Genomic DNA, 230,686 nt, shown 5'->3' with positions numbered 1-230,686 from the left:
TGACGTCGTAGCGCTTGATGTACGCCCCGAGGAACGCCTGCAACGTGGCGGTCGCCGGGATGGCGATCAAGGCTCCCACCGCGCCCAGCAGCGCGGTCCCCGCGATCACCGAGCCGAAGGCGACGGCCGGATGGATGTCCACGGTCCTGGCGGTGATCCTGGGCTGGAGCAGATAGTTCTCGAACTGCTGGTAGACCACCACGAAGCCGAACACCCACACCGCGTACCAGGGGTCGACGGTGAACGCGATCAGCATCGGCAGCGCGCCCGCCATGTAGGTGCCGATCGTCGGGATGAACTGCGAGATCAGCCCCACCCAGACGGCCAGCGCCGGGGCGTAGGGCACGCCCAGGCTCTCCAGCAGGATGTAGTGCGCCACGCCCGAGATCAGCGCCATGAGGCCGCGTGAGTAGAGATAGCCGCCGGTCTTGGCGACCGCGATCTCCCAGGCGCGCAGCACCTCGGCCTGCCGGTGCGGCGGCAGCATGGAGCACAGGTTGCGGCGCAGCCGGGGGCCGTCGGCGGCGAAGTAGAACGCGAAGAGCATCACCGTCAGGGCCTGGAAGAGCCCGCCGAGGACGGCCGCGGACACGTCCAGGACGTTGTCGGCGCTGTCCTTGACGTACTTCCGCAGCCACTCGGAGTGCAGCAGGCTGTCCTGGATCTCCACGCGCGACAGCTCCGTGTGGAACGTCGCGTTGATCCAGCGGATCACCTGGTCCAGGTACTTGGGGAAGTCGTCGACCATGGTGACGATCTGGCCCGCGAGCATCGACCCGAGCAGCGTGAAGAACCCCGCGACGGCGATGAGGATGCCGAGGAAGACGAGAGCGGTGGCCACTCCCCGTCGCACGCCCCGCGCGGCCATCCGGTCCACCGCGGGCTCGACCGCGAGCGCCAGGAAGAACGCGATCAGGATGTTGAGCAGCAGCCCGGTGAGCTGGTCGAACGCCCAGGTGGCGAAGCGGAAGCAGGCCACCAGGGCGAGTGCCAGCACCATGGCACGCGGCAGCCAGGCGGGCATCCGCGCCGCCTGCGCCCCCGGCCCGGCCGGCTCCGCCGCACCCTCCGGCACCGGCTGTCCCGGGATGCCGTGTCCGGGCGCCGTCTGCGCGGGTGCCGTCTCGTCGGGGGGCGTCGCTTCGCTCGTGGCCACCCGCCCAGTGTGGCGTACGCGCCGCTCAGCGCTTGTCGTGGGGGACGTCCACGGCCTTGCACACGCCGCGCCACACGTCCTTGGCCTCCCAGCCCGCGGCGAGCGCTTCGCGTACGGTCCGGCCGCCGAGCTCGGACATCACGTGATCGCGCGCGAACGAGTCGGCGTAGGCCTCGCCGAAGTGGTCCGCCATCCGCTGCCAGAAGTCCGTCAACCGCATGAATCCCACTCCGTACCCACTCTGACCTGCATGTTTCCTACCTGCTTGCACCCTCGCGACGCCAGGGGTGCCCGGGGAGTCCGCCTCCCCGCAGGACCAAGCATCCACCACCGCGCGACCTGGCGTGCCCACGTCGCCCTCGCGCTAATGTGCGCGCGTGAGCCTTTATGTCGTGATGGGATTCGGGCCCGCCGGGGCGGCCACCGCTCGGCTGCTGGCCGAGAAGGGTCATTCGGTACGGGTCGTGACCAGGTCGGGCCGAAGTCCGGAGCCCGGTATCGAGCACGTCGCGTTGGACGCGACGGACAGCAGGCGGCTGATCGAGGCCGCGCAGGGCGCGGCGGCGATCTTCAACTGCGCGGCACCGCCCTACCACCGCTGGGCGAGCCACTGGCCCCCGCTGGCCTCCTCGGTCTGCGCGGCGGCCGAGGCGACCGGGGCCGTCCTGGTGATGCTGGGCAACCTCTACGGCTACGGTCCGGTGGGCCGTCCCATGACCGAGGAGCTGCCGCTCGCGGCGACCGGCCCCAAGGGACGGGTGCGCGCCGCTGTCTGGGAGCAGGCGCGGACACTGCACGAGCAGGGTCGCGTCAAGGCGGTCGAGGTGCGGGCCTCGGACTTCTTCGGGCCCGGAGTGACCGACGGCGGGCACCTGGCCGCGCGGGTCGTGCCACGAGTGCTGCGCGGCAAGCCGGTCTCCGCGCTCGGGGACCCGGACGCCCCGCACAGCTGGAGTTACCTCCCCGATGTGGCCAGGGCCCTGGTCGAGGTCGCGGGCGAGGAGCGGGCCTGGGGACGGGCCTGGCACGTCCCCACGGGGCCCGCGCTGTCCACCCGGGCGATGGTCGGCCGCCTTGCCGCTCAGTCGGGGACGGGGCCGGTCGCGGTGCGCAGGCTGCCGCCGGCCGTACTGGGTGTCGTGTCGGTCTTCTCCCCGCTGATCCGTGAACTCAAGGAGATCCGCTACCAGTTCGACCGCCCCTTCGTCGTTGATTCGAGCGCTTACGAAGCCGCGTTCGCGGTACGGGCCACCCCTGTCGATGAGCAGGTCAAGGCGACGGTCGACTGGTGGCGGGAGCGGCTGGCCACCACCGGGTGACACGACGCCGGCCGGGACGGTCTAGTCGGCGTTCTCGCCCTGGTCGGCGTTCTCGCCCTGGTCGGCGTTCTCGCCCTGGTCGGCGTTCTCGCCCAAGGGCACCACGAGTCCGATACCCTCGGCCGCCACGGCGATGGCGTAGTCGAAGAACGCGGACTCGTCCCGGACGCTGTCGTGGGTGCGGCTGAAGACCTGGAACACCAGGAGGCCGACCAGACTGCTCCACAGCACGATGCCGCGCTCGATGATGTCCGAGAACGGAGCCTCGGGCACGCCGCCGAAGAGCTGCACGGCCTCCGGCAGGAGCAGCGGCGGCCCGGGCACCACCCGCCGGGGCGGGGTGAGTTCACCGGCCTCCAGCGCCGACCGCACAATGCCGGCCAGCACCGCGGGGGTGCGCGAGGCGGGCGGGACCGTGTCCTGCGGGGCGTGGTAGTCCGGAACGGGCGAGCCGTAGATGAGCGTGAACTCGGCGGGGTTGTCGAAGGACCACTGCCGCAGTGCGCGGGTCACCGCGAGGAACCGCGCGCCCGCCGACGCGCCGGCGTCCCTGGCGGCCTGATCGGCCTGCTCCATCGCGGCGCCGGACTCGTTGTAGGCGTCGATGACCAGCGCGGTCAACAGGTCGTCCCGGTGCGGGAAGACGGCTTCCACGTCGGCGACGGCAAGGCCGCTGTCACGGGCGACGGCGTCCAGGGACAGCCCTGCGGCGCCCAGTTTCACCAGCAGTTGGCGCGCGGTGGCCTTGATGACCACCGGCGGCCGGGTGTTCTCATCAGCGGCGCTTGCTCCGGAAACATCCATGACCGAACCGTAACTTGCCGGTTGCGAGGGCCATCGGCGCGGTCGCCCGAGCGCCTCGACCATGCGCTGTGATCCGGCCACACCCCATCGGTTCCGGGACGTGGGACGCGCCGGACGACGGCCGCCGTCAACCGCGTGCGACCAGCACCCCGCCCCTGAGAGTGCTGCTGAGCGTGAGCCGCTCCCCTGCGGCGCGTTCCGGCCTACGGTCGGAGCATGGACCGTACCGAAGCAGCGTCCCTGGCTCCTTGTGCCCGCGCCGAGCAGTTCGTATGGCTGACCGCCCGCGTCCTGGAGCAGCACCGATTCGCGTTCCACTTCCTGAACGGCGGCGCCGATCCGGTCGAGGCCGCACTCGCCGCGTACGAGCGGGCGGACGGCGGTTTCGGCCACGCGCTGGAGCCGGATCTGCGGGGACCGGTGAGCCAGCCGCTGCACACCGCGCAGGGGCTGCGCGTGCTGGACTCGATCGGCCGGTGCGGCGGTCAGCGTGTGGAGCGGATCTGCCGCTATCTGACGCGGGTCTCCACGCCGGACGGCGCGCTGCCGGCGGTGCACCCGTCGTTGCGCGGCTATCCGGCGGCCCCCTGGATCCCGGTACGCGACCATCCGCCGAGCGCGCTGCTGGCCACCGGTCCGGTGGTGGGCCTGCTGCACGGCAACGAGGTGTGGCACGCGTGGCTCTTCCGCGCCACGGACTTCTGCTGGGCGGCGGTCGGGGCGCTGGCGGACGGCGCACGGACCCATCCGTACGAGGTGCAGGCGGCGGTCGCGTTCCTGGACGGGGCGCCGGACCGCCCGCGCGCGGAGGTGCTGGCCGAGCGGCTCGGCCGAAGCGTGCGCGAGCAGCGCCTGGTGGTGCTGGATCCGGACCGCGCGGCCGACCATCCGCTGCCGGAGGGCTACGCGCCGGGCGAGTACCACTACGCGTACGACTTCGCGCGCACCCCGGACTCGCTCGGCCGCCGGTGGTTCACCGACGCCGAGATGGAACGCTCCCTGGACCTCCTGGCGGCGGCGCAGGAGACGGACGGCGGCTGGCCGATCCGCTGGCGCGCGTGGGCCCCGGGTACGGCGCTGGAGTCGCGGCCGATCGTGACCATCGAGGCTCTGCTGACGCTGCGCGCGCACGGGCGGGAGATCGCCTGAATCGCGGTCACGCGCGCGGGGCCCGCGGTCGCGACGACCACTATGCCCGCCTCGCGGTCCCGCGCGCGTGGGGCCCGCCGTCGGCGAGCTGGCGCTTCACGGGCACGTCGGGCGCGGTCCCGCGCGCGTGGGGGCCCGCCTCTCGGGTGAGGCGGGCCCTGCCGGCGCTAGCCGGTCAGCGCTCGGACGGCCGCGGCCACCGCCACGGCCGCTCCCACCACCACCAGGAAGGGCGCGCGCAGCAGCAGGGCGAGCGCGGCGGCGCCGACCCCGGCGGCGCGGGCGTCGATCACCAAGGTGTGCGCGTCGCTGAAGGTCTGCTGCGCGGTGAGGGCGGCCAGCAGCGCGACCGGCACCAGTGCGGCCAGCCGTTTGACGGCCGGGCGCTCCAGCACCCCGGCGGGCACCGACAGCCCCAGCAGCTTGACCAGGTAGCAGCCGAGCGCGGTCGCCGCGATGGCGATCCAGGTGTTCAACGGGTTCCCTCCCCGATCTCCGCTGTCTCCGCATCCGCTTTCTCCGCGCCGATCTCCCGGGCCTGCGTCTCCGCGCTCGGGCCGCCGGTACGTCCGTGCACGGCGAGGACCAGGGGTGCGGCGAGGGCGGCCACGAGGACCGGCACTCCGGCGGGCAGCACGGGCACACACGCCAGGACGAGCAGCACACCGAGCGCGGCGACCGCCCGCTCCGTACCGTGCTGGAGTTTCGGCGCGAGCAGGGCGAGGAAGACCGCGGGCCCGGCGGCGTCCAGCCCCCAGGCGTCGGTGTCGCCGAGCGCGGAGGCGCCGAGGGCGCCGACGAGGGTGGTGAGATTCCACAATACGAAAAGCGTCGCCCCTGTGACGGTGAAACCGAGCCGCGCCGAGCGCCGGTCACGCTGGGCGAAGGCGACGGCGGCCGTCTCGTCGATGACCCAGTGGGCGGCGAGCGGCCGCACGGCGCGGGGAAGCCGCAGGATCCCGGACAGCCGCATCCCGTAGAAGGCGTTGCGGACCCCCAGGAAGAACGCCCCGGCGGCGGCGGTCAGCGGGGTCCCGCCCGCGGCCACCGCGCTGACCAGGGCGAACTGGGAGGCGCCGGTGAAGACGAACAGGCTGAGCGCGCAGGTCTGGAGCACGTCGAGCCCGGCGTCGGCGGAGGTCACACCGAAGGCGAAGCCGGAGAGTCCGACGGCGACGCCGACGCCCAGTGCGTCACGGATGACGGCCCGGTCCGCCGCTGGACGGCCGGCGGGAGAGCCAAGGGAATCGAGGGAGCCGAGGGAATCGAGGGAGTTGGGAGAGTCGAGGGATATGTCTGTCGCTCTTGGTTTTGCTGGTTCTGCCACGCCCCGCACGCTAAGAGGCGCGGTCAGCCCCGGTCTTGTACGTTCTTGCGCTCGCGCCGGTAGGCGCCCGGCGGCACCCCGACGATGCGGGAGAAGTGCCGGTTCAGGTGCGGCTGGTCGGTGAAGCCGACGGCGACGGCGGCCTGTGCGGGCGGTGTGCCCGCGTCCAACAGGCGGCGGGCGCGCCGCACCCGGGCATCGGTGAGCCACGTGTGCGGCGGCATCCCATAGGTGTCCCGGAACGCGCGCAGCAGCGAGAAGGGGCTGGTGCCCAGTTCGGCGGCGAGCGTGCTCAGCGACGGCGGGTCGGCCATGCGCTCCTCCAGCAGGGCCCGGGCGCGTACGGCGTTGCGCGCGCCGGCGCCGGGCACCGTGCGCGGCGCGAGCGGCGCGCCGTACAGCCGCAACACCCGGGCGACGGCGATCCGCAGCAGGCTGTCGGCGGCCAGCGCGTTGCCCTCCTCCGCCGCCCGGTGCACCTCGGTGACCAGGCGGTGGCTGCGCCGATCGGCCTCGATCACGACCTCACGGAATCCGGCAGTGCCGCGGATCGCCGAGGTCTCCGCCGCGATGTCCGCCACCAGCTCGGGCGCCGGGTAGAGCACCTGGTACCGCCACCCCTCCGGCACACCGGCGTGCCCGGTGTGCGGCACGTCCGGGTTGAGCAGCGCCACCCCGCCGGATCCGACGCGCTCCATGTCGCCCGCGTGCCGGAACTCCTCGATGCCGTGCGTGATCGCCGCGATGACGAAGGTGTCGTGGGTGTGCGGCACGAATGCCTTGCGGATGTACCGGGCCCGCAGCAGGTCGACCCCCGGCAGCTCGGGGTGCTGCCAGTGCCGTGCGCTCTCCCCGCTGCTGCCCATGACCCCCATTCTGCGCCCCGTCCGCACGGCGCTGACCTGCGGGTGGGGGCGGTTGTCAGTGGTGCGGTGCACGATTGGGGGCATGGTCACGTCGGCGCTCAGCGACTTCTCCCCCGCCACCCGCGGGTGGTTCACCGGAGCCTTCCGTGCGCCCACGGCCGCGCAGGAAGGGGCGTGGCGGGCGATCGGCCAGGGCTCGGACGTGCTGGTGGTGGCGCCGACCGGCTCGGGCAAGACCCTGGCCGCGTTCCTGGCGGCCCTGGACCGGCTGGCGAGCGCTCCGCCGCCCGCCGAGGCCCGCAAGCGGTGCCGTGTGCTGTACGTGTCTCCGCTCAAGGCCCTGGCGGTGGACGTGGAGCGCAATCTGCGCAGCCCGCTCACCGGCATCCGGCACGAAGCGGTGCGGCTCGGCCTGCCCGAGCCGGAGGTCAGGGTCGCCATCCGCTCGGGCGACACCCCGGCGGCCGAGCGGCGTGCCATCGCCACGCGCCCGCCGGACATCCTGATCACCACGCCCGAGTCGCTGTTCCTGATGCTCACCTCCGCGGCGCGGGAGGCGCTCAGCGGGGTGGAGACGGTGATCCTCGACGAGGTGCACGCCGTCGCCGGGACCAAGCGCGGCGCGCATCTCGCGCTGACCCTGGAGCGGCTGGACGAGATGCTGGCGGCCCCGGCCCGGCGGATCGGCCTGTCGGCGACCGTGCGGCCGGTGGACGAGGTGGCGCGCTTCCTGTCGCCGCGCCGCAAGGTGGAGATCGTCCAGCCGCCGTCCGGCAAGGAGTTCGACCTCTCCGTGGTCGTGCCGGTGGAGGACCTCGGCGAGTTGGGCGGGTCCCCCGTCCAGGACGGCGACACGGGCGAGAAGCCGTCGATCTGGCCGCATGTGGAGGAGCGCATCGCGGACCTGGTGCAGGCGCACCGCTCCACCATCGTCTTCGCCAACTCGCGCCGCCTGGCGGAGCGGCTGTGCAACCGGCTCAACGAGATCGCGTACGAGCGCACCACCGGCGAACCCCTGCCGGAGGACCACTCCCCCGCCGAGCTGATGGCCGAGTCGGGAGCCGCCAGGGGCGCCCCGGCGCTGCTCGCCCGCGCCCACCACGGGTCGGTCTCCAAGGAGCAGCGGGCGCAGGTCGAGGAGGACCTCAAGGCGGGCCGGCTGCCGGCGGTCGTCGCCACCTCCAGCCTGGAGCTGGGCATCGACATGGGGGCGGTCGACCTCGTCGTCCAGGTCGAGTCGCCGCCGTCGGTGGCCTCCGGCCTCCAGCGGGTGGGCCGCGCCGGGCACCAGGTGGGCGCGGTGTCCACCGGGGTCGTCTTCCCCAAGTACCGCGGCGACCTGGTGCAGTCCGCGGTGGTCACCGAGCGGATGCGCGCCGGCGCCATCGAGTCGCTGCGGGTCCCCGCGAACCCGCTGGACGTGCTCGCCCAGCAGCTGGTCGCCATGACGGCGATGGACACCTGGGACGTGGACGAGCTGCTGGCCCTGGTGCGGCGCGCGGCGCCCTTCGCCGCCCTTCCCGAATCGGCCTTCACCGCGGTGCTCGACATGCTCGCGGGCCGCTATCCGTCGGACGCGTTCGCGGAGCTGCGGCCGCGCCTGGTGTGGGACCGGGTCGCGGGGACGGTCACCGGGCGGCCGGGCGCGCAGCGGCTCGCCGTCACCTCCGGCGGCACCATCCCCGACCGCGGCCTGTTCGGCGTCTTCCTCGCCGGTGCCGACCCCAAGCGGGGCGGCGGGAGGGTCGGTGAGCTGGACGAGGAGATGGTCTACGAGTCGCGTGTCGGGGACGTCTTCACCCTCGGCACGACCTCCTGGCGCATCGAGAACATCACGCGCGACCGGGTGCTGGTCACCCCCGCGCCCGGGGTTCCCGGGCGACTGCCGTTCTGGAAGGGCGACCAGCTCGGCCGCCCGCTCGAACTGGGCCGTGCGCTGGGCGCGTTCCTCCGCGAGATCGGCGGGATGGCCCCGGAGGCCGCCCGGGAGCGGCTGGCCTCGGCCGGCCTGGACGCCTGGGCGGCCGACAATGTGCTCGGGTACCTCGCGGAGCAGAAGCAGGCGTGCGGTCATGTCCCGGACGACCGGACGATCGTGGTCGAGCGGTTCCGGGACGAGCTGGGCGACTGGCGCGTGGTCGTCCACTCGCCGTTCGGCGCCCAGGTGCACGCGCCGTGGGCGCTGGCCCTCGGCGCCCGCCTCACCGAGCGGTACGGCATGGACGCCCAGGTGATGCACGCGGACGACGGCATCGTGCTGCGGCTGCCGGACGCAGACGTGATGGGACTGGACTTCCTGGACGACGATCCCGCCGCCCGCGGCCGGGAGTACGACACCGAACAGTCCCCCGTCGGGGCGGCCGACGTCGCGTTCGACAAAGGCGAGGTCGACCAGATCGTCACCGACCAGGTGGGCGGCTCGGCGCTGTTCGCCGCCCGGTTCCGGGAGTGCGCCGCCCGCGCCCTGCTGCTCCCCCGGCGCGATCCCGGCAAGCGCACCCCGCTGTGGCAGCAGCGCCAGCGCGCGGCGCAGCTGCTGCAGGTGGCGAGCGAGTTCGGGTCGTTCCCGATCGTGCTCGAAGCCGTCCGGGAATGCCTCCAGGACGTGTTCGACGTGCCGGGCCTCGTCGAGCTGATGGGGGACATCGAGGCCCGCCGGGTGCGGCTGGTCGAGGTGACGACCCCCGAGCCGTCGCCGTTCGCCCGCTCGCTGCTCTTCGGCTATGTGGCGCAGTTCCTGTACGAAGGCGACTCGCCGCTGGCCGAGCGGCGCGCCGCGGCGCTCTCCCTGGACTCGCGGCTGCTGGCCGAGCTGCTGGGCCAGGCGGAGCTGCGCGAGCTGCTCGACGCCGACGTGCTGGCCGAGCTGGAGCGGGAGCTGCAGTGGCTCACCGAGGACCGGCGGGCCAAGGACCGCGAGAGCGTCGCCGACCTGCTGCGGCTGCTCGGCCCGCTCACCGCCGACGAGCTGGCCGAGCGCGGCGCCGACCCGTCGTGGGTCGAGGACCTGGCGGCCGCCCGCCGGGCGATCCGGGTCCGGATCGCCGGCCGGGACCACTGGGCCGCTGTCGAGGACGCGGGCCGCCTCCGGGACGCGCTGGGCACCGCGCTGCCCGTGGGAGTTCCGGAGGCGTTCACCGAACCCGTCAAGGACCCCCTCGGCGACCTGCTCGCCCGGTTCGCGCGGACGCACGGCCCCTTCACCTCCGCCCGGGCGGCCGCCCGGTTCGGTCTCGGCGAGGCCGTCGCCGACGGCGTGCTGCACCGCCTCGCCGCCGACGGCAGGGTGCTCCTGGGCGAGTTCCATCCGGCGGGCATCGGGCAGGAGTGGTGCGACGCGGCGGTGCTGCGCCGACTGCGCCGCCGCTCGCTGGCCGCGCTGCGCCAGGAGCTGGAGCCGGTGCCGCCCGCCGCGCTCGCCGCCTTCCTCCCGCAGTGGCAGCACCTGGGCACGAGCAGTCTGCGCGGCATCGACGGCTTGGTGCGCGCCATCGAGCAGCTCCAGGGCGCCCCGGTCCCCGCCTCGGCCCTGGAGAAGCTGGTCCTGCCGTCCCGCGTCGTCGACTACAGCCCGACGATGCTGGACGAGCTCACCGCCGCGGGCGAGGTGGTCTGGGCCGGGGCCGGGGCGCTGCCCGGCAAGGACGGCTGGGTCTCCCTCCACCTGGCCGAGGCCGCCCCCCTGCTGCTGCACCCCCCGCACGCGCTGGAGGCGAGCCCGCTGCACCAGGCCGTGCTGGACGCCCTCTCCGGGGGGTACGGACTGTTCTTCCGCCAGATCGCCGACCAGGTCCGCGCCGCGCTCCCGGACTGCACCGATCCCCAGCTGGCCGACGCCGTGTGGGACCTGGCCTGGTCCGGACGGCTGACCAACGACACCCTGGCGCCACTGCGCGCGCTCCTCGGCTCGGGCCGTACGGCGGGAGCCACCGCCCACCGCGCCCGGCGCACCGTCCCGCGCGGCCGGTACGGCACGTTCACCGGCCGCGCCGCGGTCCCCGGCCGGCCCCCCGCCTCCCGCGGCGGACCGCCGACGGTCGCCGGGCGCTGGTCCCTGCTGCCGGAGCGGGAGCCGGACGCCACGCACCGCGCCCACGCCCTGGCCCGTACGCTGCTGGACCGCCATGGCGTCGTCACCCGCGGTGCCGTGGCGGCCGAAGGCGTCGAGGGCGGCTTCTCCGCCGCGTACCGGGTGCTGTCGGCGTTCGAGGAGACCGGCCAGGCCCGCCGGGGCTACGTGGTCGAGGGGCTGGGCGCGGCCCAGTTCGCCATGGACGGCGCGGTGGACCGGTTGCGCGCGGTCAGCGCCGCCCGCGAGCGGACCGCGGGCCTGGCGGCGGCTGGGGGCACCTCCCATGCCGAAGCCCCCCAGCTACCTCCCCCAGCCAACGCTGGGGGTGCCCCCAGGGGAGGGTCCCCGTTCGGGGCGGCCCCGGTGCCGCGGGGCCCCGAGCGGGCCGTGCTCCTGGCCGCCGCCGACCCGGCCAACGCCTACGGAGCCGCGCTGCCCTGGCCGGAGCCCCCGCCGGAGCCGGGCACAAGCCGGGCCGGAAGGCGGGCTCGCTGGTCGCCCTGGTCGACGGCGACCTCACGCTGTACATGGAGCGCGGCGGCAAGACCCTGCTGGCCTGGCCCGCGGGCCCGGCCGAGGAGGAGTCCCCATCCGACGACATACGCCTGCGTACGGCGGTGGAGGTACTGGCCGCTGCCGCCCGCGCGGGCACCCTCGGCACGGTCACCGTGGAGCGGATCAACGGCTCTCCGGCCCTGTCCTCCCCCGTGGGCCGGGTGCTGGAGGAGGCGGGCTTCCACGCGACGCCGCGCGGGCTGCGGCTGCGCGGCACATGAGCCGTCCCGTCCCGCGTCCCCTGGCGGCATCATGGTGTCCATGCCCGAAGGAGACACCGTGTGGCAGACGGCGCGCCGCCTCCACCAGGCGCTCGCGGGCGACCGCCTCGTCCGCTGCGACCTGCGCGTCCCCCGCCTGGCGACCGCCGACCTCACCGGTCGGCTGGTCACCGAGGTCGCCTCGCGCGGCAAGCATCTCCTGACGCGTGTCGAGGGCGGGCTCACCCTCCACTCCCACCTGCGGATGGACGGCGCGTGGCACGTCTACGGCGCCGGTGAGCGATGGCGCGGCGGGCCGGGGCATCAGATCCGCGCCATCCTGGGCACCGCCGAGCGCACCGCCGTCGGCTACCGGCTGCCGGTGCTGGACCTCCTGCGCACCGCGGACGAGGACCGTGTGGTGGGGCATCTCGGCCCCGATCTCCTCGGCCCCGACTGGGACCCGGACGAGGCCGTGCGCCGGCTGCTGGCCGACCCCTCCCGTCCGCTCGGCGAGGCCCTGCTGGACCAGCGCAATCTGGCCGGGATCGGCAACGTGTACAAGTGCGAGCTGTGCTTCCTGCTGCGGGTCCCGCCCTGGCTGCCGGTGGGCGAGCTGCCGCGGCCCGAGCGGGCGGCTGCCTGGGCCAGGAAGCTGCTGGAGGCCAACAAGGACCGCGCCGCCCGCGTCACCACCGGCGACTCCCGAGCGGACCGCAGGTTGTGGGTGTACGGGCGCGCGGGCCGTCCCTGCCGGCGCTGCGGCACCCCGATCCGGGCCACGGAGGAGAGCCCCGGGGGCGGCACCGCCGCGGGCGGGGAACGCGTGACCTTCTGGTGCCCCGGCTGCCAGCCCGGCCCACGACCGCTCGACGCCCCGTCAGCCCCGGCCCGTACCGCCCCCTGAGGGCCCACGCCTGGAACCGGACCCTGACCTGGGGACGCAGTGCACCGGCAGCAGGCTCAGGCCCCATCCGCCGGCGGCGATCAGCCCTTCGACCGGTCCGGTACGCCCCGGCTGGACGGCCAGTCGCACCGCCGCCCACCACCAGACGGCACCGGCCGCGAGCGCGCATATCCACCGGGCCGCCCGGCCGCGCCGGGCGCCACCCCCTCCGACGGCTGCCATGGCTCCCTCCTCCGGCCGAGGGCGCGCCGGACGGTCGCGGCCCTGGTGCTTCCCAGAGTCTGCCCACCCCGGCGTACGCCGCATTCACCGTTCGGTGCGGACGCAGAGCGCATCGCCCGGAACCGGCCGACCGGCCATCAGCGCCACGGCACCCAGGTGTACTTGTCGCCGCCCACCCATCGGACGGTGTCCGGGTCGTCGAGGTCCACGTGCTTCAGACCCAGCCGGTGGGCGATCTCGATGACGTCCACCACGGAATGCGCCCTGCCGACGAACTCGCCCGCGGCCTCCACCAGGCGGTACGGCGGGTCGCCGCGCTGGACCCCCAGCACGACGATCGCCGGTGGCGTGCTCCGTGGACTCTCGGTCTCGGTCATCTGACAGGCCCTAGCCCTGAGGGCCACTCACATTCTCCGCCTGGAACATCCAGTGATGCTTCTCCAGGTCGCGAGTGAGGCCGATGATGATGTCCTGGGTGACCGGGTCGGGTTCGGCGGTCACGTCGATGCGCTCACGCATGCGCCGGATGATGGCCTGCAAGGCGGCGATCAGCGTCCGTACCGCCTCGGTGTCGTCGCACCAGCCCTCCCTGACGGAGTCGATGCCGCTGGTCTTGGAGACGGTTCCGGCACGCCCGTCGGGGGCGACGCCGATCGCCGAGGCGCGCTCCGCCACGATGTCCATGTGCTGCCGGGCGGTGCCCACCACCTCGTCGAGCTGGAGGTGCACGGAGCGGAAGCGCGGGCCGACCACCGTCCAGTGCACCTGCTTGGCCACAAGCGAGAGGTCCACCAGATCGACGAGTGCGCCCTGCAACGCTTCGCCCACGGTCCTGCGGTTCTCATCCGACAGAGGGCTCTTCAGGGTGGACATCAACATCCTCCTGTTCGACCAGATAGACCTCTTTTTTCACTTTCGTCCTTCATCCACCATGGCACAGACCCGCTGAACCGGCCTACGTACGGATCGAGCCCCGGCCGGTGCGTCAGGGCACCGGCCGGGGCTCGGAGAAGCTTGTGAGGTTTCGGCGGAAGGTCAGGCCGCGACGACGTCCACGGCCTCCGCGGGCGCCTTGATGGTCACCCGCTCTTCCGGAACGCCCGTCACGGACGTCACGGTCACCGAATTGAGCATGGGTCGCATGGGCGCCGGTACCGACTCGCTGGCCGCGGCCGACTCCGCCAGCTCGGCGAGCGACAGTTCGTCGCTCACTTCCCGCATGACCTGGGACATCCGTACATCCAGGGCGTCGCAGATCGCGGCGAGCAGCTCGGACGAGGCCTCCTTCTGGCCCCGTTCGACCTCGGACAGATAGCCGAGGGACACCCGGGCGGAGGAGGAGACCTCGCGCAGAGTACGGCCCTGGCGCTGGCGCTGCCGGCGCAGCACGTCACCCAGCAGGCGACGGAGCAGAATCATCGCTGGCTCCCTCCTCGGACCTCGGATCCGGATCCTTCATGCCCCACCGTACCGCCTTCGGCTCCGCCCGTGCGGGGAGCGATGACGTGTTCACTCAGGGCTGCAAACATCAAATCCCCCCGTGTTGTTCCGTATCCTGTGCCCTTGCATTTTCGATCAGTTCGCCGAACAGGAGTTCCAGGGCCGCCTGGACGGTCTGTGCGCGGATGGCCGCGCGGTCCCCGTCCAGCCGCAGCGCGGCCACCGAGCCCGCGCCGTCCGGCCCCTCGACCGCCGCGTAGACCGTGCCGACGGGCCGGCCGTCCTGCGGCGTGGGCCCGGCGACGCCGGTCGTGGCGACGCCCCAGTCCGCGCCCAGCACCCGCCGCACTCCCTGCGCCATCTGCCGGGCGACCTCGCCGTCGACCGCGCCCCGCGCGTCCAGCAGGGCCCCGTCCACGCCCAGCACGGCGCGCTTGAGCTCGGTCGCGTACGCCGTCACCGAGCCGCGGAAGGACCGGGAGGCGCCGGGGACCGCGGTCAGCTCGGCGGCCACCAGGCCGCCGGTGAGCGATTCCGCGACCGCCACGGTCTCTCCGCGCCGGTCCAGCAGCGCCAGGGCCCGGGCGGCCGGGCCAGGGGCCGCGCCGGGGTCGCCGGGTGACGGAGCCGCGGTCACCGCACCGCTTCCCGGCCCGCGCGCTCGCGCTCCGCGGCGAGCCCGGCACGCCGCAGCGTGACGGCCTGGCGTACGTAGTCCAGCCCGGTGGCGACCGTCAACGCCACGGCGACCGCCATCACCCAGAAGCGCAGGGTGGCGAGCGGCCCCGTGAGCGCCAGGATGTACATCCCGACGGCCGTGCCCTGGGCCAGCGTCTTCATCTTCCCGCCCCGGCTGGCGGGGATGACCCCGTGTTTGATCACCCAGAAGCGCATCAGCGTGATGCCGATCTCCCGGAAGAGGATCACGCCCGTCACCCACCAGGGCAGGTCGCCGAGGGCGGAGAGGCAGACCAGCGCGGCGCCCATGATCGCCTTGTCCGCGATCGGGTCGGCGATCTTGCCGAAGTCGGTGACCAGGTTGTACCGGCGCGCCAGATGCCCGTCGAAGAGGTCGGTGATCATGGCGACGGCGAAGGCCGCCCAGGCCAGGGCACGCCAGGCCGGGTTGTAGCCGCCGTCCGCCAACATCAACAACACGAATCCGGGCACCAGGAGCAGCCGCACCATGGTGAGGATGTTGGCGATGTTCCACAACCGCACCGCGCGCACGGACACGGCCGCCGGGCGGGCGCCTCCCGCGGCGGAGGCCGGCACCTGGGTCATCTCCCCGCCTCCTCGGTACATGTGCTGCCATCGAGCGGCAGCGGCTCGGCGATGAGGTCCACGCCCTCGGTCGCGACCACCTTCGCCACGACCATACGTCCGGACTCCAGGCCCGCGCCGCCGGTCAGCACGGTCTGGCCGTCGGTCTCGGGCGCCTGGTGGGCGCCCCGGCCGACCGGCCCGTCCTCCTCGTCGATCCGGTCGACGAGCACCTCGACGGTCTCCCCGAGGCGCTCCTCGGCGCGCTGCGCGGTCAGCTCCTCGGCGAGCCGGGAGATGTGGGCCAGCCGCTCCGCGACCACGTCGGGGTCCAGCTTGCCGTCGTAGCCTGCGGCCTCGGTGCCGTCCTCGTCGGAGTAGCCGAAGACGCCGATGGCGTCGAGTCTGGCGTTGCTGATGAAGCGCTCCAGCTCGGCCAGGTCCGCCTCGGTCTCCCCGGGGAAGCCGACGATGAAGTTGGAGCGGGCGCCCGCCTGCGGGGCCTTGGCCCTGATCGTGTCGAGCAGTTCCAGGAAGCGGTCGGTGTCGCCGAAGCGGCGCATGGCGCGCAGCACCGCGGGCGCCGAGTGCTGGAAGGACAGGTCGAAGTACGGCGCGACCTTCTCGGTGGAGGTGAGCACGTCGATGAGGCCGGGGCGCATCTCGGCGGGCTGGAGGTAGCTGACCCGGATGCGCTCGATGCCGTCCACGGCCGCCAGCTCCGGCAGCAGCGTCTCCAGCAGGCGGATGTCGCCCAGGTCCTTGCCGTAGGAGGTGTTGTTCTCGGAGACCAGCATGATCTCCTTCACGCCCTCCTCGGCGAGCCAGCGCGTCTCGCCGAGTACGTCGGAGGGACGGCGCGAGATGAAGGAGCCGCGGAAGGACGGGATGGCGCAGAAGGAGCACCGCCGGTCGCAGCCGGAGGCCAGCTTGACCGAGGCGACCGGGCCGGCGTCCAGCCGGCGGCGCAGCGGGGCTCGCGGGCCGGACGCCGGGGCCAGGCCCTCGGGCAGGTCTTCGGGGGCTGAGGCCAGCGCGTCGGCGTCACCGTGGCCCGGCAGCGCCACGCCGGAGGCGCCTTGCCGCTCCGCCGGGCTGATCGGCAGCAGCTTGCGCCGGTCGCGCGGGGTGTGGGCGGCGTGGATGCCGCCCGAGAGGATGGTCTGCAGCCGGTCGGAGATGTCGGCGTAGTCGTCGAACCCGAGCACGCCGTCGGCCTCGGGCAGCGCTTCGGCCAGCTCCTTGCCGTACCGCTCGGCCATGCAGCCGACCGCTACGACGGCCTGGGTCCTGCCATGGTCCTTGAGGTCGTTGGCCTCCAGCAGGGCATCGACCGAGTCCTTCTTGGCGGCTTCGACGAAGCCGCAGGTGTTGACGACGGCGACATCCGCGTCGGCGGCTTCCTCGACGAGCTCCCAGCCGTCCGCTGCCAAGCGGCCTGCCAGCTCCTCCGAGTCCACCTCATTACGGGCGCAGCCAAGCGTGACAAGGGCGACGGTACGGCGTTCGGGCATACGCTCAGACTACTTTGTCCCGGACGTGCCTCCGGCTCCCAGGGCTGACCGTTCGATAAGGAACTCAGCCGACCTCCGGGTCTCCCTTGGTGTAGCTCAGCCGCTGGACCTGCCCGTCGGCCCCGACCTCCTTGACTTCCTTGCCGTTCACGAAGAGCTGGACGGCCCCGGCGTTGCCCAGGACCAGGTCGATCCGCTTACTGTCGGTGAAGGTCTTGGAGTCGCCCTGGCGGAGGACGCCCTCGTGGATCAGGCGCCCGTTGTGGTCCTGCGCGGAGATCCAGCTCTGGCCGTTCTCGGCGGTCAGCTGAACCGTGACCTTGTTGGCCGGGACGCCCGCGATGGCGCTGGTCGACGGCTCGGGCTTGGGGTCGGCGGGCTTGCGGGTGGCCGGGTCGGCGGCCGGCTTCGACGGCGGGGTCTCCTCGGCGACCGTCGAGCCGCCGTCCTCGTTGCCACCGGTGAAGAGGGTGAAGCCGACGAAGCCGACGACGGCGACGATGGCCGCGACCATCGCGGCGGTCCAGTTCGGGCGGCGGGGCTCGGGCCGGATGCGTTCGGCCTCGAACAGCGGCGCCGGCGGGGTGGGCTCCGGCCGTCCGCCGTGCTCGGCGTCGTACTGGGCGATCAGCGCGGCCGGGTCGAGGCCGACGGCCCGCGCCAGTGACCGGACGTGCCCGCGCGCGTAGACGTCGCCGCCGCAACGCGAGAAGTCGTCCTGCTCGATCCCGTGCACGATGGGTACGCGCACCCGGGTGATGCCGCTGACCTCATCGACGGTCAGTCCGGCCTGGATGCGGGCCTGCTGGAGGGCGCGACCGACGGAAGGGCGGTCGTCTTCGGAGGAGTTGCCGATGGACACGGGGGCGCCTTTCGAGCGTGAGCCACCTGCTGGAGGTTCAGTCTAGGGGTGGGACGAAAGGGTCGGGCAAGCGGGAGGCCGGTCTTTGTCCGCCATCAGGAGTGCCGTACGACACCGATGGTGGGACACCGGTCCGTCACCTCCCTCAACTTGACGTATCAGCAGAGGAAACGGTTGCCCGCGGTTCCCTTACGGGTGAGTCTCCCCTGCGCTACGGGTGAGCCTCCCCGCGGATCACAGCGATCACGCCATCCAATTCATCCGGTTTTACCAAAACGTCCCGGGCCTTGGAGCCCTCGCTGGGACCGACGATCCCGCGGGACTCCATCAGGTCCATCAGCCGCCCGGCCTTGGCGAAGCCCACCCGCAGCTTGCGCTGGAGCATCGAGGTCGAGCCGAACTGGGTGGAGACCACCAGCTCGGCGGCCTGGCAGAGGAGGTCCAGGTCGTCGCCGATCTCCTCGTCGATCTCCTTCTTCTTCGCCGTCCCGACCGTCACGTCGTCCCGGAAGACCGGCGTCATCTGGTTCTTGCAGTGCTCGACGACCGCGGCGACCTCCGCCTCGGTGACGAACGCGCCCTGCATGCGGACCGGCTTGTTCGCGCCCATCGGCAGGAAGAGGCTGTCGCCCTTCCCGATCAGCTTCTCGGCGCCCGCCTGGTCGAGGATCACCCGGCTGTCGGCGAGGGAGGAGGTGGCGAAGGCGAGCCGGGACGGCACGTTCGCCTTGATCAGACCGGTCACCACGTCCACCGACGGCCGCTGGGTGGCGAGCACCAGGTGGATGCCCGCCGCGCGGGCCAGCTGGGTGATACGGACGATCGAGTCCTCCACGTCGCGCGGGGCCACCATCATCAGGTCCGCCAGCTCGTCCACGATGACCAGCAGGTACGGGTACGGCCGCAGCTCGCGCTCGCTGCCTTCGGGCAGCTTGACCTTGCCCCCGCGGACGGCGGCGTTGAAGTCGTCGATGTGCCGGAACCCGAACGCCGCCAGGTCGTCGTAGCGCAGGTCCATCTCCCGTACGACCCACTGGAGGGCCTCGGCGGCGCGCTTGGGATTGGTGATGATCGGCGTGATCAGGTGCGGGATGCCCTCGTACGCGGTCAGCTCGACGCGCTTGGGGTCGACCAGCACCATCCGTACGTCGTCCGGTGTCGCGCGGGCCATGACGGAGGTGATCAGGCAGTTGATGCAGGACGACTTTCCGGAGCCGGTGGCGCCGGCCACCAGCACGTGCGGCATCTTCGCCAGGTTCGCCGAGACATAGCCGCCCTCGACGTCCTTGCCCAGACCCACGAGCAGCGGATGGTCGTCGCCGACGGATTCCGCGGACCGCAGCACGTCCCCCAGGTTGACCATCTCGCGGTCGCTGTTGGGGATCTCGATGCCGACCGCGGACTTGCCCGGGATGGGGCTGATGATCCGCACATCGGGGCTGGCGACGGCGTAGGCGATGTTCTTGGTCAGCGCCGTGATCCGCTCGACCTTCACGGCCGGGCCCAGCTCGACCTCGTAGCGGGTGACCGTCGGCCCGCGGGTGAAGCCGGTGACGGCGGCGTCCACCTTGAACTCCGCGAAGACGTTCGTCAGCGAGGCGACGACCGCGTCGTTCGCGGCGCTGCGGGACTTGCCCGGGCCGCCGCGCTCCAGCAGGTCCAGCGAGGGCAGGGCGTAGGTGATGTCGCCGGCGAGCTGGAGCTGCTCGGCCCGCGGCGGCAGGGGCTGGGCGGGCTCGGGCGCGGGCTTGGTGAGGTCCGGGACGACCGCTCCGCGCTCCGGGGCCCCTTCCCCGTGCTCCGGGACGGCCGTCACCGTCCGCTCCCCGTCGGAGGGCCCCTGAGGTCCGCCCGCGGGCCGCGCGCCCGGCACCCCGGCCGCCCGGTCGCCGGAGATGCCGCTGCTGAGGCCGGCGACGAGCGGTGAGGGCTGGACACCGTGCAGGACGGCGCCGTCCAGTGCGGCGGCGGCCGCGGCCGCCACGTCCACGGCGTCCATGGGGCGGTCTGCGGGAGGCTCCACGCGACCGGTGCGGCGCTGCCCGCGCCGCTTGTCGAGCGCCTCATCCTCGGCCCGCTCGGGGCCGCTCGCGGCGGTACGGGACGCCCGGCGCTGACGCCGCGCGGGCTGCTCGCGCCACTCGTCGGCGTACTCCCCGGCCTCCTCCTCGTCCACCGGGTCGAGGTACTCACCGTGGTCCCGCAGCAGGCCCAGCCGGATGCCCAGCGAGCGCAGCCGCTGCGGGATGGCGGCGACGGGGGTGGCGGTGACCACGAGCAGTCCGAAGAGGGTCAGCAGGATCAGCAGCGGTACGGCCAGCACCGCGCCCATCGCGTACAGCAGCGGGCTCGCCGCCGCCCAGCCGATGAGACCGCCGGCGTCCTGGATGGCCTCGGTGTCGCTACGCAGCGGCGCCCCGCAGCCGACGTGCACCTGCCCGAGGACCCCGATGACCAGCGCGGACAGCCCGATGACGATCCGTCCGTTGGCCTCCGGCTGCTCGGGGTGGAGGATCAGCCGGGTGGCGATCGCGCCGAGCAGTATCGGCACGAGCAGATCGAGGCGGCCGAACGCGCCGGTGACCAGCACCTCCACCAGGTCGCCGACCGGCCCGCGCAGATGGGACCAGGTGCCGACCGCGACGATCAGCGCGAGCGCGAGCAGCAGCAGCGCCACGCCGTCCTTGCGATGCGCGGGGTCCAGCCCCTTCGCGCCGCGCCCTATGCCCCGGAACATCGCGCCGACGGCGCGCGCCAGGCCCCTCCATACGGCACGCGCCGCGCGAAAGACGCCGTTGGTGGGGGACGGCGCGGGCTTGGGCGGCGCCTTCTTCGCGGGCGCCTTCTTCTTCGCGGGCGGCGCGGCCTTCTTGGCAGCCGCCTTCTTCGCCGGGGCCTTCTTGGCGGCACCCGCGGCCCCTCCGGCGCGCTGCTTCGAGGTGCCCGCAGTGCCCTGGGAACCCTTGCCGGACGTACGTGAGGCCATGGGGGCGAGGTTACCCGCGTCCGCCGTACGGGGCACGCATGCCTGCCGTTTCCCTGCCTCACGGCCGCCCGCCGGACCAACGGCCTTCATGGGGCCGACGGCCATGCCGTACGCCGACGGGCGCGTGACGGGCCGTCAGCGGTCAGTTCTGCGAGGGCACCTGTCCGGCGCTGCTGCCGGTGCCCGGCTCCAGCGCGTCCAGCGCACGGCGCAGCCCGGTGAGTTTGCGCTCCAGATGGGCCGCGGTGGCCACCGCGGCCGCGTCGGCGGTCTCGTTGAGCTGCTTGGACAGCGCCTCAGCCTGCTCCTCCACGGCGGCGAGCCGTGCGGACAGCTCGGCCAGCAGACCCGCGGGCTCCTTGCCGTCACCCGCGACCGGCTGACCGCTCTCCAACTGCAGCCGCAGCAGCGCCGCCTGCTCGCGCAGCTTGCAGTTCTTCATGTACAGCTCGACGAACACGGAGACCTTGGCCCGCAGCACCCACGGGTCGAAAGGCTTGGAGATGTAGTCCACCGCGCCTGCCGCGTAACCGCGGAAGGTGTGGTGGGGGCCGTGGTTGATCGCCGTGAGAAAGATGATCGGGATGTCGCGGGTGCGCTCCCGGCGCTTGATGTGCGCGGCCGTCTCGAAGCCGTCCATACCCGGCATCTGGACATCCAGCAGGATCACCGCGAAGTCATCCGTGAGCAGCGCCTTGAGCGCTTCCTCCCCTGACGATGCCCGCACCAGGGTCTGATCGAGCGCGGAGAGAATGGCCTCCAGCGCCAGCAGATTCTCCGGCCGGTCATCGACCAGGAGGATCTTGGCCTTCTGCACCATGGCCGACCGTCCTCCTCGCCCCGGCATGGGCCCTCCCCTGCTCGAAGAGCTCGGGGAGGCGCCAAGCACCGCCCCAGGGGACGACTCCCTTGCGCCGCCCGTCCTTGTGCCGGTCATCGTAGCCGCACCCCGCCTGTCGCCACACCCTGTCACCGCGATGTCACTGTGCACGTACCGGAAACGCGGTGGAAGTCCAGAAGGTTCCCGGAAATCCGTACTCCCACACCTGTTCGGCAACACTCCGTCAGCAAGCCGGGCCCGCTCTGCCTCGGCCGTGTCACTCCCTGCTCATCCACTGCTCCATCACCGTGAGGAGATGATCGGTGTCGACCGGCTTGGTCACATAGTCGGACGCGCCGGACTCGATGCTCTTCTCCCGGTCGCCCTTCATCGCCTTCGCAGTGAGCGCGATGATCGGCAGGCCGGCGAACTGCGGCATCCGCCGGATCGCGGCCGTCGTCGCGTAGCCGTCCATCTCCGGCATCATGATGTCCATCAGGACCAGCACCACGTCGTCGTGCTGCTCCAGGACCTCGATCCCCTCGCGGCCGTTCTCGGCGTAGAGCACCTGCAGGCCGTGCTGCTCCAGGACGGACGTGAGCGCGAAGACGTTGCGGATGTCGTCGTCGACGATGAGCACCTTCTCGCCGTGGAAGCCGCCGCCGGGCTCGGTGGCCACCAGGTCCTGGCCGCCGACCAGCCAGGGCTCGGGGGCCTGGCCGTGGGCGCGACCCACCGCGCCCCGCTGCCCCGACTCCTGCGCCGCGCGCTGCCGCCGCCGGAAGAGCCCGGCGGCGCCCCGCGACCGGGGCAGGCCGGTGACCGCGTCGGCCTCCGGCACCCTGGCCGCGGCCTCCGGCTCCATGGCCGGCTCACGCCCCGTCTCCAGCGCCGGGGCGGTGGCGTCGCCGCCCGGGCCGCCGAGCTGCGGATAGCCCTGCGGCGGCAGCTCGGTGGGGTGCAGCGGCAGATAGAGCGTGAAGGTGGAGCCGCGGCCCGGTTCGCTGGCCACGCTGATCTCACCGCCCAGCAGCCGTGCGATCTCCCGGCTGATGGACAGGCCCAGGCCGGTGCCGCCGTACTTCCGGCTGGTGGTCCCGTCGGCCTGCTTGAACGCCTCGAAGATGACCCGCATCTTGCTGGCCGCGATGCCGATGCCGGTGTCGGTGACCGAGAAGGCGATCATCTCGTCATCGGGGGCGCGCAGCGCGCCGTGCTCCAGCAGCTGCTCGCGGATCTCGTCCGGAACGTCGTCGCCTGCCGGCCGGATGACCAGCTCCACCGCGCCGGTGTCGGTGAACTTCACCGCGTTGGACAGCAGGTTGCGCAGCACCTGGAGCAGCCGCTGCTCGTCGGTGTGCAAGGTGGCGGGCAGCTCCGGGGAGACCCGTACGGAGAAGTCCAGGCCCTTCTCGGCGGTGAGCGGCTGGAAGGTCGCGTCCACGTAGTCGACGAGCTGGACCAGCGCGATCCGGGTCGGGCTGACGTCCATCTTGCCCGCCTCGACCTTGGACAGGTCGAGGATGTCGTTGATCAGCTGGAGCAGGTCCGAGCCGGCGCCGTGGATCGTCTCGGCGAACTCCACCTGCTTCGGCGAGAGGTTGCCGTCGGCGTTGTCGGCGAGCAGCTTGGCCAGGATCAGCAGCGAGTTGAGCGGCGTGCGCAGCTCGTGCGACATGTTGGCCAGGAACTCGGACTTGTAGCGCATCGAGACCGCGAGCTGCTCGGCGCGCTCCTCCAGGACCTGCCGCGCCTCCTCGATCTCGGTGTTCTTCACCTCGATGTCGCGGTTCTGGCGGGCCAGCCGGTCGGACTTCTCCTCCAGCTCGGCGTTGGACGCCTGGAGGGCCTTCTGCCGGTTCTCCAGCTCGGCGGAGCGCTCGCGCAGCTGCTCGGTCAGCTCCTGCGACTGCTTCAGCAGCACCTCGGTCTTGGTGTTGACGCTGATGGTGTTGACGCTCGTGCCGATCATCTCGGCGATCTGGTTGAGGAAGTCCTTCTGGATCTGCGCGAAGGGCTGGAAGGAGGCGAGCTCGATGACGCCGAGGACCTGGCCCTCGAAGAGCACGGGCAGCACGATCACATGGGCCGGGGCCGCCTCCCCGAGCCCGGAGGCGATCTTGAGATAGCCCGGCGGCACGTTCTCCACCAGGATCGTGCGCTTCTCCTTCGCCGCCGTGCCGATCAGCGTCTCGCCGGGCTTGAACGAGGTCGGCATGGAGCCCATCGAGTAGCCGTAACTGCCGATGAGGCGCAGCTCGTACGCGCTGTCGTCCCCGCCGTCGTTGCCCTCGACGGTGGGCGTGGCCAGGAAGAACGCGCCGTGCTGGGCGGAGACCACCGGGGTCAGCTCGCTCATGATCAGCCCGGCGACGTCCTCCAGCTCGCGCCGCCCCTGCATCAGGCCGGAGATCCGGGCGAGGTTGCCCTTGAGCCAGTCCTGCTCCTTGTTGGCCAGCGTGGTCTCGCGCAGGTTGGCGATCATCGTGTTGATGTTGTCCTGCAGCTTGAGGATCTCGCCCGCCGCGTCCGCCTCGATCTTGAGGTTGAGGTCGCCGCGGGTCACCGCGGTGGCGACCTCGGCGATCGCGCGCACCTGGCGGGTGAGGTTGCCCGCCATCTCGTTCACCGATTCGGTGAGGTCCTGCCAGGTTCCGGCCACGTCCCGGACCCGGGCCTGACCGCCCAACTGGCCTTCCGTGCCCACCTCCCGGGCCACCCGGGTGACCTCCTCGGCGAACGAGGACAGCTGGTCCACCATCGTGTTGATGGTGGTCTTGAGCTCCAGGATCTCGCCGCGCGCGTCGATGTCGATCTTCTTGGTCAGGTCACCGTTGGCGATCGCCGTGGTGACCATCGCGATGTTGCGCACCTGCCCGGTCAGGTTGTTGGCCATCGAGTTCACGGACTCGGTGAGGTCCTTCCAGGTGCCCGCGACACCCGGCACCCGCGCCTGGCCGCCGAGGATGCCCTCGGTGCCCACCTCGCGCGCCACCCTCGTGACCTCGTCCGCGAAGGACGACAGGGTCGTCACCATCGTGTTGACGGTGTCGGCGAGCTGGGCGACCTCGCCACGCGCCTCGACGGTGACCTTCTTCGTCAGGTCGCCGTTGGCCACCGCCGTCGCGACCTGGGAGATGTTGCGCACCTGGATGGTCAGGTTGTTCGCCATCAGGTTGACGTTGTTGCTCAGGTCCTTCCAGATGCCGGTGACGCCCTGCACCCGCGCCTGGCCGCCCAGCTGACCCTCCGTGCCCACCTCGCGGGCCACCCGGGTGACCTGCTCGGCGAAGTCGGAGAGCTGGTCCACCATCGTGTTGACGGTGGTGACCAGTTCGAGGATCTCGCCCTTGGCGTCGACGGTGATCTTCTTCGACAGATCGCCCTTGGCGACCGCGGTCGTCACCTCGGCGATGTTCCGGACCTGGGACGTCAGGTTGTTCGCCATGCCGTTGACGGACTGGGTCAGGTCCTTCCAGGTACCGGAGACGCCCTGCACCTCGGCCTGGCCGCCCAGGATGCCCTCGGTGCCCACCTGGCGGGCCACCCGCGTCACCTGCTCCGCGAACGACGACAGCTGGTCGACCATGGTGTTGATGGTGTTCTTCAACTCCAGGATCTCGCCGCGCGCGTCCACGTCGATCTTCTGCGACAGGTCACCGCGCGCCACCGCCGTCGCGACCTGCGCGATGTTGCGCACCTGGGCGGTGAGGTTGCCCGCCATGCCGTTCACCGAGTCGGTGAGATCGCGCCAGACGCCCGCGACGCCGGGCACCTGCGCCTGGCCGCCCAGCCGCCCGTCCGTACCCACCTCGCGGGCCACCCGCGTCACCTGCTCGGCGAAGTCCGAGAGCTGGTCGACCATGGTGTTGATGGTGTTCTTCAACTCCAGGATCTCGCCGCGGGCATCCACGTCGATCTTCTGCGACAGGTCGCCGCGCGCCACCGCCGTCGTCACCTGCGCGATGTTGCGCACCTGCGACGTGAGGTTGCCCGCCATGAAGTTGACGGAGTCGGTCAGGTCCTTCCACGTACCCGAGACGCCGTCCACCCGGGCCTGGCCGCCGAGCCGGCCCTCGGTGCCCACGTCCCGGGCCATCCGCGTGACCTGCTCGGCGAAGTCCGACAGCTGGTCCACCATGCGGTTCACGGTGTTCTTCAACTGAAGCATCTCGCCGGAGACGTCCACGGTGACCTTCTGCGTCAGATCACCGTCGGCCACCGCCGTCGTCACCTGCGCGATGTTGCGCACCTGGCCGGTCAGGTTGCGGAAGGCGGTGTTCACCGAATCGGTGAGGTCCTTCCACGTGCCCGCCACACCGGGCACCTGCGCCTGGCCGCCCAACTCACCCTCGACGCCGATCTCCCGGGCCACCCGGGTCACTTCGACACCGAACGTCTGGAGCTGGTCCACCATCGTGTTGACGGTGTTCTTCAACTCCAGCATCTCGCCGGCCACATCGACGGTGACCTTCTGCGACAGGTCACCGTTGGCCACCGCCGTCGTCACCTGCGCGATGTCCCGCACCTGCGCGGTGACGTTGCGGAAGGCGTTGTTGACCGAGTCGGTCAGGTCCTTCCACGTGCCCGCGGCGCCCGGCACCTGGGCCTGACCGCCCAGCAGACCCTCCGCGCCCACCTCGCTGGCCACCCGCGTCACCTCGTCGGCGAAGGTGCGCAGCGTCTCCGTCATCGTGTTGATCGTGTCCGCGAGCTGCGCGACCTCACCGCGCGCGCTGACGGTCACCTTCTGCGACAGGTCGCCGCTGGCCACCGCGGTGGTCACCTGCGAGATCCCGCGCACCTGCGCCGTCAGGTTCCCGGCCATCAGGTTGACGGAGTCGGTCAGGTCCTTCCAGACGCCCGCGACGCCCGGCACCTGCGCCTGCCCGCCGAGCTCGCCCTCCGTACCAACCTCGCGCGCGACCCGGGTCACCTCGGAGGCGAACGACGACAGCTGGTCCACCATCGTGTTCACGGTGTTCTTCAGCTCGAGCATCTCCCCGGACACGTGGACCGTGACCTTCCGGGAGAGATCGCCCTTGGCCACGGCCGTCGTCACGAGAGCGATGTCACGTACCTGAGCGGTGAGCCGGGACGCCATCGTGTTGACGGAATCCGTGAGGTCCTTCCACGATCCGGACATTCCGCGCACCCGCGCCTGCCCGCCGAGCTTGCCCTCGGTGCCGACCTCCCGGGCGACCCGGGTCACCTCGTCCGTGAACGCCGAGAGCTGGTCCACCAGCCCGTTGACCGTACGGCCGACCCGCAGGAACTCGCCGCGCAACGGGTGCCCCGAGCCCTCCGGACCGTGCGAGCGCAGATCCATGCGCTGCTCCAGGTCGCCCTCGGCCACGGCCGTCAGCACCCGGCCCACCTCGGACACCGGCCGGACCAGGTCGTCCACCAGCGCGTTCGACGCCTCGATGGCGGTCGCCCACGCCCCCTCGCACGGCCCGGTCTCCAACCGCTCGGTCAGCTTGCCCTCGCGGCCGACCACCCGCCGGACCCGCGCGAGCTCCCCCGTGAGCTGGAGGTTGCGCTCCGCGATCTCGTTGAACACATCCGCGATCTCCGCCATCACGCCGTCGCCCGAGACGACCAGACGCTTACGGAAATTCCCGTCCCGCATGGCAGTCATGGCGACGAGCAGGCGGTTCAGGGCCGCCGTCTCCACCTGGGTCGTCCCACCACCGCTCCGGGACTGTCCGCCCTTCGCGCGCGTGCTGCTCTTGCCCCGCGCCGCTGCGCCAGACTCCACCGTGTCCCTCCCGCAGGGTCGACCGTCGTCCTCGTCGGGTTCTCTACTTCGAGCTTTCCCAGTCTTTCACTCCGGGGCACCGTAGTGGTCGCTGATCGGAGCGTAACCACATCCTCGAAAATTCGTTGAGACGTGGAGGGCAGCACATGTCCTTCGCCCACGGCCTCGGCCCGGCGGCCATGCGTGACCCCACGGGGGTATGCGCCCGGCCGCCGGGCCGCATTTTTGCTCCCGAATCACACCACTCCGTTCCACACGGCCGGGGTCGACGGTTTAGCCTGGCGGACGAATCGAGGGCTTGGGAAACGGGCACAGGACTCGGGGAGCAATGAGAGGCCGATGAGGAGACCTGTGATCACCGCGCGGGCAGCCGCCAAATTCGAACCAGTGGGACGCTCGGTCGCCTCCGCCCGTACCTTCGTCAGAGACACCCTCCAGGGCTGGGGCCTTACCGACGTCGTCGACGACGCCGTCGTCCTCACGAGCGAGCTCGTCACCAACGCCGTCGTCCACGCGGGCACCGCCGCCGACGTCAGCTGCATCCGGGCCGAGACCGGGGTGCGCGTCGAGGTCGCCGACCGCTATCCGGAGCGCGAGCTACCGCTGGAGAACGCGGGGCGCAACTACGGCAGCCCGGACCGCGAAGGCGGCCGCGGGCTGCTGCTGTGCGCCGCCCTCGCCTCCCGCTGGGGCGTGGAGTACAGCGCCACGCACAAGCAGGTGTGGTTCCAGCTCGACTTCCCCGACCGCCTGGCCGGCACCCGCTCCGCGGGCCCGGCCCTGCCCTCCGAGGCGCTGCCCGTCACCGACGCCCGGGTCCGCGTCGCCGTCGTCCAGATCGACCGCAACGGCGCCGTCAGCGCCTGGAACGACGACGCACAGGACCTGTTCGGCTACGCGCCGGAGCAGATCCTCGGCAAGCCGCTCACCGACCTCGCCGCCTGGCCGCACACGCCGGGAACCGGCACGGGCGTCGCCGAGGCGCTCCGGCTCTCCCGCTGGGAGGGCTCCTACGGCGTCCGCGGCGCCGACGGCCGGGTCATCCCGGTCTACGCCTCGCATCTACGCGTACGGGACACCGAAGGCGACCCGTCCACGGTCTGCTTGCTGGTCCGCGAGCACGAGCGCGCGGTCCTGCAGAGCCCGCAGCGCGGCTCCTCCTCCGATGCCTCCAGCGCGCCCGAGCGCGGCGCGCCCACCGACGCCTTCGAGGTCTTCATCGGCTCCCCCGCCCCTGACGACCTGGACGGGCTCCTCCAGCGCACCGTCGAACGCGCCCGCGACATGCTCGACGGGGACTCGGCCTATCTGCTCCTTGCCACCGACGACGAGACGGAGCTGGAGGTGCGCGCCTCGACCGGGCTGCCCTCCGCCCGCCAGCGCTTCGCCCGCGTCCCCGTCGAGGCCGGCACCGGACGCTACGGCTCGGCGCGGATGCCCGCCGTCCATGAGGACCTCGCCGTCGTCCCCGGAGCCGTACCGCTGCTCGCCAACACCGGCATGCGGTCGGTCGTCACGGTCCCGCTGAAGGTGGAGGGGCGGCTGACGGGTTCGCTCGGCGTGGCCGCCGAAGCCCCCGGCCGTTACAGCAACGAGGAGGCCCTGCGGCTCCAGTTCGCCGCCGACCGCATCGCGCTGGCCGTGGAGTCCGCCCGCCTCACCGAGTTGGAGCGGCTCCGCCGCGGCTCCCTGTCCTTCCTCGTCGAGGCGTCCGACCTGCTCGCCGGCACGCTCGACCGCGACCAGACGCTGGCTCTGATGGCGCAGATGACCGTGCCGACCCTCGCCACCTGGTGCGCCGTCTACACCATCGCCGACCCGTCGTCCGAGCCCGAGCTGAGTTACGTCCTGCACGAGGACGAGGACCGCATCGACGGGCTCAAGGCGCTGCTCGCGAAGGTCGATCCGCCGGAGCCGGTGCCCGCTCCCGGCGCCCGGGTCTGGTCGGCCCCCGGCGACGCCGCGCACGCCGCGGCGCTGCGCACCACCCTGCGCAGCCTCAACCTCGGGGACGCCGCCCGCCCTTCGTCCGGCCCGGGTGCCACCCTGGCCACGGCCTCCGCGGTCGGCGGGGAGACCGTCGTCCTCCCGCTGGTGGCCCGCAACCGCGTCATTGGCATGCTCACCCTCGGCAAGCCGGCCGACGAGCACTTCCGCCAGGAGATCCTGGAGCTGGCCGAGGACCTCTCCCGCCGGGCCGCGCTCGCGCTGGACAACGCGCGGCTGTACTCGGAGCGTACGGCCATCAGCCAGTCCCTCCAGCGCAGCCTGCTGCCGCCCGAGCTGCCCGAGGTCCCCGGCGTCGAGGTCGAGGTCATCTACCGCGCGGCCGGCGAGGGCAACGAGGTCGGCGGTGACTTCTACGACCTGTTCCCCATCCGCGACGACGCGTACGGCTTCGCCATCGGCGACGTCTGCGGTACGGGCCCCGAGGCGGCCGCCGTCACCGGCCTGGCCCGGCACGCGCTGCGGCTGCTCGCCCGCGAGGGCTTCGGCGGCCCGGCCGTCCTGGAGCGGCTCAACGCGGCGATCCTCGACGAGGGCGCGCGCAGCCGCTTCCTGACCTTGCTGTACGGGGAGCTGTGGCCGCAGGCCGACGGCAGCGCGCTGCTCAAGGTGGTGTGCGCCGGCCATCCGCTGCCGCTGCGGCTGCGCCCGGACGGCCGTGTCGAGGCGGCCGCGGAACCGCAGCCGCTGCTGGGTGTGATGGACGATCTGGAGCTGTACGAGCAGACGGTGACGCTCGATCCGGGCGATGTGCTGCTGTGTGTCACGGACGGGGTGACGGAGCGCCGCGAGGGCGCCAGGATGCTCGGCGACGACGGCCTGGCGGACGTGCTGACCACCTGCACAGGGCTGACGGCGGGCGCGGTGGCCGCGCGCGTCCTGCGCGCCGTCGAGCGCTTCGCTCCCGATCCGCCGTCCGACGACATGGCGATCCTGGCGATGCGCGTCCCCCAGCCGCAGCCGCACGAGGCATGAACACCGAGGCATGAACACCAAGAAGGCCCCCGCCAGTTGGCGGGGCCTTCTTGTCTGTCAGAGCCCCAATACGGAATCGAACCGTAGACCTTCTCCTTACCATGGAGACGCTCTGCCGACTGAGCTATTGGGGCGCGGCAACGGAATGAATCATACCCGAAACTCCGTGCTGCTCCGAACCGCGCCCCTGGTCCCGCTCAGGCCGCCATCTGCAGCAGGCCCCCGAGCGCGTTGCAGGCCGATACCACACGCTGCAGTTCACGGCGCGGCATCGACGCGTCGACGGGAAGCGCCAGACATTCGTCGGCCGCCCGCTCGGTCTCGGCCAGCCACAGCTCGCGACGGAAACGCTGAGTCCGGTGTACGGGCGTCTGTACGGGCACATGGCACGCGACGCCACGGGAACGCAGCGCACGGGCGAACGCGTCACGGTCCGGCCGGCCGTTGCCGGGCACCCTGACGACGTAGCTCTGATAGCTGTGGTCCACGCCGGGCGATACCGCAGGGGTGCGGACGCCACGCAGTTTCCCGTCGAGATACGCGGCGTTCGCCTGCCGCCGCGCGATTTCCGCGGTGGGCTCCTCCAGCGCCCCGTACCCGATGACGTGGAGGCCGTGGCGGTCCCCGATCTCGTTGATCCGGGCCATGTCGGCGGGGTGCCCGAAGGTGTGTACGGCCACGACGGCGGCGGTCCGCGGGGTCACCGCGTCGGCGACAGCGACCGGGTCTATGCAGAAGGAGTCGGCGTCTATGTCGACGAACACCGGCCGCGCCCCGACCAGGAGTACGGCCTCCGCCGGGTCAGGAGTGCCGTAGGACGGCACGATCACCTCGTCGCCGGGACGGACGCCCGACTCTGTCAACTCGCGTCGCAGCTCATCCGCAGGAGTGCCCATGACACGCATGCTGCCCAGACAAGGTGAACACAGAGTGACCCAGGGCACAACAAAAGAAGCCCTGTTGGGGACCGGAGTCCCCAACAGGGCTTTCTCTAAAAATTGTTCGGCGGCGTCCTACTCTCCCACAGGGTCCCCCCTGCAGTACCATCGGCGCTGAAAGGCTTAGCTTCCGGGTTCGGAATGTAACCGGGCGTTTCCCTAACGCAATAACCACCGAAACACTATGAAGATGACACAACCGGAACCCACACAAGAGGGGCTCAAAACGGTTCGCAACTTCAGAACCAACACAGTGGACGCGAGCAACTGAGGACAAGCCCTCGGCCTATTAGTACCAGTCAACTCCACCGGTTACCCGGCTTCCATATCTGGCCTATCAACCCAGTCGTCTACTGGGAGCCTTACCCTCTCAAGGAGGTGGGAATACTCATCTCGAAGCAGGCTTCCCGCTTAGATGCTTTCAGCGGTTATCCCTCCCGAACGTAGCCAACCAGCCATGCCCTTGGCAGAACAACTGGCACACCAGAGGTTCGTCCGTCCCGGTCCTCTCGTACTAGGGACAGCCCTTCTCAATATTCCTACGCGCACAGCGGATAGGGACCGAACTGTCTCACGACGTTCTAAACCCAGCTCGCGTACCGCTTTAATGGGCGAACAGCCCAACCCTTGGGACCGACTCCAGCCCCAGGATGCGACGAGCCGACATCGAGGTGCCAAACCATCCCGTCGATATGGACTCTTGGGGAAGATCAGCCTGTTATCCCCGGGGTACCTTTTATCCGTTGAGCGACGGCGCTTCCACAAGCCACCGCCGGATCACTAGTCCCGACTTTCGTCCCTGCTCGACCCGTCGGTCTCACAGTCAAGCTCCCTTGTGCACTTACACTCAACACCTGATTGCCAACCAGGCTGAGGGAACCTTTGGGCGCCTCCGTTACCCTTTAGGAGGCAACCGCCCCAGTTAAACTACCCACCAGACACTGTCCCTGATCCGGATCACGGACCCAGGTTAGACATCCAGCACGACCAGAGTGGTATTTCAACGACGACTCCACACACACTGGCGTGCATGCTTCACAGTCTCCCACCTATCCTACACAAGCCGAACCGAACACCAATATCAAGCTATAGTAAAGGTCCCGGGGTCTTTCCGTCCTGCTGCGCGAAACGAGCATCTTTACTCGTAATGCAATTTCACCGGGCCTATGGTTGAGACAGTCGAGAAGTCGTTACGCCATTCGTGCAGGTCGGAACTTACCCGACAAGGAATTTCGCTACCTTAGGATGGTTATAGTTACCACCGCCGTTTACTGGCGCTTAAGTTCTCAGCTTCGCCCCACCGAAATGGAGCTAACCGGTCCCCTTAACGTTCCAGCACCGGGCAGGCGTCAGTCCGTATACATCGCCTTACGGCTTCGCACGGACCTGTGTTTTTAGTAAACAGTCGCTTCTCGCTGGTCTCTGCGGCCACCCCCAGCTCAGAGTGCAAGACTCATCACCGGAAATGGCCCCCCTTCTCCCGAAGTTACGGGGGCATTTTGCCGAGTTCCTTAACCATAGTTCACCCGAACGCCTCGGTATTCTCTACCTGACCACCTGAGTCGGTTTAGGGTACGGGCCGCCATGAAACTCGCTAGAGGCTTTTCTCGACAGCATAGGATCATCCACTTCACCACAATCGGCTCGGCATCAGGTCTCACCCTGTGTGAGAGACGGATTTGCCTATCTCTCGGGCTACACCCTTACCCCGGGACAACCACCGCCCGGGCTGGACTACCTTCCTGCGTCACCCCATCACTCACCTACTACAAGTCTGGTCCGTCGGCTCCACCACTCCCCATCACTCCGAAGAGATCAAAGGCGGCTTCACGGACTTAGCATCGCCTGATTCGATGTTTGGCGCTTCAAAGCGGGTACCGGAATATCAACCGGTTGTCCATCGACTACGCCTGTCGGCCTCGCCTTAGGTCCCGACTTACCCTGGGCAGATCAGCTTGACCCAGGAACCCTTAGTCAATCGGCGCAAACGTTTCTCACGTTTGTATCGCTACTCATGCCTGCATTCTCACTCGTGAACCGTCCACAACTACCTTCCGGCGCTGCTTCACCCGGCACACGACGCTCCCCTACCCATCACAGTCCCCGTTGGGGGTATGTACTGCAATGACACGACTTCGGCGGTACGCTTGAGCCCCGCTACATTGTCGGCGCGGAATCACTTGACCAGTGAGCTATTACGCACTCTTTCAAGGGTGGCTGCTTCTAAGCCAACCTCCTGGTTGTCTCTGCGACTCCACATCCTTTCCCACTTAGCGTACGCTTAGGGGCCTTAGTCGATGCTCTGGGCTGTTTCCCTCTCGACCATGGAGCTTATCCCCCACAGTCTCACTGCCGCGCTCTCACTTACCGGCATTCGGAGTTTGGCTAAGGTCAGTAACCCGGTAGGGCCCATCGCCTATCCAGTGCTCTACCTCCGGCAAGAAACACACGACGCTGCACCTAAATGCATTTCGGGGAGAACCAGCTATCACGGAGTTTGATTGGCCTTTCACCCCTAACCACAGGTCATCCCCCAGGTTTTCAACCCTGGTGGGTTCGGTCCTCCACGAAGTCTTACCTCCGCTTCAACCTGCCCATGGCTAGATCACTCCGCTTCGGGTCTTGAGCGCGCTACTAAACCGCCCTATTCGGACTCGCTTTCGCTACGGCTTCCCCACACGGGTTAACCTCGCAACACACCGCAAACTCGCAGGCTCATTCTTCAAAAGGCACGCAGTCACGACATACGAGCAAGCTCGCATGCGACGCTCCCACGGCTTGTAGGCACACGGTTTCAGGTACTATTTCACTCCGCTCCCGCGGTACTTTTCACCATTCCCTCACGGTACTATCCGCTATCGGTCACCAGGGAATATTTAGGCTTAGCGGGTGGTCCCGCCAGATTCACACGGGATTTCTCGGGCCCCGTGCTACTTGGGTGATTCTCAAACGAGCCGTACAGATTTCAGCTACGGGGTCTTACCCTCTACGCCGGGCCTTTCGCATGCCCTTCGCCTATCCATACGGTTTCTGACTCGCCGACCGGCCGGCAGACCGATCAAGAGAACTCCCACGACCCCGCATGCGCAACCCCTGCCGGGTATCACACACATACGGTTTAGCCTCATCCAGTTTCGCTCGCCACTACTCCCGGAATCACGGTTGTTTTCTCTTCCTGCGGGTACTGAGATGTTTCACTTCCCCGCGTTCCCTCCACACTGCCTATGTGTTCAGCAGCGGGTGACAGCCCATGACGACTGCCGGGTTTCCCCATTCGGACACCCCCGGATCAAAGCTCGGTTGACAGCTCCCCGGGGCCTATCGCGGCCTCCCACGTCCTTCATCGGTTCCTGGTGCCAAGGCATCCACCGTGCGCCCTTAAAAACTTGGCCACAGATGCTCGCGTCCACTGTGCAGTTCTCAAGCAACGACCCGTCCCCCGTCACCCCCACACAACGTGCAGAGTTCACCGAGGCCGGCATCGCAAAGGGACGAGCAACGCTCGCACCCTCAGACACCCAACAGCGTGCCCGACACCCCCAGCGTTCCGTCCTGTGTTCCACGCCGAAGCAGTACTAACAGTCACAACAACCGAGTGTGCCGAGTAGTCAACGTTCCACCCATGAGCTAACCGTGCGAGACATTCGCTCGCAGTCGGCCATGTGCTCCTTAGAAAGGAGGTGATCCAGCCGCACCTTCCGGTACGGCTACCTTGTTACGACTTCGTCCCAATCGCCAGTCCCACCTTCGACGACTCCCTCCCACAAGGGGTTGGGCCACCGGCTTCGGGTGTTACCGACTTTCGTGACGTGACGGGCGGTGTGTACAAGGCCCGGGAACGTATTCACCGCAGCAATGCTGATCTGCGATTACTAGCGACTCCGACTTCATGGGGTCGAGTTGCAGACCCCAATCCGAACTGAGACCGGCTTTTTGAGATTCGCTCCACCTCACGGTATCGCAGCTCATTGTACCGGCCATTGTAGCACGTGTGCAGCCCAAGACATAAGGGGCATGATGACTTGACGTCGTCCCCACCTTCCTCCGAGTTGACCCCGGCAGTCTCCTGTGAGTCCCCATCACCCCGAAAGGCATGCTGGCAACACAGAACAAGGGTTGCGCTCGTTGCGGGACTTAACCCAACATCTCACGACACGAGCTGACGACAGCCATGCACCACCTGTACACCGACCACAAGGGGGCGACCATCTCTGGCCGTTTCCGGTGTATGTCAAGCCTTGGTAAGGTTCTTCGCGTTGCGTCGAATTAAGCCACATGCTCCGCCGCTTGTGCGGGCCCCCGTCAATTCCTTTGAGTTTTAGCCTTGCGGCCGTACTCCCCAGGCGGGGAACTTAATGCGTTAGCTGCGGCACGGACAACGTGGAATGTCGCCCACACCTAGTTCCCAACGTTTACGGCGTGGACTACCAGGGTATCTAATCCTGTTCGCTCCCCACGCTTTCGCTCCTCAGCGTCAGTATCGGCCCAGAGATCCGCCTTCGCCACCGGTGTTCCTCCTGATATCTGCGCATTTCACCGCTACACCAGGAATTCCGATCTCCCCTACCGAACTCTAGCCTGCCCGTATCGAATGCAGACCCGGGGTTAAGCCCCGGGCTTTCACATCCGACGCAACAAGCCGCCTACGAGCTCTTTACGCCCAATAATTCCGGACAACGCTCGCGCCCTACGTATTACCGCGGCTGCTGGCACGTAGTTAGCCGGCGCTTCTTCTGCAGGTACCGTCACTCTCGCTTCTTCCCTGCTGAAAGAGGTTTACAACCCGAAGGCCGTCATCCCTCACGCGGCGTCGCTGCATCAGGCTTTCGCCCATTGTGCAATATTCCCCACTGCTGCCTCCCGTAGGAGTCTGGGCCGTGTCTCAGTCCCAGTGTGGCCGGTCGCCCTCTCAGGCCGGCTACCCGTCGTCGCCTTGGTAGGCCATCACCCCACCAACAAGCTGATAGGCCGCGGGCTCATCCTGCACCGCCGGAGCTTTCCACCACCATGAGATGCCTCAAGTGGTCGTATCCGGTATTAGACCCCGTTTCCAGGGCTTGTCCCAGAGTGCAGGGCAGATTGCCCACGTGTTACTCACCCGTTCGCCACTAATCCCCCACCGAAGCGGGTTCATCGTTCGACTTGCATGTGTTAAGCACGCCGCCAGCGTTCGTCCTGAGCCAGGATCAAACTCTCCGTGAATGTTTTCCCGTAATCGGGATGCACACTCGCGTTGAGCGGAACCATCGGGAGGAATAATCCCGACGGTTCACAGCGTCCTCGCTGTGTTTTGTTTCTTCAAAGGAACCTCGTCCCAGACCATCAGGCCCGGAGACGGGGTATCAACATATCTGGCGTTGACTTTTGGCACGCTGTTGAGTTCTCAAGGAACGGACGCTTCCTTCGGCTTCCCTCTCGGGCTTCCTCCGGGCGCTTCCCTTCGGTCTTGCGTTTCCAACCTTACCAGATCCGTTTTCCGTTCCGTTTCCGGTCGGAATTTCATTTCCGGTGGCCGTTGGAGGGCCTTTGCCTTTCGGCTGATCCGACTTTATCAGAATTCTCTGAGCCGGTTTGCCACCGACCTGAGGGCCCCTCAGAGGCTCTGGAGCGCTCCGCGGTTCCCCGTGCGGTGGAGCCGTAAACGTAACGGAGCGGGGCGCCCGATGCAAATCGAGGCGCCCCGCTCCTGAACGGACGTCAGACCTCGACGACCACGGGGAGGATCATCGGGCGTCGGCGGTAGTTGTCCGAGACCCACTTGCCGATCGAGCGGCGCACCAGCTGCTGCAGCTGGTGGGGTTCCGCGACGCCGTCCGCGGCGCACTTGGCCAGGGCTTCCTCGATCTTCGGCAGCACCTCGGAGAACGCCGAGTCCTCGATGCCGGAGCCGCGCGCCTGGATGTGCGGGCCACCCGTGATCTTGCCGGTGGTGCTGTCCACGACGACGAAGACCGAGATGATGCCCTCCTCGCCGAGGATGCGGCGGTCCTTGAGCGACGCCTCCGTGACGTCACCGACGGACAGGCCGTCGACGTAGACGTAGCCCGCCTGCACCTTGCCGACGATCTTGGCGACGCCGTCGACCAGGTCCACCACGACGCCGTCCTCGGCGATGACGCAGCGGTTCTTGGGCACGCCCGTAAGGGCGCCCAGTTCCGCGTTGGCGCGCAGATGGCGCCACTCGCCGTGCACCGGCATCAGGTTCCGGGGCTTGCAGATGTTGTAGAAGTACAGCAGCTCGCCGGCCGAGGCGTGGCCGGAGACGTGCACCTTGGCGTTGCCCTTGTGGACGACGTTGGCGCCCCAGCGGGTGAGGCCGTTGATGACGCGGTACACGGCGTTCTCGTTGCCCGGGATGAGCGAGGACGCGAGGATCACCGTGTCGCCCTGGACGATCCGGATCTGGTGGTCGCGGTTGGCCATCCGGGAGAGGGCCGCCATCGGCTCGCCCTGGGATCCGGTGCAGACGAGCACGATCTCCTCGTCCGGCAGGTCGTCCAGGGTCTTCACGTCCACCACGAGGCCGGCCGGGACCCGCAGATAGCCCAGGTCCCGCGCGATGCCCATGTTGCGGACCATCGACCGGCCGACGAAGGCGACCCGGCGCCCGTACTCGTGGGCGGCGTCGAGGATCTGCTGGATGCGGTGGACGTGGCTGGCGAAGCTGGCGACGATGATGCGCTTCTGCGCGCCGGCGAAGACCTGGCGCAGCACGTTCGAGATGTCGCGCTCGGGCGGTACGAAGCCAGGGACCTCGGCGTTGGTGGAGTCCGACAGCAGCAGGTCGATGCCCTCCTCACCGAGCTTGGCGAAGGTGGGGAGGTCGGTGAGGCGGCGGTCCAGCGGCAGCTGGTCCATCTTGAAGTCGCCCGTGTGCACCGCCATGCCGGCCGGGGTGCGGATGGCGACGGCGAGGGCGTCCGGGATGGAGTGGTTGACCGCGATGAACTCGCAGTCGAAGGGGCCGATGCGCTCGCGATTGCCCTCCTGCACCTCAAGGGTGTACGGGCGGATGCGGTGTTCCTGGAGCTTCGCCTCGATCAGGGCCAGGGTCAGCTTGGAGCCGATCAGCGGGATGTCGGGCTTCTCGCGGAGCAGGAAGGGGACGCCCCCGATGTGGTCCTCGTGGCCGTGGGTGAGCACTATGCCGTCGATGTCGTCGAGGCGGTCCCGGATGGAGCTGAAGTCCGGCAGGATCAGGTCGATTCCGGGCTGCTCCTCCTCGGGGAAAAGCACTCCGCAGTCGACGATCAGCAGCCGGCCGCCGTACTCGAAGACGGTCATGTTGCGGCCGATCTCGCCCAGGCCGCCGAGCGGGGTGACGCGCAGGCCGCCCTCGGGGAGCTTCGGCGGCGGGCCGAGCTCAGGATGCGGATGACTCAAAAGACTCTCCTCACCACACACGCCACATGCCCCCAGGGCACATGGCGCGCGTGACTTTCGTGCACTTGCTGATGTGTCTGTATTCAGTTGTGAAGTCTTTGGTTACAGCTGTACCCCGCCGGCGGCCAGGTCGCGCTTGAGCTGCTCGGTCTCCTCGGGGGTGAGCTCCACGAGCGGCAGCCGGAGGGGGCCGGCGGGCAGGCCCTGGAGGGCGAGCGCGGCCTTGGTGGTGATCACGCCCTGGGTGCGGAACATGCCGGTGAACACCGGGAGCAGCTTCTGGTGGATCTCGGTCGCCTTGGCGACGTCGCCCGCGAGGTGGGCTTCGAGGAGCGCGCGCAGCTCGGGGCTGACCAGGTGGCCGACCACGGAGACGAAGCCGACGGCGCCGACGGACAGCAGCGGCAGGTTCAGCATGTCGTCGCCGGAGTACCAGGCCAGGCGCGAGCGGGCGATGGCCCAGCTGGCGCGGCCGAGGTCGCCCTTGGCGTCCTTGTTGGCGACGATGCGCGGGTGCTCCGCGAGCCGGACGATGGTCTCGGTGCTGATCGGGACGCCGCTGCGGCCGGGGATGTCATAGAGCATGACCGGCAGGTCGGTGGCGTCGGCGATCGCCGTGAAGTGGCGGAACAGCCCCTCCTGCGGGGGCTTGCTGTAGTACGGGGTGACGGCGAGCAGGCCGTGCGCGCCCGCCTGCTGCGCGGCGCGGGCGAGTTCCAGGCTGTGCCGGGTGTCGTTGGTGCTGGCTCCCGCCACCACGTGGGCGCGGTCTCCGACGGCCTCGACGACGGCCCGCACGAGCTGGGCTTTCTCCGCATCGGTGGTGGTCGGGGACTCGCCGGTGGTGCCGTTGACGATCAAGCCGTCGTTGCCGGCGTCCACCAGGTGGGCGGCGAGTCGCTGGGCACCGTCGAGGTCGAGTGCGCCGTCGGCGGTGAAAGGCGTGACCATGGCGGTCAGCACCCGCCCGAAGGGCGTCTGCGGAGTGGATGTCGGAGCCATGGGTCCAACGCTACTCGTAGCGTGCCCCGGGGTGCTCCCTCGGGGCGGTGACATGGAGCCCGGCACTGCCTGCTCGGGGGTTCAAGCAGTGCCGGACCCTTGTGGTCAGCCTAGATGAACATCACGAAATGCCGCAATACGGACACTTCTTGCTACTGGTCCGTACATCCGGGCCCGCGTTCCACGCACACGTTCCGGGCCCGGATCCGGGCTCATGGCGCGACGCGGCCGTTGGCGTTGAACGCGGCGTACGTGAGCGGCATGAGCCTGGCCCACTCGGCCTCCATCTTCTCCGCGACCATCTCGATCTCCCGCTGCGGGAAGGACGGCACCTTCGCCTGCTCGTGCTGGGTGCGCAGGCCCAGGAAGTGCATCAGCGAGCGGGCGTTGCACGTGGCGTACATCGAGGAGAACAGGCCGACCGGGAGCACCGCGCGGGCCACTTCGCGGGCGACGCCGGCGGCCAGCATCTCCTGGTACGCCTCGTAGGCGCGGGTGTACGCGGCCTGCATCTGCTCGTCCACGACCCGGTGGTGCTCGGGGCCGCCCTCGACGAACTCGTACTTGCCGGGGCGGCCCTGCTGGATGAGCTTGCGGTCCTGGCCCGGCACGTAGAAGACCGGCTGCAGCTCGCGGTAGCGGCCGGACTCCTCGTTGTACGACCAGCCCACCCGGTGCCGCATGAACTCGCGGAAGACGAAGATCGGAGCGCTGACGAAGAAGGTCATCGAGTTGTGCTCGAACGGGCTGCCGTGCCGGTCCCGCATCAGGAAGTTGATCAGTCCCTTGGAGCGCTCCGGGTCCTTCTGGAGCTCCTCCAAGGACTGCTCACCCGCGGTGGAGACGCGGGCGGCCCACAGCACGTCCGAGTCGGCCGCGGTGTGCTTCACGAGCTCGACGGTCACATCGCTGCGGAAACTGGCCGCGCTCTCGGGGGTGGACTCGGTCACTGGCGGGTTCCTTCCGGTCGCTTCGCTCGGCAGCGGTCCAGCTTACGGCGCCGCCGTCGATGCGCTGTCCAGCCTCCCCCACCGCCACGGCGCGACCGAATTCGCAAGAAGCGGCACCTCGGGGGCATTTCTCCCTCTTCCTGTACGACAGCCCCCGCCACGCCCCCAAGGAGCGGCCCCATGTTCAGCCGGCGAGAGCCCGTACCGTTCGCCTTCCTCGCCGAGACCGACCGGTTCCGCAGCAACGTCGCCCCGCCGCCCCGGCCCCGCGCCAGCCGGTCGGAGATCGCCGGGCGCGCGCTGATCGGGCTGACGATCGTCGCGGGGTTCGTCGGCGGGCTGCTGTTCGGGATGCCCGCGATGGAATCCGGCCCCCGCACCACCCATCAGGTGCAGCACTCGGAGGCGTCCGACGGCCGCTGAGAGCGGCTGGGATAGCCTCACCCACCACCAGCCAAGTCGAGCCGTGTGTGGGAGTGAGGACCAGTCGTGCCCCTGCCGTTCCTGACCGCCGATCGCGACGTCGACGATCTCGCGGACGACGCCGCCCCGCTGCCCTACGAGGACCAGGACCGCTGGCGCCGCCCGTACCGTCCGGGCCCGTGGCGCGTCGGCGGAGCGGCGCTCCTGCTGCTCCTCGCCTCGTACATCCTGTTCTCGTCGCTGATCATCGCGATGGCGGGCGCGCTGCCCGGCGCCGGGGTGTGCGTCGCCATCGCCACGCTCGTCATCGTCCTGGCGGTGCGGCTGGTCCGGGTCGGCGTCTGGGTGAGCGCGTACGGGCTGCGCCAGATCGCGTTGTTCACCACCACGACCGTGCGGTGGAGCGGGGTCGGCGCGGTGCACACCGCCCAGCAGCCGGTGAAGTGGCTCGGGCTGCCGCGGACCGTGCAGGGGCAGGCCCTGCTCGTCGGGCCGGCGGGCGGCGCACCGCTCCGCCCGCTGGTCACCGACCACAACGCCGACTTCCTCGGCCGCCCCGAGGCGTTCGACATGGCGTGCGACGCCGTCGAGGACTGGGCGCACGCGCACCGGCGGGACCGTCTCGGCGACGGTCCCTCAGACGCCTGACGCGCTCGTCTCCCCGGCCTTGCCGCCGTGCAGCGCGATGGCGCGCTGCATCGCCTTGCGGGCGCGCGGGGTGTCCCGCGCGTCGTGGTACGCCACGGCCAGCCGGAACCAGGTGCGCCAGTCGCCGGGCGACTCCTCCGTCTCGGCCCGCCGCTTGGCGAAGACCGCGTCCGCCGAGTCCCGGTCGATCCGGCCGCCGGGCGTGCGGACCAGCTCGTCGACCGGCAGCCCGCCCTCCGCCTCCAGCTCGCGGGCCAGCCGGTTGGCGGCCCGGGCGAACTTCGTGGTCTGCCAGAGGAACCAGCCGCCGATGAACGGCAGCACCAGCACCGCAAGACCGAAGGCCACGGTCACCACGGTGCCCTGCTTGATGAGCAGGACACCGCGGCTGCCGACGAGGACGAAGTAGACGACCAGGACGGCCGCGAGTCCGAAATACGTGATCTTTGCGCGCACGGCGGTCAGTCCAGATCCAGGAAGTGTTCCAGCCCGAAGGTCAGGCCGGGAGTGGACACCACGCGCCGCACGCCGAGCAGGATGCCCGGCATGAAGCAGCTGTGGTGCGTCGAGTCGTGCCGGATGGTGAGCGTCTCGCCCGGGTCGCCGAGCAGCACCTCCTGGTGCGCCAGGAGGCCCCGCAGCCGCACCGAGTGCACCGGCACCCCGTCCACGTCCGCGCCCCGCGCGCCGTCGAGCGCGGTGACCGTCGCGTCCGGCTGGGGGGCGCAGCCCGCCTCCGCCCGCGCCGCCGCGATCAGCTGCGCGGTGCGGGTGGCGGTGCCCGAGGGGGCGTCCGCCTTGTTCGGGTGGTGCAGCTCGATGACCTCGACGGACTCGAAGAAGCGCGCGGCCTGCTGCGCGAACCGCATGGTCAGCACGGCCCCGATGGAGAAGTTCGGCGCGATCAGCACGCCGACCTCGGGGGCCCCCGCCAGCCAGGTGCGCAGCTGCGCGAGGCGGTCGTCGGTCCAGCCGGTGGTGCCGATGACGCCGTGGATGCCGTGGCGTACAAGGAAGTCGAGGTTGCCCATGACCGCGCCGGGGTCGGTCAGCTCGACCGCGACCTGGGCACCGGCCTCGACCAGGGTCTCCAGCTTGTCGCCCCGGCCCAGGGTGGCGACCAGCTCCATGTCCTCCGCGGCTTCCACCGCTCGTACAGCCTCGGAGCCGATACGGCCCTTGGCACCGATGACGGCCACACGCAGCTTGCTCATTGCTCGTTCCTTCGGGTTCGGCGAGTCGGCGGGGTCGGCGGTCGGTCCGGTCCGGGCGGGTCGGCCCGGACCGGAAAGGCCCGGGTCAGGCGACCGCTTCGTGCAGGCGGGCCGCCTGCTTGTCCTTCAGCGGGCCGATGACGGACAGCGAGGGACGCTGTCCCAGTAGATCGCGGGCCACCTCGCGCACCTCGTCGGGGGTGACCGCGGCCATCCTGGCGAGCATGTCGTCGACCGACATCTGCTCGCCCCAGCACAGCTCGCTCTTACCGATACGGTTCATCAGCGCGCCGGTGTCCTCCAGGCCCAGCACCGTGGAGCCGGACAGCTGGCCGATGGCGCGCCGCAGTTCCTCGTCCGACAGGCCGTGCTCCGCGACCTTGTCGAGCTCGTCACGGCAGATCCTGAGCACGTCGTGGACCTGGCTGGGGCGGCAGCCGGCGTAGACGCCGAAGAGCCCGCAGTCGGCGAACGACGACGTGTAGGAGTAGACGCTGTAGGCGAGCCCGCGCTTCTCCCGCACCTCCTGGAAGAGCCGGGAGCTCATGCCGCCGCCGAGCGCCGTGTTGAGCACGCCCAGCGCCCAGCGCCGGTCGTCGGTGCGCGCGATGCCGGGCATGCCGAGCACCACATGGGCCTGCTCGGTCTTGCGGCCCAGCAGCTCGACGCGGCCGGCGGTGCGGATCGTACGGGAGCCGTCGCGCGGGGCCATCGGGACGGCATCGGTCCGGTCCAGCGCGCCCGCCCGCTCGAACGCCTTGCGCACCAGCCGGACCACCTTGGCGTGGTCGACGTTGCCCGCGGCGGCGACGACCAGGTGCGTCGGGTCGTAGTGCTTGCGGTAGAAGCGCCGGACGCGCTCGGCGGTCAGGGCGTTGACCGTGTCGACGGTGCCGAGGACCGGGCGGCCCAGCGGGGTGTCACCGAGCATGGTGTGCGCGAACAGGTCGTGCACGCAGTCGCCCGGGTCGTCCTCCGTCATGGCGATCTCTTCGAGGATCACGCCGCGCTCGGCGTCCACGTCCTCCGCCGTGATCAGCGAGCCGGTCAGCATGTCGCAGACGACGTCGATGGCCAGCGGCAGGTCGGTGTCGAGCACGCGCGCGTAGTAGCACGTGTACTCCTTCGCCGTGAACGCGTTCATCTCGCCGCCGACCGCGTCGATGGCGGAGGAGATGTCGAGCGCGCTGCGCCGTGCCGTGCCCTTGAAGAGCAGGTGCTCCAGATAGTGGGTGGCGCCGCCCAGCGACGGGGTCTCGTCACGCGAGCCGACGTGCGCCCAGATGCCGAAGGTGGCGGAGCGTACGGACGGCAGGGTCTCGGTGACCACGCGCAGGCCGCCGGGGAGCGTGGTCTTGCGGACCGTACCGATGCCGTTCTCGCCCTTGAGAAGCGTTTGGGTACGGGCGACGGCCCGCCCCTCCGAGGAGGTGCGGGCCGTCGCCTGGTGCGTACGGGACGTCACTTGGCAGCTTCGTCCTTCTTCTCGTCCTCAGCGCCTTCTTCGCCCTCGATCACCGGGATCAGGGACAGCTTGCCGCGCTGGTCGATCTCGGCGATCTCGACCTGGACCTTGGCGCCGACGCCGAGCACGTCCTCGACGTTCTCCACGCGCTTGCCGCCGGCCAGCTTGCGGATCTGCGAGATGTGCAGCAGACCGTCCTTGCCGGGCAGCAGCGAGACGAAGGCACCGAAGGTGGTGGTCTTCACGACCGTGCCCAGGTAGCGCTCGCCGACCTCGGGCATCGTCGGGTTGGCGATGCCGTTGATGGTGGCGCGGGCGGCCTCGGCGGCCGGGCCGTCGGCGGCACCGATGTAGATGGTGCCGTCGTCCTCGATGGTGATGTCGGCGCCGGTGTCCTCCTGGATCTGGTTGATCATCTTGCCCTTGGGGCCGATGACCTCACCGATCTTGTCCACCGGGATCTTGACGGTGATGATCCGCGGGGCGTTCGGGGACATCTCGTCCGGGACGTCGATGGCCTCGTTCATCACGTCGAGGATGTGCAGACGGGCGTCGCGGGCCTGCTTGAGGGCCGCAGCCAGCACGGAGGCCGGGATGCCGTCCAGCTTGGTGTCCAGCTGGAGGGCGGTCACGAACGTCTTCGTACCGGCGACCTTGAAGTCCATGTCGCCGAAGGCGTCCTCCGCACCGAGGATGTCGGTCAGCGCGACGTAGTGCGTCTCACCGTTGATCTCCTGGGAGATCAGGCCCATGGCGATGCCGGCGACCGGGGCCTTGAGGGGCACACCGGCGTTCATCAGCGACATGGTCGAGGCGCAGACCGAGCCCATGGAGGTGGAGCCGTTGGAGCCGAGCGCCTCGGAGACCTGGCGGATGGCGTACGGGAACTCCTCGCGGGTCGGCAGCACGGGCAGGATCGCCCGCTCGGCCAGCGCGCCGTGGCCGATCTCGCGGCGCTTGGGCGAGCCGACCCGACCGGTCTCACCGACGGAGTACGGCGGGAAGTTGTAGTTGTGCATGTAGCGCTTGCGCGTCTCGGGCGCCAGCGTGTCCAGCTGCTGCTCCATACGGAGCATGTTCAGCGTGGTGACGCCCAGGATCTGGGTCTCGCCGCGCTCGAACAGCGCCGAGCCGTGCACCCGCGGGATCGCCTCGACCTCGGCGGCCAGCGTACGGATGTCCGTGACGCCGCGGCCGTCGATGCGGACCTTGTCCTTGATGACGCGCTCGCGGACCAGGGCCTTGGTCAGCGAACGGTAGGCGGCGGAGATCTCCTTCTCGCGGCCCTCGAACTGCGGCAGCAGCTTCTCGGCGGCGACGCCCTTGATCCGGTCCAGCTCGCCCTCGCGCTCCTGCTTGCCCGCGATGGTCAGCGCCTGGGCCAGCTCGTCGCGGACGGCGGCGGTCAGCGCCTCCAGGACGTCGTCCTGGTAGTCGAGGAAGATCGGAAACTCGCCGGTCGGCTTGGCGGCCTTGGCCGCCAGGTCGGACTGCGCCTTGCACAGGACCTTGATGAAGGGCTTCGCAGCCTCCAGGCCCGCGGCGACGATCTCCTCGGTCGGCGCCTCGGCACCGTCCTTGACCAGCTGGATCGTCTTCTCGGTGGCCTCGGCCTCGACCATCATGATCGCGACGTCGCCGTCGGCGAGCACGCGGCCGGCCACGACCATGTCGAAGACGGCGTCCTCGAGCTCGGTGTGGGTCGGGAAGGCCACCCACTGGCCCTTGATCAGCGCGACGCGGACGCCGCCGATCGGGCCGGAGAAGGGCAGGCCCGCCAGCTGGGTGGAGGCGGAGGCGGCGTTGATCGCGACCACGTCGTAGAGGTGGTCGGGGTTGAGCGCCATGATCGTCGCGACGACCTGGATCTCGTTGCGCAGGCCCTTCTTGAAGGACGGGCGCAGCGGGCGGTCGATCAGACGGCAGGTGAGGATGGCGTCCTCGGAGGGACGGCCCTCACGGCGGAAGAACGAGCCGGGGATCCGCCCGGCCGCGTACATCCGCTCCTCGACGTCCACCGTGAGCGGGAAGAAGTCGAGCTGGTCCTTGGGGTTCTTCGAAGCGGTGGTGGCCGACAGCACCATGGTGTCGTCGTCCAGGTAGGCCACGGCGGAGCCGGCGGCCTGACGGGCCAGGCGGCCCGTCTCGAAACGGATGGTGCGGGTGCCGAAGGCGCCGTTGTCGATCACGGCCTCGGCGTAGTGGGTCTCGTTCTCCACCAGGGAATTCTCCTCGTCTGCGTCCCCTCGTCCGTGTGACGGGAGGACGGTGGTGGAGCAGCGCCCCTGGCCGGGTGGCCGGCGACCGGGCCGGTCTTCGATCGAAGCCACCGGAATTGCCAGTTCCGGGAGCCACTACCGAGGACCGGCGCCTGCGGCGCCGATGCGGCGGGAATGAGGCGCTCCTCCTCGTTCGTTATGGCGTTGTTGTTGGGACCAGACTACAAAGGTTCGGCCGACCTCACGACGGCTGAAGCGTCTGGTCCATGCGTACGGGGCACCTTGGGCACCGCCCGTACGCGGTGCCGTACGGACGGGATACGGACTCTTCATCTCGTGTAGACCCGTACGTATGGCAAAGGGAGCGGCCCCCTGGCGCGGGAACCGCTCCCTTCACGGCGTCTTACTTGGCGCCCGCCGCACCGCGGCGGATGCCCAGGCGCTCCACCAGCGTACGGAAGCGCGTGATGTCCTTCTTGGCCAGGTACTGCAGCAGACGGCGGCGCTGGCCGACGAGCAGCAGCAGACCACGGCGGGAGTGGTGGTCGTGCTTGTGGGTCTTGAGGTGCTCGGTCAGGTCCGAGATGCGGCGGGAGAGCAGCGCGACCTGGACCTCGGGGGAACCGGTGTCGCCCTCCTTGGTGGCGAACTCGGCCATGATCTGCTTCTTCGTGGCGGCGTCGAGCGACACGCGATACTCCTTGGGTGCTTCGTTTCAGCCACCGAGTGCCCCTGGTCTTGGTCTCAGGGGAGCTTCCGTTACTCGGGAGGCGGGGCTCGCTGGGCGCTGTCTCCAGAGCCTTCGAAAGGGCTCCGGGGGCGCGTACACAAACGGCCGTCACACAGCGTACCAGGTCGGGGGCGGGGGGCTCGCCCGGCGGTCGGGGGCGGGGGCTCCCGGTGGTACGGGGCGCGGGCCCCGGGGCCCCGGGCGCGGGCTCAGAAGACGGGCATGGCGGTGAGGGTGCCCCGGTGCTGGAGGAAGACGCGGTTGCCGGCGGCGGCGAGCCGCCAGGGCACTTCGTCGCCCAAGGTGGTCGTCCACGCGCTGGTCCCGCCCCTGGTGTCAGCGGTCATCACGCCGCTGAGCCCGGCCCGCGTGGTGACCACCCAGACGCTGTTCCCCTCGACGACCGGGGCCTGGCTCGGAGGCGTCCGCGTATCCGAATCCACGGGCAGCGTCCAGGCATCCGCGCCGTCGCGGCGGTCGCGGGCGTACAGGTTGCTTCCGTCGACGGCGTAGAGCAGCTTTCCCTGCACCACGGGCGGCCCCCAGCCCATCGCGGGAGCGGTGCTGGGGTGCGCCCAGCGCTGCTCGCCGTTGGCCAGCTCCAGTGCGACGAGGCTCTTCCCGCCGAGGTAGACGGTGCCGTCGGCGATGGCCGGGGGCAGGGCCCGGCGGCCGACGACGCGCGGGCCCCAGCGCACCTCTCCCCTTTCGGTTCCCAGCGCCGCCGCCCGGCCGTCCGCGCCGTACACCACCAGGTGTCCGTCGGCGACCGCGGCGGCGGGTGCCGGGCCTGAGGTCTCCACGGGCGAGGGGACGGTCCACAGGGGCCGGCGCGAGGCGAGCCCGATCGCGCGCAGCGCTCCGCCACGGGTGACCAGGTAGACGGCGTCGGCGTCGGCCGCCAGCAGGGCCGCGGCGTCCGCGTCCCGTACGGACCAGCGGCGGCCGCCGTCCTCGGCGCGCAGGGCGAGGAGTGCCCCCGAGCCGTCGGCGGTCAGGATCGTCTCGTCGCCGGCAGAGAGGGCTCCGACGGCAACGGCTGCCGCCGGGGCGGTCCACCGTCGCTGCCCGTCACGGACGTCGTAGGCGCGCAGGGCGCCGCCGCGCACGGCGACGACCACCAGGTCGCGTACGGTCAGCGGGGTGGGCGGGTCGCCTTCCGCCGCCTGCACCGGGCCCCACAGGGGCTGCGGCGCGGTGCCTTGGTCGTAGCTCCGCAGCGGTTTCGCGCCCCAGCTCGGCGGGGCCGCGGCGGCGTCCTTGTCGCGCAGCAGCCACCATGCCGCCGTACCGCCCACCGTGAGGACCGCGCCGCCCGCCGCCAGCGCCCTCACCAACCGCCGCCGGGAGGGCGGGGGCGGCTGGTCGCCGGGGAATCCGGCGGCCCAGCGGGCGGCGTCGGCCTCGCGGTGGGCGATGTCCTGGGCGAGGGGGCCGGTGGCCCACGGCGGTCGCATGCGCCGCCGCGCCCCGGCCGCTCGCGCGGGTTCCCGAGCGAGCGCCCGACCGAGCAGGTCGAGGGAGGGGCGCGCGGCCGCGTCCTTGGCCAGGCACGCGGCCACCACGGCGCGGAGGCCGTCGGGCACCGTGCTGAGTTCCGGCTCCTCGTGGACGACGCTGTACTGGACGGCGGCGATGTGCCCGCCGTCGAAGACGCGCCGCCCTGTCACGGCGAAGGCGAGGACGGCGCCGAGGGAGAAGACGTCGCCCGCGGGGCCGGTCCGCCGCCCCAGCACCTGCTCGGGTGGGGCGTAGCCGGGCGTGGCGACCGTCTCGCCGGTAGCGGTCAGGGTGAGTCCGTGCTCGGGCCGGGCGATACCGAAGTCGATGATCTTCGGGCCGTCCGAGGTCAGCACGATGTTCGACGGCTTGAGGTCGCGGTGGACCAGTCCCGCCCCGTGGATCTCAGCCAGCGTACGGACCAGTGCGGCGCCCAGGGCACCCGCTGCCGCCTCGTCGAAGGGGCCGTGGCGCTCGACGGCGTCGTCCAGCGTGGGCCCCGCGAGGAAGTCGGTCGCGATCCACGGACGTCCGCCCTCGACGCGGGCGTCCAGAACCTTCGCCACTCCGGTGCCGGGGACGGCGCTCGCCGTCCGTGCCTCGCGGACGAAGCGGCGCGCCAGGTCGAGGTCGTGAGCGAGTTCGGGGCGCAGCACTTTCACGGCCACCGGGCGTCCCCCCGCCTCGCGTGCGAGGTACACCTGGCCCATCCCTCCCGAACCCAGCACGCCGAGCACGCGGTAGGGGCCCAGCCGCAGCGGATCGCCGGTGCCGAGGGGTTTCATGGAAGGTCTCCTGCGCGGTCGAGGAAGGGAGGCGGTGCCAGAGGGGCTCTTCGGTGGCGTGGGGGCGCTATTCGAGCGGGATGGCGCACACGGTGCCGCCGCTGGCGACGAGGACGCGTCCGGCGGAACGGTGTGCGGTGACCACAGTCGAGAGTCCGGGGGTCACGCCGGCGGCTCCCGAGAACGTCCACGCCACGCGGTGGGTGCGCAGATCGATGGCGGTCACCCACTGGTCGACGTCGGGCTTTACGTAGATATAGCGCTTGCCGATGTCGGGGCCGGCTGCCCAGAAGACCGGGGGGCCCAGTGCCTTCCGCTGCTCCCACAGCAGATCTCCGCCCTTCGCGTCCAGGGCGACCAGCCCGTGGCCGCGTTCGGCGGCGTACACGACGTCGTCCCGGACCACAGGCGGCCCGTATCGATGGGCCTCCGGTGGGAACTTCGTCGCGAACTTCCGGCCTTGGCCGAACCGCCAGGCCTCCTCTCCGTCGGAGAGCCGCAGGGCGAGGAGGTCACTGGAGCCGAGGAAGAGGTGTTCGCCGGAGACGGCGAGCCGAGCGACCCCGAGGGGGTCGATGCCTTGTCCCTTCGTGAGGACGGTGGTCCAGCGCGCTGTGCCGTTTCCGGTGTCGATGGCCGTGAAGCGCTCCCCCGAAGCGATGACGAGTGTGTCTCCCGCGAGCCTCGCGACGAGTGCGTCACCGCTGGGGGTGGCGATCGGACGCCGCCACCGAACCTCTCCGGTCCGGGTGTCGACCGCGGTCCTCAGCCATCCTTTCTTCGTGTGCCCCTGGAGGTAGAGCGACTCCTCATCGGCGGCGAGCAAGCGCAGGGAATCGGTTGTCGGCAGCTCCGCCAACGGCGTCCCGAAGTTCCCGGTCCGCAGGTGGATCGGCGAAATACGGAGGGAACCGATGCCAGGCTCGGCGGCCAGCAGCCGCCGACCGTCGGAGACCACCAGTTCCTTCTGGGTCACCTGCGTGTTGGGACGGCTCGCGTCGCCGGTCCTGGCGTCGACGCACAGCAGCCCGGCCGGGGAGACGATCCCCGCGTGGTCGCCAGCGACCAGCACGGTGACCGCGTCCCAGAAGTCACCCGGGGTCACCTTCCAGGACAGACGCGGAGGTGTTCCCGGGCGTCGTGCGGGTGTTTCGGGGGACCCGCCCGATGCCGGGGAGCTAACGCGCGGCCGCAGCCACGCCCAGCCCCCGAGGGCGGCACCGGCGGCGAGCACGGTGCCGCCGCCCGCGATGACGAGTTTGCGCCGCGGTATTCCGCGCGCCGCGGGTGCGTCGGGAGCTGTGGCCGTGGGGTCCGCGGCGGGGGCTGGCAGTCTGGCCGGCGGGGCCTGCCACACGTCGGCGACGCGGCGTGCGATGTCGGCGAGGACGGCGTCGGGCAGGCGGTCCGCGAAGTGTCCCGCGCCGTCGTGGAGCTCCGCCGCCAGCTCCGTCGTGCCGGGGCGCCGCGCCGGGTCCTTGGCCAGGCAACGGGCGAGGGTCGCGCGCAGCCGCTCGGGCACCGCGGACAGCTCCGGCTCCGCATACCGCACGCGATAGAGCAGGTCGGCGGGTTGGCCGCCGCCGAAGGGGCCACGGCCGGTCGCCGCGAAGACGAGCACCCCGGCGAGCGCGAAGACGTCGCCCGCGGCGGTGTGCTCGACTCCGCCGGCCTGCTCGGGGGACATGAAGGCGGGCGTCCCGGCGGCGGCGCCGGTGCGGGTCAGCCTGTCGTCGCCGACCGCCCGGGCGATGCCGAAGTCGATGACCTTGGGGCCGTGCGCGGAGAGCAGGATGTTCGAGGGCTTCAGGTCGCGGTGGACAACCTCGGAGGAGTGCAGTTGGGCGAGCGCTTCGCACAAAGCCGCGCCCAGCGCCCGTACGGCGTGCTCGGGGAGGGCGCCGTACCCTTCGACGGCTTCGTCCAGCGCCGGTCCGAGCACGTACTCGGTGGCCAGCCACGGGGTGGGGGCCAGTGGGTCGGCGTCGAAGACACGCGCTCCGTGCCGGCCGCCGATGACACGGGCGGCGTCGACCTCCAGCCGGAACCGGCTGCGGAACTCCGGCTGCTCGGCGAAGCGCGCGTGCACGGTCTTCAGCGCGGCCGTCCGGCCGCCGGACGAGCACGCCAGGTAGACGGTGCCCATACCGCCGCTGCCCAACCGGGCGACGAGGGTGTACGGGCCGATGCACCGCGGGTCGTCATGGGTGAGGGGAAGGGGCATCGGTCAGTCCACCGGGAATGCGTAGAGATCGTTGCTGCCGATGACGAAGACCATCCCGGGCGCGGTTCCGCCGACCCAGCCGGGTCCCGCGGTTCCTCCCTCCCTGCCGACGACGGCCAGTCGCCAGCGCAGCGAGCCGTCCGCCGCGTTCAATGCCTCGATCTCCGATGCGTTCATCTGGATCACGGTGGCTCCCGAATGGCTCACCCATGTCTCGCTGGTGGTGATGGACGACTCCAGCGGCACGGCGCTCGCGCGCCGCCATCTCCGCTTCCCGTCGCGGACGTCCAGGGCGTGGGTGACCGTGCGGAAGTCCGTGGCGAAGACCATCGTTTCGTGGACGGCGGCGGCCGTGATCTGCCCGAGTCCGTCGTAACGCCATCGCTCCTCACCGCTGGCGATGTCGTACGCCCGAAGGTTCTTCAACGAGGACGCGAGCAGGAGGTCGCCGGGCACGGCCATCCTCAGCGAGTCGAGGTCGACGTCCAGACCTTGGTAGCGCGTCCTTCGCAGCTCCCGTCCCGTGCGCCGGTCCAGCGCCAGGTACGTGAAGGGGGTGTCGGAGAGGGAGTAATCGTCCCCAGTGTTGGGCACCAGCAGCTCACCGCGGGTCAGGAGGCCCTCCATGGCGCGATCGCTGCCGAAGCTCTTGGGGAGCGGGGTGCGCCACAGTTCCCGGCGGTTCCCGAGGTCGTAGCCGACAGCGGCGTAGGGGGTCTTGCCGCACGGCGTATCGGCTTCCTCGCAGTCGCGGCGCTCCGCCAGGAACCACAGCGTCTGTCCCTCCGCCGCCAGGACGTGCTTCATCGAAAGGGCGCTTAGGGAGCCGTACTTCTCCTCGGTCCAGATGACCTTCCCGTTGCGGGCCGACAACATGGAGAACCGCGCACCCCCGGATATCAGCACCAGTCCCCCGTCGAGCACCCTGAGGTCCTCGATCAGCTGAAGGTCGGCGCGGGTCCAGACCTTCCTGCCCGTGCCCACGTCCACGCCGATCAGGCCCTCGCTGATTTTGAGGAGAGCGATCCGGTCATCCGAGAGCCCGGCCATGTTCTCCAGCTGCCAGGGGAAGGTGCGGTGCCACAGCGGGGACGGCGGGATGCCCGCCGTCGGGCGCAGCCTCCGCGGCTCGTCCTCCAGCGCACGCCAGCCGGCGATCGCGCCTGCCCCCAGCGCGAGCCCCGCCAGTCCCGAGCCCGCGCCCACGAGCACAGTACGCCGCGACGGGCGTGGCCGTGCCGCACTGGACGGGGCGGCACCGACCCCGGCTTCGGCCGCGGGCTCGGGCGGACGGGCGGCCACCGGATGCTGTGCCGTCAGCGCCGCCGTGACCGCATCGGGCAGAGGCGGGCCGGCGCCCTGCCCACCCAGGGCGCGGAGCAACGCTTCCGGCCGCGGCCGCCGGTCAGGGTCCCGGCTCAGACATGACGCGATCAGCTCGCGCAGGGAGTGCGGCAGTCGGGCGGGATCCGGGTCCGTACGTCCGGTGGCCGCGTACGCCAGGACAGCGCCGAGAGCGTAGACGTCCCCAGGCGGTTCGGGACGGGCGCCCGGGTGCTGCTCCGGCGGCCGATTGTGGGGGTCCCCGCCTGGCCGTCCGGGGCGTGCCGCGCCCCCGGGCGCCGAGGTGCGCCCCAGCCCGTAGCCGGTCAGCCGCGGACCGTCCTCGGTCAGCAGCAGCGCCGCGGGCGAGATTCCGGCGTGGACGAGGCCGTTGGCGTGCGCGTCCACAAGGGTCGCGGCGAGAGCGGCGCCCAGCGCGCGCACGACGGCTTCCGGCAGCGGCCCTCCGTGTGCGGCGACGGCGGCCGGGAGCGGCAGCACGGGGAAGCAGTCGTAGGCGACCCAGGGGGTCGCCGCGCCTGCGTCGCTGATGTCGGCGACCGGCGCGACCCATGGCCCGGTCAGCCGACGGGAGTTCTCCGCCTCGGCGCGGAAGAGCACCCGGTAGCCGGGATCGTGGGCCAGCTCCGGGTGGGGCAGCATCAAGGTGACCAGGCGGCCGTCGACCGTGTGCCGCGCCGCCACCCGACAGGCGTCGTAGGCCTGACCAGCAGAGTCCAGCTCGTCGACGACGAGATAGGGGCCGTACCGGCGAGCGGCCGACTCCCCGTGGTCCGGGCACGGCGACCCCACGGCCTCCCCTTCCCCATCATGGTCGTTCACGTACACCAGCGCGTCACTCCAGCGGCAGGGCGTAGACGTTGGTGCCGCTGGTGACGACGGCGACGTCGTCGGTGAGCGCGACGTGGCGACGTCCCACCGTCCCGTCGTCCAGCCCGGGGCCGATGTCGGTAAAGCGCCACAGCGGCGCCCCGTCCTCCACGTCGAACGCCTCCACCTCCACGTCGTTGGCCGAGATCAGTGTCCGTCCGCCCGGACTGATCAGCGTGTCAGGGGTGCCCGGCGCCACCGTCACCCGCATCGGGAGCCCATAGGTGCGCTGCCAGCGGATGTAACCGGTCGCGGACTCGACCGCGTGGACGCCGTAGCCCCCGTCGGTGACGTACGCGACACCACCGCGGACCACCGGGCGGCCGAAGCCGGCGAGGTGGCCCAGGCGCGTTTTGCCCTTCGCCCGCACGGTCCACGATTCGTCGTCCCGCAGCGTGTTGAATCCCCGTAGCGTCGGTCCGAGGGCGGCGATCAGAGTGTGGTGGGCGTCGGTGGTCACCATGCGGCCCGCGGTCACCTCCGGATAGGTGCGCCGCCAGGCCTCCCGCCCGTCGCCCCGCGCGAGCGCCAGGAACTGCTTGGCGGCGGTCTTGCCCTCGCGGGGCTTGCCGGAGCCACCGGGTGCCACGACCAGGACGTCCTCAAGGAGGTGTCCTTCGGTGAAGCCCTGGAGAAGGGGGCTGCGCCACAACTCCCTGCGCCGGTCCATGTCGAAGGCGACGACCAGGTGCCCTCCGCCTGTGCCGCCGCGTCGAGCGGCGAACCACACCGTATGGTCCTGGACGGCGAGCAGAGCGGTGAAGGACATGCCGCCGACGGCCCCGAGCTCCTTGCCCTCCCACCGGATACGGCCGTCGAGCGGGTCCAGGGCCACCGGTTCCCGACCGGGGACCAGGACGAGGTCCGTTCCGACATCGCGGACCGGACCGGACGGCCGCACCGTGTCCTGGGTCCACATCTCCTCGCCTGTGCGCAGATCGATGCCGGTCACGGCGCGGGCCCCGACGACGACGGCGACCTTCTCCCGCCAGATCAGCGGAGCGTGCAACGGCGTCGCCGCGCCCTTGAGTTCGCGGCTCCAACGAGGTATGGGCGGCGCCCCGCCGACGCGCCGAGTAGCAGGATGGTCGGCCGCGAGCCGCTCGGCCTCCGTGACAGGCGGTGCGTCCCCGTCCCGGGTCGCCAACCAGGCGCCCCCGCCCCCCAGGGCGGCGCCGGCCGTACCGGACGCGATCCCGACCAGGAGGGAGCGCCGGGAGGCGCTCACCCGGCTTTCCGGCGTCCGAGCCACGGCTGGGGCCGTCTCCTCGTCCGGCCCCGGGCGGGTTCCCGGAGGTGGTGGCACGGCGTCGCGGTCCGTCGGGGCGCCTCGACGGGCGCGGCCGACCGTCGTCCGGTCGGCCGCGCCACGCCCCTGCGCGGCGACTGCGTTCGGGGCCGGCAGAGGGTCGAGTTCGGCCGCCAGCACGGTGGAGGACTGCTCGGCGAGCTCCGCGATCACCCGCGCCGGCAGCCAACCGGGGACGAGCAGGGCCGCCGCGCGGCCGCTGCCGACGTCCACCACCGTCGCCATGCGGCCCGCGCCTGGCGCATGCACCGCGGATCCGCCACGGTCCACGATCGTGGGGACGGGCGTCGACGCGCCCGCGACGCCGAGCGGGCCGGCCGGCGCACCGGCAGCCGGGTCCGCTCCCGGCGCCAGCGCGTCCAGCAGTGCCCTGGCCCTCGGCCGCTGGGCGGGATCGGGTGCGAGACACGCCGTCACCAACCGCGCCAGGTCATCGGGGAGTCGCCCCAGCGCGCCCCGGCTCAGCCCCTCGCCCGGCCCGTGCCCGGTCGACGCGAACATCAGTACCGCGCCCAGGGCGTAGACGTCGCCCAGCGGCCGCGGCCGTCCCCCCGCCGCCTGCTCCGGCGGCAGGGAGTCCGGATCCAGCCCTGGTCGAGCGGACCGGGCCTCCCCGTCCGCGGCCGCCGCCCGCACGGCGCCGAATCCCGTGAGGCGTGGGCCGTCGGGGGTGATGAGCACCGTCTGCGGGCCGATCCCGGCGTGGGCGAAGCCCGCCTCGTGCAGCTCCGCCAGCGTTTCGGCGAGGGCCGCGCCCAGGACCCGAACGGTCGGCTGCGGCAGCGGGCCGCCCAGCACCGCCGGGAGTGCGGACAGCGGCAGGGCAGGAACGTAGGGCGTCGCGTACCACGGCACCCCCGACTTCGCGTCCGAGACCTCCCGGACGGGGGTGAGCCACCGCGAACGGGAGTTCTCCCGAAGGAGGCGCGCGTTCTCCGCCTCCGCCAGGAACCGTGCGCGATACGCGGGATCGTCCTCGAGCTCCCTCGGCGGCACGGTCAGCAGAGCCGTTGCCGTGCCGTCGGTGCTCCGGGCGATGTACCGACGGGCGGTCACGGGGACCCCGCTCGCCATGGCGTCGAGGGACGTCACAACCCGGTACGGGCCGAACAGGGGCGGCTCTGCCCCGGTCGGCGACGGTTCCACGTCCCCCACATTGCCCCCGTCGACGGACATCAGCTGGTCATGTCCCGCGCCGAGTTGTACACGTCCAGCACAGCCAGACACAGCGGCACAAGTGACAGCAGGAAAGCGCCTTCGGCCAGATCCGTGACGCGGCCCCAGAACGGCGTGAGGCCCTTCTTCGGGACGATCAGGGCGATCGCCGTGATCAGCGCGGCCCCCGCGGCGACGGCGGCGGCAAGCCAAACGGTCCGGATATGCATCTCCGTGCCGTTCCCGCGCAGCAGCTCGAGGACCGCGGTCGCCGGCGGGTTGAGGGACAGACCGAGGATGAGGAGGGCGAGTGCGGCCATCCCGGCGACCAGGACGCAGGAGACCTGCGCGGTGTAGCGGAACAGGCGAGCGCGCAGCAGCATCGCCAGGCCGCCGGCGAGGGCGAGCAACTGCCCCCAGAAGGACGAGGAGAAGCCGAGCACGGCCGCCGACCCCACGACGACCGCGGAGCATCCGGCGAGCAGGCCGAGCAGGAGTTCGTGGCCGCGGCGCGCCTGGGCGGCGATGCGCTCGGCGTCGACGGGCTGGGCGGCGACGGGTCCCTCCGGATCGGCGTCGAGATCGACCCGGCCGACCGGCCCACGTGGCGCGACATAGCCGATGGGCAGACGCGCTACGCGGACGGACATACCGGGCAGGAAGGCGATGGCGCCGATCGCGACGACACAGCTGACCGCCGCGGTCTGCGTGGCGCTGGCTTCGGTGAGGATCTGGCAGAACGTGGCGAGCGTGCCGAAGGCGGAGAGGAGGACGGCGGCGACGAACGGCGCGTCACCTACCGGCATGGCGGCGACCAGGGCCACGGAGACCACCAGGACGCCTGCGCATCCGAGCAGGAACTGCAGTCGGCCGACGCCCTCGCCGGGATCGAGCGCGAGGATGCCTGAGCTCGCGATCATCACATGCGGGAGCGCGGCCAGACCAAGGGCCACGGCAGAGGCCCGGTCCTCGTACACCCGCGCCCGTACGCCGGCGAACGCCGCGAGCAGCAGGCCGAACGCCGCCGCGATGATGCCGGGCAGACCGTGCATATCGTGCTTGACGGGGTCGGCGAACCACAGCACGAAGCCCATGAGAACCAGCAGCAGCGCGCCGCCGACGAGCCCGGACGCGCGCAGGAACCGGTCCTTCCACAGGGTACGGTCGCGGGCGACAGCGGCGGCGATGGCGTCGGAGACGTCGTCGTGCACGGCGGGCGGCAGAGACTGCGCGAAGGGACGCAGGCAGAGCAGGTCTCCGTCGAGGACACGCTGGGCGGCGAGCGAGCGGTGTCCGTCGAGGACACTGCCGTCCCGGCGCACCAGGTGGTAGCCGACCGGCGTACCCGCGGGCTGCGTCTGACCGGACAACCGAAGAATCTCCGGGTACAGGTCCGCGACGGCGATGTCGTCCGGGAGGGCGACATCGATCCGGCTGTCCGGCGCGACGACCGTGACTCGACAGAAACCGGTCGTAGTGGTCGAACTCACCTGTTGGACTCCCTCATTCGCTGTCGCACGCATGATGCGGCACGCAACCCTATCCGGCGCCGCCGAATGCATGTCCACGTAGGATCACCGTCGTCGAGCGACAGGGCGCCACCAACGGGGGCGCCGGCCCACGTCCGCAAGCCCACGCCAAGGATTGATACTCCGGTGAGTCAGATCATCGTGAAACGGCCACCTCGGGTGACCCCGCCCGAGATGCCCGGGGAGGAACTGCGGCTCGAAGCGCCCCCTGAGCTCCCGCGAGGGCAACAGGAGGGCATAGCGATGCAGCTCCTGCCGATGCTCGGCATGGGCTCGTCGGTGGTGTTCTTCTTCATGCCGAACACGGCTCCGTTCATGCGGATCATGGGCGCGATGATGCTGGTGTCGACGATCGCCATGGTCATCGCCCAGGTGATCCGGTACCGCAAGGGCTCGCAGGGAGAGGCGGTGCAAGGCCGCCGCGACTACCTGAAATACCTGGCGAAGACGCGCCGCAAGGTGCACCGCACGGCGCGGGCCCAGCGGGATGCCCAGTTCTTCCTGCACCCCAGCCCCGATCAACTGTGGTCGCTGGTGGCCGAGGGCAGCCGGCTGTGGGAGCGCCGGATCAGCGACGACGACTTCGGGCAGGTACGGATCGGCCTGGGCCCACAGGAGTTGTGGACGCCGCTGGTGGCCCCGGGGACGGCACCGCTGGACGAACTGGAGCCGCTCTCCGCCGGGGCCCTACAGCAGTTCGTGGCGACGCACAGCTCGCTCGACGGGCTCCCGATGGCCGTCTCGCTGCGGTCCTTCTATCACCTCACCATCTCCGGCGAGACGGAAGCGGCCCTGGGGAACGCCCGCTCGCTGGTCGCCAGCCTGACCGCGCTGCACTCGCCGGACGACCTGCACGTCGCCATAGTGGCCGGACCCGAGGCCGCGGAACGCTGGGACTGGATCAAGTGGCTGCCGCACTCCCAGGTCCCCGGCTCACTCGACGGCACCGGCACCAAGCGTCTGTTCAGCGACAACCTCCCGGAGGTGGAGGAACTGCTCGCGAGCCGGCTGGAGGGCAGGCCGCGGTTCAACCCGGAGGGACAGCCCCTGCTGGACCAGCCGCACGTCGTGGTGGTGCTCGACGGTGGGCTGGTGCCGTCGGGCTCCCTCCTGGCCGCGCCCGAAGGCCTTCAGGGAGTCACCTTGGTGGAACTCGTGGCGGGGGAGGCGGAGGAGCCACGGGGCGGACTCTCGCTGGACGTACGGCCGGGGCAGCTGCTGGTCGACTCCGCGGGAGCCGTCTACCGGGGCCTCCCCGACATCCTGTCACTCGAGGCGGCCGAGGCGCTCGGACGCCAGCTGGCACCCCTGCGGATGAGCGCCAGTGGCGATGACGACGAGCCGCTCCTGGCCAACCTGGAGTTCGCCGACCTCCTGGGACTCGGCGACGCTGCGTCCGTGGACCCCAACACCGCGTGGCGGCCCCGATCCACCGCCGAACGGCTCCGCGTTCCCATCGGAGTGGGCGAAGACGGCTCGCCCGTCATGCTCGACCTGAAGGAGGCGGCGCAGGAGGGCATGGGCCCGCACGGGCTGTGCGTGGGCGCGACCGGCTCCGGTAAGTCGGAGCTGCTGCGGACACTCGTCCTGGGCCTGGCGGTCACGCACTCCTCCGAGACCCTGAACTTCGTGCTCGCCGACTTCAAGGGCGGCGCGACCTTCGCGGGCATGGCGGGACTGCCGCACGTCGCCGCGGTGATCACCAACCTTGCCGACGATCTGACCCTCGTCGACCGTATGCGGGACTCCATCACCGGTGAGCTGCAGCGCCGTCAGGAACTGCTCCGGTCGTCGGGCAACTACGCGAATCTCAACGACTACGAGAAGGCGCGCGCCGCGGGAGCGCCGCTGGAACCGCTGGCCTCCCTGGTCCTGGTCATCGACGAGTTCAGCGAACTGCTCACAGCCAAGCCCGACTTCATCGAGATGTTCATCCAGATCGGCCGCATCGGCCGGTCGCTGGGCGTGCACCTGCTGCTGGCTTCTCAGCGGCTGGAAGAGGGGCGGCTGCGCGGTTTGGACACGTACCTCTCCTACCGCATCGGGCTGCGGACGTTCTCCGCGGCCGAGTCCCGGACGGCGCTCGGCGTCCCGGACGCGTACCACCTGCCGTCCGTGCCCGGTTCCGGCTACCTGAAGTTCGGCACCGACGAGATGGTCAGGTTCAAGGCCGCCTACGTCTCGGGGACCTACCGGGGCTCGGCCGCGGCGGACATCGACCGCGGTCCGCTGCCCGCCGACCGCCGTCCTGTGCTGTTCACCGCGGCTCCCGTGCCGGTCCGTTACGTGGCACCCGCCCCGGACTACTCGTTCACGCCCGCCACCACCGATGACGCACTCGCCGACACCGTGCTGGACGTCATCGTGCGGTGTTTGGAGGGCCAGGGCCCGGCGGCGCACCAGGTCTGGCTGCCTCCTCTGGACGAAGCGCCCCCGCTGGACCAGATCCTGTCGCCACTGGCCGCCTCGCCCGAGCGTGGCCTGCATGTGGCGGGCTACGCACGCAGCGGCGGCCTGGTCGTCCCGCTCGGCATCGTGGACAAGCCGTTCGAGCAGCGCCGCGACATTCTCTATCGCGACTTCTCGGGCGCGGCCGGCCATGTGTTGATCGTCGGCGGCCCGCGTTCCGGCAAGTCCACGCTGCTCCGCACCCTCATCGGTTCTTTCGCGCTCACGCACACGCCGGCTGAGGTCCAGTTCTACGCTCTCGACTTCGGCGGCGGTGGGATGATCGCCATCGAGGGACTCCCCCATGTCGGCGGCGTCGCGTCCCGTCTCGACCCGGAGAAGATCCGGCGCACGGTCGCCGAGGTCACGGGCATCCTCAACCAGCGTGAGGAGTTCTTCCGGGACAACAACATCGATTCCATCAGCACCTACCGCCAGCTCCGCTCCTCCGGACAACTGCCGGGCGAGCCATGGGGCGACGTCTTCCTGGTCATCGACGGCTGGCAGTCCTTCAAGACGGACTACGAGATGCTGGAACCGATCGTGGCGGACATCGCGGCCCGCGGCCTCGGCCTCGGAGTGCACCTGATCGCCACGGTCACCCGCTACATGGAGATGCGGGCGGCGCTGAAGGACCAGCTGCTCAGCCGTCTCGAGTTCCGCCTCGGCGACCCGATGGACTCCGAATTCGACCGCAAGATCGCGGTGAACGTGCCCGTCGGTTCGCCGGGCCGCGGCCTCACCGCCGAGAAGCTGCACTTCCTGGGCGGACTGCCCCGCATCGACTCCTCGTCACAGACCGAGGACCTGTCCGAAGCCACCGCGGCCTTCGTCAAGGCGTCTTCCGACAACTGGCCCGGACCGCACGCCCCCCAGGTCCGGATGCTGCCGCGGATGCTCGCCGCCCGGGAGCTGCCCGGCGGCCGTGACCAACCGGACCGCGGCGTGGCCATCGGCATCGACGAGATGAACCTCAAGCCCGTCTTCGTCGACTTCGACACCGACCCGCTCTTCGCGGTCTACGGCGAGACGGAGTCCGGAAAGACCGCGTTGCTGCGCCTGCTCATCAAGCAGCTCACCGAGCGGTACACACCGGAGGAGGCGCTGTTCGTCGTCGGTGACTACCGCCGCAGCCTTCTGGAGTGCGTGCCCGAGCCCCATCTCGTCGGATACGCCACGACCCAGAACGCCTTCGAGAAGTACGTCTCGGACATGAACACGCTGATCAGCAGTCGTATCCCCGGGACCGATGTCACACCGCACCAACTGCGCACCCGCAGTTGGTGGAAGGGGCCGCGCGCGTTCATCGTCGTCGACGACTACGACCTCGTCGCCACGTCCTCGGGCAACCCGATGGCGCAGCTGGTGGACAATCTGCCGTACGCGCGGGACTCGGGCGTCAACATCATCGTGGCGCGCAGCACCGCGGGAGCCGGCAGGTCGTCGTACGAACCGTTCATCCAGCGGTTCAAGGAGCTGGGGGCCCAGGGCGTCCTGCTGTCGGGACCGCCCGCCGAAGGCGAGCTTCTGGGCGGTGTGAAGGCTCGCCCGCTGCCGCCCGGCCGTGGTGTCTTCGTCTCCCGCCGGGGTGGGGCGTCGCTCGTCCAGACGGGTTGGCTCGAGGAAGACTGACGTCCACCATGAAGGAGAGGGGGCGTACCAGCCGAGCCGGTACGCCCCCCCTGCTGTGTCTCCGCTGTGCCTGCCGGCAGTCGGCCGCCGGGGCCGGTTGCCGGGTCAGTGCCGCTCGGCGGGCGAGCGCGAGGCCGCGTAGCGGTCGACCTCCGCCGTGGCGTCGGCCAGTCGCGCCATGACGTCAGGGTCCACCGCGGCCGCCGTGGGGGCTGTCGCGCGCACGGCGATCCCGCCGACGCCCGCGCCGCCCGCGGCCGCGGACCAGCCCGTGGCGTGCCGCGGCGTGCGGCCAGTGGCGCCGGGGAGCAGTTCGAGGGAGACCTCAGAGGTCGCGAGGGGCATGGGACCGAGTGCCTGGAGGATGGCCCCCGCGAGCTGTTCGGCGTTGGCCTCCAGGCTCCCCGCCCGCAGGGGAAACCTCTGGTCCAAGTGGACCTGCCCGTACCCGCGGAAGCCGGTGACACGCCCTTGCAGGGCGCGTGTGGCCATGAGTCCGTGCCGGTGCAGAATATGTGCGAGGGCCAGGGCGCTCTTCACCAGGTCGGGCACGATCTCCTCACCGGCGGTACGCGCCAGCTCCCACCGCCAGTGGCGCGTCTGCGCCCGCTGCGGCGCCCGGCCCTCGGCCAGAGCGACGAGACCCGCGGCGGCGGAATCGCCCAGAAGCCACCAGCCGCTGTGATCGGCGGCGAACAGCCGGCCGCTCTCGTCCACAGCCAGCAGCGCGCCGGCGTCGGTGCGGCCGAAGGGGAACAGGTACTCCCCGAGCTCTTCGCCGAAGGCTGCCAGGGTGTGCAGGTCGTGCCGGGCGAGGGTCGGATCCACCGCACACCCCGACGGGGCGACGCCGACGCCGGGCCCGGCGGGGGCGACGGTGAGCCCGTGGCACTCGCGGAGGGCGCGCTCGGCGGCGGGGAAAGGCTGCCAGTCGGGGTCCCCGTACACCGCCAGGGAACTCGCCGTCTCCAGCATGGCCAGCAGGGCACGGTCCGCGACGTCCCGTCCGGGATGCCAGCCCGCGGCCGTGAGCGCCGCGTGTCCGGGGCTTCGGTCCGGCGCGCTCACGGCCGCGTGATCTCCACTCCGAGCCGCTCCAGCAGCGCGGTGCAGGAACGGCAGGGCAGAGTGGTGCGTCCGTGCTCCGGGTCACCCTTCTCACGGATCAACTTGGACAGGATCACCGCACCGGCGAAGTACGGAACCGCCTCGTCGAGGGTGGTCCACCCGCCGTCGGTCCGCGTCTCGTCCAGCGCCCACATCTGGTCGGAGATCAGCGCGGACTCGGCGCAGTATCCGATGAAGGACTCGCGGAGGCCGACGGGCAGGGCGTCGAAGAACTCCCGCACGGCCGGGTGGAGGTCGGGGGTGCCCTCGCCGGTGAGGTTGGTCTGGCTGTAGATGCTGCCCTGGACGAGCAGACTGGAGGCGACCCCGAAAGCGATATCAGACATAAAACTCCCTCGCGGGTGCGGTCTTCACCTTCAGGCGGTTGGTGAACATCTCGAGCGCACCCTGCCTCAGATAGTAGTTCCCGGTGTCATGGAGGTAGAAGAACCGATCGAGGCCATGAGGCCGATGCGGCATCACACATAGAATTCGTCCGCATCGGACTGGTCGCCGGTCAAGAGACTGTTGAGCACTTCGTACCGCTCCGACCCGAGGTAGTAGAACCCCGACCAGTGAGTATAGAAGCATCGGCCGAGAGGGTCCATGACGGCCATACCGCGCTCAAGCCTTTCGAAAGCCACCGGAAACAGCGGCTGCTGGAGATCACCGGACAGTTCGGAAATCTCACGTGTTCTGACGGCGTCGACGAACCTGACCTCGAAGATGCAGTGCTCGTTAGGCGGCTCACCAGGGGACTCCAGGTCCAGGAAGGCGAATTCCCGGAGGAAGGAGATCACGGTCGAGAAGGGGCTCACCGCATAGCCGTGCGAACCGAGTTCGGCGGCCGCTGACGCCGTGAGGGCGGCTACCGCGCCCTCTCCCACATCCCGCCCCGGCTGCCAGCCGGCGGTGCGCAGTCGCGCTTCGATCTCTTGGTGGGTGAGCTGGCGAGGCACTGGAGTGTGCTCCTTGTCTTTCGTCGTCGTTCAACTAGCGCCCCTTTATACCCAAGGCGGGTAGCGCGTGCTTACATGAGTCACAGGCCGGGAGAAATTCTCCGTGCCGAGTCACCTCGCCCGTCTTCGGGTCTGTCATGTCGCCGATGGCGCGTGTGTCGATCACAGCCCCGTCCAGTGCTCGCCTGGCATCCTCAACGGTTCGTATGTTCTGCCCGGTTGGATCAAGCTGGTGCAGACGGTCCGATATCAGAGCGACCTCAGCGCACTGCCCATGGCCCCTACCGATCTTTTCCTCTCTGGCCTTGATGTCGTCATAAAGGTCTCGCACCGCCGGGTGGGGGTGTGGCCCCTGTGCCGCCTTCGCTCTTTCCCTCTCTTCTCCTTTGATGTTCTTGGGCACCTTGTGCTGCATGCTGGTATGCGAGGTGATCACACCATTGTGGAGCAGGCTGCCCGCACAGCCGGAGTCGAGGCGTCCCTTACCGGGCGGCGTCTGCCCGCGGGCGTTACTCGCCTCATCGGCAAGATCCCTGGTCTCCTGCTCCAGGAGGCGGCGCTGTTCCTCCGGGCTCAGACCGTTCACGTCGAGTGCATCCCGCCTGTGGTGATTCGTACCACCGGCGGTCTGACCGTGCCAGCGCGGCTGCGGGTGCAGCGGCTTGGGCCCTCCATTGGAGCCGCCCCCGCTGCCGGGCGGCTTGTTGCCGCCTCCTCCGCCGCCGGCCGGCGGTCCGTCCACGTCCGGTTTCTTGACGCCTTTGAAGTCGTCGCGGACCTTCTCGTTGCGGGCCTTGTGCCCCCCGCCCGCTTTGACGAGCCCGTCGCCGACGTCGTTCAGATGCGTCTTCAGCTTGCCGTGGGCCCCGCCGAGGGACGTCATCGCCTTCTCGACGGCGTTCTCGATGGTCTGCGCCAGGTCGCCCTTGCCCTTGGTGCGGCCGAAGTGGCCACGGCTGCGGGTGAGGTGGGGGCCACCCTTCTCGTCCAGGTGCTTGGAATGGTCATAGGTCCGCGAGGCGAAGGTGTTGTGCTCGTGCTCGTCGAAGACCAGATCCCCGGTGCCGCCGCCTGGGCCCACGCTCGCCAGCACCAGGCCCCCGCCCCCGCCGTCGACGCTGGCGAGCTGCAGCCCGTCCTTGCCCGCCTGCGCGGTCTGACCGAGGTCGACCCCGTCCCGGATCCCCACCCCGTCCTCGACGACCTGGACGATCAGATCCGTCGCCATGTTCTCCAGCGCCGCGAACGCCGGCGCGGTCACAACAGCCAGGATCTCCTCGGCGGCAAGCTTGGCGCCCTCCTTCAGCGCCTTCTTGACGATGGTGCGGGTGACCGCCACCCCGCCCAGGGCCGCCAGTTCGGACAGCCCGAGGGTGAAGATCGCCGTCGCCTGGGCGGCGGCCACCTCGGCGGCGAGAGTCCACAGCGCCGCGACTGCAGCACCTTTGGCACCCGCGACGAGGGTCGCGGCCCCGTCCAGCCCACCCGCCAGCAGCCGCGAAGCCTCCGCCAGATTGTGCAGATGCTTCCCGTTAAGCTTGTTGATATGGGCGTTGATGGCAGCGGTTGTCTCGCCCTTATTGGTCGAGATGAGCCGGTTCAGTGCCGTCTGCGTATCACCACGACCGGTATCGATCTCGGTCGCGAAATCCCGGAGCGCGTCGGCCATGTCGCGGTAGTCATCCTCATCGACATTCGGCCAACTCACGCCGATGAGATCGAGCACTGTGCTCAATTCATCGGGCAGAACAACGCCCATCCCCCACTCCCCCGTAAATGAGTTGACAATTAGGTTCGCGGATACTGCACCGGTACTCAAGTCACGGTATGCGCTTGCATGTTCAACTTGAGCTCCTGCACGTTAGCACGCCGTCAGGATATCGAACTCGCTCTCGAAGCGAGTTCCAGAGTTGACCCAGTTCTGTGACACAGCTGCGTCAATCCGGCAGAGATGTTGCACGCATGCGGTCAATCGGTCACGACACGCCGAACCCGTCGCACAGTCGGCCCCACCACCCCTTTAGGGACGGCGGAGCCGGCATGTGCGGAGATCAGGGCGTGTTGGCAGGTGGCGGTCCGCTGTGGGAGCTGTGCGGTCCAGGTCCATGGGGGTTCGGCGGGGACGGGCTTGGGAGAGGCGGAACCGTCGGGGGCATGAGGTGATGCCCAGCCCCTGCCGGCGGGAGATTGCCGAACGGCGGCGCGGTGGGAGCAGGGACCGCGCCGACCAACGCGCGCGCCTTCCGGCGGCGCAGGATCACGAACAGCGCGAGAGCGGGGAGGGCTACAGCGGCGACGATGCCGACGATCTTGCCGGCGTTCTCTGCGGAGTCGCTTCCGGAGCCGCTGGCGGCCTCGTCTTGGGGGGCGTCAGCGGGTGCGGAGGTGTCCGGCACCGGCTTCTTCGAGGCCGAGGGCGAGGGCGACGCCGAGTCGTCCTTGTTGGCTTCCACCAGGGGGTTGACGTCAGCGGGGCCTGGGTCGCCCTTGCCTTCGAGGAGGTTGATGCGCGGGCGGACGAAACCGTAGCCGACGTATCGGCTGGGGACCTTGCCCTTGGGCTTGCCGGCTGTCTCCAGCATGACGCGAAGGACCTGGTTTCCGGTCCACTTCGGGTGCTTGGCCCAGATGAGGGCGGCGGAGGCGGAGGCGATGGCTGTGGCCTGGCTGGTGCCCTCGCTTCGGCAGTAGCCGGGCTTGTCCTCCGGGCAGGGGACGGGGATGTCCTTTCCGGGCGCGGCAAGAGCTAGGCGCGGCCCGTAGTTCGAAAACTTGACCCACGTGAGCGTGTCATCGACCGCGCCGACTGCCGCTACACCATTACTGCTTGCCGGATAGACGATGTCATGCTCCCCATCGTTTCCGGACGCAGCGAAGAGCAGCTTCCCCTTCCCAATAGCGTAATCAACGGCCTCCTGAAGCTGAGCCAACTCGTTGTCTTCGAAGGCGTAGTCCTCAAACCCCACAGACATGTTGATGATCTGCGCGTCAGAGTCGGCAGCGTATCGGATGGCAGCAATCAGCTTGGGAATGCTGGTCAGCTCGACCTCCTTAACCGAGCCCTCGATTTTCACTGGGAGGATACGTGCGCCAGGGGCAAGGCCCTTGATTCCCTGTCCGTTGGCACCATTACCCGCGATGAGCGTTGCCATGGCCGTTCCATGGCCTGCTGCGTCAATACGAGCGTCTTTCTTCGGCTCGACGAGGTTCTGCCCTTTCAGTACCTTGCCGCGCAGTTCCGTTTCGGAAGCCTGGACACCGGAGTCAAGAACGGCAACGGTGATGCCCTCGCCCGTACTGACCTCCCACATACGTTCGGCTTGCATCTTGTCCAAGTGCCAATGGCGCTCACGCATGGTCTCCGCCGCGGCGGAAGGCGCGAGGACGCCGCCGATGGCGAGCAGCGACGTGAGGAGGGAGATGACCGCCTTGGATCGGCGATGCGCATGCATGACTGTTGCCTTCATCCCACCTACTTGAGTTTGCTGCTCACCATCAGCGGCTGGTTGTCTCTGGGCTGCTCTATTCGATCACGGGAGGAACGACGTCGTCCCGCCCTGTCGCCCACACGTCGTCATCCTCGACCCGGCGTCGAGCGGCCGCGTCCTCTCGGCTGGCAGGACGGCGCCGACCGTTTTGCGGCCCCCCTGCCACGTGCCCGATGACGCCGTTCGTGTTCGGTCCTCCGCGAACGGGCCCGCGTCCTTCGGGCGTGACGTCCCGTCGTCCAGCCGGCGATCCCGTATTGGGGCGCCCGCCGATCACTCCCTGGCCACCGGTCATCGCATGGCCCGGGCCGCCCACCATTCCCCCGCGGCCCACGGCCATCTGCTCACCGCCGATGACGGGGCCGCGGGGCGCGCCTCGCGTCGCGCCCGGCTGACTCTGCATGGGCGGTCCGCCCGTGATCGGCGGTCCGCCCATGATCGGCCTTCCGACGGGCGGTGTCCCCACAGGTGGTGTGCCGAGCGACGGAGTGACAGGCATCCTGCCGCCCCCTGGCCCAGGGTTCCTTCCGGCCGGAATACCCGGGACAGGTGAAATGGGGGTGACGCGACCACGCCCGGGCGGGATCCGTGTGGGTCCTGTCGGCAGAGGCAGTCCCGGAACCGGCACGGTCGGGCTGGGGTCTCGGGTGGTGGGAAGTGGCGGCGTGCCGCGATCCGACGGCAACGGCATGGTCGGTGCTTCCGGCAATGTCACACTGTCGATGTTCGTGCCCGTGGCCTCGGGCAGCGAGACGCCGCCCGGGAAGCCGCCAGGGGAACCCCCTGGAGCCGGCGCTGCCGGCACCTCCGCGGGGTGGTGTGGAGTCGCATACGACGGGGTGGCTGAGGCCTGGTAGCCACCGGACGGAGCTCCACCCGTGTACGGACTCGCCGTCGACTGGTAGCCGCCGGGGGAACCCTCCGTGCCGTAACTCTCGTACCGGCTTCCCTCACGCGGCGGAAGCACCTGCTGCGGCAGCGGCTCAAAGACCGGCTCCGCGGGCTTCTTGATGTCGGCGGTCGCAAGCGAATAGTAGGAAGCGAGCTTGGCCATCTGCGGCCGCAGCACCTTCTCCGCCTCAGCCGCCATCTTCTCGTACTCAAGCGGCTTGTACGGCTCCCCGTTCGCTTTGGTTCGCCCCCCGCCCGGGTTATCACGGGTGCACTCTCCGACTCGCTCTACGGGGACATCCACCGTGTCGACAACGGTCTTGACCTCACTCAGAGCCCCACCCGCGACCTGCATGGAGTAGCCGACGGCAAGCACGTAGTCGGCAAGCGTGTTCGCCTGCTTCCAGAACCGGTCCCCCATTCCCGGAATGCTTTGCCGCCCTTTCCTTCCCACTCGACGCGGTCGATGAGCCTCTTGAGCTCGTCACCGATGCTGTCAATCTTGGCGCCGGCCAGCGAGAGGGTGCGACCCTTGCTCGTGATCGACTCTGCGTTCGTGCCCGCCAGCATGCCCGCCATTTGTTCGGCGGTCATGTTCTCGAAGCTGTCTAGGTGGGTGATAACGATCGGCGGCAGCGCCGACTTCGACTCTTCGCCCATGCCCCTGTTCCCCCGTCACGTCACCCGGAGCCGGACTTTTCCTTGCCGGTATCGTCATGCTTTCCGGCCTCGGAGCCCGGTTCCTTCTTCTCGTGTTCCTTCTTGTACTTCTCGTAATACAGCTCGGTGCGCTTCTGGATGGCCTGAAGGCGCTGGGCCTGCTCCTGGTCGATACCCTTGTAATCGCGATCGGCCGCGGCAGCGGTGATTCCCAGTGCCTCCATCAACTCCCGAGCGTCTGGGAGAACTGAAGCACCCGCGCGTGGGCGGAGGCATAGGCACCGGCCAGCCCCGCCGCCTGCGGGATGGTGCCGAATGCGCCGTTCGCCACCTGATGCTTCGTGATTTTGTCGTGGTGAGCCTCCGACTCGCCCAACTGGATCAACAGCTGGTCCAAGGCCTTTTTGAAGTCCGGCAATGATTCCGGCGGAAGATCCACGTCCTTCTTCGACTTGGAGGCGCCACCAGAATTCTCCGCCGGATGTTCCTGCCCCATGAAGCACCCCCCTGAAGTGCTCGTTCACATCCGCAGACGTGGGTGTGAGATTCTCGAGCCGGATCTCACACCCACGCATACCTTACATTTGCCCTTGCGGCCGACTCGGCCGCTGCCGCGCCGTCAGCCCGCGAACCTGCGAGCCCCCGCCGCGTCGGTGCTCTGATAGCCCTCGGTGGCCTCGTGGAGCTTCCGCGAGATCGTCGTCAGCGTCTGGTGAAGATGGTTCACCTTCGTGTTCCAGTCGTGCTGCCGCTCATAGAACGCCTGCTGGGTCTTACCGTCCCAGGTATCCACCACCGCCTTGACCGAGGACATGAGGGTGTCCAGCTCGGACTTGATGGTGTCGGCCGTGCTCTTGACCTGATTCGAGGCCTCAACGACCCCAGCGTAGGTAATCTCCATTGGTGCTGCGTCTCCTGATTCGAAGCTGGCTGGTTGGCGTGAGGACTAGGACACCTGGAAACGGTCGAGAACGGTGTTGTTGTCGTTGCCCAGGTCGACGCCCTTCCAGGCGTTGAGCCGTTCGACCTCCTGGGCGTCGAAGCCGTCCTTGCTCGACTGGACCGCGTCCTTGGTGAAGGCCAGGAGCTCCTTCACCCGCCGGACGTCGTCGTTGACCTGACGCTGGAGTTCGTTGTACGCACCTGCCGCGACGCCCTTCCAGTGGCCCTCGACGGCGTCGATCACACCGTTGAGCGTGCTGATCCGGCTCTCAAGGTTGTCGTGCATGTTCCCGAGATCCCGGATCAGCTTGTCGATCTGTTCCGGCGAAAGCCGAAGGTCCTTTGCCACGCTGCACCTTCCCCCATGAAGTGGTTGTCGGATCGACCATTTCCGCACGGACGATCCGGTCATCAGATCGGAGTCTTCAACTGCCACTCTAGCCCCCGCTCGTTTGAGCGAACCAACGAGTAAGGGCAGCTGTGACAGCGCTGTGACAGCCAAGGTCATCTTCGAGGCTGTCGGCCGAACCTCACGTCCCCGCCGAACTGTTGCGGCGGCGCCGGTCGCGCAGGACGACGGCTCCGCCCGCGGTGGCCGCGACGAGGATCGCCGCCGTACCCAGGGCGTAGGTGGCGAAGCGCTCCCGTCGCTCCTGCGGGGTCTCGCCCTGGGTAAGTCGGGCCACGGTGGGCGGTTCGACGTTCTTGGCCGGCTTCTCGTCCACCGTCGGATGGTCGATGGGGTGGTCGTCCTCATTGAGTGCCCGAACGGGGTCGACGACTCCCCAGCCGATGTAGGGATCGCGGCCGTTGACACCACGCTCGGCGGTCTGCTCGATCTGCGCGACGACCTGCTCCTGGGTCCAGTCCGGGTGCTTCGCGCGGATGAGTGCGGCGACACCGGCCACGTACGGGGCGGAGAAGCTGGTGCCGTTGTCGACGCATTGACCGCCCTTGGGAACCGTTGACACGATCTCCACGCCTGGTGCCGCGACATCGACGAAATGGCCGCTCTGGGAGAACAGCGCCCGCTCGTTGTTGCGGTCGGACGCGGCAACCGCGAGGACACCCGGGTAGGCCGCCGGGTAGGTGTTGTGCAACTCGCGGTCCGCGCCGTCATTGCCCGCGGAGGCGACGACGACCACGTCGTGCTTGATCGCGAAGGCGATGGCCCTCTCCAGGCCGCTATGGCGGAGCCTGCCCTTGGTGTCCTGGGAGATGTTGATGACCCGGGCGCCTTCGTCCACGGCCTTCTCGATAGCCCTGGCCAGGGTGTCGGGGGTACCCGTGCCTTTCGCATCGTTCTGCCTGATGGGAATGATCTCGGCTTCGGGGGCCAAGCCCACGAAGCCGGTGCCCTCGATCGGACGAGCGGCGATGATGCCCGCAGCCTTGGTGCCGTGGCCGACTTCGTCGTCGGTGCCGTCGCTGCGCTTGGGCTTGTCCTTCGACCCGCCCTCGTTCTTGTCCTTCGGGAGGAAGTCGGCGCCCTTGCTGGCGTTGACTGCCTTGGTGAGCTGCGGGTTGGTGTTGTCGACACCGGTGTCGATCACGGCGACCCGGACCGGGTCCCCGTTCTTCTCGCGTCCCTTGGTGTCCTTCCACAACTGGTCCAGCACCAACCGCTGCAGTGGCCAGGGGGTGCCCTTGATCTGCTTCTTCATCGGGAACGTGCACTCGCCGCTGCCGCCCGGTTCGCGCTGGGGCATCCTCCCCGCCGCGGCTGCCGCAGTCCCGCCCGTCGCGCAGACTCCCAGCGGCACGACCAACCCCACGAGAGCGGCCGCCGCCGCCAGCCTGGCGCCCCGTCCGATGCCTCGCACCGCGCTCACTCCTGCCCCCGCAGCTCACTCATCTTCTGGATCCCTCGCGGCTACGCGCCTTGCGGCTGCCTGGCGCTGTTGGCGTCCAGTCGCGGTCCAATGGGAAGGAACTCCGACCAGCTTCGGGGGATCGGGAGCGGGTCCAGACCTTGGTAGCCCAGGCGGATCTGTGCCTCATTGGTCTTCGAGTTCGTGAGGGCGCCCGAGGACTTCTGTTCATCCTGGTCGGCATCACCGATCTTCGACTTGCCCGTGCTGCCGTCGTTGTTGGCCTGCACCTGGTAGCGGAGTCCGGTGTCCGTGACCAGGAAGACGGGCCCTTCCTTGGTCGCCTTGCCTTGGATCTGCCGGTAGAGGAGACCGGTTCCGGGCGTGACGTACGCGCTGGTGGCGCCGTCCACGATCGTCGCGGGGTAGTCCCGGCCCGCCCAGGTGCCCAGCTCGGGCGTACCGTCGCCGCTGACCCCTTCGAGGATGTTGCAGACGGTGTCGTTGCCACCGCCGTCGGGGTCGGCCGCGTTGGCCTGGCGCGGCGCCTCGGTGGGCCACTTCCCGCCGGAGAACTCGCCCTCCGAGACGAAGGTCGCGGCGTGCACCCGCTCCGGAATGGCCTTCTGGCCCAGGCGCTCCAACTGCCTGCTGTTCAGCAGGAGATCGGCCACGAAGTCCGAGACGCGGGCGACCTTGCCCTGGAGAACGATGTAGTGCTGAGGACCGGTACCGGTGGCCGTGGTCAGCACCACACCGACCCGGTTGGCCTTCTGACCGAGGCTCGGAATGCCGGCATCGGCGCCGATCCGTCCTGGAACCTCGGGAAAGCGAATCGGCTCACCGTCCTTGAGGGTGCCCAGCCAGTCCTGGGTCACCTGCTGCGGCTGTGCACCGTCCTGGAAGAGCGTACGCAGCATCAGTTTGTCGTTTTCATCGGGCTTCTTCGCGGATCGCTCGTCGCCGATCAGATATTTCATGCCGTCCGGATCGACGAGATACCGGGCGCCGCTCTTCACTTCCTGGACGTAGAGCACCTGATCGTCACGGAGCCGCTGCCGACCCTCTACCCTTTCCGCCTCTCGGTCCGCGAGGAGGAACACCGCTCGCTGCGTGGTCTTCCCATTGCCGCCGGGCTGTTCGCAGACCACCCACCGCTTCCGCTTGCCCGCCTCGTCGGCCGAGGGAATGCGGTCCGGCGCGTACGGAATGCCGAGCGTCGGGCCCCGCGGGATGTCTCCGCTGTCGAGCACCGACTCCTTCACCTCGATGATGCTGGACTGGTCGGGCTTGAGGAGGAGCTTGGCGGAGGCGAGGTTGAGCACGGGATGGAGTTGCTTCTTCTTGTCCTTGCCCGTCTCGAGGACGACATAGCGGGTCGTGGACTCACTGCCGACGATGACATGGGCGCCGGGTTCGTCCCAGCCTCGCGGCACCGCCGGTTTGAACATTCCCCAGGCACCGAATACCGCGACGACGAGCGCCCCCACCACGAGGCTCGGCAGGATCGCGCGCAGAGGACGCGGGGCCCCTTCCTCGGTGACGCCGAGCGAAGGTTGCACAAACGCCGCAACCGCCCGCTTCTTCGCAAAGGTATAGGCGTTGAGCTCATCCCGCCGTGATGCCATGTGTCGCTGCTTCTCCCCGTCTTCAACCTCGACAGCCAGGCGCCTGTCCGGGACCGGTACCAGCCCACCGCACGCCGAATGCTCCTGTGCTCGGCCGCTGGAAGACACCCTACGACCTTCCGATACCGTGACAGCCCGATCAGCCGACCCGCCGCGACGGGTGCTCCGGACGAAAAGGACAAGGTGGTCTCTCTGATGAGCTCTGCCCCACGCGCGCGCACTCCCGAGCGTGCCGTACCGAGGCAGCCCTCACGCACCACAGGTTTCGGGCCCGTGCGACTGCAGCAGCTCGTGCTTCTTGAGGTCGCCGCCGCGCTGGTCCTCGTCGCCTGGGTCATCAGGCCGCTGCTCCTCGCTCCGGCGGCGGCGATCGCCCTTGTCCTCCTCGTGGCCGCCGTATGGCAGCGCAGGCAGCAGCCGGTCCCCGAGTGGGTGGCGGGCGCGATGGCCCTGCGGCGCCGTCAGAAGCTCGCGAAGGAGCCCATCCCGGCTGACACCGATCCTTCGTTGGCGCCCGCGGTCGAGTGCGACCCGGCTCTGACCACCTGCCTGTACACCGCCCGCGGCCGGCGCGAGATCGGCATGGTCGGCGACGGTACATTCCTGACCGCCGTCCTCCAGGTGCAGGGCACGGACAGCCCGTTGCGGCCGTTGACCGGCGAACGGCCGTTGCCGCTCGGGCTTCTACAGGATGCACTGGTGGTGGACGACATCCGTCTGGAGTCGGCGCAGGTCGTCCAGCACACCCAGCCCGCGCCCGCGCCGCACCTGCCCGAGCATTCCGTCGCCGCCCGCAGTTACGCACCGCTCCAGGAGCAGAGCGGCGCGCCCGCGATCCGCCTGACCTGGATCGCGCTCAAGCTCCATCCGGAGCTGTGCCCCGAGGCCGTCCAGGCGCGCGGGGGCGGCCTGGAGGGCGCGCAGCGCTGTCTGGTGCGGGCCGTCGACCAGTTGTCGAGCCGGCTCGCGGGAGCCGGGTTCACGGCGAAGGTGCTGAGGGAGGGTGAGGTGACCGCGGCCATCGCGACGTCGGCCTGTGCCAACCCGCTTGCCACCGCGCAGGCGGGGCGGGCGAGTGCGCCTGTGCGCCGTACGGTCGAGACCTCGCGCGCCTGGCGCTGCGACGACCGCTGGCACACCACCTATTGGGTGGGCCGCTGGCCGCAGCTGGGGCCGGACAGCGCGCCCCTGCCCCGGGTCGTCTCACTCCTCACCTCCGTACCGGCCCTCGCCAGCACGTTCAGTCTGACGCTGGCGCACGGGCGCGGCTCGGGGAGCGCGCCGAGCGTCAGCGGGCACGTACGGATCACCGGGCGCAGTGACACCGAACTGGTCGAGGCACGCAAGACGTTGGAGCGGGCCGCGCGGAGCGTGAAGGTCGGACTGGTTCGCCTGGACCGTGAGCAGTTGCCAGGAGTGCTCGCGACTCTTCCCTTGGGAGGCACCCGCTGATGGCCGTGACAAGCGCTTCCAGCAGTGCTGCCCCTCCCGGCGCGGACGATGCCGCCCATGCCGCGGCTCCGCCGCGCAGACGGCGCCCCGGCTTCGGGCTCATCGGGCCCCGGCGTGAACGGCATGCGCTGTCACTGGAGCAGTTGGGCGCGATGGCGCTTCCCGTCGGTGACGACGGTGTGGCCATCGGTGTCGACCCGCAGGGGCAGCCTGCCGTCCTGGGGTTCAGCCGTCCCGAGCCGTTCGACGCGGTGTTGATCGGCGGGCTGTGGACGGCGCAGGCACTGGCGCTGCGTACCGCCGGTACCGGAGCCCGGATCGCCGTCGAGACCGGACGTCCCCAGATGTGGGCGAATCTGGTGCAGGCCGCCGGCGGCGGGCAGCAGTGCATGACCGTCTTCGATGTGGGGCGGGTTCCGCCGCAGGGGCCGTCGGTGGGCAGCCCCGTGCTGGTGGTACGGGACTGCGGGATTCGGCCTCCCCGGGGCCGGGTCTCCTCCCTGCCGTGGCAGTCGGTGCTGACCCTCCTGCCGTATCTGAGCCCGGTCGCGCCGCGGCTCCTGGAGAACGCGGGACTGGTCGGCATCCAACGGGTCTCTCCGGACGAGGCCACGCAAATCGGGCGCATCCTGGGGTTGCCGGAGGCGGATGTCGCCGCCCTGTCAACGCTCGGTGACGGTGTGACACTGTGGTGCACGCGCTCGTCCCGGCGGTACGTCATGACGCAGCCGACTGACGCGGAATCGGGTTTGCTGGGCGCACCGCGCCGCGTGGACTGACGCGGCAGCGGGCATGAGGCAGAGGTGAGCCGTGCTCTTGAGGCATGGCTGAGCCGGGTCTGAGGCATGCGCGAGGCCTGCGCGAGGCGTGGGTGATGCATGCGTGAGGTATCGGACAGCTTCGAGGACAGGGCGGGCCTGCCGTCGTGGTGTGCAGGGTGATTAGTCTTGTCGTGCGCGGTGGAGAACCTGTTCACGGGTACCCGGCGTCACAGAAGAGGAAAGCCGAGCGGTCGGACACACGACGGTAACGGTCGGCCTCGCCAAGAAATTCAAGGTGCTCGACCACACCAGGAGGCATTGTGAGCAGCGATCGGGACGAGATCCGCACGGGCGGAACCACACCCGGCGATGATCGGTCCGACGCGGAGCCCGAGCACACCGGCGAGTTCACCATCGACTACAGCACGCCTTCCTGGTACGCGCAGGACGCCGCGTCGTCCGCTGCCTCGTCGAGTGGCTCCGCCGGTTTCCCGGGGGGTACGGGGAACGCGGGGGCCGGTGCGGACGCGGCGGGTGCGGGCGCCGGTTCGGGCTCCGGCCCGGGTGCGGGTGCGGGTTCGCCCGTGTACGGCGGTGTGACGCTGCCTCCGCCGCCCACGGGCAGTCCGGTCGCCATGCCCACCGGGCTCACGGATCCGAGCAGTTCCCAGCCGACGTGGTCGCCGCCCGCCGTGCCGGCTTCTGACGGCAGCGGCTCCCCGGACACGGACGACGCCTCGGGTACCGCGGGGGACGAAACGGACGCCGATCTGTCTTCGGGCGCATCCGAGGTGTCCGGAGAGGCCGAGGCCGAAGAGGCCGATGGCGGTTCCTCGTCCGGGGGTGACTCGTCCGGCGCGGATGACGCGGACTTCTGGCTCGCTGCCGCATCCCCTGAGCGCGGTGCGGACGATGAGGAGACCGGCGAGGAGCGCTCCTCGAACGCCGCCGACCTGGACAGTGGTGACGATGACGGCAGCACGTCCGAGAGCGAGCGCGACGGTGAGCGCCTCGTGGACGACGCGGACGGCAAGGACAGCAGCGGCAAGGACGACGACGTACGGGACGCGGGGGCCGAGGACGGCGACGCGGCGGTCAGCGCCTCCGGCGACAGCGACAGCGACAGCGACGATGACAGTGCGGCGGCGGGCGACCGTGTGCCTGTCTCGGCCGATGCCGCCGACGACGACACCTCCGAGCCCGAGCCGTTGAGCGCGGACTCCTTCTCCTTCGGCACCGCCGAAGGAGAAGGCGACAGCGAGAACGGCGACCTCGTCAGCAGGTCCACTATGCGCTTCTCGTCGTCGGCCCTGCGCCGCGAGATCCAGGAGCGCGCGGCGGCCGCCGCCGAGTCGGAGGCCGAGCCCGCGGCCGCGGACACGCCCGCGTCCACGTCCACGCCCACGTCCGCCGACGGCACGTTGCGCAGCGAGGGCACGATGCAGTTCTCCAGCGCCGCGCTGCGCAGGAAGGTCGCCGACGCCGGGGCGTCGGAGCCCTCGACTCCGCCCGGCGCCACCGCCGTACCCGCCGTACCCGCCGAACCGCAGGACACTCCGCCGCCGCTCTACGCGTCCGCCGACAAGCCCGCCCAGCCGTGGACGCCGCCGCCGGTGCCCCAGGACGGACTGCCGCCACTGCCGCCGGACTTCGAGCCCGCCACACCCACCGCCCCGCCCGCCGCCTCGGCCTCCGCTTCGGACGCGTCGGGAACATCGGTGACGTCGGGTATGTCGGATGCCTCCGCCGCGCCCGGTACGCCGCCCGTGTCGTCCACCCCCTGGTCGACCGGCGCGGCTCCGTCCGGCGCGAGCGGTCCGTTCCCGCAGCAGACCGCCGCCTGGCCGCCGCCGGTGCCCGGTACGCAGGGGCAGCCCGCCCCGGCAGCGGCACCTGCTCCGGCGCCTGGCCCCGCGGCCGCCACCGGGCCCGCCGCGGGTCCGGCCGCCGGCCAGTCCGGCGGCGGCTACGGCTTCCCGCAGCCCGAGCCCCGGGACGCCGTTCCGCCGCACGCCCAGAGCGGTTACGGCTACCCGCGCCCCGAACCCGCGGACGCCGTTCCGGCCCCGGCCGCGCAGAACCCGTCGGCCGCGCCCGGCGATGCCGTCCCGGCGGCCCCCAACTCCGCCGTCCCGCAGGGCGGTTACGGCTTCCCGCAGCCCGGCGTCGCCGGCCAGGCGGCCGCTCCCGCCCCCGCCCCTTCCCCTGTCGTGCCCGGCCCCCAGCAGGGTGCCGCGCCCCAGGCCGGATACGGCTATCCCCAGCCGGGCGCGGGCGCCGCCATCCCCGCTCAGCAGCCCCCGCACGCCCAGCCCGCCCAGCAGGCCGTGCCGGGTCAGCAGGTCACGCCGGGGCAGCAGATCGCGCCAGGTCAGCCGGCACCGCAAACTCCGCAGGCCCCGCAGGCCCCGCACGCCGCCCAGGCTCCGCACGCCCCGCAGGCCCCGCACGCTCCGCACGCCGCCCAGGCTCCGCACGCGCAGCCCGCCGACGCGCAGCCCGGTGTCCCCGTCGGGCAGGCTCCGGGCCAGCCCGGTCCGGCGGCGGCCGGCGCCCCGGCCGGGCCGGACGCGTCGGCCGGTCAGGACGGTTACGGCTACCCGCGGCCGTCCGACGCGGCCCGGCCCGACGACGCGTACAGCGCCGCCGCGGCCGGCCCCGCGGACCCGCGCACCGCCGACCCGCGCACCGGCGGCTGGCCCACCGTCTCGCCCGAGCAGCGGCAGCAGCGCGGGCACGGCGCGGGCGCCCCGCTCGGGTACACCGCGGCCGTGGAGCTGTCCTCCGACCGCCTGCTCCGCAACAAGCCGAAGCCCAAGAAGAACAACGCCCCGGGCGGTTCCCGCTTCAAGATCGGCGGCAAGAAGGAGGAGGCCGAGCGGCAGCGCAAGCTGGAGCTGATCCGTACGCCGGTGCTGTCCTGCTACCGCATCGCCGTGATCAGCCTCAAGGGCGGCGTCGGTAAGACGACCACGACCACCGCGCTGGGCGCGACCCTCGCCACCGAGCGCCAGGACAAGGTCATCGCGATCGACGCCAACCCGGACGCGGGCACGCTCGGCCGCCGGGTGCGGCGCGAGACCGGGGCGACCATCCGCGACCTGGTGACGGCGATCCCGTACCTCAACAGCTACATGGACATCCGGCGGTTCACCTCGCAGGCGCCGTCCGGTCTGGAGATCCTCGCCAACGACGTGGACCCCGCGGTCTCCACGACCTTCAACGACGAGGACTACCGCCGCGTCATCGACGTACTCGGCAAGCAGTACCCGATCATCCTCACCGACTCGGGTACGGGCCTGCTCTACAGCGCCATGCGCGGCGTCCTCGACCTCGCCGACCAGCTCATCATCATCTCCACGCCCTCGGTGGACGGTGCGAGCAGCGCGAGCACCACGCTCGACTGGCTCTCCGCGCACGGCTACGCCGACCTCGTCTCGCGCAGCATCACGGTGATCTCCGGAGTCCGCGAGACCGGGAAGATGATCAAGGTCGAGGACATCGTGTCCCACTTCGAGACCCGCTGCCGCGGGGTCGTCGTCGTGCCGTTCGACGAGCACCTGTCGGCGGGCGCGGAAGTGGACCTGGACATGATGCGGCCGAAGACGCGCGAGGCGTACTTCAACCTCTCCGCCATGGTCGCCGAGGACTTCACCCGCGCCCAGCAGGCGCAGGGGCTGTGGACCGGGGACGGCAGCTCCCAACCGCCGCCGCACCTGGCCCCGCCGATGCCGGGTCAGCAGCAGCCGGGCGCGTACGTGCCGCAGCAGGGGCAGCCGGGACAGCCGGTTCCGCCGGCACAGCCCGGGGCGTACGCCCACCCCGGGCAGCCCGGCCAGGCGCTGCAGCCCGGTCAGCCCATACAGCCCGGCCAGTATCCGCAGCAGGGGCAGCCCGGTGGCGCGTACGCCCCGCCGGGAGCCCAGCAGTTCGCAGCCGGGCAGCCGGGCCAGCCCGCCCCGGCCGGTCACCCCGGTCAGCAGCCTCCGCAGCAGGGGTACGTCCCGCAGGGCCAGCCGCAACCCGGCGCCCCGCACGCGGCCTGGCCGCAGCAGGCCCAGCCGGGCGGCGTGGCGGCCCCCGCCCCGGGGCAGCCGTACGCGCCCCAGCCGGGGCAGGCGTGGCAGCAGCAGCCCCAGCCGGGACAGCCGGGCCACCAGGTCGCGCCGGGCCAGCCCGGACAGCCCTTCCCGCCTGGTCAGCAGCCGCAGCCCGGCCAGCCGGGGGCCCCGGGTGCCGACGGCGGCCAGTAGCCGCCCGCACCGCCGCAGCAGCAGCGGTAGCCGCGAAGCGCGGGAATCACATAAGGGGAGAGGCCCCGGGCATGGTGCCCGGGGCCTCTCCCCTTTGCCTTGCGTTCCGCAGGTCGCTGACGTTCCTCGGGTCCTCAGGTCCGCAGCGCGTCGCTGTCCCGCTCGTTCTCTGCCGTGTACTCCTCGACCAGGTCGGCGGCCCGCTTCACATCGATCGCCATGCGCTCCAGCAGCGCCTCGATCGAGTCGAACTTCTCCTGCCCGCGCAGATAGGCGAGGAAGTCGACCGCGACATGCAGCCCGTACAGATCCAGCCCCACGCGGTCGATGGCGTACGCCTCGACGGTCCGCTCCGTGCCGTTGAACTGGGGGTTCGTGCCGACCGAGATCGCCGCGGGCATCTTCTCGCCAGCTGCGGTCAGCCACCCGGCGTACACGCCGTCGGCCGGGATCGCGGTGTGCGGCAGCGTCTCGACGTTGGCGGTCGGATAGCCCAGCTCCCGTCCGCGCTGCGCGCCGCGCACGACGACGCCCTCGACGCGGTGCGGCCGCCCCAGGACCTCCATCGCGCCCGCGACATCGCCCTCCGCGACCAGCCGGCGGGTGAGCGTGGAGGAGAACGGCTCGCCGCCGCCCGCCGTACCACGCTCGTACAGATCGATGACCTCGACCTCGTAGTCGTAGGTGCGGCCCAGTTCTTCGAGGAAGGCGACGTTGCCGGCGGCCCGGTGCCCGAAGCGGAAGTTCGGGCCTTCGACGACCAGGCGCGCGTGCAGCTTGTCGACGAGCACCTTCACCACGAAGTCAGCCGGTGTGAGCTGGGAGAACTCGGTGGTGAACGGCAGGATGAGGACCGCGTCCACGCCCAGTTCCGCCATCAGTTCCGCGCGGCGGTGGTGCGGGGCGAGCAGCGGCGGGTGGCTGCCGGGCCGTACCACTTCGCTCGGGTGCGGATCAAAGGTGACCACCACCGCCGGTACGCCGAGCTCGCGCGCCCGCGCCACCGTACGGCCGATGATCAGCTGGTGCCCGCGGTGCACCCCGTCGTAGGAGCCGATGGTGACGACGCTGCGTCCCCAGTCCTCGGGGATGTCCTCCAAGCCACGCCAGCGCTGCACTGTGCCCGCTCCTCGCCCGAACCGAACCTTTGTCTGTCGACTTCGCAGGTCTAAGACTGCCATGCCCGCGCTCCGGGACCCGCATCGGCCAGCCACGCCCAGCCCATGCCACGGGCATCTCGCGGGCCCGCCCCGGGTCATGTGGCGCGTATCACGCGCCGAGCTCGCACGTATCACTCGCCGAGCCGGCACGTATCACTCGCCGAGCGCCTCGCACTCCCGGCGCGCGCCCGGCCCCACGACCGCCGCCCAGCGCTCCGGCGCCGACTCCAGCCAGCCGCGCACCAGGCACGCGAAGCCCGGCACCTCGCGCGCGAGGTGCACCACCCGCCGGTCGAAGCGCGCCGCGCCCTCCGGCGTACGGATCAGCAGCGTGCCGGTACGGTGCACGAGGTTTCGGGAGCGCGCCTCGCCGCGCCAGGCCGTGCCCTCGGCGACCGCGCACAGCAACGCGTCCAGCAGCGCGGCGTTGCCGCAGCCGCCGGAGGGACGGTCGCCCTCCGGCAACAGCACCTGGAGCAGCTCGTCCAGCAACTCCTCCCGCAGCGGACGCGAGGCGCGGCTCCCCGCGCGGCCAGCACGGGCACGAGCGCCTGCCGCATCTCCGGCGAGCCGCCCCGCAGCAGGTCCACGACGAGCGGAAAGAGGACCGCCCGCGCGCAGGGGCCCTGTTCCAGCCGGCGGTCGACGAACGCGGCCACGTACGGCGCGCTCTCCGGCCGGCGTCGGGCCAGTTCCCGCACCAGTACGGCGGCGCGGCCCGCGAGCGCCGGGGCGGTGAAGTCGGCGAGCGTACGGAGCACGTCGCGCACCACCTCGCCCGGCTCACCCGCGTCACCCGCCTCGCCCGGCTGGCCCGGCTGGCCCGGCTGGCGCGACTCGCTCGGCCTGCTGGGCCCGTCCGGCTCGATCAGCCGTTCCCGGAAGGCCGCGAAGACCAGTTCCGGGTGGGTCTCCAGGGCCACCGCGAGGGCGTGCGGCGGCAGATGCGGATCACCGTGGGAGAAGCGCGCCACCGCCTGCGGCAGATACCGGGAACGGGTCGCGGGGTCGCGCACCAGCAGCGCGAGCGCCGCCCCGCGCGGGGCGCGGTCGCCCGGCCGGGCGAGGAGCGCGAGCGCGGCCTGGCGCAGCAGCAGCCGGTCGGCCTCCGTACGCGCCCAGGTCGCGACGAGTGGCCCGTACGACGCTGCCGCCGCATGGCGCTCCGTCCGCTCGTCGCGCGCCCACCGCTCGACGGCCCGGCAGACGGCGGACGGCTCCTCCTCGGCGAGGGTGACGAGCAGTTCGTGCGCGCGGGGGTGGGCGGTGTCGGCGAGCGCTTCCACGAGATCGTCGGCGGCCCGGCGGCGGTGGGTGTACAGCAGAGCCTGCGCGGCGGCCGCGACGGTGGGCCGCGGATCTCCCGGGCTCAGGGGTACGGACACGGCCAGCGGCCGTTCGTCGGTGAACCAACGGCACAGCAGCGGCTGTACGGCGCGGGGCTCGGCGGCCAGCAGCGATGCGGCGGCGGTCAGGAAGCGGTCGGGCGCCGCGCGGAGGGGAGCGGGAGGACGGGCGGGGGCGGGGGCTGGAGCGGTGGCGGGAGCGGGAGCGGTGGCGGGGGCGGGGGCCGGACCGTCGGCGGGAACGAGGCGGCGCAACAGGTCGAGGCGGTCGGCGGCACTCAGCGGCAGCCGCGACCAGAACCAGGGCCCGAACTCCCCGAAGGCGCCGATTCCCCGATCGGGACCGGGTTCGCGGGCGCCAGCGGCTGCGCGGTCGGACCCGGCTTCATGGGCGGCACCAGTCGTAGGGGCGGCGACCGCCGGGGGTGCCGCGCCATCGGCCGTACGCGGGCGCTCCGCCCACGCCGCGGGCCGCACCGAGGCCGGTGGCCGCACCACCATCGGGCGCTCGGCCCGGTCGGCGCCGCGGAACGGATCGGCGGGGGCCCCGGATCCGGCGGCGCGGAGGCCGTCGTACCCCGGGTCCCGACCGGACCCGGCCCTGAGCACCGTACGCAGCACGATCCGCTCGGCGAGCGCCTTGAGCACGTCCAGGTAAGGACCGGCGTCCGGCACCAGCAGCAGCACCTCGCTCAGCAAGCGTGCCGCCCACCACTCCGCGTCGGCCTCTCCGTCGGCGGCACCCGGAGACGGAGCATCGGAATCGGCGCCCTGGGTGGCGGAGGAGGCCGCGGAGGCGTCGGCGAAGGAGTCCAGGGCATCCAGCAAGTGCCGGAGCCGGTCGGCCAGTTCGGCGTGTTCGCGGCGCCGGTCGAGGAGGAGCAGAGCGTGCAGTACCGGCCCGATCCGGTGGCGGGGCACCGGCTCCGGGCGCGCGCCGAGGGCCGGTGCCACCTCACCGCTGCCGGGCGGGGGCCCGTACACCGCGCCCGGCTCGTGCGCCGCGCCCGGCGCGTACAACGGGCCCCGCCCGTACGACGCGCCCGGCTCGTACGACGAGGTACGCCGACGGTGGACCAGCGCGTGCAGGGCCGCGTCGACATCGACGTGGACGCCTTGGAGCCAGTCCCCGAACTCCTCGTACGCGAAGCGGTACCCGTCGCCCGCGGGCAGCATCAGCCCTTCGTCCAAGACGGCCGGCGCCCAGCCCGTACGCGGCGGAAAGAGCTCCTCGAAGGACGCACGGTCCAGCGCCCCCTGACCGGGCTCCAGGCAGCGGCGCGCGGCCTCGTGTACGCGACCTGACACCTGCGCCGCCAGTCGGCGCACGGCCGTGCCGCCCCGCTGGGGCCCGGCGGGGGCGAGGCGCTCCGCCACGCGCAGGCATACGAGGTCGAGATAGGCGGCGAAGATCTCCCACCGGTCGGGCGGTGCGGCGCGATCCGCTCCCGACACCGGGCGGGACATGCCAGGCGCCGGGAACGCGGCGTACACCTCGGCGGCGAGACGAAGGGCGAGCGGATGGCGGGCGTCCGCAGCGGCGACGGCCTCGGAGGGAAGGCCGTAGCGTACCCGGACGAGTTCCGCCTGGCGGGGCGAGAGAACGCCGAGGCGCAGGCAGTCGGGCAGCGGGCGGGCCGGCGCGCCGCGCGGGATGGCGGTGGCCGCACGCCGCGGGCGGTAGAGCGTCCCCTCCGGGAAGAGTGAGCCCGCCCGCTCCCAGTGTTCGGGCCGGCAGGCGAGGACGAGCCGGGCGCCGGCCGCGCGCAGCCACGAGGCGGTGTCCGCGGCCCACTCGGCCAGCCGGTCGGCGAGCGGCGGGGGCATCTCCTCGAGGCTGTCGAGAAGGACGAGCAGGGGGCGGCCCGCAGCGCGCGCCAGTTCGGCGACCGCTTCCAGGCGCGTCTCCGACGCGTCGCCGACGATGACAGCAGCCGCGCCGTCAGCGGGGGCGGCGGCAGACGCGGCGGGCTCGGCGGGCGTAGTTGACGCGGCGGATGCGTCGGCAGCCAAAGCAGACGCGGCTGACCTGGCAGGGGTCGCAGGGGCGGCAGACGCAGCTGACGCGGCGCATGCAGCGGAGACGGCAGACGCAGCTGACGCGACGGACGGGGCAGACGCAGTGGATGCGGCCGACGCGGCGGACGCGGCGACGGTACAGGCGGCCGAGCGCAGGGCGCGCTCGACCGCGTCGCGGACGCCGGCGTCGTCCGCCCTCAGGTCGGCGCCCCGCAGCCACACCGTGGGCGCGGGGGCGGGGCCGCGCGCGCGGCGGGCGGCGAGGGCCGCCAGCTCCGTCGTACGGCCCGAACCCGGATCACCGACCAGGCCGAGCACGACGGCTTCCCCGCCCGCACCCGGCGTCCCCCTGCGGCCCCGTCCCCGGTCGTGCCTGGGCCTCTGGTGCCCGTGTCGGCGCGCCGCCCGGGGGCACCCCCCAGCGGCCGCGCTGGGGGAGGGATCCGGGCGAGGGCCGCGGCGCCTGCGGCCGAGGCGCTCCCCTGGCCCTCCCCCGCCGCGCCGTACCGGGGCTTCTCCCGAAACGGGGGCTCTTCCAGGCCGCCCCCGACGTCCGGCTCCCGCCACGCGGGGGGCGCCGCCCCAGCCCCCGAGGCTCCCGAAGCCCCCGAGACGGGGCCTCTCGTTAAAGGAAGGCGCGCGCCAAGGGCGGGCTCCGACGGCCACGCAACAGGCCCGCCCGGGCCCCCGTCGTCTCGGGTTCGGAAGGCGCTTCCGGCGCCGCCCCGGGGCTGGTCCCCGGCGTGGAACGCGACCGCTGCCGTCACCCCGGTGCCGGTGCCGGTCCCGGTCTCCAGAGGCCGGACACCGCCTACGGTCGCCCGTACGGCCGCCGGAGCCCTGCTCCCGCCGACGGGCTCGCCACCGCCCTCTTCCAGGCACGCGGCACCGGACCGGGACACGGCTCCGGCCCCGGCTCCCGCTCCCCGCCCAGGCTCGGCCGCCGCAACCTCTGCCACGACCGCCGTCCCCGCCCCGGCCGCGACCGCCGTCCCTGGCCCTGCCGAACCCCCTGCCCCTGCCCCTGCCCCTCCCCCGCCGTGAAGCGGGCGAATTCGTCGCTGATCTCCGACCGTTCGACGGGGCCGCCCCCCGCCTCAGCGCACCCCGACCCGGAATCGACGCCCCCAGGTGCGGACATCGCCGTGATCCGCAGCGCGCCCGCCAGGTTCAGGTCGGGCCCGTACGCGGGCACGGTCGCGGCGTTGCGGTCGAGGAGCGCCGCGAGGGGGCCGCCCGGGTCCGCCGCGGCCGCGGTCCGCAGGGGGATGGCGAAGCCGCCCGCCCGGCCACTCGGCGGGGCCGCGAAGTGGAACTGCGTCGCGTGCACGGCCGTGGCCAGGACGGCGACGACCGCGCCGGTCCGCGCGTCGAGGACCGGGGCGCCCGCCGCGTCTCCCCCCAGCCCGAGCCGTTCCCCGTCCGCGAGGGCCAGCTCCCACGCCGTGCCGATCCGATGGAAGCGGTCGGTGGCGGCGTACGTCACCGAGGTGCCGCCGACGACGCTCGCGTCCCGCCACTCCCCGGCCCGAAGCCGCACGGCGGTCCCCGGCGCCAGTGTGTCGGCCGCGGCGACGGCGAGTGGCGGCACGCCCAGCCCCTCGGTCCGTACGAAGGCGAGGTCCGCCTCCGGCAGCGCGGTGACCGCGTCGGCCTCGACGAGGCGGGTCACCCCGGTGGGCGCCACGAGGACGAGCCGGGCCAGCCCGTCCACGGCCTCATGGCTCGTGACCAAGGTGCCCTGGTCGTCGGCGAGGAACCCCGTACCGCGGGGTCTCCCGGCCAGATCGCGGACGTACACCAGCGCCCCGTCCGTACCGGCCGGTCGCGTCCCCATCCCCCGCACCCGCCTCTCGCGCCGCTCACCGCTCACCGCTCGCACTCGCACTCTCAGGGCCACTCGCACCCTTGTGCGTGTGGCCCGTGCTTCGACGGTAAGCAGCAGTCGATCAACGGGACAGGGCACCCGGGGAACACGCCCCCTCGCACCCCCGGGGTTCGCTCCGAGCGCCTAGCCGATGGGGTGAATCACCGGCCATGCGGGGATAAAAGCACCGCCGCCGGACAGCGACGTGGGGCGGGCGGCGCACCCGCTCCCACGCCGCCCGCCCCACGTTTCGCGATCGGCTACGCGAACACCGCCAGGCACTTCGCCTTGCCGCCCTGCGCCTCGACGAGGGCGAGGAAGCGGCCGTCCGGTGCGAAGGCCGCGAACGGCCCCACAGCGCTCTCGGACACGGCCGCCGGAACGCGGATCCGTACGCCGTTGCTCAGCAGGCGGGCCTGCTCCTCGTCCACGTCCCAGCGCGGGAACGCGGCCGCCGCGGCCTCGGCGATCGGCATCACCCGCAACGACTCCTGCAACTGCGGCAGCGTACGGGCCGCGTCCAGGCTGTAGGGGCCCACCCGCGTCCGCCGCAGCGCGGTCAGGTGGCCACCGACCCCGAGCGCGCTCCCGAGATCGCGCGCCAGCGCCCGGATGTACGTCCCCGAAGAGCACACGACCGTCACGTCGAGGTCGAGGACGGTGGTGCCGTCCGCCGCCTTCGTCACACGGTGGTCGTGCAGCACGAAGGACGAGACGGTCACCGGGCGGGCGGGCAGCTCGAAGTCCTCGCCCTCCCGCGCCCGCTTGTACGACCGCTTCCCGTCGATCTTGATGGCGCTGACCTTCGACGGCACCTGCTGGATGTCGCCGGTCAGGGCGGCGATGCCGTCCCGGACGGCGCCCAGCTCCACCGCCCCCGCGTCCACGGACCCGGTGACCTCGCCCTCGGCGTCGTCCGTCACGGTCGTCTGACCGAGCCGGATCGTCGCCTGGTACTCCTTCTCGGTGAGCGCCAGGTGCCCGAGCAGCCGGGTCGCCTTCTCCACACCGAGGACGAGCACGCCGGTCGCCATCGGGTCCAGCGTGCCCGCGTGCCCGACCCGGCGGGTCCGGGCGATGCCGCGCATCTTGGCGACGACATCGTGGGAAGTGAAGCCGGACGGCTTGTCGACGATGACAAGACCGTCCGGCCCCGTTGCGTTGCGCTTCATTCCGCGGCTTCGTCCTCGTCGCCCGGCTTGCGGTACGGGTCGGCCTCGCCCGCGTACGTGGCGCCCGAGGACGCCTCACGCACCTTGGCGTCCGAGGCCCGCGCCTTGGTCAGCAGGTCGTCGATGGTCCGGGCGTTCTCCGGCAGGGCGTCGGCCACGAAGGTGAGCGTCGGGGTGAACTTCACCCCGGCGGCCCGGCCGACCTCGGAGCGCAGGATGCCCTTGGCGCTCTCCAGCCCGGCGGCCGCGCTGGCCCGCTCCTCGTCGTCGCCGTAGACCGTGTAGAAGACGGTCGCCTCCCGCAGGTCGCCGGTGACCCGGGTGTCCGTGATGGTCACGTGCGAACCGAGCCGCGGGTCCTTGATGCCGCGCTGCAACTTCTGGGCGACCACCTCCCGGATGAGGTCCGCCAGCCTCTTCGCCCGCGCATTGTCGGCCACTGGTCCGTCTCCTTCTTGTCTTCCACTGTCTTTTCCTGGCTGGGTCCGGGGGCCCGCGGCGGCGCCGCTGATGTCACAGCCCCCAGGTCAGCACAGTCGGCGCCCCGACGACCGTGGTCAGTCGTCATGATCGCCGTGGAACCGCCGTCGCACCGACAGCAGCTCCACCTCCGGCCGTGCGGCGACGAAGCGCTCGCAGCGGTCCAGTACGTCTCTGATGTGCTCCGTGTCCCCGGACACCACCGCCAGACCGATCCTGGTCCTGCGGTAGAGGTCCTGGTCGCCGACCTCCGCCACGCTCACCGCGTACTTGCGCTGGAGCTCGGCGACGATGGGGCGGACGACGGAGCGCTTCTCCTTCAGCGACCGTACGTCGCCGAGGAGGATGTCGAAGGACAGCGTCCCTACATACATGTGTGGACGGGTAAAGCCACCCGTGGGGCCTCGTCGTGTCCCCGCCACTGCTTGGCGGCAACATCAGAAACCGTACACGCAACGGCCGGGGCCGATCGACGGGATTTCCCCCGCCGACCGGCCCCGACCGACGCTGCACGGATCAGCCGCGAGGCTTCTCCCGCATCTCGTAGGTGGCGATGACGTCGTCGACCTTGATGTCGTTGAAGTTTCCGAGGTTGATACCGCCCTCGAAGCCTTCGCGGATCTCGGTGACGTCGTCCTTGAAGCGACGCAGGCCCTCGATGTTGAGGTTCTCCGCGATGACCTTGCCGTCGCGGATGAGGCGCGCCTTGGTGTTCCGCTTGACCTCGCCGGAGCGGATGATGACACCCGCGATGTTGCCCAGCTTGGACGAGCGGAAGACCTCGCGGATCTCCGCCGTACCGAGCTCGACCTCTTCGTACTCCGGCTTGAGCATGCCCTTCAGGGCCGCCTCGATCTCCTCGATCACCTGGTAGATGACCGAGTAGTAGCGGACGTCCACGCCCTCGCGCTCGGCCATCTGCGTGGCACGCCCCTCGGCGCGCACGTTGAAGCCGATGACGATGGCGTCGGAGCCGGTCGCCAGGTCGATGTCGGTCTCGGTGACCGCACCCACACCGCGGTGCAGGACGCGCAGGTCGACCTCGTCGCCGACGTCGAGCTGGAGCAGCGAGGACTCCAGGGCCTCGACCGAACCGGACGCGTCGCCCTTGATGATGAGGTTGAGCTGCTGCACCTCGCCGGCCTTGAGCACCTTGTCGAGGTCTTCGAGGGAGACCCGGCGGGTGCGCTTGGCGAACGCGGCATTGCGCTCGCGCGCGGCGCGCTTCTCGGCGATCTGGCGGGCGGTGCGGTCCTCGTCGACGACGAGGAAGTTGTCGCCCGCGCCCGGCACGTTGGTCAGACCGAGCACCAGGACCGGGGTCGACGGACCCGCCTCTTCGAGGTGGTTGCCGTTGTCGTCGAGCATCGCCCGGACACGGCCGTACGCGTCACCGGCGACCATGGTGTCGCCGACCCGCAGGGTGCCGCGCTGGACGAGCACGGTGGCCACGGCGCCGCGGCCGCGGTCGAGGTGGGCCTCGATCGCGATGCCCTGCGCGTCCTGCTCGGCGTTGGCCCGCAGGTCGAGCGAGGCGTCGGCGGTGAGGACCACGGCCTCCAGCAGGCTGTCGATGTGCAGGCCCTGCTTGGCGGAGATGTCGACGAACATGGTGTCGCCGCCGTACTCCTCGGCCACCAGGCCGAACTCGGTCAGCTGACCGCGCACCTTGGTCGGGTCCGCGCCCTCGACGTCGATCTTGTTGACCGCGACCACGATCGGCACGTCGGCCGCCTTGGCGTGGTTCAGCGCCTCGATCGTCTGGGGCATCACACCGTCGTTGGCCGCCACCACGAGGATCGCGATGTCGGTCGACTTGGCACCGCGGGCACGCATGGCGGTGAACGCCTCGTGACCCGGGGTGTCGATGAAGGTGATCTTGCGCTCTTCGTCGTTGACCTCGGTCGAGACCTGGTAGGCACCGATGTGCTGGGTGATGCCGCCGGCCTCGCCCGCGATGACGTTCGTCTTGCGGATCGCGTCCAGCAGTCGCGTCTTACCGTGGTCGACGTGACCCATGACGGTCACGACCGGCGGACGCGCGACGAGCATCTCCTCGCCGCCCTCGTTCTCGCCGAACTCGATGTCGAAGGACTCGAGAAGCTCGCGGTCCTCCTCCTCCGGGCTGACGATCTCGACGTTGTAGTTCATCTCGTCGGCGAGCAGCTGCAGCGTCTCGTCGGAGACGGACTGGGTCGCGGTGACCATCTCGCCCAGGTTGAACATCACCTGGACCAGCGACGCCGGGTTGGCGTTGATCTTCTCCGCGAAGTCGGTGAGGGACGCACCACGCGACAGCCGGACGGTCTCGCCCTTGCCGCGCGGCAGCATCACGCCGCCGATGGACGGGGCCTGCATGGCCTCGTACTCCTGGCGCCGCTGCCGCTTCGACTTGCGGCCACGACGCGCCGGACCGCCGGGACGGCCGAACGCGCCCTGCGTACCACCACGGCCACCGGGACCACCCGGACGTCCGCCGAAGCCGGGACGACCGCCGAAGCCGCCGCCACCGCCGCCGCCACCGGGGCCGCCGCCACCGGGACGACCGGCGAAGCCGCCGCCGCCACCGGGACGACCGCCGCCGCCGGGACCTGCCGGACGGCCGGCGAAGCCGCCGCCGCCCGGACGACCGCCGCCGCCGGGACGACCGGCACCGCCGGGACCGCGGCCGCCGCCACCGGGACCGGGGCGCGGGCCGGCAGCCGGACGCTGCGGCATCATGCCCGGGTTCGGACGCGGGCCGCCGGGGCCGCCACCGGGACGGGGACCGCCGGGACCACCCTGCGGACGGGGCATACCGCCCGGGGTCGGACGGGCGCCGCCGGGACCCTGCGGTCGGGGACCGCCCTGGGCGCCCTGCGGACGCGGGGCACCGGGGCCACCCTGGCCGCCGGGGCGCGGCGCGCCGCCGGGACGGGGCGCCTGCGGGCGCGCCATGCCGGTGGAGCCGCCGGAGGTGAAGGGGTTGTTACCGGGACGCGGACCGGCCGGGCGGGCACCGGGGCGCGGGGCACCCTGGCCGCCGGGACGCGGAGCGCGCTCACGGCCGCCGGGACCACCCTGGTCACGGCCGCCGGGGGCACCACCGGGACGGGCGCCGGGGCGCGGGCCGGGGGCGCCGGGCTTGGCGGGGCCGGCACTGGGCCGGGCCGCGGCGGGCTTGGGAGCCGAGGGCGCCGCCGGCGGGGCGGTGAACTCGGGCTGAGCCGGCGCCGGGGCGGCCGGAGCCGGCTTCGGGCCGGGCATCGGCGCCTTGGGGCCGGGCGTCGGACGCGGGCCCGGGGCGGGCGCCGCGGCGGGAGTGCCGCCCTGAGGGGCCTCGGCAGCGGCCGGCTTGGGGCCGGGCGCCGGAGGCTTGGGGGCGGCGGGACGGTCCCCCACTGCCTTGGCGGCAGGGGAGGTGCCCCCAGCCTGCGCCGGGGACGGCGCGGCGGAAGGCTTTGCGGGCGACGCCTTGCGCGGCGCCGCGGGCTTGCCAGCGGCGCGGCCGGAACCACTGCCCTGCTGGAAAGCGTCAGTCAACTTGCGAACAACCGGCGCCTCGATCGTCGAGGACGCCGAACGTACAAATTCACCGAGTTCTTGGAGCTTGGCCATGACGACCTTGCTCTCTACTCCGAACTCCTTGGCGAGTTCGTATACCCGGACCTTAGCCACTTCGCTCCTTTTAGGTCCGGGTTCCGCCGGACCGTCGCTACTTCATGGGCGTACTCATCGCGTACTCATCGAGTGCTCATCGCAATCTCGACCTACTTCCGACTCGCGAGGTACCTGACCGCACGGTGTCCCGTGCCGTTCTCTTCTTACGGTGCTGCCTGCTCGACGTACCGGCGCAAGGCCGCGGCATCGGGCGTTCCCCTGCCCCGGAAGGCCCGGGAGAACGCCCGGCGGCGTACCGCCAGGTCGATACAGGCGGGGTCAGGATGCACATACGCACCCCGACCGGGCAGCGTACCGCGATCATCGGGGACCACGTCGTCCCCGACCACCGCCATACGCAGCAGATCTTGTTTGGCCGCCCGCTCCCGGCACCCGATGCAGGTGCGCTCCGGGCATGCAGGGACGTACGTCCGGCCAGACACTGATAAGTCTACCTCCCCGCGCCAAGCTCACCCCTACGGGTTATTCGACGCACGGTTGTTCTTCGGTTACCGTCCGCCGGTCGCCGGTCACCGTGCCCGGTGACCGGCGCCGGGCTGGTTACGCGGGCTGCTCGGTGTCCGGGCGGATGTCGATCCGCCACCCGGTGAGCCGGGCGGCGAGCCGGGCGTTCTGCCCTTCCTTGCCGATGGCGAGCGACAGCTGGTAGTCGGGCACGGTCACCCGGGCGGAGCGGGCGGCCAGGTCCACGATCTCGACCTTGCTCACCCGGGCCGGGGACAGCGCGTGCGCCACCAGGTCGGCCGGGTCGTCCGACCAGTCCACGATGTCGATCTTCTCGCCGTGCAGCTCGGCCATGACGGCACGCACCCGGCCGCCCATCGGGCCGATGCAGGCACCCTTGGCGTTCAGACCCGAACGGGTGGACCGCACGGCGATCTTGGTGCGGTGACCGGCCTCGCGGGCGATCGCGGCGATCTCCACCGAGCCGTCCGCGATCTCCGGGACCTCCATCGCGAAGAGCTTCTTCACCAGATTGGGGTGGGTCCGCGACAGGGTCACCGACGGGCCGCGCACGCCCTTGACCACCCGAACGACGTAACACCGCAGACGCGTGCCGTGGCTGTAGTCCTCGCCCGGCACCTGCTCCTGCACCGGCAGGATCGCCTCCAGCTTGCCGATGTCGACGAGGACGTTCTTGGGGTCCTTGCCCTGCTGGACGATGCCCGAGACGACATCGCCCTCACGTCCCGCGTACTCGCCGAAGGTGATCTCCTCCTCGGCGTCGCGCAGCCGCTGCAGAATGACCTGCTTCGCGGTCATCGCCGCGATCCGGCCGAAACCGGACGGGGTGTCGTCGAACTCCCGCGGCTCCTCGCCCTCCGGCAGGTCCGCGAGGTCCTCCGGGTTCTCCTTCGCCCACACCGTGACATGGCCGGTGTTGCGGTCCAGCTCCACCCGGGCCCGCCGGCGGCTTCCCTCGGTGCGGTGGTAGGCGATGAGGAGGGCCGACTCGATCGCCTCGACCAGCAGGTCGAACGAGATCTCCTTCTCCCGCACCAGACCCCGCAGGGCACTCATGTCGATGTCCACGGCTACGCCTCCTCCTTGCTCTCGTCGTTCATGCTCTCGCCGCCCTGCTCGGCGGCCTCGTCCTTCTCGGCGGCCTTGCGGCTGAACTCGATCTCCACCCGCGCCTTGGAGATCTCGGTGAAGGCCAGTCGGCGGGCGGTGGGCTTGCGGCCCTTCACGCCCGGCACCTCCAGGTCCACGCCCTCGTCGTCCACGGCGACCACCCGGGCCACCAGCTCGCCGCCCTCGGCGAGCTGGGCCTTGATGAGCCTGCCGATGGCGCGGCGGTAGTGCCGCTGCTCGGTCAGGGGGCGGTCCGCGCCGGGCGAGGTGACCTCCAGCACATACGGGGTGGCTCCCATGGCGTCCGAGGCGTCGAGCGCCTCGGAGACCGCCCGGCTCAGCTCCGCACACGCATCCAGCTGCACGCCGTCGTCGGAGTCCACCACGATCCGCAGCACGCGCCGCTTCCCGGCGGGGGTCAGCTCGACCTCTTCCAGATCCAGGTCTCGCGCGCTGACCAGCGGTTCCAGCAGTCCGCGCAGCCTTTCGCTCTGGGTGGTGCTCATCCGGGTGACTCCTCGGCCGCGTGTGCTGTTGTGGGAAGGTCGCGTGTCGGTCAAAGCCTATCCGCTCCGGTGGGCGGCTGACGATTCGGCTGCTCGCGTCGGCTCGCGGGCGGTTGCGGCGGGGGCGCCACGGCGGGCGCGGCCGTCATGGGTACGCTCGCCTGCGGTGATCGTTCCGCCCCGGGCGCTCCCGTTCGACGCCCGGCGACCCCGGCGCCGTACGCGGGACGCCCACCAGGACGTCAGGAAAGAGGACCGTGCCGCCCACCACCCATCAGCGGGACACCGACCGCCCGCACAGACGAGACCTGCTGCTGGCCGGTGGGGCGGCCGGTGCCGCCTTCCTGCTGGCCGGATGCTCAGGCGCCGCGGGAACGGAGTCCGACCGGGCCGGCCGGTCCGCGGCCGCCGACCGGCTGCGGGCGCGCGCCGAGCGGGACAGCCTGGTGCTGCTGGCCCGGTACGACGCGACCTCGGCGGCCCATCCGGCGCTGGCCGAGCGGTTGCGGCCGCTGCGTGCGGAGACCGCGCGGCACGCGCAGGCGTTCGCGGGCTCCGGCGGCGGCGCGCCGTCCCACTCCCCGCCCCGCCTCGGGGTCGCGCCGCCTCGCCAAACCCCGTCGCCTCCCCGGGCGGTGACACACCGGCACCCCGGCCCGACGCGTCCGCGGCGCCTGGCGCGATCGAGACACCGGGCGTGCCCGGGACGCCGGAGCAGGCCCTCGCCGTCCTGGCGCAGGCCGAGCGGCTCACCGCCGACGCGCGCACCGCCGCCCTGGCCTCCGCCCCCGGGACCTCGCCCGCCTGCTGGCGTCGGTCGCGGCCTGCGGGGCGGCCCACGCGTATCTGCTCACGGAGGACGGCTCATGAGCGCGGTCACGGGACAAGGGAGCCGACGGAGGCGGGACGCGTCGGAGGCGGAGGTACTGAAAGCCGCTCAGGCCGCGCTGGCGGCCGAACACGCGGCGGTCTACGGCTACGGTGTCGTCGGCGGCCGGATCGGGGACGACCGGCTGCGGCAGGCACGCGACACCTACGCCGCGCACCGCGCCCGCCGCGACGCGCTCCAGCGGACCGTGCGGGACCTGGGCGGCACCCCGGTCGCCGCGGCAGCCGCGTACGCGCTGCCGTTCCCGGTGCCGGACGCGGCCGCCGCCGTGCGGCTGGCCGCCGTGCGGCTGGCCGCCGAGCTGGAGCACCGGGTGGCCGCCGTCTACGCCGACCTCGTCCGGTCCGCCGACGGGACCCTGCGGCGCGAGGCGGCCGCCGCCCTGCGCGAAGCGGCGGTCCGGGCGGTGCGCTGGCGCGGCGGCGGCGTAGCCTTCCCTGGGCTCGCCGAACGCACCGCGCCGGCCGACCCGTCCGCGTCCCCCAGCGGTGCCGCGGGCGCGCTGTGACGCGTGACGCCGCGCCCCGGCCCCCGCTCGGGCCGGACGACGCCCGACGGGAACACGACGGAACGTGACATGACGAGAGGTAAGGGGACGGCTCAGGAATGGCAGCAGGACCGCAGCCCGGCGGCGGGGACACCGTCCGTATCGATCCGCCGCAGCGGCTGCTGCAAGCGCTGAGCAAGGACCCCGACAGCCCGGCCATGGCCTGGCTCGCGAACCTGGCCGCGACCGCCCGGCAGCAGCTCGCCGACTGGGAGTTGACGCCGGAACGGGTCCAGACGCCGGGCGGCCTCGGCAGCCTCGTCGTCCTCGTACGGCAGGCGGACGGCACCCCGGCGGCGCTGAAGTTCCCCGTGCCGGGCCCCGCGGCCGGTCACGAGCGGGAGGCGCTCGGCGCCTGGGACGGCTGGGGCGCGGTGCAGCTGCTGCGCGCCGACCCGGGGACCGGAGCGCTGCTGCTGGAACGGCTGCACAGCGCGGTGTCGCTGCGGTCCCTGCCGGAGGCCAAGGCGCTGCTGGAGGCGGCGGGCACGGTCCGCAAGCTGTGGGTGGAACCGCCGTCCGGGCACGCGTTCCCCACGGTCGCGGAGCTGACGGACGGCAGTGCCGCGACGCTGCGGGCGCTGGGCGCGGGCGGCCTGGCGGCGGAGGCGCGCCCGCTGCTGGACGAGGCTCTGGCGCTGCGTACGGAGCTGGCGGCGAGCGAGCCCGAGCAGGTGCTGCTGCACGGCGACTTCCGGCAGGCGAAGGTGCTGGCCGGGGACCGCGCGCCGTGGCTCGCGGTCGGCCCGGCGCCGGTGGTCGGCGAGCGCGCGTACGACCTGGCGCGGCTGGTGCTCGACCGGTTCGAGGACGTGGCGGCGGGCCCCGGGCCGAGCGGCGTGACCCGCCGCCGGGTCGCCAAGCTGGCGGACTCCCTGGACGTGGACCGCGACCGGCTGCGCGGCTGGGCGCTGTTCCGGGCCGTGGACTCGGGTCTGCGGCAGGTGGCGGCCGGGAACCGCAGGCGCGGCGAACTGCTGCTGGAGTTCGCGGGCTGGCTCTGACGCCTCCCGGCTGGGGGGCCGTGGGGCGCGCGAGCCCGGCGCCGTGGTTGCCCTCTGCGCGGGCGCCTCATGGCGGGGGCGGGGCCTCCCCCAGCGCGGCCGCTGGGGGTGCCCCCACCTCGGTCGGCGAACCTACTGGCCAACCGCGAGGTCGCCGGCAGGATGTTCGCCGCGCTGCGGGGGCACCCCGACGCGCCCCCTCCCGCCGGATCGGCGGCTGACCGCCGGTGGGGCCTGGCCCCCTGACCACACGGCTCCGCCCGGCCACCGGCCGGTAGACGCCTGCGTACGCCGAGGCTCCTCGCCGGAGGCGCACCGCCGGGAGGCGTTTACGCCACCGACACCACGAGGCGGTCCACCGCCTCGTCCACGGTCAGTTCCTCGCGTTCGCCCGTCCGGCGGTCCTTCAGCTCGACGCGGCCGTCCTTCGCACCGCGTCCCACCACCAGGATCGTGGGCACGCCGATCAGTTCGGCGTCGGTGAACTTCACGCCCGGCGAGACGCCCGCCCGGTCGTCCACCAGCGTGCGGACGCCCGCCGCGGCCAGCTTCTCGCCGACCTCCAGGGCGAGTTCGGTCTGCAGCGCCTTGCCCGCCGCCACGACGTGCACGTCGGCCGGGGCGATCTCGCGCGGCCAGCACAGGCCGGACTCGTCATGGGTCTGCTCGGCGAGCGCGGCGACGGCGCGGGAGACGCCGATGCCGTACGAGCCCATGGTGACCCGGACCGGCTTGCCCTCCTGACCGAGCACGTCCAGCTGGAAGGTGTCGGCGTACTTGCGGCCGAGCTGGAAGATGTGGCCGATCTCGATGGCCCGGTCCAGTTCGATGCCCGCGCCGCACTCGGGGCACGGGTCGCCCGGCTCGACCACGACGACGTCCAGGTACTGGTCGACCTCGAAGTCCCGGCCGCAGACGACGTTCCTCGCGTGCGTGTCGGGCTTGTTGGCGCCGGTCACCCAGGCGGTGCCGGGGGCCACCCGGGGGTCGGCGATGTAGCGGAAGGCGGTGCCCGCCAGGCCCTGCGGGCCGACGTAGCCGCGGACGAGGTCGGGCCGGTCGGCGAAGTCCTCCGCCGTCACCAACTCCACGATCGCGGGCGCCAGATGCTCGGCCAGCTTGCCCATGTCGACCTCGCGGTCGCCGGGCACGCCCACGGCCGTGATCTCGCCGTCGACCTTGACCAGCAGGTTCTTCAGGGTGGCGGAGGCCGGGACGCCCAGGTGCTCGGCCAGGGTCGCGATGGTCGGGGTGTCGGGGGTGTCCAGCTCCTCGACGGGGCCGTGCGCGGCGCCCTCGACCGGCGGCACGGTGACCGTGACGGCCTCGGTGTTGGCCGCGTAGTGGCAGTTCGGGCAGTCCACGAAGGTGTCCTCGCCCGCGGCGGCCGGGGCCAGGAACTCCTCCGACGCCGACCCGCCCATCGCGCCCGAGACCGCCGAGACGATGCGGTAGTCCAGGCCGAGGCGGGCGAAGATCCGCTGGTACGCCTCGCGGTGCAGCCGGTAGGACTCGGCCAGCCCCTCGTCGGTGGTGTCGAAGGAGTACGAGTCCTTCATCTGGAACTCGCGGCCGCGCAGCACGCCGGAGCGGGGCCGCGCCTCGTCCCGGTACTTCGTCTGGATCTGGTAGAGGATCACCGGCAGGTCCTTGTAGGACGTGCACTGGTCCTTGACCGTCTGGGTGAAGATCTCCTCGTGCGTGGGGCCGAGGAGGTAGTCCGCGCCCTTGCGGTCCTTGAGCCGGAACAGCAGGTCGCCGTACTCGTCCCAGCGGCCGCTGGCCTCGTACGCCTCGCGCGGCAGCAGCGCGGGCAGCAGGACCTCCTGGGCGCCGATGGCGTCCATCTCCTCGCGTACCACCCGGGAGACGTTGTCCAGGACCTTCTTGCCGAGCGGCAGCCAGGTCCACACCCCGGCGGAGGAGCGGCGGACGTAGCCGGCGCGGACCAGCAGCTTGTGGCTCGCGGTCTCGGCGTCGGCCGGGTCGTCGCGCAGCGTCTTCAGCATCATCGTGGACATGCGCTGGGCGTGGACGGCGTGAGCCATGGGACTTCTCCTGCGTACGAAGAGGGGATGGCAGGAGGTTAGCCGTCCTGGCGGGGAACCGGGAAACGCATTGCCCCGGGTGGGGGCGCGCCGGTCAGCGGCGGCGCAGCGGCAGGAGGGCGCCCATCACCGCATACGGGCGGGGCGCACTCGGGCTGCATTCTCCCGGGGGACAACCCCCGGACCCCCGGCAGGCGCCCCATCACCGTCGCCGCAGCGGCAAGACGGCGCCCATCACCGCGTACGGGCGAGGCGCGCTCGGGAACCGCACCCGGCGGGCGAGGTCGTGGTAGCCCAGGGCGCGGTAGAGGCCGCGCGCGGGGCTGTCGGTGTCGATGGCCGAGAGGATGCTGCGCGGCTGCTCGGCGCCGTCGGTGAGGGTGGTGATCAGGGCCCGGCCGATGCCGCGGTTCTGGTAGGCGGGGTGGACGTGCAGTTCGGTGACGACGAAGGAGTCGTCCAGCCAGTCGTCGCACCCGTTGGCGCGCAGATACGGTTCGACGATCGTGGACCACCACTGCGTACGGTCGTTGGGCAGGCCGTAGACGAAGCCGACGAGCCGGCCGGCTCCGGTGGTGGCGCCGAACGCGCGGGCGCCGGGGTTGGTGAGGTGGCGGAGCACGATGTGGCGTCGTACGCCGATCTCCTCGTCCGTGAGACCGAACGCGAGTGCCTGTACGGCCAAGGCGTCGTCCACGCGCGGGGCGAGGTCGAGCGGTCCGACGACGACGTCATCCATGGCGGCACCCTACTGGGCGGACGGCGCTGAACGGATGTTCGGACGGGACGGGGTCGAGGCGGGACGTGCCGTGGTTCGGGCGTCCGAGGCTCGGCGTCCGCGGCGGCGTCAGAACAGCACGCTCATGAACGCGCCGACCTCCTGGAAGCCGACACGGCGGTAGGCGGCGCGGGCCGCGGTGTTGTAGTCGTTGACGTAGAGGCTGACGACGGGGGCGACCTCGCGCAGCGCGTGGTGAAGGACGGCCGCCATCCCGGTCTCCGACAAGCCGCGGCCGCGGTACTCGGGGGCGACCCACACGCCCTGGATCTGGCAGGCGTGCCGGGTGGCCGCGCCGATCTCGGCCTTGAAGACGACCCGGCCGTCCTCGATCCGGGCGAAGGAGCGGCCGGTGCCGACCAGTTCGGCGACGCGGGCCTGGTACAGCAGGCCGCCGTCGCCCGCGAGCGGCGAGACGCCGACCTCCTCGGTGAACATCGCCACGCACGCCGGCATGATCACGTCCATCTCGTCCTTGCGGACGCGGCGCACGAGCGGGTCGGGCGTGATGCCGGCGGGCACGGACGTGGTGACCATGAGGGGCTGGCGGGGGCGGACCTCGCGGGCCGGGCCCCAGCTGGGTTCGAGCAGCGACCACAGCTCCGCGGTGGCGTCGGCGGGGCCGACGATGGAGGAGCAGCGGCGGCCGGAGCGGCGGGCGCGTTCGGCGAAGCCGCGGACGGCCTCGGGGGTGGCGCATACGGGGACGAGGTTGGCCCCGGCGTAGCACAGCGATTCGAGCCGCCCGCCGCTGTACCAGCCCCACATCTCGCCGCCGAGCCGCCAGGGGTCGAGGCCCGCGGCCTGCACGCGGGCGGTGACGAAGGCGTTGGAGACCGGGTCGCGGTCGAGGACCGCGAGCGCCGCTTCGAGCTCGGCGGGCTCAAGAACCCTGGTGGTGGTGGTCGTGAGCACGTGTCGGTCTGCCTCACCGTTGCGGGCCTGCGGGCCAGGGGGACTCGATTCCCGCACTGTACCTCGCCACCCCGGCGGGTGACCTCCCGCCGGGATGTGCGGTCCTGAGGGCGGTCGCCGTGGGCCTCGGGCCGGGGGCTGGGCCCCTGCCGCAATGTGGCGGGGGCTGGGCCCCTGCCACACGGTGGCGCCGGTGGCGCGGTCAGCCGACGCTGACCTCGGGCTCGCCGGAGGCGATGCCGTCCTTCTCCATCTGTTCGGCGATCTTCATGGCCTCTTCGATGAGGGTCTCCACGATCTTCGACTCCGGCACGGTCTTGATCACCTCGCCCTTGACGAAGATCTGCCCCTTGCCGTTGCCCGAGGCCACGCCCAGGTCGGCCTCGCGCGCTTCGCCCGGACCGTTGACCACACAGCCCATGACCGCGACCCGCAGCGGCACCTCAAGACCGTCCAGCCCCGCCGTCACCTGGTCCGCCAGCTTGTACACATCGACCTGGGCACGGCCGCAGGACGGGCACGAGACGATCTCCAGCCGGCGCTGCCGCAGGTTCAGCGACTCCAGGATCTGGATGCCGACCTTGACCTCCTCGGCGGGCGGGGCGGACAGCGAGACGCGGATGGTGTCGCCGATCCCCTCGCTCAGCAGCGCGCCGAACGCGACGGCCGACTTGATCGTCCCCTGGAACGCCGGGCCCGCCTCGGTCACGCCGAGGTGCAGCGGGTAGTCGCACTGGGCGGCGAGCTGCCGGTAGGCGTTGACCATGACCACCGGGTCGTTGTGCTTCACCGAGATCTTGATGTCGCGGAAGCCGTGCTCCTCGAACAGCGAGCACTCCCACAGGGCCGACTCGACCAGCGCCTCCGGCGTCGCCTTCCCGTACTTCGCCAGCAACCGCTTGTCCAGCGACCCCGCGTTCACCCCGATGCGGATCGGCACCCCGGCGTCCGAGGCCGCCTTCGCGATCTCCTTCACCTTGTCGTCGAACTGCCGGATGTTCCCGGGGTTCACGCGCACCGCCGCGCACCCGGCGTCGATCGCCGCGAACACGTACTTCGGCTGGAAGTGGATGTCCGCGATCACCGGAATCTGCGACTTCTTCGCGATCACCGGCAGCGCGTCCGCGTCGTCCTGCGACGGGCACGCCACCCGCACGATCTGGCACCCCGATGCCGTCAGCTCCGCGATCTGCTGGAGCGTCGCGCCGATGTCCGCCGTCACCGTCGTCGTCATCGACTGCACCGACACGGGCGCGTCGCCGCCGACCGCGACCGACCCGACCTGGATCTTGCGGCTGACCCGGCGGTCGGCGAGCTTGGCCGGTACGGACGGCATTCCGAGCGAGATGGCAGTCATCTGGCGAGCAACCCCAAGGTTTGGATCATGGTCCTGTCCCGCCCGGGATCGGCGGGCTCTCAGGGCTTCGAGATTACGGCACCGGGGCATCCGCCAGCACATCACTCCCCGCGGCTCACCCCAATGAGCACCATCAGGTAATCCGTACGGGATTCACCAGGTCGGCGACCAGCACCAGCAGGGTGAAGCAGATGAAGATCCCCGCGACCACGTAGGCGACGGGCATGAGCTTGGCCACGTCGAACGGGCCGGGGTCGGGGCGGCGGAACAGCCGTGCCATGTGGCGGCGCACCGATTCCCACACCGCGCCCGCGATGTGCCCGCCGTCCAGCGGCAGCAGCGGCAGCATGTTGAACAGGAACAGCGACAGGTTGAAGCCCGCGACCAGGAAGAGCATGGTCGCGACCTGCTGCGACGCCGGGATGTCGAGCGTGGTGATCTCGCCGCCGACGCGGGCGGCGCCGACCACGCCCATCGGGGAGTCCGCCTTGCGCTCGCCGTCGCCGAAGGCCGCGTCCCACAGGTCGGGGATCTTCGACGGCAGCGCGATCAGCGAGTCGACCCCCTGCTCGACCATGTCGCCCATGCGGTCCACCGACTGGCCGAAGGACTGCTCGACGATGCCGTGGGCGGGCGTGAAGCCGAGGAAGCCGGCCTTGACGGTCTCGCCCTCCACATAGCCGCCGTGGCCGTCGGTCTTGGCGACCTCGTTCTTGATGAGGACCGCGTGGAGGTCCATACGCTTGCCGTCCCGCTCGACCGTGACGGTGGTCGCGCCGGTGGTCTTGCGGATGTTCTTCTGAAGGGTGGGCCAGTCCGGTGTGGGCACGCCGCCCAGGGCGACGATCTTGTCCCGCGCCCGCAGCCCCGCCTTGTTGGCCGGGGTCTCCTCGGCGTCCTTGGGGCACTTGTCGGTGTCCTTGGCGGAGGCCGGGACCACGCACTTCTGGACCGAGCCGACGGTGGTGGTCTCGGTGTTGAGCCCGAAGGTCATCATGACCCCGAGGAAGATCACCACGGCCAGCACCAGGTTCATGAACGGCCCGGCGAACATCACGATGACGCGCTTCCACGGCTTGCGGGTGTAGAACAACCGCTTCTCGTCGCCGGGCTGGAGCTCCTCGTACGCCGCCGACCTGGCGTCCTCGATCATCCCGCGCCACGGCGAGGTGGAGCGGGCGGTGATCTTCCCGTCGTCGCCGGGCGGGAACATCCCGATCATGCGGATGTAGCCGCCGAGCGGGACCGCCTTGACGCCGTACTCCGTCTCCCCCTTCTTGCGGGAGAAGATCGTCGGCCCGAAGCCGACCATGTACTGCGGCACCCGGATGCCGAAGAGCTTGGCCGTGGAGAGATGGCCGAGCTCGTGCCAGGCGATCGAGAAGAGCAGTCCGAGGACGAAGACGACTATCCCGAGGACCGTCATCAGGGCTGTCATACGCGGGCCTCCGGGGTCGCTGTCGCGTGCGCCGCACGGGCGGCGAGTTCACGGGCGCGGGAGCGGGCCCACGCCTCCGCTTCGAGGACGTCCGCGACCGTCAGCCGGGTTCCCCTGGCGGGGGTGCCGTGTTCCGCCACCACCTCGGCGACCGTATCGACAATCCCGTTGAAGGGCAGCTTCCGGTCGAGGAAGGCGGCGACGCACTCCTCGTTGGCCGCGTTGAAGACCGCCGGGGCGGTGCCGCCGAGGCCGCCGACGTGCCGGGCGAGCCCCACCGAGGGGAACGCCTCGGTGTCGAGCGGCAGGAACTCCCAGGTCGACGCCGTGGACCAGTCGAAGGCGGGGGCGGCGTCCGGCACCCGCTCCGGCCAGCCGAGGCCGATCGCGATCGGGCCGCGCATGTCGGGCGGGGTGGCCTGCGCGATCGTCGAACCGTCGACGAATTCCACCATCGAGTGAACGTAGGACTGAGGGTGGACGACGACCTCGATGCGGTCGAACGGGACGTCGTAGAGCAGATGTGCCTCGATGACCTCCAGCCCCTTGTTGACCAGGGTCGCCGAGTTGACGGTGATCACCGGGCCCATCGCCCAGGTCGGGTGGGCGAGGGCGTCCTCGGGCGTGACGTTCACCAGCTCCGCCTTGGTACGGCCCCGGAAGGGCCCGCCGGAGGCGGTGACGACGAGCTTGCGCACGTCGGCGCGGGTCCCGGCCGCCAGGGCCTGGAACAGGGCGGCGTGCTCGGAGTCGACGGGGATGATCTGACCGGGCTTGGCCAGGGCCTTCACCAGCGGGCCGCCGACGATCAGCGACTCCTTGTTGGCCAGCGCCAAGGTGCGGCCCGCCTCCAGGGCGGCGAGGGTCGGCGCGAGGCCGATGGACCCGGTGATGCCGTTGAGCACCGTGTGGCAGGGCGACTGGGCCAGCTCGGTGGCGGCGTCCGGGCCGGCCAGGATCTCCGGCAGCGGCTCCCCCTGTCCGTACCGCCCCGCGAGCGCTTCCCGCAGGGCGGGGGCCTTGTCGGCCCGGGCCACGGCGACGGTGCGCACCCGCAGGGTGTGGGCCTGCTCGGCGAGCAGGTCGACGCGCCCGCCCGCGGCGGACAGGCCGGTCACCCGGAAGCGGTCGGGGTTGCTCAGCACCACGTCGATGGCCTGGGTGCCGATCGATCCCGTGGATCCCAGGATCACGATGTCGCGCGGGGCCCCGGGGTCGGCGGTGGCCGCCTCGAAGCGTAGGTGCGGGTCAGCCAGGGTTTCCGTCATCCCCCCATTGTGGCCGAGCACCGCCCCCGGGGATCGCGGCGGGCTCCGGTCAGCCGAAGGGGCGGCGGGCGCTGGGCCTGGTGGACGGGCCCGGGGTGGACTCGGCGATCCACGGTCCGTCGCCGCTGGCGTCGATCACGCCGTCCTCCAGCCAGCCGTACGAGCCGCCCAGGACCTCCGAGACGACGGCGCGGTCGAGGGTGTCGGTGTTGGTCCACAACCGGCCGAAGAGCTCGTCGGCGCGGATCCTGGCCTGCCGGCAGAAGGCGTCGGCGAGCTGGTACGCCTCGGCGCCGTGGTTGCCGGCCGCGCGCATCATCTCGGCCCGTACGCAGGACGCGCTCATCGCGAACAGCTCGGCGCCGATGTCCACGACGCGCCCCAGGAAGCCCTGCTTGGTCTCCATCCGGCCCTGCCAGCGGGACATGCCGTAGAACGTGGACCGGGCCAGCCTGCGGGCCGAGCGCTCCACGTAGCGCAGATGGCCGGACAGGTCGCGGTGGCCGGGCGGGTGGAACTCGCCGTAGGAGCGCGGCAGATGCCCGGGGCCGGTGACCAGGCCGGGCAGCCAGCGGGCGTAGAAGCCGCCGGCACGGGCGGCGGCCCGGCCCTTGTCGGACAGCGAGCTCTCGGGGTTGATGAGATCGCCCGCCACGGACAGGTGCGCGTCGACCGCCTCGCGGGCGATGAGCAGGTGCATGATCTCGGTGGAGCCCTCGAAGATGCGGTTGATGCGCAAGTCGCGCAGGAGCTGTTCGGCGGGGACGGCGCGCTCGCCGCGGGCGGCGAGGGAGTCGGCCGTCTCGAAGCCGCGGCCACCGCGGATCTGCACCAGTTCGTCGGCCATCCGGCAGGACATCTCGCTGCCGTAGAGCTTGGCGAGCGCCGCTTCGATACGGATGTCGTTGCGGTTCTCGTCGGCCATCTGGGAGGCGAGGTCGATGACCGCCTCCAGGGCGAAGGTGGTGGCGGCGATGAAGGAGATCTTGGCGCCGACGGCCTCGTGCCGGGCGATGGGCTTGCCCCACTGCTCCCGGGCCGCGGACCACTCGCGGGCGATCTTCAGGCACCACTTGCCGGCGCCCGCGCAGATGGCGGGCAGCGACAGCCGACCGGTGTTGAGGGTGGTCAGCGCGATCTTCAGTCCGGCGCCCTCGGGGCCGATGCGGTCGGTGGCGGGGACCCGGACCCGGTGGAAGCGGGTGACGCCGTTCTCGATGCCGCGCAGCCCCATGAAGGCGTTGCGGTGCTCCACGGTGATGCCCTCGGCGTCGGCTTCGACGATGAAGGCGGTGATGCCGCCCTTGTGGCCCTCGGAGACGGGCACGCGGGCCATCACGATGAGCAGGTCGGCGACGACCCCGTTGGTGGTCCACAGCTTCACGCCGTCGAGGACGTAGGCGTCATCGCCGTCGGGCACGGCGGTCGTCGCGAGCCGGGCCGGGTCGGAGCCCACGTCGGGCTCGGTGAGCAGGAAGGCCGAGATGTCGCCGCGGGCGCAGCGCGGCAGGTAGGCGTCCTTCTGGGCCTGCGTCCCGAACTGCTTGACCGGCTGCGGCACGCCGATGGACTGGTGGGCGGAGAGCAGCGCGCCGATGGCGGGGCTGACCGAGCCGATCAGGGCGAGGGCCTTGTTGTAGTACAGCTGGGTGAGCCCGAGGCCGCCGTACGCGGTGTCGATCTTCATCCCGAAGGCGCCGAGCTCCTTGAGACCGCGGACGGTCTCGTCGGGGATGCGGGCCTCGCGCTCGATCCGGGCCGCGTCGATGCCGGTCTCGCAGAAGTGCCGCAGCTTCGCCAGGAACGCCTCGCCGCGTCGTACGTCGTCCGGGGCGGGCGCGGGGTGAGGGTGGATCAGGTCGAGCCGGAACCGGCCGAGGAACAGCTCCTTGGCGAAGCTGGGCTTGCGCCACTGCTGCTCCCGGGCGGCCTCGGCAACCTGCCGGGCCTCGCGCTCGGAGACGGAACGCGCGGGAGTGTGTTCGGGGACGGTACGAGCACGCATGAGGGGCTCACCTCGCCGCGGTGTCGGAGAGTCGTCGTCGGGGAGTCGTCGTCGGAGAGTCGTCCTTCCCGGTCGCCGCCGGGGGGGACCGGTGCTGTGCTGAGCTGGGTGCTGTAGCTGAGCTGGGTGTAGCTGGGCTGTGCTGCGTATGTACCCGATGGGGGCGATGTGTACCAGGCTGCGGGGAGCCGTCGCCCCGTCGGCCCAGGGGGCGGGGAGTGGCCGTGGTGTCCGGCATTCGCCGCGCCTTGTCCGAAACGCTACTCCACGTAACGGAGAAGTTCGGATTACGGCACTTCGCGCGCCGTCTCCTGACACACTCGGCGCGCGGGATCTGCGCCGCGCTGGGGGGTGCTCGCATGGCCGGACGGTGGCCTTTCCGATCGTCACGCCGCAGGCGGGGTGGGCGCGATGACAGGACCGGCACGGGGGCGGGTACGGGTATGGGCGCGGAGAGCTGCGCGGTGTGGGGTGCGTGCGCGAGTGCGAGCGCGAGTCCGGATGCGGGCGCGAGTCCGAATGCGGGCGTAGGCGCGCGTATCAGTGCGACTACGGGGGCGGGTGCAGGCGCGCGTACGGGGACGGGCACGGGCACGGCTGGAGGGGCGGGCACGGGTGCCGGCGCGCGAACGGCCGCGCGCGGCGCCCGACCCGAGGATCCGCCGGGCGCGATCGGCATGGCGCTGCATCAGGCGGTGTTCGACGACGAGTCGGGGGCGCGGGTGTGGCTGCGACGCGCCGAGCAGTGCGAGGACCCGGAGATCCTCTGCGCCGCCGCGGACATCCACGCCCGCATGCTGGGCGACACCGACACGGCGGTGGGCCTGTACCGGCGTGCGGCCCATCGCGGCTCGACGGAGGCGATGGGCAGCCTCGGGCTCGTCCTCGTACGGCAGGGGCGGACGGCCGAGGCCGAACGCTGGCTGGGACAGGCCGCCCTGAACGGCGACGGCGAGGCGGCCAACCACCTGGGGCGGGTCCTGCGCGGACGCGGCGAGATACGGGAGGCGATCGGCTGGTTCCGCCGCGGCGCGGAGGCGGGCAGCGCGGACGCCATGGGCAACCTGGCGCTGCTGCTGGTCTCCGACGGCCGCGAACGGGAAGCGTGGGAGCTGTTGCGCCGAGCGGGCGCGGCGGGCGACGCGCTGGCGGCAACACTGGCGGCCTCACTGGGCGGCCACACACACGGCGCGGCGGAGCCCGCCGGGGACGCCTCGCCCGGCGGACATGCCGAGGGCGCCTCGCCTGGTGGACCCGCCGGGGGCGCCTCGCCTGGCGGACCCACCGGCGGCGTGGCCGATCCCGCCGCCGGGCGCCGGGCAGCAACCCGGATGCCCGAACCCCCACAGGGACACGCGATCACTCCGGCGGGGCCAGTCCCGGGCGCCTCGCCGAACGGCCACGCCTGGGGCGCGGCGGAACCCGCCGGGGGCGCCTCGCGCAACGGATATGTCCACGGCGCGGCCGATCCGGCCCCCAGGGGCCGGGCAACCGCCCGGACTCCCGAGCCCCTGCACGGACACGCGTGCGCTCCGGCGGACCCCGCCCTGGGCGCCGCACCAGACGGACATGCCTGCGGCGCGGCCGATCCCGCCGTCGGGCGCCGGGCAGCCACCCGGGGGCCCGAACCCCCGAGCGGATACGCGTGCGCTCCGGCGGGGACAGTCCCGGGCGCCTCGCTGGCGGGCCCCGCGGGCACTCTGACGGGCCCCGCTCCGGGCCGTTCGTCGGCTGCCCCGGCTCCCGAACCCCCGAGCGGACACGCATGCACCCCGGCGGCCCCAGTCCTGGCTGGCCCGTCGGGCGTCTCGGCGGCGGAACCCCCGGGGCCGGCTCCTCGTCCCCGCGTAGCGAACGCTCCGGAACCGGGCCGCCCGGTGCTTGCGCCGCCGGCATCGGGCGGCCCGGGGCCCGCGTCCGGGGCCTCGGAGGCCGCCAGCGGGCCGTGCGAGTCGGCATCCGGCGGACCGGTGGCTCCCGCGCCCCAAGTGGGAGCGCTTCCGGCCGGTACCGCCCGGACGAAGGCCGAGGGAGGCGGCTGTGGGCGGGGCAGGCCGGCGGCGGCCAGTCCCGGGCCAGGCCGCCCCGTACGTCGCGGCCCCGCACTCGGCGGCCCTCTGCCCAGCGGCCCCGTGGCCAGCCCCTCTGTGCCCAGCGGCCCCGTGCCCGGCGGCCCCATCTCCATGTCCGGCGGGCCGGAGGGCGAGGGTGGCGGGGCGCCCGGGTGGCTCGCGTGTGTGGCCCCGGTCGCGCGTCCCGCGGCTTCCGCCGCAGGGCCCGAGTACGCGGCGTCCGCCAGCCCGGGGCCCGGCGGGGCGGCGGGCCCCGGACCCTCCGCGTCCCTTGCCACGCTGCGCGACGGCCCGGCACCCGAGCACCAGGGGCACGCCGCCCCGGCGCCGGACAGCGCCGCGTACGCCCCTCGCGCGCGCGGTGGCGCCCCCGCGCGCGAACACCTCCCGTACGAGCGGATCGCGCCCCCCAGCCCGGCGACCCACGCCCCGAACGCCGGGCGGCCGGACATCGGGCAGCCGGAGACCGTGCGGCCGGCGACCGGGCGGCCGGAGGCCATGCCGGACATCGTGGGGCCGGACACCGGGCGGCCGGAGCCCCGGCATCCGGAGACCGTGCGGCCGGAGACCGGGCATCCCGATGTCGAGCGGCCTGACGCCAGGCTCACCGAGCCGGTGCGCCCGCCGTTCCGCGACGGAGGGTCCCGGCCCGCGGACCCGTCGGAGCGCGGCGGGCCTCCGCCGGTCACCGTCGACCCCTCCGAACCCCTCCGCTCCGCCGAGCGGGCACGCCTGGCCTATGCCCGCACCGGCGATCCCCGGACGCTCGGCCTGGCCCTGGAGCTGTGCCGGACCGCCGTCATCGGCTACGCGCACCGACCGGAGGGCGATCCACACCGGGTTCTCAGCCTGTCCACGCTCGGGACGCTGCTGCGGCTCCGCTACGAACGCCACAAGTCACCCGGCACCCTCCGCGAAGCGGTCGAGACGGGCCGGGCGGCGGTCGCCGCGGCGTCGCCCGAGGACCCCGCGTACAGCCGCCACCTGTCGGCGCTCGCGGCCTCCCTGCACGACGTGTTCGCGCGGACCTACGACCCGGCCGTACTGGACGAGTCCATCGCGCTGTACCGGCGCGGCCTGGCCGTCCTGCCGCCCCTCCACCGCGCCTGCGCCGGGCTCCAGTCCGACCTGGCCCGCGCCCTGGTGCACCGGGCCCGGTACGAGCCGGGTGGCCCGGAGCTGCTGAAAGAGGCGGTCGCGCTGGGCAGGGCGGCGGTGGGCGGCACGCACGCCGGACATCCGCGGCACGTCGGACGGCTGCGCCAACTGGGTGCCGCCCTGCTCCAGTACGCGCTGAGCGACTCCGACTTCGCCGCCCTGGACGAGGCCGTCGACGTGTACGAACGCGCGCTGCGGGCGGCCCCCGTCGACGCCCCGGAGCGCGACCGGATCCGCACCGAACTGGACACCTGCCTGCATTCCCGGCGGGCGATCCAGACGGCCCGCGACCGTCGCGCGCCGCGCGTCGCCGCGCGCTCCGCCAGGGCCTCCTGGGACGAGGAGGTACGGCGCGCCTCCGCTCACCACGCCGCGTACGAGCGCGACGGCAGGCTGCCCGACCTGGAGCGGGCGATCAGCGGGTTCGCGGCGGCGGTGCGGGGCGCGGTCGACACCGAGGTGCGCGGGGCGGCCGCCAACGGGCTCGGCATCGCCCTGTGGTCGCGCTACGAGCACGGCGGCGACCGGCGGGATCTGGACCAGGCGATCGGCCTGTTCCATGACTGCCTGACCACCGGCCGGGGGCATGTCCCGGGGGCACCGCCCGGGCAGAGTCCGGCGGAGGCAGCGGTGGGGGAAGACGGCGGTTCGGACCGGACCGCCGTCCGGGCGCGTCTCGCCGAAACACTGCGGCTGCGGTGGCTGCGCATGGGCGACGGCGGCGACCTGACCGTCGCCGTCGAGCTGATGCGGGGCGTGGTGGCCGCCACCGCGCCGCACGATCCGCGCCGTTGCGCGCGGTTGCTCGGCATGGGCGGCTGCCTGCGGGCGGCGTTCGCGCACTTCGGCGATGCCGCGGCGCTGACCGAGGCGATCGCGTTCGTGCGGGAGGCCGTGGCGGCCGCCCCAGAAGGCAGCGAGGAGCAGGCCCTGGCCCGTGCGCAGCTCAGCGAGGCGCTGCGGGACGGGTTGGGCTGGGGCGCCATCGACCGGGACGCGCCGGGCGGCCCATGTGCGCCCGGCGACCCGTCAGAGTCCCTCCCGCCCGCGGCCGGCGGCTTGCCCCCGTCGAACGGCTCGCCTCCGTCGAACGGCTCCTTCGGGATCGGCGCCCGTGCGGCGCTCGACGAGGCGGTCGGGCTGGCGCGCGCCGCCCTGGCGGCCACCCCGGCCGACCGGCCGCTGTACCCCCGCCTCCAGGCCGGTCTGAGCCTGTGTCTGCTGCATCGCTATACGGTCGGCGGGGACTCCGGCGACCTGGCGGGTGCGGCGGCCGCGGGCAGGCGCGCGGTGGCCGGGACGCCGGCGGGCCATCCCGACCGTCCCGAACGGCTGCGGGTACTGACCGAGATCGCCCGCCTGGAACACAGTGTGTTGGGCACCGGCGCCTCCCTCGACGTGCTGATCCGGGTCGCCCGGGAGACCGCGGACGCGGTGCCCGCGGGGCACGCGCTGCGTGCACGGGCGCTGACCACGTACGCGTGGGCACTGGGGCTACGAGGCGCGGCGGAGGACGACGCGGCGGCCCGGTCGGCATCGGAGGCGGGGTACCGGCAGGCCGCCGAGGACCCGACGGCCGCCGTCAGCGAACGCGTGGAGGCCGCCCGGCGCTGGGCGTCGAGCGCGCACCGGAGCGGCGGGGCGGCGCATGCCCTGGATGCCGCCGCGCTGGCGGTGGAACTGCTCCAGCGCATGGCGTCCCACGGCTCGGGCACGGACGCCGCGCCCGAGGGCGACGCCAGCGCCCCGGCCGGTGCGGGAGGCGTGGCCGGTGACGGGGCCGGGGTTCGTGCCGCTCGGGGGCCGGACCGCGCCGGGCGCGAAAGGGTGTCGCAGCGCTTGGCCGGTCTGCCCTCGTACGCGGCGGCCTGTGCGATCGAGGCCGGGGACCCCGGGCGCGCGCTGCGGCTGCTGGAGCAGGGCCGCGGTGTGCTGCTCTCGCAGGCGCTGGGGACCCGTACCGAACCGGCGGATCTGCGGAAGCGGCATTCAGGGCTGGTGGACCGGTTCGTCCAGTTGCGGGAGGCTCTCGACCGGCCGGAGCCCGACGTCTTCTCCTCCGCCGGCACCGCGGGGCTCTCCGGCCCCACCGCCAATGCCGTCAGGCGGGCGGTGGCGGGCGACACGACGACGGCCGCGCTGCACGGGGAGGACCGGCACGCGCTGGCCGAGGAGTGGGACCGACTGAAGGAACGTATCCGCCGCCAGCCGGGATTCGCGGACTTCCTGCGTCCCCCCGGGTTGGCGGAGCTGCTGACGGCCGCGGAGGACGGCCCCGTGGTGGTCGTCAACGTCAGCCCGCTGCGCTGCGACGCGCTGCTGCTGACCGAGGGCACGCTGCAGACCGTGCCGCTGCCCGCGCTCGGCTATGCGGAGGCGCAGCGCCGTACATCGGCGTTTCTCGCCGCCGTCCGCGCCGCGCACGACCCCGCCGTCCCCCCGGCCGGGCGGCTCGCTGCCCAGGCGGAAGTCGCCGGGGTGCTCGGGTGGTTGTGGGACGCCGTGGCGGAACCCGTACTCAAAGCGCTGCGGCTGACGGGACGGCAAGGCAGGCACGGCAGGCGCGGCCGGAGGCGCGGCGACCGCCCGCTGCCGCGCCTGTGGTGGGTCCCGACGGGTCCGCTGACCGCGCTGCCGCTGCACGCCGCCGGACCGCTCTCCCCCGCCGGTGTCGTCACCGGCGGCGTACCGGACCGGGTGGTGTCCTCGTACGCACCGACCGTCCGCGCCCTGGTGCGCGCCCGCTCCCGTACCGGTCGGCAGCCGGGCGGCCGCGTGGAGCCGCTGGTGGTGGATCCCGGCGCGCCGGAACCGGCCGCGGCAGCACGGGAGGCGGCGCGGGAGGCGGCGGAGGCAGGGCAGGAGGTGGCGCGCGAGACGTTCGCGCTGACCGGCCGGGTGCCCGGCAGCAGGGTGCTGACGGGTGAGCGGGCCCGCCGGGACGTGGTCCTGGACACGCTGGCCCGGCACCGCTGGGTGCACTTCGCGTGCCCTGCCGTGAGCGTGTTGGACGACCTGTCGGCGAGCCGGGTGCTGCTCCACGACCGGGCGACCGGTCCGTGCACGATCGCGGACGTCGCCCGGCTGGGGCTCACGGACGGCGAGTTGGCGTATCTGACGGCGTGTACGACGGCGCGCGGGCCGCGGACGGCGGCCGTCGAACCGGTGCACGTCACCGGGGCGTTCCACATGGCCGGGTACGCGCAGGTGATCGGCACCCTGTGGCCCGTGGACGACGGCACGGCGGCACGGATCGCCGAGGACTTCTACGGCGCGCTGACCAGCACGGCCGCGGGCGCCGCGGCCCCGCCGTCGGCCCGTGACGCGGCGCACGCCCTGCACCAGGCGGTGCGGGGCGTGCGTGAGGCGTACCCGATGGCGCCCGCGCTGTGGGCGGCGTACCTGCACGTGGGCGCCTGACGGACTGCCTGGCCGAACCGGATGACCGGAACGGAACAGACCGGAACGGCCAGGCTTGTCGCGCTCTACGGGGGTACGCGCTCGGGGACGCGCTCTACAGGGGGGTGCTACAGGGCGAGCCCGGTGAGCACCAGGACGCGCTCGTACGTGTAGTCCTCCATCGCGTAGGCCACGCCCTCCCGGCCGACGCCGGACTGCTTGGCACCGCCGTACGGCATCTGGTCGGCCCGGTAGGACGGCACGTCGCCGACGATCACGCCGCCGACCTCCAGGGCGCGGTGGGCGCGGAACGCGGTCTGCACGTCGTGGGTGAACACGCCCGCCTGGAGGCCGTACTTGGAGTCGTTGACGGCGGCGAAGGCGGCGGCCTCGCCGTCCACCTTCGTCAGGGTGAGCACCGGGCCGAAGACCTCTTCGCCAGCGATCGTGGCACCGGCCGGGACGTCCTCCAGCACGGTCGGCGCGTAGGCCGCGCCGTCGCGCTTGCCGCCGGTGAGCAGCCGGGCGCCGGCCTCGACGGCCTCGTCGACCCAGGACTCGACGCGCCGGGCGGCGTCCTCGCTGACCAGCGGGCCGACGTCGGTGGCGGCGTCGGACGGGTCACCGGTGACCTGGGCCTCGACGGCGGCCACGATCTTCGGCACGAGCCGGTCGTAGACGGAGGCGTCGGCGATGACGCGCTGCACGCTGATGCAGGACTGGCCACCCTGGTAGTTGGAGAAGGTGGCGATGCGGGTGGCCGCCCAGTCCAGGTCCTCGTCGGAGGAGAAGTCCGACAGGACGACCGCCGCGCCGTTGCCGCCCAGCTCCAGCGTGCAGTGCTTGCGCGGGACCGAGTCCATGATCGCGTAGCCGACCTTGTCGGAACCGGTGAAGGAGATCACCGGCAGCCGCTCGTCCTGGACGAGCGCGGGCATCCGGTCGTTCGGGACCGGCAGCACGCTCCACGAGCCCGCGGGCAGCTCGGTCTCGGCGAGCAGCTCGCCGAGGAGAAGCCCGGACAGCGGGGTGGCGGGCGCGGGCTTGAGGATGATCGGCGCGCCGACGGCGATGGCCGGGGCGATCTTGTGGGCGCACAGGTTCAGCGGGAAGTTGAACGGCGCGATGCCCAGCACGGTGCCGCGCGGGAAGCGGCGGGTGAGCGCCAGCCGCCCGGCGCCGCCGGCGTCGGTGTCCAGCCGCTGCGCCTCGCCGCCGTTGAACCTGCGGGCCTCCTCGGCCGCGAAACGGAACACGGAGACGGCACGGCCGACCTCGCCGCGCGCCCACTTGACGGGCTTGCCGTTCTCGGCGGAGATCAGCTGGGCGATCTCCTCGGTGCGCTCCGCGAGCCGCTTCGAGACGTGGTCCAGGGCGGCCGCCCGGACGTGCGCGGGGGTCGCGGCGAACTCGTCCCGCACGGCGTGGGCGGCGGCCACGGCCTCCTCGACCTGGGCCTCGGTGGGGACGCTCACGGTGCCGACGTGACGGCCGTCCCAGGGGGACGTGACGTCGAAGGTGTCCTCGCCGGTCGCCTTACGGCCGGCGAGCCAGAACGCGTGGGTGGTGGTCACAGCGGATCCCGGCCCTTCCGAAGTGGTGGGTTGGTGGTGCGGTGGTTCTCTGGGTCCACGGTAGGGGTGGGGCGGCCGCGGGTCGTTTGTCCGAGCCGTAGCAGTCGCGGCGCGCGGCGCACCGCTTTGGCGTGCGGGGACGTGTTCCGGCGGAGCCGGGGGGCTGGGCGTGGTGGCCGGTGCCGCGGCGCGGGCGCGTTCTGCCGGTGGGTGGCCGCTGCCGCCCGGCGTCTTTTGCCCGGTGGGTGGAGCGCCTGTGCCCGGTGGGTGGTGCCGCGCGTGCGTGGTGCGATGCGGCGCCGTACGGGTGCGCCTGCCCGGTGGCCGGGCACGGGTCGCAGACGGCACCCAAGCACCGGCACTGGCACCGGGTCGCAGACGGCACCCAAGCACCGGCAACGGCAGCGGGTCGCAGACGGCGCCCAAGCGCCGGCAACGGCAGCGGGTCGCGGCCGCCGCGCGAGCCCCGCGCGCCGTCGGGTCACGCGCCCGACGGGCCCTCGCCGGGAGGCGACACGGCCTTGAGAGCCAGCCACAGTTCCATCCGTACGTCCGGATCGTCCAGCGAGCGCCCGAGGATCTCCTCCACGCGCCGCATCCGGTAGCGCAGGGTGTGCCGGTGCACGCCGAGGTCGGCGGCGGCCGCGTCCCACTGGCCGTGCCGGGACAGCCAGGCCCGCAGCGACGCCACCAGGTCACCGCGGCCGGTCGCGTCGTGTTCGCGCAGGGCCCGCAGCATGCCGTCGGCGAAGGCCCGCACGGCGTCGTCGGCCAGCAGCGGCAGGACGGATCCGGCGGCGACCTCCTCGTGTTCGACGAGCACGCGGCCGCGCCGCCGCGCCACCGACAGCGCCTGCTCGGCCTGCCGGTAGGCGCCGGCGGCCGCGATCGGTCCGGCCGGGGCGGACAGGCCGATCACCAGGTCCGGTCCCGGTGCGGCGGCACCGCGGTCGCGTGGGCGGGCGGCGGTACCGCGCAGGGCCTCCACCGCCGCCGCGTACTCCGCGCAGGCGGCGACGGCCGCGCCGCCGTCCGGGGCGAGCACGATGAGCCGTTCGCCGTCGGGGACCACGAGCACGGCCTCGCCGGTGCGGGCCGCGGCGGTCTCCATGGCGTCGGCCAGTGCGCCGAGGGGGTCGGGCGCGGCTTCCGCGCCCGCCGCCCGGGGCTGTGCGGGGGGCTGGGACGGGGCGTGGCCGCCGCCCCTGGCCGCGTCCACCGCCGCCCCTCTGGCCGCGGGGTCCGGCGCCGCGTCGGCGGTCCCGGGGGCGGGCTGGGCTCCGCCGCCCGGCAGCGCGTCGGCGACCAGCATCCGGAAGGGCGCGTCGAGCAGACCGCCGTACAGCCGCCCGGCCACCGCCCGCGCATGGTCGGGTTCGCCCGCCAGCAGCATGCGCAGCACCGCCGCGCCGAGCCGCTGCTCCGCCGCCTGGAGGGCGCGGGAACGCTCGGTCGTCAACGTCAGCAGCGCCACGGCGGAGTTCACGGCATAGCGCTCGGCGGTGCCCAGGGGCGCGCCGGTGCCGACGGCGAGGACGCCCCGGGCCCGGCGGCCGGTGCCGAGTGACTGGAGTTCGATCCGGTCGGCGGTGATGTCGTCACCCGCGCCCTCCCTCTCCCCCTCCCCCTCCGCTTCCCCGCCGCCGTCTCCGCTTCCGTCTCCGCCGACGACGGCGCTCGCGGGCGCGGGCCGGGACCGCAGCCGCTCCACGTCGGCGGCGAGCCGGGCGGCGCGGCGGGCCGCCCAGTCGGGCGCGGCGGCCACGACCGCGCCGGTGGCGTCGTACAGCGCGGCCCAGCCGTCGATGTGGGCGGCGAGCCGGGCGAGCAGCGCGGCCGGTCCGTCGGCGCCGATCGCGGCGCGCGTCAGCTCGCGCTGGGCCTCGAAGCCGGCGGTCACGGCCCGGTACTGCTCCGCGGCGATGGCCGCGGAGACCGCCTTGCTGATGGCGATGAACGGTGTCTTACGGGGCACTTCGAGCAGCGGGAGGTCCGCTTCCGCGGCCGCCTCGACCAGGGCGCGCGGCACCTCGTCGTAGTTGACGCCGACGGCGAACCCGATGCCGACGACGCCCGCGCCGACGAGCCTGCGCACGTAGCGGCGCATCGCGTCGGCGTTCCCGGCGTCCAGCTTCATCGCGGTGATGAGCAGCAGCTCGCCGCCGTCCAGATACGGCACGGGGTCGGCCAGTTCGCTGACGTGGGCCCAGCGCACGGGCGTCTCCAGCCGGTCCTCACCCGCGAGCACGGCCAGTTTCAGCGCGGAGTGGTGGACAAGGGAGGCGAGCGTGGGAGGCATGGCACCTTCGATACGGCGTCGGCGGCGTGCGGTGGGCGCGGGCGGGGGCGGGGGCGGCCGATCGGGCTTCCGCCGCTCCCCCCTGCGTACGCCGCCCTGTATGAACGACTGCGCTCAATTCTGCCTCAGTGGCGGATTCGGCGTCGTACCGCTCAGCCCCGCAGGTCGACCAGGACCGGCGGGGCGCTGTCGCCCCGTACGGAGGTGACGGAGAGGACCGCGTGCCCCGGCGGTACGGAGTGCGCCAGCTCGGACGCCGACCAGCGTTCGCGCTCCACCTTCCGTACGGTGACGGACTGGATGGTCGCGGCCTTGCCGGTCACCACCTTGCGGATGAAGTGCAGCACCTTCGTCATCGGCTCGTCGGAGATGATCTGGCGGTCGGTGACGTCCCGGGTCTCCACCCACGCCGTTCCCCACACCTCGGCGAACCGCGCGCCGTCCCAGGTGGTGACCCCCGCGTACGCCATACGGCAGCCGACCGCGCCGAGCAGCGCGCTGCGCAGCGCCTCGGGCACGTCGTCGAGCGTGCGGAGGGTCAGCACGGCTCCGGCGTTGGCGGCGCGCAGCCGCTGGATGCCGCGCAGCGCCTCGGGGGTGATGGTGTGGGAGGCGTCGTCGAGCACCAGGCAGGCGAAGAGCGACCGGTCGGCACGGCCCGCCGCGCACTCGGTGAACTGCGCGAGGACGAGGCGCGCCAGCATCCGGGAGGCCTCGGCGTGGCCGCGTTCGGGCAGGTCGATACGGACCCGCAGCGGGTGCTCCAGCGCGCGCAGGGAGAAGGGCCGCCGGTCGCCCCGGGTGTTGAAGAAGTCCGCGAAGGCGGGCCGGTCCAGCAGCGCGATGCGGTCGGCGAGCAGCACGCCGGGGTCCCCGGCGGCGGTCGACTGGCGGACGCGCGCGTCGAGCTCGCGGGCCTGCGCGGACTCGCCCGCGGCGTCCAGCGCGTCGCGCAGCGCGTTGACGGCGGTCTTCGATCCGTCGAGCAGCTCGCGCAGCTCCGGTACGGAGGGGAAGCGCCCGTGGGCGGCGCGGAACGGACCGAGGAGCTGGGCGAGTGCGGTGGCGGCCCGACGGCTGTCGCCGCCGGGCAGGGCGTGCGCCATGTCGCCGACGAGCGCTTCGGCGAGCACGCCGGCCGCCTCGTCGGGGTCGGTGGTGCCGCCGTAGAGGTCGAGGTCGTAGGCGGATTCGGGGCGGCCGATCTTCACGACGACGTCGAACGCGTCGTCCGGCCCGATCCCCGCGTCGGCCGCGCCCACGGCCACGACGGCCGCCTGCCCGGCGAGGGCCTGGAGGCACAGCGACTCCACGACGGGCCGCACCAGCCGCCCGGTCTTCCCGGCCCCGGGCGGCCCGACGGCCAGCAGCGAGGTGCCGAGCACCCCCGGCTCGAGGGCGAGGCTGACCCCGCGGTGCTCGTAGGGATTGCGGAGGTCGTCGATGGCGGTGCCGATCCGGACCTGGTGGGCGACGAGGTCGTGCTGCGCGGTCCGTACCGGGAGGTCGCGCACCCCGGACGGATGCGCACAGGCGGCGGCGCCGTGCCGCAGCACGGTGTCGGTGAAGGCGGCGAGCCGGGTGGGCTGGGCGCGGACGGACTGCCAGGCGCGGTCGATCCGGGCGTGGTCCACATCGTTCATCCGCCCACCACGCGCCTCGGCGGCGAGCCGATCGGCGGCGCTGTGAGCCCCGGCGGCACGGAGCTCGGGCCACTCGACGGGGTCTGTTTGGGGGTTCTGGGGGGTGCCGTGTGGAGCAGAGGGGTGATCCCCCATGCGGCGGAGGAGTGCGACGAAGCGGCGGAAGACCTCTCCCCAGTGACCGACGCGGCTGAAGACAGCGGCAATGATCACAAACCACAAAGTGTCGTAGCACCGCGCGATCCAAACGAGAGTTTCTCTGTCGCCCTCCGGGTCGTACCCGAACAGATCCAGCAGCACTTCGAGCGGCCAGAACCAGTACCCCCCCAAGTAATCTTTCGTGATCAGCGACCACAGCAGCCACGTGCACAGCAGTGCGATCAACGCACCGCTGAACAGCCTGCGCGCGGGGACCCGGTCCGGGTCCTCCGGCGGCTTCGGCTTGTGCCCGTACACCCACACCCCCGGCCCCGCCGCCGGCCGCGGCGTGCGCAGCCACGCGATGAACGGCGGCGGCACCGACGGCGCGGTCGGCGTCACCGGCGGAGGCGGTACAGGCGGTGCGGCCGGTACGGACGGTGTGGACGGCGCCGGCGGGGCGGCCGGGGCAGGTGGCGTCACCGGCGGTGGCGGAGGCGGAAGCAGCGGCCCCGCCGCCCCTGGCGCAGGCGGCATCGGCGGTTCGGCCGGACGGGGGACCGCGTCCCCCCGCGTCCCGCGCGCGTCATACGTGCCCTCGGTGTCCATGCGCCGCCCCTTGCCCCTGCCCAGCCATTCAATCCACTCAATCTAGTGGGCCCAGCCGAGGAGTTCACCGCCCCCGCGCCACTGCCCGCCCCGCCGACGACCCCCGCCGCCACCCCCGCTATGTCCGTCGCGGACAACGCAACACGTCCACTGCTCCCGAACGGAACATGCCCCATCCGCTCCCGCGCCCCTAGCCTGCGACTAAAACCCCTGATCTTTCCCCTGGAGCACCTCATGACCGAACTGTCCGGAGGCCCGTCCCTTCCGCAGGAGCGCCGCGTCGTCACCGCGATCCCCGGCCCGAAGTCCCAGGAGCTGCAGGCGCGCCGCAGCGCCGCCGTCGCGGGGGGTGTCGGCTCCGTGCTGCCGGTGTTCACGGTGCGCGCCGGCGGCGGCGTCATCGAGGACGTGGACGGCAACTCGCTGATCGACTTCGGTTCCGGTATCGCCGTGACCTCGGTCGGCTCCAGCGCCGAGGCCGTGGTGCGCCGCGCCTCCGCGCAGCTCGCCGACTTCACGCACACCTGTTTCATGGTGACCCCGTACGAGGGCTACGTGGAGGTGTGCGAGGAGCTCGCGCGGCTCACCCCGGGCGACCACGCCAAGAAGTCCGCGCTGTTCAACTCCGGCGCCGAGGCCGTCGAGAACGCCGTCAAGATCGCCCGCGCCCACACCAAGCGCCAGGCGGTCGTGGTCTTCGACCACGGCTACCACGGCCGCACCAACCTCACCATGGCGCTCACCGCCAAGAACATGCCGTACAAGCACGGCTTCGGCCCGTTCGCGCCCGAGGTCTACCGCGTCCCGGTCGCCTACGGCTACCGCTGGCCGACCGGTGCGGAGAACTGCGGCCCGGAGGCCGCAGCCCAGGCCATCGACCAGATCACCAAGCAGGTCGGCGCCGAGAACGTCGCCGCGATCATCATCGAGCCGGTGCTCGGCGAGGGCGGCTTCATCGAGCCCGCCAAGGGCTTCCTGCCCGCGATCGTGAAGTTCGCCAACGACAACGGCATCGTCTTCGTCGCGGACGAGATCCAGTCCGGTTTCTGCCGGACCGGCCAGTGGTTCGCCTGCGAGGACGAGGGCATCGTCCCGGACCTGATCACCACCGCCAAGGGCATCGCGGGCGGTCTGCCGCTCGCCGCCGTTACCGGCCGCGCCGAGATCATGGACGCCGCGCACGCGGGCGGCCTCGGTGGCACCTACGGCGGCAACCCGGTGGCCTGCGCCGCCGCGCTCGGCGCCATCGAGACCATGCGGGAGCTGGACCTCAACGCCAAGGCCAAGCGCATCGAGGAGGTCATGAAGGGCCGCCTCTCCGCGATGCAGGAGAAGTACGGGATCATCGGCGACATCCGCGGCCGCGGCGCGATGATCGCGATCGAGCTGGTGAAGGACCCGGCCACCAAGGAGCCGCACCCGGAGGCCGCCGGCGCCCTGGCCAAGGCCTGCCACGCCGAGGGGCTGCTGGTCCTGACCTGCGGTACGTACGGCAACGTGCTGCGCTTCCTGCCGCCGCTGGTGATCGGCGAGGACCTCCTCAACGAGGGCCTGGACATCCTCGAGGGCGCGTTCGCGCAGCTCTGACCAGCACTTCCCGGCCCTCCGGGGGCCATGGGGGACGACTCCCAGGCTCCTTCACCCGTCGCGCCCGCGCCGTACACCCCTGCCCGAGGTGACGGTCCGTCATCCTCGGCGGGGTGCACGGCGGGGGCGGCGTGAAGAAGATGTGCGGGGGCCATGTCGGACAGGTGATCCGCCTGTCCGGCCCGGCCCGGCTGCCGTACGGTTTCTGCAGATGAGAGAAACACCCCGCTCGCAGGGGACTGCGAGCGGCGCCGTGTCGGCGCTTCCCTGGTTCCGGCCCGGCCGTGCCCTCGCGCACACCACTGGAGCCTCCGGCTCCGGATCTCCTCACCGATCGGACGGCCGCCCGCCCCAAACCCCCCGGGGCGCGCGGTCCACCGGTCGCCACGGCGGCCCCGGAACCACCCCCCCCCTGTTCCGGGGCCGTCGGCTTTCCTCCGCACCCGGCGCCCCCCCCCCCCCCCCCCCCCCCCCCCCCCCCCCCCGGTACTCCCAGCGCCCTCGTACTCCCAGCGCCCCGCGCTCTTCGGACCCCGTATGCCCCGTGCGAACCATCACGCCCGTACGAACCATCACGCCCGTACGAACGATCCAGCCCGTGCGGATCATCCAGCCCGTGCACCCCGTGCGCTCCCTGCCCTCCGTACGCTCCGAGTCCCGCGTCCCGGGCGGGCGCCTCTGACACTCGCCGCGTGCTGCGCGCTGCTCTTCGCGGTCGTCACCTGGCAGGTTGCCGCCCGAGGACCGCTGCGCTCCCTCGACGAGCGGATCGGGCGCGGCGCACGCGGCCGACTCCTGCCCGGCGGGCTCGCTGAGTTCCTCGCCGACCTCGGCAACATGACCGTGGCGCTGCCCGTGCTGGGCGCGGCGCTGGTCTATACGGGCCTGCGGCTGCGCCGGGCCGGTGCCCGCTGGTGGCCGCCGCCGCTCGCCGCGGCCGCGGCCATGGTGGCGGTGCCGGTGGTCGTCGCCCCGCTGAAGGCGCTGATCGACCGCTCGGCGCCGCCCGGCCCGCTGGCCGGTGCGGAGGGCTTCTACCCGTCGGGCCATACGGCGACGGCCACGGTCGCGTACGGCGGGGCGGCGCTGCTGGTCCTGCTCTGCCACCGCACCGAGCGGCGCGACGGCGCGCGGCGCCGCGACGTCCACGATGTCCGCCACGGCAGCCACATCCACGACAGCAGCGAGGTCCGCGGCGGCAGCCCCGGCCACAAGGTCCGCGACGGCCGCGACCCACACCGCCGCACCACGATCACCGTCGCCGCGGCGGTCGCGCTGCTGAACCTCTGCGTGGGCACGGGCCTGGTGCTGCGCGGCTACCACTGGCCGCTCGACGTCATCGGCGCCTGGTGCCTGTCCGGTGTCCTGCTGACGGCCGTGTCGGGCGTGGCGCGGTCGGCCGTCCCCGTCGTACGGAGCCGGTGCGATCCGCCGCACCGCGTCAGCCGCCGTACACCAGCCGGGCGGCGGCCTCATGCATCGCGAGCTCCAGGACCACCGGATCGGTGAGGCGTCCCGAGCCGTCCGGCGCGACGAGCCAGCGCATCCCGCCGCTCGCCCGCCCCGGATGCGGCACCACGACCCAGGCACCGGTCGAGACCCCGCGTACGCCGGTGCCGAGCCAGCGGCCGGTCGTGCCCGCCGGGACGAAGTAGCCCACCTGGGCGCCGCCGAAGGCGGTGACGACCGGGCCCGGCCGGTCGGCGCGGCGGCACAGCACCTCCAGCGCCGCCGCCCCCAGCTCGCCGGGCAGGACCAGGACGTCCCAGAGCCTGCCGGCGGGCAGCAGCGCCACCCCCAGGGGGCTGCGCTCCCACTCCCACCGGCAGACGCCGGGGTCGAGGGCCGCCGAGACCAGCCAGTCCAGCGCGCCGCGCCCCGTGGTGCCCATGCCGCCGCCCGTGCCCGTCATGCCAAGCCTCCGCTCTTCGTACGCGCCGCGTGGCGCGCTCAGAGGAGGAGAAGGGCGACGGCGCGGATCCTTACACGGCTTTCGACCGCCCATCGCCGGCGCGGCCGCCGGGGTCAGCCCCGACGTCCGCGTCCGCCGTCGGTGTCAGCTGTCGAAGCCCAGGCCCGCCTTGTCCATGGCCTTGAGCCACAGGTTGCGGCGCCCGCCCCGCCGGTCCGCGCGGGTCATCGACCACTGCGTGATCCCGATCCCGGCCCAGCGCAGCGGCTCCGGCGGGAACGGCAGCGGCTTGCTGCGGACCATGCGCAGCCGGGTGCGCTCGGTGTCCTGGCCGTCCAGCAGGTCCAGCATCACGTCCGCCCCGAAGCGGGTGGCGCCGACGCCGAGGCCGGTGTAGCCCAGGGCGTAGCCGATCCGCCCGCCGTGCGCGGTGCCGAAGAAGGCGGAGAACCGCGAGCAGGTGTCGATCGCGCCGCCCCAGGCGTGGCTGAACCGTACGCCCTCCAGTTGCGGGAAGCAGCGGAAGAAGTGCTCGGCGAGGGTGCGGTAGGTGGCGGGGCGGTGGTCGTGTTCGGCGCGGACGCGCTGCCCGAAGCGGTAGACGATGTCGTGACCGCCCCACAGGATGCGCTGGTCGGCGGTGATCCGGAAGTAGTGGAAGTGGTTGGCGCTGTCGCTGAGTCCCTGGCGGCGCTGCCAGCCGACGGCGGCGAGTTGGTCGGGGCTCAGCGGCTCGGTCATCAGCGCGTGGTCGTAGACGGGTACGACGTACGGGCGGATGCGCCGCACCGGGGACGGGAAGGCGTTGGTCCCCAGGGCCACCCGCCGGGCGCGGACCCGGCCGTACGGAGTGGCCACGCGCACCGCGCCGCCGCCGGTGACCGGCCGCTCGGCGGGGGTGTGCTCGTAGATCCGTACGCCCAGCTCCAGGCAGGCGCGCTTGAGCCCCCAGGCGAGCCTGGCCGGGTGCAGCATGGCCACGCCGGTGCGGTTCCACAGCCCGGCCAGGAAGGTGGGCGAGTCGACCTCGGCGCGTACGGCGTCACGGTCGAGGAACTCGTAGCCGCCCAGCCCCAGCCGTTCGGCGTCGCGGGCGGTCTGTTGGAGCTCCGCGATCTGGTGGGGGGCGGTGGCCACGTCGATCTCGCCGCTGCGTTCGAAGTCGCAGTCGATGGCGTAGCGGGCGACGGTGGCTTCGATCTCGTCGAGGTTGCGCTGCCCGAGGCGTTCGAGCGCGGGCAGTTCCCCGGGCCAGCGGGACATCCCGTTGCCGAGGCCGTGGGTGAGGGAGGCGGCGCAGAAGCCGCCGTTGCGGCCGGAGGCCGCCCAGCCGACCTCCTGGGCTTCCACCAGGACGACGTCCCTTTGCGGGTCGCGTTCCTTGGCGCGCAGCGCGGTCCACAGGCCGGTGTAGCCGCCGCCGATGACGAGCAGGTCGCACTGCTCGTCGCCGACGAGGGCGGGGCGGGCCTCGGGCCGGGCGGGGTCGTCCAGCCAGAAGGGCGTGGGGTGGGCGTCGGAAAGGCTTCGTACAGGGTTCATGGCTGCTGAGGCCATGATTCTCAGCTCCTTCTGCGGCGAGTGCCGGCCAGTTGGCCGACGAGTACGCACAGCACGGCGAGGGCGAACATCGCGGTTCCGATCACGTTGATCTGGACGGGCGTGCCGCGCTGTGCCGATCCCCAGACGAACATGGGGAAGGTCACGGTCGATCCGGCGTTGAAGTTGGTGATGATGAAGTCGTCGAAGGAGAGCGCGAAGGACAGCAGCGCGCCGGCGGCGATGCCGGGCGCGGCGATCGGCAGGGTGACGCGCAGGAAGGTCTGGGCCGGGGAGGCGTAGAGGTCCTGGGCGGCCTGCTCCAGTCGCGGGTCCATGCTCATCACGCGGGCCTTGACGGCGGTGACGACGAAGCTCAGGCAGAACATGATGTGCGCGATGAGGATCGTCCAGAAGCCGAAGTCCACGCCCATGTTGAGGAAGAGGGTGGCCAGCGAGGCGGCCATGACGACCTCGGGCATCGCCATCGGCAGGAAGATCAGGCTGCTGACCGCGCCGCGGGCCCGGAAGCGGTAGCGGGCGAGCGCGAAGGCGATCATCGTGCCGAGGACGGTCGCCCCGACGGTGGCCCATATCGCGATCTGCAGGCTGAGGGAGAGCGATCCGCACAGGTCGGCGACGCCGCACGGGTCGGTCCAGGCGTCGGTGGAGAACCGCTGCCAGGTGTAGTTGAAGCGGCCGTTGGGCTTGTTGAAGGAGAAGACCAGGACCACGATGTTGGGCAGGACCAGGTAGGCGAGGGTGGCGAGCCCCGCCAGCACCACGAGGTTCCTGCGCAGCCAGCGGGTCAGCGCGGTCAGTGGGCTCCGTGCCTTCGGTGCCTTCGGTGCCTTCGGTGCTTTCGGTGCGCTCGATGCGGTCATCAGACCAGGTCCTCCGTCCCGGACTTGCGGATGTAGACGGTGACCATGGCGAGGATCGCCGCCATGAGGATGAACGACAGCGCGGCGGCCGTCGGGTAGTCCAGCACCCGCAGGAACTGCGACTGGATGACGTTGCCGACCATCTTCTGGTTGGCGGCGCCGAGCAGTTCGGCGTTGATGTAGTCGCCGGTGGCCGGGATGAAGGTGAGCAGGGTGCCCGCCACGACGCCCGGCATCGACAGCGGGAAGGTCACCTTGCGGAAGGTGGTGAAGGGGCGCGCGTACAGGTCGCCGGCCGCCTCGTGCAGCCTGCCGTCGATGCGCTCCAGGGAGGTGTAGAGCGGCAGGATCATGAAGGGTAGGAAGTTGTACGTCAGTCCGCAGACGACGGCCAGCGGGGTGGCCAGCACCCGCTCCCCCTCGGTGACGCCCAGCCAGCTGGTCACGTCCAGGATGTGCAGGGAGTTCAGGACGGAGACGACCGTGCCGCTGTCGGACAGGATCGTCTTCCAGGCGAGGGTGCGGATCAGGAAGCTGGTGAAGAACGGCGCGATGACCAGGATCATCAGCACGTTGCGCCAGCGGCCTGCCTTGAAGGCGATGAGGTAGGCCAGGGGGTAGCCGAGCAGCAGGCACAGGGCGGTGGCGGTGCCCGCGTAGGCCACCGAGCGCAGGAACTGCGGGTAGTACTCGGTGAGCGCGTCGGCGTACGTCTGGACGTGCCAGGTGACCTCGAAGCCCTTTTCGAGGGAGCCGGTCTGCAGGGAGGTGGACGCCTGGTAGACCAGCGGGGCGGCGAAGAACACCAGCAGCCACACGATGCCGGGCAGCAGCAGCCAGTACGGCACGAGCCGCTTGCGGGTGGCGGGCTTGCGGAGCTCCAGGGCTGGTTCGGGCGCCGGCGGCGCCTTGGTGGCCGTCATGCTGCTTCCTCGTCCAGCTCGGTGCCCGCCTGGGCGTCCTGGTCCGCGTCGAGCCCGAAGGTGTGCGCGGGGTTCCAGTGCAGGACGACCTCGGCGCCGGGGACCAACCGCGGGTCGCGCTCGATGTTCTGCTCGTAGACGGCGAGCGCGGCGCCGGCCGGGCTGTCGACGACGTACTGGGTGGAGACGCCGATGAAGCTGGAGTCGGCGATCCGGCCGGGGAGGCGGTTGCGTCCGCCGGGCACGGTGTCGGCGTCGTCGGCGTGGGTGAGGGTGATCTTCTCGGGGCGTACGCCGACCAGCACGGTGCCGCCGGTGCGGGCGGTGGCGGTACATCGTGCGGCGGGCAGGGCGAGCTTGGAGTCCCCGGCGCGCAGCGTCAGTGCGTCGCCGCCGGTGCCGACGACCTCGGCGGCGATGAGGTTGGAGGTGCCCAGGAAGTTGGCGACGAAGGTCGTGCGCGGGTTCTCGTACAGGTCGGCGGGGGCGCCCAGTTGCTCGACGCGGCCGCCGTTCATCACCGCGACCGTGTCGGCCATGGTCATGGCCTCCTCCTGGTCGTGGGTGACGTGGACGAAGGTGATGCCGACCTCGGTCTGGATGCGCTTGAGTTCGAGCTGCATCTGGCGGCGGAGCTTGAGGTCGAGGGCGCCGAGCGGCTCGTCCAGCAGCAGCACCTGCGGGTGGTTGATGAGGGCACGGGCGACGGCCACGCGCTGCTGCTGGCCGCCGGAGAGCTGCTGCGGCTTGCGGCGGGCGAGGTCGCCGAGCTGGACGAGGTCGAGCATCTCGCCGACCTGCTTCTTCACGGACTTGATGCCGCGGCGGCGCAGCCCGAAGGCGACGTTCTCGTAGATGTCCAGGTGCGGGAAGAGGGCGTAGCTCTGGAAGACGGTGTTGACGGGGCGCTTGTAGGGCGGCAGGTCGGTGACGTCCTTCCCGGCGAGTTCGACGGTGCCGGTGGTGGGGTCCTCCAGCCCGGCGATCATGCGCAGGGTGGTGGTCTTGCCGCAGCCGGACGCGCCGAGGAGGGCGAAGAAGGAGCCGGCGGGGATCGTCAGGTCCAGGGGGTGGACGGCGGTGAAGGAGCCGTAGGTCTTGCCGAGGCCGGTGAGGCGGACGTCTCCACCGGAGGGGGAAGCGGTCATGGGAGGTGTCTTCCGTTTCGTCAGGCCGGTGGGTCAGGCGCCGATGAGCGTGGCGAACTTGTCCTCGAACGCCGTCTCTTCCTTGCTGGACAGGGAGCGGAAGGCGTGCGCCTTGGCCGCCGTCTCCTCGTCCGGGAGGATCAGCGGGTTCTCGGCCAGACTCTTGTCGATCTTCGCGAGTTCCTCGCGGACGCCGTCGACCGGGCAGACGTAGTTGATCCAGGCGGCGAGCTGCGCGGCGACCTTGGGCTCGTAGTAGTAGTCGATGAGCCGTTCGGCGTTCTTCCGGTGCCGGGCCCCGGCCGGTACGAGCAGGTTGTCGGTGGAGATCATGTAGCCGGCGTCGGGGATGGCGAAGTCGATCGCCGGGTTGTCGGCCTGGAGCTGCATGAGGTCTCCGGCCCAGGCGACGCAGGCGGCGAGGTCGCCCTTGTCGAGGTCGTTGGTGTAGTCGTTGCCGGTGAAGCGGCGGATGTGGCCCTTGTCGACGGCCTTCTGGATCCGCGCGATGGCGGCGTCGTAGTCGTCGGCGGTGCAGTGCTCGGGGCGCTTGCCCATGTCGAGGAGGGTGAGGCCGACGGTGTCGCGCATCTCGGTGAGCATCCCGACCCGGCCCTTGAGCTTCGGGTCCTCCAGCAGCTGGCTGATGGAGGTGACCTTGCGGCCGCCGGTGGCCTTCTTGTTGTACGCGATGACGGCGGGGATGCCGGTCCAGGTATAGGAGTGGGCGCGGCCCGGGTCCCAGTCGGGACTGCGGAAGGGGGCGGACAGGTTGGCGTAGGCGTGGGGCAGGTTGGCGGGGTCCAGCTTCTGCATCCAGCCGAGCCGGATCATCCGGCCGGCCATCCAGTCGGTGACGCAGATCAGGTCGCGGTCGATGCCCTTGCCCGCCGCGAGCTGCGGTTTGACCTTGCCGAAGAACTCGACGTTGTCGTTGATGTCCTCGGTGTACTTGACCGTGATGCCGGTGCGGCGCTGGAACTCCTCCAGCGTCGGCCGGTGCTTGCCGTCGTCGCTGACGTCCATGTACTCGGTCCAGTTGGAGAAGGTGAGGCGCTTCTCCTCGTCCGAGTGGTCGTCGGACGGGCCGCTGTCGGCGCGGGTGGCGGGCGGGATGCCGCACGCGCTGAGCGTCCCGAGCCCACCGGCGGCCAGCGCCCCGGCGCCGCCCGCGCGCAGCAGTGACCGGCGGGTGAGCGCCGCCCGGCCGCTGGTGAGGCTGCGCCGGATGGCGGCGAGCTGCGGCGGGGACAGGCTCTCGGGCTGGTGGTGCGCCATGCTGTGGCCTTCCTTGCGTCGGTCCGGTGGTCGGCCGGTGAGGGTGGGAAGCGGTCCCCCGAAGAAGGAGTCAGCGGTCTTCGGAGAAGGGGTCGGCCGTCTCCGAGAGGGAGTCAGCGGTCCCCGAAGACCGTGCGGTGCCAGTCCTTCCGGGGCACCGCCGTATTGTCGTACATCACGTGCTTGACCTGCGTGTACTCATCGAACGAGTACACGGACATGTCCTTGCCGTAGCCCGACGCCTTGGCGCCGCCGTGCGGCATCTCGCTGATGATCGGGATGTGGTCGTTGATCCACACGCAGCCGGACCTGAGCTCGCGGGTGGCGCGGCCGGCCCGGTAGACGTCGCGGGTCCAGGCGGAGGCGGCGAGCCCGTAGGGGGTGTCGTCGGCCAGGGCCAGTCCCTCGTCGTCGCTGTCGAAGGGCAGCACGACCAGGACCGGGCCGAAGATCTCGGCCTGGACGATCTCGCTGTCCTGGGGGGCTCCGGTGATCAGTGTGGGTCGGTAGTACGCGCCCTTGGCCAGCGCGCCCTGGGGTGCCTCGCCGCCGGTGACGACGGTGGCGTACGAGCGGGCCCGGTCCACGCATCCGGCGACGCGGTCGCGCTGGGCGTGGGAGACCAGCGGGCCCAGGTCGGTGGCGGGGTCGAAGGGGTCGCCGAGGCGTACGGTCGCCATCAGCTCGGCGACCTGGGCGACGAAGGCGTCGTACAGCGGGCGCTGGACGTAGGCGCGGGTGGCGGCGGTGCAGTCCTGGCCGGTGTTGATGAGCGCGGCGGCGACGGCGCCGTGCACGGCGGCGGTCAGGTCGGCGTCGTCGAAGACGACGAAGGGGGCCTTGCCGCCGAGTTCGAGGTGGAGGCGCTTGACGGTGCCGGTGGCGACGGCGGCGACCCGCTTGCCGACCGCCGTCGACCCGGTGAAGGAGGTCATGGCGACGGCGGGGTGGCCCACCAGGTGCTCGCCCGCCTCAGGTCCCGCGCCGGAGACGATGTTGATCACGCCGTCCGGGAGACCGGCCTCGGTGGCGGCCTGGGCGAACATCAACGAGGTGAGCGGGGTGATCTCGGCGGGCTTGAGCACGATGGTGTTGCCCGCGGCGACGGCCGGGAGGATCTTCCACGCCGCCATCTGGAGCGGGTAGTTCCAGGGGGCGATGGAGCCGATGACGCCGACGGGCTCGCGGCGGACGTACGAGGTGTGGTCGCCGCTGTACTCGGCGGCGGCCCGGCCCTCCAGGTGCCGCGCGGCCCCGGCGAAGAAGGCGGTGTTGTCGATCGTGCCGGGCACGTCGAACTCGGTGGTGAGCTTGAGGGGCTTGCCGCACTGGAGCGACTCGGCGCGGGCGAGGTCCGCGGCCTGGTCGGCGAGGACGGCCGCGAACCGGTGCAGGGCGTCGGACCGCGCGCCGGGGGTGGCCCCGGCCCAGCCGGGGAACGCGGCCTGGGCGGCGGCCACCGCGGCGTCGACGTCGGCCGCCCCGGCGAGCTCGTAGCGGAAGACCTCCTGCCCGGTGGCCGGGTCGGTCACCGCCTGGGTACGTCCCGAGGTGCCGGGCCGCAGCGCGCCCCCGATGTACTGCGCGCCGTCGGTGAACCGCCCTGTCGCGTCGAACCGCTCCGTCGCATCGAACCGCTGATCCATCGCGCGTTCTCCTCCCCCCGCGAAGGGGTCAGGCGTAGCTCCAACCGGAATTGATGGCTGATCCTGACAGAGGAGGTACGCATCAACAAGTGATTCCGTTGTTGCTTTTTGGTTTCGCGACGGATTCGGTGATCAGCGGGCTGCGGGACGGCGAAAACGAGTCCGTCACTGTCAGTGGTCGCTGCCAGAATTCGGGCATGGACGAGGTGAGGTCTGCGGCGGAGCTGGTCGAGCGGACGGCGCGCGGCGAGCGATTCAGGTACGTGTGGTTCTGGGGGCACCAGCCGCCGAAGGGCGGCGGTGTGGGGGCGGGGTGCTTCAGCCAGTGGTGGCCCGCGCCGTTCACCGTGGACGGCGTCGCGTACGCGACCGCCGAGCACTGGATGATGGCGGGCAAGGCCCGGCTCTTCGGCGACGAGGACGCCGAGCGGCGGGCGATAGCGGCGTCACACCCCCATGCGGCCAAGGCCGTGGGCCGCTCGGTGCGCGGGTTCCAGGAGGCGGTGTGGCTGGAGCACCGCTTCGAGCTGGTGGTGCGGGGCAGCGTGCACAAGTTCGGGCAGCACCCGGCGTTGCGCGACTACCTGCTGGGCACGGGTGCGCGGGTGCTGGTGGAGGCCAGCCCGGTCGACCGGGTCTGGGGCATCGGCCTGGCGGCCGACGACGAGCGGGCCCAGGACCCGGCCCGCTGGCGCGGGCTCAATCTGCTGGGGTTCGCCCTGATGGAGGCGCGTCAGCGGCTGGCGTCCGGGGAGACCACCAGGACCGTGGCCAGCTCGCGGTAGGGGTCGGAGTCGTAGTCGTCGTCATCCTCGTCGGCGATGACCGCGAAGATCATGATGATGCTCGCGACGACGGCGACCACCCCGCAGACGAGTCCGGAGACCGCCGACCCGTTGTTGTCGGCCACGCCGCTGAGCACCTTGGAGCGGCCCACCGAGCCGAAGACGATCGCGAGGACGCCCAGGATGATGCCGAGGACCATGGTCCAGAAGAACACCAGCCCGATGATGCCGAGCACGAGGGCGGCGGTGCCCGCGCCGTTGTCGGGGAGGTAGCCGCGCCAGCCGTAGGGCCCCGGGCCGCCGTAGGGCGCGTACGGACCGGGCGGGTAGCCGGGCTGGCCGCCGCCGGGAAAGCCGTATCCGGGCTGGCCGTAGCCGCCCTGCCCGTATCCGGCCTGGCCGTAGCCGCCTTGGCCGTACGCGGCGTGGACGGGCGCGGCGCCCAGGTACGAGCTGGGGGTGCCGGGGCCGGTCGGGGCGAGCGGAGGCGGCGGCACCGCACCGGGCGGGGCGCCCGGCGGGGCGGTCTGCGGGGCGGTCTGCGGCGGCGCCAGCGGGACGCCGGGCAGCGTCGGCATGCTCGGTATGCCGACGCCGGCCGCGCCGGGCGGAGTGCTCGGGACCGGCGGAGCACCGGGGCCGGACTGAGCACCCGGAGCAGCGGGGACGGGCGGAGCGGCAGACAGGCCGCTCACCGGCGGCTTGCCCAGCGACACCCGGTCCTCGGGCGGCGATATCGCGCCCTCCGGCGGCACCCGACCCTCGGTCGGAGGCACCCGGTCCTCCGGTGACATCCGATTCCCGGGCGACACCTGGCCCTCGGTCGGCGGCACCCGGTCCTCGGGCGGCGCCCAGGGATCCCGCTCGCGCTCCCCCGCACGCTCCGGTTCCCGGCTCGGCTGACCGGACTGCTGCTCGGACTGGTCGCCCATGGCCCTCCCCCACACGCTGTGTCGCCGGTCATGCTACGGCCTGCCGCCGGGCCGCGCCCCTCGCACATCTACGATGGCGGTCGGCCCAGCAACGGCGGCCCGCCACAAGGAGGATCCGATGACCGATCTCAGCGCCTTCATCGCCGGCCTGCCGAAGGCCGAGCTCCACGTCCACCACGTCGGATCCGCGTCCCCGCGCATCGTCGCGCAGCTGGCCGCCCGCCACCCCGACTCGCCGGTGCCCACCGACCCCGAGGCCCTCGCCGACTACTTCGCCTTCCGCGACTTCGCGCACTTCATCGAGATCTACCTGTCGGTGGTCGACCTGATCCGCGACGCCGACGACGTCCGCCTGCTCACCTACGAGGTGGCCCGGGACATGGCGCGGCAGAACATCCGGTACGCCGAGCTGACCGTCACCCCGTACAGCTCGACCCGGCGCGGCATCCCGGACGCCGCGTTCGTGGAGGCGATCGAGGACGCCCGCAAGGCGGCCGAGTCCGAGCTGGACGTGGTGCTGCGCTGGTGCTTCGACATCCCCGGCGAGGCCGGTCTCGCGTCCGCCGAGGAGACCACCCGGATCGCCACCGAGCTGCAGCCGGAGGGCCTGGTCAGCTTCGGCCTCGGCGGCCCGGAGATCGGGGTGCCGCGCCCGCAGTTCAAGCCGTACTTCGACCGCGCGATCGCCGCCGGGCTGCACAGCGTGCCGCACGCGGGCGAGACCACCGGCCCGCAGACGATCTGGGACGCGCTCACCGAGCTGCGCGCCGAGCGCATCGGGCACGGCACCAGCAGCACCCAGGACCCGAAGCTGCTGGCGCACCTCGCCGAGCACCGCATCCCGCTGGAGGTCTGCCCGACCTCCAACATCGCCACCCGGGCGGTGGCCACCCTGGACGAGCACCCGATCAAGGAGATGGTCGCGGCGGGCGTGCTGGTCACCATCAACAGCGACGACCCGCCGATGTTCGGCACGGACCTGAACTCCGAGTACGCGGTGGCCGCCCGGCTGCTGGAGCTGGACGCGGCGGGCGTGGCGGCGCTGGCGAAGAACGCCGTCGAGGCGTCCTTCATGGACCCGGCGGGCAAGGCCCGGCTGGCGGCCGAGATCGACGCGTACACGGCGGCGGCCGGTCACTGACGAACCGACGAGACGGGGAGCCGGCCATGGCCCGGGGCACGGAAAGGGCGTTCACCGCCGTCGCGCATCGCGGCGACCCCTTCGCGTACCGCGAGAACACGCTCCCCTCGATCCGTTCCGCCGTGCGGGCGGGCGCGGACGCGGTGGAGATCGACGTCCGGCTCACGCGGGACGGGGTCCCGGTCGTCCTCCACGACGCCACGCTCAAGCGGCTGTGGGAGCACGACCGGCCGCTGGAGCGGCTTACGGCGGCGGAGGTGGCTGAGCTGACCGGCGGCGGGGTGCCGACGCTGCGCGCGGCGCTGGCCGAGACCGACAGCTGTCGCGTCATGGTCGACCTGCCGGACGCCTCGGCGGTGCCCGCCGCGCTGGCCGAGATCTGCGCATCTGGCGCGGCCGATCGGGCGTACTACTGCGGGGCTCTGGCGGCGCTGTGGCAGGTACGGCGCGCGGATCCGACCGCCGAGATCGCGCTGACGTGGACCACGACGGCCCCGCCGAGCCCCGCCCTACTCGGCGAACTGCGCCCCCGCTGGCTGAACTACCGCTGGGGCCTGGTCTCCCGGGACTTGGTCGACCGCGCCCACGCCGACGGATTGCTGGTCTCGGCGTGGACGGCGGATACGCGGTGGTCGATGTCGCGGCTGATGCGGGCGGGCGTGGACTCGATTACCACCAACCGGATTGGTGCGTTGCGGGGGCTGGTGATCAGTCGCGGGGGAACTCGTCGGTCGAGAGCTTGATGCCCGCGGCGGTGTTGGTCAGATCGATCGGCAAGCCGAAGTCGACCCTGAGCTGGCGCCTGTACTCGCCATCCTTGGGGTGGCTGAACACGTGGCACCTACCGGTGTAGGGATCGGCAATCATGTAGGTAGGCACCCCAACCTCGGCGTAGGTGGCCTTCTTGGAGCCGTAGTCGTTGGCGCTCGTCCCCCTCGAGATGACTTCCAGCAGGAATTCAATGTCTTGAGGCGCCCTCAGCCCCTTGCTGTCCTTCTGCGTCCCCTCCCTCAGAGCCACCAGGTCAGGGCAGAACCCGTTCAGGTAGCCAGGGAAGTCGATTCGGACGTCGGACAGCAACCGCACCCGGGGGTACGTGGCACGCAACTGCTCATAGACGTTGGCGATGATGTCCCAGTGGACTTCCCGCTGCGGCGACATGATGATGGCCCCCTCGACAATCTCAGCCTTGTAGCCCTCGGGGACGGGCATGCGCTCCAGCAGCTCGAACAGGTAGTCCAAAGTGAGCTCTTGCGGCTTCGCCTGGTCGGCCATGTGGCACTCGACCTCGATCCTGTCGTCCATTGCGACGGTCATCGTGCCGCTCCTCCCCTCTCGCGCGCATGTACGCGCAGCCGCACAGTTAAACGATAAGCGGAGCCCCGGGACACGGCCGTGTCCCGGGGCTCTTTCGGCCGCGTCGCGGCCTCAGTCGCCCAGCGACGTCATCACGTGCTTGATCCGCGTGTAGTCCTCGAACCCGTACGCCGACAGGTCCTTCCCGTAACCGGACTTCTTGAAGCCGCCGTGCGGCATCTCCGCCACCAGCGGGATGTGCGTGTTGATCCACACGCAGCCGAAGTCCAGCGCCTTGGACAGCCGCATGGCGCGGGCGTGGTCCTTCGTCCACACGGAGGACGCGAGCGCGTACTCCACGCCGTTGGCGTACTCCACGGCCTGGGCCTCGTCCGTGAACGACTGGACGGTGATGACCGGGCCGAAGACCTCCTTCTGGACGATCTCGTCGTCCTGCTTGAGGCCGGAGACGACGGTGGGGGCGTAGAAGTAGCCCTTGTCGCCGACCCGGTGGCCGCCCGCCTCGACCTTGGCGTGCGCCGGGAGCCGGTCGATGAAGCCGCTGACCTGGGCCAGCTGGTTGGCGTTGTTGAGCGGGCCGTACAGCACGTCCTCGTCGTCCGGAGCGCCGGTCCTGGTGTCGGCGGCGGCCTTCGCCAGCGCCGTCACGAACTCGTCGTGGATGGACTCGTGGACGAGCACGCGGGTGGCGGCCGTACAGTCCTGGCCCGCGTTGAAGAAACCGGCGACCGAGATGTCCTCGACGGCCTTGGCGATGTCGGTGTCCTCGAAGACGACGACCGGCGCCTTGCCGCCGAGCTCCAGGTGGACGCGCTTGAGGTCCTTGGAGGCGCTCTCGGCGACCTGCATGCCGGCCCGTACCGAACCGGTGATGGAGGCCATGGCGGGCACGTCGTGCTCGACCATCAGGCGGCCGGTCTCGCGGTCACCGCAGATGACGTTGAAGACGCCCTTGGGGTGGCCGAGCTCCTCCAGCACGCCGCCGATGATCTCCGCGATGAGCACCGTGGACGCGGGGGTGGTGTCGGAAGGCTTGAGGACGACGGTGTTGCCCGCGGCGAGCGCCGGGGCGAACTTCCACACCGCCATCATCATCGGGTAGTTCCACGGCGCGACCTGCGCGCAGACGCCGATGGGCTCGCGCCGGATGATGGAGGTCATCCCCTCCATGTACTCGCCCGCGGAGCGGCCCTCCAGCATCCGGGCCGCGCCGGCGAAGAACCGGATCTGGTCGATCATCGGCGGGACCTCCTCGTCCCGCGTGAGGCCGAGCGGCTTGCCGGTGTTCTCCGACTCGGCGGCGACCAGGTCCTCCGCGCGCGCCTCGAAGGCGTCGGCGATCTTGAGCAGTGCCTTCTGGCGCTCGCCGGGCACCAGGTCGCGCCAGGCCGGGAACGCCTTGGCGGCGGCGGCCATGGCGGCGTCGACGTCCGTCGCGCCGGACAGCGGCGCGGTGGCGTACGGCTCGCCCGTGGCGGGGTTGACCACCTCTGTGGTCCGCCCGTCCGCGGCGTCCCGGAACTCCCCGTCGATGTAGTTGCGCAAACGACGCAGTTCGGTGGTCACGTTGGCCACGCCTCCCGTATCAGGTGTCCGATGGGTGAGACACCCACCCTAGTCGCCAAGGCGACGCTTTCAACATACCCGCCCCACCAGAACTACGGAATCCGTGAGTTTCGGCCGCATGAACAACGAATTTCATCATTCTGGGGTTGCGTGACTGTCGAGTCCTCATGCACAGTGGTGTCCGTGGCCACATCTGACAAGAACGGCGCGCCGTCGATCGACTCCGTCTCCCTGGCGATCATCGAGCAGCTCCAGGAGGACGGCCGGCGGCCGTACGCCGCGATCGGCAAGGCCGTGGGCCTGTCCGAGGCGGCGGTACGGCAGCGGGTACAGAAACTGCTCGACCAGGGCGTGATGCAGATCGTCGCCGTCACCGACCCCCTCACCGTGGGTCTGCGGCGCCAGGCGATGGTCGGCATCAACGTCGAGGGCGACCTCGACCCGGTGGCCGACGCACTGACCGCCATGGAAGAGGTCGAGTACGTGGTGATGACCGCGGGCTCGTTCGATCTCATCATCGAGATCGTCTGCGAGGACGACGACCATCTCCTCCAAATGATCAACAAGCGGATCCGCACGCTGCCCGGCGTGCGCTCCACCGAGAGCTTCGTCTACCTCAAGCTCCGGAAGCAGACCTACACCTGGGGAACGAGATAGCCATGAGCGCCGACCTGTCACAGACGGCCTACGACCACCTGTGGATGCACTTCACCCGCATGTCGTCGTACGAGAACGCCCCCGTGCCGACCATCGTGCGCGGCGAGGGCACGTACATCTACGACGACAAGGGCAAGCGCTACATCGACGGCCTCGCGGGCCTGTTCGTGGTCAACGCCGGCCACGGCCGCGCCGAGCTCGCCGAGACCGCCGCCCGGCAGGCCCAGGAACTGGCCTTCTTCCCCGTGTGGAGCTACGCCCACCCCAAGGCGGTCGAGCTGGCCGAGCGGCTGGCGCACTACGCCCCCGGCGACCTGAACAAGGTCTTCTTCACCACCGGCGGCGGCGAGGCCGTCGAGACCGCGTGGAAGCTGGCCAAGCAGTACTTCAAGCTCACGGGCAAGCCGACCAAGTACAAGGTCATCTCGCGGGCGGTCGCTTATCACGGCACCCCGCAGGGCGCCCTGTCCATCACCGGCCTGCCGGCCCTGAAGGCCCCGTTCGAGCCGCTGGTCCCCGGCGCCCACAAGGTCCCGAACACCAACTTCTACCGGGCGCCGATCCACGGCGACGACCCGGAGGCGTTCGGCCGCTGGGCCGCCGACCAGATCGAGCAGCAGATCCTCTTCGAGGGCCCGGACACGGTCGCGGCCGTCTTCCTGGAGCCGGTGCAGAACGCCGGCGGCTGCTTCCCGCCGCCGCCCGGCTACTTCCAGCGCGTGCGCGAGATATGCGACCAGTACGACGTGCTGCTGGTCTCCGACGAGGTCATCTGCGCCTTCGGCCGCCTGGGCACGATGTTCGCGTGCGACAAGTTCGGCTACGTCCCGGACATGATCACCTGCGCCAAGGGCATGACCTCGGGCTACTCCCCGATCGGCGCCTGCATCGTCTCCGACCGCCTGGCCGAGCCGTTCTACAAGGGCGGCAACACGTTCCTGCACGGCTACACCTTCGGCGGCCACCCGGTCTCCTCGGCCGTGGCGCTGGCGAACTTCGACATCTTCGAGCGCGAAGGCCTCAACCAGCACGTGCTGGACAACGAGAGCGCGTTCCTGAATACCCTGCAGAAGCTGCACGACCTGCCGATCGTCGGCGACGTGCGCGGAAACGGCTACTTCTACGGCATCGAGCTGGTCAAGGACAAGACCACCAAGGAGTCGTTCAACGACGAGGAGACCGAGCGCGTCCTGTACGGCTTCCTCTCCAAGGCACTGTACGACAACGGCCTGTACTGCCGCGCCGACGACCGCGGCGACCCGGTCGTTCAGCTGGCGCCGCCGCTGATCGCGGACCAGTCGACGTTCGACGAGATCGAGCAGGTGCTCCGCGCGACCCTCACGGAGGCGTGGACGAAGCTCTGACCCCGGACCCGTGCGCCGCTCCGGTCGGCTGATCGGAGGAATCGCGCCCCGCCCGCGCCGAGCCTGGACCGGATCGGCCCGCACGAGTCCTTACCGTGCCAGTGACCGATTGACCTTGCGCTCGTTCGCCCATATGGGGGAACGGACATTCGTTAGGTAAGCCGAGGTGCTTGGCATGGTTGCTTCGCCGGACGACGACGTGCTCTGGGGGCGCGGCGTCGCGTACGCGTACAACGGCTCGCCCGCGCTCGTCGGCGTCTCCGTCGGCGTCCGGCAGGGCGGCATCCTCGCCGTCACCGGTCCACGCGGCGCGGGCAAGTCCACCCTGCTCAGATGCCTGTCCGGTCAGCTCCCGCCGGACGAAGGCGAGGTGTGGTTCCAGAGCATGCCGATGCACACCCTCGCCCCGGCGGCCCGCGAGCGGCTGCGCCGCGAGCACTTCGGCTGGATCGGGACCGAACCGCAGCTGGTCCCCGAGCTCACCGTCTGGGAGAACGTGGCGCTGCCGCTGATGCTGCGCGGCGTCGGGCGGCGCGCCGCCCGGCACACCGCGCGGGAGTGGCTCGACCGGCTCGACGTCAGCGACCAGGAGCGGCGCCGCCCGGCGGCGCTGCTCCAGTCGCAGCGCCAGCGGGTGGCCATCGCCCGCGCGCTCGCCGCCGAGCCCGACGTGCTGTTCGCCGACGAGCCCACCGCCCCGCTGCACCAGGTCGACCGTGCCCAGATGCTGCGTACGCTCGCCACCGCGGCCCGTTCGCACGGCATCACCGTCGTCCTCGCCACCCACGACAGCGAGGCGGCCCCGCTCGCCGACCAGACCGTCGCGCTCCAGGACGGACGCCGGGCCGGTGCCGCCGTCCCGGCCCCTGAAACGGAGGAGCTCGGCGCGTGCTCAGTCTCCGCCTAGCCCTCGGCGCGCATCCCCTCGTTCTGCTGCGGCGGCTGCTGGTGACGGCGGCGTCCGCGGCAGCGGGCTTTCTGCTGCTGTGCACGCTGGGGTACGCGCTCGCCCACCCGACGCGGTCCGACGGCTCGGCCGCCCGGCTGCTGTGGTGCGTCGTACCGCTGGCGGCCACGGTGCAGTTCGCCGTCGCCGTCGCCCGCGCGGATCCCAGTGTGCGGGCCGGTCTGGGGCTGGACTCCGTCGGGCTGGGGCCGACCCGGCGGGCCCGGCTCGCGGCGGCCTCCACCGCGCTGTTCTGCACCCTGGGCAGCGCGCTGGCGCTCGCGGTGTTCTTGTACGTACGCGGGAACCTCGGCGGTCCGGCGGCGGCCGGAGGACTGGGCGACCAGCTCGGGCGGGGCGCGCGGCTGCCGCTGGGCGCGGTGTTCATCATGCTGGCGCTGGTGCCGGTGCTGGCGGCCATCGCCAGCGCGGCCTGCCTGTGGCCGCGCGAGGACCTGTGGTCGTACTGGCCCTGGCCGCGCGGCGAGCGGACGGCCCGTGGCGGGCGGCGTGGGGCGGCGCGGCCGGAGGCCGGTCGGCCCACGACGATCGGCCAGGCGGTGGCAGCGCGGATCGCCATGCGCCAGGCACCGGTTCCCGAAGGCCGAACGGAATCGGCGCAGCCCCCGCCGGAGCGGGCGCGGGGCGCTCAGCCCCCGCCCGGGTACGACATCGCCGGGTACGTGGGCCTGCCCTGGGGCGCGGCACTGATCGGCGGAGGGCTGGCCCTGGTGTCGTACACCAGCCGGGGCGCGGGCGCGGCGGCCGCCGAGGTGCTGCCGCTGCCCGGCCACAGCGTGGCGAGTCCGCCGGGCGTGGTCGTCGGCTGGGTGCTGACGGCACTGGGTCTGATGCTGGCGGGGCCGGGTCTGGCGTTCCTGTGCGGCGGACTGCTGGCCGCCGGTCGGCCGGGCCCGCTGCGCCTGCTGGCGGGCCGGGCCCTCCAGGAGGAGGCGCCGCGCCTGGGGCGGCCGCTGGGCGTGCTGTGCGCCGTGGCCTCGGGCGCGTACGGGGTCGTGGAGCTGTATGGCGCGGAGCTCGGCGACTGCGGCCCCGTCGCCGGGCTGGGCGCGGCCCTGGTCATGGCGTGCGTCACCGCGACCGCCCTCACCACCGCGCTGGAGGTCCGGGCGGGACGCGCGGCGACGCGGGACGCGCTGGTGCGCATCGGCGCCCCGACCCGCCTGCTGCGGGCCGCCGCCGCCGTGCGCTCGGCGGCGCTGCTGGCCGTGCTGGCCGGGCTGACATGGACGGTCGCCGAGCTGGTGACGATCCCGCTGACGCAGTGAGCCGCCGCGGCCCCACCGCCTCTTCCGGCCTTGCTGCCTTGGCCGGGGGGGGTGGGGACCGGGGGGCCGGGCGGCGCTGATCGGCCCGGACACGGATCAGTCGTCGGAGCTGAGCGGCACCACGTCGTCCGCGTCGAACGCGACACCGACCCGTTCCCCCGGCTCCGGCGCGTCGCGGAGCGCGCACGCGGCCTCCAGCCGGGGCGCGTTGTCCGGCTGGAGGAGCAGCGCGACGTGGTCGCCGCGGAAGGTCCGGCCGGTGACCGTGCACGGCAGCCCTTCGTCCACGGGGACCAGCCGCACCCCGGCCGGGCGGATCAGCAGCCGGCAGGCACCGGGCCGGGCGGCGGCCGGGACCGGGACCGTGCCCCAGGGGGTGTCCGCGGCGGCTCCGTGCACGGTGGCCGCCACCACGTTGTCGAAGCCGAGGAAGCGGGCGACGAACTCGGAGGCGGGGCGCCGCCACACCTCCAGCGGGGTGCCGGCCTGCGCGATCCGGCCGCCGTCCATGACCACCACCCGGTCGGCCAGCGCGAACGCCTCGCCCTGGTCGTGGGTGACGGCCAGCACGGTCGTACCCAACCGGTCGAAGAGCTGGCGCAGTTCGACCACCAGGCGTTCGCGCAGGGCCCGGTCGAGCTGGCCGAGGGGTTCGTCGAGCATCAGCAGGCGAGGGCTGGGGGCCAGGGCGCGGGCGAGGGCCACGCGTTGCTGCTCGCCGCCGGACAGCGCGGCCACGGCCCGCCGGGCGGCGCCGGGCAGTCCCACCAGGTCCAGCAGTTCGGCGACGCGGCGCTCACGGTCGGCGCGGCCGGTGCCGCGCATCCGCAGTCCGAAGCCGACGTTGCCGCCGACGTCGCGCTGGGGGAAGAGCTGGTGGTCCTGGAACATCAGGCCCACGCCGCGCCGGTGCGTCGGGACGCCGGTCTGGTCGCGGCCCGCCAGCAGCACTCGCCCGGCGTCCGCCCGCTGCAGCCCGGCGACGACCCGCAGCAGGGTGGACTTGCCGCTGCCGCTGGGGCCGAGGACGCACACCGTCTCGTGCTCGGCGACCTCCAGGTCCACGGCGTCCAGCGCGGTCCGCGCCCCGAAGCGGACGGTCAGCTGTTCCAGCCGCAGCATGGCCATCTAGAACTCTCCTGTACGGTCGGCCCTGACGCGCTCCAGCACCACCAGGGAGCAGGCGCACACGAGCATGAGAACGGTGCTCAGCGCCATCGCCTGCCCGTAGTTCAGGTCCCCCGCGCGGCCCAGGAAGCGGGAGACGGCGACCGGCAGCGTGGGGTTGTCGGGCCGGGCGATGAAGACGGTGGCGCCGAACTCGCCGAGCGAGACGGCGAACGCGAAGCCCGCCGCGATCCCCACGGCGCGTCCGACCAGCGGCAGGTCCACCTCGCGCCAGGCCCGCAGCGGGGAGGCGCCCAGCACGGCGGCCGCCTCGCGCAGTCGGTGGTCCACCGCCCGCAGCACCGGCAGCATGGTGCGGACGACGAACGGCACGCCGACCAGGGCCTGCGCCAGCGGCACCAGAACCCAGGAGGCGCGCAGGTCCAGCGGCGGCTCGTCGAGGGCGATGAGGAAGCCGAAGCCGACGGTCACGGCGGAGGTGCCCAGCGGCAGCATCAGCAGCGCGTCGAAGCCCCGTGCGAGGCGTCCGGCGCGCCGGGTGAGCGCGGCGGCGGCGAGGCCGCCGACGACCAGGGCGATGAGGGTGGCGGCGGCCGCGTACTCCAGGGAGTTCCACACGGCCTCGACCGGCGCGACGAGGAACATCCCGCCGCTGTCGTCGACCGATCCCAGGGCGCGGTAGTAGGCCAGGCCGTAGCCGTCGGGGGTCTCGAAGGACCGCGCCACCAGGACGCCGAGCGGCAGCAGGATCAGCAGCGCGATCTGGACCAGCACCAGGCCGAGCAGCGTCCACTGCCCGGCACCGCGCGGGCGGCGGGCAGTGTGCGCCGGGTCGACCAGCCGCAGGGTGCTCTCCCGGCGCCGGACGGTCCAGGCGTGCACCGCGAGCAGCGTGCCGACCGCCGCGAACTGCACCAGGCTGAGCACGGCGGCGGTGGGCAGGTCCAGCAGCTGGGCCGTCTGCCGGTAGATCTCCACTTCCAGGGTGGCGTAGTGCGGGCCGCCGAGGATCTGTACGACGCCGAAGGAGGTGAAGGTGAACAGGAAGACCATGAGCGCGGCGGCGGCCACCGCGGGGGCGAGCGCGGGCAGGGTGACGCGCCGCCAGGCCGCCAGGCGGCCCGCTCCGAGGACCCGCGCCGCCTCCTCCTGGCGCGGGTCGAGCTGCGCCCACAGCCCGCCGACGGTCCGTACGACGACCGCGTAGTTGAAGAACACGTGCGCCAGCAGGATCGCCCAGACGGTGGTGTCCAGGCGTATGCCCCACAGGTCGTCCAGCAGTCCGCCGCGGCCGAGCAGTGCCAGGAAGGCGGTGCCCACGACGACGGTGGGCAGGACGAACGGCACGGTGACCACGGCGCGCAGCAGGTGTCTGCCGGGGAAGTCCAGGCGTGCGAAGACGTACGCGCCGGGCAGGGCGAGGGCCAGGGTCAGGGCAGTGGAGGCGGCCGCCTGCCAGGTGGTGAACCACAGGACGTCGCGGACGCCCGGGTCGCCGAGCACCTCGCCGATGCGGTCGAACCGCCACCGGCCGTCGGCCTTGAGCCCGCGGGTGACGATGGCGGCCACCGGATACGCGAAGAAGACCGCGAAGAAGGCCAGCGGCAGGGCCATCAGGCCGAGCCGGACCGCCGCGCCGCGCGGGTTACGGCGGCGCGGCGCGGCGGCCGGGCTCGTCTTCACCGGCCGGTTGTCGGCAGGACGGGTCTTTACAGGACGAGGGAGGACCATGACTTGATCCACGGCTCACGGTTCTCGGCGATCTTCTCGGGAGCCATGGTCTCGGGGTGGTCCACCTTCGCGCCGAACTCGGTGAACAGCTTCGGCAGCTCGGCCCCCTTGAGGACCGGGTTGACCCACATGTTCAGCGGGATGTCCTCCTGGAACCGCTTGCTGATCAGGAAGTCCAGCAGGGCCTTGCCGCCTTCCTCGTTCCGGGCGCCCTTGAGCAGGCCCGCGAACTCGGTCTGCCGGAAGCAGGTGCCGGTCGCGACGCCGGTCGGCGCCTTCTTGGGCTGCGGCTTGGCGTAGTACACCTCGGCCGGGGGGCTGCCGGCGTAGGAGACGACCAGGGGCCGGTCGCCGCCGGCCTTCTTGCCTCCGGCGGAGCCGGAGAACCGGTCGTTGTAGGCCTGGCTCCAGCCGTCGACCACCTCGACGCCGTTGTCCTTGAGCTTCTTCCAGTAGTCGCGCCAGCCGTCGTCGCCGTACCGGGCGGCGGTGGCCAGGAGGAAGGACAGGCCGGGCGAGGACGTGGCGGCGTTCTCGGTGACCAGCAGGTTCTTGTACTGGGGCTTGACGAGGTCGTCGAAGGTCTGCGGCGGCGCCAGCTTCTTGTCGGCGAAGTACTTCTTGTCGTAGTTGACGCAGACCTCGCCGGTGTCGACGGGCGTCACGCGGTGCTTGTCCCGGTCGTACTGGACCGAGGCCGGGATCCGGTCCAGGCCCTTGGCCTCGTACGGGGTGAACAGGTCGTTGTCCAGCGCGCGGGAGAGCAGGGTGTTGTCGACGCCGAAGAGGACATCGCCTTCGGGGTGCCCCTTGGTCAGCACCGCCTTGTTGACGGCGACCCCGGCGTCCGCGTTCTCGAGGACCTTCAGCTTGTAGCCGCTCTTCCGTTCGAACTCCTTCTGTACCTCAGGGGAGAGTGCGAACGATTCGTGGCTGACCAGGGTGACGGTCTTGGAGCCACCGCTGTCGGCCTCGTCGGAGCCGTCGCAGGCGGCGAGGGTGGTGGTGGCGAGCGCGCCGAGGAGGGCGGCCCCGAGGGCGCGCCGAAGGCTGGTGTTCATCGGTTGTGCTGACTCCCTACGCCGGTATGACCCGGATCAGGTCCGAGGGTCTGCGGCGGTGCCGCACTCTCAGCGCTGTGTGCGCTCCCCTGTCGGATTGTTCATTTGTGCGAAGGCACAGTACCAGCCACCGTGTACCAGCCACCGTGCCGTGCTCAGCAGGGCCGTTCCGGCCTCGGCTCAGCGCTCGGCGGCCGCGAGCTGCCCGCAGGCGCCGTCGATCTCCTGGCCCCGGGTGTCCCGCACGGTCACGGGCACGCCGTGGGCCTCAAGCGCGGCCACGAACGCCTTCTCGTCCTCGGGGCGGGAGGCGGTCCACTTCGACCCGGGCGTCGGGTTCAGCGGGATGAGGTTCACATGCACCCGGTGGCCCTTGAGCAGCCGTCCCAGCAGGTCGGCCCGCCACGCCTGGTCGTTGATGTCCTTGATCAGCGCGTACTCGATGGAGATCCGGCGGCCGGACTTCTCGGCGTACTCCCAGGCGGCGTCGAGGACCTCGCGGACCTTCCAGCGGGTGTTCACCGGGACGAGGGTGTCGCGCAGCTCGTCGTCGGGCGCGTGCAGCGAGACGGCGAGGCGGCACTTGAAGCCTTCGTCCGCGAACCGCAGCATCGCCGGCACCAGGCCGACCGTGGAGACGGTGATGCCGCGCTGCGACAGCCCCAGCCCGTCCGGCTCGGGGTCGGTGAGCCGCCGGATGGCGCCGACGACGCGGTTGTAGTTGGCCAGCGGCTCGCCCATCCCCATGAAGACGATGTTCGACAGCCGCGCCGGTCCACCGGGGATCTCCCCGTCGCGCAGGGCCCGCATCCCGTCGACGATCTGGTGCACGATCTCGGCGGTGGACAGGTTCCGGTCGAGTCCCGCCTGGCCGGTGGCGCAGAACGGGCAGTTCATGCCGCACCCGGCCTGCGAACTGATGCACATGGTGACCCGGTCCGGGTAGCGCATCAGGACCGATTCGACGAGCGTGCCGTCGAAGAGCCGCCACAGGGTCTTGCGCGTGGTGTCGTCATCGCAGGAGATGTGCCGTACGACGCTCATGAGGTCGGGCAGCAGCTCACTGGCCAGCTTCTCGCGGGCCGCCGCCGGGATGTCGGTCCACTGCGCCGGGTCGTGGGCGTACCGGGCGAAGTAGTGCTGCGACAGCTGCTTGGCGCGGAACGGCTTCTCACCGATGGCGGCGACGGCCTCGCGGCGCTCGGCGGGCGAGAGGTCGGCGAGATGCCGCGGCGGCTTCTTGGCTCCGCGCGGGGCGACGAAAGTGAGTTCTCCGGGCTTCGGCATGGTCGTACCAGTGTCGCAGACGTGAGCGGAGGGCCCCGCCATCCTGTGGATAACGGGGCCCTCCGGCACGTTCGTGCAGTTCAGCGGCGGTTCATCCCTGCCCGACGAAGATCACGAGCAGCAGCCACACCACCGGCGCCGTCGGCAGCAGCGAGTCCAGCCGGTCCATGATGCCGCCGTGACCGGGGAGCAACTTGCCCATGTCCTTGATCCCGAGGTCCCGCTTGATCATGGACTCGCCGAGGTCGCCGAGGGTCGCGCTGATCGCGACGGCGAGCCCGAGCAGCAGGCCCTGCCACCAGACGCCGTCGTCGATCAGGTACTGCATGCACAGCGCGCCCGCGGCCATGGCGAAGGCCATCGCGCCCAGCAGCCCCTCCCGCGTCTTGCCGGGGCTGATGCGCGGCGCGAGCTTGTGCTTGCCGAAGCGCCAGCCGACGGCATACGCGCCGGTGTCGCTGACCACGGTCAGCAGCAGGAAGGTGACCACCCGCTTCGGCCCGTCGTCGGCGGCCAGCATGAGGGCCACGAAGGTGGCGAGGAACGGGACGTAGAACGCCGTGAAGACGCCGGCGGTCACATCGCGAAGGTAGTTCTCCGGCGGTTCGGTCATCCGCCAGACGAGCACCGCGAGCGCGGTGAGCGCCACGGCGACCCACGCGCCCTCGGCACCGCGCGCGTATCCGGCGATGACCATGGCGACGCCGCCGACGGCCAGCGGGATCAGCGGGGCGCGGATCTCCTTGCGTTCGGCGAGCCGTGAGGTGAGCTCCCACAGGCCGACCACCACGGCGAGCGCTATCACGCCGAGGAAGACGGGCTTGTAGATGAACAGCGACGCGACGATGACCGCGCCCAGGCCGACGCCGACCCCTATCGCGGCCCGCAGATCGCGGCCCGCGCTCTTCTTGGCGGGCGCGGGCGCGGTCTCGGGGGCCGGGTCGTGGGCCGGGGTGGGACTGTCGCGGTGAGCAGGAGGAACGGGTGGTCGGGCTGGCTCGTGCGTCCGGCCCGCCGGTTCCGGCTCGTCACGGAACAGGGGGCCGCTCGGCCGAGCGGCCCCCCGGTCACGGTCGTCCTGGTTTCCGCCTGCGTCGGGCACGGTGGGCATGGGCCGAGTTTGCGCCGCTTCGCCCACCTTGTGCGCGGGACCCGCCGACATGGCCAGTCCTTGGTCGGTCGGGCCCCAGTATCCGGCGCGTGGCGGGGCCCCCCAGGCAGAGTCGTTCATCAGACCTCAAGCAGCTCGGCTTCCTTGTGCTTGAGCAGCTCGTCGACCTGGGCCACGTACTTCGCGGTGGTGTCGTCGAGCTCCTTCTCGGCGCGGCGCACCTCGTCCTCGCCGGTCTCCTTGTCCTTGACAAGCTTGTCGAGGGACTCCTTGGCCTTGCGGCGGACGCTGCGGATCGAGATCTTCGCGTCCTCGCCCTTGCCCTTGGCGACCTTGATGAACTCCTTGCGGCGCTGCTCGGTGAGCTCCGGGAACGTCACGCGGATGATGCTGCCGTCGTTGCTCGGGTTGACGCCCAGGTCCGAGTCACGGATCGCCTGCTCGATGTTGCGCAGCGCGCTCTTGTCGAACGGGGTCACCACGGCCATGCGTGGTTCCGGCACCGAGAAGGACGCCAGCTGGTTGATCGGCGTCATCGCACCGTAGTAGTCCGCCACGATCTTGTTGAACATCGCCGGGTGCGCACGCCCGGTGCGGATCGCGGCGAAGTCCTCCTTGGCGACCACAACGGCCTTCTCCATCTTCTCCTCGGCCTCGAGGAGGATCTCTTCGATCACCACTTGCTCCTGGTGTTATCAGTAAGCAGAGCCTCGCCCCTGCGTGCGTCTTCTCCTGCACGGTGTCCGACCGGCAGGCCGTTGTCCATCCCCGTAACGGGCTGTGCAACCGTCGTCAGGCTGTCAGGCCCGGGTGCCCTCGGCGCTCACGAGCGTGCCGATCTTCTCACCCTTCACCGCGCGCGCGATATTGCCCTCGGCGAGGAGCTCGAAGACGAGGATCGGCAGCTTGTTGTCCCGGCAGAGGGTGATGGCGGTGGCGTCGGCGACCTTGAGGTCGCGGGCGATCACCTCGCTGTACTCCAGGGCGTCGAACTTCACCGCGTCGGGGTTGGCCTTGGGGTCGGAGTCGTAGACCCCGTCCACGCCGTTCTTCCCCATGAGAAGTGCCTCGGCGTGGATCTCCAGGGCGCGCTGGGCGGCGGTGGTGTCGGTGGAGAAGTACGGCATGCCCATGCCCGCGCCGAAGATCACGACGCGTCCCTTCTCCAGGTGCCGTACGGCGCGCAGCGGGATGTACGGCTCCGCGACCTGCCCCATGGTGATGGCCGTCTGGACGCGGGAGTCGATGCCTTCCTTCTCCAGGAAGTCCTGGAGGGCGAGGCAGTTCATGACGGTTCCGAGCATGCCCATGTAGTCCGAGCGGGCCCGGTCCATGCCCCGCTGCTGCAGCTCGGCGCCGCGGAAGAAGTTGCCACCGCCGATGACGACGGCGATCTGGGCGCCGTCCCGGACGACCGCGGCGATCTCCCGGGCCATGGTGTGCACGACGTCGGGGTCGACGCCGAGCGCCCCGCCGCCGGCGAATGCCTCGCCGGACAGCTTCAGCAGGAACCGGCGCGGTTTGCTGCCGCCGAGAGCGTGCTTGTCGCCGGCGGCCGGTGTGGCGTCATCGCCCTGATTCATTGGAGATCTCCTCGTGCACATACGAAGAAGGCCACTGCCGGATGGGTCTTCGACCTCTGCGGCAATGGCCTCCTCGTCACATCTGCGGCCGACCGGTTGACGGCTGGCTGCGTACGACCCTAGCGGGGCCGCACGTCATTCGCTGCCCTGCGGCAGGCTCAGGCGCCGACGCGGATGCGCGCGAAGCGCTTCAGCGTGACACCGGCCTCGGCCAGGACCTTCTCGACGGTCTTCTTGTTGTCCTTGGCGAACGGCTGCGCGAGCAGCGTGTTCTCCTTGAAGAAGCCGTTGACGCGACCCTCGACGATCTTCGGAAGGGCGGCGTCGGGCTTGCCCTCCTCCTTCGCGGTGGCCTCGGCGACGCGGCGCTCGTTCTCGACGACCTCGGCCGGGATTTCCTCACGGGAGAGGAACTTCGGCGCGAAGGCGGCGATGTGCTGCGCGACGTCCTTGGCGACCTCGGCGCTCTCCTTGTCCAGCTCGACCAGGACGCCGACCTGCGGCGGCAGGTCCGGGCTGGTGCGGTGCATGTACGCGAAGACGTAGCCGTCGGTGAACTGCGCGAAGCGGTCCAGGACGATCTTCTCGCCCAGCGTGGCGTTGGCCTCGTCGACATACGCCTGGACGGTCTTGCCGGCCTCGATCTCGGAGGCGAGCAGGGCCTCCAGGTCGGCCGGGGTGGTCTTGGCGACGTGCGCGGCGAGGGCCTCGGCGACGGCGACGAACTTGTCACCCTTGGCGACGAAGTCGGTCTCGCACTTGAGCTCCAGCAGGACGCCGGCGGTGTTGTCGTCGGCGATCAGGGAGACGACGGCACCGTTCTCGGCGGTGCGGCTCTCGCGCTTGGCCACACCCTTCTGGCCCTTGATGCGGAGGAGCTCGACGGCCTTGTCGACGTTGCCCTCGGCCTCGTCCAGCGCCTTCTTGCAGTCCATCATGCCGGCGCCGGTGAGCTCACGGAGCTTCTTGACGTCAGCGGCGGTGAAGTTCGCCATGGTCTGTGTTTCTCTTCTCGAAAGTCTCGAAGTCTCGATCGGAAGTCGGTGCTCTACGGGTGGACGGCGGGGGCGCGGGCCCCCGCCGTCGACAACCGTGAGGCTGGGGCGTCAGCCCTGCTCGGCGTCGGCGGCCGGAGCCTCGGCAGCCGGAGCCTCGGTGGCCGGAGCCTCGGTGGCCGGGGCCTCAGCGGCGGCCTCGGCCGGCTTCTCGGCCTCGTCGGCCTTCTTGTCGCCCTCGAGCAGGTCGCGCTCCCACTCGGCCAGCGGCTCGCCGGCGGCCTTCTCACCCTTGCCCTCGGCAGCGCCGGAGCGGGCGATGAGGCCCTCGGCGACGGCGTCGGCGATCACACGGGTGAGCAGGGTGACGGAGCGGATCGCGTCGTCGTTGCCCGGGATCTTGTAGTCGACCTCGTCCGGGTCGCAGTTGGTGTCGAGGATCGCGACGACCGGGATGCGGAGCTTGCGCGCCTCACCGACGGCGATGTGCTCCTTCTTGGTGTCGACGATCCAGACGGCGCTCGGCACCTTCTGCATCTCGCGGATGCCGCCGAGGGTCTTCTCCAGCTTGGCCTTCTCGCGGGAGAGGACCAGGAGCTCCTTCTTGGTGAGGCCGGAGGCGGCCACATCCTCGAAGTCGATCTGCTCGAGCTCCTTCAGGCGCTGCAGGCGCTTGTAGACGGTCGAGAAGTTGGTGAGCATGCCGCCCAGCCAGCGCTGGTTGACGTAGGGCATGCCGACGCGGGTCGCCTGCTCGGCGATCGCCTCCTGCGCCTGCTTCTTGGTGCCGACGAACATGATGGAGCCGCCGTGCGCGACGGTCTCCTTGACGAACTCGTAGGCGCGGTCGATGTACGACAGCGACTGGAGCAGGTCGATGATGTAGATGCCGTTGCGCTCGGTGAAGATGAAGCGCTTCATCTTCGGGTTCCAGCGGCGGGTCTGGTGCCCGAAGTGGACGCCGCTCTCCAGCAGCTCCCGCATCGTGACGACGGCCATGGCCGTACTCCTTGAGGTACTCGGTTTCGCGGTGACCGGGCGGCCTCCGCGCCTGACGCCCCGGCGCGCCTGCCACGGAGAAGTCTGGCGGGACCTTCCGAGGACCGAGGGACGCGGCCGCCGGGCTGCCCGAGAAGGCGGAAGCACCGGTGGCGGGGCGTGCGAAGTCGACCCGGTGACCCGGATCGCCATAAGAAGTGTACGGGACCGGTGCGGTGCCGGGTGACGGCGATATCCACAACCGGGGCGTTGTCCACAGAACCAGGGCAAGATCCCCGCGTCCGGCCGATACGCGGGACGGTGCCCGCATGCGATCACACAGCGCACTCGCGCCCGCCGTCCCGCGCCGTCTCCGTGTCCTCTGGTGGTACCGCCGCCTCCCGGCTCGGGGCTGCGGCGGGGCCGGGGGCCTGCCGCGCGGTCTCGTCCCGGCGGTACTGGCGGTCCTGTCCCTCGTCCTTCTGGGCGGGGCCGCGCCGGCCGCCGCGGACGACCGGAGCGCGCCCGACCGCGCCTGGCCCGTCGGCGGCACGCGCCCCGCGGTGTTGCGGGGCTGGGCGCCTCCGGCCTCGGACTACGGCCCCGGCCACCGGGGCGTGGATCTGGCGGCCGCCCCGGGCGAGACCGTCCGGGCCGCGGCCCCCGGAACCGTCGCCTTCGCCGGTCAGGTGGCGGGCCGCGGAGTGGTCTCCATCCTGCTCGGCCCTCCCCGGTCCGACGGCCGGGAGGCGCCCCCGAGCGGGCGGCCGGACCTGCGGATCACCTACGAACCCGTACGTCCCATGGTCCGCAAGGGAGACCGGGTGGCCGCGGGCCAACCGGTGGGCGTGCTGGGCAGCGGGCCGTTCCACTGCTCCGCTGGCTGCCTCCACTGGGGGCTCAGGCGCGGCGACCGCTACCTCGATCCGCTGTCGCTGCTGCCGCCGTCGATGCTGCGCCGCGGCCCCTCTCGGCTGCTCCCGGTCTTCGGCGTACCGGAGCGGCCGGAGCAGTCCGCGGCGGCGCCTCCCCTGCCGGTGCGGGACGTGTCCGGCGCACGGCCGGCCGGGTGGCTGGGCCTCGTCCCGGTCGCCACGCTCACGGCCGCCTCCTCATGGGCCCGGCTGCGGCTGTCCGCCGGGCCCCGGGAGCCTCGGGAGCGGGGTGGCCGGAGGGTCGGGCGGGCGCGGAGGCTCAGCCGCGCACGCCGCGCAGGGCCATGGCGACGGCCGCCTCGGTGATGTGTTCCGGGTTTTCCGCCGCGCCCAGCTCGATACGGCGGACGGCGGCGTCCACGACGCCCTGCAGCAGCATGGCGGCCAGGCGCGGCTGCTCGTGCCCGAGGCCGCTGAGCGCTTCGACGACCATGGCGATCAGTCCGCCGTGCGCGGCGCGGATCTTCTCGCGGGCTCCGGCGTCCAGCTCCCCGGCCGAGATCGCCACGACGGCCCGGTGGCGCCGGTCGCCGACGAGCGCGAGCTGCTGTCGCACATACGCCTCGATCTTCGCCTCGGGCGTGTCGGCGCGTTCCATCGCGGCCTCGACCTCGGCGGCCCAGACGGGGAAGTCGACGGCGCACAGTTCCTCGACGACGGCCGCCCGGGAGCGGAAGTACTCGTAGACGGAGGACCGCGCGAGGCCGGTGCGCTCGGCGAGAGCGGGGAAGGTCAGGGCCTCCGTACCGCCCTCGGACAGCAGGGATCGGGCCGCGTCCAGCAGGGCGCCGCGCTGCATCGTCCGGTGCTCGGCCACTGAGGCCGCTCGAATCCTGGGCACGTGACCACTGTACGAAAGGCGTCCCGCGAAGGGCGATCCAGAGGGACGATTCAGCGTCCGACGTCGGCCAGTTTCGCGCGCAGCTGGAGCACCGACTTGGTGTGGATCTGGCTGACCCGGCTCTCGGTGACGCCGAGGACCTGGCCGATCTCGGCCAGGGTGAGCCCCTCGTAGTAGTAGAGGGTCACGACGGTCTTCTCCCGCTCCGGGAGGGTGTTGATCGCGCGGGCGAGCAGCCGGCGCAGCTCCCGGTCCTCGGCCACCTCGACGGGGTTGTCGGCGGCGGTGTCCTCCAGGGTGTCCATGAGGCTGAGCCGGTCACCGCCCTCGCCGCCCACGTGGAGCAGTTCCTCCAGCGCCACCACGTTGGCCAGCGACAACTGGCTGAAGACGCCGTGCAGTTCGTCGAGGCCGATGTTCATCTCCGCGGCGACCTCGGCTTCCGTGGGAGTGCGGCGCAGGGCCGCCTCCAGCGTCGCGTAGGCGCGCTCCACCTCGCGGGCCTTCTGCCGCACCGAGCGCGGGATCCAGTCCAGCGCCCGCAGTTCGTCGATCATGGCGCCCCGGATGCGGGTGATCGCGTACGTCTCGAACTTGATGGCCCGCTCGGGCTCGAACTTCTCGATGGCGTCGATGAGTCCGAAGACTCCGGAGGAGACGAAGTCCGCCTGCTCGACATTGGACGGCAGCCCGACGCTGACCCGGCCCGCGACGTATTTGACCAGCGGCGAGTAGTGCAGGATCAGCTGCTCCCGCAGCCGTTCGTCGCCCGTCGCCTTGTACGAGCGCCACAGCTCGTCGAGCGAGGAGGGGGCGGCAGGGCGCGGCACGGCGCCGCCGGAACCGGCGGTCGGCGCCGCCGTGCGGTCAGACCCGGAGATGTGCTGGGGCATTCGTCGCCTTGAGCCGTTCTGCCGTGAGAGAGGGGCGGTGGAGGTGGGGGTGCGCTCCCGCCGGAAGCTCCGTGCGTGAAGCGTCACGCGGTCGCCGCGGTAAGCGGCGGATGGCGGTTCGGTGGTGCGCGGATACGGTCATCGCCTCAACCCTTTCACCCGATTGCCCCAAATCTAAGGACCGCCTCGCCGGGCGGCGCCCTTGCCGCCGCCCGGCCGTACCAACGTCCAGCGGTCGCCAGACCGTTCGACGAAACCAAGGGCGAGCAGCTCCTGGAGCCGGTGCAGCGCCTCGTCGCGGCCGGTCCCGGAGTCCCGGGCCACTTCGAGTGTTTCGCTGCCGCCCTGTGCCGACAACGCGTCCAGGACGCGTGCCGTCACGGTGTGCAGCGTGTCGCGTGCGACAAGAGGTCCGCGGCGCACCGGCGCGAGGTCGCCGATGTCCCCGATCAGCTCGACCACATCGGCCGCGTCGGTCACCACATGGGCTTCGCCCCGCAGGAGTTCGTTCACTCCCGCGGACAGGCCGCTGGTGACCGGACCGGGCACGCCTATGGTGGCGCGGCCGAGGTCGAGCGCGCGGCGGGCGGTGACCAGGGATCCGCTGCGGTACTGGGCTTCGACGACCACGGTGCCGCGGGTGAGGGCGGCGATGACGCGGTTGCGCAACACGAAGCGGCTGCGTGTGGGGTGTCCGCCGGGCGGTAACTCGGCGATCACCAGCCCGTGTTCCGTGATGTGCTCGATGAGTTCGGTGTGGCCGCGCGGGTAGGGCACGTTGACGCCGGAGGCCATTACCGCGATGGTCGCGCCGCCCGCGGCGAGCGTCCCGCGGTGCGCGGCGGCGTCCACTCCGTGGGCCGCGCCGGAGACCACCACCCACCCGCGCTCGGCGAGCCCGGATCCGAGCGTGGAGGCGACGTACGCGCCGTAGTCCGAGCAGGCGCGGGCTCCTACGACGGCGACGGAGCGCAGGGCCCACAGCCGCAGCGAGGCCGTGCCCCGGGCCCACAGCCCCACCGGGCGGGCGTCCCCCAGATCGTCCAGCTGGGTGGGCCACTCCACGTCGCCGGGGCAGATGAACGTGCCGCCGAGCCGGGCGACGGTCGCGAGGTCGGCCGCCGGATCGAGCTCGGCGGCCCGCAGTGCGCAGCCGGCCAGGCGCCGCGGGCTCACGCCAGGTGGGGGCGCCGCCTGGCCGGTGAGCGCCCGGAGCAGTTCCACGGCCCCGAGCCCGCGCAGCCAGCGCCCCACGGCCGGGTCCCCGGGTTCCACGAGCCGGGTGAGCGCCGCCCGCGCCAGCCGCTCCTCGTCGCCGACGCCGCTGCCCGCGGTGCGGCCCGCGCTCCGGTCCGGCTCCCGGCCACGGCCCTGCCGTGGCGCCGTCACCGCTCCCCCGCCCCGACCGGCACGCTGCGCCCGATCCCTGTGCGCAGGTGCAGGGCCTGGGCCACGTCCTCGGTTGTGGGTCTGTCATGTCCGGCGAGGTCGGCGACGGTCCAGGCGACGCGCAGCACCCGGTCCAGCCCGCGTGCGGTGAGCAGGCCGTGCTCCAGGTCCGTCTCGGCCTCTCGCAGCGCGCCCGGCGCCGGGTACCAGCGGGTGCGCAGCTCGTGACCGGGTACGTCGCTGTTGGCGGTCCAGGGCGTCTCCGCGTAGCGGGCGAGGGCCCGGGCGCGGGCCTCCAGCACGCGCGCGGCGACCGATGCGGTGCTCTCCGCGCCGCCGGGTGGTGCGGCCAGCTCGGCGCGGGAGACGGGTGAGACGTGGACGCGCAGGTCGACCCGGTCCAGCAGGGGGCCGGAGAGCCGGCCCTGGTACCGGCGGATCGCCATGGGGGTGCAGTCGCAGCCGTCGCCCCGCTGCGTGTGGCGGCCGCACGGGCATGGATTGGCGGCGAGGAGAAGCAGGAACCGGGCGGGCATGCGCATCATTCCGGCGGAGCGTGCGACGACGACATGGCCTGACTCCAGCGGCTGCCGCAGGGCGTCCAGGGCCTTGCCGCTGAACTCGGGCGCTTCGTCCAGGAACAGCACCCCCCGGTGCGCCAGGGAGACCGCTCCGGGTCGGGGGAGCCCGTTGCCGCCGCCGACGAGGGCGGCCATCGTCGCGGAGTGGTGGGGTGCGCAGTAGGGCGGGGCGTCGACGAGCGGCTTGCCGGGTGGGAGCACCCCGGCGACGGAGTGGACGGCGGTGACCTCCAGGGCTTCCTTCTGGGTGAGGGGAGGCAGGAGGCCGGGCAGGCGTTCGGCCAGCATCGTCTTCCCCGCACCCGGTGGCCCCATGAACAGCAGGTGGTGTCCTCCGGCCGCGGCGACTTCCAGGGCTTGGCGGGCGGCGTGCTGCCCGGCGACCTCGGCCATGTCCGGCTGGCGGGGCGCGACGGGCGACCCGGCGAGGACGCCGGTGCCCGCGCCGGCTCCGGGGACCATGAGTCCGGCCAGCATGGCGTCGGGCCGCCCGCGGTCCGGTGGCTGCTCCTCCTCGGGCACCGGTTCGTCCGTGAGGACCGCGATCAGCTGCCGCAGGCTCCGTACCCCGAGCACGGAGACGCCCGGCACGAGGGCCGCTTCGGCGGCGGTCTGCTCGGGTACGACGACCTGCCGGTATCCGGCGTCGGCGGCGGCCAGCACCGCGGGCAGCACGCCGCGCACGGGCCGGACCCGGCCGTCGAGGCCCAGCTCCCCGATCATCATCAGATCGGCCAGCTCGCGCGGGTCGAGGCGCTCGGCCGCGCCCAGCACCGCGCAGGCCACCGCCAGGTCGAAGCCGCTGCCGCCTTTGGGAACGGAGGCCGGGCTGAGGCCGACGGTGAGTTTCTTCTGCGGCCACTCGGCGCCCGAATTGAGCACGGCCGCGCGGACCCGGTCGCGGCTTTCGATCAGGCTCTTGTCGGGCAGGCCGACCAGGGTGAACGCGGCGACGCCCGGTTCGAGGTCGGCCTGGACCTCCACGACCACGCCCTCGACGCCGACGAGGGCCACCGAGCAGGTGCGGGCGAAGCCCATCAGGCGGCCCCCCGCACGTGCTCGATGACGGGCGCGCCACGGCCGGGCAGCAGTACGGCGACCACGTCGATGCGCACACCGCCCGGCGGCGGCCCGCCGTGGTGCTCCAGCCACCGCTCCGCGAGTCGCCGCAGCCGCTCCGCCTTGCGCGGCGTGACACCGGCCATGGGATGTTCGAACACTCCGGCCCTGCGGGTCTTGACCTCGCAGATGACCAGCGCGTCGCCGTCGCGGGCGACGATGTCGATCTCACCCGCGCGACATCGCCAGTTCCGGGCCAGGACGGCCATTCCGGCCCCGGTCAGATGCCGCGCGGCCATGTCCTCGCCGTAGCGGCCGAGGGCGCTTCGGGCCCGTGACGTCGTGGGTACGAGGGGTCGGCCCTCGGATGACTGTGGCATCGGCACCACCTCCGGTACCGACTCTGCGGTTCCGGCGCCGATCCATGGGATCTTGCTGGTTTTCGGTGGACAAGCCGCGGCTTGTGGATAACTCAGCCACCCGGAAGATCGAGGTCGCTCTTGTTCAGCTCCTCGATATTCACGTCCTTGAACGTGAGCACACGCACCTGCTTGACGAAGCGGGCCGGCCGGTACATGTCCCAGACCCAGGCATCAGCCATCGAGACCTCGAAGAACACCTCCCCCTGAACCGAGTGCACCTGCATCTCGTAGTCGTTGGTGAGGTAGAAGCGCCGCTCCGTCTCGATCACGTATTTGAACAGTCCGACGACATCGCGGTACTCCCGGTAGAGCTTCAGCTCCATCTCGGTCTCGTACTTTTCGAGGTCCTCGGCGCTCATGGCATGTTCCCCTTCAGCCGTGCGTCCCCCCATTGTGCGTCAGACACGCTCAGTCTCCAGGACCACGGGCGTGGCCGGGGGGCCGTCGTCGAGCAACGTCCGCAGCAGCGCGGCGAGCCTGGTGGGGTACACGGTCTCACGCGTGGCGGCCAGTTCCTCGCATGTCCACCAGCGCAGACCGGTCACGCTGCGCTGTTCCAGTTCGGTGATGTCGTCGCCCAGCCGGGCGGCCGTCTGCGCCGTACGCCCCAAGTAGTACCACTCGTCCTGGTCCCAGCGGCGCCCGGCGAACGGGAAGGAGCAGATCCGCCGCCACAGGACAGGCCCCAGGTCGACGTCGGTGATGCCGGTCTCCTCGGCCAGCTCCCGACGGGCCGCCTGTTCCCGCGTCTCGTCGCCCTCCAGCCCGCCGCCCGGGGTGAACCACCAGGTCGAAGCCGGGTCGTCGGGTTCGTATCCGTGCAGCAGGAGGATCCGGTCCTGCGGGTCCAGCAGGACCACGCGGGCCACCTTCCGCAGCTGCTCCCCGCCGCTGTCAGCCACTGACCGCCTCCGGGGTCCGCCGGGACGTGCCGCGGCGTGCCGCGACGCGGGCGATCGGCCCGTATGCCGCCCCACAGAAGATCAGCACCGCCCCGGCGACGACGGCGATCGTGAGCGGGCGCAGCGGGCCGGGCTCGGAGATGCCGCCGGGCAGGTCGGTGAAGCCGGTGGGCTTTTCCAGCATGCCGAGGCTGCCCATCGGCCAGGCGATGGCATCCACCCGGGCGCTCACGGCATCGCGCGCCACGGCGCCGCGGGTGCTGTCGGTCAGGTGCTTGCGCGAGTCCAGGGAGTCGTTGCGGTGATCACCGAGGAGGAAGAGCTTGCCCTTGGGCACGGTGGCGCTGAAGCCGGTGGGCGAGGCCGGGCCGTCGGGCAGATACGGTTCTTCGATCGGTTGGCCGTCGACCATCAGCCGACCCTGCGTGTCGCAGCACTGCACCCTGTCGCCGCCGACGCCGACGACGCGCTTGACCATCGGCTGGTCGCCCCAGGCCTTGTCCTTGAAGACCACGACGTCGCCGCGGCGGACCTCGTCGCCGTCGATGCGCTCGGCCAGGACCCGGGAGCCCTGCGCGATGGTCGGGGCCATGGAGTCCGTCGGGACGGTGTATGGCTGGTAGAGCACGGCGCCCCAGATGAATCCGCCGAGGAACAGCACGCAGCCGACGGCCACGGCCAGGCCGGACAACACTCTGCCCGGCCCGCCGCGGCCGTCACCCGTTCGCTGTGCTCCGCTCATCCCCGTGCTCCCGCCCCGTGCTGGGGGTCCTGGTGGCAGACCCCGCGTTGAAGATCCGGTTCCGTATGCCGTGTGGCATGGAATCGCACCTTACCCGGCGGTTCGAACGCGCGTCAGCACTCCGGCCGCGAGCAGACCGCGCAGCGAGCGGTGCCGCGTCAGCTGTCCCGGCGTGTGGCCGTCAGCGGTCCTGACGTGCGGCCGTCAGCCTCCCGGCATACGGCCCCGTCAGCCGTCCTGGCTTGCAGCCGTCAGCCGTCCCGGCGTGTGGCATCGGCCCGGTCGCCCGACGACGCGCCGACCGGCGCGCCCGCACCGCCCTCGGCCTTGCGGATCAGCCGGCGACGGCGCCACAGCACGATCGGCACGGCGCCCGCGAGCCCGAGGGCCGAGGGAGCCGCCGCCATCGCGGCGTTCAGACCCGGCTGGCCGAAGGTGTCCGGCACCGGCAGCGTGGCCCAGCGGTCGATCGGCCAGGCGACGACGAAGGCGCGCCCGACGACGTCGTCCACCGAGATCGTGCCGTCGTGCAGCTCCTGGTTGTAGCGCGAGTCCCGCGAGTCCTTGCGGTGGTCGCCCATCACCCACAGCCGACCCTCGGGTACCTTGACCGGCCCGAACGGCTGGTTGTCACAGGGCGTGTTCCCGGGGAAGAGGTACGGCTCGTCCAGGGCCTTGCCGTTGACCTTGACCGGCCCGCCCGCCTTGCACTCCACCGTGTCCCCGCCGACCGCGATGACCCGCTTGATCAGGTCCTTCTCATCGGCCGACGGCATCAGGCCGATGGCGCTGAGGACCGTCTGGATACCTTCGGCCACCGGACCGGAGTCGGTCTTCGGGGCCTCGTTCAGCCAGCCGCCCGGGTCATGGAAGACGACGACCTCGCCGCGCTCGGGCTCCGAGCCGAACCACGGAGTCAGCTTGTCCACCAGCACCCGGTCGCCACGCTGCAACGTGTTCTGCATGGAGTCCGACGGGATCGAGAACGCCTGCACCAGGAACGTCTTGATCAGCAGCGCCAGCAGCAGCGCGATACCGATCAGGATCGGCAGCTCCTTCCAGAAGGAGCGCTGCTTCTTCTTCGGCTTGCCGTCTCCCTCGCCGTCAGCGGCGTCCGCGGCGTCCTCGGAGTCCCCGGGCCGGGTGCCGGCCTCTGGCGTCGTCCCCGCCTTGTCGGCTACCGCTTCGGCAGGCCCCGTGGACGTCTCTCCGGAGTCGACCGCCTCGTCCGCGGGCGGCTCCCCGGTCGTTTCGGACTGCTTGTCGGGCTCGTCGTGGCCGGACCGTGCGCCGACCGCCACATCCCCCACATCTACTCCTCACGCCGCGTTGCTGCCTGCGCCAGGTTCGACGCAGGCCCACCACTCCCATAACGAGCGGGAGTTCCGCAGGGGTCGGGAGCCGGACCATTCCGTACTGATCCGTGGGGGCAAGCCTATGCGCCGAGCCGTCCGCCTGCTGCTCGCCACTCGGCGCGTCCTTCACTGAAGCATACGTGGATGGCTCCTCCAGCCGTCGCCAGTGGCCGAACGGCCATGCGATCACCATCGCGCGGCCGACCACCCGTTTCTCCGAGATCGTGCCGTGGCCCTCCTCGTCCAGGTGGGAACGGGAGTCCGCCGAGTCCTCGCGGTGGTCGCCCATCATGAAGAGCCGGCCCTCGGGCACCTTAACCTTGAACGGGGTCTGCGACGGCGCGTTGCCCGGGTGCAGATACGACTCGTTCAGCGGCGTGCCGTTGACCGTGACCCGGCCGTCCTTGTCGCAGCACTGCACCGTGTCCCCGCCGACCGCCACCACCCGCTTGATCAGGTCCTGCTCGTCGTCGGAGGGCAGCAGGCCGATGAAGGTGAGGAACTGCTTCGCCTGCTTGATCACCACCGGATCGTCCGCCGGCGGCTTGCGCTCCTCCTGCAGCCAGCCGCCGGGGTCGCTGAAGACCACGACGTCCCCGCGCTCCGGCTTCGCGCCGAACCAGGGGGTGAGCTTGTCCACCAGCACCCGGTCGCCGATCCTGATCGTCTGCTCCATGGAGCCGGACGGGATCACGAAGGCCTGCACCAGGAACGTCTTGAGCACCAGCGCGATCAGCAGCGCCACGCCTATGAGGATCGGGATCTCCTTCACTGCGGAACGGCGCCGCCGGCGCTTGATCCGGCGCAGCTTCTTGCGCCGCTCGGCCCGCCCGCCCGGTACCCGCTCCCCCGGCCGCTCCGCGTCGGCGCTGTGGGCGCCGCCGCCCGCCCGGCAGCGTCCGTGCCGCGGCCGTCCGCGCTTACCCATGGGCCCCGCCCGGCTCCGGGACCCGGTCGAACGCCCCGGGCCGCTCCAGCGACGTCCAGCGGCCGAACGGCCAGCCGATCCACTCGGCCCGTCCGATCACCTTGTCGACCGGGACGGTGCCCCCGCCCGGCGCGCCCAGGTGGTCACGGGAGTCCCGCGAGTCGCTGCGGTGGTCCCCCATGACCCACAGCCTGCCTTCGGGTACGACGACGTCGAAGCGCACCAGCGAAGGGGCGTCGCCCGGGTACAGATACGGCTCGTCCACCGGATGCCCGTTCACCTTGATCCTCCCCCGTCGGTCGCAGCAGGTGACCCGGTCACCGCCGACGCCCACCACGCGCTTGATGTAGTCGGTCCCGGCCGGCTCGGCCAGCCCGAGGGCCGCGCCCACCTCGCGCAGCAGCCCCGTCACCGGGTTCCCGGACGACTCCTCCTGCGCGAAGGAGCCGGTGCCGTCGAAGACCACCACATCGCCGCGGCGCGGCTCACCACCGAAACGGTACGCCAGCTTGTTCACCAGCACCCGGTCTCCGGGACGCAAGGTGTTCTCCATCGACCCGCTGGGGATCAGGAACGGCTGGACGACGAAGGTGCTGACGAGGAGCACCACGGTGCAGCAGATCGCCGCGACCAGCGCGTACGGCCGCCAGCCGCGCCGGCGCGACGAGTCCGGGTGACGAGGACGCGATGAACCCGGCGTGCGCCAACGCAACGAGCGCGACCGCTCCTGCGCACTCTCGTCGGGTGCGGAGGAGCGGTCGCGCTCGGAGACGGTTGCGTCGGTGTCCATCGGGCCAGAGCCTATCCGCCCTGCCCAGGACGCCCGACACCGCTTCAGTTGTCGCGCTTCTCCTTGATCTTCGCGGCCTTGCCGCGCAGGTCACGGAGGTAGTACAGCTTCGCACGGCGCACGTCACCGCGGGTGACGACCTCGATCTTCTCCACGATCGGGGTGTGCACCGGGAAGGTGCGCTCGACGCCGACGCTGAAGCTGACCTTGCGGACCGTGAAGGTCTCGCGCACGCCCGAGCCCTGGCGGCGGATGACGACGCCCTTGAACTGCTGCACACGGGAGCGGTTGCCCTCGATGACGCGGACGTGGACGTTGACCGTGTCGCCGGGGCGGAAGGTCGGGATGTCGCTGCGCAGCGACGCGGCGTCGACGTTGTCGAGCAGGTGAGACATGAGTGTCTGCTTTCCTCGCCGATGCCACAGGTCATCGGCGGTATGTCGGGATGAGGATGGGGTGCCGTCCGATCGGGCCGGCGTCGTGTCCCCCTGTGGCAGGGGCGCCGGCCGGACGTACAGCAGCGCCCTATTCTTCCACGGCCTCGGCCGACCGCCCAAATCGACCGTCCGGCCGCTCCTGCCAGCCCAGCTCGGCCAGGAGCTTGCGGTCGTGTTTGTCCAAGGTGGCGGGGTCGCAGCGTTCGATCAGGTCGGGGCGGTTGCGGCTCGTCCGCCGGAATGCCTCGTCCCGGCGCCAGCGGGCGATCTTGCCGTGGTGCCCGCTGACCAGGACCTCCGGGATGCCCCGGCCGCGCCACTGCGGCGGCTTGGTGTAGACGGGGCCTTCGAGGAGGTCGGCCATCGCGCCGGGGGCGAAGGAGTCGTCGCGGTGCGACTCGGCGTTGCCGAGCACCCCGGGGAGCAACCGGGCCACCGCCTCGGTGATCACCAGGACGGCGGCCTCGCCGCCCGCGAGGACGTAGTCGCCAATGGAGACCTCGTGAACCTCGTAGTGCTCGCCGTACTCCTCGATGACCCTGCGGTCGATGCCCTCGTAGCGGGCGGGGGTGAAGACCAGCCACGGCCGCTCCGCCAGCTCGACGGCGAGCGCCTGGGTGAACGGGCGGCCGCTGGGGGTGGGGACGACGAGGGTCGGCTTCGTCTCCGCCGCACCGGATTCGATGATCGCGTCCAGCGCCTCGCCCCACGGGTCGGGCTTCATGACCATGCCGGGCCCGCCGCCGTACGGGGTGTCGTCCACCGTGTTGTGCCGGTCGTGCGTCCACTGCCGCAGGTCGTGTACGCGCACGTCCAGCTGTCCGCGGGCGCGCGCCTTGCCGACCAGCGAGACGTTCAGCGGCTCCAGGTACTCGGGGAAGATCGTGACGACGTCGAGGCGCATCAGGACTCGTCCCGGCTGCTGGCGACCTCTGCCTGGGCATCGTCGAGGAGGCCGGGCGGCGGGTCGATGACGGCCCGCTGCGCCTCCAGGTCGATCTCGGGCACGATCTCGCTGACGAACGGCACCATGATCTCCTGGCCGTCGGGCCGCTTCACGATCAGCAGGTCCTGGTACGGCAGGTGGGAGATCTCGGTGATCCGGCCGACCTCCGCGCCGTCGACGGTGACCACGTCGATGTCGATCAGCTGGTGGTCGTAGAACTCCTCGGGGTCCTCCGGGGCCTCGTCGGGGTCGACCTCCGCGATCAGCAGGACGTTCCGCAGCCCCTCCGCCGCGGTGCGGTCCTTGACGCCTTCGAAGCGCAGCAGCAGGCGGCCGCTGTGCACCCGGCCGGTCTCGATCGTCAGCGGTCCGGCGGAGGCCGGGTCGGTGGCGAGCCGCGCGCCCGGCGCGAGCCGCAGCTCCGGCTCGTCGGTGCGCACCTCGACCGTGACCTCGCCCTTGATGCCGTGGGCGCGGCCGATCCGCGCGACTACCAGCTGCACTGTGATCAGTCCTTTCACGCACACGGGCCGGGAAGGGCCGTCAGCCCTCCCCGGCCCGTGCCGGTGCTCTATCTCTCGCTGCTCAGCGGATCTGGTCCACGTCGACGAGGTCGACGCGGATACCACGGCCGCCGATAGCGCCCACGACGGTACGCAGGGCGCGTGCGGTGCGGCCGTTGCGGCCGATCACCTTGCCGAGGTCGTCGGGGTGCACCCGGACCTCCAGCACCCGCCCACGGCGCAGGTTGCGCGAGGCGACCTGCACGTCGTCGGGGTTGTCGACGATGCCCTTCACGAGGTGCTCAAGCGCCTCTTCGAGCATCCTCAGGCCTCGGTGGACTCGGAGGAGGAGGCCTCGGCCTCGTCCTTCTTGTCGGCCTTCTTCGCCTTCGGGGTGATGGCCTCACCCTTCGGCTCGTCACCGGCGTCCTTGGCCGCGGCCTCGAACAGCGCGCGCTTGTCGGCCTTCGGCTCGGCGACCTTCAGCGGCTCCGGGGCGGGCAGGCCCTTGAACTTCTGCCAGTCACCGGTGAGCTTCAGGATGGCCAGAACCGGCTCGGTCGGCTGCGCGCCGACACCCAGCCAGTACTGCGCGCGCTCCGAGTCGACCTCGATACGCGAGGGGTTCTGCACCGGGTGGTACAGGCCGATCTCCTCGATGGCCCGGCCGTCACGGCGGGTGCGGGAGTCGGCGACGACGATGCGGTAGTGAGGCGAACGGATCTTGCCCAGACGCTTCAGCTTGATCTTGACTGCCACGGGAGTGGTGTCTCCTGGTCTTGACGTGGTTGGGCACAACGAGATGCCACGTGGGGTTGCGGTACCCGAGTGCCCGATGGACGCGTCAGCCGGAGGAGAGAGGGGTCCTGTGCGGCTGTCGAGTACAGCTGACCATTCTGCCACACGGCGGCCGCGCCCCCGTACGCCGGGCACCCGGTCAGGCGACGGCGGCGGCTTCCGGGATACGGAAGGGCTTGCCGCACCCGCCGCACATGATCGGCGCCTGGGCGAGGACGGACGGAACGACACGGACGTTCCGTCCACACTCGCAGACCGCCTTGACCCGCACGCCGCCGCCGGAGGAGCCATGTCTCGCGGCGGGCCCGCGGAACGTGCGGGAGGTGTCGGCGGTGGTGGCGACGGTGTGCGCCTTGAGGGCGCGCTGGAGCCGCTCGATCGTCGGCCGGTACCGCTTTCTCGCGTCGGCGCTGAGGGTGACCAGGGAGAAGCCGCTGCTGGGGTGTGGTTCCTCCGTATGGTCCAGGCCCAGTTCCTCGGCGATCGCCAGGAACCGGCGGTTGTGGTAGCGGCCGGCGCGGGAGGTGTCCCGGACACCGCGAGCGGCCGCGATGCCATGGACTGCCTCGTGCAGCAGCCGTTCGAAGGAGAGCTCGGCCCCGCAAGCGGACGACGACTCTCCGATCAGGGATTCGGGCGCGGCGAGATCCGGCAGCTCGGGGTGGTGCCGTTGAATGTCGGCCCACGCTTGTGCCAGTTCCGCGGCGAGAACAGGTGGTGTCGTGCTCACGTCGTGATAACGACTCGGCACCGCCCGGTGTTCCGATTCCGGGGCATCTCAAATAATTTTGCACGTACCAGTCAGTTCACGCCGATGCGGTCCTAAAAGCAGCAGACGCTCCGTACGGACGCCAGGTGGCGCCATACGGAGCGTCAACACTACCGGTACGAAGCGTCAGTACGCACGGGCGACGATCGCGATCGTGCCGGGGGCGTCGTCGGCGTCCGGCACCGACCCGTCCTCGGCGACCAGACACCGTACGGTGACCGACTGCTCGGCCAGCTTGGCCTCGCCCTCGGCGCCGAGCGTCGACCAGGGGATACGGGCCCAGCCGGTGGCGGCCGCCTCGACGGCCTCCTCGATCGTGGACACGTCCTTCGTACGCGACTCACGGCGCTCACGGGACTCGCGGAGCAGCTGCGCCTGGTCCTCCTCGAACACCTTGGGCAGCAGCTCGGCGAGGCCGTCGAGGGACACCGGCTCCTTGCCGCCGGGGATGCGGCGGGCCAGCATGGCGGTGCCGCTCGTAAGGTCGCGGGGGCCGATCTCGATGCGCACCGGAACACCCTTGAGCTCCCAGTCGACCGCGCGGCGGCCGAAGGGGGTGTCCACGCGGTCGTCGACCTGGACGCGGATGCCGGCCGCCTTCAGCTGGTCGCCGATCTCGCGGACCTTGGCGACCGCCTCGTCGCCCTTGATCGCCATGACGACGACCTGGACGGCGGCGAGCCTCGGCGGGACACGGAGGCCGTTGTCGTCGCCGTGCATCATCACGAGGGCGCCGATCATGCGGGTCGTGGAGCCCCAGGAGGTCTGCCAGACGAGCTCCTGCTTGCCTTCCTTCGACAGGTACTGCGTGTTGAAGGCCTTGGCGAAGTTCTGGCCGAGCTCGTGGCTCGTTCCCATCTGCAGGGCCTTGCCGTCGCCCATCATGCCCTCGAGGGTGAGGGTGTTGATCGCGCCGGCGAAGCGCTCCTTGGGGGTCTTGCGGCCGAGGACGACGTCCATCGCGAGGACGTTCTCCATGAACTCGGCGTAGACGTTCTTGTGGATGTGCGCCGCGAAGTCGCGGGCGTCCTCCTGTGTGGCGTGGGCGGTGTGGCCCTCCTGCCAGAGGAACTCGGTCGTACGCAGGAACAGCCGCGGCCGCATCTCCCAACGGACCACGTTCGCCCACTGGTTGATGAGCAGGGGCAGGTCCCGGTAGCTCTGGACCCACTTCGAGAAGTAGTCGTTGATGATCATCTCGGAGGTGGGCCGGACGACCGCCGGCTCCTCGAGCTCCTTGCCACCGCCGTGCGTGACGACCGCGAGCTCGGGCGCGAAGCCCTCGACGTGCTCGGCTTCCTTCGTCAGGTACGACTGCGGGATGAGGAGCGGGAAGTACGCGTTCTGGGCGCCGGCGTCCTTGATGCGGGCGTCCATCTCCTGCTGCATCCGCTCCCAGAGGCCGTACCCGTACGGTCGGATGACCATGGTGCCGCGCACCGGGCCGTTGTCGGCCAGCTCGGCCTTGTTGATCAGATCCTGGTACCAGCGCGGGAAGTCGTCCGCCTGGGGAGTGAGTACGGGAGCCTTTGCCATGGCGACGATCGTACGGCGGCCCCGGGCCGAACCGTGAATCGGGCCGTACTGGATGCCGGACCGGTACGCCCACTGGACGGCGGCGCGGAAGCGCAGTTCTCTGGCATGAGGGGCCCGGTCGACAGGGCGCCGCGCGGGGGAGGGAAGGCAATTCGGCACTGCTTTCAGCGGATTGGGGCATGCGATGACACCCACACTCGTCCAGCGGCATCACCCGGACAGCGCTTTGGTACATCCGCGCTCGGATCCGCGGCCCGTTCTCCCCTCCGCTCCGCGGCCGGACCCGGCCGGACCGCGCTCCCGCGCCCGCGCCGTGGACTGGGCGGAGATCCAGGAGCGGATGCTGGTGCCGCTGTACGAGGCGGTCTACGCGCGGCTGGACGTCGGCGCGGGGACCCGGCTGCTGGGGCTCGGCTGCGGCTCCGGGCTCGCCCTGCTGATGGCGGCGGCCCGCGGCGCGGAGGTCTACGGGACGGAAGCGGACCCGCAGCGCCTGGCGCTGGCGCGCGAGCGGCTCGCCCGCGCGGGTGGAACGGCGAGCGGAACGTACGGGAGCAGAGCGCACGGAGACGGCGCGCGCGCCGCGAGCGTGCGCCTGTTGCCCGGCGGTCCCGGCCGATTCGCGGAACACGGCCCCGCCGCCCCGCCGTTCACCTTGGTGACAGCTTTCGACCTGGCCGTGACCGCGGGTTGCGGCGCCGATGGAGGGAGGACGGGGGACGCGCCCGGCGCGGCCGGGGGCGCGGTGGAGGCCACCACGAGCATGCTGCGAGAAGCCGCCGGTCTCACCGAGCGGGGCAGCGCGATCGTCCTGGCGGGCTGGGGGCCGCCGGAGCGGTGCGCCACGGCTTCGGTGTTCCGGGTGGCGGCGCGGCTGGCGTACCGCCCGCTCCTCGGCTCCCCGGGCGGTACGGGCGGCGCCGGGGCGCGCGCCGGCGGGCGGCTGTCGATGGGGGTACCTCCCGTGCCCGAAGGGCTATGGGGGAGAGACGACCTGGAGCTGATCGCGCGGCGGGCGGGGCTGCGGCCGGACGGCTCCGGGCGGGTCACGTGCCCCTTCGGGTACGCGGATGTGGGCAGTGCGGTGCGCGGTCTGCTGTCGACGGGGGTGTTCGACACGGCGGAGCGGGCGACGGACGGCACACAGGTACGCAAGGAGATCACCGAGGCGCTGCACCCGTACCGGCGCCCGGACGGCACGGTGTGGATGCCGAACGTGTTCCGCTACGTCATCGCCCGGACGTAGCCGCGCCGGCTCCTCCCCGCAGGCCGCTCTTGGACGGCGACGTGCCCGTGGCCCGTGAAACGCCGGACGCCGGGCGGACTGGCAGAACCAGCGCGCCCGGCGTCCGGGTGGGACGTCCTGCCTACTTCGGCGGCAGCAGGTCCTTGAACTCCTTGGGCAGTTCGAAGTCCGCCGCGTCCTGACCCGCGCCCGGCAGCCCGAACGCGCCACCCGGCTGGGCCCCGGGTCCGGCCGCCCTGCGCTGTGCGGCGGCCTCCTCCTCGGCCTTGCGCTTCATCGGGTTGCCGCTGCGCTGCTTCCCCTTGGCCTTCTTCTGCTGCTTGCCCTTGCGCTTCGCGGCGCCGCCGCCCATGCCCGGCATCCCGGGCATACCCGGCATCCCGCCGCCCTGGGCCATCCGCGACATCATCTTGCGCGCGTCGAAGAACCGCTCCACCAGGTTCTTCACCGCGCTGACGTCGACACCGGAGCCGCGCGCGATACGGGCCCGGCGCGAGCCGTTGATGATCGTCGGGTCCTGGCGCTCGGCCGGGGTCATCGACTTGATGATCGCGGCGGTGCGGTCCACGTCCCGCTCGTCAAGGTTGTTGATCTGGTCCTTGATCTGCCCCATGCCGGGCAGCATGCCGAGCAGCTTGGAGATGGAGCCCATCTTCCTGACCTGCTCCATCTGCGCCAGGAAGTCGTCGAGCGTGAACTCCTTGGGGCCCTTCGCCAGCTTGGCCGCCATCTTCTCGGCCTCGGCCTGGCTGAAGGTCTGCTCGGCCTTCTCGATCAGGCTGAGCATGTCGCCCATGCCGAGGATGCGGGACGCCATGCGGTCCGGGTGGAACGCGTCGAAGTCGTCCAGCTTCTCGCCGTTGGAGGCGAACATGATCTGCTTGCCGGTGATGTGCGCGATGGACAGCGCGGCACCACCGCGGGCGTCACCGTCGAGCTTGGAGAGCACCACGCCGTCGAAGCCCACGCCGTCGCGGAACGCCTCGGCGGTGTTGACCGCGTCCTGGCCGATCATCGCGTCGACGATGAAGAGGATCTCGTCCGGGGAGATGGCGTCGCGGATGTCCGCGGCCTGCTGCATCATCTCCTGGTCGATACCGAGGCGGCCCGCGGTGTCGACGATGACGATGTCGTGGACCTTGGTCTTCGCGTACTCGATGGAGTCCTTGGCGACCTGCACCGGGTCGCCGACGCCGTTGCCGGGCTGCGGCGCGTAGATGCCGACGCCGGCGCGCTCGGCGACGACCGCGAGCTGGTTGACCGCGTTGGGGCGCTGGAGGTCGCAGGCGACCAGCAGCGGAGAGTGGCCCTGGCCCTTGAGCCAGCGGCCGAGCTTTCCGGCGAGCGTGGTCTTACCGGCACCCTGCAGACCCGCGAGCATGATCACGGTCGGCGGCTGCTTGGCGAAGCGGAGGCGGCGGGTCTCGCCGCCGAGGATGCCGATCAGCTCCTCGTTGACGATCTTGATGACCTGCTGGGCCGGGTTCAGGGCCTGGGAGACCTCGGCACCCAGGGCCCGTTCCTTGACCTGCTTGATGAAGGATCGGACGACGGGCAGCGCGACGTCCGCCTCGAGGAGGGCGATCCGGATCTCGCGCGCCGTGGCGTCGATGTCCGCCTCGGACAGGCGGCCCTTGCCCCGGAGGTTCTTGAACGTCGCTGCGAGGCGGTCGGAGAGGGTATCGAACACGGTGGTGGCGAATCCTTCTGGTCGGCGGTCGGGTCGGCGGTCGGCCTCCAAGGGTATCCGCACGCCCGGGAAACGGTCTGCCCCTGGCTCCTGAGAGCGTTCCCAGGACAGGCGGAACCACCCATAAACGGTGAAGGGTGCCCGCCCGCCCCGGCACCTGGGAACGTTCCCAGGTGCTCAGCCGCCCAGCGCCCGCTCGACCTCCCGCGCCACCTCCGCCGCACGCTCCGCGCGCAGCGGTGCCCCGGCCGTGTCGGTGACGTAGAAGGCGTCCACCGCGTTGGAGCCCAACGTGCTGATCCGGGCGCTGCGGACCACCACTCCGGCCGTCTCCAGGGCGCGGCCGATGCGGTGCAGCAGGCCGGGGGCGTCCTGCGCGCGTACCTCGATGACCGTGGCGAACTGCGAGCTCCCCTGGGCGACGGTGACGCGCGGCGGGGGTGCGTGCAGGCCGCGGCGGCGCGGGTACCTCGCGTAGGCGGCCTCGCGTTCCGCGAGCCGGGCGGCGATGTCCAAGGACCCCTCCAGCGCCCGCAGCAGGTCCCTGCGGAGCCGGGCGGCCTGCGGCAGGGAGCCGTACTCCGCGGCGACGCGCCAGTCCAGCAGCAGGACGCCGGTGCCGGGGGCCGGGGCGCCGGGGGGCGCCGTCAGTTCCTCCGGCAGGTCGACCGCGCGCAGGTCGGCGGCCCGCACGGTCAGCCGGTGCAGCGCGAGCACCCCGGCCGCGGCGGGCAGGATGCCGGGCTGGTCGGGGACGGCGATGAGCAGTTCGACGCCGATGGGCTCGGGCCCGTCGGCGGCGGGACCGTCGCCCTGGTCCCGGGGAGCCCCCGGCTGGGCGTGCAGCGCCAGGACGGGCCCGCCGGTGCGCCAGGCCTCGATCGCCAGCCGCTCCTGCTCCGCCGTGGGGCGCCGGGGCGCGGTGTGGTCGCCGCCCGGTTCGCCGGTGAGCTGGGCGGCGACCCGTGCGACCAGGTCGGCGACGAGGGCGCCGCGCCAGGTGCTCCAGGCGGCGGGCCCGGTGGCGAGCGCGTCGGCCTCGGTGAGCGCGTGGAGGAGTTCGAGGGTGCTGGTGCTGCCGACGGCTGTGGCGACGGACCGTACGGTCGCCGGGTCGTCCAGGTCGCGGCGGGTCGCGGTCTCGACGAGCAGCAGATGGTGGCGGACGAGGGTGGCGAGCACGGCCACGTCCGCGCGGTCGAAGCCGATCCGGGCGGCGACGTCGCGGGCGATGGTCTCGCCGACGACCGAGTGGTCGCCGGGCCAGCCCTTGCCGATGTCGTGCAGCAGGGCCGCGACGAGCAGCAGGTCGGGTCGGCTGACGCGGCGGGTCAGCGACGCGGCCCGGACGGCGGTCTCCACCAGGTGCCGGTCGACGGTCCAGCGGTGCACGGGGTTGCGCTGCGGGCGGCAGCGGACGCGTTCCCAGTCCGGCAGCAGCCGGGTGATCAGCCCTTCGGCCTCCAGCGCTTCCCAGACCTCCACGGTGGACTCGCCCGCGCCGAGGAGGGTCACGAGCTCCTCGCGGGCCTCGGACGGCCACGGGACGGGCAGCGGGCGGGAGGCGGCGGCCTGGGCGAACTGCCGGACGGCGTGCCGGGACAGCGGCAACCCGGCCTGGGCGGCGGCCGCGGCGGCACGCAGCGGGAGCACGGGGTCGCGTTCGGGGCGTGCCGTGCGGGCCAGCACCACCTCGCCGTCCTGCTCGACCACGCCCTCGGCGAGCGGGCTGCGCTCCCCCGCCTCCGTGGCGGCCTCCGGGAGGTGCCCCCGGCCGGCGCGCGCCTTGGCGGCGCCCAGCAGGCCGCGTACGCGCGGCCTGGCGGAGCGGGCACGCAGCACCCGGCCGACCTCGCGCCAGGTGACCTCGCCCGCGTACGCGACGGTCCGCGCGGACTCGTACACCTGGCGCAGCAGGGTGTCGGCGTCCAGCAGGCCGAGTCCGGCGGCCACCTGGTCCTGTTCCTGGAGCGCGAGCCGGTCGGTGGCGCGTCCGGTGGTCAGGTGCAGCGCGTCACGGGTGTCCAGCAGGCGGCCGCGGGCGTCCTCGAGTCCTTCGCGGGGGGCGTCGGCCAGCCAGGACGCGGCGACGGCGCGCAGCGCGGTGGCGTCGCGCAGCCCGCCGCGGGCCTCCTTCAGGTCCGGTTCGAGGAGGAAGGGGAGTTCACCGTGCCGCTGGGCGCGCTCCTGGCACAGTTCGCGCAGCTCCGGCAGGCGCTTCGGGGCCTGGGCGCGCCAGTCGGCGAGGATCGCGGTGCGCAGCCCGGCGGTGAGCGCGGCGTCGCCCGCGATGTGCCGGGCGTCGAGCAGGCCGAGGTGCACCTTGAGGTCCTCCCCGGCAGTCTTGCGGGCCTCTCCTGGGGTGCGTACGGAGTGGTCGAGGGCCAGGCCGAGGTCCCAGACGGGGTACCAGACGCGGTCGGCGAGGGCGGCGAGCTCACCCGTTTCCGCCGAGCCGTCGTGCAGCAGCAGGACGTCCAGGTCGCTGCGGGGGGAGAGCTCGCCGCGCCCGTATCCGCCGACGGCGACCAGGGCGACGCCCGGGGCGTCCCCGAGCAGCTGGGCGAGCCAGTCGTCGGTGAGGCGGGCGAGGGCGGCGCGGCGCGGCGGCCCGGGCCGCGACTCCTCGTGGAGGAGCCGCAGCCGGGCCGCCGCGTAGCCGCCGGGTCCCGAGTCGGGGGTCTGGGTCGTGGTGACGCTCTCCGTCAACTCGGGTCTCCCTGTTCGTGGGGTGTCGGTCGGTCCGGCCTCAGAGGGCGTCCGGGCCGCGCTCGCCGGTCCGGACCCTGACCGCCACGTCCACGGGTACGGTCCACACCTTGCCGTCGCCGATCTTGCCGGTGCGGGCCGCCTTGACCACGACCTCGACGAGGTCGTCGGCGTCCTCGTCCTCGACCAGCACCTCGATGCGGACCTTGGGCACCAGGTCGACGGTGTACTCCGCGCCCCGGTAGACCTCGGTGTGGCCGCGCTGGCGTCCGTAGCCGCTGGCCTCACTGACGGTCAGGCCCTGTACGCCGAACGCCTGCAGTGCTTCCTTGATCTCGTCGAGCCGGTGCGGCTTCACGACCGCGGTGATGAGCTTCATGCGTCTACCTTCTTTGCCGCTGCGGCGATCTGGTCCTGGCTGTGGGCGGGCACGCTACTGCGTCCGGTCGGGGCGCCGCCCACCGCGCTGAAGTCGTAGGCGGTCTCCGCGTGGAACGCCTGGTCGATGCCGGTGATCTCGTCGTCCTCGCTCGCCCGGAAGCCGATGGTGGCGTCGACGAGCTTGGCCAGGATCCAGGAGACGACGAAGGAGAAGGCCATCACCGAGAAGGCGCCGACGGCCTGCTTGCCGAGCTGGTCCAGGCCGCCGACGCCGTCGATGGCGAGGAGGCCGACGAGCAGGGTGCCGATGACGCCGCCGACCAGGTGGACGCCGACGACGTCGAGGGAGTCGTCGTAGCCGAGCTTGTACTTGAGGCTGACGGCCCAGGAGCAGACGACGCCGGCGACCAGGCCGATGGCGATGGCGCCGAAGGCGTTGACGGCGGCACCGGCGGGGGTGATGGCGACGAGTCCGGCGACCGCGCCGGAGGCGGCGCCCAGGGTGGTGAACGCGCCGTGCCGGATGCGCTCGTAGGCGAGCCAGCCGAGCATGGCGGCGCCGGTGGCGACCTGGGTGTTGAAGGCCATGTTGGCGGCGACGCCGTTGGCGGCGAGCGCGGAGCCGGCGTTGAAGCCGAACCAGCCGAACCACAGCAGACCGGCGCCGAGCATCACCAGCGGCAGGCTGTGCGGGCGCATCGGGTCCTTCTTGAAGCCGATCCGCTTGCCGACGACCAGGACCGCGGCGAGGGCGCCGATGCCGGCGTTGATGTGGACCGCCGTACCGCCCGCGAAGTCGATGACCTCCAGCTTGAACAGCCAGCCGTCGGCCTGCCACACCCAGTGGGCGACCGGGAAGTAGACGAGGCTGACCCACAGGGTGATGAACAGGGCCCACGCGCTGAACTTCACCCGGTCCGCCAGGGCTCCGCTCATCAGCGCCGGGGTGATGATCGCGAACATCAGCTGGAAGAGGGCGAAGGCGAGGACCGGGATGCCCTCCTTGCCGCCGGTGAGGGTCTCGGCGTCGATGCCCTTGAAGCCGATGTGGTCGAAGTTGCCCAGCAGCCCGCCGCCGATGTCGTCACCGAACGTGAGCGAGTAGCCGTACAGCACCCACAGCACGCTGACGATGCCGAGCGAGATGAAGGACATCATGAGCATGTTGAGGGCGCTTTTGACCCGCACCATGCCGCCGTAGAAGAAGGCCAGGCCCGGTGTCATGAGCATCACGAGCGCGGCACTGATCAGTACGAATGCGGTATCTGCGCCATTCAATGTCGACGTCTCCTCGAAACCTTCGGCCCGTGCGGGAAGGGGTGCGGGGGGTGTGGGCCGGTTTTCGCCATGAGACTGACGCAGGGCGGTTTCAGTGGACGCCCCTCGGTGTTTCACGGCAGTGACGAAGGGCGGTGCCGTGTTACGCGCGGATGAACCGCCGCGGTACGTGCGGCGGCCTCCCGGGTCAGACGGCTTCGGGGACGTAGTCGGGCATCTGCTCGGCGAGCGCCTCGCCGAGGTGGGCCACGGCGGGCACGTCGCCGTAGTCCCGCACGGCGGTGTCCACGGTCTTGCGCAGCCGGTTGTTCACCCGCTCGGAGCGGACCCGCTTGGCCAGCGGCAGCGCCTCCTGGGCGACGGCCGCGCACTCCTCCGGCTCCTTGTGGAGCAGATGGACGGTGGCCATGCCGATCAGGTTGAGCGCATACGATCGGTGGTGGCCGTCCTGGTGCTCGGATTCGGCGCGGAACAGCTCGACGGCCCGCTCCATGTACGGGGTGGCGAGGTTGGCGTACGTGGGGCTGCGCCCGGCGACATAGGCCAGGTCGCGGAAGGAATGGGCGTTCTCGGCGTTCAGCTCGGCCTCGGAGAAGAAGCGGATCCAGTCCGGGTCCCCGTCGTGCCGCGGGTCGCAGTCGCTGAAGGCGTCCTCGGCCATCCGCACCGCCCGGTGGCACTTGTTGGGCTGTCCCATGTTGGCGTAGGCGCGCGCCTCCATCGCGTGCAGCATCGCCTGCGTGCGGGCGGTGGAGCTCTCCCGGCTGCCGTATTGCGCGAGGTGGATCAACTCCAGCGCGTCGTCCGGCCGCCCCAGGTGGATCATCTGGCGGCTCATGCTGGAGAGGATGTACGAGCCCAGGGGACGGTCCCCGGCCTCCTTCGCGGCGTGCAGGGCGAGCACGAAGTACTTCTGGGCGGTGGGCTGCATGCCGATGTCGTAGCTCATCCACCCGGCCAGCTCGGCGAGCTCGGCGGCGACGGTGAACAGCCGCTTGGCGGCGGGGCCGCCCTGTGCCTCCTGGAGCAGGTCGGTGACTTCGTGAAGCTGGCCGACAACCGCCTTGCGGCGGAGCCCGCCGCCGCACTGGGCGTCCCACTGCCGGAACATCACGGCGGTGGCCTCCAGCAGCTCCAGTTCCGGCCTGGAGAGCCGGGTCCCGCGGCGTAAACGCTCGCCGTCCGCCTGCTGGGGCAGCGGCGGCTGGCCGGCGGGCGTGGGCGCCAGCCAGCGCTGCATCGGCTCGACCAGGGCGGGGCCCGCGGCGAGCGCGAGCGAGGTGCCGAGGAAGCCGCGCCGGGCGAGCATCAGGTCGCTGCGGGAGAACTCGCTGAGCAGCGAGACCGTCTGCGGACCGGCCCAGGGCAGGTCCACGCCGGACGCGGAGGGCGAGGGGTGGGCGGGGCGCAGACCGAGGTCCTCGACGCCGACGACGCATCCGAAGCGCTCCGAGAACAGCTCGGAGAGGATGCGCGGAATGGGCTCGCGCGGCTGCTCGCCGTCCAGCCAGCGCCGCACCCGGGAGGTGTCGGTGCTGACGTGGTGGGCACCCAATTGCCGGGCCCGGCGGTTCACCTGGCGCGCCAGCTCGCCCTTGGACCAGCCGCTGCGCACGAACCACGAACCCAACTGCTCATTGGGGCGTTTGTCAGCACTTCCGCCGTTGCCGCCCACTGGAAGGCCCCCATTCCCGCGTATCTCGATCTGAATCGCCATCAGAATGCCTGTCGGCTCGGCCACTTGCCGATCCGGCGGTCCACTTCGAGCCACCGGCCGACTCCCCGGGCCTCAAGGCCGTGCCTCCGGCATACCCGTAGACGGAGGATGACACCCCGGGTTCGTGCACCGAAAGTAATCTTACGATCACGACCGACGTCAGGGGCTTCCCTTAAACGCCACCATTCGCCACCCCTGCGATGGAACTACGGTCCCGCTTCGCACGATTCACTGGGCGCTGGGCGATCAGGAACTGGTTGCGGCGGCGCGCACGGGGGCGCACGGACAGCACTTCACCACCCGCTACGAGGCAACGCGCCGCCGCCATTCGAGGGCGACACGATGACGACACCCCGTGAGCGTGGCACTCCAGGACGTAACCATCGGCAAGCGGGACCCGTTGGAGGGGGCATGGGCTTCACGATCGGCGGCATCCGGGACAAGCGCTCCGGCCCGCGGCGGCGGGGCCGCCCGTCGGACTGCACGACGGTGGCGGAGTACACCGGACTGTGGGGCTGGGACGTGATGCCGGGAGCCCTGGCCGCACGCGGCCTCGGCTCGGGCAGAAACGAATGCTCATGCGGTGACGTGCGGTGTTCCGCGCCCGGGGCGCATCCGCTGGACTTCGCTTCGCCGGTCCCCGCCGGCGCCACGCTCGACGACGCCGTCGCCGCCTGGGCCGAGGTCCCCGGCGCGGCCGTGCTGCTGCCGGTGGGCCGCTCCTTCGACGTACTGGAGGTGGCCGAGCGGGCGGGGCGGCGAGCCCTGGTCCGACTGGAGCGGATGGGCCTGCCGCTGGGCCCGGTGACCGTGACCCCGCGGGGGCGGGCACAGTTCTTCGTCGCCCCCGGAGCCGCCGCCGAGCTGCCCCAGCTGCTGTACCGCATGGGCTGGGACGACGCCGACCTGGACCTGCGCTGCCTGGGCCCCGGCGACCATCTCACGGCCCCGCCGTCCGACCTGGGCGGCCTGGGGCCGGTGCGCTGGCTGCGCCCGCCGACGCTGGACACGGCGGGGCGTCCGCCGCAGGCCCGGCTGCTGCTGGGCACGCTGGCGTACGTGTGCCGGGGGCTGTGCCGCTGAAAGCCGTCGGGCGGCGTACGGGCTCAGCTCGGTTGAAAGCCGCCGGCGGCGCACAGGCTCGACTCAGCTGAAAGCCGTCAGGCGGCGCACGGGCTCAGTGGACCCGTACGCCGCCTGACGGCGAAGCGCGCTACGCGCCGTCGCCGATCTACGCGCCGTTGCCGATGAGGGCGTCGACGAACGCCTCCGGCTCGAACGGCGCGAGGTCGTCCGCGCCCTCGCCCAGGCCGACCAGCTTCACCGGTACGCCCAGGTCCCGCTGGACCGCGACCACGATGCCGCCCTTGGCCGTGCCGTCGAGCTTGGTGAGCACGATGCCGGTGATGTCCACCACCTCGGCGAAGACCCGCGCCTGCACCAGGCCGTTCTGGCCGGTGGTGGCGTCGAGGACGAGCAGCACCTCGTCGACCGCGCCGTGCTTCTCCACGACGCGCTTGACCTTGCCCAGCTCGTCCATGAGGCCGGTCTTGGTGTGCAGGCGGCCGGCGGTGTCGATGAGGACGACGTCCGCGCCCTCCGCGATGCCCTCCTTGACCGCGTCGAACGCGACGGAGGCCGGGTCGCCGTTCTCGGGGCCCCGGACGGTGCGGGCGCCGACGCGCTCGCCCCAGGTCTGGAGCTGGTCGGTGGCGGCGGCCCGGAAGGTGTCGGCCGCGCCCAGGACGACGGACTTGCCGTCGGCGACCAGCACCCGGGCGAGCTTGCCCGTGGTCGTGGTCTTCCCCGTGCCGTTGACCCCGACGACCATGACGACGCCCGGCTTCTCCTCGCCGTTCGTCCCCACGCCGGGCTCGGTGTGGACCGAGCGGTCGGCCTCGGTGCCGATCAGATGGAGCAGCTCCTCGCGCAGCAGGGCGCGCAGTTCGTCGGGCGTACGGGTGCCCAGCACCTTGACCCGCTCGCGGAGTCGCTCGACCAGTTCCTGGGTCGGCGCGACGCCGACGTCGGCGGTCAGCAGGGTGTCCTCGATCTCCTCCCAGGTCTCCTCGTCCAGGTGCTCACGGGACAGCAGCGTGAGGAGGCCCTTGCCCAGGGAGTTCTGGGATCGGGAGAGCCGGGCGCGGAGCCGGACCAGCCGGCCGGCCGTCGGCTCGGGCACCTCGATCGCGGGCGCCTCGGGCTCCTCGACGACGGCTACGGGCGGAGCCTCCGGCGCCTCGGTCGCCGGGAGGTCCACCTCCTCGATGGTCCTGCGCGGCTCCTCACGCGGGGTTTCGGCCTCCTCGCCGACGTGCGGCTCGGCGGGCGGCGCGGTGACGGACGGGCTGCTCGGCGGGGCCGGGGGCAGCTGCTTCTTCTTGCGGCTGCTGACCACGAGCCCGCTGACCGCGGCGAGCGCGATCACAGCGATGACTGCGGCAAGGATGACGAATTCCATCGACTCTTTCAGAGCCTTTCTCAAGGTCAGGCGGTTATGGAGTCTAACCCGGTGACCCCTATGGCCCCCCGAGGCCCCGTTGCGCTGGTCAGCCTAGTCGCTGGGGTTCCTATGAGCCTCCCCTGGAACTTGATCGCCAAGAGGACGCCCGGGTAGCCGCCGGCGGCCTCCGCGGACGCTCCTCGCCGCCATCGCTGTGGATGGTCATGCGCCACGGCTTCTGAAAGATCCGGGGGTGCCGTATTCATCACGCCCGGCCCGATCGCGACCAATGCTCAGCCTCTCCCCCCTTTACCAGACTGCGCGAGGGCGAGCCTGCCTGTTATGGATATGCCACCCGGGGGAGCGATGGGTGGCCAGACCGTCAGACAGCGGCACGACGTGCTAGGCAGACTCAGCGAGAACCGAAGGGAGGTGGGCTGGATGATCCGCACGTACAAGTTCCTCATGCGGCCCACCGTGCGGCAGAGGCAAGCACTCGGTGAGATGCTGCGCGATCACTGCTCGCTCTACAACGGTGCATTACAGGAACGTCGTGACGCCTTCCGGCACGTCTCCAGAACGACCATCCGGTATGGACATCAGTCCGCGCAGCTCAAGGAGATCCGAGCATTCGCCCCCGAACGGCAGGGCCGCTGGTCATTCAGTTCCCAACAAGCCACCTTGCGCCGTCTGGACAAGGCCTTCGCCGCGTTCTTCCGCCGGATCAAGGCCGGTGAGAAGCCGGGGTATCCGCGCTTCAAGCGCGAAGGCAAGCGGTGGTACGCGGTTCTCACCGCCGAGCGGACGGATCCCGATCCGTTGCCCGCGACCGGCAGCGCGATCGGAATCGACATGGGTATCGCCAACTTCCTCGCCGATTCCAACGGCGGATTTGTGCACAATCCGCGCCACGGCCGGAAAGCCGCCGCCAAACTCGGACAGGCACAACAGGCACTCAGCCGGTGCAAGCGCGGTTCCAGACGCCGCCGCAAGGCGGTCGAAAGAGTCGCCCGGTTACATCGCAAGGTGAGCCGCCAACGGCTCGATCATGCTCACAAGGTCGCGATTGATCTCGTGCGGCAGCACGACTTCATCGCGCATGAAGACTTGAAGATCCGCAACATGAGCAAGGCCCCGGAGCCGCGCCCGAGCGGAGACGGCACCTACGCCCCCAACGGGGCAGCGGCCAAAGCTGGGCTGAACCGCTCAATCACCGATGCCGGGTGGGGGGTGTTCCTCGCGATCCTGAACGCCAAGGCAGAGTGCGCCGGACGGGAAGTGACAGCGGTGGCGCCCCGCAACACCTCCAGACAGTGTCCTGAGTGCGGGCACACCGCCAGAGAGAACCGGCCGACGCAGGAGACGTTCTGCTGCGTCGCGTGCGGCCACAGCGCACACGCTGACACAGTGGGTGCTTCCAACGTCCTACGGGCCGGGCTGGCCCATCGCGAAGCCCAACCGGCGTAGCGAGAAGCCACCCCGTTTGCGGGGCGGAGGAGTCACAACGCTCTCAGTATCAGCCACTCGTCCGGAAAGGCGATCCCGCCTCCGGTCCCGCCTTTGGGTATCGGGACCAAAGCCGCTTATGGCTACACGTTGGAGCAAAGTACGATGGCGCGGCGGCATGCGACGCGCGTAGAGTCCCTCGCGTTCCCCTGTACCCGGCCTTGCGCCCCAGCATGCCCACGCACGGAGCCTGCCTTCATGGATCACGCCACCGCTCCCGCCACCGCGGACGCCACCGCACCCGCCTCTTCTTCTGAAGAGGGCGCCATCGAGACCAGAGGCATCGAGCCGGTTCCGGAGCACGAGCGGCACGGCAGAGCCCGCGAGCTTTTCCCGACCTGGGTCGCCGCCAACATCAGTGTGCTGCTGCTCACCATGGGTGCGGGCCTGGTGGTGTTCAACGGGCTGAGCCTGTGGCAGGTCCTGTTGGTCGGCGTCTGCGCCTCCGCCGTCTCGTACGGCATGGTCGGCGTGGTGTCGTTGGCCGGAAAGTGGGGTGGCGCGCCCGGGCTGATGCTGTCGCGCGCGACCTTCGGCGTCCGCGGCAACTACTTCCCCGGCATGATCCTGTGGATCGCCCGGTTCGGCTGGGAGACGATCAACGCGGTCACCGGCGCGTACGCCATGCTGACCGTGCTGGATCTGCTCTTCGGCATCGAGAGCAACACCCCGCTGATCGTCGTCACCCTCTTCGCCTTCGTCGCCTGCACCTTCCTGGTCAGTGGCATGGGCCGCAAGGTGCTCGCCGTGTGCAACAAGTGGTCGACGTATCTGTTCGGCGCGTTCAGCGTGCTGGTGCTCGGCTACCTGATCGCCAACGTCGACTGGGACAAGGTCTTCTCCCGCCCGTCCGGCAGCACGTCGATGCTGATCGCGGGCATCGGCACCATCGCGGCGGGCGGCATCAGCTGGATCCCGTCGGGTCCGGACTTCACCCGCTACCTTCCGGGCAACACCAGCAGCCGGGCCATCGTCGGTACGACGGTCTCGGGCGCGGCGGTCGTGGTGGTCCCGATGGTGCTGATGGGCGCGGTGATGGCCGCGGTGACCCCGGACCTGGCCTCGGCGCCGGACCCGGTCTCCTTCCTCGGCGACGTCCTGCCGAAGTGGCTGGCCGTGCCGTATCTGATCACCGCGCTGGTCGGCATGCTGCTGATCAACAGCCTGTCGATGTACTCGGCCGGTTTCACCGCCCAGACGATGGGCGTGAAGCTGCCGCGCGCGATGGCGGTCAGCATCAACGCGATCATCAGCCTCGTCGGCGGACTGATCCTGATGCTCGTCGCCGAGAGCTTCCTGTCCTCCTTCATCACCTTCCTCACGCTGCTCGCGGTCTCCTTCTCGGCCTGGATCGGCGTCTTCCTGGTCGACATGGCGCGGCGGCGCGGCCTGGCGGTGAAGTACGACGCGGACGCGCTGACGGACACCGGGCGCGGCGGCCGCTACTGGTACGTGGGCGGCTTCTGCTGGCAGGCGATGGCCGCGTGGCTGGTGGCGCTGGCCACGGGGCTGTGCTTCACGAAGGTCGACTGGTTCACCGGCCCGCTGGCGGACACCTGGCTCGGCCGCAACGGCCTGGGCTGGGCGGTGACGATCGTCATCGCGGCCGCCGTCTTCGCGGTCCTTCCGAAGCCGCGGGAGAACGCGCCGGCGGGGGCCGCCGCCGACCGGGAGCCGGTCTCCCAGGTCTGACGCACCGCGTATCCGGTAACGCCGACGTCCCCCGTGCCCTGGTCGGTCAGGGCACGGGGGACGTCCGCATGCGGGTCACTCGGGCGGGGTGCTGTACAGCTCCAAGGTCGCCTTGGACGTCGACGTATCCATGAGCCTCAGCTCCCACGGCCCGGTGTTGACGTCGAAGTCCTTGCCGAACCCGACCCACTTCCCCGCCATGCGGCGGCCGGTCGGCTCTACCAGCATCTGCACGGCGCCGTGGTAGGAGGCGCCCTGGTAATAGCCGTCGCCGGCCGTCTGCTCGGTCCACGTGCCCGTGACGACACTCCGGTCGACCGTGAGGTCCAGGGAGAGGGGGGAGTCCGGGTTGGACGACGCCCCTCGCAGTGACCGCCCGGTCAGCCGATTGCCGTGCTGGACGAGCACGACGAAGTGCTTGCCTTCGAAGGTGTCGTCACGACCTGACGAGTAGAACTCGTACCGGGACAGCCACACACCGCTGTAGTTGGCTCCGGCCGTCTGCGGGGCCGGCAGGGTGTCCGCCTCGGCCGGGGCAACACCCTCGGGGCTCGGCGCCATGTCGTGTCCCCCAGCGCCGTCGCCGCGCACCCGGGCCATGGGCACTTGTGGGGCGAACCCCAAGGACTCGACCGGCATCCCCGTGACGCGTTCCAGAGCACGGACGTACACCGGCCTCGGCGTCCTGCTGATGCCGGCCTCCCAGCGCTGAACGAGTCTCTTGCTGGCGTCGTTCGGCTCGCCCAGTTCCAGCCCTGCTCGGCGAAGCGCCTTCGCCAGGTCGTCTTGGCTCATCCGCAGGCCGATGCGCACGGCCCGCAGCGCGTCGTTCGGTACGTGCACCACGGTCGTCATGCCATCCAAGCTAGCCGTAAGGGGCCTGCAATGACACCTAATTGACGCCCTTTGAGGGACACCCGAACAACGCCCTTTCCGTCGTCGCAGTGTCCAGGTCGGCGACGGCACCATCACGACATCCCAAGCCAACGGGGAAGGGCAGACCGTGATGGACGGAAAAGAACGCGGCAAGCGGCTCATGACCCTCCGGGTGTCCCGCGACGGAGGCCGGACCTGGGGTGCCGAACTGGTGATGAGGAGCACCGAGCCGTTGCCACCCCTGCATACCTCCGTATGGCCACCGTGCCAGTGCTTACGCTGCACGTCCGGTGCGGGCCCCGGGCGCCCGGGGTAAGCCCAATGGCACGCCCCCCGGGGTACGCGAAACTGCCCCGGCTCTCCGTGTGAGCCGGGGCAGTTTCCGTATGAGGAGATGAAGCTGGCGGGGGGGGTTAGCCCATCTCCTCCAACGCCTTGCCCTTGGTCTCCGGCACCCACTTGAGGATGAACGGGATCGAGAGCGCGGCGAAGACGGTGTACATCACGTACGTGCCCGACAGGTTCCACTCCGACAGGTTCGGGAAGCTGGCGGTGATGGCCCAGTTGGCGATCCACTGCGCGGAGGCGGCGACGCCCAGCGCGGCGGCGCGGATGCGGTTGGGGAACATCTCGCCGAGCAGGACCCAGACCACCACGCCCCACGACAGGGCGAAGAAAAGCACGAAGGCGTGGGCCGCGATCAGGGCCAGGACGCCCTGGGTGTGCGGGAGCTTGCCGTCGACGAGGTCTGCGGAGAAGGCCCAGGCCAGCAGGCCCAGCGAGACCGCCATGCCCACCGAGCCGATCAGCGCGAGCGGCTTGCGGCCGACCTTGTCGACGAAGATCATCGCGATGATGGTGCCGACGATGTTGATGATCGATGTGGTGAAGGAGTAGAAGAACGAGCCGCTCGGGTCGACGCCGACGGACTGCCACAGCGTCGAGGAGTAGTAGAACGCGACGTTGATGCCGACGAGCTGCTGGAAGACCGACAGGCCGATGCCGATCCAGACGATCGGCAGCAGACCGCCCCGGCCGCCCATCAGGTCGCGGAAGGTCGACTTGTGCTCGCTGCGCATCGCCTGCTCGATCTCGGCGACCCGGGCGTCGAGGTCGGATCCGGCGCCCTCGACCTCGGCGAGGACCTCCTTGGCCTTGTCGCTGCGGCCGGCGGAGATCAGGAAGCGGGGCGACTCGGGGATGGCGAAGGACAGCAGCCCGTAGAGCGCGGCGGGGACGACCATGACGCCGAGCATCCACTGCCAGGCCTCGATCCCGGCGATCTCACCGCGCTGGTCGCCGTCGGCGAGGTTGAGGATGCCCCAGTTGACCAGCTGGGAGATCGCGATGCCGATGACGATCGCGGCCTGCTGGAAGGAGGCGAGTCGGCCGCGGTACGCGGGCGGGGCGACCTCGGCGATGTAGGCGGGGCCGATCACGGAGGCCATGCCGATGCCGATGCCGCCGAGCACCCGCCACATGGCCAGGTCCCACAGCGAGAACGGCAGTGCCGAGCCGACCGCGCTGACGGTGAAGAGCACGGCGGCGATCTGCATGACCCGGATCCGGCCGATGCGGTCGGCGAGCCGGCCCGCGGTGGCGGCGCCGACGGCGCAGCCGATCAGGGCGACGGCGATGACCTGGGCGAGCGCGGCCGATCCGATCTCGTACTTGTCACGGATGGCCTCGACCGCGCCATTGATCACGGCGCTGTCGTAGCCGAAAAGGAAGCCGCCCATCGCGGCGGCGGCGGTGATGAAGATGACATGGCCGAGGTGTTCCGTCGGGGCCTTGCGGCCCGCGGACGCCTGCGCCGTCGCGGTGGTGGTCAACGTGTACTCCTCTGGCCCGGCACCGTCGCCGAACCTTGAAGGTAAAAACGACGTTGCCGAGACTATGTCTTCAAGTTTCGAAGTCAATAGGATGTGGCTAAGAAGTTACGCCGCAAGGCTCGTCGACTTGACTTCAAAAGGTGAAGTAGTGCGGCCCGGGAGTGACGCGGGGGAGGTCAGCGCAGCCGCTGGCTGATGACCTTCGAGACCCCGTCGCCCTGCATGGAGACGCCGTACAGCGCGTCGGCGACCTCCATGGTCCGCTTCTGGTGAGTGATCACGATCAGCTGCGAGCTCTCCTGGAGCTCTTCCATGATCCGGATCAGCCGCTGGAGGTTGGTGTCGTCCAGCGCCGCCTCGACCTCGTCCATCACATAGAACGGGCTCGGCCGGGCCTTGAAGATCGACACCAGCAGCGCCACGGCGGTCAGCGACCGCTCGCCGCCCGACAGCAGCGACAGCCGCTTGACCTTCTTGCCCGGCGGCCGCGCCTCCACTTCCACGCCGGTGGCCAGCATGTTGTCGGGGTCGGTCAGGACCAGCCGGCCCTCGCCGCCGGGGAAGAGCCGGGAGAAGACCCCCTCGAACTCGCGCGCCGTGTCGTGGTACGCCTCCGTGAAGACCTGCTCGACCCGCTCGTCGACCTCCTTGACCACCTGGAGCAGGTCGGCCCGGGTCTTCTTCAGGTCCTCGAGCTGCTCGGTGAGGAACTTGTGCCGTTCCTCCAGGGCCGCGAACTCCTCCAGCGCCAGCGGGTTGACCTTGCCGAGCTGCTGGTAGGCGCGCTCGGCGGCCTTGAGCCGCTTCTCCTGCTCGGCCCGTACGAAGGGCAGCGGCCGCCCCGCGGCGTCGGCGGCCTCCTCCCCCTCGGCGGGCGGCGACGCGGGTACGGGCTGGTCGGGACCGTACTCCGCGATCAGCCCGGCGGGCTCGACGCCCAGCTCCTCCAGCGCCTTGGTCTCCAGCTGCTCGATGCGCAGCCGCTTCTCCGCGCCCAGCACCTCGCCGCGGTGCACCGAGTCCGTCAGCTTGTCCAGCTCGCCCTTGAGCTCGCGGCCCTGGTTGCGCTCGGCGACCAGCTCCTGCTCCCGCTCGGCCTTGGCCCGCTCCGCGGCGTCCCGCTCGGCCTCGGCCCGCACCAGCGACACCTCCACATGGGCGAGCAGCTGCCGGGCGCCGGAGGCGACCGCGGCCGCCACCTCCGCCTCGTGCCGCAACCGGGCGCGCCGCTGCTGGGCGCGGGCCCGCGCCTCGCGCTCGGCGCGCGCGGCGCGGTCGAGGGAGTCGGCGCGCCCCGCGAGCCCCTTGACGCGCTCCTCGTGGGTACGGACCTGGAGGCGGGCCTCCATCTCCGTCTGGCGGGCGTTGGCCCCGTCGGCGGCGAGCCGGTCCCGTACCGAGGTGTCCGGCTCCTCCTCGCCCGGTGCCTCCTCGGCCACCGCCAGCCGCTCGGAAAGGACCTCGGCCTCCTCGGTGGCCCGCTCCAGCGCCTCCTGGGCCTTGTCGGCGGCCTCCGTCATCCGCTCGGCCTCTCCGGCGGCCGCCCGGGCCTGCCCGGAGAGCCGCCCCAGCGCCTGCGCGACCTGCGACTTCTCCCGGTCGGCGGCGCTGCGCCGCCCGGCCAGCTCCTCGACGAGGGCGGCACACGCGGTACGCCGCTCCCCCGCCCGGCGCTGCGTCTCGGCCAGTTCCGCGCACCGCACGGCGAGCTCCGCCAGCTCCGCCGCGGCCTCGTCGACCGACGCCTGCACCTCCAGCAGGCTGGGCGCGCCCGCGGAACCGCCGTGCGCGAAGTGCGTGCCGAGCAGGTCGCCTTCGGCGGTGACGGCGGTCAGCTCCGGGCGGGCGGCGACGAGTTGCTCGGCGTCCTCCAAGGTCCCGACCACCACGACCCGGTCCAGCAGCCGGCGCACGGCGGGGAGCAGCTCGGCGGGCCCGCGCACGAGGTCCGCGGCGCGGGGGTACCCGACGGCGTCCGCCGCCCCGCCGGGCAGGGCGGCGGAGCCGGACACGCCCCGCGCGCCCGTCCCCGCCGGCTCCCCCGCCGCCTCCACGGCGTCGCCACCGGGCGAGGCCACCGCGCCGCCCGGGCCGGACGGAAGCGCCATGCCACCACCGACCGCGGCACGCGTATGCGGCTCCCGCGCCTCGCCGTCGGTGGCGAAGGGTGCCGCGCCAGGCCCCGGGATCTGCCCCGAACCGCCCTGCGGCGCACCGCCGGTACGTGCGGCCGGGACGGCCGGGCCCGCGTCCGGGACGGCCGACGAGGGCGCGGACGGGGCGGAGCCCTGGGGGTACGGGCCGGGACCCGAGGCGGGCGGGGCGGGGCTCTCGGCGTGCGGGGCGGCAGCCGAGGCAGGCGGGGCCGCGGGCCCGCCCAGCAGCAGTGCGGCGCGGCCCGCGTCCTGTTTGCGGAGCAGGCGCAGCGCGTCGGCCGCCGTGGCCGGGTCGGTGACCGCGATCGCGTCGGCGGCGGCGCCCAGTGCGGCGGCCAGCGGGATCTCGTGGCCGGGGGCGACCGTCAGGAGTTCCGCGGCGGGGCCGAGCAGCCCGCTCAGCTGGTCGGCGGCGGCGAGCAGGGCGCCCGTGCCGTCCTTCCTGCGCAGGCCCAGCGCGAGGGCGTCGTGCCGGGCCGCGGTGGCCGCGCGTTGGCGCTCGGCGGCGGTGGCGGCCTCGCGCGCCGCGCCCAGCGCGGCCTCGGCCTCGGCGAGCTCGCGCTTGGCCGTCTCGTGCCGTTCGGCCAGCTCCGCGTCGTCCGCGTCGAGCCCGTCGACCTCCTCGCGCAGCTGCTCGTACTCCTCCTGGGCGGTGACCGCCCGGCGGCGCGCCTCGTCCCGGGCCGTCGCGAGCCGGTCGATCTCGGCCTGGGCGGAGGCGGCCCGGCCGCGCGCGGCGGTCACCTGGCCGTGCAGCCGGGCGAGCCCCTCGCGGCGGTCGGCGATGGCCCGGGCGGCGTCCTTGAGCCGGCGTTCCTCCTCGGCCAACCGGCGCTCCAGCTCGGCCCGGTGGGCGACGGTGTCCTCCAGCGCGCGGCTCGCGGCCTCCAACGCGGCCTCCAGCTCCGCCTCCTGCTCGCGGATCCGGGCCGCCTCGCGTTCCATGTCCTCCGGGTCGCGGCCGCGCCGCTCCTCGGCGGGGGCGGAGGTGGCGCTCTTGACCCGCGCGTCCGCGAGGCTGACGGTGCCGCGTACCCGCTCGGCGAGCTGCGAGAGCTCGTGCCAGGTCGCTTGCGCGCGCTGGAGCCGCGGCGCCAGCGTGCGTACCTGCTCCTCCAAGGCGGCCTCGCGCTGGAGGGCGGCCTTCAGCCGCGCCTCGGCGGACTCCTTGCGCTGCTTGAGCGCCGCCTCGTCGGCGATCTCGGAGCGCAGCGCCTCGCGCAGGGTGACCAGGTCGTCGGCGAGCAGCCGCAGCCGCACGTCCCGCAGGTCGGCCTGGATGACGGCGGCGCGCCGGGCCACGGCGGCCTGCCGGCCCAGCGGTTTGAGCTGGCGGCGCAGCTCGTCGGTGAGGTCCTGGACGCGGGCCAGGTTGGCCTGCATCGCGTCCAGTTTGCGCAGCGCCTTCTCCTTGCGCTTGCGGTGCTTGAGGACGCCGGCCGCCTCTTCGATGAAGGCGCGGCGGCCCATCGGGTCGGCGTGCAGGACGGAGTCGAGCTGGCCCTGGCCGACGATGACGTGCATCTCGCGGCCGATGCCGGAGTCGGAGAGCAGTTCCTGGATGTCCAGCAGCCGGCAGGTGTCGCCGTTGATCTGGTATTCGCTGCCGCCGTTGCGGAACATGATCCGCGTGATGGTGACTTCGGCGTATTCGATGGGCAGCGCGCCGTCGGAGTTGTCGATGGTGAGGGAGACCTCGGCGCGGCCCAGCGGCGGGCGGCCGGTGGTCCCGGCGAAGATGACGTCCTCCATCTTCCCGCCGCGCAGGGACTTGGCTCCCTGTTCACCCATGACCCAGGAGAGCGCGTCCACCACGTTGGACTTGCCCGACCCGTTGGGGCCGACGACGCAGGTGATGCCGGGTTCGAAGCGCAGCGTCGTGGCCGAGGCGAAGGACTTGAAACCTCGCAGGGTCAGGCTCTTCAGGTGCACGCCGTGGGACTCTACCGTTCGTGTTCGGTTTCGCCGGGGAAGGCGCCGGGCACATCAGGGTTAAGGAACACTCAGGGGACGCTGGAGCGGCGCCGAGACGAACGGCGACGAACGCGACTGATGAGCACCGGGGGGCAGAGGACACGACGAAGGGACGCCAAGGCGTCCCTTGCAGATTCTCAAGCGGCTGACGATTGCAGCCCGACCTGCCCGGAGGCCGAGGTCAGGCGAGCGCAGGCTCCGCCTGGGGTACGTCGATGCTGTCGAGCAGCGAGTCGCTACGATGTGCGGCAGCCGAGAGGGCGTCGTTTTCGGCCTGGATCCGGATGAGCTCGGATTCGAGGTCCTGGACGCGCTGCTGAAGCCGTCGCATCTCGGCGAGGACTCGGGGGTCGGAGCCGCCGACGTATCCGAGAAGCGCCTTTGCCATGATGGATGGTCCTCCACACTGAGTGACCGACCGAAGCGGTGTGGGTCGTGAGGGATTCGCACCCGCGATGTCTGCCATCATCGACGTGCTCAATGCCAAACAATGAAGGTGCGCGGGGCTTCCAGCGTCTCACCAAAAAGTTTGACGGTCAACACGATCACAGCCCGCATCGCCTGTCGGGCCTAGGGCGGAAAGGCCGCAGACTCTGGCGGCACCGCCTCTCCGAGGTCCCCGCAGGGCCACAGCGATCATCCTTGGTCCGCAGCCTTCCATGGAGTCGCGTGATTGGCAACCACCAGCCCGTTCTCGCTCCTCGCGGCCTGTCTCGGCACCCGTCGGAAGCGGCTTTCGACGGCGCTCCGGGCGGACCGGGTCAGCGGGTCTCGAAGGTGTCGTAGCCGCCTCGTGGGGTGTCCCAGATCTCAGTGACGCCGTCGACGCGGCCGGGCGTGTCGCCCGCGCGCAGCCAGTCGAGCAGTTGCTCGCATTCGGCGCGCGGCCCCTCGGCCACCACCTGGACCCGGCCGTCGGCCAGATTCGACGCGAAGCCGACGAGACCGCCGATCCGCAGCGCGTTGGCCCGCGTGTACCAGCGGAAACCCACGCCCTGGACGCGGCCGCGGACCCAGACGGTAAGTCGGACGTTGTCGTTCATGCGTGCACGCTAACCGGCCATTTCCCCCCTGGACACATCCGCCCCACCCCTTATGGCGTACAGTCCCGGCTCAATAGCTTCACCCGTATGGGTGAATGTCGTTGACCGCCGAGCACGTAAGGAAGGCAGCGGATGGGTCGCCATCGACGATCTGCCCCCGAACCCACGGCAGGACCCCCCTCCTCCACCGGGACCGCTCCGGACGCCACCCGCCACCGGGGAGCGCGCCGCAAGGGCCCGGCGCCGGTACGCACCGGACTGCTGGGCGCATCCGCCGCCGTCGCGCTGGGCGCGGTGGCGGTGGCCTCCGGCCTGGTGCCGGGATTCTCCCCCGGCTCGGGCGGGGACTCCGGTGCGACCGTGCGCGCCGACCACCTCCCGGACGAGGACCTGGGCGCGCAGGGCTCCTCCTCGGGGCCGACCGCGGAGCGCGGCACGACGCCCGCGAGCCGCGGCGACGGCCGTTCGCAGGCGCCGTCCGCCTCCCCCTCGAAGAAGGCGTCGGCCAAGCCGTCCGCGAGCCCGTCGAAGAAGCCGTCGCCCTCCCGGTCGGCGAAGCCCGGCGGCGGAGACGGCACCGGCGACGGGCGCCCGAGCCCGACCCGTACCACCGCCCCCGCCACGCCGACGCGGACCGCGCCCCCCACCACCGGGGGACCGCACTCGGCCTCCGAGCGGGAGGTGCTGGCCCTGGTCAACCAGGAGCGGGCGCAGGCGGGCTGCTCCCCGCTGTCCGCCGACCCGGAGCTGGCCGAGCTCGCCGGGGCCTTCAGCGAGGACATGGACGCGCGGAACTTCTTCGACCACACCGACCCGGATGGCGATTCGCCCTGGGACCGGGCGAAGCAGGCCGGGGTCAGCAATCTGGGCGGCGAGAACATAGCCCGCGGCCAGGCGGACGCGCGGGCGGTGATGGACTCGTGGATGAACAGCCCCGGCCACCGCGCGAACATCCTCAACTGCGACTTCAAGACCCTGGGCGTGGGCGCGCACGAAGGCGACGGCGGCCCGTGGTGGACGCAGGAGTTCGGCTACTGAGCCGTGCCGCGGCCATCACGCGCGAACGGACGCCACGCGCATCGACCCCGTACCCCTCGGCGGAGGGATACGGGGTCGATGTCGTCAGGGCCCGAAGGGGCGCTCCGGCGTTCCGCGCGTCAGGCGGTGACGGCGGCTCGGCCCGCCACGACGATCCGTGCGGCCTCCGCGATCCGGCGGCCGAGGTGCTCGGCGGTCTCGACGTCCGCCTTGTGCACGCCCTCGGGGCCCTGGTCCTGGTCGGTCTGGGCGGCGGCGCCGAGGAAGAACCCGAGCCGGTTGATGTCGTTCTCCGAGGCGGTGGAGGCGTTCCAGCCCGGGAGCAGACCGAGGTTCACCCAGCTCATGCCGTGCTGGGCGGCGAGCACGGTGAAGTACTGGAGCGTGTGCAGCTTGTCGCCGCTCTTGGACGCGGAGTTGGTGAAGCCCGCGGCGATCTTGTCCTGCCAGGCCCGGGTGAACCAGCGCTTGCTGGTCGCCTCGGCGAAGACGTGGAAGGCGCCGGACGCGGTGCCCATGTAGGTGGGCGAGCCGAAGACGATCGCGTCGGAGGCGTCCAGCTGCTCCCACTGGGCCTCGGTTATCTCGTCGACCTTGACCAGGTGCACGGTCGCCCCGGCGGCGGAGGCGCCGGTGCGCACGGCCTCGGCGAGGACGGTCGTGTGCCCGAAGCCGGAGTGGTAGGCGATGGAAACGACGGGGGTGGTCATGCGGTGCTCCTTGGTCAGGTCCCGAGCGGTGGCAGGAACAAGAAGAGCACTAACTTTTGGAAAGCGCAACCCACTGGATAGCGCTGTGCGCGAGTATGGTGGGTGCATGACGACTCCGCGCACCGCCACGCCGGCTCCGGACGTCTGTCCGGACGACCTCCCGTTCAACGTCTTCGCCCGCGCCTGCCCCTCCCGAGACACGCTGGAGCACGTCACCGGGCGATGGGGCAGCCTGACGCTGGGCGCGCTCAGCGACGGCACGTTCCGCTTCAACGAACTGCGGCGCCGGGTCGACGGCGTCAGCGAGAAGATGCTGTCCCAGACGCTGCACGCGCTGGAGCGCGACGGACTCGTCCACCGCGAGGCGCAGCCCACCAACCCGCCCCGGGTCGACTACCGGCTCACGCCGCTCGGCGCGGCCGTCGCGGACCGGCTGCTGGGCCTCATCCGCTTCGTCGAGGACCAGATGCCGCAGGTGCTGGACGCGCGGGAGCGCTACGACCGGCAGCGCGCCGAATGACGGGCGGGCGCTGGCAGCGCGGGCAGAAGTAGCTGGACCGGTTCATCCACGGCCTGCGGCGGATCGGCGCACCGCAGCGGCGGCACGGCTCGTCCTCGCGGCCGTACGCGTCCAGGGACCGGGAGAAGTAGCCGGACTCGCCGTTGACGTTGACGTAGAGGCTGTCGAAGCTGGTGCCGCCGGCCGCCAGCGCGTCGTTCATGACGTCGCGGATGTGGCCGAGCAGCTCGGTGGTCCGCGGCCGGGTGAGGGTGGCCGTCGGCCGGTCGTAGTGCAGCCGGGACCGCCACAGCGCCTCGTCCGCGTAGATGTTGCCGACCCCGCTGATCAGCGACTGGTCGAGCAGCGCGCGCTTGACGGTCGTACGGCGCCGACGCAGCGCGGCGTGGAAGAGCTCCGCGTCGAACGCCGGGTCGAGCGGGTCCGGGGCGATGTGGGCGATGACGTCCGGCAGTCCGTCGGCCGCGCCGGGCGCCGCACCGTGCAGGGACAGCCCGCCGAAGGTGCGCTGGTCGACGAAGCGCAGTTCGGTGCCCTCGCCGTCCTCGAACCGCAGCCGGATGCGGAGGTGCTTCTCGTCGGGCGCGCCGACGGGCTGCACGAGCAGCTGGCCGCTCATGCCGAGGTGCGCGAGGACGGCCTCGGCCGCGCCGTCGAGCGGCAGCCACAGATACTTGCCGCGGCGCCGGGCCGGGCCGATCCGGCGGCCCTCCAGCCTCCGGGCGAAGTCCTCGGCACCCGCGAGGTGCCGGCGTGTCGCGCGGGGGTGCAGGACGTCGACGCCCTCGACCGTGCGGCCGCTGACCCAGCGTTCCAGTCCGCGCCGCACCACTTCGACCTCGGGCAACTCGGGCAAGGGGACTCCTCGGGGGTACCGGTGACAGGTACGAGTGTGCTCCCGCGCGGGTCTTTCCGGCACCGCGCGCCAAGGCCGCGGGCCACTGGGACCGGCAGACGCGTGAGAGGGCGGCGGGCCACGTGGCCCGCCGCCCTCTCAGGGTTCAGCGTGCGGCGCTCTCGGGCGCCTCGGTGCTGCCGGACGGCGCGGCGCCGTCCGGGTTCCGGCCGTCCGCGGCGGCGGCAGCCGCCTTCGCCTCGTCGGCGGCCGTGCGGATCGCGCGCCAGGCGGACTCCGCCGCCTGCTGCTCCGCTTCCTTCTTGCTGCGGCCGGTGCCGGTGCCGTACGCGACACCACCGACGCGGGCAGCAGCCGTGAAGGTCTTCTCGTGGTCGGGACCCGTCTCCGAGACCAGGTACTCCGGAACACCGAGACCCTCGGTGGCCGTCAGCTCCTGGAGGCTGGTCTTCCAGTCCAGGCCTGCGCCGAGATTGGAGGACTTCTCGATGAGCGGGTCGAAGAGCCGGTGCACCAGTTCGGCGGCGGCGTCGAGACCCTGGTCCAGATAGACCGCGCCGATCACCGCCTCCAGGGTGTCGGCCAGGATGGACGCCTTGTCCCTGCCCCCGGTGCCCTCTTCGCCCCGGCCGAGCCGGATGAAGGCGCCGAGGTCGAGGCCGCGGCCCACCTCCGCCAGCGCGCGCGAGTTGACCACCGCGGCCCGCAGTTTGGCCAGCTGGCCTTCGGGCAGGTCCGGGTGGATGCGGTACAGCGTGTCCGTGACCACCAGGCCGAGCACCGAATCCCCGAGGAATTCCAGGCGCTCGTTGGTGGGCAGGCCGCCGTTCTCGTACGCGAAGGAGCGGTGGGTCAGCGCACGTACCAGAAGGGCGGACTCAAGCTGATACCCGAGCCGCCCTTCCAGAATCGTGTGGGACGAGGCTGTGTCCGCCGGCGCCTTCTTCGACGAGTTGCCGTCTGACATAGAGCCTGTCACCCGCCGATCAGACCGCGAGGACCTGACGCTTGTTGTAGGTGCCGCAGCTCGGGCACGCGATGTGCTGCAGCTTCGGCTCCTGGCAGCTGCTGCAAGCCACCAGGGTGGGGACCGCAGCCTTCCACTGCGACCGGCGGTGGCGCGTGTTGCTGCGCGACATCTTCCGCTTCGGAACAGCCACGGCTACTTCTCCTGCTTCTCGTCGACGCCCGCATCGGCGCCGCCCATATCGTCCTTCTCGCCGCCCTGGATGGTCTCGGCGAGTCCCTGCAGTGCCGCCCAACGGATGTCGACGGCGTCATGGTGGTGGTCCGGGTCGTCCGCCAGCCGCGCCCCACAGTCGGGGCACAGGCCGAGGCAGTCCTCCCGGCACACCGGCTGCAGCGGCAGTGCGAGCACCACCGCGTCACGCAGCACGGGTTCGAGGTCGAGCAAGTCGTCCTCGAGGAAGAGCGTGTCCTCCTCCTCGGCGTCGTCGTCCGGGTCCGCGGTGCGGCCCCAGGCGTCGGCGTCGGGGTAGGAGTACATCTCCTGGTAGTCCACTTCGAGCTCTCGCTCGAGCGGCTCCAGACACCTTACGCACTCCCCTGTGAGCGGCGCACGGGCGGTGCCGGTGACGAGCACACCCTCCATGACCGACTCCAGACGGAGGTCGAGCTCCACGGTCGCGCCTTCGCGCACGCCGATGACCTCGATGCCGAGGTCCTTGGGCGCGGCGATCGAGCGGGAGAGGCGCTTGAGCGCACCGGGACGCCGACCCAGCTCGCGTGTGTCGAACACGAGCGGGGCGCGGTGGTCAAGGCGGGCGTTCAGGGCTTCCTGCTTTCTACGCTGCGGATGGGCGGCCCTTCGCCGGGGCGAAACGGGCAGCCCGGATCGCGGACGTAGCGCGACCGAACAGCCAGGATACTGGAGACCCCGCCGGAGACCCAATCGGCCCCGGTCGCGCCCTTCGGGTCAGCGCCCCCGCCCCTCTTCGTACTGCCGCAGCTGGTCCAGGTTGATCACGCTGGTGTCGAAGAAGCTGGTCTCGTCCAGCGCCGCGGCTCCCTGCGCGGGCTGCTGGGGGTACCCGGCCGCGTGGCCCTCGTGGGCCTCGGGCGCGGCATAGCCGCCCTGGCCGCCGTAGGTGTCGTAGCCCTGCTGCTGCCAGCCGTAGCCGCCGTCCTGCTGCGGGTAGCCCGCCTGCGCGGTGGCATACGGGTCGGCCGCGGGCTGCTCGTAACTCTGCTGCCCGTACCCGTACGGGTCCTGCTGGTAGCCGTCGGCGTAGTACGCCTGCTGCTCCGGGACCCGGGGCGCCTCGGTCGGTGGGGCCGGTACGGCCTGGGTCGGCACGGGCTGCTGGGCGGGCGGGGCGGGCACGCCGTGCGGCGGCGTGTGGACCTGGGCGAGGTCCGCCAGGTACTCGGCGTCGCTCGTGTGCCCGTACGCCGTCTCCTGGGCGTCCTGGGCCGCCATGTGCGCGCCCAGTTCGTCGGTCGGGCGCGCCCCGAGCAGCTTCTGCCGACCGCGGCCGACGGCCTCCAGGGTCTTGGCGAGGACGGCGGCCACGGCGCCCAGCTTGGTGTCCACGTACTCGTCCGCGCGCTGCCGCAGGGTCGCGGGGTCGGCGCTGCGCTCCGGCCCCTCGTCCGCCAGGCCGTCCGCGCCGGGGTCGGCGGCGGGCGCCCGGCCCAGCAACTTGTCGCGGCCGCGGTCGACGGCGCCGATGGTCTTGGTGAGGACGACCTCGAAGTTGGCGAGCTTGCTGTCGACGTAGTCGTCGGCCTCGGCGCGGATCTCCTCGGCCTCGCGGCGGGCCTCGGCCAGGATGCGGTCGGCCTCCTCCTGCGACTGCCGGGCGATCTCGGTGCCCGAGATCAGCGAACCGCGCTCGGCGTGGGCGGACTCGATGATCCGCTCGGCCTCCCGGCGGGCGTCCTCGACGACCTGCTCACGCCCGCCGAGCACCTCCTGGGCCTGGGCGAGCGAGCCGGGCAGCGCGGCCCGCAGCTCTTCGAGCCTGGCGAGCAGCTCGGCGCGGTTGACCACGCAGGAGGCCGACATGGGCATGGACCGGGCGCTGCCGACGGCGTCGACGATCTCGTCGAGCTTCTTCGATACGTCCACCTGGGTGCTCGCCACTCTCTATGACCGACGGATGCGAACGGGCACGACTGTAAGGCCAGTGAGCCCCCGCCCGACACCCGATGACGCGCCGTCAGCGGCTCACCGCTTCGGCAGCCGCTCCCGCAGCGCCTCCAGTACCACCGGGGGCACCAGATGGGAGACGTCGCCGCCCCAGGCCGCGACCTCCTTGACCAGGCTGGAGGAGAGGAAGCTGTAGGTCGGGTTGGTGGGGACGAACAGGGTCTCCACCCCGGACAGGCCGTTGTTCATCTGGGCCATCTGGAGTTCGTAGTCGAAGTCGCTGACCGCGCGCAGCCCCTTGACGATGGCGGGGATGTCGCGCTGCTTGCAGAAGTCGACGAGCAGGCCGTGGAAGGCCTCCACCTCGACGTTGCCGTACTCCGCGGTGACCTGGCGGAGGAGGTCGATGCGCTCCTCCACGGTGAACAGGCCCTGCTTGGACTTGTTGATCATCACGGCGACATGCACGACGTCGTAGAGCTTGGACGCTCGGGCGATGATGTCGAGGTGTCCGTTGGTGACGGGGTCGAAGGACCCCGGACAGACTGCGCGGCGCAACAGTGGTTCCTCGCTCTCAAGTCCGGTCATGACGCGCTGTCGCACGTCGAGGCGGCGCGACCGTACCAAAGCGTGCCCTCGCCGTAGCGGCGGGACCGCAGCCCTTCGAAGCCGGGCGGCCAGCCGAATTCTCCACCTCTGGTGCTGCGCTCCACGGTGACCAGTGCGTCCGGCGCGAGCCAGCCGTTACGGCCGAGTGTGAGCAGGATCTCGCGGAGATCATCGTCGCCGACGGCGTACGGGGGGTCGAGGAAGGCCACGTCGTACGGCTGCTCGGGCGCGGGCCGTACGGTGATCTGCTCGGCCTTGGCGGTCCGGATCTCGGCGCCGGGCAGCCCGATGGTCCGGATGTTCTCGCGGATGACCCGGGCGGCACGGGCGTCGGCCTCCACCAGCAGCACGTGCCCGGCGCCGCGGGACAGCGCCTCCAGGCCGACCGCGCCCGACCCGCCGTACAGGTCCAGGACGCGGATGCCGTGCAGTGAGCCGAGGAGCGACTCCCAGGTGGAGAACAGGCCTTCTCGCGCCCGGTCCGAGGTCGGGCGGGTGCCGGTGCCGGGCGGCACGGCCAGGCGGCGTCCTCCTGCCGCACCGGCGATCACGCGGGTCATGTGAGGGGCCGCCCTTCGTTCGTCTTGCGCAGCCTGGCGTATCTCGCGTGCTGCGGGTCCATTATTCGCTGCCCGAGGGCCGGCCGACGAGCGCCCGGGGGCCCTCGGCTCAGCCCTTGTCGAGGTAGCTCTCCCGCTCCGCGTCGACGAGGGCGTCCAGCGCGGTGCGCAGCTCGGGGTGCGCCGTGAGGTCGGGGTCGGCCGAGACGATCGCGGTCGCCTCCTCGCGGGCCGCGGCGATGACCTCCTCGTCGTCGATGACGGCGAGCATCCGCAAGGACGAGCGGACCCCGGACTGGGCCTGTCCGAGCACGTCGCCCTCGCGCCGCTGCTCCAGGTCGATCCGGGACAGCTCGAAGCCGTCGAGGGTGCCGGCCACCGCGTCCAGCCGGGCGCGCGCGGGGCTGGCCTGCGGCATCTCGCTGACCAGCAGGCACAGGCCGGGGGCGGAGCCGCGTCCGACGCGGCCGCGCAGCTGGTGCAGCTGGGAGACGCCGAACCGGTCCGCGTCCATGATGACCATGACGGTGGCGTTGGGGACGTTGACCCCGACCTCGATGACGGTGGTGGCCACGAGGACGTCCACCTCGCCCGCCGCGAAGCGCCGCATCACCTGGTCCTTGGCGTCGGGCTGCAGCCGCCCGTGCAGCACCGCGACGCGCAGGCCGCTCAGCGGGCCCGCCGCGAGCTGTTCCGCGATGTCCAGGACGGCCAGCGGCGGGCGCTTCTCCGCCTGGTCCTCGGCCGACTTCTTCTTCGGCTCGTCCTCGTCGTCGCCGATGCGCGGGCAGACGACGTACGCCTGGTGCCCGGCGGCCGCCTCCTCGCGCACCCGCTCCCAGGCGCGGGCCAGGAAGTGCGGTTTGTCCTGCACGGGCACGACATGGCTGGCGATCGGGGACCGGCCCGCGGGCAACTGGTCGAGGACGGAGGTCTCCAGGTCGCCGAAGACGGTCATGGCGACGGTCCGCGGGATCGGGGTGGCGGTCATCACCAGCAGGTGCGGCGGTTGTTTCCCCTTGGTGCGCAGGGCGTCGCGCTGCTCGACGCCGAAGCGGTGCTGCTCGTCGACCACGACCAGCCCCAGGTCGTGGAACTTCACCTTGTCCTCGATCAGCGCGTGCGTGCCGATCACGATCCCGGCCTCTCCGGTGACCAGGTCCAGCAGCGCCTGCCGCCGGGCGGCGGCGCCCATCGAGCCGGTGAGCAGCACGACCTTGGTGCCCTGGTCGGCCCCGCCCAGCATCCCGGCCTCGGCCAGCTCGCCCATCATCTCCACGATGGACCGGTGGTGCTGCTGGGCGAGGACCTCGGTCGGCGCGAGCATGGCGGTCTGGCCGCCGGCGTCCACGACCCGCAGCATGGCGCGCAGCGCGACCATCGTCTTCCCCGAGCCGACCTCGCCTTGCAGGAGCCGGTGCATGGGGTGGTCGGTGGCCAGGTCGTCGAAGACCTCCTGGCTGACCTTCCGCTGGCCCTCGGTGAGCTCGAAGGGCAGCTTGGCGTCGAAGGCGCCCAGCAGGCCGCCCGGTGCGTGGCGGCGCGGTACGGCGGGCAGTTGGGCGTCGGCGAACCGGCGCCGGGCGAGGGCCACCTGGAGGACGAACGCCTCGTCCCACTTGAGCCGGTCGCGGGCGTCGGCGATGTCCGCCTTCGTACCCGGCCGGTGGATCTTGAGCAGGGCCTCGGGCAGCGCGGCCAGCCCGCGCCCCTGGCGCAGCGCCGGCGGCAGCGGGTCCACGGCCTCCCGGGCGCTGGGCAGCACCGCGTCGACCGCCTTGGCGATCTTCCAGGACGCCATCTGCTGGCACGCCGGGTAGATCGGCATGAGCCGGCCCGCGAAGGCGTCGACGGCGTCCTCGCCGCTGTCGGCGTCCAGCAGCTGGTACTCGGGGTGGGCGAGCTGGAGCTTGCGGTTGAAGACGGAGACCTTGCCCGCGAACATCGCCCGGCGGCCCGGCAGCAGGTCCTTGTGCGGCTTGTGGATGCCCTTGCCGAAGAAGACCAGCTGGAGCCGTCCGCTGCCGTCGGTGAGGGTGACCTCCAGCCGCTGGCCCCGGCCCGCGTTGAACTTCAGTACGCGGGCGTCGGCGACCTGCGCGACGACGGTGACGTGCTCCTCCAGCGGCAGGTCGGACAGCCGGGTCAGCTCGCCGCGCTCGGCGTACCGCCTGGGGTAGTGGTGCAGCAGGTCGCCGACCGTGTGCAGGTCGAGGTGGTCGGCCAGCACCTTCGCGGTGGTGCCGCCGAGCGTCTTCTTCAGGGGTTCGTCGAGCGCGGGCACGTTGTCCATTGCACACCACGGGTGTGACAAGCGGGGCAGGCGGGTTCATTCGACGCCGATGATCAGCGGAGCGGTCTGCTGTCCGCCGTGGTACACGACCGTGTCGACGGCCAGGTGCCCCTGCTGTACGTGCCGTTCCAGGCGTTCGGCGACGCCGTCGGGGACGCCGGCGCCGAGGACCAGGGTGACCATCTCGCCGCCGGCGGCGAGCATCCGGTCCAGGACGGTCTCCGCCGCGCCGGCGAGGTCCGGGCCGATGACCGCCACGTCGCCGTCGATCAGGCCCAGGACGTCCCCGGCCTGGCAGACCCCGGCCATGGTCCACGACTGGTGCTCGGCGACGACGAGTTCGGCGCAGCGGGTGGCCCCGGCGGCGGCCGTCATGGCCACGACGTCCTCGTCGAAGCGGCGGCCGGGTTCGTGTACGGCGAGCGCGGCGATGCCCTGGACCGCGGAGCGGGTCGGGATGAGGGCGACGCGCACGCCTTCGGTACGGGCCTGCTCGGCGGCGGCCGCGGCGGTGTGCCGCAGCTCGGCGTCGTTGGGCAGCAGCACCACCTCGCGGGCGTGGGCGCGGCGGACTGCCTCGACCAGCTCGCCGCTGGCGGGCGGCTCTCCGGGGCGGACGGCGACCACCGCGGCGCCTGCCTCCGCGTACAGGGCGGCGAGGCCGTCGCCGGGGACGACCGCGACGACGGCGCGCGGCGCGTGCTCGGGGGCGCGCGGCCTCCCGGTCCGGTCCCGGGCCGCGTCGTGCGGGTCGGCGCATGGGGCCTGGTGCGGCTGCTGGTCCGCGTCCTCGCGGGCGGCGGCGTGCGCCTCCTCGTGGGTGGCGTGCGGCTGTCCCGCGGCGGCGGTGGCCAGGTGGGTGATGCGGATGCGGTACGGGCGCCCGGCCTGGACGCCCGCCTCGACGGCGGCGCCCGCGTCGTCCGTGTGGACGTGGACGTTCCACAGCCCGTCCCCGCCGACCACGACGAGGGAGTCGCCGAGGGCGTCGAGCCGGGCGCGCAGTCGGTCGACGGCCGCGTCGTCCGACTCCAGCAGGTAGATCACCTCGAAGGCCGGACCCGGGGGAACCTCTCCGGCCTCGCCGGGGGCGCAGCCGCCCGCCGCGGCGGAGGGCATGGCGGGCGGCCGGGCGGCCGGTCCGGCCGCGACGGTGCGGCCGTGGTCGGCGGCGGGAGGCTGGGCCGGGGCCTCGCCGGACAGCGCCTGCGAGAGCGCCCCGAGTACCGCGACCAGGCCGTAGCCGCCCGCGTCCACCACCCCGGCGCGGCCGAGGACGTCGAGCTGGCCGGGGGTGGCCGCCAGCGCGGTACGCGCCCCCTCGTACGCGGCGCGGGCCACCGGCGCGATGTCGGCGGCGGCCGGGGCCGGGCCCGCGGTGCCGCGGGCGGGCTGTGCCGTGGTCGTGGCGGCCGCCTGTGCCGTGGCGCCGCCGACGGTCCGCGCCGCCGGGCCGGCGGCCCGGTTCACCGCCTTCGCGGCCCGTTCCGCGGCGTCGGCGGCCGCGGCGGCGACGGTCAGCACCGTGCCCTCCACCGGGTGGGCGACGGCCTTGTACGCGGACGCGGCGGCGTGCCGCAGCGCCTGCCCGAGCACGTCGGCGTCGCAGGGCCCCGCGCCGTCGGCGGCGAGCACGTCGGCCATCCCGCGCAGCAGCTGGGCCAGGATCGTGCCGGAGTTGCCCCGCGCCCCGATGAGCGCGCCGTGCGCCATGGCCCGGATCGCGTCCGCCGTGGTGGGGCGGGACGGGGCCCCGGAGGCGGCGTGGCCGTCGAAGGCCGCGTCGACGGCCCGGGCAGCGGACTCGGCGGTCAGGTACAGGTTGGTCCCGGTGTCGCCGTCGGCGACCGGGTAGACGTTGATGGCGTCGATGTCCTCGCGGGCCCGGCCGAGCGCGTCCAGCGTCAGCCGGCACCAGGTGCGTACCGCATCGGCGTCAAGGGGGTCCCCCGGACGGAGTCTGGGGGAGTGTGCGGCACCTTGCGTCCTCGCTTCTTCGCTTCTTCCTCGGGGCCGGGCTCCCCGCAGGGTAGTCGCGCCGCGGGGTCGGTCAGACGGCCCGGACCGGTGGGGCCGGGGCGGCCATGGTAGTTTTCGTATGTCGGGAGCGGTCGTTGTATGCTGCTCCGGTTGCCTGATGTGAATCGGGCTTTCCCCTGGCATTCACGCCGGGGCTCACCGTAAGTGTCTGTCCCCTCGCGTCAGCGAGGGTGACCCGTCTTTGGAGTAACCCGTGGCTGCCAACTGCGACGTCTGCGGCAAGGGGCCGGGCTTCGGCAACAGCATCTCGCACTCCCACCGCCGCACCTCCCGTCGTTGGAACCCCAACATCCAGACGGTGCGCGCTGTGGTCGGTCGTACCCCGAAGCGTATGAATGTCTGCACCTCGTGCATCAAGGCCGGCAAGGTCTCGCGCTGACATAGCGAGCCTCACCGGTTGCCGGAGCCGGTCCACCTCGTGGTGGGCCGGTTTTTTGGCGTTCGGGCCCACACACCGCTAGCGGCGCAGGCGCCACCCGTGGTCGACCGGGCCGATGCCCTCCCCCAGGGGGAAGCCCGCCGCGATGGCGCCGGTGACGTACGTCTTGGCCGCCGCGACCGCCTCCGGGACCTCCAGGCCCTTCGCCAGGTACGCGGCGATGGCGCTGGCCAGCGTGCAGCCGGTGCCGTGGGTGTGCCGGTTGTCGTGCCGGGGCGCGCGCAGCCAGTGCTGCTCGATGCCGTCGGTCAGCAGGTCGGTGGCGGGGCCGGCCAGGTGTCCGCCCTTGATCAGCGCCCACCGGGGGCCGCATTCCAGCACCGCGTCCGCCGCGCGCCGCATGCCGGTCTCGTCCTCGACCGTGACGCCCGTGAGCTGGGCGACCTCGTCCAGGTTGGGGGTGGCGACGGTGGCGGCGGGCAGCAGCTTCGTACGGACCGCGCCGAGGGCTTCGGCGGCCAGCAGCGGGTCGCCGTGCTTGGAGACGCCGACCGGGTCGACCACCACCGGCGCCGCGATGCCGTCGAGCAGCGCGGCGACGGTCTCGACCAGTTCCGTGGAGGCCAGCATGCCGGTCTTCACCGCGTCGACGCCGATGTCGTCGGCGACGGCGCGGAACTGGGCGCGTACGGCGTCCGCGGGCAGTTCCCAGGCGCCCTGGACGCCCCGGGAGTTCTGCGCCGTCACCGCCGTGAGCACGCTCATGCCGTGCACGCCCAGCGCCAGCATCGTCTTGAGGTCGGCCTGGATGCCCGCACCGCCGCCGGAATCGGATCCGGCGACGGTGAGCACGCAGGGCGGGTGCGGCGGGAGGTCACGGCGCGGGTGCGGCGGGAGGTCGCCGCGCGGGGCGGGCGCGGGTATGTGCGGCATACCGCCGAATCTACTCGGCGTCGGCCCCGCCCCCTCGCCTCGGCGTCTACTCGGTGTCGACCTCGTCCTCCCCGAAGTGGTCCCAGCCCGCGTGCGCCCAGGGTGCCCCGTCCACGGTCACCTGGGGCAGCGCCGACGGGTTGAGCACCTCGCCGATGACCTTCCAGCGGGCCGGGAGCTTCACGTCCGGCGGGAAGGTCGCCACGATCGCGTGGTCCTCTCCCCCGTTGAGCACCCACTGGAGCGGGTCCACGCCGACCGCCTGGCCGATGTCGGACATCTGGGTCGGGATGTCGATGTCGCCCGAGCGCAGGTCGATGCGGACCTTGCTCGCCTCCGCGATGTGGCCCAGGTCGGCCACGAGCCCGTCGCTGACGTCCGTCATGGCGGTGGCGCCGAGTCCGGCCGCCGCCGGCCCCGCGTGGTACGGGGGTTCGGGCCGCCGGTGGGCCTCGACGAAGGCGCGCGGCGAGCGGAAGCCGCGGGAGAGCACCGCGTGTCCTGCGGCCGACCAGCCCAGCCAGCCGGTGACCGCGACGACGTCGCCCGGCTGGGCACCGGATCGGGTGACCGGGTCGCTGTTGCGCAGGTCGCCCAGCGCGGTGATGGCGACCGTGATCGTGTCGCCGCGCACCACGTCGCCGCCGACGACGGCGGCCCCGGCGACCTGGCACTCGTCCCGCAGGCCGTCCATCAGCTCGCTGGCCCAGGTCACGGGCAGGTCCGCGGGGACCACGAGGCCGAGCAGCAGCGCGGTGGGCACCGCGCCCATCGCGGCGATGTCGGCGAGGTTCTGTGCGGCGGCCTTGCGGCCCACGTCGTACGCGGTGGACCAGTCGCGGCGGAAGTGCCGCCCCTCGAGCAGCACGTCGGTGCTGGCCACGACGCGCCGGTCCGGCGCGGCGATCACCGCGGCGTCGTCCCCCGGCCCCAGCCGTACCGCCGGGGTGGTGGTGAGCCGGGAGGTGAGTTCCCTGATGAGCCCGAACTCCCCAAGCTCCCCCACGGTACCTTTCACTGCGCTTCTCCTTATGCTGTCGGTGTCCGCGGCCCCGCCACGCATGCCGCGAGGGTCTCCCCGCACCGCGCGGTGACGCGGTACCGTGGCGTCTCTTCTCCCCACATGATCCTCGTAGCCGCCCTGGAGGTTCCGTGGTACAGGCGTACATCCTGATCCAGACCGAGGTCGGCAAGGCGTCGACCGTGGCCGAAGTCATCGCGGAGATCCCGGGGGTCATCCAGGCCGAGGACGTCACCGGACCGTACGACGTCATCGTGCGCGCCCAGGCCGAGACGGTCGATGAGCTCGGTCGCATGGTGGTCGCCAAGGTCCAGCAGGTGGACGGCATCACCCGCACGCTGACCTGCCCGGTCGTCCATCTCTAGCTCCCCGCCCCGTCGTCCCGATCCGGCTCCTCGTATGCTCGGCCGGTGAAGTGCGCACCCCGTCGGCCGATCCTGCTGTCCACCGCCGCGCTGCTGCTGGCAGCGGTCGGCGGCTGCGCGTCGGGCGATCAGTCCGACGGTGCCGCGGCGCCCCCGGTTCCCACGCCGTCCGGGCCGGCGGTCGGCATGTGCCGGGCGTTGCACAAGGAGCTGCCGCGCCGCGTGGAGGGTCTTGAGCGGCGCGCCCTGGACCCGGCGTCCGACTTCACGGCGGCGTGGGGCGATCCCGCCGTGCAGCTGCGCTGCGGAGTGCCCGCACCTGACGTGCTCACGCCCGGCGACCCAGACTACAACCCGCACCCCGACTCCGCCGAGCTCAACGGCGTCGAGTGGGTGTTCGAGAAGGAGTCCGACGGCTACCGCTTCACGACCGCGCTGCGCAAGGCGTATGTCGAGGTGCGGGTGCCGGGGAAGTACGCCCCCGAGCTCAACGTGCTCATCGACCTCGCGGACGCCGTCAAGAAGACGATCCCGTTCGGGATCTGAGCTTCGGGACCCCAGCTTCGGGACCCGGGCTTCGGGTGCTGGGCGGCGGCCGGCACGGGCCGCCGCCCGGTCCGCGGTGGCTCAGCGCAGTCCGGTGGAGCGGCGCAGCGCCGCCTGGAGCAGGCGGTCCACCAGCTCCGGGTAGCTCACGCCGCTCTCCTGCCACATCCGCGGGTACATGGAGATGGGCGTGAAGCCGGGCATCGTGTTGATCTCGTTGATCACGAACTCGCCGCTGTCGAGCAGGAAGAAGTCCGCGCGCACCAGCCCCTCGCAGGACACCGCCTCGAAGGCCCGCACCGCGAGCTCCTGGACGCGTGCGGTCTGCTCCTCGGTGAGCGGTGCGGGCACCATCCCGCTGGCCGAGTCGATGTACTTCGCCTCGAAGTCGTAGAAGTCGTGGGCGGTGACCGGCGGGATCTCGGCCGGCACGCTGGCGCGCGGCCCGTCCTCGAACTCCAGCACCCCGCACTCGATCTCGCGGCCGCGCAGCAGCGACTCCACGATGATCTTCGGGTCGTGGCTGCGGGCCTCCTCGACGGCCGCGTCCAGGCCCGCCAGGTCGTCGACCTTGGTGATCCCGAAGGAGGAGCCGGCGCGGGCGGGCTTGACGAAGACCGGCCAGCCGTGGTCGGCGGCGAAGTCCACGATCTTCTTGCGGGCGGCGGCCGGGTCGCGGTCCCACTCCTGCGGCCGGATCACCTCGTACGGGCCGACCGGCAGCCCGAAGGAGGTGAACACCCGCTTCATGTACTCCTTGTCCATGCCGACGGCGGACGCCAGCACACCGGAGCCGACGTAGGGCACGCCGGAGAGCTCCAGCAGGCCCTGGAGGGTGCCGTCCTCGCCGTAGGGGCCGTGCAGCATCGGGAAGACGACGTCCACGTCGCCCAGCGCCTTGGGCACGTTCCCCGGCTCGGTGTAGACGACCTCGCGGCTGCCCGGGTCGACCGGCAGCAGAACGGCGCCGTCCGCCGACTCCGCGAGGTCGTCGACGCTCGGGAGCTTGCGGTCGGCGATGGCCATCCGGTCCGGGTCGGCGGAGGTCAGTGCCCACCGGCCGTCGGCGGTGATGCCGATCGGCAGCACGTCGTACTTGGTCCGGTCGATGGCGCGCAGCACGGCACCCGCGGTGACCACGGAGATGGCGTGCTCGGAGCTGCGGCCGCCGAAGACGACGGCGACGCGCGGCTTGCCAGTGCTGGGGGTGGAGGTCTCGCTGCTCATATCGCGATGAGGTTACCTTGCGGTCGTTTCGGCGTCAGTGACGCTGGGGCTGGGGCATGAGTGACGCTGGGGCGGGGGCGTCAGTGTCGCTCGGACTTGGCGCTGCGCGACATCAGTTCCTTGAGCGCGACCAGCGGCGGCTTGCCCTCGTGGACGATCTCCACGACGGTCTCGGTGATCGGCATGTCGACGTCGTGGCGCCGGGCCAGATCCAGCACCGACTGGCAGGACTTGACGCCCTCGGCGGTCTGCCTGGTGACCGCGATGGTCTCCTCCAGCGTCATGCCGCGGCCGAGGTTGGTGCCGAAGGTGTGGTTGCGGGAGAGCGGCGAGGAGCAGGTGGCGACCAGGTCGCCCATGCCCGCCAGGCCCGCGAAGGTGCGCGCGTCGGCGCCCATCGCCAGCCCGAGCCGGGTGGTCTCGGCCAGGCCGCGGGTGATCAGGGACGCCTTGGCGTTGTCGCCGAGCCCCATCCCGTCGGCGATGCCGACGGCGAGGGCGATGACGTTCTTGACCGCGCCGCCGAGCTCGCAGCCCACCACGTCGGTGTTGGTGTACGGGCGGAAGTACGGGGTGTGGCAGGCGGCCTGGAGGCGCTGGGCCACGCTCTCGTCGCGGCAGGCGACGACGGCGGCCGCGGGCTGCCGGGCGACGATCTCCTTGGCGAGGTTGGGGCCGGTGAGCACCGCGACCCGGTCCGGGGAGACCTTGGCGACCTCCTCGACGACCTCGCTCATGCGCTTGGCGGTGCCCAGTTCGATGCCCTTCATCAGGGAGACGAGCACGGTGTCGGTGGGCAGCAGCGGCGCCCACGCGGCGAGGTTCTCGCGGAGCGTCTGGGAGGGGATGGCGAGGACGGCGAACTCGGCGCCGTCCGCCGCCTCGGCGGGGTCGGTGGTGGCCCGCACCGACCGGGGCAGTTCCACGCCCGGGAAGTAGTCGGGGTTGGTGCGTCCGGTGTTGATCGCCTCGACGAGGCCGGCGCGGCGGCCCCACATCGTCACGTCGCAGCCGGCGTCGGCGAGCACCATCGCGAAGGCGGTGCCCCAGGATCCGGTGCCGTAGACCGCGCAGCGGGTCACTTGCCTGCCTCCTCGGCCCCGCGGGCCTTCTTGTGGTCGTACGGCCGCGCGGGCGCGGGTTCGCCGCGCAGTTCGGCGAGCTGTTCGGTGATCGCGGCCATGATGGTGTCGGTGGCGGCGCGCAGGACCTCGGCGGTCGGCTCCTGGCCGTAGAACTCGGACAGGTCCACCGGCGGTCCGGCCTGCACCCGCAGGGTCTTGCGCGGGAAGAGCCGCAGCTTCTTGTGCTTGGCGTACGGCGGCATGGCCTCGTTGGCGCCCCACTGGGCGACCGGGATCACGGGGGCCTTGGTGAGCAGCGCCACGCGCGCCGCGCCGGTCTTGCCGCGCATCGGCCACATGTCCGGGTCGCGGGTGAGGGTGCCCTCGGGGTAGAACGCCACGCACTCGCCCTTGTTGATGGCGTCGACGGCGGCCCGGAAGGCGTTGGCCGCGTCGGTGGACTCGCGGTAGACCGGGATCTGCTTCAGGCCGCGCAGGAAGGTTCCGACAAAGCTGCCCTTGAAGAGGCCGGCTTTGGCGAGGAAGCGCGGGACCCGCCCGGTGTTGTACTGATAGTGCGCGTACGAGAGCGGGTCGAGATACGAGTTGTGATTGATCGCGGTGATAAATCCGCCCTCGGCCGGAATGTGCTCCATTCCGCGCCAGTCCCGCTTGAACAGAACCACCAGCGGTGGTTTTACCAGGACCGCCGCCATGCGGTACCAGATGCCGATTCTGCGGCCGGACACTCGGAACACCTCTCTCGGACCCTGCTGACCTGCTGCTTGCTGCCGTCCGGGCAGCCGCACAAGTGTCGCCCCAGGTACCCGGTCTGTCGAGGACACCGTATCCCCGCGGGTTGCGGGAGTAAGTGCCGGGCGGGTGCGGCGGCGGGTGAGAATGTGCGTCGTGGGAGGAAAGGGAACGCGTGTGGCATGGACCGTGGTGGTGCCACTGAAGCCCTTGTCACGGGCGAAGAGCAGGCTCGCCGCCGCCGTGCCGGACGCGCGCCGCCCGGCGTTCGCACTCGCCTTCGCGCAGGACACGGTGGCCGCGGTGCTGGCATGCCAGGGCGTCCGGGGTGTGGTGGTCGTCACCGATGATCCGTGCGCCGGGCGTGCGCTGGGAGCGCTGGGCGCGCGCGTGGTACCGGACGCGCCGGGCCTGAACGCGGCCCTGACCCACGGGGCGCACACGGCGCGTACGGAACGGCCCGGCGCGGCCGTGGCGGCGCTGAACGCCGATCTGCCCGCGCTGCGGGCCGAGGAGCTGGACCGGGTGCTGGACGCCGCGGCCGCCGCGCCCCGGGCCTTTCTCGCCGACGCGGCGGGGATCGGCACCACGCTGCTGGCGGCCGCGGCCGGGGTGGAGCTGGCCCCGGCCTTCGGCGGCCCGTCCCGCGCCCGGCACCGGGCCTCGGGGCATGGGAGATCGAACTGCCCGACGTGGCCAGCGTGCGGCAGGACGTGGACACGGGCGAGGATCTGCGGGCGGCGCTGCGCCTGGGCGTGGGCCCGCACACTGCGGCGCTCCTGGCGGGGGCCGCTGCCTGCCCGCCCCCGACGGCCGGCGTCGCCCCGCACTGACGGATCCACGGCGCCCTCGGAGGGGCCGCCCGGGGCGCCGGATGGCTGTGGAGGCGGCCCGCGCGGCGAGGGCTACGCTGCGGGTATGCAGGCAACCGCGTTCACGTACGACCCCGAGACCCGCGCCGGCAGCGTGCTGCTCGACGACGGCACCCCGCTCCCGTTCGACGCGGCGGCGTTCGACGCGGGCGGGCTGCGGCTGCTGCGGCCCGGGCAGCGGGTGCGGATCGAGGTGGACGGCGAGGGCGCGGACCGCCGGGTCGTCCTCATCACCCTGCAGACGTTCTGAATCACCCCGCAGAGGCTCTGAGCGGCCCGCGGAAGGCCGCCGAACACACCGCGGGCCGGACTCCCGAGGGAGTCCGGCCCGGCGCGTGACGCTGCCGTTGACCGCGGTTACTTCTTCCGGGCCGTGGCCTTCTTGGCGGTGGTCTTGCGGGTGGTGGCCTTCTTCGCCGGGGCCTTCTTCGCCACGGCCTTCTTCGCGGGCGCCGCCTTCTTGGCCGCCGCCGCGGCCTTCTTCGCCGGTGCCGCCTTCTTCGCCGCGGCCTTCACCGGTGCCGCCTTCTTCGCCGCGGTGGTCTTCTTCACCGCCGCCTTCTTCGCGGGCGCCGCCTTCTTCGCGACGGCCGCCTTCTTCGCGGGTGCGGCCTTCTTCGCGACCGCCTTCTTGGCCGCGGCCTTCTTGGCGGCGGCCTGCAGGCTGCCCTTGGGCGCCTTCTTGACGGCGACCTCGCCGCCCTTCGGCAGCTTCTTCGAGCCGCTCACCAGGTCCTTGAAGCCCTGCCCGGCGCGGAAGCGGGGCACCGAGGTCTTCTTGACCCGGACCCGCTCCCCCGTCTGCGGGTTACGGGCGTAACGAGCCGGACGGTCGACCTTCTCGAACGAGCCGAAACCGGTGACCGAAACCCGATCCCCCGCGACGACCGCGCGGACGATGGCGTCCAGGACCGCGTCGACGGCCTCGGCGGCGTTCTGCCGACCACCGAGCTTGTCGGCAATCGCTTCTACGAGCTGCGCCTTGTTCACGTCTTCCCCTTCGGAGACATAGCCGGAACGAATGTGTTCAAGCTTTTTCGCACGTTAGGCAGATATATACCGCAAATCAAACACGAAACGGGCTAATCACCCTTGTGCCGCAACGAACTCGACCGTCACGGACTTCCGTCGCCGTCGGGGTCTTCGGGGAGACGACCCGCGTCGAGGTCGTCCATCAACCGGTCCAGACGCCGCGCGGCGTCCGCGAGATCGTGCTTCGCCGCGGCCGTGATGACCAGCAGCTTCCGGGACAGCGCCATCCGTACGCCCTCCGGGACTTGCAGTGCGCGCACCCTTGCGTGCGCTTCTTTCAGCCGGTCGGCGACGACCCTGTAGAGCTCGAGTTGGCCGTCGCGTTCCATGCGCTGATTGTGCCATCTGCGGCGAGTTGTCGCCTCATGGGGCCTCAACACGCCGATGCGCCGCCGGTCGGTGGACCGGCGACGCATCGTGTCAAACGCGCTCTGCGCAAGGAGAACCGGGGGTGCTCAGCCCCCAACCGTGCTGGGCTTGAAGGCGGGTCGGCGGGCCTCGTACGCGGCGATGTCGGCCTCCTGCCTGAGGGTCAGGCTGATGTCGTCCAGCCCCTCCAGCAGCCTCCATCGGGCGTTTTCGTCAAGATCGAAATCAGCCGTGATCCCCTCGGCGCGAACCTGGCGGTCGACGAGGTCGACGGTGACCTCGGTGGTCGGGTCGGCCTCGACCAGCTCCCACAGCCGGTCCACGGTCTCCTGCGGCAGGACGACGGTCAGCAGGCCGTTCTTGAGCGAGTTCCCCCGGAAGATATCGGCGAAGCGCGCGGAGATGACGGCCTTGAAGCCGTAGTTCTGCAGCGCCCACACCGCGTGCTCGCGGGAGGAGCCGGTGCCGAAGTCGGGACCGGCGACCAGGACCGTCGCGCCCTGGTACGCGTCCTGGTTCAGCACGAAGTCCGGGTTCTTGCGCCAGGCCTCGAACAGACCGTCCTCGAAGCCGTCGCGGGTGACCTTCTTGAGCCAGTGCGCGGGAATGATCTGGTCGGTGTCGACGTTGCTGCGGCGCAGCGGTACGGCCCGGCCGGTGTGCGTGGTGAAGGCTTCCATGGTGATCAGACTCCGGCGGGCGCGGGGACGGCAGAGAGGTCGGTCAGATCGGCGGGCGAGGCCAGGTGGCCGAGGACCGCGGTGGCGGCGGCGACCTGCGGCGAGACCAGATGGGTCCGGCCGCCCTTGCCCTGCCGGCCCTCGAAGTTGCGGTTGGAGGTGGACGCCGACCGCTCGCCGGGGGCGAGCTGGTCGGGGTTCATGCCCAGGCACATCGAGCAGCCCGCGTGCCGCCATTCGGCGCCGGCCGCGGTGAACACCTTGTCCAGCCCCTCCTCGACGGCCTGGAGGGCGACCCGTACCGAGCCGGGTACGACCAGCATCCGTACGCCCTCGGCGACGGAACGGCCCTGCAGCACCTCGGCGGCGGAGCGCAGGTCCTCGATCCGGCCGTTGGTGCAGGAGCCCACGAAGACCGTGTCGACACCGATGTCCCGCAGCGGCTGACCCGCCGTCAGGCCCATGTATTCCAGGGCCTTCTCGGCGGCGTGCCGCTCGCTGGGGTCGGTGTACGAGGCGGGGTCGGGGACCGACGCCGACAGCGGGGCGCCCTGCCCGGGGTTGGTGCCCCAGGTGACGAACGGGGACAGCGCGGCGGCGTCGATGACGACCTCGTGGTCGAAGACGGCGTCGTCGTCGGTGCGCAGCGTGCGCCAGTAGTCGACGGCGGCGTCCCAGTCGGCGCCCTCGGGGGCGTGCGGGCGGCCCTTGAGGTAGGCGAAGGTGGTCTCGTCGGGGGCGATCATGCCCGCCCGCGCGCCCGCCTCGATGGACATGTTGCACACGGTCATCCGGGCTTCCATCGACAGCTTCTCGATGGCGGAGCCGCGGTACTCGATGACGTAGCCCTGGCCGCCGCCGGTGCCGATCTTCGCGATGATCGCCAGGATCAGGTCCTTGGCGGTGACGCCCTCGGGCAGCTCGCCCTCGACGGTGATCGCCATGGTCTTGAAGGGCGCCAGCGGCAGCGTCTGGGTGGCCAGCACGTGCTCGACCTGGCTGGTGCCGATGCCGAACGCCAGCGCGCCGAAGGCGCCGTGCGTGGAGGTGTGGCTGTCGCCGCAGACCACGGTGGTGCCCGGCTGGGTCAGGCCCAGCTGCGGTCCCACCACGTGGACGACGCCCTGCTCCACGTCACCGAGCGGATGCAGCCGGACACCGAACTCCGCGCAGTTCTTGCGCAGCGTCTCCAACTGGGCCCGCGAGACGGGGTCCGCGATGGGCTTGTCGATGTCGATGGTCGGGGTGTTGTGGTCCTCGGTCGCGATGGTGAGGTCGGTGCGCCGCACCGGGCGCCCGGCCTTGCGGAGGCCGTCGAAAGCCTGCGGGCTGGTCACCTCGTGCAGCAGGTGCAGATCGATGAAGAGCAGGTCGGGCTCGCCTTCGGCGCGCCGGACGACGTGGTCGTCCCAGACCTTCTCCGCGAGTGTCCGTCCCATCGCTTTCCCTCCGGCCGGCAACGTCGCCGGCCCAACTCGTGTGGACTGCGGGCCCTGGTCCCGGGCCGCAATTACAGAGTGGCGGTTCCGCCGGAAAATTGAACTTGCGTTTCACAGTGTGAGACGCAAGTATCGTTGCATGGACAACTCTAGCGGCGTCGGCGTTCTCGACAAGGCAGCACTGGTGCTGAGCGCTCTGGAGTCCGGTCCGGCCACCCTCGCGGGGCTGGTCGGAGCCACCGGACTCGCGCGCCCCACGGCGCACCGGCTCGCGGTCGCGCTCGAACACCACCGGATGGTGGCGCGCGACATGCAGGGCCGCTTCATACTCGGCCCGCGGCTGGCGGAGCTGGCCGCGGCGGCCGGCGAGGACCGGCTGCTCGCCACGGCCGGCCCCGTACTCACGCACCTACGCGACGTCACCGGGGAGAGCGCGCAGCTCTACCGGCGCCAGGGCGACATGCGGATCTGCGTGGCGGCGGCCGAGCGGCTGTCCGGCCTGCGCGACACCGTGCCCGTCGGCTCCACGCTGCCGATGAAGGCCGGCTCCGCGGCGCAGGTGCTGATGGCCTGGGAGGAGCCGGAGCGGCTGCACCGCGGCCTGCAGGGCGCCCGCTTCACGGCGACGGCCCTGTCGGGCGTACGGCGGCGCGGCTGGGCCCAGTCGATCGGTGAGCGGGAGCCGGGCGTGGCATCGGTCTCCGCGCCCGTGCGCGGCCCGTCCAACCGCGTGGTGGCCGCGGTGTCGGTCTCCGGGCCGATCGAGCGGCTGACCCGGCACCCGGGCCGGATGCACGCCCAGGCGGTCATCGACGCGGCCGCCCGCCTGTCCGAGGCCCTGCGCCGCACGGGGTGAGAAACGGAGAAGGCCCTCCACCGAAGTGGAGGGCCTTCCCTGATGTGTACCCCCGACCGGATTCGAACCGGCGCTACCGCCTTGAGAGGGCGGCGTGCTAGGCCGCTACACAACGGGGGCGTGGATCAGAATGATCCAGCTGGGCTACCAGGACTCGAACCTAGACTAAATGAACCAGAATCACTCGTGCTGCCAATTACACCATAGCCCATGGTGGTATAGACCAGTACCCCCGACCGGATTCGAACCGGCGCTACCGCCTTGAGAGGGCGGCGTGCTAGGCCGCTACACAACGGGGGCTCTAGCGATCTCGTCTACATGAGTTCCGAGATCAGTACCCCCGACCGGATTCGAACCGGCGCTACTGCCTTGAGAGGGCAGCGTGCTAGGCCGCTACACAACGGGGGCTTGGTCCTGCTGGACAGGAAATCATGCGATGAAGATTTCCTGCTGGGGTACCAGGACTCGAACCTAGACTAAGTGAACCAGAATCACTCGTGCTGCCAATTACACCATACCCCACCAAAACGCAACCCCCTGTGGGGTTTTGTTTGGCTGCGCTTCCCGTTCCGGCCTTTCGGCCCGCCCGGGCGGCGCAGGAAGAACATTACCCGATGGTGGACGGGCCACCAAAACGGGTAACCGCTGGCCGCGTCAGGCGGCGGCCAGCTTGGCCAGCGCCGCGTCGATCCGCGCCAGCGTGCGCTCGCGGCCCAGGACCTCCAGGGACTCGAACAGCGGCAGTCCGACCGTACGGCCGGTGACGGCGACGCGGACCGGGGCCTGCGCCTTGCCGAGCTTGAGGCCGTGCTCCTCGCCGGCGGCCAGGACGGCCTCCTTGAGGGACTCCGCGCTCGACCAGTCCGCCGCCTCCAGCTTGGCGCGGGCGGTGGTCAGCAGGGCGGCCGGGTCGCCCTTCATGGCCTTGGCCCACGACGCCTCGTCCTCGACCGGCTCCTTGCGGAACAGGAAGTCGACGTTGGCCGTGATGTCGGACAGGACGGTCAGGCGGGTCTGCGCGTGCGGGGCGATGGCCTCCCACGCGGCCCGGTCGAAGTCCTCCGGGTCCCAGTTGGCGTGCGGGGCCCGCAGCCAGGGCTCACAGGCCTCGGTGAAGGCCTTCACATCGAGCATGCGGATGTGGTCGGCGTTGATCGCCTCGGCCTTCTTCAGGTCGAAGCGGGCCGGGTTGGCGTTCACGTCCGCGATGTCGAACTTCTCGATCAGCTCGGCGACCGTGAAGAGGTCGCGGTCCGCGGAGAAGGACCAGCCGAGCAGCGAGAGGTAGTTGAGCAGCCCCTCGGGCAGGAAGCCGCGCTCGCGGTAGAGGTTGAGCGAGGCCTGCGGGTCGCGCTTGGAGAGCTTCTTGTTGCCCTCGCCCATCACGTACGGAAGGTGGCCGAACTCCGGGACCCGCTTGGCCACACCCAGCTCGATCAATGCCCGGTAGAGCGCGATCTGGCGCGGGGTGGAGGAGAGCAGGTCCTCGCCGCGCAGGACGTGGGTGATCTCCATCAGAGCGTCGTCGATCGGGTTGACGAGCGTGTAGAGCGGGGCGCCGTTGGCACGGATGATGCCGTAGTCCGAGACGTTCTCCGGCGTGACGGTCACCTCGCCGCGGACCAGGTCCGTGAAGGTGATCGCCTCGTCGGGCATCCGGAAGCGGACGATCGCGGGACGGCCCTCGGCCTCGTACGCGGCCGCCTGCTCGGCGGTCAGGACGCGGCACTGGCCGTCGTACCCGGAGGGCTTCCCGGCGGCGCGGGCGGCCTCGCGGCGGGCGTCGAGCTCCTCGGTGGTGCAGTAGCAGCGGTAGGCGTGACCGCCGTCCAGGAGCTTGGCCGCGATGTCCTTGTAGATGTCCATGCGCTGGGACTGGCGGTACGGGGCGTGCGGGCCGCCGACCTCGGGGCCCTCGTCCCAGTCGAAGCCCAGCCAGTGGAACGAGTCCAGGAGCTGGCGGTAGGACTCCTCGGAGTCCCGGGCCGCGTCGGTGTCCTCGATGCGGAAGACCAGGGTGCCGCCGGTGTGGCGGGCGTAGGCCCAGTTGAACAGGGCGGTGCGGACCAGACCCACGTGCGGGTTGCCGGTCGGGGAGGGACAGAAACGTACGCGGACAGGTCCGTTAGCCACGCTTGATCACCTTGTTGGTGAGAGTGCCGATGCCTTCGATGGTGACGGCGACCTCGTCGCCGACGACCAGGGGTCCGACACCCGCGGGGGTGCCGGTGAGGACGACGTCGCCGGGAAGCAGCGTCATCGCCTCGGTGATGTGCACGATCAGGTCCTCGACCGAGCGCACCATGTCGCTCGTACGGCCCAGCTGGCGCTGTTGGCCGTTGACGGTGCACATGATGCCGAGGTTGTGCGGGTCGAGGTCGGTCTCCACCCAGGGGCCCAGCGGGCAGGAGGTGTCGAAGCCCTTGGCCCTGGCCCACTGCTGCTCGCGGCGCTGCACATCGCGCGCGGTGACGTCGTTGGCGCAGGTGTAGCCGAGGATCACGTCCTTGACGCGCTCGCGCGGTACTTCCCGGCACATCCGGCCGATGACCACGGCCAGCTCGGCCTCGTGGTGGACCTCTTCGGAGAACGAGGGGTACGCGATGGGGTCGCCGGGGCCGATCACCGAGGTGGCGGGCTTGAAGAAGGCGACGGGGACGTCGGGGACGTCGTTGCCCAGCTCGGCGGCGTGTTCGGCGTAGTTACGGCCGATCGCGACGATCTTGTTGGGCAGGACCGGAGAGAGCAGCCGGACCTTGTCCAGCGGGATCTTCGTGCCCGAGCGTTCGAAATCGCCGTAGGGAATGCCCTTGATGATGTCGATGACGGGGCCGCCCTGGGTATGGGCGTCCCCTTCGACGACGCCGTAGGCGACGTTGCCGTCGAGGGAGAATCTGGCGATGCGCACGGGAAGCTCGCGCCCTTCACTGAGCTGACAGGAGACTGACGCCTGAAGGCTATCGCTCCCCTTGACAGCGTGCGCCCGCCTGTGGATGGGCGTGCCCCCGCGGCGCCCGCGGGGGGACCGGCTCAGGCGGTGGGCGCCTCCATCAGGACCGTGCGCCTGGGGTTGGCGGTCGCGGTGGGAAGGTCGACGGGGTGCTCCGGCTGCTCGGGCACGGCCAGTTCGTCGGCGTCCTTCAGGTGCGCCAGCGTGGTGCGCCGCGGGTTGGCTATGGTGCGGAACATCATCGTCGTCTTCACGTGCGTCGACTCCCGGTGCGTCTTGTCATTTGGGCCGCTTATGTCAAGCGTCAGGCTAGACGCGCCCATGCCCACCAATCGGGGCAAGAAGTCGCGATCATCATGTGAGTTTGCTCACGAGCGCGCCACTAAATGCCACAAAAGGGACACTCGACCCGCACAGTAGAAACGGACATTCCGTAACGGAAGCCGACGTTCCGCTCTCGACCATGACTACCGGGACACCAGGCGCCCACACGGATTTCGCCTGGATAAGTCCGTTATCACCGATGCGGCTTTCTACGTCCCGTAATGCAACACCCACGCAGGGTTAACCGTCTCACTGGGTGACACGACGCCCTTGTTGGAGCCTCCGGCCCTGTGCTGGAATTCCTCGAACCGCCGTAAGAATCAACCGGCGCGCAGGGGGCGCAGCACGACGAGGTGCCACGCGGCGGGGGCTCCTCTCGACACGAAAGGTGTGCGCGCCGGTCACTCACGACCGCTACGGGGGCCGCGGTTCCCATCGACGACACCGTTCCGCCGAACCACCGGCGGGACGCCTGGTCCAGAGGTTGCGACGCTAGTGCAGGGACGTTTCAAGAGGGATGACAAGGGGTCTCCCCAGGCCCCCCGGGGCATAGGGGAAGCTTCGGCGGAACCGGAGCCGCGCGGGGTGACTGACCGCGGCTCCTCGCCCCAGCGCGTCCAGAGCTCCGGTCAGACGCCGGGCGATCATGGCTCCGAGCCCGGCTCCGGCCCCCAGCCGAGCGTCCCGGGCGGCGCCGACGGCACCGACCGTCCGCGGCCGAAGGGCCCCACGGGGCCCGGCCGCCGAATAGCCCTGCGCAACTGGCGCATCAGCACCCGACTCGTCTCGCTGCTCGCGCTCCCCGTGGTCGCCGCGACGACCCTGGGCGCGCTGCGTATCGACTACTCGCTGGACAACATCGAGCAGCTGGACCACATGAAGCTGCTCACCGAGATGACGCAGCAGGCCACCCAGCTCGCCGACGCGCTCCAGGAGGAGCGCGACAAGTCGGCGGGCCCGCTGGCCGGGGGCGGCAACGAGAAGGACGACCGCGTCGTCTCCACGCGGGAGAAGACCACCCGCGCCATCTCGGCGTTCAAGCGCGCCACCGAGGACGTCGACCAGGGCGACTCCACGATGATCGGCGTGCAGTCCACGCTGGTCGACATCAACCAGCAGCTGGACAAGATCCGCGCGCTCCGGGACGACGCGTACGGCGACCGCGAGTACGTCGCGCAGACCGTCCAGAGCTACAACGAACTCATCACCTCGCTGCTGGCGCTCTCCCAGGACATGGCGCAGGCCACCAGCAACCGCGACATGATCCAGAAGACGCGTGCGCTGGCGACGTTCTCCTACGCCAAGGAGTACGCGTCCATGCAGCGCGCGATCATCAGCGCCGGGCTGGCCAACCCCAAGGGCCCGCGGCTGTCCCCAACGACCTCCGGTTCGGCAAGTCCGCGCTGGAGAAGGAGGACGACGCGCTGGGGCGGTTCACCGACATCCGCGGGCCGGAGTCCGCCTCCGTCCTGCTGGCGCCGCTGGACGGCGGCCGGCCCGACATCACCTCCGCGAACAAGTACGCGGAGCGCGTGATGCGCGACCCCAACGGCATCACCTCCGAGGACCGCAGCTACCTGGACTGGTACGACCAGGACTCGATCAAGCTGACGGAGATGTCGAAGATCGAGCGGACGCTGCTGACCGAGATGGAGCAGAAGGCGCGCGAGCTGCGCGACGACGCGGAGCAGGAGGCGTGGCTCAACGGTGCGCTGATCCTGCTGGTGCTCGGCGTCTCGCTGGTCGGCGCGTTCGTCGTGGCCCGCTCGATGGTGCGCTCGCTGCGCCGGCTGCAGGACACCGCGCAGGAAGTCGCCCAGAAGCGGCTGCCCGAGCTCGTCAAGCAGCTGTCCGAGTCCGACCCGCAGGACGTCGACACCTCGGTGGAGTCCGTCGGTGTGCACAGCCGGGACGAGATCGGAAAGGTGGCCGCGGCCTTCGACGACGTCCACCGCGAGGCGGTCCGACTGGCCGCCGAGCAGGCGCTGCTGCGGGGCAACGTCAACGCGATGTTCACCAACCTCTCGCGCCGTAGCCAGGGCCTCATCCAGCGCCAGCTGTCGCTGATCTCCGAGCTGGAGTCCCGCGAGGCGGACCCGGACCAGCTCTCGTCGCTGTTCAAGCTGGACCACCTGGCGACCCGTATGCGCCGGAACGGCGAGAACCTGCTGGTTCTCGCGGGTGAGGAGCCGGGGCGCCGCTGGACGCGGCCGGTGCCGCTGGTCGACGTGCTGCGTGCCGCCGCGTCCGAGGTGGAGCAGTACGAGCGCATCGAACTCAGCGCGGTCCCGGCCACCGAGGTCGCCGGCCGCGTGGTCAACGACCTCGTGCACCTGCTCGCCGAGCTGCTGGAGAACGCCACCTCGTTCTCCTCCCCGCAGACCAAGGTCAAGGTCACCGGTCACGCGCTGCCCGACGGCCGCGTGCTGGTGGAGATCCACGACACCGGTATCGGCCTGTCCCCGAGGACCTGGCCGCGATCAACGAGCGGCTGGCCAGCCCGCCCACCGTGGACGTCTCGGTGTCCCGCCGGATGGGTCTGTTCGTGGTCGGCCGCCTGTCCCTGCGGCACGGCATCCGGATCCAGCTGCGGCCGTCCGACTCGGGCGGCACCACGGCCCTGGTCATGCTTCCGGTGGACGTCGCCCAGGGCGGCAAGAAGCCGGGTGCGGCGGCAGGCGGCAAGCCCGGGGTGCCCTCGGGTCCCGGCGCGCCCGTCGCGGGCGGCACGGGCGGCGGCGCCGGACTGCTCGGCTCCGCCCCGTCTCGGCGCCAGGTCCCCGGTTCCGCGGCGCGGCCCGCGCTGCCCGGCAGCGGCCTCCCCCAGCGCCCGGTGGGCGGCGGCTCGGGTGCGCCGAACGGCGGCCGGAGCGGTGCGCCGACCGGTGGGAGCCTGTTCGAGTCGGGCCGGCCCTTCGGTGACGCCCAGGGCGCGACCGGTGCCGCCGGTGGCCGACCCTCGCTCCCGGTGCGCGGCGGCGAGTCCGCGTCCGTGGCCCCGCCGACCGGTGCCCCGGGCCGTACGGAGGAGCCTGCCGACCCGGCCGACCGTCCGCAGCTTCCGCAGCGCGGTGCCGCGCCGGAACTGCCGGGCGCGCAGCAGCCCGGCACCAGCTGGGGTGCGCGCCGCGCCGCGGCGGGCGAGGACGACTGGCCCACGCCGCAGCGTGACGCGGCGGACGCGCCGCGCGGCCACGACGAGGCCGACGCGCCGTCCCCGTTCTCCCGGCCGGAGAGCGGTCGCGACCGCGACTCGGGCAGCACCGGGCAGTTCGCCCGCTCCGAGCTCGGCCAGGGCCCCGGCGACACGGGCCAGTTCGCGCGCCCCGAGCTCGGGCAGGGCCCGGGTGACACCGGGCAGTTCCCGCAGCCCCGGCTCGGCGGCGAGCGGCAGGGCGGTCCGGCGGACACGGGCCAGTTCGCCCGCCCGGACCTCGGCCAGGGCCCCGGCGACACAGGTCAGTTCGCCCGCCCGGACCTCGGCCAGGGCCCGGCGACACGGGCCAGTTCGCCCGTCCCGAGCTGGGCCAGGGTCCGGGTGACACCGGGCAGTTCCCGCGGCCGCAGTTCGGTGAGACCACCGGCAACCACCGGGTCCCGTCAGGTCCTTCCGACACCGGCCAGTTCCCCCAGCCTCGGCTCGGCCAGGGCCCCGGCGACACGGGCCAGTTCGCGCGCCCCGAGGTCGGGCAGGGCCCGGGTGACACCGGGCAGTTCCCGCAGCCCCGGCTCGGCGGTCCGCGGACCGGTACCGGCTCCGGCGGGTACCTGCCGCAGGGCGGCCCGGGTGTCGGCGTCGGCGGTCCGCAGGGCGGTGCCGGGCGGGGTCCCGGTGACACCGGCGAGTTCCCGCGGCCGTCCGCCGCGCCGAACGGCCTGCCCGCCGACGATCCGTCCTCGCTGCCCCCGGCCGGTCCGGGTGACGGCCGTACGCCGATCTTCGACACCATCGAGTCCAACTGGTTCAGCGGCCCGCACAGCGGCGGAGCCGGCGGTCAGGGCCGCCGCGACGCCGCCCCCGGGCCGGCCGCCCGAGCGTGCCGCCCACCCAGGGCCGCGAGCCGCGGCCGGCGCCCCAGGGTGCCGGCGGCAACGGCCCCGCAGGCGCCCCGCCCGCGTGGCGTACGTCGCCGAACGACGAGCGGTGGCGCCGTGCCGAGCAGGTGCGCGAGCCCGCCGCCGGCGGTGTGACGTCGTCCGGCTTGCCCCGCCGTGTCCCCCGCGCGAATCTCGTGGAGGGCACCGCCCAGCAGCAGCCCCAGCAGACCGGTCCCCAGGTTTCGCGCGCGCCCGACGAGGTACGCGGCCGCCTGACCAACCTGCGCCGGGGCATCCAGCAGGGCCGTCAGGCCGGTACCGGAAATGACGGCAATAACGATCGCGGCATTGGCCCGACTTACCAGCAGGAGCGTTAGTTGAGCCCGATGAGCCAGGCGGCGCAGAATCTGAACTGGTTGATCACGAACTTCGTGGACAACACCCCCGGGGTGTCCCACACGGTCGTGGTCTCCGCCGACGGACTCCTCCTCGCGATGTCCGAAGGCTTCCCCCGCGACCGCGCCGATCAGCTGGCGGCCGTCGCCTCCGGCCTGACCTCGCTGACCGCCGGAGCCTCCCGCATCTTCGAAGGCGGATCGGTCAACCAGACCGTCGTGGAGATGGAACGCGGCTTCCTCTTCATCATGTCCATCTCCGACGGATCCTCCCTCGCCGTCCTCGCCCACCCCGAGTGCGACATCGGCCTCGTCGGCTACGAGATGGCCCTCCTCGTCGACCGCGCCGGCGGAGTCCTCACCCCCGACCTGCGCGCGGAACTGCAAGGCAGCCTTCTCGGCTGACCACCCGATCCGCAACCGACCTGCCCTTGTCCGTCGCGTCCGGCCACCCGGCCGGATGCCCCCCACCGGCACCGACCGACGGCACCACCGTCATCTGCTGTCCCGACCGGAGGATCCATGACCCCGCCCCCGCCTCGCCCGGCCCGTACGGCGGCCATCACCATTCGCCGTACGGGGGCGAAGGCGACCAGCCCCTGGTACGTCCGTATGCCATGACCGGAGGCCGTACCCGGCCGCGGTACCAGCTCGCCATCGAGGCGCTGGTGAGCACCACGGCCGACCCTGTCCACCTGCAGGGGCTGCTTCCCGAGCACCAGCGCATCTGCCATCTGTGCCGGGAGGTCAAGTCGGTCGCGGAGGTCTCCGCGCTGCTGAGCATTCCGCTCGGTGTGGCGCGGATCCTGGTGGCCGACCTCGCGGAGGCCGGCATGGTGGCGATCCATCAGCCCGGTGGCAGCTCGGAAGCGGGCGGCACTCCGGACGTGACACTGCTGGAAAGGGTGCTCAGTGGACTTCGCAAGCTCTAACGGCGCTACGGCCCGCTCCACCACCTCCGCGAAGATCGTGGTGGCGGGCGGCTTCGGCGTCGGCAAGACCACGTTCGTCGGCGCGGTCTCCGAGATCAACCCGCTGCGCACCGAAGCCGTGATGACCTCGGCCTCGGCGGGAATCGACGATCTCAGCCACGTCCAGGACAAGACCACGACGACCGTGGCGATGGACTTCGGCCGCATCACGCTGGACGACGATCTGATCCTGTACCTGTTCGGTACGCCGGGTCAGGACCGGTTCTGGTTCATGTGGGACGACCTGGTCCGCGGTGCCATCGGCGCCGTCGTCCTGGTCGACACCCGCCGCCTGGCCGACTGCTTCCCCGCCGTCGACTACTTCGAGAACAGCGGCCTGCCCTTCGTCATCGCCCTCAACGGCTTCGAGGGGCACCAGCCGTACACCCCCGAAGAGGTCCGCGAGGCGCTCCAGATCGGTCCGGACACCCCGATCATCACCACCGACGCCCGGGCCCGCAGCGAGGCCAAGAGCGCGCTGATCACCCTGGTCGAGCACGCGCTCATGGCCCGCTTGAAGTAGCCGTCGCGACGGCCCCCGGGCGTGCTGTGTCATCGGACACGGCCGCCTGGGGCTTCATAACATTTCGACAGAGAAAAATCCCGCGGCGAATACGCTGTGCGCACACCCGACTTCGGTATGCGTTTCCGGGGCCTTGCATTTGCTGCGGCTCGCTCTTAATGTCCCCTTTTTCTGTGCGCCCCGCAGTCGTTGTCACACTTTGCGCAGTGTTTGGAATGCGCCCGCCTGACGTGCTGGAATTCGTGAACTGAGTAGTAAAGCTCAGTTGAGAACGGCACGACATCAGGTGCCGACGCCGAGAGGTTGTTGGTCGAGTGAGGCGAAGCAAGCCCGACTCCGCGCAGCAGGCGCGGGGGAACTTCACCCCTCCGCCGCGTGCGGCGGAGGCGCCTGCCGATGTGCCCGAGACGCCCGCCGCTCCCGCCGGGAGCCCAGGCCGGCTCTCCCCCGCAACTGGCGGGTACCCACGCGGCTGAACGCGATTCTGCTCATCCCCGTGCTTGTCGCCCTCGTCTTCGGCGGCTTCCGGGTCGAGTCCTCCCTCACCACGTGGAGCGAGGCCCAGGACGCCGAGCGCACCGCCCGGCTGGTGCGGGCCGCGAGCGCCTACGGCCTGGCGCTGGTCAACGAGCGTGACCTGTCCGCCAAGCCGCTGCTGTCCCCCGGCGGCGACGACACCGAGGTGAAGAAGGCGCGGGCGGCCACCGACGCCGCCGCCGACGAGTTCCACAAGCGGGTCGAGGACATGCCGGACACCGGTGGCCTCAAGCGCCGCCTGAAGGCGTTCCAGTCGGCCGAGCCGCAGCTGGACGCGCTGCGCCGGGGCGCGTACACCCCCCGGCTGCCCGGTGTGAAGACCGAAGAGGGCTACGTCGCCATCCAGCACCCGCTGATGGAGTTCGCGAACGAGCTCGGTCTGGGCACCGGCAACATCACCTCCTACGGCCGCACGGTGTACGCGATCTCGCTGGCCAAGGCCGCTGAATCGCTTCAGCGCGCCATCGGCACCCATCTGCTGGTCAAGCCCGGCCCGCGTGCCATCGACCGCAAGGCGCAGCTGACCGCCCTCGCCTCGTACGCGTACCTGGAGCGCATCGCGCTGGACGAGTTCACCTCCGGCGGTCTGCCGCAGGACGTGGCCCGGCTGGACGACGCCGTGGTCGACGCCAAGAAGGAGGGCGCGCGGCTGGTCGGCGAGCGCAAGCGGATAGCCGAGGGCAAGGGCGAGAAGTTCACCACTCCGCCGTCCATGGAGCGGATGCTCCAGGAGATCGCCTCCGGCCAGTCGCCGAGCCAGCTCGCGGCCAAGGGCATCACGCCCGACACCTGGTTCGACGCCGCGACGGCCAAGTTCGACGCCTACCGCCAGGTAGAGCAGGAGATGACCGACAAGGCCGTGGACGAGGCCGCGCAGATCTCGGCCGACGCCAAGCGGGACGCGATTGTCAACTCCGCGATCGTGCTGATCGCGCTGCTCACGGCGTTCGTCATCGCGGGCATGATGGCCCGCTCCATGAGCCGCAGCATGCGGCAGCTGCGCGCCGCCGCCTTCGAGGTGGCCGAGCAGCGGCTGCCGGACCTGGTCGACCAGTTGTCGCGGACCGACCCGGGCCGGATCGACACCCGGGTCCAGCCGATCCCGATCACCACCCGGGACGAGATCGGCGAGGTGGCCCGCGCCTTCGACCAGGTGCACCGCGAGGCGATCCGGCTGGCCGCCGAGCAGGCGCTGCTGCGAGGCAACGTCAACGCGATCTTCACCAACCTCTCCAGCCGCAACCAGGGGCTCATCGAGCGCCAGCTGGAGCTCATCACGCACCTGGAGAACAACGAGGCCGACCCGGACCAGCTGGAGAACCTCTTCAGGCTGGACCACCTGGCGACCCGTATGCGGCGTAACGGCGAGAACCTGCTGATTCTCGCGGGCGAGGAGCCAGGCCGCCGCTGGAACCAGCCGGTGCCGCTGGTCGACGTGCTGCGCGCCGCCTCCTCCGAGGTGGAGAACTACGAGCGCATCGAGATCACCGGGGTCCCGGAGAGCGAGATCCACGGCCAGGCCGTCACCGACCTCGTGCACCTGCTCTCCGAGCTGCTGGAGAACGCCACCACGTTCTCCTCGCCGCAGACCAAGGTGCGGGTCGCCGCGACCCGGCTGCCCGACGGCCGCGTGATGGTCGAGATCCACGACAAGGGCATCGGCCTGACCGCCGAGGACTTCGCGGACATCAACCACAAGCTGGCCAATCCGCCGACGGTGGACGCCGCGATCTCCCAGCGCATGGGCCTGTTCGTGGTCGGCCGACTGGCCGACAGACACGGCATCCGGGTCCAGCTGCGCCCGTCGGGCGAGCAGGCGGGCACCACGTCGCTGGTCATGCTGCCGGACGCGATCACCCACGGTGGTGGCGGCGAGGAGCTGCCCGAGGGCGACTTCACGGTCTCCCGGATCGTGCCGGAGCAGCCCCAGCCCATGCAGTCCGGTCCCGGTCTGCGGACCGCCGCCGAGCTGGGCTTCCAGGAGTCCCCCTTCGACGAGTCCCCTTACGGTGACTCCGGGTTCGGCGGCTCCGGATACGGCGAGCCGTCCGGGCAGGCGCCCGATCGGAACGCCGGCCGCGCGGGCGGTGTGGACCCGATCGAGCGGTCGCTGGCCCGTGGCGGGCGGCGTGCCGCCCTGGAGGCCCAGACGTACCGCCAGACGGGCTATCCGGAAGCGGAGCACCAGGAGCCGCAGCAGCACCAGCAGCAGCCGTACGCCGACTACAACTCCCCCGTGGAGCAGGGCGGGTGGGATGCGTCCGGTTCGTACCAGGCTCCGTATGAGTCCACGTACGGTACGGAAGCGGAATCCTCGCCCAGCGTTCCCGAAGTCGCTTCGGAGCGCGTAGAGTTCCACCGTCCGGGCCCCACTTCGAGCAGCGCTGCCTCGGTGACCGACGCGGGTCTGCCGCGGCGTGCCAAGCAGTGGTCGCCGGAGGGGGGACGCCGGACGCGGCGGGCGCGGTCCCGGAGCAGGCGCCGGAGCAGCAGCCCCGGCCGCAGGCTTCGCCGGGCCCGCGGGCTGCGCGCGAGGACGGTCCCGGCTGGGTCTCGGCGAACGACGAGCGCTGGCAGCGTGCCGAGCAGCTCCGTGAGCCGAAGGCCGGCGGGGTCACCTCCTCCGGACTGCCCCGACGGGTGCCCAAGGCCAATCTCGTGGAGGGTTCGGCCGCACAGTCCCCGCAGGGCGGCCCGCAGGTCTCCCGGGCTCCGGAGGATGTCCGCGGCAGGTTGGCGAACCTGCGGCGCGGCGTCCAGCAGGCGCGGAACGCGGGGCCCGACAGCAGCACCTCGCAAGACCAGCATGACCAACAGGGCTTCGGCCCCGGCAGCACCTACGATCAGGAGCGTTAGTGTGAGCCCGATGAGCCAGGCGGCGCAGAACCTGAACTGGTTGATCACGAACTTCGTGGACAACACCCCCGGGGTGTCCCACACGGTCGTGGTCTCCGCCGACGGACTCCTCCTCGCGATGTCCGAAGGCTTCCCCCGCGACCGCGCCGATCAGCTGGCGGCCGTCGCCTCCGGCCTGACCTCGCTGACCGCCGGAGCCTCCCGCATCTTCGAAGGCGGATCGGTCAACCAGACCGTCGTGGAGATGGAACGCGGCTTCCTCTTCATCATGTCCATCTCCGACGGATCCTCCCTCGCCGTCCTCGCCCACCCCGAGTGCGACATCGGCCTCGTCGGCTACGAGATGGCCCTCCTCGTCGACCGCGCCGGCGGAGTCCTCACCCCCGACCTGCGCGCGGAACTGCAAGGCAGCCTTCTCAACTAGCAGAGAAACGATGCAATTCGCGCCATCGCGCCATAGGGTGCGATGGCGCGACAGGCAAACAGGCGAGTTGGAGGAGGAACCGTGGAAACGCCCCATGGCGGTTACCCGTACGAGCGTGGGCCGCGGCCGGAGCCGCAGCACGACGCTCCGCTGAAGCGGTTCAACTTCCCCTCCACACCCAGCCAGCGGCAGCCGCAGCAGACGCCGCCCCAGGGGCGGCCGCAGCCGGGCTATGACCCGCAGTACCAGCCTCCGCGGGCGCCGCGCATCCAGCCGGTGCAGCCGCGGAAGCAGACCCCCGAGCCGGCTCCCACCGGCGCCAACAACCCGCTGGTGCGTCCGTACGCCATGACGGGGGGCCGGACCCGGCCCCGCTACCAGCTCGCCATCGAGGCACTGGTGCACACCACGGCCGATCCCTCCCGGTTGCAGGGCCAGTTGCCCGAGCACCAGCGGATCTGCCAGCTGTGCCGGGAGATCAAGTCGGTCGCCGAGATCTCCGCGCTCTTGGCGATTCCCCTGGGCGTCGCCCGGATCCTCGTCGCCGACTTGGCGGAGGCCGGGCTCGTCGCCATCCATCAGCCCGGCGGCGACGAGACCGCCGGCGGCCAGCCTGACGTGACACTGCTCGAAAGGGTGCTCAGTGGACTTCGCAAGCTCTAGCGATGCAGCTCGCTCCACCACCTCCGCGAAGATCGTGGTGGCGGGCGGCTTCGGCGTGGGCAAGACCACGTTCGTCGGCGCGGTCTCGGAGATCAATCCGCTGCGCACCGAAGCCGTGATGACCTCGGCCTCGGCGGGAATCGACGACCTGACGCACGCGCCCGACAAGACCACGACCACCGTGGCGATGGACTTCGGCCGCATCACGCTCGACCAGGACCTGATCCTGTACCTGTTCGGTACACCGGGTCAGGACCGGTTCTGGTTCATGTGGGACGACCTGGTCCGCGGTGCCATCGGCGCCGTCGTCCTGGTCGACACCCGCCGCCTGGCCGACTGCTTCCCCGCCGTCGACTACTTCGAGAACAGCGGCCTGCCCTTCGTCATCGCCCTCAACGGCTTCGACGGGCACCAGCCGTACACTCCCGAAGAGGTCCGCGAGGCGCTCCAGATCGGCCCCGACGCGCCGATCATCACCACCGACGCCCGGACCCGGAACGAGGCCAAGAGCGCGCTGATCACCCTGGTCGAGCACGCGCTCATGGCCCGGCTGCGGTAGGGCTCCACAGCACGAAATGCCGGAAGGGCTGGCCTGAGGCCAGCCCTTCCGGCGTTGTGCGTTGTGGTGTGGTCAGCCCTGCCAGCTGTGCGGGGCGCGGAAGCCCGACTGGCGCTCCAGGCGCCGCCAGCCGGCGGTGTTCCGGCGCACCGGACGCACACCATGGGCGCCTTGGCGGGCGCTGGCGGCACGGGCGAGGAGGACCGCGGTGACCGCGGCGAGTTCCTCCGCGTCGGCGTGGCCCTTCTCGACGCGGACAAGGGTCCCTGTGGCGGGGTCGCTGAGAGTACTCACGGTGGTGTCTGTCTCCAATGCTCGCGTCACTGCGGCGGGTTGCCGTGCTTACGCGACGGAAGGTCGGCGTGCTTGGTGCGCAGCATCGCCAGGGATCGGATGAGGACCGTGCGGGTCTCGACGGGGTCGATGACGTCGTCGACGAGGCCGCGCTCGGCCGCGTAGTACGGGTGCATCAGCTCGGACTTGTACTCCTTGACCATGCGGGCGCGCATGGCCTCCGGGTCGTCCGCACCGGCGATCTGGCGGCGGAAGATGACGTTGGCGGCGCCCTCGGCACCCATCACCGCGATCTCGTTGGTCGGCCAGGCGTAGGTCAGGTCGGCGCCGATGGACTGGGAGTCCATGACGATGTACGCGCCGCCGTACGCCTTGCGCAGGATGACGGAGATCCGGGGCACGGTGGCGTTGCAGTACGCGTACAGCATCTTGGCGCCGTGCCGGATGATCCCGCCGTGCTCCTGGTCCACGCCGGGCAGGAAGCCGGGCACGTCCAGCAGCGTGATCAGCGGGATGTTGAACGCGTCGCACATCTGGATGAAGCGGGCGGACTTCTCCGACGCCTCGATGTCCAGCACGCCGGCCAGCGACTGGGGCTGGTTGGCGATCACGCCGACGACCTGGCCGTCGAGGCGGGCCAGGGCGACGATGATGTTGGTCGCCCAGCGCTCGTGGATCTCCAGGTAGTCGCCATCGTCGACGATCTCCTCGATGACCTTGCGCATGTCGTACGGGCGGTTGCCGTCGGCCGGGACCAGGTCCAGCAGGGCCTCGCCCCTGCGGTCCGCCGGGTCCTCGGACTCCACCACCGGGGGGTTCTCCCGGTTGTTCTGCGGCAGCATCGACAGCAGGTAGCGCACCTCTTCCAGGCACGACTCCTCGTCGTCGTACGCGAAGTGGCAGACGCCGGAGGTCTCGGCGTGGACGTCGGCGCCGCCGAGGCCGTTCTGGGTGACCTTCTCGCCCGTCACCGCCTGGACCACGTCGGGTCCGGTGATGAACATCTGTGAGGTCTCCCGGACCATGAACACGAAGTCCGTGAGCGCCGGGGAGTAGGCCGCGCCGCCCGCGCAGGGGCCCAGCATCACCGAGATCTGCGGGATGACACCCGAGGCCCTGGTGTTGCGCTGGAAGATGCCGCCGTATCCGGCGAGCGCGGAGACGCCCTCCTGGATGCGGGCGCCCGCGCCGTCGTTCAGCGAGACCAGCGGCGCCCCGGCCGCGATGGCCATGTCCATGATTTTGTGGATCTTGGTGGCGTGGGCCTCGCCCAGCGCGCCGCCGAAGATCCGGAAGTCGTGTGCGTACACGAACACGGTCCGTCCGTGCACCGTCCCCCAGCCGGTGATCACACCGTCGGTGTACGGCCGCTTCTCCTCCAGCCCGAACCCGGTGGCCCGGTGCCGGCGGAGCGGCTCCACCTCGTTGAAGGATCCCTCGTCCAGCAGCAGATCGATCCGCTCCCGAGCCGTCAGCTTGCCCTTGGCCTTCTGAGCCTCGGTAGCCCGCTCGCTGGGACCACGCCGTACCTGCTCGCGGATGGCGTGCAGCTCGGCGACGCGCCCGCGGACGTCACTCGCCTCTTCGGGCGCACCTTCGAGATTGGTCATGCATTGACGGTACGTGGCGGGGGGCCGGGAACCTCATGTCGGTTCCATACAACGTCGGGGCCCGTTTGGTGGGCAGGCGGAACAGAACCAAACAGTGAGTTCCCCGGGGGCCGGTGGGCCGAAGGGGTCCGCGCTCTGTCGGCACCCCACAAAGCCCCTAGTGAGCCCCGTCATATGCCCGAGCAGACCACCCGAACGGGTGGCCCGATCTAGTACCCGAGGGTGATGGCGCAGCGGTGGGTGGCTCCGGCCGTGCCCGCGGTGATCCGCAGCCGCAGGCGCCGCCCGGTGTCCAGCACGTGGGCAGCGGGGTCGGTGGCGGTCGCGGCGCGCACCGGGTGGTCCCAGGTCAGCTCCAGCGGTCTGCCGGTGCGGGCCGGGTCGGCGACGCAGAGGGTGGCGGTCCGGCCGCCGCGGCGCACCAGGACGCTCGCCGGGCCGTCGACGGTGAGCGGGCCTGCGGTGCCCGCGCGCCAGAAGTTCACCGCCGTGCAGCCGAGTGCGGCGATCCGTACGCCCTGCCGGCCGGCGGTGTTGGCCAGGATCCGCAGCCCGCCGTGGTCGGCGGCGCGGGCGGCGGTCCGGGCCGGGTCGGCCCCGGGCATGAGCAGATAGGCGTATGCGGCGTCGTCCGGGTCGGTGCCGTGGTCGTGCCACAGGGTCAGGTAGCGCCGGGTGAGGGGGTCGGCGGATCCGCCGGTGTTGATGTCCCGCCATGCTCCGGTGCGGGCCTCGCGCAGCGCGCGCAGCGGGGCGCCGCCGGGGAAGACGTAGCCCCCGTGCCCCTCCAGGTGGGCCCAGCGCACCCTGCGGAAGGCGCGGCTCCAGCCGGTGTCGGAGGGCTGGACGACGCCGTCGACGGTCAGGGTGGGGGTGCCGTCCGCGCCGAGGCCGCGGTGGTCGACGACGGTCTCCACGGGCGTGCCGTCCCGGGCGGTGATCCCGGCGCCCAGGCAGACGACGGCGTCGGCCAGGAAGAACCACGACTTCCGCGCCTCCAGGGTGCTGTCGAGCCCCTTGAGGTGCTGGCCGACGGCGGCGAACTCGCCGTCCGTCGTCCCGCCGACCCAGCGCACGGCGGGCTTCGGCTCGCCCCAGCCGCCGCCCGCGTTGTCGGCGAGGCGCTTGGCGGAGACGGTGGTGCCGGGCAGCCGGTAGGGGTCGGCGGTCGGCCAGTAGGCATCGGTGTACTGGCCGAGGGTGCCGGGCCCCGCCCACCAGGAGAGCATTCCGGCGCCGGTGTGCCAGCCGCGCGGGTTCTCGCCGTTGCCGTTCTCGTAGTACGCGATCCGGTCCGAGGCCATCGCGAGCGCCGCGGTCCAGCCGGGGCGCCGGTGCACGGCCCGGTCCATGGCGGCGAACAGCCGGTGGCCGACGGGTTCGGCGGCGGGCGCCTGGGGGGCCTCTGCGACGGTGTGCAGGCGGGCGAGGTCGGCCACGCCGAACTGCGGGTCGGTGAGGACGGGCCTGATGGTGTCGCGGGCGATCCAGCCCTTGACCATGCCGTGCCAGCGGCGGCGTTCGGCGTCACTCGCGCTCTCGGCGAGCAGCGCGACGGCCGCGATGAGCTGGTGGCCGCGCTGGTGGTCGCTCTGCGCGATGCGGCGGGCGTCGCCGCGCTGGAGCCCGCGGCTGATGGCGCGTCCCGAGACGCAGTCCATCATCAGCCCGTCGTGCAGCAGGGGTGCGTAGGCCCGCTCGACGCTGGCGTGGATGATCTGCCGGGCGGGGTCGGTGATCTCCCAGGGCGAGCCGGCCAGCAGCGTCAGCAGCCGCCCGAGCCCGTCCAGCAGCACGCAGCCGTAGGTGCCGGAGTAGGCGACCCAGCTGTGCTGGATGAACGACCCGTCGGCGTAGAGGCCGTCGCCTCGCGTGACGTACGGGAAGACGGGCGAGAGCGCGTCGCGGGCAAGCGCGATCTTGGCGGGGGACGCCCCGAGGATGCCGCGCAGGGCGACGACGCGGCACAGGTCGACGCGGTTGGCGCCGGTGGAGGTGCCGGTGTAGTCGCCGAGCATGCGGTCGGGTACGAAGTGGTCGACGGCGGCGAGGGCGCGGGCGCGCAGCGCGGGGTCGAGCAGGTCGTACAGGATCGCGACGGTGTCCAGCAGCAGCCGCGGACTGCCGATCTGCCACTCCCACCAGTTGCCGTACGGGGTGGTGCCGGGGTCGTAGACGGTGCGGTCGAGGTGGTCCAGGCCGCGGGCGACGTCGGCGGCGAGCGCGGGGTCGCCGGTGTGGCCGGTGCCGGGCTGGGCGTACGCCTCCGCCATGGTGGCGAGGCGGGCGTAGGCGCGGGTGATCCCGCTGGGCGGGTCGTAGGGCAGATCGGGCCAGAGCGAACCGGCGGCGGGCCGCATGCTCGCGCGGTACGCGGCGGCCAGCTGTCCGGTCTGGGCGAGGCGGGCGGCGTACGGCTCGGCGGCGGGGTCGAACCCGGTGCCGAGGGCGAGGGCGAGCCAGCGGTGGCGGAGGGTGTCGTAGGGCTCGGCCTCTGCGTGCGCGTGGGCCTGCGCGGGGCGCCCGGTGAGGCCGAGGGCGAGGCCGAGCGCGCCGGTGGCGGCCACGAAGCCGCGCCGGGACCAGGGCGTCATCGTTCCCCACCCCGCCCCTTCCCGAAACTGGGGCTCTGCCCCAGGCCCCGGTCCTCAATCGCCGGACGGGCTGGGCTTTCCGCCGGTTGTGGGCAGGCGTTCCGCGGGGCTGGGGCACCTCCCAGCGGCCGCGCTGGGGGAGGGTGGGCACAAGCGGGGGCCTGGGGGCGCAGCCCCCGGTTCGGGAAGGGGCGGGGTGGGGAAGTAACCGGCGGAGCCTCACGGGGACCTCCTGCTGGACCGCGGCGCGGGAGCGGACAAGCCCGATGGTGCCCGCCGGACGCGCAACCGGCCAGCCTCGGCGCACCGCACGGGTGCCCTACGCCGACGTACGGTCAGAAGCCGCCGCCGTCGCCGCCGAACCCGCCGCCCCCGAAGTCGCCGCCACCCCCGAAATCACCGCTGTCGAAGTCCGTGCCGGAGACGTCACCGCCCTCGAACCCGCCGAGGGCGTCGGAGTCGGCGTACGCCGGCGTGGTCAGCATCGAGCCCAGCATGGTGCCCATCAGCAGTCCGGGGAGCAGGCCGCCGCCGAAGTACCCGCCCGCCCACGGTCCGTAGAGCGGGCCCGCCTCCCAGTACGGGCGCGGCCCGGAGGCGGTCTCGACGGTGCGGGCCATGGGATCCAGCCCGTCCGCCAGCCGGGCGGCGTCCGCCGCGCAGACC

General features: G+C 71.7%; 176 protein-coding genes, 6 tRNA genes, 3 rRNA genes, 6 pseudogenes and 1 riboswitch (2 of these 192 running past the window's edge). Of the genes and pseudogenes, 44 read left to right on the top strand and 147 right to left on the bottom strand.

Features of this window, described 5'->3' with window-relative positions; genetic code table 11:
* Together Q3Y56_RS26365 and Q3Y56_RS26360 are read right to left on the bottom strand one after the other, a co-directional pair.
* Positions 1-1,075, bottom strand: partial view of an AI-2E family transporter gene (locus tag Q3Y56_RS26365; RefSeq protein WP_304465811.1) — the 5' portion only. It extends 92 nt beyond the left edge of the window; 1,075 of the gene's 1,167 nt are visible here — the first part of the coding sequence; the start codon lies at positions 1,073-1,075; its stop codon lies beyond the left edge, outside the window.
* 106 nt (positions 1,076-1,181) lie between these two features.
* A complete protein-coding gene (locus Q3Y56_RS26360; protein ID WP_304464296.1) occupies positions 1,182-1,376 on the bottom strand; it encodes a DUF3046 domain-containing protein in 195 nt (64 codons plus the stop codon).
* 157 nt (positions 1,377-1,533) lie between these two features.
* Between Q3Y56_RS26360 and Q3Y56_RS26355 the strand changes: the two genes are divergently transcribed.
* Positions 1,534-2,475: an NAD-dependent epimerase/dehydratase family protein gene (locus Q3Y56_RS26355; RefSeq protein WP_304464295.1), complete on the top strand. Its 942-nt coding sequence runs from the start codon at positions 1,534-1,536 to the stop codon at positions 2,473-2,475.
* Between the two features lie 21 nt (positions 2,476-2,496).
* On the opposite strand, the gene Q3Y56_RS26350 is transcribed toward Q3Y56_RS26355, so the two are convergent.
* Complete coding sequence (locus Q3Y56_RS26350; RefSeq protein ID WP_304464294.1) at positions 2,497-3,279, bottom strand: TetR-like C-terminal domain-containing protein; 783 nt, start codon at positions 3,277-3,279, stop codon at positions 2,497-2,499.
* Positions 3,280-3,495: 216 nt separating this feature from the next.
* Here Q3Y56_RS26350 and Q3Y56_RS26345 point away from each other — a divergent pair, with 216 nt between their 5' ends.
* Positions 3,496-4,428 (top strand): hypothetical protein, encoded by a 933-nt coding sequence (locus tag Q3Y56_RS26345; RefSeq protein ID WP_304464293.1) that lies wholly within the window; start codon positions 3,496-3,498, stop codon positions 4,426-4,428.
* A gap of 167 nt (positions 4,429-4,595) precedes the next feature.
* Here the strand turns inward: Q3Y56_RS26345 and Q3Y56_RS26340 are convergent, their stop codons facing one another.
* From Q3Y56_RS26340 to Q3Y56_RS26330, 3 genes are all read right to left on the bottom strand, one after another.
* The gene (locus Q3Y56_RS26340) at positions 4,596-4,904 is read right to left on the bottom strand and encodes an AzlD domain-containing protein (protein WP_304464292.1); all 309 of its coding nucleotides are present in this window, start codon (positions 4,902-4,904) and stop codon (positions 4,596-4,598) included.
* Positions 4,901-5,629, bottom strand: a complete 729-nt coding sequence (locus tag Q3Y56_RS26335; RefSeq protein ID WP_304465810.1) for an AzlC family ABC transporter permease — start codon at positions 5,627-5,629, stop codon at positions 4,901-4,903. Before Q3Y56_RS26335 ends, Q3Y56_RS26340 begins: the two co-directional genes overlap by 4 nt.
* Before the next feature lie 149 nt (positions 5,630-5,778).
* The gene (locus Q3Y56_RS26330) at positions 5,779-6,621 is read right to left on the bottom strand and encodes an AraC family transcriptional regulator (protein ID WP_304464291.1); all 843 of its coding nucleotides are present in this window, start codon (positions 6,619-6,621) and stop codon (positions 5,779-5,781) included.
* Positions 6,622-6,703: 82 nt separating this feature from the next.
* Here Q3Y56_RS26330 and Q3Y56_RS26325 point away from each other — a divergent pair.
* Positions 6,704-11,469, top strand: a pseudogene (locus tag Q3Y56_RS26325) (ATP-dependent helicase).
* A gap of 31 nt (positions 11,470-11,500) precedes the next feature.
* Positions 11,501-12,355, top strand: coding sequence for a DNA-formamidopyrimidine glycosylase family protein (locus tag Q3Y56_RS26320; RefSeq protein WP_369696804.1), 855 nt, complete (start codon positions 11,501-11,503; stop codon positions 12,353-12,355).
* Here Q3Y56_RS26320 and Q3Y56_RS26315 read toward each other — a convergent pair.
* From Q3Y56_RS26315 to Q3Y56_RS26265, 11 genes are all read right to left on the bottom strand, one after another.
* Positions 12,329-12,577 carry a hypothetical protein gene (locus Q3Y56_RS26315; protein WP_304464289.1) on the bottom strand — a complete coding sequence of 83 codons (249 nt, stop codon included), beginning with the start codon at positions 12,575-12,577 and terminating at the stop codon, positions 12,329-12,331. The genes Q3Y56_RS26320 and Q3Y56_RS26315 overlap by 27 nt on opposite strands.
* A 137-nt stretch (positions 12,578-12,714) precedes the next feature.
* On the bottom strand, positions 12,715-12,954 hold the full coding sequence (locus Q3Y56_RS26310) for a hypothetical protein (RefSeq protein ID WP_304464288.1): 240 nt from the start codon (positions 12,952-12,954) through the stop codon (positions 12,715-12,717).
* A 10-nt stretch (positions 12,955-12,964) separates the two neighbouring features.
* On the bottom strand, positions 12,965-13,450 hold the full coding sequence (locus Q3Y56_RS26305; protein ID WP_304464287.1) for a Dps family protein: 486 nt from the start codon (positions 13,448-13,450) through the stop codon (positions 12,965-12,967).
* A gap of 162 nt (positions 13,451-13,612) precedes the next feature.
* The gene (locus Q3Y56_RS26300) at positions 13,613-13,996 is read right to left on the bottom strand and encodes a helix-turn-helix domain-containing protein (protein WP_304464286.1); all 384 of its coding nucleotides are present in this window, start codon (positions 13,994-13,996) and stop codon (positions 13,613-13,615) included.
* Between the two features lie 109 nt (positions 13,997-14,105).
* Complete coding sequence (locus Q3Y56_RS26295; protein ID WP_304464285.1) at positions 14,106-14,654, bottom strand: CinA family protein; 549 nt, start codon at positions 14,652-14,654, stop codon at positions 14,106-14,108.
* Positions 14,651-15,301, bottom strand: a complete 651-nt coding sequence (pgsA, locus tag Q3Y56_RS26290; protein WP_304464284.1) for a CDP-diacylglycerol--glycerol-3-phosphate 3-phosphatidyltransferase — start codon at positions 15,299-15,301, stop codon at positions 14,651-14,653. The genes Q3Y56_RS26295 and pgsA overlap by 4 nt, the downstream gene beginning before the upstream one ends.
* Complete coding sequence (gene rimO / locus Q3Y56_RS26285; protein ID WP_304464283.1) at positions 15,298-16,794, bottom strand: 30S ribosomal protein S12 methylthiotransferase RimO; 1,497 nt, start codon at positions 16,792-16,794, stop codon at positions 15,298-15,300. The genes pgsA and rimO overlap by 4 nt, the downstream gene beginning before the upstream one ends.
* A gap of 64 nt (positions 16,795-16,858) precedes the next feature.
* A complete protein-coding gene (locus tag Q3Y56_RS26280; RefSeq protein WP_304464282.1) occupies positions 16,859-17,656 on the bottom strand; it encodes a helix-turn-helix domain-containing protein in 798 nt (265 codons plus the stop codon).
* A gap of 211 nt (positions 17,657-17,867) precedes the next feature.
* Entirely contained in the window at positions 17,868-20,642 is a 2,775-nt protein-coding gene (locus Q3Y56_RS26275) for a DNA translocase FtsK (RefSeq protein WP_304464281.1), read from the bottom strand.
* 142 nt (positions 20,643-20,784) lie between these two features.
* On the bottom strand, positions 20,785-21,462 hold the full coding sequence (locus Q3Y56_RS26270) for a two-component system response regulator (protein ID WP_304464280.1): 678 nt from the start codon (positions 21,460-21,462) through the stop codon (positions 20,785-20,787).
* 277 nt (positions 21,463-21,739) lie between these two features.
* Positions 21,740-27,223 carry a HAMP domain-containing protein gene (locus Q3Y56_RS26265; RefSeq protein WP_304464279.1) on the bottom strand — a complete coding sequence of 1,828 codons (5,484 nt, stop codon included), beginning with the start codon at positions 27,221-27,223 and terminating at the stop codon, positions 21,740-21,742.
* A 351-nt stretch (positions 27,224-27,574) separates the two neighbouring features.
* Here Q3Y56_RS26265 and Q3Y56_RS26260 point away from each other — a divergent pair, with 351 nt between their 5' ends.
* Complete coding sequence (locus Q3Y56_RS26260) at positions 27,575-30,205, top strand: SpoIIE family protein phosphatase (RefSeq protein WP_304465809.1); 2,631 nt, start codon at positions 27,575-27,577, stop codon at positions 30,203-30,205.
* Between the two features lie 61 nt (positions 30,206-30,266).
* On the opposite strand, the gene Q3Y56_RS26255 is transcribed toward Q3Y56_RS26260, so the two are convergent.
* The 8 genes from Q3Y56_RS26255 to thyX all read right to left on the bottom strand — a co-directional run bounded on the left by Q3Y56_RS26255 (position 30,267) and on the right by thyX (position 40,478).
* Positions 30,267-30,339: transfer RNA gene (locus tag Q3Y56_RS26255), tRNA-Thr, on the bottom strand.
* Between the two features lie 63 nt (positions 30,340-30,402).
* A complete protein-coding gene (locus Q3Y56_RS26250) occupies positions 30,403-31,101 on the bottom strand; it encodes a DegT/DnrJ/EryC1/StrS aminotransferase family protein (RefSeq protein ID WP_304464278.1) in 699 nt (232 codons plus the stop codon).
* Positions 31,102-31,205: 104 nt separating this feature from the next.
* Positions 31,206-31,322: ribosomal RNA gene (gene rrf / locus Q3Y56_RS26245) — 5S ribosomal RNA — on the bottom strand.
* 90 nt (positions 31,323-31,412) lie between these two features.
* A 23S ribosomal RNA gene (locus tag Q3Y56_RS26240) occupies positions 31,413-34,535 on the bottom strand.
* Positions 34,536-34,816: 281 nt separating this feature from the next.
* Positions 34,817-36,345, bottom strand: a 16S ribosomal RNA gene (locus Q3Y56_RS26235).
* The 16S, 23S and 5S rRNA genes sit together here, the layout of an rRNA operon.
* Positions 36,346-36,840: 495 nt before the next feature.
* Positions 36,841-38,526, bottom strand: coding sequence for a ribonuclease J (locus Q3Y56_RS26230; protein ID WP_304464277.1), 1,686 nt, complete (start codon positions 38,524-38,526; stop codon positions 36,841-36,843).
* Between the two features lie 102 nt (positions 38,527-38,628).
* On the bottom strand, positions 38,629-39,528 hold the full coding sequence (dapA, locus tag Q3Y56_RS26225; protein ID WP_304464276.1) for a 4-hydroxy-tetrahydrodipicolinate synthase: 900 nt from the start codon (positions 39,526-39,528) through the stop codon (positions 38,629-38,631).
* A gap of 212 nt (positions 39,529-39,740) precedes the next feature.
* Positions 39,741-40,478 carry an FAD-dependent thymidylate synthase gene (gene thyX, locus Q3Y56_RS26220; protein WP_304464275.1) on the bottom strand — a complete coding sequence of 246 codons (738 nt, stop codon included), beginning with the start codon at positions 40,476-40,478 and terminating at the stop codon, positions 39,741-39,743.
* A 180-nt stretch (positions 40,479-40,658) separates the two neighbouring features.
* Here thyX and Q3Y56_RS26215 point away from each other — a divergent pair, with 180 nt between their 5' ends.
* The gene (locus tag Q3Y56_RS26215) at positions 40,659-40,901 is read left to right on the top strand and encodes a hypothetical protein (RefSeq protein ID WP_304464274.1); all 243 of its coding nucleotides are present in this window, start codon (positions 40,659-40,661) and stop codon (positions 40,899-40,901) included.
* Positions 40,902-40,967: 66 nt separating this feature from the next.
* Positions 40,968-41,549: a hypothetical protein gene (locus Q3Y56_RS26210; RefSeq protein WP_304464273.1), complete on the top strand. Its 582-nt coding sequence runs from the start codon at positions 40,968-40,970 to the stop codon at positions 41,547-41,549.
* Here Q3Y56_RS26210 and Q3Y56_RS26205 read toward each other — a convergent pair.
* The 10 genes from Q3Y56_RS26205 to eccD form a co-directional block, all read right to left on the bottom strand.
* On the bottom strand, positions 41,538-42,005 hold the full coding sequence (locus Q3Y56_RS26205; RefSeq protein WP_304464272.1) for a hypothetical protein: 468 nt from the start codon (positions 42,003-42,005) through the stop codon (positions 41,538-41,540). The two genes, Q3Y56_RS26210 and Q3Y56_RS26205, sit on opposite strands and share 12 nt — an antisense overlap.
* Before the next feature lie 5 nt (positions 42,006-42,010).
* A complete protein-coding gene (gene dapB, locus Q3Y56_RS26200; RefSeq protein WP_304464271.1) occupies positions 42,011-42,763 on the bottom strand; it encodes a 4-hydroxy-tetrahydrodipicolinate reductase in 753 nt (250 codons plus the stop codon).
* 85 nt (positions 42,764-42,848) lie between these two features.
* Positions 42,849-44,228 carry a pitrilysin family protein gene (locus tag Q3Y56_RS26195; protein ID WP_304464270.1) on the bottom strand — a complete coding sequence of 460 codons (1,380 nt, stop codon included), beginning with the start codon at positions 44,226-44,228 and terminating at the stop codon, positions 42,849-42,851.
* Positions 44,225-46,447: a polyribonucleotide nucleotidyltransferase gene (locus Q3Y56_RS26190; protein WP_304464269.1), complete on the bottom strand. Its 2,223-nt coding sequence runs from the start codon at positions 46,445-46,447 to the stop codon at positions 44,225-44,227. Before Q3Y56_RS26190 ends, Q3Y56_RS26195 begins: the two co-directional genes overlap by 4 nt.
* Before the next feature lie 403 nt (positions 46,448-46,850).
* Complete coding sequence (gene rpsO / locus Q3Y56_RS26185; protein WP_261955366.1) at positions 46,851-47,138, bottom strand: 30S ribosomal protein S15; 288 nt, start codon at positions 47,136-47,138, stop codon at positions 46,851-46,853.
* Between the two features lie 248 nt (positions 47,139-47,386).
* Positions 47,387-49,462 carry a serine/threonine-protein kinase gene (locus Q3Y56_RS26180; protein ID WP_304464268.1) on the bottom strand — a complete coding sequence of 692 codons (2,076 nt, stop codon included), beginning with the start codon at positions 49,460-49,462 and terminating at the stop codon, positions 47,387-47,389.
* Between the two features lie 67 nt (positions 49,463-49,529).
* Complete coding sequence (locus tag Q3Y56_RS26175) at positions 49,530-51,686, bottom strand: PQQ-binding-like beta-propeller repeat protein (protein ID WP_304464267.1); 2,157 nt, start codon at positions 51,684-51,686, stop codon at positions 49,530-49,532.
* 3 nt (positions 51,687-51,689) lie between these two features.
* Positions 51,690-53,852: a PQQ-binding-like beta-propeller repeat protein gene (locus Q3Y56_RS26170; protein WP_304464266.1), complete on the bottom strand. Its 2,163-nt coding sequence runs from the start codon at positions 53,850-53,852 to the stop codon at positions 51,690-51,692.
* 13 nt (positions 53,853-53,865) lie between these two features.
* A complete protein-coding gene (locus tag Q3Y56_RS26165; RefSeq protein WP_304464265.1) occupies positions 53,866-56,385 on the bottom strand; it encodes a PQQ-binding-like beta-propeller repeat protein in 2,520 nt (839 codons plus the stop codon).
* Positions 56,385-57,854, bottom strand: a complete 1,470-nt coding sequence (eccD, locus tag Q3Y56_RS26160) for a type VII secretion integral membrane protein EccD (RefSeq protein ID WP_304464264.1) — start codon at positions 57,852-57,854, stop codon at positions 56,385-56,387. The genes Q3Y56_RS26165 and eccD overlap by 1 nt, the downstream gene beginning before the upstream one ends.
* 165 nt (positions 57,855-58,019) lie before the next feature.
* Between eccD and eccCa the strand changes: the two genes are divergently transcribed.
* Complete coding sequence (eccCa, locus tag Q3Y56_RS26155; RefSeq protein WP_304464263.1) at positions 58,020-61,973, top strand: type VII secretion protein EccCa; 3,954 nt, start codon at positions 58,020-58,022, stop codon at positions 61,971-61,973.
* A 105-nt stretch (positions 61,974-62,078) separates the two neighbouring features.
* Here the strand turns inward: eccCa and Q3Y56_RS26150 are convergent, their stop codons facing one another.
* From Q3Y56_RS26150 to eccB, 12 genes are all read right to left on the bottom strand, one after another.
* Positions 62,079-63,041, bottom strand: a complete 963-nt coding sequence (locus Q3Y56_RS26150; RefSeq protein WP_304464262.1) for an SUKH-3 domain-containing protein — start codon at positions 63,039-63,041, stop codon at positions 62,079-62,081.
* Complete coding sequence (locus tag Q3Y56_RS26145) at positions 63,038-63,427, bottom strand: YwqJ-related putative deaminase (RefSeq protein WP_304464261.1); 390 nt, start codon at positions 63,425-63,427, stop codon at positions 63,038-63,040. Before Q3Y56_RS26145 ends, Q3Y56_RS26150 begins: the two co-directional genes overlap by 4 nt.
* A 132-nt stretch (positions 63,428-63,559) precedes the next feature.
* Positions 63,560-64,039 (bottom strand): SUKH-3 domain-containing protein, encoded by a 480-nt coding sequence (locus Q3Y56_RS26140; RefSeq protein ID WP_304464260.1) that lies wholly within the window; start codon positions 64,037-64,039, stop codon positions 63,560-63,562.
* Between the two features lie 34 nt (positions 64,040-64,073).
* A complete protein-coding gene (locus Q3Y56_RS26135) occupies positions 64,074-65,798 on the bottom strand; it encodes a YwqJ-related putative deaminase (protein WP_304464259.1) in 1,725 nt (574 codons plus the stop codon).
* Between the two features lie 292 nt (positions 65,799-66,090).
* The gene (locus Q3Y56_RS26130) at positions 66,091-67,506 is read right to left on the bottom strand and encodes a S8 family serine peptidase (protein WP_304464258.1); all 1,416 of its coding nucleotides are present in this window, start codon (positions 67,504-67,506) and stop codon (positions 66,091-66,093) included.
* A gap of 1,242 nt (positions 67,507-68,748) precedes the next feature.
* Positions 68,749-69,078, bottom strand: coding sequence for a hypothetical protein (locus Q3Y56_RS26125; RefSeq protein WP_304464257.1), 330 nt, complete (start codon positions 69,076-69,078; stop codon positions 68,749-68,751).
* A gap of 20 nt (positions 69,079-69,098) precedes the next feature.
* On the bottom strand, positions 69,099-69,302 hold the full coding sequence (locus tag Q3Y56_RS26120; protein WP_304464256.1) for a hypothetical protein: 204 nt from the start codon (positions 69,300-69,302) through the stop codon (positions 69,099-69,101).
* On the bottom strand, positions 69,302-69,574 hold the full coding sequence (locus Q3Y56_RS26115) for a hypothetical protein (RefSeq protein WP_304464255.1): 273 nt from the start codon (positions 69,572-69,574) through the stop codon (positions 69,302-69,304). Before Q3Y56_RS26115 ends, Q3Y56_RS26120 begins: the two co-directional genes overlap by 1 nt.
* A gap of 123 nt (positions 69,575-69,697) precedes the next feature.
* A complete protein-coding gene (locus Q3Y56_RS26110; RefSeq protein ID WP_304464254.1) occupies positions 69,698-69,979 on the bottom strand; it encodes a WXG100 family type VII secretion target in 282 nt (93 codons plus the stop codon).
* A gap of 45 nt (positions 69,980-70,024) precedes the next feature.
* Positions 70,025-70,369, bottom strand: coding sequence for a WXG100 family type VII secretion target (locus tag Q3Y56_RS26105; protein ID WP_304464253.1), 345 nt, complete (start codon positions 70,367-70,369; stop codon positions 70,025-70,027).
* Between the two features lie 181 nt (positions 70,370-70,550).
* Positions 70,551-71,729, bottom strand: a complete 1,179-nt coding sequence (gene mycP / locus Q3Y56_RS26100) for a type VII secretion-associated serine protease mycosin (RefSeq protein WP_304465808.1) — start codon at positions 71,727-71,729, stop codon at positions 70,551-70,553.
* Positions 71,730-71,893: 164 nt separating this feature from the next.
* A complete protein-coding gene (eccB, locus tag Q3Y56_RS26095; RefSeq protein WP_304464252.1) occupies positions 71,894-73,459 on the bottom strand; it encodes a type VII secretion protein EccB in 1,566 nt (521 codons plus the stop codon).
* Between the two features lie 195 nt (positions 73,460-73,654).
* Here eccB and eccE point away from each other — a divergent pair, with 195 nt between their 5' ends.
* The 3 genes from eccE to Q3Y56_RS26080 all read left to right on the top strand — a co-directional run bounded on the left by eccE (position 73,655) and on the right by Q3Y56_RS26080 (position 79,925).
* A complete protein-coding gene (gene eccE / locus Q3Y56_RS26090; protein ID WP_304464251.1) occupies positions 73,655-74,911 on the top strand; it encodes a type VII secretion protein EccE in 1,257 nt (418 codons plus the stop codon).
* Positions 74,911-75,690 (top strand): hypothetical protein, encoded by a 780-nt coding sequence (locus Q3Y56_RS26085; protein ID WP_304464250.1) that lies wholly within the window; start codon positions 74,911-74,913, stop codon positions 75,688-75,690. The genes eccE and Q3Y56_RS26085 overlap by 1 nt, the downstream gene beginning before the upstream one ends.
* Positions 75,691-75,992: 302 nt before the next feature.
* Positions 75,993-79,925 carry an SCO5717 family growth-regulating ATPase gene (locus tag Q3Y56_RS26080; RefSeq protein WP_304464249.1) on the top strand — a complete coding sequence of 1,311 codons (3,933 nt, stop codon included), beginning with the start codon at positions 75,993-75,995 and terminating at the stop codon, positions 79,923-79,925.
* 134 nt (positions 79,926-80,059) lie between these two features.
* On the opposite strand, the gene Q3Y56_RS26075 is transcribed toward Q3Y56_RS26080, so the two are convergent.
* The 11 genes and pseudogenes from Q3Y56_RS26075 to rimP form a co-directional block, all read right to left on the bottom strand.
* On the bottom strand, positions 80,060-81,043 hold the full coding sequence (locus tag Q3Y56_RS26075) for a bifunctional riboflavin kinase/FAD synthetase (RefSeq protein ID WP_304464248.1): 984 nt from the start codon (positions 81,041-81,043) through the stop codon (positions 80,060-80,062).
* Between the two features lie 195 nt (positions 81,044-81,238).
* Positions 81,239-81,433 (bottom strand): hypothetical protein, encoded by a 195-nt coding sequence (locus Q3Y56_RS33595; protein WP_369696802.1) that lies wholly within the window; start codon positions 81,431-81,433, stop codon positions 81,239-81,241.
* A pseudogene (locus Q3Y56_RS26070) lies at positions 81,409-84,771 on the bottom strand (hypothetical protein); the annotation flags it as partial. The pseudogene Q3Y56_RS26070 and the gene Q3Y56_RS33595, both read right to left, overlap by 25 nt.
* Before the next feature lie 490 nt (positions 84,772-85,261).
* The gene (locus tag Q3Y56_RS26065; protein ID WP_369696801.1) at positions 85,262-86,287 is read right to left on the bottom strand and encodes a trypsin-like peptidase domain-containing protein; all 1,026 of its coding nucleotides are present in this window, start codon (positions 86,285-86,287) and stop codon (positions 85,262-85,264) included.
* Between the two features lie 290 nt (positions 86,288-86,577).
* Entirely contained in the window at positions 86,578-87,489 is a 912-nt protein-coding gene (gene truB / locus Q3Y56_RS26060; RefSeq protein WP_304464247.1) for a tRNA pseudouridine(55) synthase TruB, read from the bottom strand.
* Complete coding sequence (gene rbfA / locus Q3Y56_RS26055; RefSeq protein WP_304464246.1) at positions 87,486-87,929, bottom strand: 30S ribosome-binding factor RbfA; 444 nt, start codon at positions 87,927-87,929, stop codon at positions 87,486-87,488. Before rbfA ends, truB begins: the two co-directional genes overlap by 4 nt.
* 117 nt (positions 87,930-88,046) lie before the next feature.
* Positions 88,047-88,343 (bottom strand): DUF503 domain-containing protein, encoded by a 297-nt coding sequence (locus tag Q3Y56_RS26050; protein WP_304464245.1) that lies wholly within the window; start codon positions 88,341-88,343, stop codon positions 88,047-88,049.
* A 142-nt stretch (positions 88,344-88,485) separates the two neighbouring features.
* Positions 88,486-91,626, bottom strand: coding sequence for a translation initiation factor IF-2 (gene infB / locus Q3Y56_RS26045; protein WP_304464244.1), 3,141 nt, complete (start codon positions 91,624-91,626; stop codon positions 88,486-88,488).
* A 146-nt stretch (positions 91,627-91,772) separates the two neighbouring features.
* Complete coding sequence (locus Q3Y56_RS26040) at positions 91,773-92,051, bottom strand: YlxR family protein (protein ID WP_304464243.1); 279 nt, start codon at positions 92,049-92,051, stop codon at positions 91,773-91,775.
* 118 nt (positions 92,052-92,169) lie between these two features.
* Positions 92,170-93,162 (bottom strand): transcription termination factor NusA, encoded by a 993-nt coding sequence (nusA, locus tag Q3Y56_RS26035; RefSeq protein WP_304464242.1) that lies wholly within the window; start codon positions 93,160-93,162, stop codon positions 92,170-92,172.
* A gap of 2 nt (positions 93,163-93,164) precedes the next feature.
* On the bottom strand, positions 93,165-93,710 hold the full coding sequence (gene rimP / locus Q3Y56_RS26030) for a ribosome maturation factor RimP (RefSeq protein ID WP_304464241.1): 546 nt from the start codon (positions 93,708-93,710) through the stop codon (positions 93,165-93,167).
* 866 nt (positions 93,711-94,576) lie between these two features.
* Here rimP and Q3Y56_RS26020 point away from each other — a divergent pair.
* Both Q3Y56_RS26020 and Q3Y56_RS26015 read left to right on the top strand, forming a co-directional pair.
* On the top strand, positions 94,577-95,107 hold the full coding sequence (locus Q3Y56_RS26020) for a ferritin-like domain-containing protein (RefSeq protein WP_304464240.1): 531 nt from the start codon (positions 94,577-94,579) through the stop codon (positions 95,105-95,107).
* Between the two features lie 98 nt (positions 95,108-95,205).
* Positions 95,206-96,150 carry an aminoglycoside phosphotransferase family protein gene (locus Q3Y56_RS26015; protein WP_304464239.1) on the top strand — a complete coding sequence of 315 codons (945 nt, stop codon included), beginning with the start codon at positions 95,206-95,208 and terminating at the stop codon, positions 96,148-96,150.
* A 329-nt stretch (positions 96,151-96,479) separates the two neighbouring features.
* Here the strand turns inward: Q3Y56_RS26015 and Q3Y56_RS26010 are convergent, their stop codons facing one another.
* From Q3Y56_RS26010 to Q3Y56_RS25980, 7 genes are all read right to left on the bottom strand, one after another.
* Positions 96,480-98,198 carry a proline--tRNA ligase gene (locus Q3Y56_RS26010; RefSeq protein ID WP_304464238.1) on the bottom strand — a complete coding sequence of 573 codons (1,719 nt, stop codon included), beginning with the start codon at positions 98,196-98,198 and terminating at the stop codon, positions 96,480-96,482.
* 202 nt (positions 98,199-98,400) lie between these two features.
* Positions 98,401-98,937, bottom strand: a complete 537-nt coding sequence (locus Q3Y56_RS26005; RefSeq protein WP_304464237.1) for an N-acetyltransferase — start codon at positions 98,935-98,937, stop codon at positions 98,401-98,403.
* Positions 98,938-99,045: 108 nt separating this feature from the next.
* A complete protein-coding gene (locus Q3Y56_RS26000; RefSeq protein WP_304464236.1) occupies positions 99,046-99,891 on the bottom strand; it encodes a GNAT family N-acetyltransferase in 846 nt (281 codons plus the stop codon).
* A gap of 202 nt (positions 99,892-100,093) precedes the next feature.
* Complete coding sequence (gene ispG, locus Q3Y56_RS25995; protein WP_304464235.1) at positions 100,094-101,248, bottom strand: flavodoxin-dependent (E)-4-hydroxy-3-methylbut-2-enyl-diphosphate synthase; 1,155 nt, start codon at positions 101,246-101,248, stop codon at positions 100,094-100,096.
* Between the two features lie 133 nt (positions 101,249-101,381).
* On the bottom strand, positions 101,382-102,686 hold the full coding sequence (locus Q3Y56_RS25990; RefSeq protein WP_304464234.1) for an RIP metalloprotease: 1,305 nt from the start codon (positions 102,684-102,686) through the stop codon (positions 101,382-101,384).
* Entirely contained in the window at positions 102,683-103,954 is a 1,272-nt protein-coding gene (gene dxr / locus Q3Y56_RS25985) for a 1-deoxy-D-xylulose-5-phosphate reductoisomerase (RefSeq protein ID WP_304464233.1), read from the bottom strand. Before dxr ends, Q3Y56_RS25990 begins: the two co-directional genes overlap by 4 nt.
* Before the next feature lie 49 nt (positions 103,955-104,003).
* The gene (locus Q3Y56_RS25980; protein ID WP_304464232.1) at positions 104,004-105,959 is read right to left on the bottom strand and encodes an acyl-CoA dehydrogenase family protein; all 1,956 of its coding nucleotides are present in this window, start codon (positions 105,957-105,959) and stop codon (positions 104,004-104,006) included.
* Between the two features lie 677 nt (positions 105,960-106,636).
* Between Q3Y56_RS25980 and Q3Y56_RS25975 the strand changes: the two genes are divergently transcribed.
* Positions 106,637-112,609: a CHAT domain-containing protein gene (locus Q3Y56_RS25975; protein ID WP_304464231.1), complete on the top strand. Its 5,973-nt coding sequence runs from the start codon at positions 106,637-106,639 to the stop codon at positions 112,607-112,609.
* Between the two features lie 107 nt (positions 112,610-112,716).
* On the opposite strand, the gene Q3Y56_RS25970 is transcribed toward Q3Y56_RS25975, so the two are convergent.
* From Q3Y56_RS25970 to Q3Y56_RS25960, 3 genes are all read right to left on the bottom strand, one after another.
* Positions 112,717-114,162, bottom strand: a complete 1,446-nt coding sequence (locus Q3Y56_RS25970) for an aldehyde dehydrogenase family protein (protein ID WP_304464230.1) — start codon at positions 114,160-114,162, stop codon at positions 112,717-112,719.
* Between the two features lie 481 nt (positions 114,163-114,643).
* The gene (locus Q3Y56_RS25965) at positions 114,644-116,461 is read right to left on the bottom strand and encodes a PucR family transcriptional regulator (protein WP_304464229.1); all 1,818 of its coding nucleotides are present in this window, start codon (positions 116,459-116,461) and stop codon (positions 114,644-114,646) included.
* Positions 116,462-116,613: 152 nt separating this feature from the next.
* The gene (locus Q3Y56_RS25960; protein ID WP_304464228.1) at positions 116,614-118,851 is read right to left on the bottom strand and encodes an ATP-binding protein; all 2,238 of its coding nucleotides are present in this window, start codon (positions 118,849-118,851) and stop codon (positions 116,614-116,616) included.
* A 234-nt stretch (positions 118,852-119,085) separates the two neighbouring features.
* Here Q3Y56_RS25960 and gabT point away from each other — a divergent pair, with 234 nt between their 5' ends.
* Both gabT and Q3Y56_RS33590 read left to right on the top strand, forming a co-directional pair.
* Positions 119,086-120,438: a 4-aminobutyrate--2-oxoglutarate transaminase gene (gabT, locus tag Q3Y56_RS25955; RefSeq protein ID WP_304464227.1), complete on the top strand. Its 1,353-nt coding sequence runs from the start codon at positions 119,086-119,088 to the stop codon at positions 120,436-120,438.
* Positions 120,439-120,975: 537 nt separating this feature from the next.
* On the top strand, positions 120,976-121,947 hold the full coding sequence (locus tag Q3Y56_RS33590; RefSeq protein ID WP_369696800.1) for a phosphatase PAP2 family protein: 972 nt from the start codon (positions 120,976-120,978) through the stop codon (positions 121,945-121,947).
* Here the strand turns inward: Q3Y56_RS33590 and Q3Y56_RS25945 are convergent.
* From Q3Y56_RS25945 to Q3Y56_RS25915, 7 genes are all read right to left on the bottom strand, one after another.
* Positions 121,880-122,350 (bottom strand): hypothetical protein, encoded by a 471-nt coding sequence (locus Q3Y56_RS25945; protein WP_304464226.1) that lies wholly within the window; start codon positions 122,348-122,350, stop codon positions 121,880-121,882. The genes Q3Y56_RS33590 and Q3Y56_RS25945 overlap by 68 nt on opposite strands.
* 144 nt (positions 122,351-122,494) lie before the next feature.
* A complete protein-coding gene (locus Q3Y56_RS25940; protein ID WP_304464225.1) occupies positions 122,495-123,907 on the bottom strand; it encodes an FAD-binding oxidoreductase in 1,413 nt (470 codons plus the stop codon).
* A gap of 5 nt (positions 123,908-123,912) precedes the next feature.
* The gene (locus tag Q3Y56_RS25935; protein ID WP_304465806.1) at positions 123,913-124,710 is read right to left on the bottom strand and encodes an ABC transporter permease; all 798 of its coding nucleotides are present in this window, start codon (positions 124,708-124,710) and stop codon (positions 123,913-123,915) included.
* A gap of 62 nt (positions 124,711-124,772) precedes the next feature.
* Positions 124,773-125,696, bottom strand: a complete 924-nt coding sequence (locus Q3Y56_RS25930; RefSeq protein ID WP_304464224.1) for an ABC transporter permease — start codon at positions 125,694-125,696, stop codon at positions 124,773-124,775.
* On the bottom strand, positions 125,693-126,844 hold the full coding sequence (locus tag Q3Y56_RS25925; protein ID WP_304464223.1) for an ABC transporter ATP-binding protein: 1,152 nt from the start codon (positions 126,842-126,844) through the stop codon (positions 125,693-125,695). Before Q3Y56_RS25925 ends, Q3Y56_RS25930 begins: the two co-directional genes overlap by 4 nt.
* Positions 126,845-126,877: 33 nt before the next feature.
* Complete coding sequence (locus Q3Y56_RS25920) at positions 126,878-128,122, bottom strand: spermidine/putrescine ABC transporter substrate-binding protein (protein WP_304464222.1); 1,245 nt, start codon at positions 128,120-128,122, stop codon at positions 126,878-126,880.
* A gap of 113 nt (positions 128,123-128,235) precedes the next feature.
* The gene (locus tag Q3Y56_RS25915; RefSeq protein ID WP_304464221.1) at positions 128,236-129,768 is read right to left on the bottom strand and encodes a gamma-aminobutyraldehyde dehydrogenase; all 1,533 of its coding nucleotides are present in this window, start codon (positions 129,766-129,768) and stop codon (positions 128,236-128,238) included.
* Between the two features lie 197 nt (positions 129,769-129,965).
* Between Q3Y56_RS25915 and Q3Y56_RS25910 the strand changes: the two genes are divergently transcribed.
* Entirely contained in the window at positions 129,966-130,553 is a 588-nt protein-coding gene (locus Q3Y56_RS25910; protein WP_304464220.1) for an NADAR family protein, read from the top strand.
* On the opposite strand, the gene Q3Y56_RS25905 is transcribed toward Q3Y56_RS25910, so the two are convergent.
* The gene (locus tag Q3Y56_RS25905) at positions 130,502-131,485 is read right to left on the bottom strand and encodes a DUF4190 domain-containing protein (RefSeq protein WP_304464219.1); all 984 of its coding nucleotides are present in this window, start codon (positions 131,483-131,485) and stop codon (positions 130,502-130,504) included. The genes Q3Y56_RS25910 and Q3Y56_RS25905 overlap by 52 nt on opposite strands.
* Positions 131,486-131,603: 118 nt before the next feature.
* On the opposite strand from Q3Y56_RS25905, the gene Q3Y56_RS25900 reads away from it, so the two are divergent.
* Together Q3Y56_RS25900 and Q3Y56_RS25895 are read left to right on the top strand one after the other, a co-directional pair.
* Positions 131,604-132,626, top strand: a complete 1,023-nt coding sequence (locus tag Q3Y56_RS25900) for an adenosine deaminase (protein WP_304464218.1) — start codon at positions 131,604-131,606, stop codon at positions 132,624-132,626.
* Positions 132,627-132,652: 26 nt separating this feature from the next.
* The gene (locus Q3Y56_RS25895) at positions 132,653-133,369 is read left to right on the top strand and encodes a glycerophosphodiester phosphodiesterase (protein ID WP_304464217.1); all 717 of its coding nucleotides are present in this window, start codon (positions 132,653-132,655) and stop codon (positions 133,367-133,369) included.
* Here Q3Y56_RS25895 and Q3Y56_RS25890 read toward each other — a convergent pair.
* Positions 133,335-133,943, bottom strand: a complete 609-nt coding sequence (locus Q3Y56_RS25890; protein WP_304464216.1) for a Uma2 family endonuclease — start codon at positions 133,941-133,943, stop codon at positions 133,335-133,337. The two genes, Q3Y56_RS25895 and Q3Y56_RS25890, sit on opposite strands and share 35 nt — an antisense overlap.
* Before the next feature lie 111 nt (positions 133,944-134,054).
* The gene (locus Q3Y56_RS25885; protein WP_304465805.1) at positions 134,055-135,509 is read right to left on the bottom strand and encodes a gamma-aminobutyraldehyde dehydrogenase; all 1,455 of its coding nucleotides are present in this window, start codon (positions 135,507-135,509) and stop codon (positions 134,055-134,057) included.
* A gap of 183 nt (positions 135,510-135,692) precedes the next feature.
* Here Q3Y56_RS25885 and Q3Y56_RS25880 point away from each other — a divergent pair, with 183 nt between their 5' ends.
* The 4 genes from Q3Y56_RS25880 to Q3Y56_RS25865 all read left to right on the top strand — a co-directional run bounded on the left by Q3Y56_RS25880 (position 135,693) and on the right by Q3Y56_RS25865 (position 139,765).
* Positions 135,693-136,166 (top strand): Lrp/AsnC family transcriptional regulator, encoded by a 474-nt coding sequence (locus Q3Y56_RS25880; RefSeq protein ID WP_304464215.1) that lies wholly within the window; start codon positions 135,693-135,695, stop codon positions 136,164-136,166.
* 2 nt (positions 136,167-136,168) lie between these two features.
* Positions 136,169-137,530, top strand: coding sequence for an aspartate aminotransferase family protein (locus Q3Y56_RS25875; RefSeq protein ID WP_304464214.1), 1,362 nt, complete (start codon positions 136,169-136,171; stop codon positions 137,528-137,530).
* A gap of 175 nt (positions 137,531-137,705) precedes the next feature.
* Positions 137,706-138,437, top strand: a complete 732-nt coding sequence (locus Q3Y56_RS25870; protein WP_304464213.1) for an ABC transporter ATP-binding protein — start codon at positions 137,706-137,708, stop codon at positions 138,435-138,437.
* Positions 138,419-139,765: a hypothetical protein gene (locus Q3Y56_RS25865; RefSeq protein WP_304464212.1), complete on the top strand. Its 1,347-nt coding sequence runs from the start codon at positions 138,419-138,421 to the stop codon at positions 139,763-139,765. The genes Q3Y56_RS25870 and Q3Y56_RS25865 overlap by 19 nt, the downstream gene beginning before the upstream one ends.
* 96 nt (positions 139,766-139,861) lie before the next feature.
* Here the strand turns inward: Q3Y56_RS25865 and Q3Y56_RS25860 are convergent, their stop codons facing one another.
* The 9 genes from Q3Y56_RS25860 to rpsB form a co-directional block, all read right to left on the bottom strand.
* A complete protein-coding gene (locus Q3Y56_RS25860; protein ID WP_304464211.1) occupies positions 139,862-140,893 on the bottom strand; it encodes an ABC transporter ATP-binding protein in 1,032 nt (343 codons plus the stop codon).
* Positions 140,894-142,507 carry an iron ABC transporter permease gene (locus Q3Y56_RS25855; protein ID WP_304465804.1) on the bottom strand — a complete coding sequence of 538 codons (1,614 nt, stop codon included), beginning with the start codon at positions 142,505-142,507 and terminating at the stop codon, positions 140,894-140,896.
* A gap of 95 nt (positions 142,508-142,602) precedes the next feature.
* The gene (locus Q3Y56_RS25850) at positions 142,603-143,685 is read right to left on the bottom strand and encodes a thiamine ABC transporter substrate binding subunit (protein WP_304464210.1); all 1,083 of its coding nucleotides are present in this window, start codon (positions 143,683-143,685) and stop codon (positions 142,603-142,605) included.
* A riboswitch (TPP riboswitch) is annotated at positions 143,682-143,786 on the bottom strand. Its footprint overlaps the gene before it by 4 nt.
* A gap of 79 nt (positions 143,787-143,865) precedes the next feature.
* Entirely contained in the window at positions 143,866-144,972 is a 1,107-nt protein-coding gene (gene rlmN, locus Q3Y56_RS25845; protein ID WP_304464209.1) for a 23S rRNA (adenine(2503)-C(2))-methyltransferase RlmN, read from the bottom strand.
* A 91-nt stretch (positions 144,973-145,063) separates the two neighbouring features.
* Positions 145,064-146,203 carry a phosphatidate cytidylyltransferase gene (locus Q3Y56_RS25840; RefSeq protein WP_304464208.1) on the bottom strand — a complete coding sequence of 380 codons (1,140 nt, stop codon included), beginning with the start codon at positions 146,201-146,203 and terminating at the stop codon, positions 145,064-145,066.
* Complete coding sequence (gene frr, locus Q3Y56_RS25835) at positions 146,203-146,760, bottom strand: ribosome recycling factor (protein ID WP_304464207.1); 558 nt, start codon at positions 146,758-146,760, stop codon at positions 146,203-146,205. The genes Q3Y56_RS25840 and frr overlap by 1 nt, the downstream gene beginning before the upstream one ends.
* Positions 146,761-146,883: 123 nt before the next feature.
* The gene (gene pyrH, locus Q3Y56_RS25830) at positions 146,884-147,666 is read right to left on the bottom strand and encodes a UMP kinase (protein WP_304464206.1); all 783 of its coding nucleotides are present in this window, start codon (positions 147,664-147,666) and stop codon (positions 146,884-146,886) included.
* Between the two features lie 158 nt (positions 147,667-147,824).
* Positions 147,825-148,661, bottom strand: a complete 837-nt coding sequence (gene tsf, locus Q3Y56_RS25825; protein WP_304464205.1) for a translation elongation factor Ts — start codon at positions 148,659-148,661, stop codon at positions 147,825-147,827.
* 111 nt (positions 148,662-148,772) lie between these two features.
* Complete coding sequence (gene rpsB, locus Q3Y56_RS25820) at positions 148,773-149,660, bottom strand: 30S ribosomal protein S2 (RefSeq protein WP_304464204.1); 888 nt, start codon at positions 149,658-149,660, stop codon at positions 148,773-148,775.
* 461 nt (positions 149,661-150,121) lie between these two features.
* Between rpsB and Q3Y56_RS25815 the strand changes: the two genes are divergently transcribed.
* Entirely contained in the window at positions 150,122-150,880 is a 759-nt protein-coding gene (locus tag Q3Y56_RS25815) for a murein hydrolase activator EnvC (RefSeq protein ID WP_304465803.1), read from the top strand.
* Here the strand turns inward: Q3Y56_RS25815 and Q3Y56_RS25810 are convergent.
* The 18 genes from Q3Y56_RS25810 to proS form a co-directional block, all read right to left on the bottom strand.
* A complete protein-coding gene (locus Q3Y56_RS25810) occupies positions 150,834-151,373 on the bottom strand; it encodes a TetR/AcrR family transcriptional regulator (RefSeq protein WP_304465802.1) in 540 nt (179 codons plus the stop codon). The genes Q3Y56_RS25815 and Q3Y56_RS25810 overlap by 47 nt on opposite strands.
* Before the next feature lie 92 nt (positions 151,374-151,465).
* On the bottom strand, positions 151,466-152,308 hold the full coding sequence (gene whiG / locus Q3Y56_RS25805) for an RNA polymerase sigma factor WhiG (RefSeq protein ID WP_304464203.1): 843 nt from the start codon (positions 152,306-152,308) through the stop codon (positions 151,466-151,468).
* A 174-nt stretch (positions 152,309-152,482) separates the two neighbouring features.
* Positions 152,483-153,610, bottom strand: a complete 1,128-nt coding sequence (gene dprA / locus Q3Y56_RS25800; RefSeq protein ID WP_304465801.1) for a DNA-processing protein DprA — start codon at positions 153,608-153,610, stop codon at positions 152,483-152,485.
* Positions 153,611-153,693: 83 nt separating this feature from the next.
* Entirely contained in the window at positions 153,694-155,316 is a 1,623-nt protein-coding gene (locus tag Q3Y56_RS25795) for a YifB family Mg chelatase-like AAA ATPase (RefSeq protein WP_304464202.1), read from the bottom strand.
* On the bottom strand, positions 155,316-155,717 hold the full coding sequence (locus tag Q3Y56_RS25790) for a YraN family protein (RefSeq protein ID WP_304464201.1): 402 nt from the start codon (positions 155,715-155,717) through the stop codon (positions 155,316-155,318). Before Q3Y56_RS25790 ends, Q3Y56_RS25795 begins: the two co-directional genes overlap by 1 nt.
* A gap of 92 nt (positions 155,718-155,809) precedes the next feature.
* A complete protein-coding gene (locus Q3Y56_RS25785; protein WP_009714730.1) occupies positions 155,810-156,118 on the bottom strand; it encodes a DUF2469 domain-containing protein in 309 nt (102 codons plus the stop codon).
* Positions 156,119-156,157: 39 nt separating this feature from the next.
* Entirely contained in the window at positions 156,158-156,661 is a 504-nt protein-coding gene (locus Q3Y56_RS25780) for an NUDIX hydrolase (RefSeq protein WP_304464200.1), read from the bottom strand.
* Positions 156,654-157,403, bottom strand: coding sequence for a signal peptidase I (lepB, locus tag Q3Y56_RS25775; RefSeq protein ID WP_304464199.1), 750 nt, complete (start codon positions 157,401-157,403; stop codon positions 156,654-156,656). The genes Q3Y56_RS25780 and lepB (Q3Y56_RS25775) overlap by 8 nt, the downstream gene beginning before the upstream one ends.
* Before the next feature lie 251 nt (positions 157,404-157,654).
* Complete coding sequence (gene lepB, locus Q3Y56_RS25770) at positions 157,655-158,401, bottom strand: signal peptidase I (protein WP_369696866.1); 747 nt, start codon at positions 158,399-158,401, stop codon at positions 157,655-157,657.
* Between the two features lie 106 nt (positions 158,402-158,507).
* Positions 158,508-159,686 (bottom strand): signal peptidase I, encoded by a 1,179-nt coding sequence (gene lepB, locus Q3Y56_RS25765; protein WP_304464198.1) that lies wholly within the window; start codon positions 159,684-159,686, stop codon positions 158,508-158,510.
* On the bottom strand, positions 159,679-160,476 hold the full coding sequence (gene lepB / locus Q3Y56_RS25760) for a signal peptidase I (RefSeq protein ID WP_304464197.1): 798 nt from the start codon (positions 160,474-160,476) through the stop codon (positions 159,679-159,681). Before lepB (Q3Y56_RS25760) ends, lepB (Q3Y56_RS25765) begins: the two co-directional genes overlap by 8 nt.
* Positions 160,477-160,520: 44 nt before the next feature.
* Positions 160,521-160,871, bottom strand: a complete 351-nt coding sequence (gene rplS, locus Q3Y56_RS25755) for a 50S ribosomal protein L19 (protein WP_304464196.1) — start codon at positions 160,869-160,871, stop codon at positions 160,521-160,523.
* Positions 160,872-161,001: 130 nt separating this feature from the next.
* On the bottom strand, positions 161,002-161,817 hold the full coding sequence (gene trmD, locus Q3Y56_RS25750; RefSeq protein WP_304464195.1) for a tRNA (guanosine(37)-N1)-methyltransferase TrmD: 816 nt from the start codon (positions 161,815-161,817) through the stop codon (positions 161,002-161,004).
* The gene (rimM, locus tag Q3Y56_RS25745) at positions 161,817-162,362 is read right to left on the bottom strand and encodes a ribosome maturation factor RimM (protein WP_304464194.1); all 546 of its coding nucleotides are present in this window, start codon (positions 162,360-162,362) and stop codon (positions 161,817-161,819) included. Before rimM ends, trmD begins: the two co-directional genes overlap by 1 nt.
* 82 nt (positions 162,363-162,444) lie before the next feature.
* Entirely contained in the window at positions 162,445-162,684 is a 240-nt protein-coding gene (locus Q3Y56_RS25740; RefSeq protein WP_176180406.1) for an RNA-binding protein, read from the bottom strand.
* 2 nt (positions 162,685-162,686) lie between these two features.
* Positions 162,687-163,121 (bottom strand): 30S ribosomal protein S16, encoded by a 435-nt coding sequence (gene rpsP / locus Q3Y56_RS25735; protein ID WP_304464193.1) that lies wholly within the window; start codon positions 163,119-163,121, stop codon positions 162,687-162,689.
* 178 nt (positions 163,122-163,299) lie between these two features.
* A complete protein-coding gene (locus Q3Y56_RS25730) occupies positions 163,300-163,890 on the bottom strand; it encodes a hypothetical protein (RefSeq protein ID WP_304464192.1) in 591 nt (196 codons plus the stop codon).
* Positions 163,891-164,055: 165 nt separating this feature from the next.
* On the bottom strand, positions 164,056-165,465 hold the full coding sequence (proS, locus tag Q3Y56_RS25725; RefSeq protein ID WP_304464191.1) for a proline--tRNA ligase: 1,410 nt from the start codon (positions 165,463-165,465) through the stop codon (positions 164,056-164,058).
* Positions 165,466-165,649: 184 nt separating this feature from the next.
* On the opposite strand from proS, the gene Q3Y56_RS25720 reads away from it, so the two are divergent.
* Positions 165,650-166,711 carry a methyltransferase domain-containing protein gene (locus Q3Y56_RS25720; RefSeq protein WP_304464190.1) on the top strand — a complete coding sequence of 354 codons (1,062 nt, stop codon included), beginning with the start codon at positions 165,650-165,652 and terminating at the stop codon, positions 166,709-166,711.
* 121 nt (positions 166,712-166,832) lie between these two features.
* Here the strand turns inward: Q3Y56_RS25720 and ffh are convergent, their stop codons facing one another.
* The 5 genes from ffh to Q3Y56_RS25695 all read right to left on the bottom strand — a co-directional run bounded on the left by ffh (position 166,833) and on the right by Q3Y56_RS25695 (position 174,486).
* Complete coding sequence (ffh, locus tag Q3Y56_RS25715; protein ID WP_304464189.1) at positions 166,833-168,401, bottom strand: signal recognition particle protein; 1,569 nt, start codon at positions 168,399-168,401, stop codon at positions 166,833-166,835.
* Positions 168,402-168,578: 177 nt separating this feature from the next.
* Positions 168,579-171,110 (bottom strand): [protein-PII] uridylyltransferase, encoded by a 2,532-nt coding sequence (locus Q3Y56_RS25710; protein WP_304464188.1) that lies wholly within the window; start codon positions 171,108-171,110, stop codon positions 168,579-168,581.
* Between the two features lie 40 nt (positions 171,111-171,150).
* Positions 171,151-171,489, bottom strand: coding sequence for a P-II family nitrogen regulator (locus tag Q3Y56_RS25705; RefSeq protein WP_304464187.1), 339 nt, complete (start codon positions 171,487-171,489; stop codon positions 171,151-171,153).
* Positions 171,486-172,769 (bottom strand): ammonium transporter, encoded by a 1,284-nt coding sequence (locus Q3Y56_RS25700; RefSeq protein WP_304464186.1) that lies wholly within the window; start codon positions 172,767-172,769, stop codon positions 171,486-171,488. Before Q3Y56_RS25700 ends, Q3Y56_RS25705 begins: the two co-directional genes overlap by 4 nt.
* 187 nt (positions 172,770-172,956) lie before the next feature.
* Positions 172,957-174,486, bottom strand: coding sequence for a hypothetical protein (locus Q3Y56_RS25695; protein WP_304464185.1), 1,530 nt, complete (start codon positions 174,484-174,486; stop codon positions 172,957-172,959).
* A gap of 411 nt (positions 174,487-174,897) precedes the next feature.
* On the opposite strand from Q3Y56_RS25695, the gene Q3Y56_RS25690 reads away from it, so the two are divergent.
* Entirely contained in the window at positions 174,898-175,569 is a 672-nt protein-coding gene (locus tag Q3Y56_RS25690) for a bifunctional DNA primase/polymerase (RefSeq protein ID WP_304464184.1), read from the top strand.
* Positions 175,570-175,717: 148 nt separating this feature from the next.
* On the opposite strand, the gene ftsY is transcribed toward Q3Y56_RS25690, so the two are convergent.
* Positions 175,718-176,947, bottom strand: a complete 1,230-nt coding sequence (gene ftsY, locus Q3Y56_RS25685; protein ID WP_304464183.1) for a signal recognition particle-docking protein FtsY — start codon at positions 176,945-176,947, stop codon at positions 175,718-175,720.
* A 423-nt stretch (positions 176,948-177,370) separates the two neighbouring features.
* Between ftsY and Q3Y56_RS25680 the strand changes: the two genes are divergently transcribed.
* On the top strand, positions 177,371-178,396 hold the full coding sequence (locus Q3Y56_RS25680; RefSeq protein WP_304464182.1) for a transposase: 1,026 nt from the start codon (positions 177,371-177,373) through the stop codon (positions 178,394-178,396).
* A 237-nt stretch (positions 178,397-178,633) separates the two neighbouring features.
* A complete protein-coding gene (locus Q3Y56_RS25675; RefSeq protein ID WP_304464181.1) occupies positions 178,634-180,127 on the top strand; it encodes a cytosine permease in 1,494 nt (497 codons plus the stop codon).
* A 75-nt stretch (positions 180,128-180,202) separates the two neighbouring features.
* Here the strand turns inward: Q3Y56_RS25675 and Q3Y56_RS25670 are convergent, their stop codons facing one another.
* The 5 genes from Q3Y56_RS25670 to Q3Y56_RS25650 form a co-directional block, all read right to left on the bottom strand.
* Positions 180,203-180,982: a DNA-binding transcriptional regulator gene (locus Q3Y56_RS25670; protein WP_304464180.1), complete on the bottom strand. Its 780-nt coding sequence runs from the start codon at positions 180,980-180,982 to the stop codon at positions 180,203-180,205.
* 434 nt (positions 180,983-181,416) lie between these two features.
* Positions 181,417-182,835: a sugar porter family MFS transporter gene (locus tag Q3Y56_RS25665; protein WP_304464179.1), complete on the bottom strand. Its 1,419-nt coding sequence runs from the start codon at positions 182,833-182,835 to the stop codon at positions 181,417-181,419.
* Positions 182,836-183,011: 176 nt separating this feature from the next.
* The gene (locus Q3Y56_RS25660) at positions 183,012-186,923 is read right to left on the bottom strand and encodes an AAA family ATPase (RefSeq protein ID WP_304464178.1); all 3,912 of its coding nucleotides are present in this window, start codon (positions 186,921-186,923) and stop codon (positions 183,012-183,014) included.
* Positions 186,924-187,146: 223 nt separating this feature from the next.
* Positions 187,147-187,353, bottom strand: coding sequence for a hypothetical protein (locus tag Q3Y56_RS25655; RefSeq protein WP_304464177.1), 207 nt, complete (start codon positions 187,351-187,353; stop codon positions 187,147-187,149).
* A gap of 373 nt (positions 187,354-187,726) precedes the next feature.
* On the bottom strand, positions 187,727-188,008 hold the full coding sequence (locus Q3Y56_RS25650) for an acylphosphatase (RefSeq protein WP_304464176.1): 282 nt from the start codon (positions 188,006-188,008) through the stop codon (positions 187,727-187,729).
* A gap of 132 nt (positions 188,009-188,140) precedes the next feature.
* Here Q3Y56_RS25650 and Q3Y56_RS25645 point away from each other — a divergent pair, with 132 nt between their 5' ends.
* The gene (locus Q3Y56_RS25645) at positions 188,141-189,046 is read left to right on the top strand and encodes a CAP domain-containing protein (RefSeq protein WP_304464175.1); all 906 of its coding nucleotides are present in this window, start codon (positions 188,141-188,143) and stop codon (positions 189,044-189,046) included.
* 119 nt (positions 189,047-189,165) lie between these two features.
* On the opposite strand, the gene Q3Y56_RS25640 is transcribed toward Q3Y56_RS25645, so the two are convergent.
* Entirely contained in the window at positions 189,166-189,756 is a 591-nt protein-coding gene (locus Q3Y56_RS25640) for a flavodoxin family protein (protein ID WP_304464174.1), read from the bottom strand.
* Between the two features lie 106 nt (positions 189,757-189,862).
* On the opposite strand from Q3Y56_RS25640, the gene Q3Y56_RS25635 reads away from it, so the two are divergent.
* A complete protein-coding gene (locus tag Q3Y56_RS25635) occupies positions 189,863-190,276 on the top strand; it encodes a helix-turn-helix domain-containing protein (protein WP_304464173.1) in 414 nt (137 codons plus the stop codon).
* Here Q3Y56_RS25635 and mutM read toward each other — a convergent pair.
* The 9 genes from mutM to Q3Y56_RS25590 all read right to left on the bottom strand — a co-directional run bounded on the left by mutM (position 190,200) and on the right by Q3Y56_RS25590 (position 199,614).
* Positions 190,200-191,132: a bifunctional DNA-formamidopyrimidine glycosylase/DNA-(apurinic or apyrimidinic site) lyase gene (gene mutM, locus Q3Y56_RS25630; protein ID WP_304464172.1), complete on the bottom strand. Its 933-nt coding sequence runs from the start codon at positions 191,130-191,132 to the stop codon at positions 190,200-190,202. The two genes, Q3Y56_RS25635 and mutM, sit on opposite strands and share 77 nt — an antisense overlap.
* Positions 191,133-191,277: 145 nt before the next feature.
* Complete coding sequence (rnc, locus tag Q3Y56_RS25625) at positions 191,278-192,099, bottom strand: ribonuclease III (RefSeq protein ID WP_304464171.1); 822 nt, start codon at positions 192,097-192,099, stop codon at positions 191,278-191,280.
* 19 nt (positions 192,100-192,118) lie between these two features.
* Positions 192,119-192,292 carry a 50S ribosomal protein L32 gene (gene rpmF, locus Q3Y56_RS25620; protein WP_304464170.1) on the bottom strand — a complete coding sequence of 58 codons (174 nt, stop codon included), beginning with the start codon at positions 192,290-192,292 and terminating at the stop codon, positions 192,119-192,121.
* Positions 192,293-192,294: 2 nt separating this feature from the next.
* Positions 192,295-192,924: a DUF177 domain-containing protein gene (locus Q3Y56_RS25615; RefSeq protein ID WP_304465799.1), complete on the bottom strand. Its 630-nt coding sequence runs from the start codon at positions 192,922-192,924 to the stop codon at positions 192,295-192,297.
* A gap of 144 nt (positions 192,925-193,068) precedes the next feature.
* Positions 193,069-194,223, bottom strand: coding sequence for an ATP synthase F0 subunit B (locus tag Q3Y56_RS25610; RefSeq protein ID WP_304465798.1), 1,155 nt, complete (start codon positions 194,221-194,223; stop codon positions 193,069-193,071).
* A 99-nt stretch (positions 194,224-194,322) separates the two neighbouring features.
* Positions 194,323-194,802: a pantetheine-phosphate adenylyltransferase gene (gene coaD / locus Q3Y56_RS25605; protein ID WP_304464169.1), complete on the bottom strand. Its 480-nt coding sequence runs from the start codon at positions 194,800-194,802 to the stop codon at positions 194,323-194,325.
* Positions 194,803-194,828: 26 nt separating this feature from the next.
* Positions 194,829-195,413 (bottom strand): 16S rRNA (guanine(966)-N(2))-methyltransferase RsmD, encoded by a 585-nt coding sequence (rsmD, locus tag Q3Y56_RS25600; RefSeq protein ID WP_304464168.1) that lies wholly within the window; start codon positions 195,411-195,413, stop codon positions 194,829-194,831.
* A gap of 109 nt (positions 195,414-195,522) precedes the next feature.
* Positions 195,523-197,706, bottom strand: coding sequence for an ATP-dependent DNA helicase RecG (recG, locus tag Q3Y56_RS25595; RefSeq protein WP_304464167.1), 2,184 nt, complete (start codon positions 197,704-197,706; stop codon positions 195,523-195,525).
* A gap of 36 nt (positions 197,707-197,742) precedes the next feature.
* A complete protein-coding gene (locus Q3Y56_RS25590) occupies positions 197,743-199,614 on the bottom strand; it encodes a DAK2 domain-containing protein (RefSeq protein ID WP_304465797.1) in 1,872 nt (623 codons plus the stop codon).
* 325 nt (positions 199,615-199,939) lie between these two features.
* Between Q3Y56_RS25590 and rpmB the strand changes: the two genes are divergently transcribed.
* Positions 199,940-200,125, top strand: coding sequence for a 50S ribosomal protein L28 (gene rpmB, locus Q3Y56_RS25585; RefSeq protein WP_304464166.1), 186 nt, complete (start codon positions 199,940-199,942; stop codon positions 200,123-200,125).
* Positions 200,126-200,203: 78 nt separating this feature from the next.
* On the opposite strand, the gene thiD is transcribed toward rpmB, so the two are convergent.
* Positions 200,204-201,058, bottom strand: coding sequence for a bifunctional hydroxymethylpyrimidine kinase/phosphomethylpyrimidine kinase (thiD, locus tag Q3Y56_RS25580; protein WP_304464165.1), 855 nt, complete (start codon positions 201,056-201,058; stop codon positions 200,204-200,206).
* A 46-nt stretch (positions 201,059-201,104) separates the two neighbouring features.
* Entirely contained in the window at positions 201,105-202,076 is a 972-nt protein-coding gene (locus Q3Y56_RS25575) for a thiamine-phosphate kinase (protein ID WP_304464164.1), read from the bottom strand.
* A gap of 134 nt (positions 202,077-202,210) precedes the next feature.
* Here Q3Y56_RS25575 and Q3Y56_RS25570 point away from each other — a divergent pair, with 134 nt between their 5' ends.
* Together Q3Y56_RS25570 and Q3Y56_RS25565 are read left to right on the top strand one after the other, a co-directional pair.
* Positions 202,211-202,444 carry an Lrp/AsnC family transcriptional regulator gene (locus Q3Y56_RS25570; protein WP_304464163.1) on the top strand — a complete coding sequence of 78 codons (234 nt, stop codon included), beginning with the start codon at positions 202,211-202,213 and terminating at the stop codon, positions 202,442-202,444.
* 45 nt (positions 202,445-202,489) lie between these two features.
* On the top strand, positions 202,490-202,990 hold the full coding sequence (locus Q3Y56_RS25565; protein ID WP_304464162.1) for a DUF3515 domain-containing protein: 501 nt from the start codon (positions 202,490-202,492) through the stop codon (positions 202,988-202,990).
* Between the two features lie 81 nt (positions 202,991-203,071).
* On the opposite strand, the gene Q3Y56_RS25560 is transcribed toward Q3Y56_RS25565, so the two are convergent.
* From Q3Y56_RS25560 to Q3Y56_RS25550, 3 genes are all read right to left on the bottom strand, one after another.
* Positions 203,072-204,217: a D-alanine--D-alanine ligase family protein gene (locus Q3Y56_RS25560; protein WP_304464161.1), complete on the bottom strand. Its 1,146-nt coding sequence runs from the start codon at positions 204,215-204,217 to the stop codon at positions 203,072-203,074.
* An 80-nt stretch (positions 204,218-204,297) separates the two neighbouring features.
* A complete protein-coding gene (locus Q3Y56_RS25555) occupies positions 204,298-205,299 on the bottom strand; it encodes an NAD(P)H-dependent glycerol-3-phosphate dehydrogenase (protein ID WP_304464160.1) in 1,002 nt (333 codons plus the stop codon).
* Positions 205,296-206,030 (bottom strand): 1-acyl-sn-glycerol-3-phosphate acyltransferase, encoded by a 735-nt coding sequence (locus Q3Y56_RS25550; protein WP_304464159.1) that lies wholly within the window; start codon positions 206,028-206,030, stop codon positions 205,296-205,298. The genes Q3Y56_RS25555 and Q3Y56_RS25550 overlap by 4 nt, the downstream gene beginning before the upstream one ends.
* A 181-nt stretch (positions 206,031-206,211) precedes the next feature.
* Between Q3Y56_RS25550 and cofC the strand changes: the two are divergent.
* A pseudogene (gene cofC, locus Q3Y56_RS25545) lies at positions 206,212-206,867 on the top strand (2-phospho-L-lactate guanylyltransferase).
* A gap of 85 nt (positions 206,868-206,952) precedes the next feature.
* On the top strand, positions 206,953-207,156 hold the full coding sequence (locus Q3Y56_RS25540; RefSeq protein WP_304464158.1) for a hypothetical protein: 204 nt from the start codon (positions 206,953-206,955) through the stop codon (positions 207,154-207,156).
* A gap of 107 nt (positions 207,157-207,263) precedes the next feature.
* On the opposite strand, the gene Q3Y56_RS25535 is transcribed toward Q3Y56_RS25540, so the two are convergent.
* From Q3Y56_RS25535 to leuC, 4 genes are all read right to left on the bottom strand, one after another.
* Positions 207,264-207,896, bottom strand: a complete 633-nt coding sequence (locus Q3Y56_RS25535; protein WP_304464157.1) for an HU family DNA-binding protein — start codon at positions 207,894-207,896, stop codon at positions 207,264-207,266.
* A gap of 125 nt (positions 207,897-208,021) precedes the next feature.
* Entirely contained in the window at positions 208,022-208,267 is a 246-nt protein-coding gene (locus Q3Y56_RS25530; RefSeq protein WP_304464156.1) for a hypothetical protein, read from the bottom strand.
* Positions 208,268-208,393: 126 nt separating this feature from the next.
* Positions 208,394-208,987: a 3-isopropylmalate dehydratase small subunit gene (leuD, locus tag Q3Y56_RS25525; RefSeq protein ID WP_304464155.1), complete on the bottom strand. Its 594-nt coding sequence runs from the start codon at positions 208,985-208,987 to the stop codon at positions 208,394-208,396.
* A 5-nt stretch (positions 208,988-208,992) separates the two neighbouring features.
* A complete protein-coding gene (gene leuC / locus Q3Y56_RS25520; RefSeq protein WP_304464154.1) occupies positions 208,993-210,426 on the bottom strand; it encodes a 3-isopropylmalate dehydratase large subunit in 1,434 nt (477 codons plus the stop codon).
* Positions 210,427-210,565: 139 nt separating this feature from the next.
* Here leuC and ndgR point away from each other — a divergent pair, with 139 nt between their 5' ends.
* Positions 210,566-211,282: an IclR family transcriptional regulator NdgR gene (ndgR, locus tag Q3Y56_RS25515; protein ID WP_304464153.1), complete on the top strand. Its 717-nt coding sequence runs from the start codon at positions 210,566-210,568 to the stop codon at positions 211,280-211,282.
* 47 nt (positions 211,283-211,329) lie between these two features.
* On the opposite strand, the gene Q3Y56_RS25510 is transcribed toward ndgR, so the two are convergent.
* The 8 genes from Q3Y56_RS25510 to Q3Y56_RS25475 form a co-directional block, all read right to left on the bottom strand.
* Positions 211,330-211,402: transfer RNA gene (locus Q3Y56_RS25510), tRNA-Glu, on the bottom strand.
* A gap of 19 nt (positions 211,403-211,421) precedes the next feature.
* A tRNA-Gln gene (locus tag Q3Y56_RS25505) sits at positions 211,422-211,493 on the bottom strand.
* A gap of 16 nt (positions 211,494-211,509) precedes the next feature.
* Positions 211,510-211,582: transfer RNA gene (locus Q3Y56_RS25500), tRNA-Glu, on the bottom strand.
* Positions 211,583-211,617: 35 nt separating this feature from the next.
* Positions 211,618-211,690 (bottom strand) — tRNA-Glu (locus Q3Y56_RS25495).
* Between the two features lie 42 nt (positions 211,691-211,732).
* Positions 211,733-211,804, bottom strand: a tRNA-Gln gene (locus Q3Y56_RS25490).
* Between the two features lie 132 nt (positions 211,805-211,936).
* On the bottom strand, positions 211,937-213,415 hold the full coding sequence (gltX, locus tag Q3Y56_RS25485; RefSeq protein ID WP_304464152.1) for a glutamate--tRNA ligase: 1,479 nt from the start codon (positions 213,413-213,415) through the stop codon (positions 211,937-211,939).
* Complete coding sequence (locus tag Q3Y56_RS25480) at positions 213,408-214,190, bottom strand: fumarylacetoacetate hydrolase family protein (RefSeq protein ID WP_304464151.1); 783 nt, start codon at positions 214,188-214,190, stop codon at positions 213,408-213,410. The genes gltX and Q3Y56_RS25480 overlap by 8 nt, the downstream gene beginning before the upstream one ends.
* Before the next feature lie 122 nt (positions 214,191-214,312).
* A complete protein-coding gene (locus tag Q3Y56_RS25475; protein ID WP_304464150.1) occupies positions 214,313-214,486 on the bottom strand; it encodes a hypothetical protein in 174 nt (57 codons plus the stop codon).
* Between the two features lie 655 nt (positions 214,487-215,141).
* Here Q3Y56_RS25475 and Q3Y56_RS25470 point away from each other — a divergent pair.
* The 8 genes and pseudogenes from Q3Y56_RS25470 to Q3Y56_RS25435 all read left to right on the top strand — a co-directional run bounded on the left by Q3Y56_RS25470 (position 215,142) and on the right by Q3Y56_RS25435 (position 225,522).
* Positions 215,142-218,971, top strand: a pseudogene (locus Q3Y56_RS25470) (nitrate- and nitrite sensing domain-containing protein).
* 9 nt (positions 218,972-218,980) lie between these two features.
* On the top strand, positions 218,981-219,394 hold the full coding sequence (locus Q3Y56_RS25465) for a roadblock/LC7 domain-containing protein (protein ID WP_304465796.1): 414 nt from the start codon (positions 218,981-218,983) through the stop codon (positions 219,392-219,394).
* Positions 219,395-219,507: 113 nt separating this feature from the next.
* On the top strand, positions 219,508-219,921 hold the full coding sequence (locus tag Q3Y56_RS25460; protein ID WP_304465795.1) for a DUF742 domain-containing protein: 414 nt from the start codon (positions 219,508-219,510) through the stop codon (positions 219,919-219,921).
* A complete protein-coding gene (locus Q3Y56_RS25455) occupies positions 219,902-220,483 on the top strand; it encodes an ATP/GTP-binding protein (protein WP_304464149.1) in 582 nt (193 codons plus the stop codon). The genes Q3Y56_RS25460 and Q3Y56_RS25455 overlap by 20 nt, the downstream gene beginning before the upstream one ends.
* A 314-nt stretch (positions 220,484-220,797) precedes the next feature.
* Positions 220,798-223,876: pseudogene (locus tag Q3Y56_RS25450) on the top strand (nitrate- and nitrite sensing domain-containing protein).
* Entirely contained in the window at positions 223,827-224,300 is a 474-nt protein-coding gene (locus Q3Y56_RS25445) for a roadblock/LC7 domain-containing protein (RefSeq protein WP_369696799.1), read from the top strand. The pseudogene Q3Y56_RS25450 and the gene Q3Y56_RS25445 overlap by 50 nt, the downstream one beginning before the upstream one ends.
* A 150-nt stretch (positions 224,301-224,450) precedes the next feature.
* The gene (locus tag Q3Y56_RS25440; RefSeq protein ID WP_304465794.1) at positions 224,451-224,963 is read left to right on the top strand and encodes a DUF742 domain-containing protein; all 513 of its coding nucleotides are present in this window, start codon (positions 224,451-224,453) and stop codon (positions 224,961-224,963) included.
* Entirely contained in the window at positions 224,944-225,522 is a 579-nt protein-coding gene (locus Q3Y56_RS25435; RefSeq protein ID WP_304464148.1) for an ATP/GTP-binding protein, read from the top strand. The genes Q3Y56_RS25440 and Q3Y56_RS25435 overlap by 20 nt, the downstream gene beginning before the upstream one ends.
* Before the next feature lie 72 nt (positions 225,523-225,594).
* Here the strand turns inward: Q3Y56_RS25435 and Q3Y56_RS25430 are convergent, their stop codons facing one another.
* The 4 genes and pseudogenes from Q3Y56_RS25430 to Q3Y56_RS25415 all read right to left on the bottom strand — a co-directional run.
* Positions 225,595-225,816, bottom strand: a complete 222-nt coding sequence (locus Q3Y56_RS25430; protein WP_304464147.1) for an acyl-CoA carboxylase subunit epsilon — start codon at positions 225,814-225,816, stop codon at positions 225,595-225,597.
* Positions 225,817-225,842: 26 nt separating this feature from the next.
* Positions 225,843-227,426 carry an acyl-CoA carboxylase subunit beta gene (locus Q3Y56_RS25425; protein ID WP_304464146.1) on the bottom strand — a complete coding sequence of 528 codons (1,584 nt, stop codon included), beginning with the start codon at positions 227,424-227,426 and terminating at the stop codon, positions 225,843-225,845.
* 209 nt (positions 227,427-227,635) lie between these two features.
* Entirely contained in the window at positions 227,636-230,020 is a 2,385-nt protein-coding gene (locus Q3Y56_RS25420) for a polysaccharide lyase 8 family protein (RefSeq protein WP_304464145.1), read from the bottom strand.
* Positions 230,021-230,355: 335 nt separating this feature from the next.
* Positions 230,356-230,686, bottom strand: a pseudogene (locus Q3Y56_RS25415) (LPXTG cell wall anchor domain-containing protein); it runs 1,003 nt beyond the window's last position.

The sequence above is a fragment of the Streptomyces sp. XD-27 genome (genome assembly GCF_030553055.1).
In the GTDB taxonomy this organism is placed as follows: Bacteria; Actinomycetota; Actinomycetes; order Streptomycetales; family Streptomycetaceae; genus Streptomyces.
This window is presented reverse-complemented; position numbering and strand designations above follow the sequence as displayed.

Coding starts and splice junctions, on each gene's coding strand:
- rplS (WP_304464196.1), bottom strand. CDS start 160,871: ATGTCTCACCTGCTCGACAACGTCGACGCCGCGTCGCTGCGCAGCGAC.
- truB (WP_304464247.1), bottom strand. CDS start 87,489: ATGAAGCGCAACGCAACGGGGCCGGACGGTCTTGTCATCGTCGACAAG.
- Q3Y56_RS25785 (WP_009714730.1), bottom strand. CDS start 156,118: ATGAGCGCCGAGGACCTCGAAAAGTACGAGACCGAGATGGAGCTGAAG.
- Q3Y56_RS25915 (WP_304464221.1), bottom strand. CDS start 129,768: ATGGATCAGCGGTTCGATGCGACGGAGCGGTTCGACGCGACAGGGCGG.
- trmD (WP_304464195.1), bottom strand. CDS start 161,817: ATGCGCCTCGACGTCGTCACGATCTTCCCCGAGTACCTGGAGCCGCTG.
- Q3Y56_RS25705 (WP_304464187.1), bottom strand. CDS start 171,489: ATGAAGCTCATCACCGCGGTCGTGAAGCCGCACCGGCTCGACGAGATC.
- Q3Y56_RS25690 (WP_304464184.1), top strand. CDS start 174,898: ATGGGCTTCACGATCGGCGGCATCCGGGACAAGCGCTCCGGCCCGCGG.
- Q3Y56_RS25910 (WP_304464220.1), top strand. CDS start 129,966: ATGGACGAGGTGAGGTCTGCGGCGGAGCTGGTCGAGCGGACGGCGCGC.
- Q3Y56_RS25925 (WP_304464223.1), bottom strand. CDS start 126,844: ATGACCGCTTCCCCCTCCGGTGGAGACGTCCGCCTCACCGGCCTCGGC.
- Q3Y56_RS25560 (WP_304464161.1), bottom strand. CDS start 204,217: ATGAGCAGCGAGACCTCCACCCCCAGCACTGGCAAGCCGCGCGTCGCC.
- Q3Y56_RS25425 (WP_304464146.1), bottom strand. CDS start 227,426: ATGACCAATCTCGAAGGTGCGCCCGAAGAGGCGAGTGACGTCCGCGGG.
- Q3Y56_RS25810 (WP_304465802.1), bottom strand. CDS start 151,373: ATGCAGCGCGGCGCCCTGCTGGACGCGGCCCGATCCCTGCTGTCCGAG.
- Q3Y56_RS25920 (WP_304464222.1), bottom strand. CDS start 128,122: ATGGCGCACCACCAGCCCGAGAGCCTGTCCCCGCCGCAGCTCGCCGCC.
- rpsB (WP_304464204.1), bottom strand. CDS start 149,660: ATGGCCGTCGTCACGATGCGGGAGCTGCTGGAGAGCGGCGTCCACTTC.
- rimP (WP_304464241.1), bottom strand. CDS start 93,710: ATGAGCACCACCCAGAGCGAAAGGCTGCGCGGACTGCTGGAACCGCTG.
- Q3Y56_RS26250 (WP_304464278.1), bottom strand. CDS start 31,101: ATGGGCACTCCTGCGGATGAGCTGCGACGCGAGTTGACAGAGTCGGGC.
- eccE (WP_304464251.1), top strand. CDS start 73,655: ATGAGCTCTGCCCCACGCGCGCGCACTCCCGAGCGTGCCGTACCGAGG.
- Q3Y56_RS26110 (WP_304464254.1), bottom strand. CDS start 69,979: ATGGAGATTACCTACGCTGGGGTCGTTGAGGCCTCGAATCAGGTCAAG.
- Q3Y56_RS25670 (WP_304464180.1), bottom strand. CDS start 180,982: ATGACGACCGTGGTGCACGTACCGAACGACGCGCTGCGGGCCGTGCGC.
- proS (WP_304464191.1), bottom strand. CDS start 165,465: ATGGCAAAGGCTCCCGTACTCACTCCCCAGGCGGACGACTTCCCGCGC.
- Q3Y56_RS25650 (WP_304464176.1), bottom strand. CDS start 188,008: ATGAACGACAACGTCCGACTTACCGTCTGGGTCCGCGGCCGCGTCCAG.
- Q3Y56_RS26300 (WP_304464286.1), bottom strand. CDS start 13,996: ATGATTCTGCTCCGTCGCCTGCTGGGTGACGTGCTGCGCCGGCAGCGC.
- whiG (WP_304464203.1), bottom strand. CDS start 152,308: ATGCCCCAGCACATCTCCGGGTCTGACCGCACGGCGGCGCCGACCGCC.
- Q3Y56_RS26215 (WP_304464274.1), top strand. CDS start 40,659: ATGTTCAGCCGGCGAGAGCCCGTACCGTTCGCCTTCCTCGCCGAGACC.
- Q3Y56_RS25990 (WP_304464234.1), bottom strand. CDS start 102,686: ATGACAGCCCTGATGACGGTCCTCGGGATAGTCGTCTTCGTCCTCGGA.
- rimO (WP_304464283.1), bottom strand. CDS start 16,794: ATGCCCGAACGCCGTACCGTCGCCCTTGTCACGCTTGGCTGCGCCCGT.
- Q3Y56_RS25445 (WP_369696799.1), top strand. CDS start 223,827: ATGACCAACAGGGCTTCGGCCCCGGCAGCACCTACGATCAGGAGCGTT.
- Q3Y56_RS25930 (WP_304464224.1), bottom strand. CDS start 125,696: ATGACGGCCACCAAGGCGCCGCCGGCGCCCGAACCAGCCCTGGAGCTC.
- Q3Y56_RS25790 (WP_304464201.1), bottom strand. CDS start 155,717: ATGCCACAGTCATCCGAGGGCCGACCCCTCGTACCCACGACGTCACGG.
- pgsA (WP_304464284.1), bottom strand. CDS start 15,301: ATGACCCAGGTGCCGGCCTCCGCCGCGGGAGGCGCCCGCCCGGCGGCC.
- Q3Y56_RS25940 (WP_304464225.1), bottom strand. CDS start 123,907: ATGGCCTCAGCAGCCATGAACCCTGTACGAAGCCTTTCCGACGCCCAC.
- Q3Y56_RS26020 (WP_304464240.1), top strand. CDS start 94,577: ATGAGCGCGGTCACGGGACAAGGGAGCCGACGGAGGCGGGACGCGTCG.
- ftsY (WP_304464183.1), bottom strand. CDS start 176,947: ATGGAATTCGTCATCCTTGCCGCAGTCATCGCTGTGATCGCGCTCGCC.
- Q3Y56_RS26125 (WP_304464257.1), bottom strand. CDS start 69,078: ATGGGCGAAGAGTCGAAGTCGGCGCTGCCGCCGATCGTTATCACCCAC.
- Q3Y56_RS25895 (WP_304464217.1), top strand. CDS start 132,653: ATGGCCCGGGGCACGGAAAGGGCGTTCACCGCCGTCGCGCATCGCGGC.
- thiD (WP_304464165.1), bottom strand. CDS start 201,058: ATGCCGCACATACCCGCGCCCGCCCCGCGCGGCGACCTCCCGCCGCAC.
- Q3Y56_RS26310 (WP_304464288.1), bottom strand. CDS start 12,954: ATGACCGAGACCGAGAGTCCACGGAGCACGCCACCGGCGATCGTCGTG.
- Q3Y56_RS25890 (WP_304464216.1), bottom strand. CDS start 133,943: ATGACCGTCGCAATGGACGACAGGATCGAGGTCGAGTGCCACATGGCC.
- Q3Y56_RS25645 (WP_304464175.1), top strand. CDS start 188,141: ATGGGTCGCCATCGACGATCTGCCCCCGAACCCACGGCAGGACCCCCC.
- Q3Y56_RS25680 (WP_304464182.1), top strand. CDS start 177,371: ATGATCCGCACGTACAAGTTCCTCATGCGGCCCACCGTGCGGCAGAGG.
- lepB (WP_304464199.1), bottom strand. CDS start 157,403: ATGAGCGGAGCACAGCGAACGGGTGACGGCCGCGGCGGGCCGGGCAGA.
- rlmN (WP_304464209.1), bottom strand. CDS start 144,972: ATGCCGAAGCCCGGAGAACTCACTTTCGTCGCCCCGCGCGGAGCCAAG.
- Q3Y56_RS25695 (WP_304464185.1), bottom strand. CDS start 174,486: ATGGCGATTCAGATCGAGATACGCGGGAATGGGGGCCTTCCAGTGGGC.
- Q3Y56_RS26360 (WP_304464296.1), bottom strand. CDS start 1,376: ATGCGGTTGACGGACTTCTGGCAGCGGATGGCGGACCACTTCGGCGAG.
- rsmD (WP_304464168.1), bottom strand. CDS start 195,413: ATGACCCGCGTGATCGCCGGTGCGGCAGGAGGACGCCGCCTGGCCGTG.
- Q3Y56_RS26145 (WP_304464261.1), bottom strand. CDS start 63,427: ATGTCTGATATCGCTTTCGGGGTCGCCTCCAGTCTGCTCGTCCAGGGC.
- Q3Y56_RS25795 (WP_304464202.1), bottom strand. CDS start 155,316: ATGGGCTTCGCCCGCACCTGCTCGGTGGCCCTCGTCGGCGTCGAGGGC.
- eccB (WP_304464252.1), bottom strand. CDS start 73,459: ATGGCATCACGGCGGGATGAGCTCAACGCCTATACCTTTGCGAAGAAG.
- leuD (WP_304464155.1), bottom strand. CDS start 208,987: ATGGAAGCCTTCACCACGCACACCGGCCGGGCCGTACCGCTGCGCCGC.
- Q3Y56_RS26135 (WP_304464259.1), bottom strand. CDS start 65,798: ATGGGCGTTGTTCTGCCCGATGAATTGAGCACAGTGCTCGATCTCATC.
- Q3Y56_RS25945 (WP_304464226.1), bottom strand. CDS start 122,350: ATGACGGGCACGGGCGGCGGCATGGGCACCACGGGGCGCGGCGCGCTG.
- dxr (WP_304464233.1), bottom strand. CDS start 103,954: ATGACGGAAACCCTGGCTGACCCGCACCTACGCTTCGAGGCGGCCACC.
- Q3Y56_RS33590 (WP_369696800.1), top strand. CDS start 120,976: ATGCCCCGTGCGAACCATCACGCCCGTACGAACCATCACGCCCGTACG.
- Q3Y56_RS26270 (WP_304464280.1), bottom strand. CDS start 21,462: ATGGTGCAGAAGGCCAAGATCCTCCTGGTCGATGACCGGCCGGAGAAT.
- Q3Y56_RS26115 (WP_304464255.1), bottom strand. CDS start 69,574: ATGGGGCAGGAACATCCGGCGGAGAATTCTGGTGGCGCCTCCAAGTCG.
- Q3Y56_RS25740 (WP_176180406.1), bottom strand. CDS start 162,684: ATGCTCGAAGAGGCGCTTGAGCACCTCGTGAAGGGCATCGTCGACAAC.
- Q3Y56_RS26005 (WP_304464237.1), bottom strand. CDS start 98,937: ATGGATGACGTCGTCGTCGGACCGCTCGACCTCGCCCCGCGCGTGGAC.
- dapB (WP_304464271.1), bottom strand. CDS start 42,763: ATGAGCAAGCTGCGTGTGGCCGTCATCGGTGCCAAGGGCCGTATCGGC.
- Q3Y56_RS25635 (WP_304464173.1), top strand. CDS start 189,863: ATGACGACTCCGCGCACCGCCACGCCGGCTCCGGACGTCTGTCCGGAC.
- Q3Y56_RS25965 (WP_304464229.1), bottom strand. CDS start 116,461: ATGCCTCCCACGCTCGCCTCCCTTGTCCACCACTCCGCGCTGAAACTG.
- Q3Y56_RS26050 (WP_304464245.1), bottom strand. CDS start 88,343: ATGTATGTAGGGACGCTGTCCTTCGACATCCTCCTCGGCGACGTACGG.
- Q3Y56_RS25980 (WP_304464232.1), bottom strand. CDS start 105,959: ATGCGTGCTCGTACCGTCCCCGAACACACTCCCGCGCGTTCCGTCTCC.
- Q3Y56_RS26165 (WP_304464265.1), bottom strand. CDS start 56,385: ATGTCCGTCGACGGGGGCAATGTGGGGGACGTGGAACCGTCGCCGACC.
- Q3Y56_RS25850 (WP_304464210.1), bottom strand. CDS start 143,685: ATGAACACCAGCCTTCGGCGCGCCCTCGGGGCCGCCCTCCTCGGCGCG.
- Q3Y56_RS25640 (WP_304464174.1), bottom strand. CDS start 189,756: ATGACCACCCCCGTCGTTTCCATCGCCTACCACTCCGGCTTCGGGCAC.
- Q3Y56_RS26175 (WP_304464267.1), bottom strand. CDS start 51,686: ATGCCCCTTCCCCTCACCCATGACGACCCGCGGTGCATCGGCCCGTAC.
- Q3Y56_RS25420 (WP_304464145.1), bottom strand. CDS start 230,020: ATGACGCCCTGGTCCCGGCGCGGCTTCGTGGCCGCCACCGGCGCGCTC.
- Q3Y56_RS25905 (WP_304464219.1), bottom strand. CDS start 131,485: ATGGGCGACCAGTCCGAGCAGCAGTCCGGTCAGCCGAGCCGGGAACCG.
- Q3Y56_RS25900 (WP_304464218.1), top strand. CDS start 131,604: ATGACCGATCTCAGCGCCTTCATCGCCGGCCTGCCGAAGGCCGAGCTC.
- Q3Y56_RS26330 (WP_304464291.1), bottom strand. CDS start 6,621: ATGGGCAGCAGCGGGGAGAGCGCACGGCACTGGCAGCACCCCGAGCTG.
- Q3Y56_RS25840 (WP_304464208.1), bottom strand. CDS start 146,203: ATGAACGACTCTGCCTGGGGGGCCCCGCCACGCGCCGGATACTGGGGC.
- ispG (WP_304464235.1), bottom strand. CDS start 101,248: ATGACTGCCATCTCGCTCGGAATGCCGTCCGTACCGGCCAAGCTCGCC.
- Q3Y56_RS26315 (WP_304464289.1), bottom strand. CDS start 12,577: ATGGCAGCCGTCGGAGGGGGTGGCGCCCGGCGCGGCCGGGCGGCCCGG.
- mycP (WP_304465808.1), bottom strand. CDS start 71,729: ATGCCCCAGCGCGAACCGGGCGGCAGCGGCGAGTGCACGTTCCCGATG.
- Q3Y56_RS26180 (WP_304464268.1), bottom strand. CDS start 49,462: ATGAAACCCCTCGGCACCGGCGATCCGCTGCGGCTGGGCCCCTACCGC.
- Q3Y56_RS25720 (WP_304464190.1), top strand. CDS start 165,650: ATGACACCCACACTCGTCCAGCGGCATCACCCGGACAGCGCTTTGGTA.
- Q3Y56_RS25675 (WP_304464181.1), top strand. CDS start 178,634: ATGGATCACGCCACCGCTCCCGCCACCGCGGACGCCACCGCACCCGCC.
- pyrH (WP_304464206.1), bottom strand. CDS start 147,666: ATGAATCAGGGCGATGACGCCACACCGGCCGCCGGCGACAAGCACGCT.
- tsf (WP_304464205.1), bottom strand. CDS start 148,661: ATGGCGAACTTCACCGCCGCTGACGTCAAGAAGCTCCGTGAGCTCACC.
- Q3Y56_RS25540 (WP_304464158.1), top strand. CDS start 206,953: ATGCAGGCAACCGCGTTCACGTACGACCCCGAGACCCGCGCCGGCAGC.
- leuC (WP_304464154.1), bottom strand. CDS start 210,426: ATGGGACGGACACTCGCGGAGAAGGTCTGGGACGACCACGTCGTCCGG.
- gabT (WP_304464227.1), top strand. CDS start 119,086: ATGACCGAACTGTCCGGAGGCCCGTCCCTTCCGCAGGAGCGCCGCGTC.
- Q3Y56_RS25465 (WP_304465796.1), top strand. CDS start 218,981: ATGAGCCAGGCGGCGCAGAATCTGAACTGGTTGATCACGAACTTCGTG.
- Q3Y56_RS26015 (WP_304464239.1), top strand. CDS start 95,206: ATGGCAGCAGGACCGCAGCCCGGCGGCGGGGACACCGTCCGTATCGAT.
- Q3Y56_RS26130 (WP_304464258.1), bottom strand. CDS start 67,506: ATGAAGGCAACAGTCATGCATGCGCATCGCCGATCCAAGGCGGTCATC.
- Q3Y56_RS25960 (WP_304464228.1), bottom strand. CDS start 118,851: ATGGACACCGAGGGCACGTATGACGCGCGCGGGACGCGGGGGGACGCG.
- ndgR (WP_304464153.1), top strand. CDS start 210,566: ATGGACAACTCTAGCGGCGTCGGCGTTCTCGACAAGGCAGCACTGGTG.
- Q3Y56_RS25975 (WP_304464231.1), top strand. CDS start 106,637: ATGGCGCTGCATCAGGCGGTGTTCGACGACGAGTCGGGGGCGCGGGTG.
- lepB (WP_304464198.1), bottom strand. CDS start 159,686: ATGGGTAAGCGCGGACGGCCGCGGCACGGACGCTGCCGGGCGGGCGGC.
- Q3Y56_RS26120 (WP_304464256.1), bottom strand. CDS start 69,302: ATGGAGGCACTGGGAATCACCGCTGCCGCGGCCGATCGCGATTACAAG.
- Q3Y56_RS25870 (WP_304464213.1), top strand. CDS start 137,706: ATGGTTGCTTCGCCGGACGACGACGTGCTCTGGGGGCGCGGCGTCGCG.
- Q3Y56_RS26350 (WP_304464294.1), bottom strand. CDS start 3,279: ATGGATGTTTCCGGAGCAAGCGCCGCTGATGAGAACACCCGGCCGCCG.
- Q3Y56_RS25655 (WP_304464177.1), bottom strand. CDS start 187,353: ATGGCAAAGGCGCTTCTCGGATACGTCGGCGGCTCCGACCCCCGAGTC.
- dapA (WP_304464276.1), bottom strand. CDS start 39,528: ATGGCTCCGACATCCACTCCGCAGACGCCCTTCGGGCGGGTGCTGACC.
- Q3Y56_RS25530 (WP_304464156.1), bottom strand. CDS start 208,267: ATGGAACGCGACGGCCAACTCGAGCTCTACAGGGTCGTCGCCGACCGG.
- Q3Y56_RS25860 (WP_304464211.1), bottom strand. CDS start 140,893: ATGGCCATGCTGCGGCTGGAACAGCTGACCGTCCGCTTCGGGGCGCGG.
- Q3Y56_RS25875 (WP_304464214.1), top strand. CDS start 136,169: ATGAGCGCCGACCTGTCACAGACGGCCTACGACCACCTGTGGATGCAC.
- Q3Y56_RS26085 (WP_304464250.1), top strand. CDS start 74,911: ATGGCCGTGACAAGCGCTTCCAGCAGTGCTGCCCCTCCCGGCGCGGAC.
- Q3Y56_RS26305 (WP_304464287.1), bottom strand. CDS start 13,450: ATGTCCACCCTGAAGAGCCCTCTGTCGGATGAGAACCGCAGGACCGTG.
- Q3Y56_RS25855 (WP_304465804.1), bottom strand. CDS start 142,507: ATGGCCCTGCCGCTGGCCTTCTTCGCGGTCTTCTTCGCGTATCCGGTG.
- Q3Y56_RS26065 (WP_369696801.1), bottom strand. CDS start 86,287: ATGGGGACGCGACCGGCCGGTACGGACGGGGCGCTGGTGTACGTCCGC.
- lepB (WP_304464197.1), bottom strand. CDS start 160,476: ATGGACACCGACGCAACCGTCTCCGAGCGCGACCGCTCCTCCGCACCC.
- rnc (WP_304464171.1), bottom strand. CDS start 192,099: ATGTCAGACGGCAACTCGTCGAAGAAGGCGCCGGCGGACACAGCCTCG.
- Q3Y56_RS26320 (WP_369696804.1), top strand. CDS start 11,501: ATGGTGTCCATGCCCGAAGGAGACACCGTGTGGCAGACGGCGCGCCGC.
- Q3Y56_RS26010 (WP_304464238.1), bottom strand. CDS start 98,198: ATGGCTCACGCCGTCCACGCCCAGCGCATGTCCACGATGATGCTGAAG.
- recG (WP_304464167.1), bottom strand. CDS start 197,706: ATGGACAACGTGCCCGCGCTCGACGAACCCCTGAAGAAGACGCTCGGC.
- Q3Y56_RS26275 (WP_304464281.1), bottom strand. CDS start 20,642: ATGGCCTCACGTACGTCCGGCAAGGGTTCCCAGGGCACTGCGGGCACC.
- Q3Y56_RS26345 (WP_304464293.1), top strand. CDS start 3,496: ATGGACCGTACCGAAGCAGCGTCCCTGGCTCCTTGTGCCCGCGCCGAG.